The sequence below is a fragment of the Pseudomonas sp. ICMP 460 genome (genome assembly GCF_002723595.1).
GTDB classification, from domain to species: Bacteria; Pseudomonadota; Gammaproteobacteria; order Pseudomonadales; family Pseudomonadaceae; genus Aquipseudomonas; species Aquipseudomonas kitaguniensis.
This window is the reverse complement of sequence record NZ_LKBR01000001.1, coordinates 283,886-482,107: the sequence shown is the minus strand read 5'-3', so window position 1 is coordinate 482,107 and position 198,222 is coordinate 283,886. Positions and strand designations below refer to the sequence as shown.

Genomic DNA, 198,222 nt, shown 5'->3' with positions numbered 1-198,222 from the left:
GTGCTTTTTTCTCAAACCGCGCTAGAACTTCTGCCCACATCGATTTCGTTCCCCTGACTGGCGTTTTGGGGGATTTTATCAAAGACCTTGAAAGGGCTGGCTCTTACAGCGGGTCACTTTTGAACAGCGCAAAAGTAACCAAAACGCTCTTGCCCCACCACTCGGNCACTCGGCACCTCGCTTAGGCTCGGTGTGCCCTCACTCCGATATTACGGAGCGGGCCGCCGCGACGGGGCGTCCCTGCCCCGTCGCGGCTAAACCGGCGTCCTGCCGGTTTACCCGCTCCGTAATATCTGCGTTCGGCCAGCGTGGTTTAACGGGCGCCTTAGATCAAGGTCACAATCACAAGCAGGCGGCCTGAAAGCCGACCCAATCTCACATGCTGAATGCGGTCAAATGTGGGAGATTCTATGGCTGAAAAAGCGGGACGCAGAGCGTCCGGAGCGGCATTACCACGCAGAGCGTGGGAACGATCATCTAAGCCGACCCAATCTCCCAAGCAGAATGTGGAAAAACTGTGGGAGGGGGCTTGCTCCCGATGGCGGTGTATCAGTCACAGATGCAGTGACTGACACTCTGCTATCGGGAGCAAGCCCCCTCCCACAAAAGCAAAAAAAAGCAGATCTGCCGTGTTTGCAAAACTGCCTTTGATCCGCTTCAACCACTCAGGTCGGCTTTCAGGCCGCCGTGCTCTTGCTTTTGATCTTTGTGATCTTGATCTGAGAAGCGCCCCGTTAAACCACGCTGGCCGCACGCAGGCTTGAATCCGTGGGTACCCCGGCAGGACGCCGGGTTAGCCGCGCTGGGCCAAGGATGGCCCATCGCGGCGGCCCACGGATTCAAGCCTGCGGGCGGGCATGCCGAGCCTAAGCGAGGCACCGAGTGGTGGGACGAGGACCTTTTGGTTACTTTTGGGTCCTTTCAAAAGTGACTCGCTGTAAGAGCGAAACCGATACAAGCCATCACCCAAACAACGGATATACACGAAAACCCAAAGAACACCCCCAAGCCCGCTTCCCGCGCGACAGCGCTACATCAAAGATGCAGTGGGGCCTCCCACAATTCACTGAGTTCAGTCAGTCCGGGATCGGCAGGTTCAAGCTCTCTTTCACTTCTTCCATCACGATATAGCTCTTGGACTCGCGCACGTGGGGCAGCTTGAGCAGAATATCGCCGAGTAATTTGCGGTACGAGGCCATCTCCGAAATCCGCGCTTTCACCAGGTAGTCGAAGTCCCCCGACACCAAGTGGCACTCCAGCACATGCGGCAGTTTGAGCACGGCGCGGCGAAACTCTTCAAAGGTGTCGCCGGATTTGTAATCGAGGCTGATCTCGACGAACACCAGCAAACTGCCCTTCAAATGCTGCGGATTGAGCCGCGCGTTGTAGCCCATGATGATGCCTTCGCGCTCCAGCCGGCGGACCCGCTCGGTGCACGGCGTGGTCGACAGCCCAACCTTTTCCCCAAGCTCGGTGAACGAGATGCGCCCGTCGGTTTGCAGGATGCGCAGGATATTGCGGTCGATCTTGTCCAGCTCCCGCTTGGTCTGAGTGTTGGTACGCATAGGGGATACGCCTCTGTGAAAAGGGTTTTTGCCGAGAATTGTCGCCAAATATAGGCAGTTATATAGTGAAATGCACTGCCGATTGCTTTTTATACTGCGCCTATCATTGCTCTAACAACACACGTCAGCGGCCACGCCGCGATGAGGGTCTGAAAATGCGCGTTCTGGTCTTGGGTAGCGGCGTCATTGGTGTGACCAGTGCCTATTATTTGGCGCGGGCCGGCTTTGAAGTTGTTGTGGTCGACCGTCAGCCCGCCGCTGCCATGGAAACCAGTTTCGCCAATGCAGGCCAGGTCTCGCCGGGTTATGCGTCGCCATGGGCCGCGCCGGGCGTGCCGCTTAAAGCCTTCAAATGGCTGCTGCAGCGCCACTCGCCGCTGGCGGTCAAGCTGACCGGCGATATCAATCAATACCTGTGGATGGCGCAGATGCTGCGCAACTGCACCGCCAGCCGCTATGCGGTCAACAAAGAGCGCATGGTGCGCCTGTCCGAGTACAGCCGCGATTGCCTCGATGAGTTGCGCGCCGAAACCGGCATTGCCTACGAAGGCCGCAGCCTGGGGACTACGCAACTGTTCCGCACCCAAGCCCAATTGGAAAACGCCGCCAAAGACATCGCCGTGCTGAAAGAATCCGGCGTGCCGTTTGAGCTGCTCGATCGCGCCGGTATTGCCCGCGTCGAGCCGGCCCTGGCCAGCGTCACCGAGATTCTCGCGGGTGCCCTGCGCCTGCCGAATGACCAGACCGGCGACTGCCAGATGTTCACCACGCGCCTCGTGGGAATGTGCAAGCAGTTGGGTGTGGAATTTCGCTTCGAGCAGAACATCCAGCGCCTCGATTACGCCGGTGACCGCGTCAACGGCGTGTGGATCGACGGTACGCTGGAAACCGCCGACCGCTACGTGCTGGCTCTCGGCAGCTACTCGCCGACGTTGCTCAAGCCGTTGGGGGTCAAGGCACCGGTGTACCCACTCAAGGGTTACTCGTTGACGGTGCCGATCACCAACCCGGCGATGGCGCCGACTTCGACCATTCTCGACGAGACCTACAAGGTCGCGATTACCCGTTTCGACAATCGCATCCGCGTCGGCGGCATGGCTGAGATAGCCGGTTTTGACCTGTCGTTGAACCCGCGTCGGCGTGAAACCCTGGAGATGATCGTCAACGACCTTTATCCTCAGGGCGGTGATTTGACCGAGGCCACTTTTTGGACCGGCCTGCGTCCAACCACACCCGATGGCACGCCTATTGTCGGTGCCACCCCGTTCAAGAACCTGTTTCTGAATGCTGGCCACGGCACGCTCGGCTGGACCATGGCCTGTGGCTCTGGTCGTTTGTTGGCCGACCTGATTGCGAAAAAAACGCCGCAGATCAGCGCCGAAGGCCTCGATATTTCCCGTTATGGCAACCACCAGGAGTCCGCACAACATGTCAATCCAGCGCCAGCTCACCAATGAGCGCATGAGCCAGATCGTCGTTCACAGCGGTACCGTGTACCTGGCAGGGCAAGTCGGCGACGACATGAGTGCCGGGATTGAACAACAGACCCGTGAGACCCTGGTCAATATCGAGCGTTTGCTGGACCTGGCAGGCACTGACAAAACCAGGCTGCTCTCGGTGACGATCTACCTGAAAGACATCGACGCCGATTTCGCCGGGATGAACGCGGTGTGGGACAAATGGCTGCCCAAAGGCGTGGCTCCGGTGCGTGCCACGGTTGAAGCCAAACTGTGCGAACCAGAGATTCTGGTAGAGCTGTCGGTCGTGGCCGCGCTGCCTTAAACCCAATCCCTTTCACGGCGCCGAGGTTGTTGCTCGGTGCCGGTTTTTTTCACTTTGCCGCCTAGAAGCCTGCCGCCATGCGTCCTGCCCGTGCCCTGATCGACCTCCAAGCCCTGCGCCACAACTACCAATTGGCGCGTGAAGTTACGCGGGCCAAAGCCCTCGCCGTGGTCAAAGCCGATGCCTACGGCCATGGCGCGGTGCGTGTGGCCCAAGCGTTGGAAGCCGAGGCCGACGGGTTTGCGGTGGCGTGCATCGAGGAAGCATTGGAGCTGCGTGCGGCCGGTATCCGCGCGCCAATATTGCTGCTCGAAGGTTTTTTTGAAGCCAGCGAGCTGGCGCTGATCGTCGAGCATGATCTGTGGTGCGTGGTGCATTCGTTGTGGCAGTTGGACGCGATTGAACAAACCCGGCTGAGCAAGCCGCTGACCGTGTGGCTCAAGCTCGATTCGGGCATGCACCGCGTCGGCCTGCACCCCAAGGATTACCAAGCGGCTTATCAGCGCCTGCTGGCCAGCTCGAAAGTGGCCAAGATCGTATTGATGAGCCACTTCGCCCGCGCCGATGAGCTTGATTGCGTGCGCAGTTCTGAACAAGTGGCGGTGTTTGAGGCGGCGCGCCAAGGCTTGTCGGCCGAGGTAAGCCTGCGCAACTCGCCGTCGGTGATGGGCTGGCCGGGTGTGGCCAGTGACTGGGTGCGCCCGGGCATCATGCTTTATGGCGCCACGCCGTTTGGCGACGAACAGGCGGTGGCCGAGCGCTTGCAGCCGGTGATGACCCTGGAATCCAAAGTCATCTGCGTGCGCGAACTGCCGACCGGCGAGCCGGTGGGCTACGGTGCCAAGTTCATCACCTCAAAACCGATGCGTATCGGAGTGGTTGCGATGGGCTATGCCGATGGCTACCCGCGTCACGCACCGACTGGCACGCCGGTGCTGGTGGCGGGGCAGCGCAGCCAATTGTTGGGGCGGGTGTCGATGGACATGCTGTGTGTCGACCTGACCGACCTGCCGCAGGCCGGCCTCGGTTCCACGGTGGAACTGTGGGGCAAAAATATCCTTGCCAGTGATGTCGCCGCCGCCGCCGAGACCATCCCTTACCAGATCTTCTGCAACCTGCGCCGCGTGCCGAGGCTCTATTCCGGCGCTTGAGAGTCGCGTACGAGCAGGGCCGGCCGTGATTTAGGCCAAGGTGTTGTAAATACTGAACGCTGTCGCCATGATAACGCTCAATTACAACAAAGCCTGAATCCTAGGAGGCTCCTGCATTGGACGTCGGCGAACGACTGCAATCCATCCGTAAACTCAAGGGTCTTTCCCAGCGTGAGCTCGCCAAGCGCGCGGGTGTCACCAACAGCACCATTTCGATGATCGAAAAAAACAGTGTCAGCCCTTCAATCAGCTCCTTGCGCAAGGTGCTGGGCGGCATTCCCATGTCGATGGTCGAGTTCTTTTCCGAGGAGATCCTCCAGGAAAAACCGACGCAGATCGTCTACAAAGCCAATGAGCTGATCGACATCTCTGATGGCGCCGTCACCATGAAACTGGTCGGCCGCGCGCACCCTAGCCGCGCCATCGCGTTTCTCAACGAGATTTACCCACCGGGCGCCGACACGGGCGTAGAGATGCTCACCCACGAAGGCGAAGAAACCGGGATTCTGGTGGAAGGCCGCCTGGAATTAGTGGTGGGTCTTGAGACTTTTGTGCTCGAAGCGGGCGATAGCTACTACTTTGAAAGCACCAAGCCGCACCGTTTCCGCAACCCGTTCGACGTGCCGGCGCGACTAATCAGCGCAGCCACACCCGCAAATTTTTAAGCATAGAGGCGCCCTGCCAGCGTTGTAGAGGCGCCCGCGGCCGTATTTGGTGGCACTTAATATCCCTTTGTTTAATAGGGTTGTTTCGGCCGAGCGGGCTACCCGCTATACTCTCGACGCCTGTGAAACCGTGGCCGCAGGCGTGAATAGCCACCATGAGGGTGAACGCGTGAACCTGATTATGAAAATGCTGGCTGCACCAGCAACCGTACTGGCCCTATGGGCTGTCAGCGCTCAAGCTGCGACCAACGATGAGATTGCCAAGCGCCTGGAGCCTGTCGGCCAAGTCTGTGTTCAGGGCCAGGAATGCAAAGGGATGGACGTTGCCGTGGCTGCGGGCGGCGGCGCTGCAAAAACGCCGGACGAAATCATCGCCAAGCACTGCACCGCCTGCCATAGCGCCGGTCTGTTGGGTGCACCGAAAATCGGCGACACCGCCGCCTGGAAAGAACGCGCCGACCACCAGGGCGGCCTCGATGGCATCCTGGCCAAGGCGATCACCGGTATCAACGCCATGCCGCCGAAAGGCACCTGCGCGGATTGCTCGGATGACGACCTTAAAGGCGCCATCAAGAAGATGTCCGGCCTGTAATCTGCCGCTCTTCGCCAAAAACGCCGCTTACGAGCGGTTTTTTTGTGCCTGCGTATCTCGCCTTTAGTAAGGTTTCGCGGCTGTTCATTGCAGCAAAGACCTGCCACTTTCTGTCCAACCCCCAATAATGGAATGTTCAGGAGGGTCGGATGGTGCAGTTGTGTTCAATCGAGCAAGCAGTTGACGACGTACTGGCGCGTTTGCCGGCGCATATCCACATGGGTATGCCCTTGGGCCTGGGCAAGCCCAACCTGTTCGCCAATGCGCTGTACCGGCGCATCGCCCAGTTGCCTGAGCGGGCGCTGACGATTTACACCGCGTTGAGCCTGGGGCGGCCGGAATTGGGCGATGGTGTGCAGAAGCGCTTTCTCGAACCCTTTATCGAACGCGTCTTCGGCGATTACCCCGAGTTGGATTTTCTCGCCGACCTGCACAACGACAGCCTGCCCGCCAATATCCGTGTGCAGCAATTCTTCATGCAGCCGGGCAGCCTGCTGCACAGCGCGTCGGCGCAACAGGATTACGTGAGTAGCAACTACAGCCATGCGGCGCGCGATATTAACGCCGCCGGCCTGAACCTGGTGGCGCAACTGGTTGCCAGCAGCAGTGAACATCCTGACCGCCTGAGCCTGAGCTGCAACCCCGACATCACCCTCGACCTTATGCCAATGATCGCCAAGCGCCGCGAGGCGGGCGAAACCATCCTGATCGTTGGTCAGGTTCACACCGATTTGCCTTACATGCCGGGCGACGCCGAATTGGGCATGCACGAGTTCGACTACCTGCTCGACGAAAAGGACAGCTCCACGCTGTTTTCCACGCCGAACATGCCGGTGGGCTTTCAGGATCATTTTATCGGCCTGCATGCCAGCACCTTGGTACGCGACGGCGGCACGCTACAGATCGGCATCGGCTCAATGGGTGATGCGCTGACCGCCGCATTGCTGGCGCGCCAGGCCGATAACGAAGCCTATCGCTTGCTGCTGACGGATCTGGACGTGTATCAGTGGGCGCCGCTGATCAGTCGCGAAGGCGGTGTCGCACCCTTCGCGCGCGGCCTGTATGGCTGCAGCGAAATGTTCGTCAACGGCCTGCTGGTATTGGCCGACGCTGGCATTATTCGGCGCAAGGTCTACCCGGACGTGGCGACTCAAGAGCAGGCCAACGCCGGCACCCTGGATGATGCAGCGCAACCCGACGGCGTCTCGATTCATGGCGGCTTCTTCCTCGGGCCACGCAGTTTTTACCAGCGCTTGCAGGAGATGACTCACGCCCAGCGCCTCCAATTCAACATGACCCGCATCAGCTACATCAACGAGCTGTACGGGCAGGAACAGCTCAAACGCCTGCAACGCCTGGACGCGCGATTTATCAACAGCGCGATCATGGTGACGTTGCTCGGCGCAGGTGTGGCGGACCAGTTGGAGGATGGCCGCGTGCTCAGCGGCGTGGGCGGGCAGTACAACTTTGTCACCCAAGGCCATGCATTGGAAGGCGCGCGCTCGATCCTTATTCTGCGCAGCTGGCGCGAGTCGGAAGGCGACGTCAGTTCCAATATTGTCTGGGAGTATGGTCATTGCACCATTCCTCGGCACCTGCGGGACATCGTCATCACCGAATACGGGATTGCCGATCTGCGTGGGCAAACGGATGCCAAGGTGATTGAGGCGCTGCTCAATATCACCGACTCCAGGTTCCAGGACGACTTGATCGAGCAGGCGCAAAAAGCCGGCAAGCTGCCCAAAGACTTTCAACTCGACCCGCGCTTTGCCGAGAATACGCCGGAGCGCCTCAAGGGCATTCAGGCGCGGCATCGCCGGTTGTTTCCCGAGTATCCGCTGGGCACTGACTTCACGGATGAGGAGCGGGATCTGTTACGGGCGCTGAACTGGCTCAAGAGCAAATTCAAGCTGACGGAGATTCTGGAGCTCGGCAAAGCGGCGCTGGATGCACCGGAACCCGAAGCGTTCCCGGAGCATCTGAGGCGAATGCGCCTGGATAAACCGGAAGGGCTGAAAGAGGATTTGTATCAGCGCCTGTTGCTCGCCGGCCTGCAAGCCACTTCGCACTGACAAGCTATAGACCGGGCACAACCCCTTCAGTGTGAGGGGCTTGCTGATGAGGGTGTATCAGTCACTCATGAATCGACTGACACACCCTCATCGGGAGCAAGCCCCCTCCCACATTTAATCTTCATTGCAGCCAATAAAGCTGGCACAACCCTGCCACATTTGATCTTCATTGAGGCAATAAAGCTGGCACAACCCTGCCACATTTGATCTTCATTGAGGCAATAAAGCTGGCACAACCCTGCCACATTTGATCTTCATTGAGGCAATAAAGCTGGCACAACCCTGCCACATTTGATCTTCATTGAGGCAATAAAGCTGGCACAACCCTGCCACATTTGATCTTCATTGAGGCAATAAAGCTGGCACAACCCTGCCACATTTGATCTTCATTGAGGCAATAAAGCTGGCACAACCCTGCCACATTTAATATTCATTGAGGCAATAAAGCTGGCACAACCCTGCCACATTTGATCTTCATTGCAGCCAATAAAGCTGACACAGCGCTGCCACATTTGATCTTCAGTGCAGCCAATAAAGCTGGCACAACCCTGCCACATTTAATCTTCATTGAGGCAATAAAGCTGGCACAACCCTGCCACATCTGATCTTCATTGCAGCCAATAAAGCTGACACAGCCCGGTCACTGTGGGAGGGGGCTTGCTCCCGATGGCGGTATATCAGTCACTCATGAATTGACTGACACACTCTTATCGGGAGCAAGCCCCCTCCCACATTTGATGTCCAGGGCATCCTATATAGCTGGCACAACCCTGCCACATTTGATCTTCATTGCAGCCAATAAACCTGGCACAACACACGCACCGGTTACTCGATGAAAGTCACCACGCCACCGGCCAGCGACTTAACCCGCGCCAGCGATTCAACCCGGTAACCCTGCGCGTCCAGTTCCGCACGGCCGCCCTGGAACGACTTCTCGATCACAATCCCCAAGCCCGCCACGGTCGCGCCGGCTTGCTTGATAATCGAAATCAGCGCCTGCGACGCCTTGCCGTTGGCCAGGAAGTCATCAATCACCAGCACGCGGTCACTGCTGGTCAGGTGGCGCGGGGAAATGGCCACGGTGCTTTCGGTTTTTTTGGTGAACGAATACACGGTCGCCGACAGCAGGTTTTCAGTCAGGGTCAGGGATTGTTGCTTGCGCGCAAAAATCACCGGTACGCCGAGGTTAAGGCCGGTCATGATCGCCGGCGCGATGCCTGAAGCTTCGATGGTGACGATCTTGGTGATGCCCGAGTCCTTGAACAGCGCGGCGAACTCGTCGCCGATCAGTTTCATCAGCGCCGGGTCGATCTGGTGGTTCAAAAAGGCGTCGACCTTCAGAACCTGATCGGAAAGCACGATGCCTTCTTCGCGAATTTTCTTGTGCAGTGCTTCCACGGAAAGCTTCCTCTAATGGCGCGATGTGCGCCGAAAGTAGATTAAAAAGTAGTCGATTTTAGCGCTTTAACATCGCGCGTATATCCGCCAGGGCGGTGTTGCCGCGAACGGCTTTCACCTCGGTCGGGGTGTCGTCATTGCCTTCCCATGCCAAGTCGTCCGGCGGCAGTTCATCGAGGAACCGGCTGGGCGCGCAATCGATGATTTCGCCGTACTGCTTGCGCTTGGCGGCAAAGGTGAAAGCCAGCGTCTGACGCGCGCGGGTAATGCCCACGTAGGCCAGGCGCCGTTCTTCTTCGATGGTGTCGGCTTCGATGCTGGAGCGGTGTGGGAGAATTTCCTCTTCCATGCCCATGATGAACACGTAAGGGAATTCCAGGCCCTTGGACGCATGCAAGGTCATCATCTGCACGCCTTCGGCGCCGTCTTCCTCTTCCTGCTGGCGCTCAAGCATGTCGCGCAGCACCAGCTTGCCGATGGCGTCTTCGACGGTCATCTCGCCGTCTTCGTCTTTTTCCAGGGTGTTCTTCAGCGCTTCGATCAGGAACCAGACGTTGCCCATGCGGTAATCCGCGGCCTTGTCGCTGGAACTGTTGGTGCGCAGCCAGTTTTCATAGTCGATGTCCATGACCATGCTGCGCAGCGCGCTGATCGGGTCTTCGCCGGCGCATTGCTCGCGCACCTTGTCCATGAAGCGTTTAAAGCGCGCCAGTCGATCGGTAAAGCGCGTGTCGAGGTGTTCGCCCAGGCCGATTTCGTCGGTGGCGGCGTACATCGAAATCTTGCGTTCGGTAGCGTAGTTACCGAGCTTTTCCAGGGTAGTGGAGCCGATTTCCCGGCGCGGCACGTTGATCACGCGCAGGAAGGCGTTGTCGTCGTCCGGGTTCACAATCAGCCGGAAGTAGGCCATCAAGTCTTTGACTTCCTGGCGCCCGAAGAAGCTGTTGCCGCCCGACAGGCGATAGGGAATCTGATGGTGCTGCAGCTTCAGCTCGATCAGCTTGGCCTGATAGTTACCGCGATACAGAATCGCAAAATCGCTGTAGGGCCGGTCGGTGCGCAGGTGCAAGGTCAACAGCTCGACGGCCACACGCTCAGCTTCGGCGTCTTCGTTGCGGCAGCGGATCACCCGGATTTCGTCGCCGTGGCCCATCTCGCTCCACAGTTGCTTTTCGAACTCGTGCGGGTTGTTCGAGATCAGCACGTTGGCGCACCGCAGGATGCGGCTGGTGGAGCGATAGTTCTGCTCCAGCATCACCACTTTCAGCGACGGATAATCGACCTTCAGCAACATCAGGTTTTCTGGCCGGGCACCGCGCCAGGCGTAGATCGACTGGTCGTCGTCGCCTACCACGGTGAACTGGTTGCGTTTGCCGATGAGCATTTTTACCAGCAGGTACTGGCTGGCGTTGGTGTCCTGGTATTCGTCCACCAACAGGTAGCGGACCTTGTTCTGCCATTTTTCGAGAATGTCGGCATGTTCCTCGAACAGTTTTACCGGCAGCAGGATCAGGTCGTCGAAGTCCACCGCATTAAACGCCTTGAGCGTGCGCTGGTAGTGCGTGTACACGATGGCGGCGGTCTGTTCCTTGGGGTTGCGCGCGTTTTCCAGGGCTTGGGGCGGCAGGATCAGCTCGTTTTTCCAGGCGCCGATCATGTTCTTGATCTCATCCACGCCGTCGTCGCCTGCATATTCCTTTTGCATGATGTCGGTCATCAGCGACTTGACATCGGCCTCGTCGAAAATCGAGAAGCCCGGCTTGTAGCCGAGGCGCGCATGCTCCTTGCGGATGATGTTCAGGCCCAGGTTGTGGAAGGTGCACACCGTGAGGCCGCGGCCTTCGCCGCCTTTGAGCAGCGAGCCGACACGCTCTTTCATTTCTCGCGCCGCCTTGTTGGTAAAGGTCATGGCGACGATGTACTGGGCACGGATGCCGCAGTTTTGAATCAGGTGCGCGATCTTGCGGGTGATCACGCTGGTCTTGCCGGAACCGGCACCGGCGAGCACCAATAGAGGGCCGCCGACGTAGTTCACGGCTTCTTGCTGCCGGGGATTGAGTCGGGACATACGGAATTCAGGGAGTCGTTGTTCAAAGGGGCGGGCATTTTAACAGGCTCGCAGAATTGTGCGCTCACAGAACGACAGTGTGACGTACCACTCGATCTAAATTTGCCGGTTTTGATAGTTTGACGCAGGATATGTGGGCTTTTTGCGACTAATGCCTACAGTCAGTGTATTTGATAACGCCTATCATTGGTGATTATCAGGCTGCGCGTCATACTGCCCGCCGCCAACGAAATTTTGCAGAGTCTAGGGAGCTAGCTTGTCTACGCCTGTCGAACCCTTGCGTTTGCTGCTACTGGCCGATGAGCCAGCGTGGGCAGCGTTGTTGCGCGAGTGCCTGGCGCCGATGGGCGATGGGGCTGTGCTGATCAGCGCGCCCCACTGGGACTCGGTGAGTCGTTTGTTCGATGACGACCACACGGCCGTGTTATTGACCACGCCCAACCTGCAACCCGGCCCAGGCCGCTGCAGTTTAACGTGCGTATTGCTATTGGAGCAGGAACCGCTGGTGGCTCCGCTCGGTGTCAGTGATTGGTTGATCCGCGATGTTCTGAGCGCCGACACCTTGCGCCGCTGCTTGCGCCATGTTCGCGAGCGGGGCGTGCTGGAGAACACCTTGCAGCGCCTGGCCGAGCAGGACCCGCTCACCGGCATCGCCAATCGCCAGGGTTTCCAAACCTTGCTGGCGGCGCGCCTGGCCGAAAACGAGGGCCGCGGCTTGGCCCTTGGCCACTTGGACCTCGACAATTTTCGTCACGCCAACGACGCCTTGGGCCACCAGGCCGGCGACCGGCTTATCCTGCAAGTGGTCTCGCGGCTCAAGAGTCAGCTTGAAGCCGGCGACCAGTTGGCCCGCCTGGGCAGCGATGAGTTCGCCCTGTTGATTGATACCCGACGCGCGCCCCAACGCGCGGAATGGATGGCCGAGCGCATCACGCAAGCCATGGCCGAGCCTTATTGGGTAGACGGCGAAAGCCTGTTGATTGGCTGCAGCCTGGGCGTGGCGCATGCCCGCGCCAGCGCCGGGGCCGACCCGTTGATGTGGCACGCGCATATCGCCATGCAGCAAGCCAAAAGCACGCAAGGCTGCACCTTTCATATCTTCAACGAACGCATCAACCCCAACGCGCGCAGCCTGGCTGATTTGGAAAGTGAGCTGCGCCGCGCGCTGCGCCGTGACGAGCTGGAACTGCATTACCAGCCGCGCCTGGACCTGGACGACGGGCATATCGTCGGCCTCGAAGCCTTGGTGCGCTGGCGTCACGGCGAACGTGGCCTGTTGCCACCCAGCGAATTCGTGCCGTTGGCCGAGCAGAGTGGCCTGATCGTGCCGTTGGGCTATTGGGTTATTTCCAGAGCCTTGCGCGACATGCAAGACCTGCGCGAACGCGGCCTGCCGCCGCTGCACATGGCGGTCAACCTGTCGTTTCGGCAATTCCAGGACAGCCAATTGCTCTCCACGCTTAGCCGGCTGATTGCCGAGCGAGGGGTGGATGCGCAGTGGCTCGAATTTGAGCTGACCGAAACCGCCGTGATGCGCCGCAGTGATTTGGTCAAGCAGACCATGGACGCGCTCGGCCGCTTGGGTGTGCGGTTTTCGCTGGATGACTTCGGCACAGGGTTTTCGTCGTTCGTGCACCTCAACAGCCTGCCGATTGCCTTATTGAAGATCGACAAAAGCTTTGTCGGCGGCATGGAAGAGCGCGAAGAAAACCGCAAGTTGGTGCATGCGATGATCAACCTGGCCCACAACCTCAACCTGGAAGTGGTCGCCGAAGGCGTGGAAACCCCTGAGCAACTGGCGCTTTTGCGCTTGTTCGGTTGCGACCAGGCGCAGGGTTACCTGATCAGCAAACCGCTGCCGCTGCCGGAGTTGGTGGAGTATTTGACCTTCGGTAAGAGCCAGCAGGCGCTGCTGGGTTGAATTGCTACCCCAATAAAAACTGTGGGGGCGGGTTTGTGTGGGAGCTGGCTTGCCTGCGATGCAAACACCTCGGTGTGTCAGGCATCACCAGGTGATGCCATCGCAGGCAAGCCAGCTCCCACATTGACCGAGCCCACCCTATTAGTCGGTCTGCATCGCCTGGAATTCAGTGCGAACGTCCGGCTCCTGGCGAATCATGCGCTTCATCTTTGCCTCAAACGCCCACGTCAGGCTGACGGCCGCGCAGGCCAGGCCCAGCGCCAGGCCCCACCACACGCCGGTTGGCCCCCAACCCAAGGTAAAGGCCATCAACCACGCGGCGGGTGCGCCGATTAACCAATAACAGCCCAAGCCCACCAGGAAGGTGGTTTTGGCGTCTTTCAGCCCGCGAATGCAGCCCATGGCGATGGTCTGCACGCCGTCGAACAGTTCAAACCAGGCCGCAACGGCCAGCAAGCTCACGGCGAGCACGATGACATCGTGAAAGGCCGGGTCGTTGTGGTCGAGGAACAGCCCGATCAGCGCGTCGGAACACAGCCAAAACACCGCCGCAAACCCCAGCATCACCCCCGCACCAAAGCCTATGCCGACGCGCCCGGCCATGCGTGCCTGGAGCAATTGCCCGGCGCCGTAATGCTGGCCGATGCGCATGGTTATCGCGTAGGACATGCCCGCCGGCACCATGAACGCCACTGAGACAATTTGCAGGGCGATCTGGTGCGCGGCCAATTGCGTACTGCCCATGGTGCCCATGCACAGCGCCGCAAAGGCGAACAACCCGACTTCCACCGCGTAGGTGCCACCAATCGGCAGGCCCAGCCGCCACAGCTCGCGCAAATAGTGCGTGTTGAGGTGCAACAGGCCTTTGCCGAGCGGGTAGGCCGCGTAGGCGCGGTCAGTGCGGATGTACCACATCAGCGCCAGGGCCATGCAGTTGGCGACAATCGCCGTGACCAGGCCAATGCCCATCAAGCCCAGTTTGGGCAGGCCGAACATGCCTTCGATCAGCGCATGGTTGAGCAAATAGTTGAGCACCGTGCCGCACAGGCTGATCACCATCACCGGTGTGGCCTTGCCGATAGCGCTGGTGAACCCGCGCAACGCCATGAAGGTCAGGTAGCCGGGCAGGGCGAATGGCAAAATCGTCAGAAATTGCCCCGCCGCGTGCACGTTGGTTTCGGTCTGGCCAAACATCAGCAGCACGGGCTTGAGGTTCCACAGCAAGAGTGCGGCGCCAATCGCCATCAGCCAGGCCAGCCACAGCCCGGCTTGGGTCAGGCGCGTCGCGGCTTGAATGTCGCCAGCGCCATGACGAATCGCCACCAGCGTGCCAACCGCCGCGATCACGCCGATGCAAAAAATCGCCACGAACGAATAACTCGCCGCGCCCAAGCCGCCGCCCGCCAAGGCTTCGGGGCTCAGGCGGGCCATCATCAGGGTGTCGGTCAGCACCATCAGCATGTGCGCCAACTGTGAGGCAATCAACGGCCCCGACAGCCGCAGAATGGCCCAGAGTTCGCTACGCACCGGATGCTGCATGTTCATCACGCTCAACAAGTCAGAGGGTTTGGGAGGGCTTGATTCTCGGCGCTCCTGACGCATTACACAAAAGGATAAAAGCGATCGTTCGCATGACTAAAACTCATGCCTGCAGATTCTGATAGGGTTGGTTATTGCTCTGTCAGGAGGTTTTTTATGTCGCGCCGTCTTCCTCCGCTGTATGCCTTGCGCGCCTTCGAGGCCGCGTCGCGGCACAACTCGTTCACCCGCGCGGCGGCGGAACTGTCGATCACGCAAAGTGCGGTCAGCCGACATATCCGCACGCTCGAAGAACACTTCGCCTGCCGCCTGTTTCAGCGCAGCGGCCGCAACTTGCAACTCACCGAAGCGGCGCGCTTGCTGTTGCCCGGCGTGCGCGAAGGGTTTGCGGCGCTGGAGCGGGCCTGCGATACCCTGAACACCGAGGACGACATCCTGCGCATGAAAGCGCCGTCGACCCTGACCATGCGCTGGTTGCTGGCGCGGCTCAGTCGCTTCCGTGCCTTGCAGCCAGGCAATGAGGTGCAACTCACCAGCGCGTGGATGAGCGTGGATGAAGTGGACTTTAATCAGGAACCGTTCGATTGCGCCGTGCTGCTCAGCTACGGGCATTTCCCGGCGGACTGGGACGCCTGCTACCTGTTCCCGGAACTGTTGATACCGGTCGGGGCGCCGAACCTGCTCAGTGACGGGCCGTGGGATGCCGCGCGGCTGGCGACTGCGGAGTTGTTACACCCGACGCCCGACCGCCGCGATTGGCGCAATTGGCTGCAGCGCATGGGGCTTTCGTCTCACGTGTCGCTCAAGGGCGGGCAGGTGTTCGACACCCTCGAACTGGGCATGATCGCCGCCGCGCGCGGTTACGGCGTGTCCATGGGCGACCTGTTGATGGTGGCCGAAGACGTGGCCCAAGGCAGATTAAGCCTGCCGTGGCCGACCGCCGTGGCAAGTGGTGAGAGTTACTACTTGGTGTGGCCAAAAACCCGCCCTGGCGGCGAGCGTTTACGGCGGTTGGCGGAGTTCCTGCAAGGTGAGGTTAACGCCATGCAATTGCCCCGCGTTGATCGTCTGGATTGAACTTTTTTTAATTTCTGGTGTAATCGCATGCGTTATATCCCCCTGAATCGCTCAAGTATTCCCGGCGCCCGCCGAAGCAGGTGTGTTGGAGCAACCATGCGCCAACGTTTTTCACTAGATAATTTGCCGTAATGCTATGAGATCAGGATGATCCTGGCCTCGGCCAGGAGCTGTCATGTCTCAACCTCGCGCTCGGATCGCCTCACAATTAGGCCTCGCACTGGCCATTATTCTGGCTGTCGTTATCAGCGGCAGTACGGTTTTCGCCCTGCGTTCCCTTGACTCCGCCAACCTCGCCATTCGCCAGGAACACTTGGCCAGCGAGGCGCGCTTGCTCGCCGACCAGCTCAATACCTTCCACAGCACCTTGCGCGAGAGTACTCAGCGTTTGAGCGGGCTGTTTGAAAAGCGCTTCGGCGCAGGTTTGAATGTGCGCGTGGACCAGCCGGTGGCAGTGGCCGGCACACAGACCCCGAGCCTGTTCCTGGGCAGCAACCTGCTGAACAACGATTTCGCTGAGGTCGATGAATTCAAGGAGACCTCCGGCGGCGTGGCCACGGTGTTTGTGCGCAGCGGCGAAGACTTTATTCGCGTGAGCACCTCGTTGACCAAACAGGATGGCAGCCGCGCCATCGGCACCGTCCTCGACCACCAGCACCCGGCTTATCAGCGCCTGCTCGGCGGGCAAAGTTACGTGGGCCGCGCGGTATTGTTCGACCGCTCCTACATGACCCAATACACGCCGGTACGTGATGCGGCCGGCAAAGTGATCGCGGTGCTGTTTGTCGGCTTCGACTACACCAACGCGCAGAATGTGCAATTCGACAACCTCAAGCGGTTCCGTATCGGCCAGACCGGTTCGCTGGCCCTGTTGGATGAGCAGAAGCGCTGGCTGGTGCCACCCGCAGGCGTGCAGGCACTCGACCAGGCGATTCCGCTGATGCTCGATTTGGCCAGCAAACCCGGCGAAGGCAGCTTCTGGAGCGACAAAAACGAAGACTTCTACAGCGTCTCGGTGCCATTCGAAGGCGGCCCGTGGGCGGTGGTAGCGAGCATGCCGAAATCCGAAATCCGCGAGGTGACCTGGGCCGTCGGTATTCGCCTGGTGATCGGTAGCGTGCTGGCGATGTTGATCGCTGTGGGCGCCGCGGTCTGGTTGCTGCGCAGTAAATTGCAGCCCTTGAGTGACCTCGTGCGCCAAGCCGAAGCCCTCGGCGCCGGTGACTTGAGCGCACGCCTGAATGTGTCCAGCCATGACGAAATCGGCCAACTGGCGCGTAGCTTCAACCAGATGGGCGAAGCGCTGTCGACCATGGTCTCGCATATCCGCACGGCGGCCGAAGAGGTCAACAGCCGTGCCCGGGCGTTGTCCGGTTTGTCCGGTGGCGCGTATGACGGCATGGAGCAACAGTCTGGTGAAATCACCAGCATGGCGGGCGCGGTAGAAGAGTTCAGCGCCACCTCGCTGAACATCGCCGATAACATGGGCAACACCGAGCGGCTGGCGCAGGAAAACGCACAGCAAACCCGTATTGGCCGTACCTCGATGCAAGAGGCGTCGTCGTCCCTGGAACATATCGCTGCGGCGTTGAACAGCACGGCCACGGTGATCAACACCCTCGGCCAACGCTCGCAGGAAATTGGCGGGATTGTTGGCGTGATCACCTCGATTGCCGAACAGACCAACCTGCTGGCGCTCAACGCGGCCATCGAAGCTGCGCGCGCCGGCGAGCAAGGCCGCGGCTTTGCGGTGGTCGCCGACGAGGTGCGTAACCTGGCCTCGCGCACCCGCCAAGCCACCGACGAAATCTCGGTGATGATCCAAAGTATCCAGCAAGAAACCGGCAACGCCATCAGCACCATGGAGCAAGGCAAAGTGCTGATGCAGGAAGGCTTGTCGCGCAACGCCGACGTGGCTTCAGCGTTGGCGCGTATCGACGAGCAAAGCCGCTCGGCCGGGCAGCAATTCGCCGCCATCACCACCGCCACTCAAGAGCAGAGCAGCACCGCGAACGTGCTCAGTAGCAACCTGCAAAGCATTGCGCTGGCCAACAGCGAGCAGCGTGAAGTGGTGTCGAACCTGGCGATTACCGCCAAGGAACTGGAAACCCTGGCGGCCGGGCTGCGCCAGGAAGTCGACCGCTTCCGCTGAGATTGACCGCAGCGCTTATTTGCAATTCGCGCTGCTGGACACTTCCCTGGTCGCCAGCTTCAGCGCATTCGCCAACTCTTTCGCGTTGCTGCTGGCGTAGGTGCGCCCGCCGGTGTTTTCGGCGATACAGCGCGAGGCGCCGCCCACCCCAATGTTGACCACATTGACCCGCAGGCGCGGCTGTTGCTGCGCGATCCGGCGTGACACCGCGCAGGCGTCACGATCGCAGCCGTCCTCACCGTCGACGAACATCACGATCATTGCATCACGGTTACGCCCGTCCACGGTGCTGGCGGCTTTTTCCAGGCTGGCAGCCAGCGGCGTGCCGTCGTTGCCGATCAGCCGGCGAATACCGGACATCAGGCGCGGACGATCACCCAGCCGAAAAACCCCATGGTCTGGCGTGCTTTCGCAGCCTTGGAAGGTAATCAGGCGCATATCAATTTTCGGGTCCAGCGCCTGGATCATGCCATTCAGCGAATCGGCGGCCACGGCCATGCGGTTTGGCGGCTGGAATATCTGTCGTTTATGAGGTGTGTCGCGGTGTTGATTGGCTGGGTTGCCGAAGAACCAGTCCTCGTCGGCCTTCACCGCGTTGATGTTCAACATCATCGAGCCGGACGTGTCGAGCACCACCACGAACTGCGGCGTTTCGACGGCCGGGCCGTCCTTGCGGCAGGCGTAGTTGTCCAGTGAAGGCGGTTGCGCAGGCTTGGCCACCGGCACCGGTTTAGGCGGCGGAACCGGCTTGGGCGGCGGCGCAGGTTCTGGTTCTGGCTCTGGCTCGGGTTCTGGCGCAGGCGCAGGCTCCACCACGGGAGCAGGCTCGGGCTCCGGTTCGGGCGTGGCCACAGGCGCGGGTTCGACGATAGGCGTCGGGGCCACCGGTTCAACCACCGCCACCGGGCGCCAGAACCACCAGGCCCACAGCGCGAGCAGCAGCAGTAACAACAGCAACAAACCGAGCAGCAGCGCAGCCAGGCGCCAGCCTTTGGAGGTGGCGACGGCGGCGGCCACCGGCGCGACCGCCGCTGGTGCAATCACCGGCGGCGGCAGCACTTTGGGCGGCCGTGGCGTGTGCCAGCGAATCACCAGCGGCTCGCCGTTGAGGCTGTAAAGATCGCTCACGGTCGGTTCGCCAACCAGCGCCTCCAGCGCGTGGGCGTCGCTTGGCTGGTCGCGTTTTTTCAACGCGTCGACAAGCTGGCTGATCGCGTCCTGGCGTTGCTGGTAGGTTTGCAGCAAACGTCGCTGGCTGTCTGTGTCCAGGTCGGCGTAGGGCGTTGGCTGGCCGCCGAGCTCAGTCCACCATTCGACTGCGTCATCGGCGCCCGTGCGCGGGATCGCAAATAGACTGGCAGCCACCGGCGGCAGGTGCCTCTGGATCAGCGCGAGGGTGTTTTGCAGCGCGCTGGTTCCGTCCGGGAAGGCTTGCGTGTCCCTGATGACCCGTTGCATGAAGGCAACTCCTGAAAATGAAGCAGGCACCCCGCAAGGTGCCTGCAAAGTGGCAAACCTTAAGTTTTACTCTTCGTAGCCGAGGCTGAACTGCAGTTGGTTGACCTTTTTCTGCAAGGTTTTCAGCTGTTCCTGCTTGGCCGCCAATTGCTTGGGCGTGGCCGAACCACTCGGCGCTTGCGCCTGGTTGGCCTGCAATTGCTGCTCAAGGCCAGCGATTTGCTTTTGCACATCGCCCTGGTTGGCGCGGCGTTTTTTCAGCGTGCCGAGCAGTTGCGCCAGCGACTGGTTCAACTGCGCCTGCGCCTGCTCTTGGGTGGCGAGGTCACGGCGGCTGTTGGCTTGCTGCGCCTGAATATTTTGGTACACCTGATGGAACATTGCGTTCTCTTCACGCGAGGCGGTCAGGGCGGCTTCTTTCTGCTTGATCTGGTCGCTGTAGCCGCCGGAGTAATCGCAATTCATTTTGGTCAGCATGCTGCTGTCACGGTTGCCCGCGTCGCAGCTGCCGGGCGGTGTGGCACAGCCTGCGAGTGCCAGAATGCCTGCCAGCCCGAGCGCGTATTTAACAGTCTTCATCAGGAAGTTCTCAGCCCAGGGTGATTGCGGAACGTTGGTTGTAAAGCCCGTCGACTTCTTTTTGCAGCGCAGCAACTTTCTGGTTCATTTTTGCGATGCTCGCGTCCACTTGCTCGACCTGCGCGCCGGCACCGTCCTGGCGCTCCTGTTGGGCAACCTTGGCGTACTCGGTGGCTTTGCTGCGCATGTTGGTCAGGTCTTTGCGCATGCGCGCGATGTTGTTGTCGATCTCGGCCAGGTCGGTTTTGGCCTTGGCGGTGTTGAGTTTCTTGACGGCCATGGCCTGCTTGATCTGGGCGATGCGCGTTTGGTCATCGTTGATCACTTGCTGTGCGGTCGCTGTACGCGCGATGACATTCTGGGTGTCGAGTTGCACGTCATTGTTCATCTTGGTCAGGCGCTGGCCGGTGTTGGAGTATTCGCTGCGGCGCTGGTCCAGGTAATAGTTGGCGCCCATGGCCACACCACACGTAGCAATGCCGGCCGCGATCGCGCACACGGCCTTGTTGCTGCTGTTAGACAGCGCGCAACTGAGGATGCCGATACCCGCGCCCACGGCGCAGGCCTGATAGCCGGACTTGCTGAAAAACTGCGCGTCGGTGCCTTGGGTCAGGCGCGGGTCGGTCTTGCCGCCGTCGAGCATTGAACTGCCGGTGCTCGCACAACCGCCCAGCAACAGGCTACCCGTGAGGATAACGGCGATCTGTAGCTTGAAACGAGTCCAGAGGCTGCGTGACATGGTGTTGCTCCTGATAACGGTGTTGGCCATTTGTTATTGAGTGACGGATTTGCAGCTTTTCAGCCAGGCTTCAGTGTCGATCTTCTGTTTTTGCAGGAAGGTCTTCTGGTTGGCCCAGTGGGTGCGCAGGTACGGTTTAAGTTCTTGCAGTTGTTTGTTGCGCGAGATGATTTCTTCCATCACCGGCACCTGTGCTTCGAGCAGTGGCTGGCCGTACAAGGTGCCCGATTCCACCAGGCTGCTGGCGTAGTAACGGCTGAGCTTGTGCAGGCGGTCTTTCTGTTCGTCGAGCTTGCCTTTGCGCATGTCGCAGCTGGCGTCCTTGTCGGCGGCTTCGCAATTGAGCGCGTAGTTCTTTTGCAGAAAGTCCACGTACTGGCCGTCATCAAGCATTTTGGTGCACAGGAAGGCACCGAGGTTAAGGCTGGCGCGAATCGCCTGGTCGCGGGTTTCTTCCTGCTGCTGGTTGCTGGCACGCAACTGGTTTTCCAGCGCCTGGAGTTTTTCCTTGAGGGCTTTGTCTTCGACGCCCGAGGCCAACGTGCTCAGGGCCTGAGCGGTGCCCGGCGCCGCTGAGGCGCCCGCAGCGCTGCCGGTGCCGAGTTTCTTCCAGCTACTTTCGATGCTCGCCACGCGTTCGCGCGAGGTCAGGGTTGGCGACACCAGCGCCAGGCGCAGCCCGGTGGTTTTGTTTTTCACCTGGCCCTCGGCGTTGTAATACGGCTCTTCCTTGCGCTGGGCGGTGCGCAGGTCGGCCTGGGCGGTCAGGTAGTTGCCGCCGCGCACCACGTAGCCGCCCGCCTGGCCGTGTTGACGGTCGAGTTTGTTCAGGCGAAACGGCTCGAATATCATTTCGTCGGCATTGCCGAGCATGTCGTGCAGGCCCAGCGGGTTGGGCTTTTGCAGCCCGCTCAGTTGCAGCTTGCCGTTGGACGACTGCGCACCGGCAAACCACTCGTAGGCGTTCAGCCCGTCCGGCATCGGGTAGCGGGTGTCGCGAAATTCTGCGGCGCCGACTTCCATGCCACCGCGCGCGGCGAACTCCCATTCAGTCTCGGTGGGCAGGCGCAGGAAGCCCAGCGTGCCGTCTTCCTTGGGCAACTTGTCGGCGGCGTTTTTGCGCAGCCACAGGTTGTACTTATCGGCGGCCTCGACCGCCTGCACCCAACTGATCGAGACCTGCGGCAAGCGCATTTTGGTCGACGCGGTGGGGCAGGTCGCTTCGGTGAGGGCCGCGTATTGCAGCTCGCTCATTTCGTACTTGGCCAGCAGGTAGTAGCGCGACTTGTCGCCCTTGGCTGCGGTAAAACTGCCGGCAATGAACGCCGGGCGAGTTTGCTCGACGTAACCGTATTCCGCGCCGTCCTGGCCAATGTTGATCGGGTAATCGTCGAGCGGCCCCGCGAGTGGGATGAACACCTTGCGAAACACCATCGAGCCGTCGCACGGCATCGGCAGCACCACGTCGTTATCCGCCGGCATCGGGTTGTAGTATTTCTCGTCCCAACCGGCGGCCGAGGCCTCCAGCGCACAGCCCAGGCTGAGGCTCAGGGGCAATAGCCAGGCAACACGTTTATAGCTCACGCAAACTCTCCGCAGGTTCGATACTGATCGCGCGCACGGCGCCGATAACGGCCACCAGCCCCGAGACCAAAAAGGTCAACAACAGGGCCGCAAGGCCATGCCCGATAGTGATGTGGCACACAAACGTGCCAGTGGCCTGGCTGCCGCCCAGCAAGTGGTCGAACAACTGGCTGCCGATGAAATAAAACAGCAGCCCGCCGAGGTAGCCGGCCAGGCTGAGCAACAACGCTTGCAGCACCACGAAGCCCGCCACCGCTGGCCGGTTGAACCCCAGCAGGCGCAGCACCGCGAGGCTCTTGCGCTTGCGGTCGATGTTGGCCAGGAACGCGCCGACCATCGACGCCACGCAGCCGATCAACGCCGCCAGGGCGATCACGCTGAAGATCAGCCCGAGTACGTGGTTGATGGCTTTGACGTTATCGATGTCGGCCAGCCGGCTCGACGTTTCTATCCGTTGCTCATTCAGCCAGCGCTCCAGCGGCGCGACGTGGTCGATGTCGCGGGCATACACGCGGGCGCGCGCATACAGCGGTGGCAGCGCCCCCAGCGGTTTGCCGGTGTCGACACCAAAGGCGCTGACCTGGTAGCCGTCGCGAAAATGTTCGAGGCTCAGCAGCAGCGCTGGCGCCACAAAACCTGCGGCCCGCCCGAAGCGTGCGCTATCAAGCACCGCCAACACGCTTAGGTTCAGCTCACCGCGCTCGCTGCGCCCGTCAAGCCGGCGCTCGGCGCGCAGCCGCACGCTGTCGCCGGCCTTGACCTGCAGGCGTTGCGCCGCGCGGTCGCTGAGAATCACTTGCTGGCCGCTGGGCGCAAGCGAGCCCGCGCCCAGTTGTGGGTCGCCAGCTTCGGTGGGGATTATCTCGGCGCCCTCGACGAACCGCTGCATGCCCACAAACAGATCGGCTTGAGTGTTCAGCGTGCGGGTTTGGCCAATTGCAAAGCCGGTTTCCGGGCGCTGCCGCAGGGCTGTGATCCAGGCGCTGTCATAGTTGCCACTGCTGAGCATTTTGATTTCGAGGTTGCGCGGGTCGCGCAGCAGTTCGTCCTGCAACTGGCTGACCACGCCGTGCTTGAGGCCGAACAGCAACAGCAACGGCGCGATCACCGCCACTAAGGAGGCGGCGATGCACAGCGAGACCTTGCGGTCGTGCCAGAGGTCTTCCAGGGCCAGCTTGCCAAGCAGTTTCAGCCGGTCAATCCATCGGTTCAAACCGCGTCTCTCCCTGACGGCTGACTGCGCCCAAGCGCGGCAAGCCAAAATCTTTCAGCAGTGCCCAGTCATGCGACACCACCAGTGCGCTCAAGCCGAGGTTGGCCACCAAACTCAACAGCAATTCAAACAACCGCCGCGCACTGTGCGGGTCGAGTGCGGCGGTGGGTTCGTCGGCCAGCAACAACTGCGGTTCATGCGCGATTGCGCGCACGCAGGCGACGCGCTGCCGCTCACCGATCGACAATGCCTGTGGGCGTTTGTCGAGCAGCCCGCCCAGGCGCAACACCTCAACCGCATGCTCGATGTGCGCACTGTGCAGCGGCATGCCGAGCATCTGGCGCGGCAGGCTGATGTTGTCGCGCACGTTGAGAAACGGCAGCAAGCCACCGCTCTGCAAAATAAACCCCAAATGCTGCGACCGCACAGCGGCCAGCGCCGGTTGATCGTTGTGTGCAAGCAATTGGGCTATATCCAGCGGCGGCTCACTCGGCGCGCGCGGGCTTAGCTGAAAGCGCCCGAGTTCCACCGGCGCCAGCAGCAGGCCGAGGGCTTCGAGCAAGGTGCTCTTGCCGCAGCCGCTCTCGCCGGTTATTGCGAGAATTTCCCCGGCACCGACCTGCAAGCGCGGCAGGCGCACCTGATGCGCTTGCGCACCGTCGCCTCGGCGCACCAGCAGGTTGTCGATCTCAAGAATGGGCATGGGCTTACGGCATCATTTCCAGCGGCACCGGGTACACGTTGTCCCGAGCGTCGCTGTCTTTGGCGAGGGCGACCCAGCGGTCGACGTCGGCGTTGTAACGTTGGTAATGGCGAAGTTTGGTGTTCAGCGTGCGAATGAATTTTTCCTGTGCCAGGCCGTCCCAGCTCTTCCAGGTTTCTTCATCCAGGTTCAACACTTCACTCTGGTACGGCAGGCCTTCGAGGTACTCACCCAGTACGCCCATGTCCGCCAGCTTGGCGTTGCTGTTTTGCTTGAGCTGGTTAGGGTCGGCGCCCATGGTCGCGGCCACCGAGCGCAGGCGGTCAAACATCTCGGTTGGCGAAATCAGGCCTTCGTTGGCGGCGTCGAGAATCTGCTTCATCACCGCGCTCAAATCGCTGAGCTGGGCTTTGGTCAGCAACACCCGCACATCGGTGGTCGGGATGTTTTGCTTGATCAGGTCGCGGTCAGTAATCCAGGCCTGGAACACCGGCGGCGCCTTGCTATTGGTCTTCTCGCCGAGATAAGCCAACTGCATCGCATGGCCGATCAGCGCGGCGTCTTCGAGCATCTTCTTGTCGCCGGGTTCTGCCTTGGCGTTCAGTGCACTGCCGATCGCGTCTTCGCCCAGGTAGGCGGCTTTTACCTGCGAGGTGATCGCAGCCGCCAGCGAGTCGACCTTGCGCCCGAACTCTTGCACGTCACCGGCGTTCACCGGGTAGTACAGCGACGTGTTGGTGCCGGGGTAGGTCGAGAGGTTCTGGTACTGCGCCTCGGCTTTGCTGTGGTCCTTGATGCCCGCCGGGGTTTTCAGGTGCAAGGTGTAAATCGCTACGCCGGGGTTGGCCGCTTCGAGGCGAACCTGTGACGCGCTGAGGCCGGTTTGCGAGAGTTTGTTGTCGCCCTCAATGGCCCCGGCGTCGGTGATCAGCACCACGTAGCGCGCGCCGAACTGGGTCCAGTCGACCTTGTCGATGCTGTGCATCACGCCGGCAAACGCATCTTCATCGAAGCTGCTGCTGGAAACCTTGGCCTGTTTGAGGTCGGCGACTTTGCTGAGGAAGTCGGCGCTGTCTTTGACCTGATTCGGGTCAGCGTACATTTTGCTCACGTAGTCCAGGCCAGGCACCGCCTTGGTGCTGGAGCGGAACGCGACCAGGCCGAATTTAACCTGTTTGCCGAGGTTCTCCGCTTCGATCTGCTGGTAAACCTTGCGAATCGCCTCACGGGTGCGGTCGATGTACGGGTCCATCGAGATGGTCGAGTCGATGACAAACACCACCGCCGCGCTGAATTCCTTCAACTGGCTGCTGGCGTTGGCTTGGGCTGCAGCCGGGTCGGTACTGCCTGCGTTGCCGGTATTTTTGGCGTCGGCCTCATCGGCCTTGCTGACCGAGGCGACGTTGAGCAGGCGCGTGCGAAAACCGCCTTCGGTCATGACTTCTTCGCCACTGAGCACCGGCAATAAATAGAACTGCTTTTGCAGGTCGACAAAGTAGGCCGGCTCTTCAGCCAGCACGCCGGGCGCCGGTTTACCTTGTTTGAGTGCTGCGCGCAGCGGTGCGACTTTGCTGACCGGGTCTGGCGCATCAAGAATCCCTTCGACCGTGGCGCGCTCTTTGAAAAACAGCAAGCGGTCACGGTTGGCCGGGTTGGTGAAGGCCAGGGTCAGTTGCATTTTCCAGTCGGTGGTACACGCCGCCGGTAACCAGCCAATGGTTTTGCCATAGCTGTCGGGGCCGACTTTCAGCCATTCGGCATTGGCGGCCTGCGCACGCTCATACACGTAGAAGCGGCTGAAGGTGGGTTGCGTCGCACCGGGCGCGCCCCCTGCGGCGGGGCTGACTTTGCAGCCGGGGGTGGTCAGCACGCGCTGGAACAGGGTTTTTTTGCCTTCCTGGATCAACGGCTTGTCGTCGGCGCTGGCCAGCGAGCTGATGCTCAAGGCCAGCAGGGCGGCGGCGCCCAGCGCGCAGCGGTGCAAAAACGTCGGGGTGCTCACGGTTGCAACTCCTCGAAACGCTGTTTGGCTTCGGCGTTATCCGGCTCGTGGCCAAGAATGGTTTCGTACCAGTACGCGGCGGTGGCGTTGTCTGGTTTCGGGAAGCATTCGCTGGGTTTCAGGTACTTGGGGTCGTATTCGCGGGCATACGCATTGGCGATCAACATGTCGCCGCCTTGCGCACGGTTGGCGTACAAACGCTGGGCTACACCGCAATGTTTGTTGGCTTTGGCGGCTTCGATAATTTCCAGCAACTGCGCGCTGGCCGGTGCGGCCTTGATGCAGCCTTGCACGAAGGCCAATTCCGGCTGGCTGTTCATGCTGGCGACATCGCAAGGTTGCGCTTCAGTGGCCGCAGGCACAGGTTCCACTTTGGGCGCCGGCACCGGCGTTGAATTGCGCAGCCACAGCCAGGCCGCCACGGCAGCCAGCAACGCGATGACCACGGCGATGATCACGCCGATCAACAGCTTGTTGTTGCGTTTTGGCGGCAGCACCACCACCGGTTCAGGCTCGGGCTCGCGCGTGGCCACGATCGGTTCGGGCTCAGGCTCGGCCGGTGGCAGCTCCAGCACCAGCTCCGGCAGCTCGGGAATTTCCGGCTCTGGCTCAGGTGCTTGCAGGGTGGTCGCGTCATACGTGGAGCGGGTTTGCCCACCGGCCGTCGACGACAGCAGGCCCAGCCCCGGGCGCACGACGCCGCGGTCGCTGTGGCCGAGGCCTTGTTCGCGCAGCTCGATCTGGAAGTTGGAGTTGCCGCTGCCTTCCAGCAACGGGTTCACCACATCCGGGCCTACCAGCGTTTCCAGCGCATCGTCGATGGCGTTGAATTGGCTGACCTTGAACCAGAACGGGTTGTTGCTCCACTGCTGGCGGTCTTGCAGGTAAAAGTGGTCCTGGTTGCGCTGGATGGAAAACTCCAGCTGCTCCTGAGCACCGTTCCATTTTTTCACCGCCAACCGCGCCTGACCCGGCACATTGGGTTCTAACGCAAGCAGATCTACACGAATGGGCATTACTTATCTCGCTGTGAAGGCAGTGAGCACGTGGCCCAGCCGTTCATTCTGTTCAATGGTGATTTCGCGCCCGGCGCCATGGCCGGCGTTTTCCACAGTGATATACGCCAGGCCCGAGAGCCAGTCGCCGAGGAACCGCTGCGCCTGGTTTGCAGGTTGCGGCGGCAGTTGCGGCAGTTGGCCCGGTGCGACATCGGTGTAGAACGAAAACAGCGGCGCCTTGGCACCGGCGCGGCTGTTTGGCCGCTCGCTGACAGGCTTCTGCAGGTAGCCGAACCACGACACGAAATCGCGCAGCACCAGTTGCACTTCCAGCACTTGGCGCTCCACCAACTGGTCGCGACGCGCACCGCTCTGAGCACGCTTGAGCACGGCGCGGCTGAGTTGGCCCGGCAGGTCGTAGCGGTAACCTGCGGTAATCAACTCGTCGACCACCGCTTCGATCAGCGAGCGCTCAAGACCCAGCAGGCTCATCAGGTTCTGGCGCGTGGTCAGCTCGCGTAAATGCGCGATCCAGGCTTTAAAGGCGGCCTTGGCAAAACGGTGTTCGTTGCTTTGCAGCTCCGGCACCGGCGCAGCGCTGGGGGCAGTGCTGGCGGCGGGTGCGTCGTCGTTGAAACTGTCGCTGAAGTCGAAGTCAAACCCGGCGCTGTCGCTGTACAGGCTGTTGCTTGGAGCAGCGGCGGCCGGCTGGCTTTCATCCGCCGCGGTGGCGTCGGCGTCTTCATACACGCCGCTGAGGTACAGGTCGCGGATGTGCTCGCCGGGCATGTCGAGTTGGTGGATAAACTCGCCAAGCACTGTGGCACGCCTGCCCAGGCCGGTCAGGACTGTCTGCGCCTGGAGCTTTTTGGCTGCTGCGGCGCCATCGCCATCGGCGTGGTACCACGTGCTCAGGCCATGCACGGTGAGGCTTTCGATGCATTCTTCAAGTTGCTCGCGAATGCGCGCCAGCTTGAACTCGATATTCGCCACGCCGTTGAAGCTGCTGCCGAAATAGCGGATGCCGCCATCGTCGAGGCGCAACATCTCGGTCCAGGCTTTGCCCGGGTTCTTGATGTGCCGCCCAACCAGTGCGTTTTTGGCGAAGCTTTCGCCGAGGCTGTCGATGCGCACCTGGTTGTCGGGGTTGATGCCGATTTCCGGGCCGTTTTTATCCTGCTGGATAAACCCGGCATTCATGCGTGGCTTGCGCACCAGGTAAGTATTCTGGAACGGCGTGCCAGCCCAGTCGGTCATCCACGGCAGGCTGCCGAAGCGTTCGAGCATGGTCAGCTTGACCATGCCGTTCCAGCCTTCGTCGTCCTGGTCGCGCTCTTGATTGAGGCCTGTGGCCACACGCAGGTCGAGCATGGTCAAGGCCCAGATCAGCCCTGCTTCACGCTTGCTGCGCGAGGCCGGCGTCGGGCCTTGGGTTTTGTCGATCCAGCGCGTGAGCACCGGGCCTACGTCGTTCACATCACTTTGCTTGGTCGAGCTTGTGCACACCACCAGCGCGTTCATTTCCTGGGTATCGGTGTAGCGCTCGAACAGGTAGGCGACCTTGCCGCGCAGAATCAACTGCGCCACGGAGTTATCCTTGGTGCTTGATTGCGGGTCGCTGGAGTCGGCAATTTCAAGCAGGTTTTTGCGCCCGCGATAGCCTGGGAAGTCCAGCAGGTCGACCTGATTGACGAGGTCATCAAGCGGCGCTTCAAGCAGCACGAAGGTCATCTCGGCGGTGAGTGCCGCCAGTTGTGCGACCGGGATGCTCTGGCTGCTGTGCAAGCGGCCGTCGGTATGCGGTCGCACATTGATCGGCAAATCCAGCGGGGTGCCAAAACGTTCGAGAATGTCGACGTTCATGATGTTGTCGCGCTGGTGGTAAGCCTCACCGTTGAAGCTGATCAGTGCTTCGAGCGGCGCGAAAACCGTTTCGGCCAGGCCAAGCTTGTGCAGCGCGCCGGCCAGTTGTTGGTAGGCGCGTGTCAGCTCGCGCTGCTCGCCCCACAGGATCGACAACAGCTCGGCGCGTTCCTGGAAGTTCAGGCGTGGCGCCAGTTGCAGCACTTTGGGCCAGTACGCGTGCTCGAGTTTTTTCACCGAGTTGGGTGCGGTCTCGCGCATGTAGTCCCACAGCGAGACAATATCGTCAGCGCTGACGCCTTTCTGCAGCGGCGCGTTTTCGCGCCCTTCGAACGGCTGAAGGGCACGCTGAATGCGCTCTTCGTCGATCTGGTAATTGATGCGCTCAAGGTCGAAGTCCTTGAACCAGGAGTTGGCGAGAATCTTCGCCAGCTCGATTTCACGGAACAGCTTGAGTTCGATCGGGAACTGCGAGTCTTCGCCCGGCTTGGCCCGGCGGCTGAAGCGCGTCACCAGGCCGGTGGCTTCCTTGCCGCCGCCGACCGGGTTGATGTGCTTGATAAAGTCCAGGCGCCGCTCGCCGAGCTGGGTTTCGAGCTTGCCGTTCTGGCCGGCCGCGAGCGCCGAGATCAAGTACGACTTGCCGGCCTGCGACAGGCCGAAAAAGCCAATCGTCATCGGCGTGGTCGCCACGCGGCCCAAGCTGTGGGCCAGGTTGCGCGCACGGTGCAGGCGCACATTGAGGTTGTCCGCCTCGCTGTCCAGGCGCGGAGCGTTGACGCGGGTCTGGCTGATCCATTCCAGCGCCTGACCGGCACCTTCATAAACAGCGGCCCAACTGGCAGACAGTTGGGTTTGCTCTGGGGTCAGGTCATTCATTTGCGTTTCACACTTCCACTGTCGAGCCAGTATTTGGTCTCGCTCAGGCCGGCGTCGAGCATGGTGTTGAGTTCCAGTTCGAGGTCGCTGCGCGGGTTGAAGCTGACATTGCTGCTATTGGATTCGATGCCTTGCACCACCAGCCGGTCGCTGACCAAGCCCTGCTTGCGCGTGTGCTTGTCGCCGGCCTTGACCTCAAAACGTACCTTGAGCAATGGCGCGGCACCGTCTTCACCGACGGCGCGCGAGAACTTGTCGCGCCCGGCGTTGGTGAAGCGCAGGGTGTACAGCGGCGAGGCGGCCCAGCGTTCTGCGGCGAGTTGGCGGAAGCCCAGGCGCAGGTCGCCGCGCATTTCCAGTTGCGGCGTGTCGGCGTCGTCACCGGCACCGGTCACAGGCAGCTTGATCTTGTAGTTTTCGGGCTCGGTTTCGATGTTGCGGTACAGCACGTCGGCGTCTTTGATCACGTTGTTCTGATCGATGGTGCCGATGTGCTTGACGGTCGAATACGGCTTGAGCGCCGAGGCGCGGAAGTAGAAGTTCGGCACGCTGTGGTTGGCGCACAGCAGGCAGAGCATGGCCCCCACCGACGCGGTGCTTTTCGGGTCGTCGATACGCCCGTTCTTGTGGAACGGGTACCAGCCGCCGGTGCGGTAATTTTGCAGCGCCAGAATGCGCCCTGGCGGCAACGGCAAGACCTTGCGAATAAATGCCTGGATACCCGGCAGGCGCGATGGCCGGCCTGTCAGTAACAGCATGTCGCACGGGTAATGCGCGACCACTTCACACAGCGCGCCGAGGATCTTGGTGATGTTGATCTGATCGTTGAGGAACGCAGCGTGGAGCTTTTGCAGGTCGAAGCTGATCGGCGTGGCGTACAGGTCAAAGCCGTTCTGCGCGCCGACGTCGCGGCGCACGGCGCTGTGCACGTAGTCGAGCACGGACTGACTGATGGCGTCGTCGCCCAGCAGTTCGCGGTAGGAACGGGTGTTGAGTTCAACCTGGGTCTGCGGGTCGTAGTGCTCGTATTCCTTGAGCAGCGCGAGCGCCAGCGGGGTGAACACTTGCAGGTTGAGTTGCTGGCGCAGGATCACGTCTTTGGCGTCGATGTTTTCGGCGCCGCACAGCCGCGACATCAGCGAGTCGGCGGATTTGACGCCGGCACTCTGCAAGGCTTTTTCGAAGCTAGGCAGGATGAAGTCCTGAATCACATCGAGCACGATGTCATCGCCGGCCACCTTGAAGCCGTCACGAAAGCGTTGCTCCGGCACGATGTGCACGTTGCTGCCGGTGCTGTTGTTGCCGGCGCGGTCGAGGCGGTAATCGGTGATCACCAGGTCTGTGGTGCCGCCGCCGATGTCGATGGTTGCGAGGGTAATCCGCTCACGGTCTTTTTTGTCCGGGCGCGCCAGCGTGGCGAAGAACTCTTCCGGGTGGCCGGCGAAGTTTTCGTTGACCTCGGTGTACAGGTACACCAACTGGCCGCAGGACGCTTCGTCCCATTCCACGCGGATACTCGGAATCGGCATGCTCGGCGGGGTTGGCCCGTCTTCATGCGGGCTGTCTTCGCTGTCATGCCAGCCAAGGCTTTTCCACACCAGGCCGATGGCCTGCAACAGGCGCTCATTAAGAATGCTGCGCTCGGCCTGAGGCATGCCCGGCGGCACGGTCAGGGTGATGCTGTTGAGCTGACGCGGTTTGCGCGTGTGGCCCTGGCGTGAGCGTTGCGCCGGGCTGTTGATTTGCGACAGCGCCTGCGCAACCACTTCGGCGAGCATGAAGGTCATCAACGAGCTGCGTGAGTAGCGCGGCATGAATACCGGCAAACGGTCGTCTTCGTCGAGGCTGTAAAGCGCTTCGCCGGTTTCGTTGATCAGGTGCGAAAACGGTGCGGCAGTGGCATAAGGTTCATTGTCGGTTTTTACGTAAGCCGCGTTGAAACGCCAGCCGTGGCCGTAGGCGTTTTCATCCCACAGGTAGCGTTTGGGGCTCGACAGGCCGGTGGAACCTTCGGTGCCGCGACGACGGCTGGCCAGGCGCCCGGCCTCGCTGCCGACCCGCGCAATCGTTGCCCACTGGAACGCATCGTGACGGCCGCTTTTGACCGAGCAGTGGTCTTTGCCGAAATACGCCTGGGCAAATTCGACTCGGCTCTCAAAGGGCTCGTTGTAGGTGTGTTCCGGGGTGATCAGGTCGCGCAGTTCCAGCACGTAGTTTTGCTTGAGCCCGGAACCGGCCTGGCCGTGATTTTCGATCAGAATGCCGCAGGTGCGCGAGTTGCCGACGTCCAGCACCAGGTCGACCTGAATCGGTTTGACCAAGCCATTGGGGTCATTGGCGACCACTTTGATTTCCGGGATATCGACCTTGGCCCTGAGGTTGCTTTGCTGGGACGCCGACGGTTTGGCCAGCAGGCTCAACACATTGAGGTAATGCGCCAAGTGATGGTGGGCGCGCAGGTCGGCGTCCAGTTCATCGCGCGTGCGTTGCACATTGCCTTCGTTGAACAGCTCTTGCAGCCATTCGTTGACCCACGGCTGGCTGAGGAATTCTTGCAGCTCGGCCGAATTGACCGCGAGCTTGAAGGCCACGCCAGAGCTGACGTCTTCTTCGTTCGGCGCCAGGTAAGCGGTGCCGCTGCGCTTTTGCATGATGCGGCTGTCGAACGCCAGCGTCAGACGGTGCGTGTTGCCGTCGATGTCCGCGGCGGGCAGCTTGACCAGGCGCATGCGCGACCAGTTCACCGGGCCGTTGTCGAAACGGTAGGGCGGCATGAACCGGAAGAACGGAATCGGCAACCAGATGCCGTCCAGCAGCTCCAGGCTGCTTTTCATGTCGAGGCTGAACACCGGCTTGGCTTTTTCGATCTTCCCCGGCGCCGGCTCATAGAAGTAGAAGTCTTTCTCTTCGTTGTACAGCAATCGGCAGATGCCAATATTCAAGGGCGCGAACTCGCCGGCCGGCTCCTTGCGGGCGTCCAGGCGCAGCGCGAAATCCATGAACTGGATACCGGTGTCACTGACGAGCGTGACGGTGTCTTCGAATTGCGTGACTTCAGGCAGCATTGGAGATTTTTCCAGTCTTATTCGCCCGTCTGCCGCATGGACATAGGGAATTTTTCAGTTCCATAACCGCCGGTGCAGTCCGCGATACTGGTCGCGCCCTTCCGACAATCGACCTGTGGCATGTCGTAATTACTACCGTCACCGCACACCGCCTGGCCTTGGCTCGCGATCGACAGGCTGCCGCCTTTCATCGCCGCCGACACCGGCCCGGTGCAGTTGACGCCATTGGCGCGGTGCACGGTGACTTCACCTTTGCCGTCCTTGAACGCGTATTCCAGGCGCAGTGGCTTGCCGGTCTTGCGGTCTTGAATGCCGGCACCGGCGCGGTACTGGCCATTGAGAAAGTCGGCGGCGCCGTCGGCTGCTGTCGGCGGAATGCTCAGCGCAGCGCCGGCGGGCGGTTGCGGGGCGGGTGCTTGCGGGGTTTCAGGCGGTGTTGGCGGCGTCGCGTCTGGCGTTTTTGGCGCTTCGGCGGCGGGCTCCGGTGCTTCGGCTGGCGGTTCGTCGGCGGCTTCGGCTTCGGCGCCGGGTTCGTCGGCGTTTGCGGCGGCCTCGCCACTGGCGGCCGGCTCCTCGACAGCGCCATTCACGGGAACGCCGCTGCCAACCGTTGCAGTGCCGTTCACGCCAGTTACAACGGGCACTTGGCCTGTAACGTAGGGTGTTTCACGTTCAGTCGAGGTGATGCCCGGCACTGTCAGCACCACGCCGGGAATGCAGCCGCGCAGGCTGAGCAGCAGTAGCAGCAGCAACAATAATGGCAGCAGCCATAACCACCACCAGCGGCGCCACCAAGGGCGCACGATCACCGGCGGCAACGGCGTGGCGACAGGCGCCGGCTCGGGTGGCAGTTGAAAATCCAGCGGCGCCGCTGGTTTCGGGTAAAGGCACATGAGCGGGTCGCGATTGGCGTCGGCATTTGCATGCTCGAACCCCCAAAAGGTCAGCACCGGTTTGCCCTGCACCAGGTACACGAAGTTTTCGTCGGGGAAGTGAATGACGCGCTTGAGCAACTTGCCAAACACCGCTTTATCGCCGGTATTGGTATCGCCTTCCGGGCCAATAAAACGCTGGCTGAGTTCCTGCAGGGAGGTTTTCAGTCGTTCGAGCTGTTCGCGTGCTGGCGCACGCTCTTCTTCAGTCGCGCTGGTCCAGGGAATGACGTCGCCGTCTATATCGCTGTACCAGTCGATCTGGTTGCCGAGTTCGTCACTCTGCGGAACGGCCAGGTGCTTGACCAGTTCCGGGTCTTTGCGACGAATCGCTTCGCGCAACTGCAGCGCCGCGCGATATACCGGTTGACCGGTTTCGCCCAGGGCTGTGTAAGACCCGCTTTTACCACTGCGTAACAATGCCCCGCGCATCCAGACTCCATATGCTCATGTGCGCACAATGACAGGCGTAATGCCTGTAACCGCTCCCTGATTTAGATGGCGACCTTAATGTCAATCTGATGCCGCCGTCAACGTGACAATGCTCTGCGCCAAACTATGCGTTTGGATGCACGCATGCTGGCCTTATATAGAAGGGCTTGTCGGGCGATATTGCAGCGCCTCGGCCAAGTGCTCGCGGCGGATCGCACTCACCTGTTCCAGGTCCGCCAGGGTGCGTGCGACTTTAAGCAGCCGGTGGGCCGCACGCAGGGACAAGGTCAGCCGTTCGCAGGCGCTTTCCAGCCAGCCCTCATCGACCTTCGACAGCGCGCAATGCTGGCGCAGCCCCGCAAGATCAAGGAACGCGTTGGCGCAGCCTTGGCGCTGTTGCTGGCACTCGCGGGCCTGGGCGACCAGTGCCGAAGCGCTGGCCGTATCATCGCCTGCCTGTTTGCACGGGTTAAGGGCAGTGCTTTCGCGGGCCACGGTCACGTGCAGGTCGATGCGGTCGAGCAACGGCCCCGAAAGTTTGTTGCGGTAGCGCTGGATCTGCTCCGGCGTGCAGCGACAGCGCCCGCTGGTTTCGCCTACATAACCGCAAGGGCAGGGGTTCATCGCCGCGACCAACTGAAAACGAGCCGGGAAATTCACCCGGTCCCGCGCGCGCGAAATCACGATATGGCCCGATTCAAGCGGTTCGCGCAGCACTTCCAGGACCTTGCGATCAAATTCGGGAAGCTCGTCCAGAAACAGCACGCCATGGTGGGCGAGGGTGATTTCCCCAGGTTGTGGTTTTGACCCGCTGTCGGCTTTCGAAATAACTGATAAAGGACTAGGCTAGAGGCCTTTGTTGGCCGTAAAACACTTCTGAAATTACTGAGAAGAATGTCGGTAATAAATGAGACCAGATAGAAAATGATCGGAAATAAATGCGACCAAATTAAATCGGTCCGAAAGATCAAGCCGACTCGCCGCAGCATTTCAGGAGTGATGGCTTTCAAGGGGCTCGGTGGTGTTGCTTTCGAATCGTCGCTGGAAAGGGATTTTTTGAAGCGGATGCGGTTCTCCCACCAAGTGGAGTCGGTTATCTCCCAACCGGTTGAGGTTCCTTTCACCGACTCCTTGGGTCGTCCCCAGATATACACGCCTGATTACCTTGTTTTCTACCATCAACTGCACCTTCCCTATTTCGGCGTACTGCGGCCGCTTCTTGTAGAGGTAAAACCAAGGGAGCAATGGGTAGAAAATTGGCGAGACTGGTCAGGTAAATGGAAGGAGGCTCGCCGGCTGGCCCGCAGCCAGGGGTGGCAGTTCCGCATTTATGATGAATCGCGCATTCGCGGTCTCCCGCTCGAAAACATTGTGTTCTTGGAACGTTTCGAGCGAATGATTTTTGAACAAGGCGATATCGATGCTGTGTTGAAGACGCTACGTGAGATGGAAGTCGCCCCAGTGCACTACCTCCTGGCACGGCACTTCAATGGCATTTTCCGTGACCGGGGTGTGTCGCTGCTTTGGCACTTGATCGCCACGCGTCAGGTCGACTGCGATATCACCGAACCTCTGAACCACGATCTCGAACTCTGGGTCCCCGATAATGAAACTGTATGAAGACGACACCAGCGAGCACCTGGTTCCGTTTGAACCTGTTCGGTCACGCGTTGCCATTGAAGTCGGCGCGATGGTGCGCCGGAACAATGAGGTTTACCGGATTGTTCAAATCCTAGATCTACAAACGGTGATCGGGACCGAGGTTGAGACGGGCCGCAGTGCGGCGCTTCAAATTATTGACCTCAGAGCTGTAGATCCGGAGAAACTGGACGGGCTGTACGTTAACCACGATATCAGCAGCATCAGTTCGGATGCCTGGGCTATAGCGCAAAAGCGCTATTCCGCGATTCTGCCTCTATTGGGCAACACGGTGTTGTCCAAAGAGACAGTGGCAGCGCGTGCGAAGGCCACCGGGATCAGCCCGGCAACGCTTTATCGTTGGCTGGATCGGTACAATCGATGGAATGAGGTTCTGGCTCTTGTTCCGCGCAAGCGCGGTTGGCGCGAGGGCAGCACACGTCTTTCTGTCGAAGGAGAAAAGCTCGTACAGGACGTGCTGGATGATTACTACCTGACGGTGCAGAGGTACACGGTCCAGTCCACGATTTCGGAGATTCAGCGCAGAGCAAGAGCGCTCGACATTCAGCCTCCTGGCGCATCGGCAATTAGGGCGCGGATCAGGCAGATTCCCGAAGTAGTGAAGCTTCGTCGGCGTGGTTACGCTGAGCAGGCGAACACCAGGCATACCCCTTCAGTCGGCCAGTTTCCAGATGAGGGCTATCCGCTGGCCGTCGTGCAGATCGACCATACCCCGGTCAACCTCATTGTGGTGGACGAACGCCATCGCAAACCAATTGGCCGGCCTTGGCTCACCCTAGCCATCGATGTTTACTCTTGCATGATAGTTGGCTACTACCTAGCGTTCGAGGCGCCTTCAGAGACATCCGTGGCGATGTGCATCGCACATTCGATTCTTCCAAAGGAAGCTTGGCTCGCTGCTCACGACATTCGTGGTGAGTGGCCTGTTTGGGGGTTTCCGCGAACGATTCATACTGACAACGGTGCTGACTTCCGGGCGCAGAACATCGTGGATTCCTGTAAGAACTACGGGATAGACAGCGTCTTCCGACCATCCAAAGTTCCAAAATACGGTGGTCGAATTGAGCGGGTGCTTGGCACTTTCATGAGAATGGTGCATGAGCTGCCAGGCACTACCTTCAGTAACCCTCAGGAACGCGAGGGCTATGATTCGGATGCTAAAGCCGTTCTCACGATGGCGGAATTCGAGGTATGGCTGGTTCGATCAATTTTGAAGTACCACCAGACCTATCACAAAAAGATCCACATGAGCCCTGCTCGCAAGTGGCAGTTGGCGTTCTTCGGCAATCGGGAGGTCGACCCCCTGGTCAGTGTGCCAGCGCGGCCGACAGATCCTTTGGCGGTCCAGTTAGATTTCCTGCCATCGCAACGCAGGACCGTGCAGACGTACGGGGTGCAATGGGATCTATTTTACTACTCCGAAGCGCTGCGCCATTGGATCAATCGAAAGGATCCCGCGACTGGAAAGGCAATCAAACTGCTCTTTAGACGGGATCCGAGGGATGTCAGCGTCATTTGGTTCTACGATCCTGTTCTGAAGCAGTACTTTCGCGTGCCGGCCTCGTACCAGGCATTTCCTGCGGTGACGCTTTGGGAATATCACGCTGCCAAAGATAAGGCTGTCAGCGAAGGGCGGGAGAACATTGACGATGCATTGATCGCCGAGTACGCCGTCGAAAACCGAAAGCTAGTCGAGGAGGCATCCGCGACCAGCAAGAGAGCCCGGAAAGACGCTCAAAAGAGTCGTACCCACAGCAAGAAAGGTACACCGGCCCAACCCACAAAGCCTGTGGCCAAGCTGGTACTGGATCTCGTCCAGGAGGATTCTGATCTGCTTATGCTTTCGGAAGTCGAATCGACAGGTGAAGTCGAATGAGCACATACGAACACATCCATCCTGATTTTCGACCAGTGTTGCAATTGAGCGACCGGGAACGGATTCTCTTTATGGGAGAGGAACGTTGGATCGGGTATGCATCGGCTCGCACTATTCTGGACACGCTCAATGACCTGGTCGTCATGCCCAAGCGAGCCCGCATGCCTAATCTGCTGATCGTAGGCGATTCCAACAATGGTAAGACGACCGTTATCAGGCGATTTCAGAAAACGCATGGCGAAGGGTACGTCGACGAAAATGATGATCCGGTTCGCCCCCTGATTTTGGCAGAAGCCCCATCGACTGCTGACGAGAAGGCGCTGTATGTGGCTCTTTTGGAACAGTTATGGATGCCTTACAGGATCACGGATACCAAGTTGGCATTGCGCTACCAGGTTATTCACTCCTTCCGCGAGCTTAAGGTCAGAATGCTTATCATTGATGAGTTCCATTCGTTGCTCACAGGCTCTGCAATTAAGCAGCGTGAGGTGATGAACGCTTTGAAGTCCCTCTGTAACGAGCTGGTGATTCCAATCATTGGTGTTGGAACCACGGATGCTGTTCGCATCCTCCATCATGATCCACAACATGCCAGCCGCTTCGATGTTATGAAGCTCGATCAATGGAAGCTCGATCCCGAATTTCAGCGCATGCTCAAAGGTTTTGAGTCGATACTTCCTTTGAAAAAGCCTTCTGGGCTGGCACATCCAGACAAGGCTCGGCGTGTGCACGCGATTTCCGGCGGTAACCTTGGGAATGTACACCGGCTTCTGATGGAGTGCTCGAAGCAGGCCATAGTCTCCGGCAAGGAATGCATTGACATAGAACTCATCGAGAGCATGTCATGGTTGCGTCCTACTCGTGGCATCCGGGAGCAGTCCCTTTAAACCCGATCTGGCCTCTTAGTAAACCGCTGCTTACGGACGAGCTTCTAACTTCCTGGATTATCAGGATGGCGCTAGCTCACGGCTGCTCACCAGCAGCGTTAACCGTAATCGCATGGCCTGGCATTCGGGCTTGGGCAAGTGATTTGGATCGATCTGTTTCAGTGAGTAGGCTTGCGGTTCTGAGTAAGCAGTCGGGTGTGCCCTGCGCAAGCTTGCAGTCCGCCACCCTCGAACATGTGATGACTTCGATTGTGCGTCAGCCGCACAGATTACTGGGCGCAAGCTGGCCTTGGCTGACGGTACTGGGTTGTCGAGGCGGTCATCATAGCGGAGGGCTGCAATGCTGCCCGGATTGCATTGTGCAATCTAATTCTCGGTTTTCCATCCAGTGGCGTTTAGCTTGGCATACCTGCTGCCCTATCCATGGCGTGCAGCTGATTGAGCGGTGCGGACATTGTCTGGCGGCGCTGCAACCGGAGCTGCTGAGAGCCGGAGGTTCGCTCGGCATCTGCCACAGGTGCGGTGCTGCGTTAAACGATGGCACTCGGTGCGACGCTGCAGTAGCTGCGCTGGCTTTCCAGAGATACGTGGACGAAAGCATTGGCCGTTGGCCCTTGTACGGCTCATCGCCACTCGATTTTCGCGATTGGTTAACTGTTGCACGAACAATGGTGAGCTTTGCTCAGGCAGCAGTGCGTCGCCATAGCGCTGCGGCTGAAAGATTCTTCGAATCACTAGGTATACCTCTTGAGTCCCTTCAACCGATTCCGTTGGGGTTGCCCTTTGAATATCTGTCTCCCGCTGAGCGCTCTGTCCTGCTCAGCATCGTGTGGGTGATAATGTCAGCCGGGCCACAAAGATTTATCGAAGCGGCACGGCATGAGTCACTTCCAGCCTCGACGCTGCATTTACCCACCAGTGGTTCTCCTCCAGTTTTGCTGGATCTGGTCGCCGCATTGCAGTCGCCCAGGCATCATCTGGTGAGCGGTGTCGACCGTGAACATCCCAGTAGCCCCGCGCAGACGCTGCGTATGTGGTTGCGACTGAAACGAAAGGTCAGACGACGTGGTATCCGTTGAACATTTGGCTCGCTGTGAATGCGACGGCTGCGGTCGTGTCATTGAGCAGCCCAAGAGGATTTACCAAGAAAAGCGTTATTGCGGCAACTGCTACCCGCGGCTGTTCAAGCGTCGACTATGTCCTGGCTGTGGCAATTTCGCCAGACTCCCGACATTCGATAAGACCGCTCGCTGCAGTGCCTGTTTAAGACGCGGTTCTTGTGCCCGATGCGATAAAGTCGATTTTAAGATAGGGCGGATCACCCCCTATGGGCCTGTATGCAAACCCTGCGCAGTGCACTTTCGTGAACCGGCAATCTGTGACGCGTGTGGAACGCTATCTCAGCGAACAGCGATGAACTCGCTGACCGGCACATTGCTCTGCCCAAAATGCAGCGGCCCTGCTGCCGAAACCTGTCCTGATTGCCGGCGCCATCGCGTACTGATTTCGGAACCTGATGGTCGCAAGCGCTGCAAGCTTTGCCTTGCGAAGGGTTTGCATGAGTGCGCGACCTGCGGTGCCAGCACGCCAGCCGGGCGCGGCAAAGAATGTGAGCAGTGCTATTGGAAGCGAACCTTCCAAAAGCGTCTGGCAATCAACACAAGCGGTTTGAGCGTGCTATCTATGGCGCGGCGGTTTGAGCGTTTCGGAAATTGGGTTTTGCTTGAGCTCGGACCCAAGGCTGCGGCCTTGAAAATCAACGCCTATTACAACTTCTTTAAAGAGCTCGAAAACGTCTGGCAGGGTTTGCCTCAGTACTCTCAGCTGCTGCGGCATTTCTCGGCCGAAGGATTGCGCCGTTCTCGTGTGCCGATCAGCTGGCTGAGCGAGTTCGACGGATTAGTGGTGTGCGAACAAGCCCGTGAGGAGGATTCGGAGCACCGACGTGTGCAGGGCATCATGGAGCAACCCAGAGAGTCTTGGCCTCAGCAGTTGATCACTGGTTACCACCGTATATTGCAAAGTCGGCTGGCGGCCGGTGACATTAGTTTACGGTCCATCAGGCTCGCCTTGCGATCTGCTTCTGACCTTCTGGATCACTCGCGACTGAAGGCTGCCGCCATGATTGACCAGAAAGCACTCGACGGCTATTGGCGTAAGTCGCCGGGGCATGTGGCAAGTGTCACGGGGTTCGTCGGGTACTTGAATCAGGTCTACAACGCAGGGCTGAACTCTCGCCCGGATCCGAGGTGGGCAAGGCAACAGAAACAAGCGAAGCGCGAACGAGAGCTTGTCGAATTGCTGCCACAACGCGACGAGACTAGCGATTTTGAGTCACGATGGATCGTTAAAGCCTTGGCCTATTTTCATGGGATTGGCAGGGTCAGTCGCAAGGGGCTGATATATGCGCCGGCAACCTACCAAGGGACTGTTGGATTCAACATCGAATGCTCACAAAGGGTGCTCTGGGTGCCGTCAGCGAGCACCTATGAGCGAACAATGGACGAATGAGCAGGTAATTCATGGAGTTTGACCATATGTTCTCTTTCGACCCGGTTTCAAGTCTTTAGCACTGTCGTAGTTGCATGATTGCATCTGCAATTGCTTTTGAATTTGCATCCAAGGTCTCCATGGCTACAACAGCGTTGTCTGCAACATTCTCTGAGCCACTCTCTGATAGCCACTTGGTAATTTCTTCAATCGCGGCGCTTAGGGCGTGCTGATTGTGTAGCAGCAGTGTTAGAGCATCGGCCGTAGCGATCTTGGCATCGGGGTTGTCAGGCATGGCGGTCTTCCTTGGAAAGCTTCCTGAAGCCTAGCCCATCTCTTCGCCTACCACAGAGACATCCTATTTTTGGGTAGGCAGCGATCCAGGCTGAATGAGTGCTAGCCCGAGCTCGTTGAATTTGTTGATGAGGATGCTTCGGTAAATAATCTCCTTATCGTGTTTGCCGTGGTTGAAGGTGACGTAGTCTTCTGGGTAGAGCTTCTTGAGCTTGCTGAAAACCCCTCTGTAGCGAGGAATTCTTTGACATAGCTCGTTGACGAAATGTTTGAACGCCTCTTCATTTTCGCTGAATTTCATCAACAGTCCGGCAGATCCGGGAGGTATCTCACCGGGTTTTCCGTCCTTTCGCTGAACCTCTAAGCAAAAGTAGTTACCCTTGGTCGTTTTGATGCGGACGATCAATATTCCTCGTCGCAGTCCGGCGCCCCGGTCCAGATACAGCCAAGAGCGCATATCTGGTGGCAGCTCCTCTTCGTTTTCGACCACGAGTTCAACGACACCGAGTGGCGGCTTACTGCTGAATCGCGCCACGGGCGTGTACCAGTCAACGCGCAGAATATTTTTCGGATAGTCTGCGGCGATCGATTTGAGAGCCTTCCAGATGTCCATGAAAAAGCCTTGGGTTTCCAGCACCACGTCGGGCGCTGCCTCATGCTCTTCATCCGACACTGTTTCAAGCTTGCCAACTTGCTTTCCACTTCCCGTTCCGGTTCCTGCGGAAACTTCATCTGCCTCAGGTGGTGCTGGTCCAACGCGGCTTTTGTTAGCTTTCACCACGGTTTTTGTTTTCTTCACTGGGCGCTTTGCGCCGAGTAGTTTAAAAGGCGCCGCTTTCGCCTCATAGATTTCGGCATGCCGATCCGGCTCAATCGTGGAGCGTTCCTGGAGAAACTCTTCGAGAGCGGCGCTTTTGATTGGGCGTGGCAGCACGAGCCTTCCCAAGCCATCCACGCCTTCGCTGCTGTCGAACTTTAGCTTCTGAAATTCGACTTCTGGGCCCTTGGGCATGTTCGTTCCCATAAGATCCAAGCACAAAAACGTTTTCCCGCCATTCAGCCATTTGCCCCTGCCGAGGATTTCACCTGGACCTTCGAACCAGGGTTGGCATTCGAGAAGTATGGGCTTGCCCGGTGCGTGGGAAATAAATTGCGAATTTACTCTCTTTACAGCGCTGGTTGTGCGTGGGTCGTAAAGAATATGGGCCAGAAACACCGCGTCGAAGAAACGCATTCTCGGGCCGGGGCGAACCAGCCAGACTGGCAGACTACGTTCTGCTGCCGGGTTCTGAAAAAGAACGTTAGAAACATCGCTCCACCGCAAATTGGCTAATGCCCTGCAAATCTCCATGTTTCTGGCATAGGCACGTACAAAGTACTCGGTGCAGGGGACCAGCAGATTGCGACCATCATCGAGCAAGAAGTTGAGAAGCTTGCAGCGATCGTCGTTTCCCAATAGTAACGAATATTCTTCATCTGCAAAGAGATGCCCTTGACCCGAAGCAATGAGCGCTCTGCGTGAGGTAATTCGCCATTTCCCTGCATTGAAGTTGACCGCGCGCCTCTCGGTGTCGAGCCCGGTGTCTGAGATGCAGCGACCATTGCGCCAAATGGTGCCGACCCTGTAGTGGGGAAGACTAGTGAACGGAATGTAGGCAACCTTAAAGTCGCCTGGGACGTTGTCCTCGAGTCTGCGGAACAGCACGACCGCTAGAGGGATGGACATCGCCCTGTTATTGCGCATCGCAGGTCCATACCACCAGACAATGTAGTCGCCTGGCCAATCTTGAGTTCTTGGATCAGGATTTCTGAGATCTGGCCTTCCGTATGCAAAATTGCAACGCGTCACTGCTTCAGTCACCGACCGCTATCTCCTGGCTTTCAGCTCAATCCATTTCGCGCTTCATCGGCTCACCGATGTGCTGCTTATTTGATATCACTATCCAGTGTAAGGACCAAGCGCTCTGATGTGAACTCTCTGGGGCCAGTTGTCACGTCACTCGCGTCTTTGGGGAGCGAGCTCTAGCTAGAGCCTCGTCCATCAAAAGTAGCTGTTGTGAACACCGATCTTCTTGAGAGGAATGCCATTAATGGGGCATTACCTGATCTCGTCGCCAGATGGTTCCAGCAATGGCAGCTGGCTTGAAGTCGATGATGCCTGCAGAGCCCAGTGGGGAAGTGGCTTGCAGTGGAGGATCAAGACTAAGCGTTTGCCCGGTGCTGAGCTGTAGCTGTGTGAAATACACATCGTGTGAGTCGTTGACCTTGTTGACCAGACGTCCAAACAAGCGGCTACCTCGTGCGATTGCCACGTTCTCGTAGTCGTCGTAAACATTCTCGTAGACCATCGCCGCAACATAGTTCGGGTCTACACGCTCCAGTGTCAGATTGAGGAACGTCCCTTCAGTTACCTCATACGGCACGCTCACGGGTCGCTGAGCGACTGCCGCCGGCTGCTGAGCCTGCGCCAAACCTGCAAAAATCAATGCGTGAGTCACCGCAATGGCCCAAATGAGTTTTTTACCTACCATCAATAACTCCTGACATCAGCGAGCCGCCGCGCACAAACAACTCGACATTGGGCGAAACATTATTTTATGAGTCTGCTCGGGCGGTCTTCAATCGTCAGCGTCTGACTGCGCCTTGCGAGGCACCGATACCGACGGAGTGAAAAACATGGTGCGTTGAGAGGCGGGCATCAGGATGTCAGTGGATTTGATGCTGCTGCCTTTGCGGCGCTTGGTTCGCCCATCCTTGTCAAAGACTTCGATGTCCTTGCACAGGATCGGCATGTGAAGCGCTTCACGAACGATGCTCTCGTTAGCCATAGTTCCGTTGGCCATGCCCCTCATCATCATTCCGAACGACTGCGTTGGCCGCTCATAGATCTTGCGTGGCAGCAGTTCAGATAGCTCCGTCTCTATCCGCTTGCCGGTCACGCCATCGAAGAAGTGTTCATCACCGAAGCCCAGGTTTCGCTGATCGGTCACCTGGATGTCGCGCTTGGTGTCGTAGCCAACAAACAGTGCAGGCGTCATGGAATGCGAAAAGTGGTTGCCATACTTCCAATGGATTTCTTTCATTACCGCATTTGCGCGATAGCTGTTGGCGAGGTGGATGAACCAGTAGGTCCTTGGGTTGGAACCGAAGGGTGTAATGAAAAAGACCGTCATGAATTCCGCGCCGCTTTCTTTCAGAATACCTTCTGCCAGAAATCTCTGTATGAGGTGCTGCCATTCCCGACGCATCGTGGCCTTGAATGAGGGAAGCTTTTCCCAAGGAATATATTTCTCAAGATCGATGTTTTGCAGTGCTTTGCGGTTTTCATCTCGTTCCGACAGATAGTCAATCAAACTGTCTACGTTAAATGTTAATAAGACCTCAGCATTATCCACTTCATTGAAAATTGTTCGAATACTCGAAAATGGCACATCTTTATACGCGTATTGATCCAGCAGAAACAGCGCTCGTTCGGAAAGCTTGAATTTCTTGATTTGACTAATCAGAGCAGGAAGCGCATTGGTAAAACGCGACTTGAGCAGAAATACATTCTGATCAATGAGGTGGCTGTATCCCCTTTCAAAAAGCACGCCACGTAAATAATCTATATTGTCTTTCTTGATGTCTACGAAGTAGTAGTTGGCTGCAACCTCGCGATCTTGCCGCCTTAAAATGTTGAGCTCGGCAACGGTTTGTCGAACTGTATCCAAGGCAATGATCGGCGAGCCGTAGTGGATACCCACTCCGTCATCATCTTGGTAAACACCACCTCCGCAGAAGCCGTCGATGATATTTATCCCGATCTTGGGAATTCGCTGATTGCTCATCACTACTGTGATGTAATTGCGAATATAGTCCTCAATAATTTTGTGCTTTATCTTGCTGTGCGGGTCAATCTGGGGATACGTACCTGTGGAAATATTCCATTTGTACTTTTCATCCTTGGCCATGCGGTCAATCCCTAACTCAGGCTAAATTCAAAAGAGGTATCTCATCCCAGGTTTGACCGTTCAACAGTCGCCCATTGGCTTTCTTCGAGCGTTTAACGCCATCTGCCCCCCAGCCTCCCCATTGTTTGAAGAAGAAGGCCGAGCCCGATACGTCGCACTGGCGATGAATGTTATCGACCCATTCCTGTTGCATTGGGCGTGCCTTGTTACCTGACTCGCCACCGACAATCACCCAGTGGATATTGGTCAGATCAATCTCGCCTAAATCCTCCAGAAGAGGTTCTGCTGAGAGAAATCTGATTGTTGCATTTACCCGGCGCAGGCAATCAATACGAGGAACACCGTATGCCTTGTCCTCAACCGAGACGCCCAGCCAAGCATTGGTCGGTGGTGTGCGCTTGCTAAAGTAGTCTGCGAGTCTTTCGGCCCGTTTTGTCAGAATTTGGAAGGTATGTTGCGTTGCTTCGCGAATCACGTCAAAAACCTGATCGATATAATGATCGGGAACTTTTTCATGAAACAGGTCAGACATTGAATTTACAAAATAAATGGTCGGTTTTTTGCGCTGAAGTGGTTCTCGCAGTTTTTCCGGACGCAGGCTAAGTTTAAATCCATTCTCGTAACCCGGCGTACCCATTGCTTGCAAACGATGAGCCATGTTTTCTGCATAACAATGCTTGCAGCCCGGCGATACCTTGGTGCACCCAACAATAGGGTTCCAAGTCATTTCAGTCCATTCAATGCTCGTCTGGGTACTCATTGCACTTTCACTCCTGTCGTCATGCAGGAAAGTCTTAATCATGGGTTTGAAATATTACTTGTCACCGAAGTGGTCAAGTATATATTCATATTCCTGCCAAGTTTCAAGCATACCACAAAGTTTTCAAAAAACTAGAAAAATAGTCCGGCGACATAAATAAAAGTCGCTTTATTTTGATATATAAGACAGGCGGTGGTTAGTAGAATTTTAATTGTTGCTGTTCACGCTCATCACCACTGAACTGATGGGGTTCATTTTGCACAGAGTGCCCATCGCTCGCTTGCTCTTGGCCAATTAGGTCTGACAGGCTTCTTCGTTCGACTTTTGACGTCTTTATCCAAGTTGTATATTTTTCCTTCCTTCACGAGCTCTTTAAAAGCGAGCTGGAAGTCCGTAGGGTATAGGTCCGTTTCTTCCAAAAAGCCCGCCCAGCACTCATTGTCTATGAGCATCGGGCTCGCCGAGATCTTTGTGAGCAAGTAGGTCTTTGCAAGCGTTCGGTTGTCTTGAGCACCTGTTGCCTCAGGCGGCTCCTCGATGGTGCCGAACAGGTCGTCGATCGGAGCGCGCTTGCTCGATTGATGCCGCAACCTTGTCTCAAACTGACTGACGCGTTGAATCATGTGCATTTGCTCAGCGGCTTCTTTGAAGACAATCAGGCCTTTTGGATGTCGGGTGAGATAGATCAGGAAATACAACACACGATCCATGCCAGGACGTTCCACAGTCACATGTGCCGACCTGCCACCGTAAAGGGTTCCAATGGCCTGGCGGTACTGCGCGACGATAATGCGCTGTCGCTCGGTCGCCGACTCTTCACCTGAAAAGCAGACCGGTTTGCCTAACAGCTCCTCCACGTTTGCCTGCTGTGCTTTCATCGACATAGCTCTGTTGATGAAGTCATACATCAGGTTGATGAGAAACTCTGCTTTGTTCAACGCCAGTAGCGGAGCAAGCACAGGGGCGTTGATGACCTTACGCCATCCTTTAGGGTCGATAAAAAAGAAGGTGAAGTTATGCGATGCCCATGCGGCAATGTCAGGAATTTTGGTGATGTAATCACCCTGGATGCAGTCTGCTGCAACGCAGGAGCTCGAATCGTTGTCGAGAAAGCTTTTCAGCTTTGAGAACGCTTCTTTGTTTTTCTCGATGTACAAGGCGCGGAATTTAACTTTGCAGCCATGGATCTCTTCGAGCGACTTGGCGCAGTCTTTCATCAGCTTCAGAGAAATGCCAATAGAGGTGTCGCGTAAATCCTCAGATTCTTCAGACCACGGTCCAGCGAAGCAGTCTACGTAATTGATGACTGTTTCATTCCTGCCAATAATCATGAAAAGCCGTTGGAGATAGGTCTTTAGAATCGTGTGCTTCACGTAAGCCTGTTCCCGACCGTGGTACTCCACTGGTATCGCCGCCATAACACTTCCCTGTTGATGCGCTCGTTCACTGGTTAGCCAGACGAACAATATGGATATTTCATAGTGGCGCTACGATATATGAGCCCTTTCGGGATGGCTACCGTGAACACGTTCAGCGAGCTGTCGCTTTCCCGGTCGTACGCCCTCACAGAATCATTCCTTCCTTGGCTTGTGTAAGCAATTCCTCTACCCGATTTGTTCCGGTGGTAGTCGAAAGCATTTCGATCGGCTTTCTACCTGAAAACTGCGACTTGGGTTTGGAGAGCCAGCGTTTAGCTTTTTCGACGTCCCCAAAGAAAGATTCTGCTAGGGCCAAGATATGTGCGATTCGATAGAGGTAATCACTTTCGCTGGTACTCAGCCGTACATCGGTCGATTGCAGTGGCTGTACGTCAATATTCACGATTCCCATAGCCCGCAATGCCTCAAAGGTGCTCCATGTCAGCCCCGTTTCCACCAGTTCGTGGAGCTGCTCATCGGTTGCATCTGTTGAGATGTTGAGCAGATATCTCAAGCGGTCGCGATAAGTGCGGGAGAAGTTTTGCCGCGCAGCCACCCCGATCCTCGCCTGCCGCGTTGCCAAGTCTGATGTCGGCCTCAGGATGATTGAGTGTCCGACAACATCAACCGTCAGATCATCACCGATAGCCAGAGCCATTTGGTTCAACAATTCACTTGGCAAATTGATGATGAGATCGCCGCTACCATCGTTGGTCTCTTGGCATTGAATCGTCCACACATCATGACTACTCATATTCGGCCACCTCGAACCTTCTAATGACGGTTTATGTCAGTCTGGAGTTGCTCACCGTCCCACGAGGGCGTTGAGCTCATCAAGAGTGATTCCCTGACGATTGCCCATACCAAGTAAAACGTACACGGTGTTTTTGGTCAGGAAATAACCTGGCGATTCAAAACCGATCTGAAAGGATGTGCGCACCCAATCGCGGGGTTGGTAACGTCCCCGGCTGTCGAGCACAACACACAGCGCGTACACCAAAACCGGTTCCAGTCCACGCGTATGTAGCGCACTGAGCTCTTCGGCGTTGACGTCAAGGTCCAAAATGGTCCAGTCGCTGACCAAGCAATATGGACGGGAAGCGAATTTTTCCTGTACAGCAAGAGCAGCCTCCTTTACGGACAAACTGCACTCATCTGTCGGCTTACCTTGTCCGCTGAAAAGCCTTGCCAACCCTGTCAGGTTCATCATCAGCTCCTACCACTCAGCGATGTGCGTACATTCTGCGCTTCCTCAAGCTGTTCTAACCAACCGTTGGTCACGGACCTTCTAATCATGCGTTGGCGGATACTTCGCAGACAAAATTCGGCGTCACGCATGCTTCACGAAGCGTTCCAGTAGCGGATAAAACTCCGCGTAATCCGTGCTCAGCGGCTCATAAAGGGATGTCAGTTCTGCAAATGCATGACGCGGGTGTTCAGGTTGTAATGCACTGAAATATAGGACTGACGTATCACTACGCTCCGGTTTGCGCCTGCGGACCTCAAGATCTGCGCCAATGGTATTAACTAGTAATCAGGATATTTGTGTTATTAGAACGCCTGCTGTCTGGAGCAGGTGGTACAACGTGGCGATTTTCGTGCGGCCCCCGCGTTTGGCACAATATGTGAAAATCACGCGCTGCTTGGCTCGGGTGAAGGCGACAAAAAATCCGGCGGTTGCTTCAATCTCATCGTTGGAAAAACTCCACCATGCTCCGTCGTCCAAGCCTACAAAGATGACAGTGTGATACTCCAGCCCTTTGCTTTTGTGAATGGTCATCAGTGGAATGGCATTGACGCCTTCATAGGTGTCGAGTGCCGAAGACCAATCTGCACATTTGATAGCACAGTTAAATAGATGTGTTGCAGCAGCGTCGAGCACCTTTTCGAGCCATTCTCCTTGCGCGTAAGCAGGGTGTTGGCTCTTGAGGTGGTCAAGTCCAACAAAGCCCATGACCTCATCAACTAGTGATCGTGCGGCTTTCAGCGTAGTCGGTAATCTTGACCGGTTCGCACCAAGCCAGATCGCGCAGGCGTCCAGTTCGCGTGTGAGTTTGGAGTGCCCGATTTCATCGTCGAACTCGACTCCCCGCAACGATGCCATCCATTTTTGGCATTCAGACCAGTAGCGTCCTGCCCGCGGTGTCATGGATAGGCGAAGTAGCGAAACCAGAAGTACCGATACCTCCTCGACGAGCAGCTCCTGCAACATAATCGTGCCGACCAGCCCTGCCTCATTGCGTAAGCTCAGGCCCTGAGCCGTAAAAGCCGGCTCTAACACTTCGGCATATTCCCCCGCCTTCTGGCGAACAAGGAGAACGAAATCGCGTGGTGTGAGTTTGCCCGACGCGATGTTCGACGCAACAGATACGGCTAGATTGTGTGCTTCTGCATGTGGGCTGGGGAAGTCGAAAACCGTGCAGCTTTCTCCGCTAATCGTACCTGCTGTCTGGGAAATGGGTTCAACTGCTGCGATGTCCAAGGCCTGAGCCAAAATATGCTGGATACGTACCAAGTCAGGTGAGGAGCGGTAGTTGTTGTAGAGGGACGTCCGCTTAGCCGAAAAATCTGCGTTGAATTCGGAGAAAGGGTCATCCATTGCCATAGCCCAGCGCATGATTTGCTGTTTGTTATCACCGACGGCGGTTAATACGGTGTCAGTACCTCGGAAAATGGTACTCACAAGATCGTATTGGACCTGCGTCGTGTCTTGGAACTCGTCCATGAAAAGATGAGAGTAAGTCAGCCGAAGCGCGTCACGTGCCATGGAATTAACTCGCAGTAAAAGCTCTGCGAGTCTGCCTATCATGGGGAAAGACAAGACACTTTTTTCACCCCCGTGGAGGGATGCCTGCCAGAATAAATCCGCAGCCCATTGGCCGACGGTCGGACACAGCCATCCATCAATCGGGAGCGGTTGGCCGAGTACATAGTTGCGCTCGAATATTTTCGGTCCGACTGCGCGTAGATCCGCCCTTGTACCAATTGTTGTTGGAGGCAAGCCAGCGTCTTGAAAAAGGAAGTCTTTGTAGTCGCGCTCGTAGTAGCTTGTGATTTCGTAATCGGATCGGGGTCGCCAACGCTCGGGCAGTGATTGGCCGAAGCGATCGACCAGGCTCTTTGCAAACGCATCAAACGTCATGGAGTCCAAACGACCGGCATGGTCAGGGTGACAGCGTTTTCGCACGCGGCTGGCGAGGTTGGAGGCAGCATCTCTTTTGAAACTGATCGCAAGAATACGTCTAGGCGCAGGTGCTGCTCCGGTTTGTAATAAATAGGCGGCACGCTGCGCGAGTAATTCAGTCTTACCCGCGCCGGGGCCTGCGATGACGGATCGGTTTACGTGTGAACAAACCACCTCAAGCGCGTTCTTTTCAAGAGATTTTACCCCTACCGGTTTCCAGTTTTCTGAACTGACTCTTCGCGACGATAAGGTCATGTTCAGTCCCGCCTCAACGACGCGGAAATGTGTTTGAGCACTGAACCAAGCACAACCGGCATGTGCGTTACCAGTTGCGCCTTTGTGATATGAGTCAACGCTGCAAGGTGGGTTGCAGGCTTGCTGTTGGTGAGAAAGTGGTAGCGGTAACTCGGGAATTGAGGGGGATAACCCACAAAGGGCCCTGTGTAGGCTTTTAATCCGGGACCTGTCGTTCCCAATACCACTTCGGCGGCTTTGTCAGCGGACATGCGAGGCCCCCCGCGCTCCGGGACGATGGCTGCATAGGCGGCGGGGAATGCTTCCAGCATTGCTAGATCTAAATCCAACGGTGAGGAGAAATACACTCCATGAGCTTTTAGGTTGTTGTTGATCCATGACAGGAGGCCGCTATGATCGACCGAATCAGACCAATTATGCATGTTCGCTAAGTCGGTATCGGACAAGATGCCAGTTGTAATTCTCAGCACTTCGGCTTTCGGTGCACCGAACTCGATCAGCTTTTCGATCGCCGTTTTGACTCGTCCAAAACCGCCTCCATCTCGCCCTAGGTCAAGATCCAACAGCGTGGCGTGAGGAATACCCAGATGTTTAAGCAAGCGCCAAAAATGCTGAACATGACGTCCACCCAATGGGACAATGGCGACAAAGGCTGGATCGATCAGCAAATTCAGCGCCTCTGCGAGTCGCGGTAAAACAATTCTTTCCGAATCTCCCTCAACGAGCAAAACAAACCGCGCAAAATAAAGCTCTGGGTAGGCCAGCATCGCACCTCGTACAAATTTGCTAGCCTCCACGTCGTTGACTGGAAGCTTAATCCGCTTGACCGTAGACACCCGCGTTTTGGGGTCGCATCTACAGTATCGAACTTCCGTCGGATTGACGCGGCTAAGCACTGCCGGTGAGTGACTGGTGACAATGGCTTGCGCGCTGCCATCGGTTGTGAGTGATCGGACTTGGCGGATGATGCGAGCAAGGAAATATGGCGAAAGGTGGTTCTCTGGCTCCTCCAAAGCGAAGATCGTCAACGCGGGTATCCGCAGAGCGTCACTTCGGAAGCCCTCAATTGACCCCGCTACAACCTCACGCTCTAGGTCGAAGACGGCCGCAGCCAGAGCGAAGTAAAAGAGCGATTGTTGACCGTCGCTGAGCGCCTCGATACCGCGCTCCTGACCGTCAGGTCCCTGTTCGAACATGACTGCAATTTTGTTGACGACCTCCTCGAACCTGCGACTTACCAGACTCAGGCGCGGATTAGTGTCGACGACGTCATCATGAAGTGCCGACCACCGCGTCTGCAGAGCTTCTGTGATTGCGGCAATTGCCGCTTCTTCCTCGAAGGCAGAGGCAAGATTTTCGGTAGCGTCATGAACCGCCTCTTCGGTATCGGAAGACCACTCGATCGCGCGTAACAAACGAGCCGCCAATGCTCCGGCAGTCGCCCGGGTCTGAGCAGCAGCGTCTCTGCTTGCCGGTGTGTAATACAACTGAATTAGTCCCCGATCGGCTACGGAGACGGAGTGGCACTTGTCTTCCGACGGTTCATCGTCGAGCGTGTCGACCCAGTGCAGGGTTTGCGAAACCTCGCCTTCCACGGTTCCATCGTCCTCCCATTGAGCGTCAAGCCGAAGACGACAGACGGGAGCATCGTCTGGTCGCTCGATTAGCATATGCCGAAATGAAGGTGCGATCGTTTCTGGTGTTGCAGTTCCATCAATCAGTTCGGGGAGGGCGATCAAAACCTCAATGTAGAGGTACTTTGATTCAAGACTGGTGGGATCGTCATCAGGTCCCAGGTGAAAGTCCGAGCGACGTACGGTGCGTTGTGCCCGAGTCACTCCAAACAGCTTCGCCAACGCGTGTAGAAGCGCAGTTTTCCCTGCCGCGTTGGGGCCGACGATGGTCGTGATCTTTGGCGAGATTGTTACGCTGATAGGACGGGGCGCAAAGCAACGGAAACCAGATAGGACGACAGATTCGATTAGCACAGGATCCCTTCCTCTATGCCGCGACGGATATGAGTTTATCGCGTGCTGACATAGCGTAGGCAGGAGAAGAGCGTCTTGCCATTAAGAGCGCTGAATTTGAAGCACTAAAGGAGCAAATTAGCCCCTTACCAATCACTGGTGTTGTCCTTTCAGGAAGAAGCATCGCGCTCTGTCGCACTAAAGACAGTGCACTCGCACGATAGGGTAAATCGTAGCCTCATTTGGTGTGCTCACCAAAACAAGAACCACCGGCCTGAAATTTGTCACGCGTCGAGACCAAGCTCGACGCGTGAGGGTTTCAGACGAAGAACCGAGGTTCTTTTAGCAGCTCCGCTGGCACGCCAACTTGCTTGTAGAGCACATCAAGATGCTTAAGACCATTGAGCCGATTCGTAGCCGAGGTGTTGCCGCTTTTTATCCACATCAGGAATTCAGGATAGGAGACGCTGCTGGTGAGTTGAGGGAGTTCGTACTGGAATTCAAACTTGCGCTTCTCGGTGCCGGCGTACGCCTCGAACTTGTGTTCCAATGCCATTCGTACAGCCTGCCTAGGCGTACGTCTGGCGCGCTTGGCAAACATGAGCTCGGAAAAAATCCAGGGAGAGGAAAGATATTGGTCATCCTCCATGAGATCTTTAACCTTCACGGAGTGATCCGTATCCAAGAAAATCAGCAGCTCAGATCGGTCGATCATCTCATGCAACGCTGAATTCAAGATCATATGAACGTTGGATGTGGTCCGATTTCTCAATTCATACAAATACGAATTTTCTTTCTTTTTGTTAGCGCTGAACTTCTTGTCTACCTTTAGCAAGAGGTCGTCAGCATGGCCCCACACGCATGAATCCACAAACGCAGTCAGCCCGAGTCTCTGAAAAGCAATAGCGAGGTTGATCGCTTCAGCTTGGTCTGCATGAGCGTGTGAGATGAAGATGTCAACATCCAGTTTGGGAAAGAGGTGATCCTCGATCGCTGTGGCGTTGAGGTTTTTTTCGCCGTCGACTAGGTACTTCTCCATATCGGCGGTGAGGTTGGCATTTTGCGATTCAAACGCCGCAATTTCGTCACTGGTGGGGCTCAAACCCACCCCGGAAAATCCATTTATCTTTAAGTCCAGAAACATATCAACCTCTCGGGGAAAGCCAGAAGGCGAAAACAAAACCAGCGATCATGGGGATATGGAACCCCCAGATAGACTTCCTCGCCAAGACAGACCAGTAGGCTTCCTTGACAGCATTGATAGTTACCGCATCAATCACGAAACTTACTTCCTTAGAGAGCGGCTGTGCCGCTGCTGCATTGTAGAGCTTCACGAATGCACGCTCTTGCTGCAAAAAGTAGGCGTGGTAACACATGAATATCGCGCCTGGCAGAAGGAACATCCAGGCATGAAACGTGACATGTTCCCCGCCGGCGAAGGCTAGCAGTGCACTCAATACTGTAACGCTGGCACCTTTGATGACCGAGGAGCTATTGGCCAAGCGTGAAACTATTCCCTGAACAATATTCAGGTACGCCACCCGCAGAGCGGCGCTGTCTGGATTAGACATTACTCATCCTTATACACCGAGGTTTTTCACAGTCCCGAACGCTGAGTTTACGGGTGGCACATTGGTATCACAGGTGATATGAATTCGTAAACACCAGGGATCGCTGATGTTGTGACGCTCAAAAATAGGCGGAGCCCCCGATTAACGGTAAGCGTCTGCCAAAGTCACCTTGTATGACTCAGAACGGTATAAGCAGTCCTTCAGAAAGCCGTAGGACGGCTGATAATCCATGGCCTGACCTCATCCGGCGTCATGAAAAGCCTCGTTTATCGCGTTGAGCAAAGTAGCCCTTATAGGCGCGTCACCCTCTCACCTACCAATCCTCAAATACCCGAAAGTCATTCTCTCGGGCATTTGAGCATCCGGTAAAAAAACTTGTAACTCAGTTCACCTTGAACCGTCCCACCAGCCCCTGCTGTTGCTCGGCCAAGCGGGCTAACTCGCGGCTGGTGACGGCGGTTTGTTCAGCACCGGCGCTGACCTGGATAACCAGAGTGTTGATGTCGTTTACGTTGCGGTGGATCTCCTCGGCAACCTGACTCTGTTGTTCTGCCGCCGAGGCGACCTGTATGTTGCTGTCGCTGATGGTCGCGATGCCCTCGGCTATTTCTTCTAGCAACTCCCCTGCGCGCACTACGTTGCTCGCGCCTTCTTGAGCCTTCCCTAGAGTTTCCTGCATGGAAGTGGCGGCACGGTCGGAGCCGGATTGCAGATTGGCGATCATCTTCTGGATACTGACGGTGGAATCCTGAGTCTTTTTGGCCAGATTCCGCACCTCATCGGCGACCACGGCAAATCCACGACCCTGCTCACCGGCACGGGCAGCCTCAATGGCAGCGTTCAAAGCTAGCAGATTGGTTTGCTCTGCTACACCACGAATCACATCCAAAACCGAGGAGATGGAATAGCTTTCACCCTTGAGCTCCTCAATGATTCGGGATGTTTGTTCGGCCTGAACCTCAAGCCCTTTGATCAAGCTGATGGTGTTCTCGATTTCAGCCTTGCCCTGCATAGTGCTGGCATTAACGCGCTGCGACATCTCTGCGGCGTCGGTAGTGCTGCGCGCCACGTCTTTGACCGTGGCGCTCATCTCGCTGATGGCAGTGACCACCTGATCGGTGCCTTGACGCTGCTGGACGACGTTATTGCTAGTTTGCAGGGCCACAGCCGAAGACTGCTCGGCGGCGGTCGCGACCTGCGCCGTGGCACTCCCGATCTCACGGATCACTTCACCGATCTGTATGGCCATGTTATCCAGGTTACGCGAGATCTCGCCAAACTCGTCTCTGCCGGTGTAACGGGTTCTGGCAGTTAGGTCACGCGTGGATAGCGAAATAAGGGTGCGGTTCACGTCGACCACAGCGATTTTGATATTGCGAATAATCACCGAAGCGAGCCACAGCACCGCAATCAACATCAGAATGACGGTGGCTATTGCGACATACAGACTGCGCTGGGCATCGGTACGCGCGACATTGGCTAGGCTCACGACCGTCTGGCCCAGTTCAGCCTCGACCTGAGCCATCATGTCGATACGGCTGGTGGAAAGGTTGAACCAGTCTTCGGGTTTGATATTAAGCGGATCGCCTAGAGGCGTATCAAATCCGAGTTTTTGCAGGCGAGCTACATCGACGGATGCGGGCTGTTGTAGAACCGCATCCAGCTTATTTTTGAACACGGCAGGAGCCCAGCGTTGAAAGGCCTCGAAATAGCCGGAGAACTCGCCCATGTTGCGGCTGAAACGTGACAACAGCGGCGCATCAAAACGGTTTTGGTTGAATGCCAGGCCAAGCAGTACACGCTCTCGACCAGAGCGCTCTTTCATGTCTACGAACTGATTGAGTGAACTCAGCCCACGCAGGATTTCCGGATCCTCAATGCTGGTTTCCAGTGAGTAAGAGAAGCCGATCAAATTTTTGATAAGATCGGTGAATCGGGTGCCGGACTCGCCGTTATTGATTGCGAGCGTGTCCACCTGCTGACGCAGTCCGGCCAAACCATCAATTGCGCGCAGCATCTTGTCAGGCGCGATAAGACCCTCGGTCGATTGCGCATGCATCGCGCTCACCGCACGGTCGGTTTCTTGGCGTAAGACTTTCAACTTGTCCTGCATCGTCTTACCACCGCTGCCCAGAAACACGCCGCTTGCGCCGCGCTCACGCTGGATAGTGGTTACTACGTCACTGAGTTTCTGCGCGGTGCCGGTAGCGGTGACCGCTCGGTTCATCTCGCTCAGTGTCTCTCGTTTGTCAGCTACAAAAATCCCGGCGAAGACCAGAAAGCCCAACAGGGGAAACATCAAAATAAGCAGTAGCTTTGTACTCAAAGGAGCATTTCTAAGCATGGCAGGCCTCAGGGCTTGAAGATGTTGTTTAAAGCTATCCAAGGCGAACGTTCTATGAAGTCGACGTCTGATAGAGCCCAGGATGGTTCAGTAGTAGCCTGCCGTAGCCAGTTTTTTCTCCGTTCGGAATGTTTCGGCTGAAACCAGCAAAGCTTTACCTGTAGCTAAGCAGGCGCCCAGCTATGTGGTAGCAGTCGCTCGATCTCGCTGGCCCGCTGCGTCGGCAGCTGCGTCAGCACATCCTTGAGATAAGCATACGGATCATGCCCGTTCATACGTGCCGACTGGATCAGGCTCATGATCGCCGCCGCCCGTTTGCCGCTGCGCAGCGACCCAGCAAACAACCAGTTCGACCGCCCAAGCGCCCACGGCCGGATCAAGTTCTCGATCTGGTTGTTGTCGATGGGCACAGCACCATCGTCCAGGTAGCGCGTCAGCGCTACCCAGCGTTTAAGGCTGTAATCCAGGGCCTTGGCCGTAGCAGAGCCCTCGGGCACAAGTTCGCGTTGGGCCAGCATCCACTCATGCAGTTTTTCAGCGATGGGCACCGCCGTTTCCTGGCGTAATCGCCAACGGTCTTCGTCGCTCATTTCCTTAGCGTGTCGCTCGACTTCGTACAGCCCGCCAATCGAGTGAAGCGCCTGCTCAGCCAACTGGCTTTTATTCGCGACGTGCAGGTCGAAGAACTTGCGGCGCGCGTGGGCCATGCAGCCGATTTCGGTGATGCCCAGCTCGAAGCTTGCCTTGTAGCCGGCAAAGTCGTCACAGACCAGCTTGCCGCTCCACGTGCCCAGGAAGTTACGCGTATGTTCGCCGGCACGGCTGGGGCTGAAGTCGTAGACCACGGCCTTGAGTGCCGAGAATGGCGTGCTGCTATAGGCCCAGACGTAAGCGCGGTGGGTTTTCTTCTCTCCTGGAGCCAGCATTTGTACCGGTGTTTCATCGGCGTGGACTACGCGCTGGGCCAGCACTGCTTCGCGCAGCGCATCGACCAGCGGCTGAAGCTGCACGCCGGTTTGACCCATCCACTGCGCTAGTGTCGAGCGCGGGATGGCAAGGCCGGCACGGCCGAAGATCTTTTCCTGTCGATAGAGCGGCAGGTGGTCGGCGAATTTGGCCACCATCACTTGCGCCAGCAGGCCGGCAGTGGGGATGCCCTTGTCGATCACCTGCGGCGGCACCGGGGCCTGGGTCAGTGTTTCGCACTGCCGGCAGGCCCATTTCCCACGAACGTGCTGTTCGACGGTGAACACGCCCGGCGTGTAGTCCAGCTTCTCGCTGACGTCTTCACCGATGCGCTGAAGCTGACAGCCGCAAGCGCACTGAGTGTTGTCCGGCTCGTGATGGATCACAGTGCGCGGGAACTGCGGCGGCAACGGCGCACGCTTGGGTTGCTGGCGTGGTTCTATCTGCGCGGGTGCGGGATGAAGTGCTTTTAAGTCGGCCTCGATGGCTTCGAGGTCGGTATTAAGCAGGTCATCGAGCAAGCTGCCTTGCGCCGGGCTGATCTGCTCGCTGCGCTTAGCAAACTTGTGTCGCTTGAGAATGGCGATTTCGTGGGTGAGCTGCTCGATGATCGTCTCATCACGATGGATCTTTCTGCCCATGGTGTCGACCTTGGACATCAGCTGCGCAGCCAGCGCGCGCAGTTGTTCAGGGGGCATTTGATCGAGATCGGGCAAAGAAGTCATGCCGTGGATTTTACCAAAGCAGTCCTCCGGTCACAGCTATAAGCCAGGTATTAGAGCAATGTAATTGCGCCGCCTGCACCTACTCGCTGCCAAGGCAATCCAAGTACCAGCGCCTGGAGTTGTTCGGGGTCGAGTTCGACCTCCGCGCCAAGATGGATGCCCGGCCAATGAAACTTGCCCTGATTCAAGCGTCGCGCCGCTAGCCAAATACCAACGCCGTCATGCACCAGCACCTTTATGCGGTTGGCCCGGCGATTGGCAAAGAGGTAGGCGCAGTGCGACTTCGCCGCACCGAACACGGCAACCACCCGGGCCAGTGCAGTGTCAGTGCCGGCCCGCATGTCCATGGGCTGGGTGGCGAGCCAGATGGAGTCGATACGAATCATTGGGCCAGGCCACGGATAAAACACGCGCAGCCGTCCGGATCTGAGGCTGGCCATTTTACGGTGACGGATTTATCGCCCAGAACCAGTGAGATGATCACCGTCTCTTCTGTTGCGCGCTTGGGTGCAGCTTGTACGGGGATGAAGGCCGGCAGAGTTGCGGGTGATTGATCCCGGTAAATCGGTAGCCACTTGCGGATCACGTTGGCGTTGATGCCGTGATGGATGGCTACGCTGGAAATCGTCGCTCCAGGTTGCAAGCATTCCTGGACGACCTGGGCTTTAAATGGTTTGGGGTAAGAGCTGCGTTGGCGCATGGAAATCCTGGCGATAAGGGTGATCGCGTCCGCTTAAAATACGCGGACACCATCGCCCTAAATACTGGAGTTCGGTAGATGTGTTCGCCATCCGCTTACGATTAACGTAACTAATGATCGTACCCACGTTTTAGTAGCGCTTCTAACCTCGCTGCAGCCCCGTCTTTAATGGGATTGGCCGGAAGTGCAGTCGTGAATGTCAGCGGAGCCTCAATTGCATCTATTTCCGTGCAGTTGCATTTATTTTCAATTGTCACAATGGCAGAGCGGTTTTTCGTCATGGATGATGGGCGCAGCAATACCGAGAGGCTTGGCGTGATTGTCGACGGTTTCTGGGGAGCGGCGGTCAACTCGAACGGTGTCGATGAAGATGAAAACTCCACTCCTCTGGAGGAGGTGTGGGTACGCATGCAGATTGCCGTTGAGTCGAGCCTCTCTCAACTTGGTTTCAATCGTTATCGTAGTTAATCAGCACCTTATCCGGCGGAGGCGCCCGCACTTGGCACTGGCACTTTCGTGAGCACCTGATATCCGTTGATCGAAAGCTAGAGGCCGTTCAGATCGTAATGCTCAGGTACCTGGCCAGATTCAGTGCAAAAGAATTTTTAGGTCGATTTTTGCTAGCGCGTTAAAGCTCACGGCGAGATCTGTAGGAGGGAGGGATGCCTGTATCATTTAAAGGATGAACAGGCATGCTCCTGTGTCGATCAATTTTGCGTAGGTGCCGATCTATCAGAGCTTTAGAGACTTCTCACCACTGAGCATGACTCAAACGAAATGCCGAGTTCTCTCCAGAATTCTAGCGAGCAAGCCTGCTTCGACAGACGAGACTGCTGGTCGGCGGAACTCTACGACATTACATTCAGCTAAAGGATAGGCGTGTGAAGACTCTATGATCGTTGCCATAGGCAGGTACGATTGATCGCCGATGTCCAAAGCTTCGAAGCACAAAGTCAGCTGAGTGCCCTGTTCTGAGTACCCAGATTCATCAACGATTTTCATAAAAATGCTCCAATGCTGCTACCGATAAACCGGTTGATCTCAAATTCCGCGCGAGGATAGACCCTGGACGATGAGAGATTCAAGAGTCGGAATAGCTTCCATTGTGACAAAAGCGACGGGATGAGCCTCCCTGGTTTGCATAACGCCCTCCGAGTTTTTGCGACCGTTGGGGTGAGCAGAGAAGAAGCGAAGAAATCGTGAGGGCGCTACGCCATCGAACGGCATCACCCTCACCTTATCCGTTTCGTTCTCATTTTCAGTTATAGCATCCTCGTGAAGCTTCGTTGCAAGGCTCTTCCGGTAGGGCTCCAAAAAGTAAACCTCACGTACACCAGCTGCGACGATGTGCCGCGCACATGAATGACATGGATACGTGGTCACAAACAGTTTCCCATCACGGATTTTCCCGCCATCGGTGCTTCCAGCACTGAGTAAAGCATGCATCTCGGCGTGAACAGCACGAGAAAACTCAATCAGGCTCTTCAGTTGGGATTTTTTCCGTATCGCCTTGTAGACTTTTTCGCGGTTTGCTTCATCGATGAGCCCTTCGCTCGATAGCAAATCGACGATAGCGTTTGAGATGACCTCTTTCTCCTGATCATTGGAGCATCGGCCGCCTTCGAGGTTCCAGCAGCGTCGATCTTCATCTGGGGAGCTTCCATAAGACTCTGTCTGGTAGAGCCCGCCGAAGGCTTTGGGAACGTCATTCCACCCCGTCGCTAATATTTCCCCTTCCTCGCTTGTAATTGCAGCGCCGACCTGACGGGAGAGGCATGCGGAATTTCGCGCGGCGGAAAATGCTGCATACATAGCGCGCTCGTTGAGGGTCGGCGTCGCGATGACCGTTCCTAAAATGAGATCAAGGAATCGTTTAACACGTCCTTTGCGATGCGTGTCGGTCGTTTTTTCTACGCGTAAGAAGAAGTCTGCTTGCGGAAAGGTGTCTTCGACGCGTTGCCCGTGATCCATCTCTTCGCCTGAGTCTCGATCGATCAGATCGTGAATCTGATCGCCTTGGCCTTTGTAGCGTTCCAGCCTAGTGATTCGTAGCTCAATCGGGGAGTAGACGCCTACCACATGCAGCATGTCTCCGTAGACGGAGCGCAGCAGGCGGAGTTCGTCGATATGTTTGATTGAGTCGATAATGTGGCAATAGCGGACAGTGATCTTAGGAGTCGGTGCCGAACCCGAAGTATCGAAAAGGTCAGGCTCTTGAATTTTTTCAGCAGCCTGCTGTGCTTCTTCTCGTTCAAGGGTAATTCGACGAATGGCGAAGCGCGCCAAGATCTCGTTTCCGTGTTCTTCGCGAAGTTCGTTACCTGCTTCAATGAGCTTGAGGATCGACTTCTCACCCGTCAGCGACTTTTGCTTACGGATTTCGTCACTCAGCCTGATGATGTTTACTTTTTCGTAGTTGTAATCGGTGCCAAGTAGCAGTTCCTGGAATGTTTTTGCCACGTCGTGTAACGGTGTTCCCATCGGTCCGCACAACGCGATAACAATCTCTGGAGTGATCGTTTTACCGATTGCACCGATGTCGTCGAAATGCCCGCCTTTATCACTGTTAGCCGATGCGATGAGACGAAAATCCGGAGCTGCCATAACGATCCCTGTTGGTAGGTGAGCTTCACTGGTGAATCATCGCATAATGACATCACCGTTTAGTAGCTTTGCGTTAAATAGCGTCTCCAAGCGTAGTCAGCAGTCGCATTAATTTCGAGGAGTTCTCATTTATTTCGAAAACCGACACCCGCCGCCGACCAGTGCCGCCGCAGAGGCCGAGTGGTGCGGCTGGCGAAACGGGCGGTGTGGCCAATGGCTCAGCGGCGCGAGGCTGACCACCGACTGAATCGCCGCCACCTCCAGCGCCTCCTGTTCACTCAAGGGCGGCAGCAAACCGGGCAGGCGGCTGGCCAGCAAGGTTTTGCCGGTGCCGGGTGGCCCGCTGAACAGCAGGTTATGTGCGCCCGCGGCCGCGATCAGCAACGCGCGTTTCGCCGCCAGTTGCCCCTGCACTTCGTTCAAGTCGGGATAGGGCTTGTTCAGGTACAACAAACCGTCGGACTTGAAGGGCTCAATCGGCACAACCCCATTCAGGTGCGCCACCACTTGCAGCAAGTGATCCACGGCAATCACCTTAAGCCCCGAGGCCAGGCACGCTTCCTCGGCGTTCGCGCGAGGCACTATCAAGGTGCGCCCAGCCGCGCGCACCGCCAGCGCGGCCGGCAACACGCCCTTTACCGCGCGTACCGCACCGGACAGCGCCAATTCGCCCAGGCACTCCACCTCATCAAGCATCAGCGCCGGCACCTGCACACTGGCCGCCAATATGCCCAGGGCAATTGCCAAATCAAAACGCCCGCCGTCCTTGGGCAGGTCGGCGGGCGCCAGGTTGAGTGTGATGCGCCGCGCGGGGTATTGCAGCGCGGAGTTGAGAATGGCGCTGCGCACGCGGTCCTTGCTTTCCCTGACGGCGGTTTCGGGCAGGCCGACCAACGTCAGCGATGGCAGACCATTGGCCATGTGCACCTCAACGGTGACGGCAGGCGCTTCCACGCCAACTTGGGCGCGGCTGTGGACGATGGCGAGGGACATGCGTGTTCCTTGAAAGGGAGGGCCGCTTCCTGCGGGTTTTTCAAGGGTAGACGAGGTGGGGAAGAGCGCGGCGGGAGAGGTTTTACAGAACGTATCCGGCTACTTGTGGCGAGCGGGCTTGCTCGCCACAGCAAGCCCGCTTGCATTGGCGGGGCCTATTCGGGGGCCACCGGCGTCAAGCGTGCTTCCAGTTCTGCGACTTTCGCTTCCAGGCTTTCCAACCGCGCACGGGTGCGGGCCAGTACGACCATTTGGCTATCAAACTCTTCGCGGCTCACCAGGTCGAGTTTGCTGAAACCGCTCTGCAGCAATGCCTTGAACTGGCTTTCGATTTCAGTGCGGGGCAGCGCGGTGTCGCCGCTGAACAGGCGAGAGGCGTGGCCGCTCAGGGCGTCGAGAAGGTCTTTGGGCGCGAGCATGGGGACATATTCCGGAATACTGTTGGCGGGCAGTGTATCACGCGGCGTCTATAGTCTTTTTTACCGCTTTGGATGCACGCTTTTCGCGCAGAGGGGCGGGCAGTGGCGCACTGTTATTGTGCGCATTGCAGTCGCCAAACCGCCGTGCAAGCACGCATAACCCGGCAACGAACTGATTTCAGTGATTTTTACGGAGCTGGCAAGGTTTCTGCTTAGACGATCATGACCCATGCACTGATGCAGTCGCTGTGACGAATGCAGTGCGCCGACGGATCAGGGGTACAGGTTTCGTCACCAGTGGTTCGCTGGCGTCGCAACGGCAAATGCCGAGGCGACGATGCGTTACAAAGCCAGGCGCTGCGCTTAGACTTGAGACGGGTTTGTTTTCCTGGGGCAAGTCCACCAATTCGGGAGAGAGTTTTCATGAAGCTAGTCACTGCCATCATCAAGCCGTTCAAGTTGGACGATGTACGCGAGTCGTTGTCCGAGATCGGCGTGCAGGGCATTACCGTTACCGAGGTCAAGGGCTTCGGTCGGCAGAAGGGTCACACCGAGCTGTACCGTGGCGCGGAATACGTGGTGGATTTCCTGCCTAAGGTGAAGATTGATGTCGCCATTGACGACAAGGATCTTGACCGTGTTATCGAGGCGATAACCAAGGCGGCCAACACCGGCAAAATCGGTGACGGCAAGATTTTCGTGGTCAATCTGGAACAGGCGATTCGCATCCGTACCGGCGAAACCGATACCGACGCAATCTAAGCCGCCAAACCCCAACGCCCCAGGAGAAAACACTATGACTCTGCGTAAATTCGCAGGGCTCGGAGCCCTGTTGTCCCTCGTAATGCCGGCCTTGGCATTGGCGGCGGACCCAGCCCCAGCTCCAGTCCTCAATTCCGGCGACACCGCATGGATGCTGACATCCACCGCGTTGGTGCTGTTCATGACTATTCCAGGCCTGGCGCTGTTTTACGGCGGCATGGTTCGCTCCAAAAACATTCTTTCGGTGATGATGCAGTGCTTCGCCATCACCGGTCTGATCAGCATTCTGTGGTTCGTTTACGGCTACAGCATGGCGTTCGACACGACCGGTATGGAAGCAGGCGTCGTCAACTTCAACTCGTTCGTGGGCGGCCTGTCCAAACTGTTCCTGTCGGGTGTCACCCCGGCGAGCATCACCGGCCCTGCGGCGCTGTTCCCTGAGGCGGTATTCGTCACCTTCCAGATGACGTTCGCCATCATTACGCCTGCGCTGATCGTCGGTGCTTTTGCCGAGCGTATGAAGTTCTCTGCGATGCTGATCTTCATGGGCGTCTGGTTCACCCTGGTGTACGCGCCGATTGCCCACATGGTGTGGGGCGGTCCTGGTTCGTTGTTGGGCGACTGGGGCGTGCTGGATTTCGCAGGCGGCACCGTGGTGCACATCAACGCCGGTGTTGCCGGCCTGGTGGCGTGCCTGGTACTCGGCAAGCGTAAAGGTTTCCCGACCACCCCAATGGCGCCTCACAACCTGGGTTACACCCTGGTCGGTGCGGCCATGCTGTGGGTTGGCTGGTTCGGTTTCAACGCAGGTTCCGCTGCTGCGGCCAACGGCACTGCCGGTATGGCAATGCTGGTGACTCAGATCGCTACCGCTGCTGCGGCGCTGGGCTGGATGTTCGCCGAGTGGGTCACCCACGGTAAGCCAAGCGCACTGGGCATCGCCTCGGGTGTGGTGGCAGGCCTTGTGGCAATTACTCCGGCTGCCGGCACCGTGGGCCCGATGGGCGCGCTGGTCATCGGCCTGGCGGCAGGCGTGGTGTGCTTCTTCTGCGCCACTACGCTGAAACGCAAACTGGGTTACGACGACTCCCTGGACGCCTTCGGCGTGCACGGTATCGGCGGTATCCTCGGCGCGATCCTCACCGGTGTGTTCGCTGCACCGGCCATGGGTGGCTTCAACGCGGCGACGACCGACATCGCGGCGCAAGTCTGGATCCAGTGCAAAGGCGTTGGTTTCACCGTGATCTACACGGCCATCGTGACCTTCATCATCCTTAAGGTGCTGGATGCGGTCATGGGCCTGCGGGTTGCCGAGGAAGAAGAGGCAGTTGGCCTCGACCTGGCTCAACACAACGAACGCGGTTACAACTTGTAAGCGTGCGAAAAAAAGATGCCCGGCTTGCCGGGCATTTTTTTGCCTGGCGTTTGTCAGTGATAAGACGCTGTACCGGTTTTTGCGCAAAGTTTGTGATGGTGCGCACACGGTACGTTTCACCGTGCAGATGTCCTACAGGCATGTAGGCGTATTCGGCACTTTGTTTTTTCCCAGAGCGCGCTAGAATGCGCGCCGATGGGCGGAGAACTGTATGTGGCAACAGACTCTGATAACCCTGCGGGCCAAGCCCCGGGGCTTTCACTTGGTGACGGACGAATTGCTCGCCGGCCTGCCTGAATTGAAGGCTTGTCGTGTGGGCCTGTTACATCTGTGGCTGCAGCACACATCGGCCTCGTTGACCGTCAACGAGAATGCCGACCCGGCGGTGCGCCGTGACTTCGAACGTTTTTTCAATGCGCTGGTGCCTCAAGGTACGGCGGGATATGAACACAACGACGAAGGGCCGGATGACCTGCCGGCGCACTTCAAGGCCAGTCTCCTGGGCTGCCAGCTGAGTTTGCCGGTCAATGCCGGCCGCTTGGCGATGGGGACCTGGCAAGGTGTTTATCTGGGCGAGCACCGAGATCATGGCGGTGCTCGTAAAGTCCTCGCCACCTTGCACGGTGATGGGGCATAAGCCACTGGTTATCCACTGGCTATTGATTTTTTCCGGCGACCTCGACAGAGGGTGAAGCTGGGCTATAACTAATCTGCTTTTCGCAAGTCATGAGGTAGAACATGAGCGACGATGATCTGGAAAACGACGAACTCGAAGTAGGTGACGACGACGAGGCCGAAGAGGGTCTTGAAGCGGCCGCTGAAGACGTGGCTGACGAAGCCGATGACGGTGGCGATGACACGCCTGCCAAAGCATCCAAAGGCAAAGCCAAGGCCGCTGTATCGGTAGATGAATTGCCGAGCGTTGAAGCCAAGAACAAAGAGCGCGATGCGCTGGCCCGTGCGATGGAAGAATTCCTCGCTAAAGGCGGCAAAGTGCAGGAAGTCGAGGCCAACGTGGTTGCCGATCCGCCGAAGAAGCCGGATAACAAGTACGGCAGCCGACCTATCTGAGGTCAGTTGCGCGCTTGTAAGAAAAGCCCGCCGTCGCTGCGGGCTTTTTCATGGCTGAAATAAAACTTACAGCGCGCTGTCTAGCTGATCGTTCCCACGCTCTGCGTGGTAATGCTGCCTGGGATGCTCTGCGTCCCGCTGCCATCTTCGGTGTTATTGCCAGTTGCGCAGCAGCTCCGGCAACTCAGTCAGTTTGCGAATCTGCGCATCCGGAGCTTTATCGCCTTCCCAAGCCTTGCCCGTCGGGTTAAACCACACCGCGCGAAGCCCGGCCTGCTGGGCGCCGGCGATGTCATCGCCGGGGTGATCACCCACATGCACCGCCGCACTTGCCTCCACGCCACCGCGTTGCAAGGCCTCGTGAAACAATCGCGCGTCCGGCTTGGCGATGCCGATGTCTTCGGCCCGCAGGGCAAAGTGGAAATAGTTGGCCAAGCCAACGCGTTGCACATCGGCGTTGCCGTTGGTGATCACCCCGAGCAAAAAGTGCTGGCGCAGCGCTTGCAGCATGGGTTCGGCTTCAGGGAATGGAGTGATCTGGTGGCGCGCGTGAATAAACGCCTCGAAACACACATCCGCCATTTCTGTGGCCTCAGGCTGTGGATAACCCGCCTCTTCGAACGCGTGCATCAACACGCGATGGCGCAATACGCTGATGCGGTATTTGAGCTCGGGGTGGCGCTCCAGTACCTGTTGGCGAAGGCTGGCGAAATGCTCCAGGGGCAAGTCACCGACCTTGCTGGCGTGGGTTGCCAACCACTCGCGCATGGATGCTTCGGCACTGATGATGACAGGCACGTTGTCCCAGAGCGTGTCGTCCAGGTCGAAGGTAATCAGCTTGATACTCATGAGTCGCCGCCCTTGATGCGTTTGGCCCGTGGATGGGCGCTGTCGTACACCGTTGCCAGGTGCTGGAAGTCGAGGTGGGTGTAGATCTGCGTGGTCTTGATGTCGGCGTGGCCGAGCAGTTCCTGCACCGCGCGCAGGTCCTGGGATGATTCCAGCATATGGCTGGCAAAGGAGTGTCGCAGCATGTGCGGGTGCAGGTTTTGCCCCAGTTCGCGCTCGCCCGCAGCCTTCACGCGCAGCTGAATCGCCCGCGGCCCCAAGCGTCGGCCTTGCTGACTGACAAACACCGCGTCGTCCGCCGGGTTGGTCAAAAGGCGCAGCGGCAACCACAGTTGCAAGGCTTCTCGGGCTTTGCGGCCGACCGGCAGCACACGGGTTTTGCTGCCCTTGCCGAGCACTTGCACCAAGCCATCCGCGAGGTCCAGCTGATCGAGGTTCAGCCCAGTCAGCTCCGACAGGCGCAGGCCGGAGGAATAGAACAGCTCAAGAATTGCCTGGTCGCGATGCGCGAGAAAGTCATCCTCCACGGCGCCATCGAGCAATTGCAGGGCGCGATCAGTGTCGAGGGTCTTGGGCAGGCGGCGCTCGCCCTTGGGCGGTGCCAGGCCATTGGCCGGGTCGTGCTCGCACAAGCCTTCGCGGTTCAGGTAATGATAAAGGCCACGCACCGCCGACAGCAGCCGCGCCAAACTGCGCGAGGACTGGCCTTGCTGGTGCAGCCGTGCGATCAGGCTGCGCAGGCTCTGGATGTCCAAGGCCTTCCAACTGGCGATCTGGTGTTTTTCACAGTACGCCAGGACCTTGTTCAAGTCCCGCCGATACGCTTCCAGGGTATGCGGCGACACCTGGCGCTCACTGCGCAGGTGAGCACAGTAAGCGTCCAGTTGCCGTTCCATGGCTAGCGCACCGCGCGCAGGGCAGTGGTGAAGCGCGGCAAGACGCGGCCCAGCACTTCGGCGATGTAGGTCAAAAACAGCGTGCCGACGGAGCTTTTGTAGTGCTGAGGGTCTCGGCTGGCGATGGCCAATACGCCATGCAGGCCTTGGTGGCTGAGCGCGACGACGGCGGTGGAGCCGATCTGCTTGCGCTGTTCGGCACCAAACAGGAAGTCCAGCTCATGCTCACGCAGGGTGCTGCTGATGGTTTTGCCTTCCGAGAGCAAGCCGCCAATTGCGGTTTGCGCTTCGCCACCGCTGACCCACCGGCCCACCGGCATTGGGTTGTCGCTGAACAGGATCAGGCTGACAAACGGCACCTGGAAATCCTGACGCAGGCTGTCTTCCACGGCGATCACCGTTTCTTCCAGGCTGGTGGCGTCCATCAGCATCAGAATCAGGCGGCGCGTCTTGTCGAACAGGCGGTCGTTGTCGCGTGCCACGTCCATCAACTGCGAGAGCCGATGGCGCATTTCTATGTTGCGCTCGCGCAGGATCTTCATCTGTCGCTCCACCAGCGACACGGTATCACCGCGTTGGTGGGGGATGCGCAGGGCGGGCAGCAGTTCTTCGTGTTCCACGAAGAAGTCCGGGTTTGCCTCAAGGTACGCCGCAACAGCTGCGGCCTCCAGGCATTCGCTCGGGTTAGCTTGGGCGGGTACTTGAGGCTTATCGGTCATTGGCTTGGCTCACTCATAGACGGACCTGTCCTTCGTATACACGCGAGGCCGGCCCGGTCATCATCACCGGGTGGCCAGGGCCTGCCCATTCGATGGACAAACGTCCACCGGGCAGGTCGATCAGCAGCGGCGAATCCATCCACCCTTGGCTGATCGCGGCCACGGCAGCGGCGCAAGCACCGGTGCCGCAGGCCTGGGTTTCGCCGGCGCCGCGTTCCCACACACGCAATTGCGCGCGGGAACGGTCGATCACCTGCAGGAAACCCACGTTCACCCGTGCTGGAAAGCGCGGGTGATGTTCGATCTTCGGCCCCAGTTCATGCACCGGGGCGTTATTGATGTCATTGACCCGCAGCACAGCATGCGGGTTGCCCATGGACACGGCGGCGATGTCGACGGTCTTGCCGTCCACTTCGAGCGCATAGTGGGTCGCCTGCTCGGTGGCCTGGAACGGAATATCCGCCGGCAGCAGGTGCGGCGCGCCCATGTTGACGCTGATTTGACCGTCACTGCGAATATCCAGTTCGATCACGCCGCTCTTGGTCTCGACGCGAATCTGGCGCTTGGCGGTCAGGCGCTTGTCCAGCACAAAGCGCGCGAAGCAGCGCGCACCGTTGCCGCACTGTTCCACTTCGGAGCCGTCGGAATTGAAGATCCGGTAACGGAAATCCACGTCCGGGTTGCTCGGCGCCTCCACCAGCAGCAACTGGTCGAAGCCAATGCCGGTGTGACGGTCGCCCCACTGTTTAGCGTGTTTGGGCAGGATGTGCGCGTGCTGGCTGACCAGGTCGAGGACCATGAAATCGTTGCCCAGCCCGTGCATCTTGGTAAAACGCAGCAGCATGGCTTACTCCGGCAGCAGGCTTTCGCCAGCATACAACTCGGCTACCGTCTCGCGGCGACGCACTTCAAACGCTTGATCACCGTCCACCAGCACCTCGGCGGTACGCCCGCGGGTGTTGTAGTTGGAACTCATGACAAACCCATAGGCACCCGCCGAATGCACGGCCAGCAAATCGCCTTCTTCGAGGGCCAACTGACGATCCTTGGCCAGGAAGTCGCCGGTTTCGCAGATAGGGCCAACGATGTCATAGGCGCGGGTTTCGCCCGTACGTGGCTTCACGGCGCTGACATTCATCCAGGCCTGGTACAGCGCCGGGCGAATCAGGTCGTTCATCGCCGCGTCGACGATGGCGAAATCCTTGTGTTCAGTGTGCTTGAGGTATTCAACCTGAGTCAGCAGCACGCCGGCGTTGGCGACGATATAGCGGCCCGGTTCGAACATCAGCGTCAGGTCACGGCCTTCGATGCGCTCGCGCACGGCCTTGATGTAGTCAGCCACCAGCGGCGGCTCTTCATCGCGATAACGCACGCCCACGCCGCCGCCGAGGTCGATGTGGTGCAGGTAGATGCCGCACTCGCCCAGGCGGTCGATCAGCGCCAACAGGCGGTCGAGCGCATCGATAAACGGCGGCAGGGTAGTCAGTTGCGAGCCGATATGGCAGTCGACGCCCAGCACTTCGAGGTTCGGCAACTGCGCGGCGCGGATGTACACGTCCTCGGCGTCGGCAATTGCGATGCCGAACTTGTTCTCTTTAAGGCCGGTGGAAATGTACGGGTGGGTGCCGGCGTCGACGTCCGGGTTGACGCGCAGGGACACCGGCGCGCGCACGCCCATCTCGGCGGCCACGATTTGCAGGCGTTCCAGCTCGTCGGTGGATTCGACGTTGAAGCAGTGCACGCCCACTTCGAGTGCGCGGCGCATGTCTTCGCGGCTCTTGCCTACGCCGGAGAAGACGATTTTGTCCGCCGTGCCGCCGGCCGCCAGTACACGTTCCAGCTCGCCACGGGAGACGATGTCGAAACCGGCGCCCAAGCGCGCCAGGACATTCAGTACACCCAGGTTGGAGTTGGCCTTGACCGCATAGCACACCAGGCTCGGCGTGCCTTGCAGCGCGTCGGCAAAGCTGCGGTATTGGGCTTCGATATGGGCACGCGAGTACACGTAGGTCGGGGTGCCAAAGCGCTCGCCAATCGCGGACAACGCCACGCCTTCCGCGAACAGCTCGCCGTCCCGGTAGTTAAAAGCGTCCATGGGGTTACCTTAGTAAGTGTCGTGCTTGTGCGCTTTCGACGGCTTTTGCGACGACTGCGCCTGTTCATTCGGGTCTTTGCTGTCATCGGGCAGGTACAGCGGGCCTTTTTGACCACAGGCACTAACTAGGCAAGCGACCGCGACGAGCGCAGCAAGGGAAGAGATCAGGCGCTTCATGGCGAAATCCTTGAATATGCATTAATTGCGCCCGAGTATACCGACCACCCGGCAGCTTGCCTATGCGCTGGAATACCCGTCCAGCGGGGGTTTGCCGAGACAGTCAAGAAGCGGACTACGCTTGCTGAGGATATTTCATGCAGCCACCGCGGATGAAATCGGTATCCTTTGCAATCGGCGAAGCTCGCCCGTATCGTGCGGCGCTTGAGCAAAACCAGACACTTTTGAGGTTGCCACAATGAGTTTGACCGAAGCCCGCTTTCACGACCTGGTGGATTCGACCCAGCAGGCGCTGGAAGATATTTTCGACGACAGCGGTCTGGACGTGGACCTGGAAAACTCGGCCGGCGTACTGACCGTCAAGTTTGAAAATGGCACCCAACTGATCTTCAGTCGCCAAGAGCCCTTGCGTCAGCTCTGGCTGGCGGCGCGCTCGGGCGGTTTTCACTTTGACTACGACGAAGATGAAAAGCGTTGGGTGCACGACACCACTGAAGAGTTGCTGAGCGAAATGCTCGCGCGCCTGGTGTCGGATCAATCCGGCGCCGAGCTGGATTTTGATGAGCTGATCCCCGACGAGAAATGATTGTGAGCCAGCCTGCACCTGTACGCCCGCCCAAGCCGCTGTTCAGCAACGTCAGCCCGGCGGTGCCGTCACCCTGTATCAGTTTGTGTCGCCTGGATGAGCAAAAAGTCTGTCTCGGTTGCTTTCGCCATGTGGCAGATATTCGCGAATGGCGCTCCGCCGACGATGCCCGGCGCCGCGTGATCTGCGCAGAGGCTGCGCAGCGCAAGGCCCACGCCTGAGTCGCCTTGTTTATTTGTGACGCTGTGGTAGTGTCCGGGTACACCTCAACTCATCGAGGTCCGTGAGAACCCCGCCTTTTTCTGGCGGGGTTTTGCTTTTTTGCGCAGAAAAAAGGAGTCTGCCTGAATCATGACCACTGTCCCTTCCATCATCCTCACCCGCCTGGACGTACAGCGTCTGGAGCAACTGATCGACCGTTTGGGCGACGAATTTCCCGGTGTCGAAGCGTTGCAAGCCGAACTCGACCGCGCTGAAGAGGTGGTTGGCCACGAGGACGTGGCTGCAGGTGTGGTGACCATGAACTCCAGCGTGCATTGCCGCGAGCAAGGCAGCGGCAAGGACTATCACCTGACCCTGGTTTACCCTAAAGACGCGAATGCCGATGAAGGCAAGATCTCTATCCTGGCGCCGGTTGGCAGTGCATTGCTTGGCTTGAAAGTGGGCCAGCATATCGACTGGCCGGCACCCGGCGGCAAGACCCTGAAGCTCGAACTGCTCAGCGTCGAGGGCCAGCCCAAAGACGGCGGCGCATTCTCCCTGTAAAAAACAGCCGCTTTAAACCTGGTTCAGCGCTTCGTTCAGCGCCAGCTCCAGCTCGGCCTTGTAGCGCAGGTACAAGTTGCTCGGGCTTTGCACATCGCCGAGCAGGCCGGACAGGTCGAGGTCGGTGATGTAGCAGCGGTAGCGCTGGGTTTCGCGGCGTTGCTCGACGATTTGCCGGGCGACTACTGCAAACAGTTGGTCGCCAAACTCCAGTTCGCAAAACTCCCGCTGATTGCAGTACAGGGTAATGCCCACTTGGCCGGGCGCTGCTTTGCCGATAATTGCCTGCACGTCATAAAACGGCTGGTTGGCGGGGTTGTGCGGGGCCGGTCGGGGCTCTATGCCGCGTGCGCGATGACTGCCTGACGGCAACAGTTGGTAATACAGGGTGTGTACATCGCCCAGCGGCTGTTGCGTATTCAGCGGCGACAGCGCTTCCCGGCGATAGAGGATCGATTGCAGAAAGCGCTGCAACGGCGCCAACAGGCTCTGCTCGTCGTGAAACGGCAAGCGTTGCTGCCAGAGTGCGTTGAATTCATCCAGCACATACAGCTCGGCAAAGCCTTCATTGACTCGGTAAAACACCTGCACGCAATCGGCCAGGCCCATCGGCAGCAGCAGCGCCAGGTCGTGGTCTTCCAGGGCCATTGGGTCCAGGTGCAGCGGGCTGTAGCTGGCCAGCTCTTCACTGAGGTAGGCGATCAGCGCCTCCTGCGTCGGCAGTGAGACATGGGTGGCTTGGCCCGGCTTCAGCTCCATCACGTGATAGTGCTGTTGCACCTGCAACAGGTAGCGATGGTTGGACTGGCCGAGCAGCAGGGTTTGCGCGGTGTCGAAAACTTCTTCGACGCGCTGGGCAATGAACGGCGCGCGGTTGTGACAGAAGCAGCGCACCCGCAACCGTGGCAAGTGGTCGGGCGGCAGTTGGTTGAGGTAGTCACGCAGGCAATCGAGCAACGCGTGAGGCCCGTCGTAGCGGCTCACCATTACCTCGTTCCAACTGTTAAGTGTGACCTGATCCAGCGTCAGTACCAGGTTGTCGCGCACACCTGCGTAGCTCAGGGAGTCGGTGCGCTCGGTGGTCATCAGGATATTCAGGTCGCGGTGATGCTTGAGCGGGTCGACGCCGACGTTGATCAGTAACAACACCTCTTCCGGCACCGCCGGGCGCAACAGGCGCTCCTCGTCGACGCTGATCAAGGGCAGTGCAATGGTTTGTTGCAGGCTGCCGAGTAAATTGAACAGCTCAAATTCCGTCATGTCGCTGACGCCCGGGTGCAGCGCCAGGCGGGTACTGCTGTCGATCACGCCGTTGCGGTGGCACCAGGTGAGCATTTCGAGCAGATCGCGGCTGCGCTTGATCGGCGCGAAGTGCTCCCATTCCAGCGCCGTAAGGTTGCCGTTGTACAGGCCCCAGTCATGCAGGCCCTGCTCTTTACGGTTGGGCGATTGCACCAGAGTCAGGGTGTCTTCGGCCAGATCCGGGGCGACGCCTGGGTTGATGAATTCGACTTTGCCGGCTTTGCGTTCGAACGCTGCATAAAGGCGTCGGCCCAGCACATTGAGGTCGCGCTTGTTGATCAGGCTGACGGTTTGCTCGGTGCGGGCGAACTGCGTAAGGAAGCGGTAGCTGTGGTTCAGCTCATTGACCAGTGCACGGCGCTCGACAGCCACTTGGCGCACTTTCCACTGGCTGCGACTGTCCAGCAGGGCCAGTTGGCGTTGGTCCCAACCCCATTCGTGCGCCAGGCGTTCCATTAATAATCGTTGCCAGCCAAGGCCGCGTTGGCCCGCGCTGAGCTTGCGGTTGACCTTCAAGTACAGGCTGCGCCTGACCAGTTCCAGGCGCTCCGGCTCGTTGCGCGCTTTAAGGTATTCCTCGATGCGGCGGTAGACCACGATGTATGGGTCCAGCTCATCCAGGTCGATCTGGTTGGCGAATACCGCGCGCTTGAAGCGCAGGCTCAGGCACTGCACGTTCGGGTGTTCGCTGGCGTACACCTCGGTCAGCAGCAGTTTGAGCACCGATTTGTACGGCGACTCAATGCCCTTGAACAGTTGCCAGAGCCCGGCGCCAATGAATTCGCCGGGCGGAATGCGCGCCAAGTGGCCAAGGTCGAGGGTTTCATCGGCACGAATAAAACGCTTGGAGAGCAGCGTGTGGGTGAACTCGACGTAACGGGTTTCTTCGTACACCGGCACCAGCCACCAGATCGGCGTGCGCCCGGCCAGCCAGATGGCGGTGCGGTAGAACTCATCCAGCAGCAGGTAATGCTGGGTGGTGCCACAGTCGTCGGAGCTCAGTTGGGTGTCGCGTTCACCGAGTACAAAGCGCGTCGGCTCGATCAGGAAGAAGTGCGCCTCGGCGCCCATCGTTAATGCCCAGGCTTCAAGTAACTGGCACTTTTTGCGCAGCTCGGCCAGCTCGATTTCGCTGAGGTCGGGCGCGTGGCATACCCACACGTCCATATCGCTTTGGTCCGCCTGGGCCAGAGTACCAAGGCTGCCCATCAGGAACAGGCCGTGGATCGGCAGCGACGGGTTGCCATGGCGCGGCTTGTAAGAAAACGAGCGGGTCAGGCGCTGGGCTTCGGTCAGCGCTTGGGCATCCGGTTCGAAATTCGACAAGCCCGCCGGCGTGCTGCCTGAGACATAACCCGGCAACAGCGGGTGATTCACGTGAAAAAACAGCGGCAACACGCTCAGCACGCTTTGTTGGCGCGGAGTCAGCCCTTCGACAGCCCGCGCCATACGGCCTTCATTGAGGGCCATGAACCGCGTGCGCAGTTGCGCCAGCACCTTGCGGTCGATGCCTTCGTCCAGGTCGGGGCGTATTTCATGGGTGCGGGTCATGTCGAACTCGTTGGCTCGCAAGGCCCGACATGGGCGGCCGTGTAGGAGTTTACAGACAGAAACGTGGGAGGTTTAGCGGGAAATGATTTTTGGCGTCAGAATTTTGTGCGGGCCACAGCAACGCCCTCGGAATCCGCAAAGGGCGGACTCCATGGGCGGTATCAAAGGTCAGGCGGCTTCTTTTTGGGTTTTGCTTAGAATCGTCAGCAAGCCTTGGGCATGCTCGGCAGCATCCCGACCGAGGCTGGTCAGGTAACCGCCGTCGGGCTGAGTGGTCAGTTCTTTGTCAAAAAGGCGTTTGGCGGCGGCGATGGCAGTGGGCGCTGCGCTTTGATGGACTTTTAAGCCTTCCTGGGAGCTGCCCAGGTTGAAGAGTGCAAGGATTTCCAGTTCGGCAACCAATTCAGGGGTATACGACATAAGGACTCCAGACGTTCTAAGTATTTATTAGAGGCTAGCACGGCATAAGGTGAACGCAGTTTGCCGGGCTGTCCAGTCTGAAACATCCGGGTCTTGATATGGCGCAGGTTTGTGGCGAAGAAGCAGGCTCCGCCGCCACGAACGTGTTTGATTCAGTCGTTTTCCGGCGGCAATTCAGGCAGCGCCCGCAGCGCTGTTTCATACCACTCGGTATCGAATGCGCGGTCTTCTTCGAGCATTTTGTCAATTTCGACAGCCAGCACGTGGGCCATCAAGTTCAGAATGTCGTCGCGCTCGTAACCCACCAGGGTCAGCTTGTTGAACGTCGCTTTGGCGGCAGGCGGATTGTCGCTTTCGATTTGGTTTTCGATGGCCTGGGTCAGCGTACTTTCGGTGAATTCTTCTTCGTCGTTGTCGATATCGGTCGGCTCGCTCATGGCAGGCTCCTCAAGGAAAAGGCCGCCAGTCTACGCCCATTCAGGCGGGTGATGCTGCTGGCAAGGCAGGCGCCGGGGATCTATAACTCTTGCAGCCAACCCCACACCCGGCCTGGAGGCAGTCGCAATGCTCAAGCTTTACGGATTTTCGGTCAGCAACTACTACAACATGGTCAAACTGGCGCTGCTGGAGAAAGGCCTGCCGTTTGAAGAGGTGGCGTTTTACGCAGGCCAAACGGCTGAAGCCCTGGCGGTGAGCCCTCGCGGCAAGGTGCCGATTCTGGGGGTCAAACAGGGGTTTATCAACGAAACCAGCGTGATACTCGAATACATCGAGCACACCCAGGAAGGCCCTGCGTTGCTGCCTGGCGAGCCGTTTCAGCGTGCTCAGGTGCTGGCGCTGTGCCGGGAAATCGAGCTGTATATCGAGTTGCCCGCCCGCGCGTGTTTCGCCGAGGCGTTTTTTGGCATGCCGGTGCCGGAGGCGATCAAGGAGAAATCCAGGGCTGAGTTGCTGCTGGGGATCGGCTCTTTAGGCCGACATGGCAAGTTCGCGCCCTATGTCGCAGGGGAGAACTTCACGCTTGCAGATGTGTATTTCATGTACAGCGTGAACCTTGCCTGCGCCGTGGGCGAGAAGCTGTTCGGCGTGGATTTGTTGGCGGAGTTGCCGGCGGCCAAGGCGTTGTTGGAGCGATTGCATGCCATGCCCAACGCACAGAAAGTCGCGGCGGACCGGGAAGCGGCGATGCCTGCGTTTATGGCGATGATCGCGGCCAAAAAATAGAGGGTTGGCGCCTGTGGTGGCGCCATCGCGAGCAAGCCCGCTCCCACACTTGACCGAGTTCCAGGCTTGGAATGCAGTCAAGTGTGGGAGCGGGCTTGCTCGCGAAGCTTTTAGCGGCTGGCGAGAAGCTCTTGGCCGCGAACGACGGCTGCTTTAACCTGCGCAGGCGCAGTGCCGCCGACGTGGTCGCGCGCATTCACCGAGCCTTCGAGCGTCAGCACGGCAAACACATCTTGCTCGATCTGTTCGCTGAACTTGCGCAGCTCTTCCAGGCTCATTTCCGCCAGGTCCTTGCCGGTGTCCACGCCGTATTTTACGGCATGGCCAACGATTTCGTGGCAGTCACGGAACGGCAGGCCACGGCGCACCAGGTAGTCCGCCAGGTCCGTCGCGGTAGAGAACCCGCGCAAGGCCGCTTCACGCATGCTCGCGTGCTTGGGCTTGATCGCCGGGATCATGTCGGCAAACGCACGCAGTGAGTCGCGCAGAGTGTCGGCGGCGTCGAACAGCGGCTCTTTGTCTTCCTGATTGTCTTTGTTGTAAGCCAGCGGTTGGCCTTTCATCAAGGTCAGCAGGCCCATCAGCGCGCCGAATACGCGGCCGCTTTTGCCACGCACCAACTCGGGCACGTCGGGGTTTTTCTTTTGCGGCATGATCGAGCTGCCGGTGCAGAAGCGGTCGGGCAGGTCGATGAACTGGAATTGCGCGCTGGTCCACAGCACCAGCTCTTCGGAGAAGCGCGACAAATGCATCATCGCGATGCTGGCGGCGGCGCAGAATTCGATGGCGAAGTCGCGGTCGGACACGCCATCCAGGGAGTTGCCGCCCACGGCGTCAAAACCCAGCAATTGCGCTGTGTATTCACGGTCAATCGGGTAGGTGGTGCCGGCCAGCGCGGCGCTGCCGAGTGGCATGCGGTTGGCGCGCTTGCGGCAATCGACCAGGCGCTCGTAGTCGCGGCTGAGCATTTCGAACCACGCCAGCAAGTGGTGGCCGAAGGTTACCGGCTGCGCCGTTTGCAAGTGAGTGAAGCCCGGCATGATGGTGCCCGATTCACGCTCGGCCTGCTCCAGCAAACCTTTTTGCAGGCGCGTGATTTCGGACAGGATCAGGTCGATTTCGTCACGCAACCACAGGCGAATATCGGTGGCCACCTGGTCGTTACGGCTGCGACCGGTGTGCAGTTTTTTGCCGGTCACACCGATGCGATCGGTGAGGCGGGCCTCGATATTCATGTGCACGTCTTCCAGGTCGACGCGCCAGTCAAAAGTGCCGGCCTCGATCTCACCGCGAATGGTGGTCAGGCCATCAATGATGCTGTCGCGCTCGGCGTCAGTCAGCACGCCGACCTTGGCCAGCATCGTGGCGTGGGCGATCGAGCCCATGATGTCGTGGCGGTACAGGCGCTGGTCGAAGGTGACGGAGGCGGTGAAGCGGGCGACGAAGGCGTCGACGGGTTCACTGAAGCGGCCGCCCCAGGACTGGTTGGTCTTGTCGGTGCTCATGGATTCGCTCGTGGTCTGCTTAAAAGAGGCATGGAAGTGTGTCGCCGATAATAACAGGGTTGCCCGTGGAGGCGGTGCTGCGGGTGGTCTGCATTTTTATTTGTGCCGAGGATGGCTAAGTGCCTTGCCGCGGACCGCATCCGGGAAGAAACTGCAAGCAGGTACTTATTGATGCGATATTTGACGAATGAGCAATATCGTCTCAGCGAGCGTCTACAGTTGCACTGATAGTGTGTGAACGCACCAAAGTCGGGTGCTGCGGTCATAGCCCAGACTATCCATTAAAAAGCGGGGTATTCGGATTGTGTATCAGCAAACCCTACGACTATGCCCAAAGGCAGCAGATCTTGGGCGTTATTGAACAGGTCCGGGTAAATTTGGGTGCCGCTCTCGGGGCACTTTTTGCCGCTCGCGCTAGTCTTAGCGTGGATCGCTGTGACGCAAGTCACCGCACCTGTCTACGCTATCCTTGTGCGAGACTCACGCAGGAATCCAGCGCAATATGAATGTCCTGATCGTTGATGACGAACCCCAAGCCCGCGAGCGACTGAGCCGTTTGGTCAGTGAACTCGAGGGTTACACCGTACTGGAACCGAGCGCCACCAACGGCGAGGAGGCGTTGACGCTGATCGACAGCCTCAAGCCGGATGTGGTGCTGCTCGATATCCGCCTGCCAGGCCTTGATGGCCTGCAAGTTGCCGCCCGCCTGAGTGAGCGAGAATCGCCGCCTGCCGTGGTGTTGTGCGCCGCTCAAGAAGAGTTCCCCGAGCAGGCACTGGAGGACAGTGGCGTCGCGTACCTGTTCAAGCCAGTGGCTGGCGATGCGTTACTCAAGGCCTTGAAAAAAGCCGAGCGCCCAAACCGTGTGCAACTCGCTGCCCTGACTCAGCCGGCCGCCCAAAGCGGTAACGGGCCGCGTAGCCATATCAGCGCGCGAACGCGCAAAGGCATCGAACTGATCCCGCTGAACCAGGTGGTCTATTTTATTGCCGATCACAAGTACGTGACGCTGCGGCACGAGGCCGGCGAAGTGTTACTTGATGAGCCGCTCAAGGCGCTTGAGGATGAATTCGGCGACCGCTTCGTGCGTATCCACCGTAACGCGCTGGTCGCCCGCGAGCGCATTGAACGCTTGCAACGCACGCCGCTGGGTCACTTTCAGTTGTTCCTCAAAGGGCTTAACGGTGACGCCTTGATCGTCAGCCGACGCCACGTTGCGGGCGTGCGCAAGATGATGCAGCAGCTTTAGCCTACGGGCTGCCGCGAGGTATGCGTTTTCTATCGCGGTGCGACGTGGCCAGGGAGGCCCCGCACTTGCTGATTCAAATCAAAGCGTGTTTGCCTGAGCTGTTATTATCTGCCGTATCTATTTAGTACGGATTGATCCATGTCTTCTCGCGAGATCCGCATCGCCACCCGTAAAAGCGCCTTGGCCTTGTGGCAGGCCGAATACGTCAAAGCGCGTCTTGAACAGGCCCACCCGGGGCTGAAAGTGTCCCTGGTGCCCATGGTCAGTCGCGGCGACAAGTTACTCGATTCACCCTTGTCGAAAATCGGCGGCAAGGGCCTGTTCGTCAAGGAACTGGAAACCGCGCTGCTCGAAAACGAAGCCGACATCGCCGTGCATTCGATGAAAGACGTGCCGATGGACTTCCCTGAAGGCTTGGGCCTGTATTGCATCTGCGAGCGCGAAGACCCGCGCGACGCTTTTGTCTCCAATCATTTCGTTTCTCTGGAGGCGCTGCCTTTGGGCAGTGTCGTCGGCACGTCGAGCTTGCGTCGGCAGGCGCAATTACTGACCCGTCGCCCAGACCTGCAAATTCGCTTCCTGCGCGGCAACGTCAACACCCGCTTGGCGAAGCTGGATGCCGGTGAATATGACGCGATCATTCTCGCCGCCGCTGGCCTGATTCGCTTGGGCTTCGAAGACCGTATCACCTCCGCCATCAGCGTCGAAGACAGCTTGCCCGCAGGCGGGCAGGGCGCAGTCGGCATCGAATGCCGTACCGTCGACGCTGACATTCACGCACTGCTCAAACCCCTCGATCACCCTGACACTGAAGTGCGTGTGACGGCCGAGCGCGCGCTCAACAAGCACCTTAACGGTGGCTGCCAGGTGCCGATTGCCTGCTACGCCGTGCTTGAAGGCGAAAACCTTTGGCTGCGTGGTTTGGTCGGCGACCCGGCTGGCGGCACGCTGCTCACCGCTGAGATACGCGGGCCGCAACGCGATGCCAGCGCGCTGGGTATCCAGGTGGCAGAAGAGCTGCTGGAAAAAGGCGCAGGCGCCATCCTGCAAAAAATCTACGGCGAGCAAGGGCCGCGGTGAACACCTGGCGAGTGTTGCTGACGCGCCCTGCCGAGGAGTCGGCAGCGCTGGCTGCGTCGTTGTCCGACGTCGGCATTTTTAGCAGCAGCTTGCCTTTGCTCGCCATCGAAGCCTTGCCGGTCACGGCTGAGCAACAGGCGGTGTTTGGTGAGCTGGGTCGCTATAACGCGGTGATTGTGGTCAGCAAGCCAGCGGCGCGCCTTGCCCTGCAGCAGTTGGATCGGCCTTGGCCGCACGTGCAATGGTTCAGCGTAGGCGCCGCCACTGCGCAGGTATTGGCCGATCACGGTCTCAACGTCGAATACCCGCAAGCCGGCGACGACAGCGAGGCGTTGCTTGCATTGCCCGCCTTGCGTGAGGCTGTCGCAGGCCCCGGCGCCAACGTGTTGATCCTGCGTGGCGAGGGCGGTCGAGAGTTGCTGGCTGAGCGTTTGCGCGAGCAAGGTGCTAGTGTCGACTACCTGGAGTTGTATCGTCGTTCACTGCCGACGTACGAGGCGGGGGTGTTGATGCAACGCATCCAGTTGGAACGCTTGAACGGCGTGGTGGTCAGCAGTGGGCAGGGTTTTTTACACCTGCAAGCCCTGGCCGGCGGTGATTGGCCGCAGGTGGCGAAGCTGCCGTTGTTCGTGCCCAGCCCGCGGGTCTGTGAAATGGCGCGTGCCGCTGGCGCAGAAAAAGTTGTGGATTGTCGTGGCGCGAGTGCCGCGGCTTTGTTAGTGGCGTTACGCAGCTCTGCCGTATGAGGCAGGCCGCCGCCACTCTCTGATACGCAAAGGACGGATACGTGAGCGAAACAGCCTTGCCTAAAGATGAAACCCAACCCGCACTTGATGCGCCGGTTGAGTCACCGGTCACCGCGCCACGTCGTGGCAATGGCCTGGCAATCGTAGCCCTGCTGCTCGGTGCCGCGGGGGTTGCTGCCGGCGGTTGGGGTATTTGGCAGGTCCGTGCCCTGCAAGCCAGCAGCCAGCAACAGCTGAGCCAGGTGCAGACCCTTGATGACCAATCGCAAACCCTCAAGCAGAGCCAGCAACAGTTGGCCGCACGCTTGGCGCAGTTACCTGCCGCGGATGAGCTGGAAGAGCGCCGTCGTCTGGTCGCCCAGTTACAGGGCGATCAACAGCGCCTGAGCCAGCGTCTGGAAACCGTGCTGGGTGCCAGCCGCCAAGACTGGCGCCTGGCCGAGGCCGAGCATCTGATCCGCCTTGCCAGCTTGCGTTTGTCGGCGTTGCAGGACATCAACAGTGCGCAGTCGCTGGTTCAGGGTGCCGACGAAATTCTACGCGAGCAAAGCGATCCAGGCGCTTACGCCGCGCGCGAGCAATTGGCCAAAAGCCTTGGTGCGTTGCGCAGTACCGAGCAGCCAGACCGCACCGGTTTGTACCTGCAATTGGCGGCGCTGCGCGACCAGGTCGTGCAGTTGGCGGCTATCGCCCCGGAATACGAGCTTACCGAACCGTCCTCCAAAGGACAGCCGAGCACTGAGCCCGAGAGCCGCTGGAGCCAATGGTGGGAGCATATTTCCCGCTACTTCCGCATCGACTTTAACCCTGACGATAATATTCGCCCATTGCTTGCAGGCCAGGGTTTGAACCAGGTACGTCTGGCCCTGAGCCTTGCGCTGGAACAAGCGCAGTGGGCTGCGCTTAACGGCGAAACGGCGGTGTACAGCCGTTCGCTGGGTGAAGCGCGCAGCGTGCTGCAAGACAACTTCAATCAGGACAACCCGCAGAGCAAGGCAATGCTGGCGCGTATCGCCGAGCTTGAGCCCAAAGCCGTCTCCGTTGTTACCCCGGACCTGGCCGCCAGCCTCGCAGCAGTGCAGGCCTACCTTGAGCGCCGGCATTTGTCTGCCGATGAAGCCAAGGCGTCGGCGGGCACGCCGGCGAAGCAGGAGTAGAGCCGATGAAGCGTTTCTATGTGATCCTGGTGCTGGTGATTGCGATCACCCTGGCATTGGCCGTGGGCATTTCGAAACACACCGGCTACGTGCTGATTACCTATCCCCATGTGCTCAATTACGAGTCTAGCCTGTGGGCCTCGCTGTTGGGGCTGTTTGCCATTGGCCTGGCGATCTACCTGGTTCGTGTGTTGCTGAGTTTGCTCACCACCTCCGGTGGCGTGGTCAACCCGTGGTCGCGGCGCAACCGCAGCCGTCGTGTGCAAATTGCGATTGAGCAGGGCCAGATGGACCTTGCCGAAGGCCGCTGGGCGAGTGCCGAACGTCACTTGCATCGCGCCGCAGAGGCCGAACGCCACCCGTTGCTGTACTACCTCGGGGCTGCGCGTGCGGCCAACGAGCAGGGCCGCTACGCCGAGTCTGACGGTCTGTTGGAACGCGCTCTGGAGCGTCAGCCACAGGCCGAACTGGCAATCGCCTTGAGCCATGCGCAATTGCAGATGGACCGTGGCGATACTGACGGTGCGCTGGTGACCTTGCAGGCCATGCACGAACGTCATCCGCGTAACCCGCAGGTGTTGCGCCAGTTGCAGCGCCTGCATCAGCAGCGTGGTGATTGGTCGTCGGTGATTCGGTTGTTGCCGGAGTTGCGCAAAGACAAAGTGATTCCAGGCGCCGAGCTGGCCGAACTTGAGCGTCGCGCCTGGGGTGAAAACCTGGGCCTGGCCGCGCACCATGAAGCGCAAGGCGAAGCGGGTTTGCAATCTCTGGAGCGCGCTTGGGAGCAACTGACTTCGGCCCAGCGCCAAGAGCCGCAGTTGGTGGTGGCTTACGCTGAGCAACTGCGTCGGCTCGGCGCCGATGCCAAGGCTGAGGAAGTGTTGCGCGGCGCGATCAAGCGGGGCTATGACAGCCATCTGATCCGGCTCTATGGTTTGCTGCGCGGCGCTGACCCGGCCCGGCAGTTGAAATTCGCCGAAGGCTGGCTCAAGGACCATCCCGGTGATGCCAGCCTGCTGCTGACCCTGGGCCGCCTGTGTCTGCAAAACAGTTTGTGGGGCAAGTCGCGGGATTACTTGGAAAGCAGCCTGCGGGTGCAGCGTAATCCTGAAGCCTGTGCTGAGCTGGCGCGTCTGCTGGCGCAGTTGGGTGATACCGAGCGCAGCAACCAACTGTTCCAGGAAGGCCTGGGCCTTCTTGACAGTCGTTTGCTGGCGTCACCGTTACCTGTGCCTGCTCGGGTTTAACGTAGGAAAGCGCCTAGGGTTGTCCCGGATACTTCTGAGGTCAGCCTCTCGGCACGCTGCAAATGCTCGGTGTAGAGCGCTTGGTAGTAAATTCCTACCGCCAGTTGCTTGAAGTCATCCAGGCTCTGACGGCATATCCCTATGCTCTATAGGAATTGTCTGCCTTAACGCGTATTGAAAGGGGTAAGGCCTTTCCTCTACCGTAATGGTCTATCTCTTGCGGTACGGATAACAATGTCTTTGGCCCCTTCACGCTCCTTGTTTCTCCTGGCGTTCCTGGCCGGTGCGCTGACGTTGGGTGCGTCTTTTTATCTTGAATACGGCGCACTGCTACGGCCTTGTTTCCTTTGCCAGGTACAGCGCATTTTTCTGGCGGCCTTCACCCTGATCAACCTGGTCGGTGCGATCCATAGCCCGAAACGCTTCGGCGCCTATCTCTACGGCGCGGCCAGCATGGGGTGTGCGTTGTTCGGCGCGATCACCGCCGTGCGCCAGGTGCTGCTACAAAATGCCGCGCCGGAGCAGGCCAATGCTTGCTGGCCAAGCCTGCACTACATGATTGAAAACCTGTCGTTGTGGCAAGCCTTGAAATCGACGGTCAAAGGCACGGTTGATTGCGTGGAGATCAACTGGACGCTGCTTGATCTGAGCCTTCCCGAGTGGAGCTTGTTGTTCTTCCTGGCGATGCTGTTCCTCGGCGTCATGCAGTTTTCGCGGCTGTTATTGAGCCGCCGTTTGAAGCATGCGCAGCAGTAAAAGCGATTCACGGTACGTCGAGAGGGATTAAACACTTGTATGAACTTTCTCTCCTGCGTACCTTGAAGCCACAGTCATGCGGGCATAATCTGGCCCGCACGCATTATTGAATCCGTTTGCCATTCGCGGCCTCGGTCGCCCGCTGCTTTATCCTTGAAGTGTTGCGCGAGCAAAGGGCAGCAACGCCCCTATAGGGAAGAGAGAACATCATGTTGGAAAGTTGTCAGAATGCTCAGGAACGCTGGGGTGGGGTGCACAAGCTGATCGACAGCTGGCTGAAGGCACGTCACGAGCTGGTTCGCGCGTTTGATGCGCTCGGCGCCGAGCCCGAGGCGCTGGCTGAGAGTGGCGAATCGTTGCAGGATTTCTGTGGTGTGTTGGTGGACTACGTGTCTGCTGGCCATTTCGGCGTCTACGAACAACTGACCAAAGAGGCCGAAGCCTTTGACGATCAGCGTGGTCTGGACCTGGCTGAAACCATTTACCCGCGCATTGATGTCATCACCGAGAAGTTGCTGGCGTTCACCGATTTGTGTGATGCCGGCCAGTGTGTTGCAGAAAAATTCAAAGAGCTGGGTGGGTTGCTGCATGAGCGTTTCGAACTGGAAGACTGCCTGATCGAAGTGCTGCATAACGCCCACAACGAACAAGCCGACGCTTTAGTCTGATTGGCGCTGCGGTAACTAAAAAACGGTGCGCATTGCGCACCGTTTTTTATTCGCTCAGTGGCGAGTGCCGAGCAGTTCGATCTCGAACACCAGCGGTGTATACGGCGGGATCAGCTCACCCGCGCCGTCGGCGCCATAGGCCTGTGCGGATGGAATCACCAAGCGCCATTTCGCGCCTACCGGCATCTGTTGCAGGGCAATGTTCCAACCATTGATCACGCTGCCCAAGCGAAACCACTGAGGCTGCGCGCTCTGATCGAATACCGTTCCATCGGGCAACCGCCCCACGTATTTCACCTGCACCTCATCACTGGCCGATGGCTTGTTACCGCTGCCGGGCGTCAGTTCGGTGAGCAGAATGCCCTCCGGCAACTCACGCACGCCAACTGCGGCTTTTTCCCTGGTTAAAAATTGCTGTTCGGCAGCGAGTGCTTTTTCACTTTGCGGCGCTTGAGCGTCGGCCGCGTTCTGCGCTTCGTGTTGGGTCAGTATCTGTTGGATACGTGCGTTGTCCAGCGCCAGTGGCTTGCCTTGATAGGCTTGCTTGAGGCCGTCGACCAAGGCTTGAATCTGCAGGTCGGGAACCTCTTGGCGCAAGCGTTCACCGAGACTTGCGCCCAGGCTGTACGCGAGGTCGTGCGAGTCTTGGGCAGTAGTTTTGGGCGGCGATTGCTCGCCTGCATTGGCTGTGCAAATCGCCAAACCAAGTGTTAGAAAAAGGTAACGCGACATCTGCATTCTCCCGCCGAAAGTGCGACGGATTATGCCAGTGTGAGTACGCAAAAAGTGCCGTGGTTTTTCGTTATAACAATAAGAATTTTGTGAAGGTGCAACGCAAGGCAAACGATACTGTCAACATGCCCTAGCGGCGGTAAGAGCAGAGGGCTAGTATGAGCCGCACCCACGTCAGCCAGGAGGTAAACCATGTCGGCCAAACAGAAGCCTGTAAATACCCCGTTGCACTTACTCCAACAACTGTCGGGCAGCTTGCTCGAACACCTGGAAAGCGCGTGTTCCCAAGCGTTGGCCGATGCAGAAAAACTGCTCGCCAAACTGGAAAAACAACGCGGTAAAGCGCAAGAAAAACTGCACAAGTCCCGCACCAAACTGCAAGACGCCGCCACAGCCGGCAAGGCCAAGGCACAAGCCAAAGCCAAAGACGCGGTCAAAGAACTTGAAGACCTGCTGGATGCTCTTAAAGATCGTCAAGCTGAAACCCGCACCTACATTTCCCAACTCAAACGCGATGCTCAGGAAAGCCTGAAACTGGCTCAGGGCGTTGGTCGTGTGAAGGAAGCCGTGACTAAAGCGTTGGGCGCTCGTACGCCGGCAAAAGCTACTGCGCCGAAGGCTGTTGCAAAAACTGCGGCCAAGCCTGCAGCTAAAACCGCTGCTGCCAAACCAGCCGCGAAGCCAGTTGCTAAAACCGCTGCTGCAAAGCCAGCCGCCAAGCCAGTGGCTAAAACCGCTGCTGCCAAACCGGCCGCCAAACCGGCCGCCAAGCCAGCTGCCAAAACCGCTGCTACCAAACCAGCCGCCAAGCCAGCTGCCAAAACTGCTGCTGCCAAGCCAGCCGCGAAGCCAGTTGCTAAAACCACTGCTGCCAAACCAGCCGCCAAGCCAGCTGCCAAAACTGCTGCTGCCAAGCCAGCCGCCAAGCCAGTTGCTAAAACCGCTGCTGCCAAACCAGCCGCCAAGCCAGCTGCCAAAACCGCTGCTGCCAAGCCAGCCGCGAAGCCAGTTGCTAAATCCGCTGCTGCCAAACCAGCCGCCAAGCCAGCTGCTAAAACCGCCGCTGCCAAGCCAGTTGCCAAAGCCGCTCCTACCAAGCCAGCCGCGAAGCCAGTTGCTAAAACCGTTGCTGCCAAACCAGTCGCCAAGCCTGCTGCTGCAAAACCAGCTGCCCAGCCAGCCGCCGCCAAGCCAACTACCCCCGCAGCGTCCACCGCTGCAACTGCGCCGGCTAGCACCACGCCAGCACCGGCAGCGCCAAGCACTACCCCAACCAGCGCTTCCTAAGTGCTGGTGGTCACGACGCGCAGCGACAGCAGCGCGTCGTGGTGAAGGTTGGCGGCTTCGGCCGCCAAGCCTTCGAGCCATCTGTGTTGCCCCTTCGACTCACCTGTCGGCCATGCCTGCGCCACGACCTCCAGTCGCGCTAACAACGCTCGCTCGGCGTCCAGCTCCAGGGCTTTGACCCGCTCGCGTAACGTCGCCAATTGTTCATCCTGCTGCGCCATTGCCCGCCATTGCATGCGTACCTGCCGCAAGGGTTCGACTACACCTGCCTGCCAAGGCTCGGCGAGCTGTTTAAGCGCGTGCATGCGCTCGGCTGTGGGCGCCACCCCTCGATGCTCCAGCCACGCGCCACACAGCAACAGGCACACATTCGCGCCGTTTTCCTGCAGGCGCAGGCAAGCAGCCTCGACGCCCGGGCGGGCGTAAGTCGAAAGGGCAAAGCTCCACAGGTCAGCGCACATATTCACACCCAAGCCAGCGGCCAACGAAGCTGGTAGACTCCGCCGCCATTATGATCCGACTTCAAAGCCTAACATTACAGCGTGGCCCGCAACGTCTTCTTGAAGACGCCGAGCTGACCCTGCACGCCGGTCACAAAGCCGGCCTGATCGGTGCCAATGGCGCCGGTAAATCCACGTTGTTCGCCTTGTTGCTGGGTGAGCTGACCCCGGATTCCGGGGACTGCTTGCTGCCTGCCGACTGGCGCATCGCGCATATGCGCCAGGAGATCGACACGCTGGACCGCATTGCGGTCGACTACGTGCTCGACGGCGACCTGCGTTTGCGCCAGGTACAACGTGACCTGGCCGAGGCCGAGAACGCCCAGGACGGTGCCGCCCAAGCCCGCCTGCACTCGGAACTCGACAGTGCCGACGGCTACACCGCCGACGCGCGTGCGCGCAAAATGCTTGCCGGCCTTGGTTTTACCAACGAACAGATGGACCGCCCGGTCGCCGACTTCTCCGGCGGCTGGCGCATGCGCCTGAATCTGGCGCAGGCGCTGATGTGCCCCTCCGACCTGTTGCTGCTCGACGAACCGACCAACCACTTGGACCTCGATGCGATCCTGTGGCTGGAAGACTTCCTCAAGAGCTACCCCGGCACGTTGCTGCTGATTTCCCACGACCGGGATTTTCTCGACGCAGTGGTCGATAACATCGCCCACGTTGAACAGAAGAAAATCACCCTTTACCGTGGCGGCTACACCGCCTTCGAGCGCGCGCGCGCCGAGCGTCTGGCCCAGCAACAGCAAGCGTTCGAGAAGCAGCAAGCGCAGCGTGCGCACATGGAAAGCTACATCGCCCGGTTCAAGGCCCAGGCCACCAAGGCGCGCCAGGCCCAGAGCCGGATCAAAGCCCTGGAGCGCATGGAAGAACTGTCGGCGGCCCATGTTGATTCGCCGTTCGACTTTGTATTCCGCGAGTCGGTAAAAATCTCCAGCCCGCTGCTGGACCTCTCGGATGCACGCCTCGGTTATGGCGAAAAAACCATCCTGGAGAAGGTCAAGCTGCAGCTCACGCCGGGCGCACGCATCGGTTTGCTCGGGCCTAACGGCGCGGGCAAGTCGACGCTGATCAAGAACCTCTCGGGCGAATTGCAACCGCTGGCTGGCCGCCTGACCCGTGGCGAAAACCTGGTGGTGGGCTACTTTGCCCAGCATCAGTTGGATTCGCTTGATTCCAAAGCGAGCCCGCTGCTGCACCTGCAACGCTTGGCGCCGACCGAACGTGAACAGGTACTGCGCGACTTCCTCGGCGGTTTTGACTTCCGTGGTGCGCGCATCGATGAGCCGGTGTTGAATTTCTCGGGCGGTGAAAAAGCCCGCCTGGCTTTGGCGTTGATCGCTTGGGACCGGCCGAACCTGCTGTTGCTCGACGAACCGACCAACCACCTGGACCTGGAAATGCGCCTGGCGCTGACCATGGCCCTGCAGGAGTTCAGCGGCGCGGTACTGGTGGTGTCTCACGATCGCCACTTGCTCAAGAGCACGACCGACAACTTCCTGCTGGTGGCCGACGGCAAGGTCGAAGAGTTCGACGGTGACCTCGACGACTACGCCCGCTGGCTGACGGATTACCGCCTGCGTAATGCACCGACCAGCAACACCCCGGTCAACCCGGACAAAACCGACAAAAAAGCCCAGCGCCAGGCCGCCGCCGCACTGCGCCAGCAGTTGGCGCCGCACAAGCGTGAAGCCGACAAGCTGGAAGCCGAGCTGGGCAAGCTGCATGAGCGCTTGGCCAAGATCGAAACCAGCCTGGGCGACAGCGCCGTGTACGAGGCCGCGCGCAAGGACGAACTGCGCGACCTGCTGGCCGAACAGGCCAGGCTCAAGGTGCGTGAAGGGCAATTGGAGGAAACCTGGATGGAGGCCCTCGAGTTGCTGGAAACCCTGCAAGCGGAGCTGGAGGCGCTGTCCTGATGGAAGCGCTGCAACTGCCGTTGCCGACCCAATGGGTCGAGCCTTTGTGGGTCAGCGTGCAAATCCTGCTGATCCTGTTGGCCGGGTACTTCGCCCAGCGTTTCGTCGCCAAAGGCCTGAATCGCCTGGGTGAGCGCTACCCGTTCCCTCCGCAACTGCTGATGCCCCTGCGCGGCGGCTTGCGCTGGCTGATCATGGGCAGCGCGCTGATCTTCGTGCTGGGCCGCCTTGGCGTATCGGCCACGGTGTTATGGACGGCGCTGTCGGGGTTTGTCGCAGTTGCCGCCGTGGCGTTTTTCGCCATGTGGTCGGTGCTGTCCAACCTGCTGTGCGCCATCCTGATCTTCACCGTCGGGCCGTTTCGCCTCGGTGACATCGTCGAGCTGGTGGACACCGTCGACAAACCCGGCGTAAAAGGCCGCGTAGTCGCGATTAACCTGCTCTACACCACGTTGATTGAAGTGGCAGACGCCGGCACCGACAGCGCGATGGTGCAAGTGCCCAATAGCCTGTTCTTCCAGCGTTCGGTAAGGCGTTGGCCGGGCACTCACGTGTTCCCCGGCGATCGCTAGCCTTTACGGCCAAAAAATAGATAGCCAGCCTTTGGTCGGCGGAGTTAGCTTTAGGCATAACCGCTGACTTCCCCCTGAGGTGTGTAATGGCTCTCGACACATGGCTGGCCTTTTTCCTGGCCAGTTGGATCATCTCCCTTTCCCCTGGCGCAGGCGCTATCGCTTCGATGTCCAGCGGCCTGCAATACGGTTTCCTGCGCGGTTACTGGAACGCCATTGGCCTGCAATTGGGCCTGGCGATGCAGATTGCCGTGGTGGCGGGCGGGCTGGGGGCCATTCTGGCGGCGTCTTCTACCGCGTTCTATGTGATCAAATGGTTTGGCGTGGCGTACCTGGTGTACCTGGCGATCAAGCAATGGCGAGCGCTGCCCATGGACATGAGCGACAGCGCAGCGGTGCGCCCTATCGGCAAGCCGCTGGCGATGATGTTTCGCGGTTTTCTGGTCAACGCCAGCAACCCCAAGGCATTGGTGTTCATGCTGGCGGTGCTGCCGCAGTTCGTGAACCCGCAGGCGCCTTTGTTGAGCCAATACCTGATGCTGGGCGCGACGATGATCTGCGTCGACATGATCGTCATGGCCGGTTACACGGGGCTCGCGTCGAAAGTCTTGCGCCTGCTGCGCACGCCCAAGCAGCAAAGGCGCATGAACCGTACATTTGCAGGCTTGTTTGTGGGGGCTGCGGGTTTTCTCGCCAGCTTGCACCGCGCAACGGCATAAGCCTCGATTTGGAGCCCGCTACGGGCTAGATCAAAAGCGCTTTTTTGTGGGAGCGGGCTTGCCCGCGATGCAGACACCTCGGACCTTCGGGTACACCGGGTTGATGGCATCGCGAGCAAGCCCGCTCCCGCATTGGTTTCGGCGTTTCAACATTCGCTTGGTGTTTTTCGCTTAACGTTCAACAATGTGTTACTTCTTATTTCCCCTTGAGATTGATTGATGATTGCGCCGTTCCGTTTTCTTGCATGGTTGCTGTTGCCGGCCCTTATGGCGTGCAGCAACACTCTGCTGGCCGCAACTGCTGAGGGGGCTCCGCAAGCCCTGCATTTACTCGACTACATTGGCGCTGACTACCCGCCGACGGTGGAGGCGGGCAAGGTTATCGATGAAACTGAATACCGCGAGCAACTGGAGTTTCTCCGCGTGTTGCAGGGCTTGGTGGCTGAACTGCCGCAAAGGCCGCAACGTGCAGAGTTGATCCAGGGCGTCGATGACGTGTTAGCGGCGGTAACGGCGCGCCAGGACGGCGCAACCGTGGCCCGCCAAGCTCGCCAACTGGGCGCCAAGCTGGCGGTGGCGTATGAAGTCAGCCAAGCCCCGGCGATCACCCCCGACCCCACGCGTGGTGCCCCGCTTTACGCCCAACATTGCTCGGTGTGCCATGGCGCTACTGGCGCCGGTGATGGCCCTGCCAGCATGGGCATGACGCCAGCGCCCGCCAACCTGCGCGATGCTGCGCGGATGGACCGCCTTAGCCTTTACGCGATCTACAGCACCCTTGGTCTTGGCGTCGAAGGCACTGATATGCCGTCGTTCGCCGACCAATTGGATGACCGTCAGCGCTGGGACCTGGCCACCTACATCGCCAGCTTCACGGCGGACCCGGCCGCCGCAAAAACCGAACAACCCTTCAACCTCGCCGACCTGGCACGCCAGACGCCCAATGAAGTACTGGCTGCAAACGGCGCCGCCGCTGCTGCGACCTTCCGCGCCCAGCGCGCGCAACCGCCGCAGGTCAAGCGTGGCCCGGCGCAGTTGCTCGACTACACCGCCAGCACCTTGGACAAGAGCCTCGCAGCCTTCCGTAACGGTGATCACGAACAGGCCTACGACCTCTCGGTGGCCGCGTATCTGGAAGGTTTCGAGCTGGTCGAAAGCTCCCTGGACAACGTGGATGCGAATGTACGCAAGGACACCGAGAAAGCCCTGATGGCTTATCGGCAGGCGTTGCAGGACGGCTTGCCGGTCGAGCAGGTGCAATCGCGCCTGGACGTGGCCAAGGCCAAGCTTACTGAATCCGCCGGCTTGCTGGGCAGTGATGGCCTGAGCTGGTCGTTGAGCTACATCTCGGGCCTGTTGATTCTGCTGCGCGAAGGCCTGGAAGCGATTCTGGTGTTGGCGGCGATCCTCGCGTTCCTGCGTAACACCGGCCAGCAATCGGCGGTGCGCAGTGTAAACGTCGGCTGGGGCCTGGCGCTGTTGGCCGGCTTGGCGACGTGGGCGCTGGCGGCGTATGTGATTGACGTCAGCGGTGCCCAGCGCGAATTGCTCGAAGGCTGCACGGCGTTGTTCGCCAGCGTGATGGTGCTGTGGCTGGGCGTGTGGATGCACGACCGGCGCCACGCAGCGGCCTGGCAGGACTACATCAAGAGCAGCCTGGTGGGCGGCGGTGGGCGCTTCGGTTTTGCGATGCTGGCGTTCTTCTCGGTGTATCGCGAGCTGTTCGAGGTGATCCTGTTCTACGAAACACTGTGGCTGCAAGCCGGCCCGGCCGGGCACAACGCGGTGCTGGCGGGTGGCGCCACGGCGTTGGTGCTGCTGGTGGGCCTTGCGTGGGTGATCCTGCGGGGTTCGGCCAAGCTGCCACTGGCGTTGTTCTTCGGCATCAACGCGGCGCTGTTGTGCGCGCTGTCGGTGGTGTTCGCAGGCCATGGCGTCAAGGCACTGCAGGAGGCGGGCATCTTCGGCACGCGGCCGGTGGCGTTCTTTGACTTCGACTGGCTGGGCATTCATGCCGATGCGTACTCGTTGAGTGCGCAGGCCGTGGCGATCCTGGCGATTGTGCTGCTGTATGGCCGCAGTCGGCTGGCCGAGAAACGCCGCGTGACCGCTTAAGCGTCGATGTGAGGAGTGTGTATGCGCGTGTGGATCGATGCGGACGCTTGCCCTCGGGCGGCCAAGGACCAAGTGGTGAAGTTTGCGCTCAAGCGTCAGTTCGAGGTGGTGCTGGTGGCGGGGCAAAGCCAGATCAAGCCGAGCTTTGCCTGTGTGAAGCTGATCGTGGTGCCCAGCGGCCCGGACGCGGCAGATGATTACCTGGTAGAGCACGTTGTGCCGGGTGAGTTGGTCATCTGCAGCGATGTGCCATTGGCTGACCGGCTGGTGAAGAAGGGCGTGACCGCGCTCGACCCGCGCGGCAAAGAGTTCAGCCCGGCGAACATGAGCGAGCGGCTGGCGGTGCGTAACTTGTTCACCGACCTGCGCGAGCAGGGTCAAATGGGCGGCGGGCCACCGCCGCATAGCGAAAAGGACAAGCAGGCGTTTGCCAATGCCCTGGACCGAATCCTTACGAAGTTGATGCGCCAGGCCTGAGCTGTGGCCATCAGCCACAGAAGGCCCGATCACGCGGGTCAGTCGTTCTCGTGGGTCAGCTCCAACACGCGATCTACGAGTTTGTTGATGCCTGATGCAACCTCGCTGATGCTCTTGCCCACCATATACGCCGGGGTGCTTACCAGCTTGCGTGCCGTGTCTTCGACAATATCCTCAACCGAGCATTCGCGGTGGGTGGCGCCCATCTTGTCGAGCGCGGCGGCGGTGTCGGCGTCGTTGCCGATGGTGCAGGTGACGCCGGGGCCGTAGATTTTCGCGGCCAGCGCCGGGGAGATGCAGATCAGCCCCACTGGCTTGCCGGCTTCGGCAAAGGCTTCAGCCAGCTCCAGCACCTGCGGGTTGACGCTGCAACCGGCGCCTTCGACGGCAAAGTTCGACAGGTTTTTTGCTGCGCCAAACCCGCCAGGCACGATCAGCGCATCGAACGCGTCGGCGTTGGCCTGTGCAATGTCCTTCACATCACCGCGGGCAATGCGTGCCGACTCGACCAGCACGTTGCGAGACTCGGGCATTTCTTCACCGGTGAGGTGGTTGATCACGTGCAGTTGCGCGATATTTGGCGCAAAACATTGGACCTGAGCACCGCGCTGATCCAGGCGCAGCAGCGTGATCACGCTTTCGTGGATCTCGGCGCCGTCATACACGCCACAGCCGGAAAGGATCACCGCAATTTTTTTGCTCATGAGTATTTCTCCCTATTTCTTGGCGTTAAATGTCTACTAATTTGTCATTTGTTGCCATTGGGATCTGCTGCCACTACCCCTAATTTGATGTAACAAAAAACATCGGGCTCAGCCCTGCACAGAACGCTCTTTACATGGATCGCAACGATGGCTTGGTGTTCATTATTTGCGGCTGACGGTTCGGCGTCGGCGCGGGGTTGCCCACCACAGCACAGGCCCGCGGGTAGGGCTTTATGGCGTTTGGGCGGGTTACGTTGGGCGTGGCACTGAATAGCCACGGGTGTGGCTGGCGGCGCCGGTGAGTGGCCGCCTGCTCTGCAGGGTCGGTCTCTACGGCTGCAGAGACCGGCTTACTCGACGGGTGTTTTGGGTGCTTCGACCGCGGCAGGCTCGGCGGCGAGTCGGGCCTTGGCATCCGCGCAGGCCTGGCGGGCAATGCGCGCGTTCTTGAAGCGGCGGCGCAACCACAGGCCCAAGCCCAACAGCAACAAGGCGCCCAGCACCCACAGCTCGTATTTCTTGACGCTGCCGAGCATGCCTTCCAGCACCGCGCCAAAGTGGTAGGCCGCAGTGCCCAGCGCTGCGGCCCAGACCGCTGCGCCGATACCGTTGAGGATCAGATAGCGTACCGGCGGATAGCCCGACAAGCCGATCGCCACGGGCATCACCGTGCGCAACCCGTAGACGAACCGGAAGCTCAGCACCCAGATGTCCGGATGCTTGCGGATATGCTCCAGGGCCTTGTCGCCCATTAACTGCCAGCGCGGTTTGCGCGCCAACAATTTGCGGCCGTGTTTGCGCCCCAGGAAGTACCACAGCTGGTCGCCGGCGTAGCTGCCAAAAAAGGCAACGACCACCACAAAATTGATGTCCATGTACCCACGGAACGCCAGGAAGCCTGCGAGCACCAGAATGGTCTCGCCTTCGAAGAACGTGCCGAGGAAGAGGGCAAAGTAGCCGAAGTCATGCAGAAATTGTTGAAGCATGGTCTAGGGTGCTGGCGAAATGAACGCGCAGCCTACGCCTTCACGAACATTCATGAAAGTATCGAGATGTGTCACGAAGTGAACAATTCCTACGGAAATGACGAATGCGCCTACAGGTTGCGTCGATAAGCACAACTGTCATTCGTTCGTCATAATGGCCGCTTATAACTGCAACGCTCGCCCGTAACGCGGGCTCAGGAGTCTGTCGTGAGCTTTACCCCTGCCAATCGGCTATTCCCGGCCACGCGTCTGCGGCGCAATCGGCGTGATGATTTTTCTCGTCGGTTGGTGCGTGAAAACGTATTGACGACGAATGACCTGATTTTGCCGGTGTTTGTGCTGGACGGCGAAAATCGTCGGGAAGCCGTAGCGTCGATGCCGGGTGTGGAGCGCTTGACGATTGATCTGCTGCTGATCGAGGCGGCGAAGTGGGTTGAGCTGGGCATTCCGGCGCTGGCGTTGTTTCCGGTGACGCCGCCTGAACTCAAGTCCCTTGACGCTGCCGAAGCCTGGAACCCGCAAGGCATCGCCCAGCGCGCTACCCGTGCGTTGCGTGAGCGTTTCCCTGAGTTGGGTGTGATCACCGACGTGGCGCTGGACCCGTTCACCACGCACGGCCAGGATGGCATTCTTGACGAAGAAGGCTATGTTCAAAACGACATTACTGTTGATGCGCTGGTCAGGCAGGCGTTGTCCCACGCGGCGGCAGGTGCACAAGTGGTTGCGCCGTCGGACATGATGGACGGTCGTATTCAGGCGATTCGCGAAGCGTTGGAACTGGCCGATCACGTTAATGTAAGAATCATGGCCTATTCGGCCAAGTACGCCAGCGCCTACTACGGCCCGTTCCGCGATGCGGTCGGTTCGGCGCTGAACCTGGGCAAGGCCAACAAGGCGTCGTACCAGATGGACCCGGCCAACAGCCATGAAGCCCTGCACGAAGTGGCTGCCGACTTGGCCGAAGGTGCCGACATGGTGATGGTCAAGCCGGGAATGCCCTACCTGGACATCCTTTACCGGGTTAAAGAGGAATTCAAAGTGCCGACCTTTGTCTATCAGGTCAGCGGTGAATACGCCATGCACATGGCCGCGATCCAGAATGGTTGGTTGAGTGAAGGGGTGATCCTCGAATCCCTGACTGCCTTTAAACGTGCTGGCGCTGATGGCATTCTGACCTACTTCGCCGCCCGCGCCGCCCAATTGCTTAGAGAGCAACAATAGCCCTCACAGGAACACTCGATGAATACCGAAGGCCTTTCAGAAGTTGCCGTAAAAGACGCTCACCCGGTGGTGGAAAAAGTCACTGAAACCCCACCGGAGCTGGAACCGGCCCCGCCTGTAGTGGTGGCCGAGGCGCCCGCGCCGGCCCCGGTTGCCGCCGTCACCAACCTGGATGACAGTAGCCTGTACATCCACCGTGAGCTGTCACAACTGCAATTCAACATCCGCGTGCTGGAACAGGCACTGGATGAGTCCTATCCGCTGCTGGAACGGCTGAAATTCCTGCTGATTTTCTCCAGCAACCTGGACGAGTTCTTCGAGATTCGCGTTGCCGGCCTCAAGAAACAAATTACCTTTGCCCGCGAGCAAGCCGGGGCCGATGGCCTGCAGCCGCATCAGGCGCTGGCACGTATCAGCGAGCTGGTGCACGGCCATGTGGATCGCCAATACGCGATCCTCAACGACATCCTGCTGCCGGAGCTGGAAAAACATCAGGTCCGCTTCATTCGTCGGCGCCAATGGACCACCAAGATCAAAACCTGGGTGCGCCGCTATTTCCGCGATGAGATCGCGCCAATCATCACCCCGATCGGCCTCGACCCGACGCACCCGTTCCCGCTGCTGGTGAACAAGAGCCTGAACTTCATCGTCGAGCTGGAAGGTATTGATGCCTTCGGCCGCGACTCCGGCCTTGCGATCATCCCGGCACCGCGCCTGTTGCCACGCATCATCAAGTTACCGGAAGAGGTAGGCGGTGCTGGCGACAACTATGTATTCCTTTCGTCGATGATCCACGCGCACGCCGATGATTTGTTCCAGGGCATGAAGGTAAAAGGCTGCTACCAGTTCCGCCTGACCCGTAACGCCGACCTGGCGCTGGATTCCGAAGACGTCGAAGACTTGGCCCGTGCGCTGCGCGGCGAGCTGTTCTCGCGCCGTTACGGCGATGCGGTGCGCCTTGAAGTGGCGGACACCTGCCCCAAACACCTGTCGGACTACCTGCTCAAGCAGTTCAACCTGAGCGAGAGCGAGCTGTACACGGTGAATGGCCCGGTGAACTTGACGCGCCTGTTCAGTATTACCGGCCTGGACAGCCACCCGGAGCTGCAATACACGCCGTTCACCCCGCAGATCCCGAAACTGCTGCAAAACAGCGAGAACATCTTCAGCGTGGTGAGCAAGCAGGACATCCTGCTGCTGCACCCGTTCGAGTCGTTTACGCCGGTGGTCGACCTGCTGCGCCAGGCTGCCAAGGACCCGCACGTGTTGGCCGTACGCCAGACCCTGTACCGCAGCGGCGCGAACTCGGAAATCGTCGATGCGCTGGTAGACGCTGCGCGTAACGGCAAGGAAGTGACGGCAGTGATTGAGCTGCGTGCGCGGTTCGATGAAGAGTCCAACCTGCAACTCGCCAGCCGCCTGCAAGCCGCCGGTGCGGTGGTGATCTACGGCGTGGTCGGCTTCAAGACCCACGCCAAGATGATGCTGATCCTGCGCCGCGAAGCCGGTGAGATCGTGCGTTACGCACACTTGGGCACCGGCAACTATCACGCCGGCAACGCCAAGCTCTACACCGACTACAGCCTGCTGACGTCCGACGCCGCCTTGTGCGAAGACGTCGGCAAGTTGTTCAGCCAGTTGATCGGTATGGGCAAGACCTTGCGCATGAAGAAGCTGTTGCACGCGCCGTTTACCCTGAAGAAGGGCATGCTCGACATGATTGCCCGCGAGACCCAGTTCGCCCTCGACGGCAAACCGGCGCACATCATCGCCAAGTTCAACTCGCTGACCGATCCGAAGATCATCCGCGCGCTGTACAAGGCCAGCCAGTCCGGCGTGCGCATCGACTTGGTGGTGCGTGGCATGTGCTGCTTGCGGCCAGGCATTGTCGGGGTCTCGCATAACATCCACGTGCGCTCGATTATCGGCCGCTTCCTGGAACACACGCGGGTGTTCTACTTCCTCAACGGCGGCGAAGAACAGATGTTCCTCTCCAGTGCCGACTGGATGGAGCGCAACCTCGATAAGCGCGTCGAGACGTGCTTCCCGGTAGAAGGCAAGAAGTTGATCATGCGGGTCAAGAAGGAGCTGGAAAGCTACCTCACCGACAACACGCACAGCTGGAGCTTGCAGTCGGACGGTCGTTACGTGCGCAACACGCCGACCGGCAACCAGAACCCGCGCAGTGCCCAGGCAACCTTGCTGGAGAAGCTTGGCAGCCCGATTCTGTCGGTGAACTAAACGCCTGCAGGGTCTCAAAAATGTGGGAGGGGGCTGGCTCCCTCCCACATTTTTTTTGCAGTGTGTTTTAGATCGGCTTAACGCAAGTTCAGGCTGAACCCCACCCGCGTCAGCCAGTCGGCTTCCTGGGCGAAGTCTGCCTGGGTCAGTTGGTTCTCATCCAGCCAGCCTTTCGGGAACACTACGTCGAGGCTGTCGCCGTTGGCACGCAGCGTCACTTGGGGCATTTCCTGGGTGCCACGGATGTGGTGGAACAAAATCGCAAAGCGCAGCAACACGCACAAGCGAATCAGCTTGATGCCTTCGTCGCCGAAGTCGGCAAACTTGTCCCTGGGAATGTTGCGGCGATGGCCGCGCACCAGCAACGCCAGCATCTGTTGGTCTTCGCGAGAGAAACCAGCCAGGTCCGAGTGCTCGATCAGGTAAGCGCCGTGCTTGTGATAATGGTAGTGGGCGATGTCCAGGCCCACCTCGTGCACCTTGGCGGCCCAGCCGAGCAGCTCGCGCCACACGCCGTCTTCCAGGTCCCAGTCTGCGGCCACCTGGTCAAAGGCATGCAGCGCTTTGCGCTCCACACGGGCGGCCTGTTTCAGGTCAACGTGGTAACGCTCCATCAGCGAGCTGAGGGTGCGCTCACGCACGTCTTCGTGGTGGTGACGGCCGAGCAGGTCGTAGAGTACGCCCTCGCGCAAGGCGCCATCACAGTGGTCCATGCGTTGCAGTTCGAGGGCGTCGAAGATCGCTTCGAGAATCGCCAGGCCGGCCGGGAAAATCGCGCGACGGTCGGGCTTGATGCCGTCGAAGTCGACTTTCTCGGCATCGCCCAGCTTGAACAGCTTGCGCTTGAGCCACGCGAGGCCTTCGGCGTTGACCTCGCCGGCGCCATGGCCACCCGCCTTCAAGGCCAGGCCGATGGCGCGAATGGTGCCGGACGAGCCGATGGCTTCATCCCACGTCAGGCGGTGCAGGGCGTGTTCGATACTCATGATTTCCAGCCGCGCCGCCGTGTAGGCCTGGGCATAACGTGCCGGAGTGATCTTGCCGTCCTTGAAATAACGCTGGGTATAACTGACGCAACCCATCTGCAGGCTTTCGCGCAGCAGTGGTTCGAAGCGCTGGCCGATGATGAACTCGGTACTGCCGCCGCCGATGTCCGCCACCAGGCGTTTGCCGGGGGTATCGGCCAACGTGTGGGATACGCCGAGGTAGATCAGGCGCGCTTCTTCACGGCCGGAGATGACTTCTACAGGGTGCCCGAGGATCTGCTCGGCGCGGCGGATGAATTCGCCACGGTTGCGCGCTTCACGCAAGGCATTGGTGCCGACGATTCGCACGGCGCCCAAGGGCATCCCATTAATCAGTTGGGCAAAACGCTTAAGGCAATCGAGCCCGCGTTGCATGGATTCTTCGTTGAGCTGGCGCTCGTCGTCGATCCCGGCAGCCAGTTGCACTTTTTCGCCGAGCCGCTCAAGGATGCGGATCTCGCCGTTCTGGGCCTTGGCCACGACCATGTGAAAGCTGTTGGAGCCCAGGTCGATGGCGGCTATCAGGGACAGATTCTTGGCTTGGGATTGCGGCATGGTTTGGGGGTCTCGGTCGATAACCCGACCATCGTGCCACGATCGACCGCTGCCGCCAACGCGTAGTGCTTCAGTAATTTCGCTGACGCTCTCTATGGGGATATCTTGTGGGAAGTGTAGGCGCGTTCTGTAAGTTGCCGACGAATAGAGCGTTCACCGGTGTAGGAAGTTTTAACTCTGTACTGTTGTAAATTCGTGTTGTGAATTTCCCTACAGCGATGGAGTACAAGTTACCTTCATTATTTGTTAAGGACTACCTTGTAATTGAGTTAGAGCGACTGTTTATTTTTACTACTCCCACAATGACTGGCGTGTTGTCTGATTCTTTAATGAAGTGCCAAAGCGGCAGACTTGCACCCGGCAATTTTGCCAGGGTGTTATTTATTTATCGTTGTGTATGTCCGGGATGATAGACAGTGGGGCGATGGAGTCGCCAACACACAAATAAACAACGCCTGATAACTTTAGTGACAGGACCAACATGAAAAAAATCATCGGCTTGACTCTCGGTATTACATGTTTGGCTGCGGCCATGGGTGCGCAAGCCTCCACCAGTGCCCAGTTAGTGGTGAGGGGCACGATCACACCGGCCGCCTGTAACCTCAGCCTGGCGGGTAGCGGCATCATCGATTACGGCACGATTCGCTCCGGCGAGTTGTCCCAGACCGCGTTTAACCCGCGCAAGGAACTGAGCACTGCATTGTCCGTCAATTGCGGCAACACGCCAGCCAGGTTCGGGCTGACTTTCACCGACCTGCAAGCGGGCAGCAAGGTGACCGGGGTGCTTGGCGCAGGTTTTAGTGAAGCTCAGAATTTTGGTCTGGGGACGGTAGGCACCCGGCGTACCGGTGGCTATTCCATTACCCTTAAGGACCTCAGAGCGGCGGGTACTACGTTGTCGCCCATCATGCGCATTGGCAGCGGCGCCTGGCAGAACAGCGATGGCAAAGTTGCCCAATTGCCCAGCCAATACTCGTGGCGCAATAGCACCACGGTTGCGCCTGCCTCAATTACCCAATTGACTGCCACTGTTGCTGTACAGGCGGTGATCAACAAGGCCCAGGACCTGGACTTGAGCCGCGACGTTGCCATTGATGGGCGTGCCACGCTGGTATTGAGCTACCTCTAAAAAACTGAAAACGGCCGATCAAGAAACTAACGTTTCTGGTCGGCTGTTTTTTTGTGGGCGCTTGACGCTTAGTTGTGAACTTCATCGATCACGAGGAATAATGAGTGCGTGAGTTTTCAATAATAAGCAGCGCGTTAGTGTGTTGTGCAAGTTTTTGTCTTTTTTTTACTGCTGTTACCCGCGCGGATGGCATGCTGCCGGAAACAACAGTGGTAGTGCTTTATGAAGAAGAGGGCGAAGCCACCATTAATATCAAGAACACCGACACCGGGCCAGCGCTGCTTCATTCGGTTATCGAAAACGTACCCGAGGACCTGGAACCGTTAGTCATTGTCACACCGCCCATTACGCGCGTAGAGGCGGGCGACACACAACTGGTGCGCTTCATCAGCACCTTGAAGGCGCCGCTCAAGACTCAACGGCTCAAGCGCGTGTCCTTTGAAGGCATTCCGCAAGCGCGGGCTGCCGGCGGCGCAACCATCGGCATCACCCTTCGGCAGAACCTGCCGCTGATCCTGCACCCGCAAGGCTTGCCTCGGCATCACACGCCTTGGGAACTGCTGAAGTGGAAGCGTGCGGGGGAGCGTCTCACGGTTCATAACGACAGCGCGTATGTTGTGCGCATGGCGCCAGAGGTGCGGCTGTTGCCACAAAGCGTACCGGCCACGTTGCCGCGTACCTATATCTTGCCGGGTGAGGCGTTGACGGTGAAGGTTGATCGCCCTTTGGGCGCTGTAGCCGAGGTCGAGATTCAGCCAGCCACGGTCTATGGGTTTTCGGTGGATAACTACCGGGCACCGATCAGCACCGATGAGGGCTGATCGACTGATGATTACCCCGTCGAGTCACAGCATTACGGCATCGTTCTGGCCCTGCAACCCCACGTTGCTCATAGGGTTTGCGACGCTATGGAGTTTGCCGGGTCTCGTATCTGCGCTGGAGCTTGGTGAGGGCTTCGACCTTGCGGCACTGACAACCCTTGGTATTGACCCGAAGGTTTCCGAGTACTTTCGCAGCGCGGCGCGTTTTCGCGAAGGTGTGCAGGTGGTCGGGTTGCGGGTCAATGGAAACCCGTTGGGGCTGGTGGATGCACGGTTCGACCCGGAGGGGCGATTGTGTTTCACCGCAGGGCTGCTGGACAAAGCCGGGCTGGTAAAGCCCGGCGCGATCATTCGCGAAGACGCTTTGCCGGACCAGGCCTGCCATGATTTTCTGGGTGCGTTCCCGACAACCAGTGTGAGGTTAAGCCCTGGCACAGACGAGGTGGCGCTGGTGGTACCGACCCAGTCGCTGCGTGAGCCGCAATGGGCTGCGGGGCAATTTACCAAGGGCGGAGCGGCGGCGTTATTCAATTATGACGTACTGGGTTTTGACAGCCGCTCGCGCAGTGGGCCCAGCCGGTATATCTCGGCCTACACCGAGGCAGGTTTCAACCTTGAGGACTGGATCGTTCGCAGCCGCCAGTTCTATGTGTCCGACAACGGCAAAACGCGCACCGAGCATTTGTACGCGTTTGCCCAGCGTGATATTGCCACGCTGCAATCGACTTTCCAGGTGGGCCAGCTCTCCAGCAATAACCCGGTGTTTGGCGGCGTTCAACTGTCGGGCCTGCAGTTTTTCCCCGATGGTCAATCACGCGCTTCAGCGGGCGGCAACAGTGCGGTGGTCGAAGGCCTGGCCCAAAGCCAGTCGCGGATTGAAGTTCGTCAGTCCGGCGTGTTGATCCACAGCACGTTGGTGCCTGAAGGCCCCTTTCGGCTGACCGGTTTGCCGTTGCTCAATGGCACCAGTGACCTTGAAGTCAGCGTGATTGATGTGCGCGGCGCCAGGCGCAGTTTCGTGGTGCCGGCGGCTTCGTTTGCAGGCGCGGCACCGGCGGCGCCGGGTTATTACTTCTCGGCGGGCAAGCTGCGCAAAAATAACGGCGAGGAGGGGCCGTCACCGGTGGTTGCCATGGGCAGCGGCACCTGGGGGCTTGGGCAGGATTCGTCTGCGGGGTTTGGGTTGTTGGGCACCGATGAGTATTGGTCGGCAGGCGGCACCCTGAGCAGCGTATTTTTCCAGCGGGTTTCTGTGAGCACACGTCATAACCTCTCGCGTGACGGTAAAAACGCGGTGTCCGGCGCGCGCAGCAGCGTGTCCGTGAGCAGCCCGGTATACGCCGATATCGAGGTTAACCTCAGTGCAACCACGCAGACCCTGGGTTATCGCGAGGTCACTGAAGCCGGCCGGTCAGCCAGCGCCAACGAACTGGATTCGCGCTTCAAAAACCAATACACCGCTGGCATGAGTTGGGCCGATCCTGTGGCGGGCGTGTTTTCCCTGGGCTATACGCGCAGTTCGCAATTCGACGGGCGCGCGTCCGAACACGTATTTGCCTCGTGGAACAAGTCATTCAGCCGCGCCGACGTTGCGTTGATCGCTGATTCGCAAGTAGGCGGCACACGAAGCCGCCGCGACACCACGCCCGTTGGCAGCCAGCGTGAGCGTGCGCTGGACAACGACCTGTCGGTGCGGCTGCAGGTCAGCGTGCCGCTGGGCGGCGATCGGCGTGTGACCAGTTACACCAGCCGCCGTGGCGACCAGTTCACGGCGGGCACAGCGCTGAGTGAACGCGTCAACGACTACGTGAATTACGAAGTGGGGGTCGAGCGCGACCTCAATGCCCGGGACCAATCATTTCGCGGGCAGCTCGGGCTGTTGCCACGTTATACACGGGTAGGCCTGGGTGTCAGCCGCGACCCATTGGGCACCAGCTATACCGGGCAGTTGCAAGGTGGTGCGGTGGCTCACGCAGGTGGGCTGACCTTCTCGCCTTACACCGTGCAGGACACGTTCGGCGTTGTTTCGGTCGGCGACATCGGCGCTGCAAAAGTCGACACCCCGCAAGGTCCGGTGTGGACCGACTTCAGCGGGCAAGCGGTGATCGCCGGTCTGCCTGCCTACACGCCTAGCCGAGTCCAGGTGCAAACCCCGTCCTTGCCCAAGCGCGTTGACCTGAAAAACGGTACACAGACGCTGACTGCGGGCCGTGGTTCTTTCAACGCGGTGGGGTTTGATGTTGTAAAGGTACGCCGTGTGCTGCTCAACGCGACTGATCAACAGGGTCGGCCGCTGCCTCAGGGCGCCGCCGTATTCGGCAAGGGCGATCGGTTCCTGACCAGCGTGGTGGGTGAAGGCATGATTTTTCTCAACGACGTCAGTGAGTCGCAAAATCTGCGGGTTTCATTGCCGGACTCTTCCACCTGCCTGTTGCGCATTGACCCCGAGAGCCAGCCTGACAATGACAAATTCTATGAAACCACCTCGGCGGTGTGCCATGGCCGTTAGGCTAACAAGCCTGCCCCTGGCGTTGCTGTGCGCGGTGCTGGCTGCGCCTGACGCGCAGGCAGAAAACTGCCGGTTATCGGTAAGCCAGCCGCGCATCGACTATGGCGCCATTCGCAAGGAAGCGCTGGTTGAACGGGCCTCCATCGCGCTCGGCACTCGCTCGTTGCAGGTGAATGTTTTTTGCACTGAGCCTGCGACAATCGGCCTGCGTTTTATCGGTGTGGCAGCCGATGGGCAGGGGTTTCAATTTGGTCGCCAAGGGCGATTCAGGCTGAGCCTCAAACACGCCCAAGTGGATGGGCGGGCTGTCGCTTGGGAGGCGCAGCACCTGCCCGGTGAGCCTGTGGGCGGGCAGTTGCTGCCCGGCCAAACCCTGGTGGCGCGGGCGGCGGGTATGCCGGTAACAGGCCGGCAATTGACCGCCCAGGTCGATATTGATACCGACCTGCCCGCCGATGCCCTGGAGGTGCGCAGCGAGACACGCCTGGAAGGGCTGGGCAGTTTCGAACTGGTCAGTTCGGCTGTTCCACCGAGCCAATGAAGTTGGCGAGTTCGGGCGTTTTCGGGTGGGTAAATAATGTTTTTGGGTCGCCCACTTCATGCACCTTGCCCTGATGCATGAACACCAACTTGTCGCCGACCTCGCGGGCGAAGCGCATTTCGTGGGTCACCATGATCAGGGTCATGCCGTCCTTGGCCAGTTGGCGCACCACGCTGAGCACTTCATTGACCAGTTCCGGGTCGAGGGCCGAGGTGATTTCATCGCACAACAGCACCTTGGGCGACATAGCCAATGCGCGGGCAATTGCCACCCGTTGTTGCTGGCCGCCGGACAGGCGATCCGGGAACGCGTCGAACTTTTCCCCCAGCCCTACCCGCTCCAGCATCTGCCTGGCAAGCTGTGCGGCTTTGGCCTTGGGCACTTTCTGCACCACTTGGGGGGCGAGCATGACGTTTTCGCCCACCGTCAGGTGCGGGAACAGGTTGAACTGCTGGAACACCATGCCGACTTTCTGCCGCAGGCTGCGCAAGTCGGCGCGAGCGGCATCAAGGTACTCGCCGTCGACTTCGATCACGCCGTCGTTGATCGATTCCAGGCCGTTGAGGGTGCGCAGCAAGGTGGATTTGCCCGAGCCGCTGCGGCCGATGATCGCCACCACCTGGCCTTCTTCAACGGTCAGGTCGATGCCCTTGAGTACGTGGTGATCGCCGTAATACTTATGCAGGGCGGAAATTCTAAGCAGAGGCATGCAGTCTCCTTTCCAGATAGCGCGCACTGAGTGACAAGGGGTAGCAGAGCAGGAAGTAACCGAGCGCCACCAGGCCGTAGACCATGAAGGGCTCGAAGGTCGCGTTGGCGAGCATGCCGCCGGTTTTGGTCAGTTCGGTAAAGCCGATGATCGAGGTCACGGCGGTGCCTTTGACCACTTGCACCGAAAAACCCACGGTCGGCGCCACCGCAATGCGCAATGCCTGCGGCAAAATCACGTAGCGCAGTTGCTCAAGCGAGTTGAGCGCCAGGCTGGCCGAGGCTTCCCATTGCCCGTGGGCGATGGACTCGACGCAGCCGCGCCAGATCTCGGCCAGGTAGGCGCTGGTAAACAGCGTCAAGGCAATCGCCGCCGCCAGCCAGGGCGAAATATCCACCCCCAGCAGGGCTACGCCGAAGAACACCAGGAACAGCTGCATCAACAGCGGCGTGCCCTGGAACAGTTCGATATAAGTGCGCGCAAGATTACGCGGGAAGGCTTTGCGGCTGATGCGCATCGTCATCACCAGCAAACCAATAATGCCGCCCCCGATAAACGCCACCAGCGACAGCAGCAGCGTCCATTGCAGGCCGATAGCGAGGTTGCGCACGATGTCCCAGAACGAAAAATCACTCATCGGCTGTTCCTCATCACAAATCGGCGGCCGATCCAGTTGAGCAACTGGCGAATCATCAACGCCATGCACAGGTACACCAAGGTCGTCAGCGCGTAGGTTTCGAACGCGCGGAAATTGCGCGACTGGATAAAGTTGGCGGCAAAGCTCAGCTCTTCGGTGGCGATTTGCGAACACACTGCCGAGCCGAGCATCACAATGATGATCTGGCTGCTAAGGGCCGGCCACACCTTGCCCAGTGCCGGCAGCAACACCACGTAGCGGAACGCCTCGAAACGCGTCATCGCCAGCGCGGCTGCGGCTTCCAGTTGGCCGCGAGGAATCGCCTGGATGCCGGCGCGGATGATCTCGGTGGAGTAAGCCCCCAAGTTGATCACCATCGCCAATACAGCCGCTTGCCACTCGGTGATTTTAAGGCCCAGGGACGGCAGGCCGAAGAAGATGAAGAACAACTGCACCAGAAACGGTGTGTTGCGGATCAACTCGACATACACGCCGAAGAACCAGGCGAACGGCTGGATCTTCCACGCCCGCACCACGGCGCCGACGATGCCCAGGGCCACGCCGAGGATCGCGCCGATAGCCGTCAGCTCAAGCGTAAACAGAGCGCCGCGCAACAGCAGGTCGGTATTGGCCAGCACCGGCATAAAGTCAAATTGATACGCCATGAATCAACTCCGTCGCTTCAAAGATCGGCAGGCAGCGGCTCTTTGAGCCATTGCATCGCGTTCTTTTCCAGGCTGCCATCGGCCTTGGCCGCGACCAGAATCTGGTTGACCTTCTCAAGCAGCGCCGGCTCGTTCTTGTTCACGCCCACGTACACCGGAGAGTCTTTGAGTTTCACTTTCAGCGCCGGTACGCGTTTGGGGTTCCGTTCGCTGATCGCCACCATCACCACGTTGCCGCTGGCAATCAGGTCAACCTGGCCGGCCAGGTAAGCTGCGATGGTCGAGTTGTTGTCTTCGAAGCGTTTGATGGTCGCTTCCTTGGGCGCTACCGCGGTCAACTCAATGTCTTCGATGGCGCCGCGTGTGACGCTGATGGTCTTGCCCTTGAGGTCGTCGGTGGTGCTGATGGCCGCATCAGGCGGGCCGAACACGGCCAGGTAGAACGGCGCGTAGGCCCTGGAAAAATCGATTACCTTTTCGCGCTCCGGGTTTTTGCCCAAGCTGGAAATCACCAGGTCGACTTTGCCGGTGGTGAGGAAAGGAATGCGGTTGGTGCTGTTCACCGGGGTCAGCTCCAGCTTGACCTTGAGCTGCTCGGCCAGCAGCTTGGCGGTGTCGATGTCCAGGCCGCGAGGTTTCATGTCGGGGCCGACCGAGCCGAACGGCGGGAAGTCCTGCGGCACGGCGACTTTCAGGGTGCCACGGGCGACGATGTCGTCCAGACCATTGGCCTGGGCGGGTGCCTGGCTCAGCATCAGGCTGGCAAACAGGGCAGTGAGCAGGGCGCTGTAGCGCTTGGTCATGGCAACTCTCCGAAGGGCGAAGGAATTTTTTGTATCTGCTCATGGCGTGATTGCACAGCGCATGCCATCACTGGCTGAATCGTCTGCAAGGCCGGAATTCGTTGAGGTTCGGCGGTCTTACTGGTCTGAACAGTTCGCCGGCTTTTCGCACCTTTTTCGAGCGCCGATAAAACCCCGCGAACCCCTTTGGGGCGTGGCTTGCCTAGGTTCCGGAATAGCTTTACAACTAGCCGCTCAGTTGTCTGGAACTACGAGTTTTTTATGAATTCCATCGCCCAAGCCGTACCGGAAGCGGCCCTGCAGGCCATCCGTAAACTGATCAAGGAACAGGGCTTCGCAGCGGGCGATGCGCTGCCGTCCCAGCGCGACCTGGCGGTGCAGTTAGGCGTCAGCCGGGCGTCGTTGCGCGAGGCGTTGTCATCCTTGAGTGCCTTGGGCGTGGTCAACGTACAGCCGGGTAAAGGCGTGTTCGTGCAGGAGGTGCAAGAAGCACCGGGGTTTGCGTGGCCCTTCGCAGCCCAGGCTACGCCGTTGGATATTTTCCAGTTGCGCTATGCCCTTGAGGGGTTTGCAGCGGGCCTGGCGGCTGTGACATTGACCCTCGATGAGCTGGACAGCCTGCAAGACAATGTCGAGGCGATGCGCAAGGTGCTTAAGGCCGGCGACTTTGAAGCGGCCGGCCGGCTCGACTTCGAATTCCATCAACGGATCTTGCTGGCCAGCGGCAACCGGGCGATGGTGAGCATTCTGAGTGCCAGTGCCGAGGTGTTTCTGGAGAGTCAGAAACTACCGTTCATCCGGCCGGAGAGGGCCATGGAAACCTGGCAGGAGCACCGCAGGATCCTGCGTGCGCTGGCCCGTCGCGCCAGTGCGGCGGCGCAGAAAACCATGCAGGAACATGTACGCAATGCGGCCTTGCGCACCGGCATTGCCTTCGTCACGCCGGTTGCGCCGTGAGTGGGGTATACCCAAACTCATTCATCACCATAGCAAGACTCAATCAGTGGCGGCTTCCTGAACGGGGGAAGGGCGGCTATGATGGGCCACGTTTTTTTTGCTTACAATCCGGAGACATCCATGAGCAACGATCTTATCAAGCACGTCACCGACGCGACCTTTGAGGCCGAAGTACTCAAGGCTCAAGGCCCGGTGCTGGTTGACTACTGGGCTGAATGGTGTGGCCCTTGCAAAATGATCGCCCCTGTTCTGGACGACATTGCGACCACCTATGAAGGCAAGTTGACCATTGCCAAATTGAACATCGACGACAATCAGGAAACCCCGGCCAAGCACGGCGTGCGTGGTATTCCGACCCTGATGCTGTTCAAGGGCGGCGAAGTTGCGGCGACTAAAGTCGGCGCGCTGTCGAAGTCCCAACTGCAAGCTTTCCTCGACGCCAACATCTAAGCGTCGTCAAAAAAGCCCCGCAAATAGCGGGGCTTTTTCGTGAAACAGGGCTAGACGCTCCGAAATTCAGGTGGTACATTCGGCCCCGCACTGGTTTCTCCACTGCCCCCTGCAAGCCGTCGCCGACGCATTCCTTTTTGATTAGTACGCGATCCTGTCGCCTTCTCTGCGGCGCGGCCTCATTAAGCCAAAAGCTTAATTTCCCCCCCTCCATAAATGATTACGTCATTCCTATATGAATCTGACTGAACTCAAGCAAAAGCCGATTACCGACCTGCTCCAATTGGCCGAAGAGATGGGCATAGAAAATATGGCCCGTTCGCGCAAGCAGGATGTGATTTTCTCCCTGCTCAAAAAGCACGCAAAAAGCGGTGAGGAAATCTCCGGTGATGGCGTGCTGGAGATTCTCCAGGACGGCTTCGGCTTCCTCCGCTCTGCTGACGCTTCCTATCTTGCCGGCCCAGACGACATCTACGTCTCGCCGAGCCAGATCCGTCGCTTCAACTTGCGCACTGGTGACACCATCGTTGGCAAGATCCGTCCCCCGAAGGAAGGCGAGCGTTATTTCGCCCTGCTCAAGGTCGACACGATCAACTTTGACCGTCCCGAGAACGCGAAAAACAAGATTCTCTTCGAGAACCTGACCCCGCTGTTCCCGACCATTCGGATGAAGATGGAAGCCGGTAACGGTTCCACCGAAGACTTGACCGGCCGTGTCATCGACCTGTGTGCCCCGATCGGTAAAGGCCAGCGCGGCCTGATCGTCGCACCGCCGAAAGCCGGTAAGACCATCATGCTGCAGAACATCGCAGCGAACATCGCGCGTAACAATCCTGAAGTTCACTTGATCGTGTTGCTGATCGATGAGCGTCCGGAAGAAGTAACCGAAATGCAGCGCACCGTGCGCGGCGAAGTGGTTGCCTCGACGTTCGATGAGCCGCCAACCCGCCACGTGCAGGTTGCCGAAATGGTCATCGAGAAGGCCAAGCGCCTGGTCGAGCACAAGAAAGACGTGGTTATCCTGCTCGACTCCATCACCCGTCTGGCGCGTGCCTACAACACCGTGATCCCGAGCTCCGGCAAGGTACTCACCGGTGGTGTTGATGCCCACGCCCTGGAGAAACCAAAGCGTTTCTTCGGCGCCGCGCGCAACATCGAAGAAGGCGGCTCGCTGACCATTATCGCCACCGCGCTGGTTGAAACCGGCTCGAAGATGGACGAAGTGATCTACGAAGAGTTCAAGGGTACCGGCAACATGGAACTGCCCCTGGACCGTCGCATCGCTGAAAAACGCGTGTTCCCTGCGATCAACATCAACCGTTCCGGCACCCGCCGCGAAGAGTTGCTGACCGCCGACGACGAACTGCAGCGCATGTGGATTTTGCGCAAGCTGCTGCACCCGATGGACGAAGTTGCGGCCATCGAGTTCTTGATCGACAAGTTGAAAACCACCAAGACCAACGACGAGTTCTTCTTGTCGATGAAGCGTAAGTAATACGACGTTTCAGGTCCGAAAAATGGCGCCCCGTGGGGCGCCATTTTTTTTGTATAAAAAAAGGGAGGTTTGTAGCGACAAAGTGTCAGTTATGAAACAAAAAATTTGAGTGACGCTACGCTCATCTCCATTCGTATCTGCCTGACCTTAAATCTATGACCACTTTTGCTTACCGAAGAGACATTGACGGCCTGCGCGCCATTGCTGTCCTGGCTGTTGTGCTGTTTCACTTTGGAGTACCGGGCTTCACTGGCGGCTTTGTCGGCGTAGACGTGTTTTTTGTGATTTCCGGCTACCTGATCACCTCGATCATCTGGCGCGAACGCCAGGTCGGTCGTTTCAGCTTCGTCGATTTCTGGGCGCGGCGTGCCCGGCGTATCTTGCCAGCCCTGTTTGTGATGATGGCGGCCACACTGGTGGTGGGTTGGTTTCTGCTGGCGCCCAAGGACTACGAGGCGTTGGGGCGGTCGGCGCATTACCAGGTGACATTCACCTCCAACCTGCTGTTTGCGCGCCAGCACGGTTATTTCGATTCAGCTTCCGACATTAAACCCTTGCTGCACACCTGGTCGCTGGCGGTGGAGGAGCAGTTCTATATTCTCTTTCCACTGCTGCTGGCAGTGCTTTCAAGCCGCCTGAAACACTGGCGTCTGGCGTTGTTCGGCGTGCTGCTGGTGTCTTTCGGCATGAGCGTCTGGGCGGTTACGCATCAGCCGCAGAAAGCCTTCTTTCTGCTGCACTTAAGGGCCTGGGAATTGCTGGCCGGGGCAATGCTGGCGGTAATGCCGTTGCGTGAATGGCGCGCCTCGCCGGCCCTGGCGCAAGGGGTCAGCCTGGTGTCCATGGCGTTGATCCTGATAGCTATATTCGGTTTCGACCGACACACCCCGTTCCCTGGCGCGGCCGCTTTGCTGCCGGTGTTGGGCGTGGTCGGGTTGATCTGGGCGAATGGGCAACAGCACACGGCGGTCGGGCGTTTGTTGAGTTCGCGGGTGATGGTCGGCTTGGGGCTTATTTCGTATTCCTGGTACCTGTGGCACTGGCCGGTGTTTGTGTACGCCAACTACGCCGCGGTGGACGGTTTGAGCGCACTTGAGCTGGCCGGGCTGATGCTGCTGAGCCTGGTGCTGGGCTATCTTTCGTGGCGATTTGTAGAAGCGCCGTTTCGCGAAAAACGCCTGTTGGCCGGGCGCAAGGCGATCCTGGCGGCCGCCGCAGCCGGCATCCTGTGTCTGGGTTTTACCGGCCTGGCAGTGCGCGAGGCTAAGGGAGTGCCTTGGCGCTTGTCCGAGCAGGCCCTGCGTTACGCGCAGGCGAAGACATGGAGCCCGGAACTGATGGCCTGCATGGCCGACAAAGATACCCCGGACGATCGGCTATTCTGCCACTTCGGCCCCAAAAACCGCTCGACGTCTGCGCTGGTCTGGGGCGACAGCCATGCCACGGCGCTGGTTCCGGCGCTCGAAGAAGGTGCCAAACGGCACGGTATCAGCTTGGCCCAGACCAGTTTTGCCGGTTGTGTGCCGCTTGATGGTCTGGAGAACATCGCCCGTTGTGCACGTTTCAACCAGCGCGTCGAGAAGGCCATGGCCGAGCAGTCGTTCACTGATGTGGTGCTGGTGGCGCGCTGGAGCCTGTACCTGTATGGGCAAATGTCGGGGGACAAAGAGCATGCGCTAAAAGACCCCGGCACCGGCCAGTACGTGCGTGCCATCGCCGAGCAGCGCTTCGCCGAAGGCCTGCGCGAACGCATCAAAGGGTTGCGCGCCGCCGGGCATCACGTGTGGCTGGTCAAGGAAGTACCGTTGCAGGAAATCATCGTGCCGTACCGCCTCAGTCGCCTGGCCATGATGCACCGGCCGGTCGACGGTGAAGGGCTGCCGGTGGCGGAACATCAGAAGCGCCAGCGCTTTATCACCCAACTGTTCGACGAACTGGCCGCGGCCGACAGTGGCGTTAGCGTGCTGGACCCGGCGCCCCTGCTGTGTGGCGCCGATGGCCTGTGCCGGGTGGAGCTCAACGGCCGCGCGCTGTACACCGACGATAACCATCTTTCGGACGTGGGGGCGCGGCATATTGAGGCGTTTCTGGAGCCCCTGTTCAATTCGCTGCAATCACGCGGGCTGACCGCCAATTAAGCTGCCAGCCGCCTTCAGAGCAGGTAGGATGTAGGCCTATTTTACGGGTGGCATGGTTAATGAAATTCAAGGATCTTCGGGATTTCGTGCAGCAACTTGAGCAGCGCGGAGAGTTGAAACGTATCCAGGTACCGGTTTCGCCGGTGCTGGAAATGACTGAGATTTGTGACCGTACCCTGCGCAGCAAGGGCCCGGCACTGCTGTTCGAAAACCCGACCGGCTTTGATATTCCGGTGCTCGGCAACCTGTTCGGTACGCCCGACCGCGTGGCCTTTGGCATGGGCGCCGAGTCGGTCAGTGAGCTGCGCGAGATCGGCAAGCTGCTGGCCTTCCTCAAGGAGCCCGAGCCACCCAAGGGTCTGAAGGATGCCTGGTCGAAGCTGCCGATCTTTCGCAAGATCATTGCCATGGCGCCCAAGGTGGTCAAGGACGCGGTGTGCCAGGAAGTGGTGATCGAGGGTGATGATGTCGACCTCGGCATGCTGCCCGTGCAGACCTGCTGGCCCGGCGACGTCGGCCCGCTGATCACGTGGGGCCTTACTGTGACCAAAGGCCCGAACAAGGATCGCCAGAACCTGGGTATCTACCGTCAGCAAGTGATCGGCCGCAATAAAGTGATCATGCGTTGGCTGAGCCACCGTGGCGGCGCACTCGACTTCCGTGAGTGGTGCGAAAAACATCCCGGCAAGCCTTTCCCGGTTTCCGTCGCCCTGGGCGCTGACCCGGCGACCATCCTTGGCGCCGTCACGCCGGTGCCCGACAGCCTGTCTGAATATGCCTTCGCCGGTCTGTTGCGCGGTAACCGCACCGAACTGGTGAAGTGCCGCGGCAACGACCTGCAAGTGCCGGCCAGTGCGGAGATCATCCTCGAAGGCGTGATTCACCCGGGCGAGATGGCCGATGAAGGCCCTTACGGCGACCACACCGGCTACTACAACGAAGTCGACAGCTTCCCGGTGTTCACGGTCGAGCGCATTACCCACCGGATCAAGCCGATCTACCACAGCACCTACACCGGCCGGCCACCGGATGAACCGGCTATTCTGGGTGTGGCGCTGAACGAAGTGTTTGTGCCGATCCTGCAAAAGCAGTTCCCTGAGATCACCGACTTCTACTTGCCGCCTGAAGGCTGCTCGTACCGCATGGCCATTGTGACCATGAAGAAGTCCTATCCAGGCCACGCCAAACGGGTAATGCTCGGTGTGTGGTCGTTTTTGCGACAGTTCATGTACACCAAATTCGTTATCGTCACCGACGACGACATCAATGCTCGCGACTGGAACGACGTGATCTGGGCCATCACCACGCGCATGGACCCCAAGCGCGACACGGTGATGATCGACAACACGCCGATCGACTACCTCGACTTCGCCTCGCCGGTGTCGGGCCTCGGTTCTAAGATGGGCCTGGATGCCACCCACAAATGGCCGGGTGAAACCACCCGCGAGTGGGGCCGGGTGATCGTCAAGGATGAGGCTGTGACTGCTCGTGTCGATGCTATGTGGAAAGAATTGGGAATAGATTGATGCGAGTAACCCTGCAACCTTCCGGCGCGGTACTGGAACTGATCCCTGGCGAGCGAATCCTCGAAGGCGCGCGCCGTCTGGGCTACGAGTGCCCTCAGGCGTGTCGCAATGGCGTGTGCCATGTGTGTGCGGCGTTGCTGGTTGAGGGCCGTGTGCTGCAAGCCGGTGAGGTGCTCGACCACGGCGAGTTTTACACCTGCATCGCCGAGCCGCTGGAAGATTGCATTGTGTTATGGGATGGCGTGCTGGCGCCGGGAGAGTTGCCGTTGCGCAAGTTGTCGTGCCAATTGAGTGAATGTGTGGAGGTCGGTGGTGATGTGTGGCGCGTGCGCCTGCTTGCCCCGGCCGGTAAAGCGCTGCGTTACCACGCTGGGCAATACTTGATGATCGAGCGCGAAAATGGCGAGAAGTCGGCGTTCTCGCTGGCGTCGGCGCCGCATTCCGGGCGTGAGCTGGAGTTGCATGTGCTGGTGCGGGAAGACAGCGCGCGCAACCTGCTTGAGCAGTTGCAGCGTAATCAGATGGCGCGCATCGAATTGCCTTTTGGCGACACGCACCTTGCCGAGCTACCCGACGGGCCGCTGGTGTTGATCGCCGCGGGTACCGGCATGGCGCAGATGCACAGCTTGATAGAGCATTGCCGCGCTTCCGGTTTCAAGCACCCGGTGCATTTATACTGGGGCGTGCGGCGGCCGGAGGATTTTTACCAGATCGAGCACTGGGATCAGTGGCTGCAACTACCGAATTTGTTCCTGCACAAAGTGGTCAGCGACGTGTGTGGTTGGCAAGGGCGCTGCGGGCTGCTGCATGAAGCGGTGTGTGAAGATATTCCCGATCTCAAGGGTGTGCACGTTTACGCAAGTGGCTCGCCTGCGATGATTTACGGCACGCTGGATGCGCTGGTTGATGCCGGCATGGACGCGCACCAGATGCGTGCTGATGTGTTCGCCTACGCGCCGCGCCCTTGATGTGAAAGCCGGCGCCTACACGGATAGGCAGCGTTGTCAGAAACGCGCCCCCGCCGTCAGCATCGCCGCATTAAAGCCCAGCAACACCAACTCGCTGGCCACCGGGCCGAAATTCACGCCCACCGAGGGGATGATCGCCGGTGCCACGCCAAAGCGGTTGAGCGGGATCTTGTCGCGGTACTTGCCGCGATACCCCTGAAGCGCGCCTGCGGTCACCTTTATGTAGAACGGCGAGTCGCCAAGGTCGTAGCGTTTACCCGCGTAAACATAATATGAGCGCTGGCTGAACGAGTTGCGAAAGGTCGCCCCGCCATACACCAGCCCGGATGCTTCGTTGCGCTCCAGGTTGATCAAATCCTGGTTGTTGTTGTGCTTGGGGTTCGGTGAAAAGTGCTGGGTGTAGAGGCTCGTCTGGGCGTACCAGAAGCCCTTGTTGTCTTCGGTGGCCGCTTCAGAGGCCAGGGCGGTTGCCGCTTGTGCCATAAGCAGCAAGCCGGAATAAACGTAGTTCATGGTTCGACCTCGATAGTCGTTTGAATAGGCGGCTAGTGTCTGGTCGCGAAACTTCTGCAGTTTGGCGGCTAACGTCCTGCGGGGCCTGAACCTGCGCTGAAGGTTTGGTCGCCTATGCTTATGCAATTAAGGTATTACTTATGTAGGAAAAATCGCATTAAGCTATAAGGCAACGGACTACCGCCTTTCATCAATCACCAATAACTGACCGCCACCGCCCGCCAGACGGATCGATCGTAAGCACTCGGAACAGCAGGTTCTGAGGTTTGATTCCTGGGTTTTAAAGGAGTGGGAGCGGTATGGGGAGCTACAACAAACACGCGCTGTACACAGCGATTTTGTCGGCTAATTTGCTGACCGCTGTGGGATTTAATCCAGCCTTGGCGGCCGAAACAGCCACTGCCGATGTGCCAAAACTCGACACCGTGATCGTCACCGGTACGCGCGCCCAAGAGCGCACCGCCAGTGCTTCGCTTTCGCCGATTGATGTGATTTCCGGCGAAACCTTGCGCAGCACCGGCTCCGATGAGCTGGGAGCGGTGCTGGCGCGCTTGATTCCGTCGATCAACTTCCCGCGTCCAAGCCTGGTGGACGGCGCCGAGCTGGTGCGCCCTGCGCAGTTGCGCGGCCTGTCGCCGGATCAGGTGTTGGTGCTGGTCAACGGTAAACGTCGCCACACCAGTGCCTTCGTCAACCTCGGCGGGGCCGTGGGCCGTGGCTCGGCACCGGCGGACTTGAATGCAATTCCGTTGTCGGCGGTCGACCACGTTGAAGTGCTGCGTGACGGTGCGTCGGCGCGCTATGGTTCTGACGCGATTGCCGGGGTAATCAACGTGATCCTCAAGCACGACGACCATGGCGGTTCGATCTCGAGCAAATTCGGCGAGTACAAAAAGGGCGATGGTATTCAACGCAATGTCAGCGGCAATACTGGCCTGGCGCTGGGTGACAACGGTTTTATCAACCTTTCCGCCGAAGGTGCCGACAACGACTACACCAACCGCGCCGGCGATGATTTTCGCCCGGCCAGCGCAGGTTCCACCACCTATGGCCAGCGCGTGTTCCGCCAGGGTGAACCGGCTACCAATGAAGGCAAGTTGCAGTTCAACTCCGAGTATTCCTTCAGTGACGGGCTGGAGTTCTACACGTTCGGTGGCTACAGCAAGCGACGTGGCGAAACCGCAGCGTTCTACCGGGCCAGCAATGCGTCCAACAACATTGCAGCGCTCAACCCCAATGGTTACCTGCCGCTGATCAAGGGCAACCTTGAAGACACCTCATTGGTGGTGGGCCTGCGCGGCTTGCTGGCCTACGACTGGCACTATGACCTGTCGGCCAACTACGGCAAAAACCAGTACGAATTAAGCACCGAAACCATCAACACCTCACTCGGCCTGGCGACGCCGCGCAAGTTCGACAATGGCACCCTGAGCAACGATCAGAAGCAAGTCAGCCTGGACCTCTCACGTGAATTCGACGTGGGCTTTTTGCCCTACCCGGTGTCGGTGGCCTTTGGTGGCGAATACCTGCATCAGGGCTATGAGATCGAAGCGGGCGAGCCTGCGTCCTATTACCAGACCGGCAGCTCGGGCCTCGGTGGTTTCCGTGATGCCGACGCCGGCAGCAGCTCGCGGCATAACTGGGCGCAGTACCTGGACCTGGAAACCAACTTTACCGAAAAGCTCAGCGCCTCAGCTGCCGTGCGGCATGAGGATTACAGTGATTTTGGCTCCAACGTCAGCGGCTCGCTGTCGGCGCGGTATGACTTCACCCCGCAAGTGGCGTTGCGTGGCAGCATTTCCAACGGCTTTCGCGCGCCATCCCTGGCCCAGCAGAATTTCGCCTACACCTCGTCGCAGTTGATCGGCAGCACCGTTCAGGAGGCGGGCACCTTTCCGGCCGACAGCCAAGTGGCAAGATTGCTCGGCGCCGAAGACCTGAAAGCCGAAAAGTCACGTAACTACAGCCTCGGCCTGGTGCTGGAACCTGCAGATGACCTGACCGTAACGCTCGACGTTTATCGCATCGACATTCGCGACCGTATCAGCCTGTCCTCCAACCTTAATCTGAACCCGGCGACCGTGGCTTACCTGCAAGCCAATGGGGTCGGCAACATCAACTACACCAGCGCGCGCTACTTCACCAACGCCACTGATACCAGCACCGATGGCGTCGACTTGGTGGCCAACTATCGTTATCAGTTCGATAACGGCATTCGTTGGAACAGCACGGTAGGGTATAACTACAACCACACCAAAGTGACGGACGTGAAAGCCAACCCGGCCATTCTGGACAGTTTGGGCGCCAACCTGGTGCGGGTGGACCGCCGCGAGCGTATCGGTTTACTCGGCGACACCACGCCGCAGCACAAGCTCAGCCTGGGTAACGATTTCACCTATGGCCGTTGGGCACTGCACAGCAACCTGGTGCGTTATGGTGAGTTCACCAGCTACCAGGCAGACAAGGTCAACGACCAGACCTTCAAGGCAGCTTGGGTGCTGGACCTGTCGGCGGACTACACGCTGAAGAACTGGACGTTCACCGTGGGCGGCGACAACGTCACCGACAAATACCCGGAGAAGGTCAATGCCTACGCCAGCAGTGGCGGCAATTTGGCCTATAGCACTTTTTCGCCGTACGGTTACAGCGGCGCGTTTTATTACGGTAAAGTTGCTTACAACTGGTAACACACAGGAGGCGCACCGCTTTTCGCCATGACCGCCATTGAAACCGATCTTTTGCAATTGGCTTACCCTCCGCGGCTCGATCTTGGGCCGCAACTCACTCACGAACAGCTGATGAGCTCGATGCAGGCCACGATGGCCCGGCATAAGGGTGGGCCGGTCTGGCTATTCGCCTACGGGTCGTTGATCTGGCGGCCTGAATGTTCGTCGACCGAGCGCGTGCGTGCGCGGGTTCATGGTTACCACCGGGGCTTGTACCTGTGGTCGCATGAGCATCGGGGTACGCCGGAGTTGCCGGGGTTGGTGTTCGGGCTGGACCGTGGCGGTTCCTGCAGCGGGTTTGCCTACCGCTTGCCGGAAGACCAGTTGGAAGCCTCACTTTACGCCTTGTGGCAGCGCGAGATGCCATACCCTTCCTACCGGCCGCACTGGCTGACCTGCCGCTTGGAAGATGGCAGCCAGGTTCAGGCGCTGGGGTTTGTGTTGGAGCGGCACTTGCCCAGCTATGCTGGCAACTTGCCCGACATCGTGCTCAATCACGTGCTGCAAAGCGCTTGCGGGCGTTACGGCACCACTCGCGATTATGTCGAGCAGACCGTTAACGCCCTGCGTAGCCACGCCATGCCAGATAAAAACCTGGAGGCGCGGCTCAAGCGTTGTGCAAAGGATTGCTCAGGCGATTAACGCGCTGTGCTGACACTGTTGGTGTGCCACAGCGTTGGGATCAGGAATGCGATCGCCAACAAGCACGCACCTATCAGCAGGACAAAACCACCGTCCCAGCCGAAATGGTCAACGGTGTAGCCCATGGCCGCACTGGCCGCTACCGAGCCACCCAAGTAGCCGAACAAACCGGTGAAGCCCGCCGCGGTGCCAGCGGCTTTTTTCGGTGCCAACTCCAGCGCCTGCAGGCCGATGAGCATCACCGGGCCGTAGATCAGGAAGCCGATGGAGAACAGCGCAATCATGTCGACCATCGGGTTGCCTGGCGGGTTGAGCCAGTAAACCAGGGTCGCCACGGTGACCAGTGCCATGAATACAATGCCGGTCAGCCCACGATTGCCACGGAAGATCTTGTCCGACATCCAGCCGCACAGCAGCGTGCCCGGAATACCTGCCCACTCATAGAAGAAGTACGCCCACGAGGTTTTATCCACGTCGAAGTGCTTGGCTTCCTTGAGGTACGTCGGTGCCCAGTCCAACACGCCGTAGCGCAGCAGGTAGACAAACACGTTAGCGAAGGCGATGTACCAGAGCATTTTGTTGCGCAGCACGTACTTGACGAAGATTTCCTTGGCGCTGAATTCGTCTTCGTGGCTGGCGTCGTAGCCTTCCGGGTAATCGTTTTTGTATTGCTCAATCGGTGGCAGGCCGACCGACTGCGGCGTGTCGCGCATGGTGATGAAGGCAAACGCCGCCACGGCCAGGGCCACGGTCGCCGGTACGTAAAACGCTGCATGCCAGTCGTTGAACCACGCCATGCCGAGCAAGAACAGCGGGCCGATCAGGCCGCCGCCGACGTTATGCGCCACGTTCCATACCGACACCACGCCGCCGCGTTCTTTCTGCGACCACCAGTGCACCATGGTCCGGCCGCTGGGTGGCCAGCCCATGCCTTGGGCCCAGCCGTTGATGAACAGCAAAATGAACATCATGGTCACGCTGGACGTTGCCCAAGGTGCGAAACCGAAAATGAACATTACGCCCGCCGACACCAGCAGGCCAAAAGGCAGGAAGTAACGCGGGTTCGAGCGGTCGGACACCAGGCCCATCAGGAACTTGGACAGGCCGTAGGCAATCGCAATCGCCGACATCGCCAAGCCCAGCTGGCCGCGGGTGTAGCCCTCGTCAATCAAGTAAGGCATGGCCAGCGAGAAGTTTTTGCGCAGCAAGTAGTAGCCGGCGTAACCGAAGAAAATACCGGCGAAGATCTGCCACCGCAGTCGTCGATACGTGCTGTCTATTTTTTCTTCAGGCAGGGGCGCCTGGTGTGCGGCAGGACGAAAGAAAGCAAACATTCAAGAGCTCCAAATTTCTTGTTTTAACTGCGGATGCGAATGTTACAGTTTCGTTACCGAATATAGCATCATTGTCGTTATTGAATTTTTCAGCGCTATAAAGATGCAAATGTGGGAGGGGGCTTGCTCCCGATGGCAGTGACTCAGCTAACATTTCTGTTGACTGAAGCACCGCTATCGGGAGCAAGCCCCCTCCCACATTGATTGCATTTCGGTCAGTTAGCGGACTTGAACCACCACTTTACCCACCGCCTTGCGCTGCCCCAGGTCATTGATCGCCTGGGCGGCCTGTTCGAGTGGATAGACTTTCGACACCAGCGGCTTGAGCTTGCCTTCGGCGTACCACGTGAACAATTGCTGGAAGTTCGCCGCATTGTCTTGCGGCTGGCGTTGGGCGAACGAACCCCAGAACACCCCGACCACGGCTGCGCCCTTGAGCAACGCCAGGTTCACCGGCAGTTCCGGGATGCGCCCGCTGGCAAAACCGACTACCAACAGGCGGCCGTTCCAGGCAATGCCGCGAATGGCTTGGTCAAACAGATCGCCGCCCACCGGGTCGTAGATCACGTCGACACCGTTGCCATCGGTCAGGCGTTTTAGTTCGTCTTTAAGGCTGGCTTCGCTGTAGTTGATCAACTCGTCCGCGCCCGCAGCCTTGGCCACGGCGAGTTTATCCGCACTGCTGGCGGCGGCGATCACCCGGGCGCCCATGGCTTTGCCGATTTCCACCGCCGCCAGGCCCACGCCGCCGGAGGCGCCGAGTACCAGCAAAGTTTCGCCGGGTTGCAGGTTGGCGCGTTGTTTGAGGGCGTGCATCGAGGTGCCGTAGGTCATGCTGAAGGCGGCGGCGGTGTTGAAATCCATGCTCGGCGGTATCGGCAGTACGTTGTAGCCCGGCACCGCGACCTGCTCGGCAAAGCTGCCCCAGCCAGTCAAGGCCATCACGCGGTCACCGACTTTCAGGTGGCTGACTTTTTCGCCCACTTCGGTGACCACGCCGGCCGCTTCGCCACCCGGTGAAAAAGGGAAGGGCGGCTTGAACTGGTATTTGCCCTCGATGATCAAGGTGTCCGGGAAATTCACCCCCGCTGCGTGCACGTCCAGCAGGACCTCGTTCTTCTTGATCGCAGGGTTCGCGATCTCATCGAGCACCAGGGTTTCGGCGGGGCCGAAGGCTTTGCACAGCACAGCTTTCATCGGACTATTCCTTTTGGCATCGTGGCCGATAAGTGTAGGTGGGTGCGCCCGTGGGTCAACGAGCATGCCCGGGCCTGATAGGTCGCCATAAGCTTGTACTCAGCCTTGCTAGCGTTATGCTACCCGGCAACCGAATTCGAGGAATGAACTGTGAAAGCGTGGATCCTGTTGATGCTCGCCCTGACTTTGCCGATGGCATCCCAGGCCGAAGAAGCGAAAGAAGGCGAAGCCCCCAAGGTCAGTTATATCAGCCTGACCCCGCCGTTCGTGGGTAACTACGGCCTGGACGGCACGGCCAAACTCAAGGTATTCAAGGCCGACATTGCCCTGCGCGTGACCGGCACTGAAGCCGCCGCCGCGGTCAAAGCCAACGACGCGCTGATCCGTAACCAATTGGTGGCCCTGTTTACCCAGCAGACCAACGAGGCCATGAGCACGGTTGAAGGCAAAGAAAAGCTGCGCCAGGAAGCCCTGAAGCAAACGCAACAAGTGATGAACGACGAGACCGGTAAACCGATGGTCGAAGACCTGTTGTTCAATAACCTGATCATTCAGTAACGGGCGGCGTCACGCTCCAGATTTTCAGCAAGGCTGCGCTGAAGGCGGGCTCAAGCACGCGGTTGCCATGGCCGCTGAGGTGGTTGGAGTCAAAAAACAGGGGCTTGGCATGTTCGTCATAGGCCGAGCAGGTCGGGCCGGGGCACAGCAGCGGCAACGGGTCCCAGACGTGCAAGGCCGAGTAATCCGCCTGCAAGTTTTGCAGCAGTTGCATCTGCGGCGCGCGTAGCCGTTCAAGCTGGTCACGCGCCATTGTCATGCCCGGCTCGCAGATTGGGTTCATCCGGTTGAACCAGTCCGAGCAGCGGTTGGGCGCTGACTTGAACAATGGTTTGGGGGCGTCAATCAAGATGTTGAGCTGTGCCCCCTGCAAGCGGCTTAACAACGCATCAGCGGATATTCGCGCCGCTTCGAGGTTTTCGGCAGTCAACTCACCCAGTGCCTCGTCGATCATCGCCGCTTCACCGTTCTGCCACTCGCGCCCGTCGAGTTCCGGCATGCGCAGCGAGGCCAAAAATACCACGTCACCCGGCTTGGCAAGCGCCTCGATTGCCTTGAGTTGGGCGTCGCGTGAAGCGGCGCAATGCGCGGGGTCAGCGCCGATCAGGCTGACGAGCGCGCAGCCGCCTTGTTCGTATTCCACCACCGTGACGCCCAGTTTGAGCGAGACCAGTTTCAGCAAGGTGCGGTATGCGGCAGTGTGCGAATCGCCGATGACAAACAGCTGCCGTCCCTCTAGGCGCGGGTCGTCGAGGGTCTCGAAAGCTTCCTGGGGATAGTGTTGATAGGCATACCAGGTGTAACTGTCGCGGGTCTGGCTGAGTGACAGGGTTGATGCGTTGTTTGACACCCACTGCGCGCCCAGCCACATCAGGCCTGTAACGCCCAAACCGCTCGCAAAGGTGAGCCATGCAGTGCGTTGCACAGCCGACTTGCCGCTGCGCACCGGCGTTTCTATCCAGTGGTAGGACACCGCCGCGAGCGCGAACACCAGCACGGGGTAGAGCAGTTGTACGGCCAGCAGCTCCAGCCCGGTGGTCCACCGCAGGAACACTGCAACCGGCCAGTGCCACAGGTACAGCGAATAGGACAGCCGGCCAATGTAGGTTGCCAGCGGGTGTTGCAGCAGGCGTTGCAGCATGCACGGGGCGCTGTCGGCCTGCAGCACGATCCCGGCGATCATCAACAGCGAGCCTGCTGCGGTGAGCATTGCCCACGGAAAAGGGAACTGGTTGGGGCTGGCGAGCAAGAAACCGGCGACCGCCAGGCCGAGGCCGCCAGCCAGCATGGCCGGTGCCAGGCGGTTGAGGCGCGGCGTCACATCGCGCGTACCGATCAGTTGAAACAGGATTGCACCGGCGGCCAACTCCCAGAAGCGCCCAGGCAGCAGATAAAACGCCGACAGAGGCTCGGCATTTACCTGATAAGCGCCGACGCTCAGCGAGGTAATCGCCATCAGCGGCAGCACCGCCCAGGCGCATGCCGCGTGCCGATAACGCAGCCACACAAAGAACAGGGCAGGGAAGATCACGTAGAACTGTTCTTCAACGCCCAGTGACCAGGTGTGCAGATAGGGGTTGAGTTCAGCGCTGGGTGAAAAGTAGGTGTCGGTGTTCCATGCGAGCACAAAATTGCTCAGGCCAAAAAATGCCGCGAGGCCGGTGCTGTTGATCATCTCGCTGAGCCAGAACTGCGGCATGAACATCGCCGAAAGCACAAAACTGACACAGAGCACGCTCAGCAACGCGGGCATGATGCGCAGCAGGCGGCGCCGGTAGAAGTCTGCCAGGTAACGGCCGAAGGTCAGGTCACGACGCTGCCAGAGTGATTGGCTGATCACGTACCCGGAAATCACGAAGAACATATCCACGCCGGTAAAACCACCGGGCAGCCAGTCTGCAAAATTCAGATGGAAGATGATCACGCTGAGCACGGCAATGGCGCGCAGCCCATCGATAGCGGGTCTGTAAGTGGGAGTAGACACGCGACCTTCCTTGCTGATGGGCGGGGCAGTGATTCTGCCCCAACCTGCGGTGAGCGGCGACTGGCCGTTCGGACAGGTTTGAGTCGGCGTGTTTCGTTATCTGCGCATCGAGCGTGTGCTGATCAATCAAGTAATTGAAGGATGGCGGCCCACTGTTCGGCAGTGACCGGCATCACCGAAAGCCTGCTGCCTTTTTGCACCAATGGCAGCTCGGCGAGAGCGGCCTGCTGTTTCAGATAGCCCAAGCCCAGCACTGCGGGAAAGGTCTGTAGGTGCGCGACGTGGATTGCGCTCCACGGATTTTTTTCGGCGCTGGCCTTGGCGTCGAAATAGTGGCTTTGCGGCTCCAGCGCGGTGGGGTCCGGGTAGGCCGCCTGGGTGATTTTGCCGATGCCGGCAATGCCAGGCTCGGGGCAGCTGGAGTGGTAGAAGAAAAACTCATCGCCCACTGCCATGGCCCGAAGAAAATTGCGCGCCTGGTAGTTGCGCACCCCGTCCCAGCGTGCTTCGCCAAGTGTGTGCAGGCCTTTTATCGAGAGTTCATCGGGCTCGGATTTCATCAACCAATAGGCCATTTTTGGGCTCCTGAAAAAGGCAGTGGGGAAGTTGCGGGGTAATTGCATGACAAACCGACAGTCGGTTGGCGTCAAGGTTTGCGTGTTGGTTCACGTTACCGCAGAATGCCCGCTTTTAAGCTTGACGCAGCTGCAACGGACTACTTTGGAACGTTGTTGTCATCGTGTACGAGGTGCCTGCAGGGGGGCAATCGATGCAACGTAAGCCGGATTTACTATGGATTTTGGTTATTTTGTTTGGTCTGGGCGTCGTGACCACCGGTTATGCCCAGAGCTTGTGGTCGAACAAGACCGATGCGCCGATTGAGCTGGCTCAGCAGCAGCCACAACTGTTCAAGCGTTAACACGACTTCAAGGCGTCGCTGATTCCAGCGGCGTTTCTGCGATATACCACTGCTTATCGGTAACGGTGCCTGCCAGCGGCACGTCCCAACTCGCCTGTGCCAAGCGTTCGACTTTCTGACATTCGTGGGCCAGCCCCAGCAGCGTCGGCGCACGCCAGTTTTTGCGCCGGGCAAGGTAGGCCAGGCTGCGATCATAAAAGCCGCCGCCCATACCCAGGCGACCGCCCACATCATCAAAGCCCACCAGCGGCAACAGCACCAGGTTCAGTGCCCACACGTGACGCTGGCGATGGGCATTAATGCGAGGCTCAAGAATGCGAAAGCGGTTGGGCAGCAACGTATCCCCAGGCCGCACACGCTGGAAAACCATCTTGGTTCGCGGCCAGGCACTCAGCACCGGCAGATACGTCGCCTTGCCCCGGCGCTGAGCAGCGCGCAGCAGCAGGCTCGGATCGATTTCGCCGTCCGTCGGCAGGTATAAAGCAATATGTTTGGCGCGGCGAAACAGCGGGTGCTGTGCCAGCTGGCGATACAAGCCTTGGGCGGCCTGGCGCTGTTCACTCGGTGTGAGGGCGCGGCGGGCTTTGCGCAACATGCGTCGAAGTTGCGGACGAGAAAGCGGCGCAGGTTCGGTCATGGCTTTTCGGCTCATAAAACAATGCCAGTCCTGAGACTGGCATTGAGTTTGGAAATTCAGGCTCCCCGACAGAGTCGCTGTCGACTAAGCCCTTGAACCCGAAAGTTCAAGGTGGAAGATGCAGTAGGCTTTAAGGCTTTCCGTCTAGCGGACATGCACACCAGCCCAACGTGCAACTTCCAGGGTAGTGCGAATCGGCTCCGGGACATCGCCGACTGGCAAACACGCCAGGGAGTGAGGCGAGTATACCTTAAACGTGCGCGGCAATCAGCCCTTGGGTGGCTCTTGATCGGTAGACAGCACCAGATCCACGCGCTCCAGCAGGTCACGCACTTGCTCACGCGTCGAACCGCTGGCCTGCACGTCAGGCCGTTCCTGCTTATGCAGCAAATCGTGGGTAATGTTGAGGGCGGCCATCACGGCGATACGGTCGGCGCCGATGACTTTGCCGCTGCTGCGGATTTCACGCATCTTGCCGTCCAGGTAGCGGGCAGCACTCACCAGGTTGCTGCGCTCTTCCTGTGGGCAAATGATCGAATATTCTTTGTCGAGGATCTGCACGGTTACGCTATTGCTTGAACTCATGAGTCTTGCTCCAGGGCCTTCAGGCGCGAAATCATCGATTCGACCTTACGCCGGGCGATTTCGTTTTTTTCAATGAGGTGAGCGCGTTCCTCGCGCCAGGTCTTTTCCTGAGCTAATAGGAGTCCGTTTTGGCCCTTTAGTTGCTCGACCCGGGTAATTAGCAATTCGAGTCTGGCCATCAGCGCTTGCAGGTCGGTGTCTTCCATTGGGTTCCACTGGATTTGTCTGATGAATGGCGACTGCAGGATAAACGATCTGACGCCCTTGATAGTCTTGGTACGTATGCCGGTGCTAGGATACAGCGCTTCATTCTAGACATTGCGCCGTCTGGCGCCTAGCTCACCATGCCTATTCAGAACTCCCCGTACGATGCTTTTTCCAAACTGCTGAGCACCAGTGGCCATTCTTGCTCGCCTGCCGAACTGCACGGCGTGTTGTTGGGCCGCAGTTGCACCGGCGTCGGCTTTGACGCCGACAACTGGCTGGCTGACGTCGCCGAACTGCTGGAGACCGAGCCGACCGAGAACGTGCGTAATGCGTTGATCGGCCTGCAAGAAATGGTCAAGGGCGAGCTGACCGGTGATGACGTCACCGTGGTCTTGCTGTTGCCGACCGACGATGCGCCGCTCACTGAGCGCGCCGCAGCGCTGGGCCAATGGTGCCAGGGTTTCCTCCACGGCTTTGGCGTGAACGCCGGCGGCCTGGAGCTGAGCACTGACGCCAAGGAAGTGTTGCAAGACTTGGCCGCCATTTCCCAGGTGCAGGATGCCCTGGAAGAATCGGAAGACGGCGAAGGCGACTATATGGAAGTGATGGAATACCTGCGCGTCGCGCCGTTGTTGCTGTTCACCGAGACCAAAAAGGCCGCTGAGCCAACCGCAGCCAAGCCGTCGCTGCACTAAAAAAGGAAAGCCAACTGCCCATGATTCATATCCCAAGAGCGGAATACACCCGTCGCCGCAAGGCGCTCATGGCGCAGATGGAACCCAACAGCATCGCGATCCTGCCGGCCGCCGCCGTGGCCATTCGCAATCGTGATGTCGAGCACGTTTACCGCCAGGACAGCGATTTTCAGTACCTGAGCGGGTTCCCTGAACCTGAAGCGGTGATCGTGCTGATGCCTGGTCGCCTGCACGGTGAGTACGTGCTGTTTTGCCGTGAACGCAATGCCGAACGCGAATTGTGGGACGGTCTGCGCGCCGGCACCGAAGGCGCTGTGCGTGACTTTGGCGCCGACGATGCGTTCCCCATCACCGATATCGACGACATCCTGCCCGGCCTGATCGAAGGTCGTGACCGGGTGTATTCGGCCATGGGCAGCAACGCCGAATTCGACCGGCACGTGATGGAGTGGATCAACGTTATCCGCTCCAAAGCGCACCTCGGCGCGCAGCCGCCGAACGAATTCGTTGCCCTGGATCATCTGCTCCACGACATGCGCCTGTATAAATCGGCGGCAGAAGTGAAGGTGATGCGCGAAGCTGCGCGAATTTCCTGCGCCGCGCATGTGCGGGCGATGCAAGCCAGCCACGCCGGTTTGCACGAGTTCAGCCTCGAAGCCGAGCTGGATTACGAATTCCGCAAGGGCGGCGCCAAGATGCCCGCCTATGGCTCTATCGTCGCGGCCGGGCGCAACAGCTGCATCCTGCATTACCAGCAGAATGACGCCGTGCTCAAGGACGGCGACCTGGTGCTGATCGACGCCGGTTGCGAGATCGACTGCTACGCCAGCGACATCACGCGGACCTGGCCGGTTAACGGTAAATTTTCGCCGGAACAAAAGGCCATCTATGAAATTGTGCTGGCCTCGCAGGAAGCCGCCTTCGCCGAGATCGCGCCGAACAAACATTGGAACCAGGCCCACGAGGCGACCGTGCAAGTGATCACCGCCGGGCTGGTAAAACTGGGGTTGTTGCAGGGTGACGTTGACGCGCTGATCGCCAGCGAAGCCTACCGTGCGTTCTACATGCACCGCGCTGGCCACTGGCTGGGAATGGATGTGCACGATGTGGGCGATTACCGGGTGGGCGGCGAATGGCGCGTACTGGAAGTCGGCATGGCACTGACCGTGGAGCCAGGCATCTATATTTCGCCGGACAACCAGAGCGTGGCGAAGAAATGGCGTGGTATTGGCGTACGTATCGAGGACGACGTGGTGGTGACCAGGCAAGGCTGTGAAATTCTGACCGGTGGCGTGCCCAAAACCGTCGACGACATTGAAGCGCTGATGGCGGCTGCGCGATGAGCCGGGTCAACCTGGCGATCATCGGCGGCGGCCTGGTCGGCGCCAGCCTGGCGTTGGCGTTGCAGGCGGGCGCGAAGGCACGTGGCTGGAGCATCGTGCTGATCGAGCCGTTCGCGCCCGGTGACACTTACCAGCCGAGCTACGATGCGCGTTCTTCTGCGCTGTCTTTCGGCGCGCGGCAGATTTACCAGCGGTTGGGCGTGTGGCCGGAGATTTCCCGTCGTGCCGAGCCGATCAAACAGATTCACGTGTCGGACCGTGGGCGTTTCTCTACCGCGCGCCTGTCCGCCCTCGAAGAGGGCGTGCCCGCGCTCGGTTATGTGGTGGAGAACGCCTGGCTGGGCCAATGCCTGTGGCAAGGGTTGGACAAAGACGTGGTCAGTTGGCGCTGCCCGGCGGAAGTCACGCGCATGGAGCCGCTGCCGGATGGCTATCGCCTGACCCTCAACGATGAAACCGTGCTGGAATGCGACCTTGCGGTGCTGGCCGACGGCGGCCGCTCGGGCTTGCGCGAGCAATTGGGCATCGGCGTAAAAACCCGCCCCTACAACCAGAGCGCGCTGATCGCCAATATCACCCCAAGCGAAGCGCATAACGGCGAGGCGTTCGAGCGTTTCACCGATGACGGGCCGATGGCTTTGCTGCCGCTGCCGGACAACCGCTGCGCGCTGGTCTGGACCCGCATCGGCATGGACGCGCAGCGCCTGGCCAGCCTTGATGAACGCAGTTTCTTGAGCGAATTGCAGGGTGTGTTCGGCTACCGCCTGGGCACCTTGAAACAGGTGGGGGCTCGCCATTTGTACCCGCTGACGTTGGTTGAGGCCGAAGAGCAAGTACGCTCGCATTTGGCTGTTCTCGGCAATGCCGCGCACAGCCTGCACCCGATTGCCGGGCAGGGTTTCAACTTGTCTCTGCGCGACGCGAATGCATTGGCTGAGGCGTTGCTGGCCGGGCCGGCGGTGCCGGGTGATTTGGCGACCTTGCAGCGCTATCGCGAGCGCCAGCGCCAGGACCAGAACCTCACCGTGGGTTTCTCTGATCAAGTCACGCGTTTGTTTGGCAGCGCTCAACCGTTGGTCGCGCTGGGCCGTAACATGGGCTTGCTGGGCCTGGATGTGTTGCCGCCGGCCAAACGCTGGTTCGCCCGTCAGGCCATGGGCCTGGGCACGCGCCCGGATGCGTAACTGGCTGATCAAGCGGTTCGGCAAGGCGCGGCTGTTGCGCTGGATCATGACCTTGTACCCGCCGTATTTGGGCGCCGGGGTCAGCGTGCAGCACATGAGCGCGGATTTTCGTCACGTCAAAGTGCGCATGGGCCTGGGCTGGTACAACCGCAATTACGTTGGCACACAGTTTGGCGGCAGCCTGTATTCAATGGTCGACCCGTTCTACATGCTGATGCTGATGGAGAACCTTGGCCGCGATTACATCGTGTGGGACAAGGCCGCAAGCATCGACTTTATCTCGCCGGGCAAAGGCCCGGTGTACGCCGAATTTTCAATCGACGAAGCCTTGCTGCACGAGGTTCGTCGGCACACTGAAGGGGGCGAAAAGTTCTTGCCCCACCTTACAGTGCAGATTCATGACGGCTGCGGCACCCTGGTGGCGCGAGTCGACAAAACCCTTTACGTGCGGCGCAAGCCGCCAGCGAGACAGGCTTAAAGCATGGACATGCGCGCAGATGTGCTGATTGTCGGGGCCGGAATGGTCGGAAGCGCCCTGGCGCTGGCGTTGCAGGGCAGTGGCTTGCAGGTGCTGCTGGTCGACGGCAGCCCGTTGAGCGTCAAACCGTTTGACGCTGACGCGGCCTTCGAGCCCCGCGTCAGTGCCCTGTCGGCCGCCAGCCAGCGCATTTTGGAGCGCCTTGGCGTATGGGACGGTGTGGTGTCGCGCCGCGCCAGCCCGTACGGCGAGATGCAAGTGTGGGATGGCAGCGGCACCGGGCACATTCATTTTTCGGCGGCCAGCGTGCACGCTGAAGTGCTCGGGCATATCGTCGAAAACCGCGTGGTGCAGGATGCCTTGCTCGACCGCTTGCACGATTGCGACCTGGGCTTGCTGGCCAATGCTCGCCTGGAACAGATGCGCCGCTCCGGCGATGAATGGCTGCTGACCCTCGCCGACGGCCGCAGATTGCGCGCGCCGCTGGTGGTTGCCGCCGACGGCGCCAACTCCGCCGTGCGCCGCCTGACGGGCACCGCGACGCGCGAATGGAATTACCTGCATAACGCCATCGTTACCAGCGTACGCAGCAGCCAACCCCACCAGCGCACCGCCTGGCAGCGCTTTACCGATAACGGCCCGCTGGCGTTTTTGCCACTGGTGCGCGATGGGCAAGAAGAGTGGTGTTCGATTGTCTGGTCGACCACGCCCGCCGAATCTGAACGCCTGATGGCGCTGGATGATGAACGCTTCTGCCATGAACTGGAGCGCGCCTTTGAAGGGCGACTCGGCACAGTCATCAGCGCCGACCCACGCCTTTGCGTGCCGTTGCGTCAACGTCACGCCAAGCGCTACGTGGCTGAAGGCCTGGCGTTGATTGGCGATGCGGCGCACGTGATCCATCCCTTGGCGGGGCAGGGCGTGAACCTTGGTTTTCTCGATGCGGCGACCCTGGCCGAAGTGCTGTTGGCGGCGAACGAACGCGGCGAGCGTCTGGCGGATGTGAAGGTGCTGAGCCGCTACGAGCGCCGGCGCATGCCGCATAACCTGGCGCTGATGGCGGCGATGGAAGGGTTTGAGCGATTGTTCCAGGCGGATCAACTGCCGTTGCGCTGGCTGCGCAATGCCGGGTTGAAGCTGGTCGACCAGTTGCCCGAAGCCAAGGCCGTGTTCGTGCGCCAAGCGCTGGGCTTGACGGGTGATCTACCGAAACTGGCCAAACCCTGAACTTGAAATACAAACCCCTGTGGGAGCGGGCTTGCTCGCGAAGAGGCCACCCGCTCCACTGTACATGCCGGCCATGCAACATCTGGTAACGCCTCCATCAAGCGTTACCAAATGTGAGTCCTTATCATTTGCCCTCTTTTTGCAAATGAGAGACCGCACCCATGTTGGCACCCAAGCGCCTCCTGACTGCCCTGGCACTCACCCTTATCGGCAGCACCACCGTGCAGGCAGCCGACGAAGTCGTGGTCTACTCCTCGCGCATCGACGAACTGATCAAGCCGGTATTCGACGCCTACACGAAAAAAACCGGCGTGCAGGTGAAGTTCATCACCGACAAAGAGGCCCCGCTGATGCAGCGCATCAAGGCCGAAGGCGAAAACGCCACGGCCGACCTGTTGCTCACCGTCGACGCCGGCAACCTTTGGCAGGCCGAGCAAATGGGTATCCTGCAACCGTTCACCTCCGATGTGATCAACAAAAACATTCCGCTGCAATATCGCTCATCCAACCACGCCTGGACCGGCTTGAGCCTGCGTGCGCGGACCATCGCCTATTCCACCGACCGGGTTAAGCCGGCTGACCTGACCACGTACGAAGCCTTGGCCGACAAGCAATGGGAAGGTCGCTTGTGCCTGCGCACGGCGAAGAAGGTCTACAACCAGTCGCTGACCGCCACCCTGATCGAAACCCATGGCGCGGCCAAGACCGAAGAAATCGTCAAAGGCTGGGTCAACAACTTGTCCACCGACGTGTTCTCCGATGACATCGCAGTGCTTGAAGCGATTAACGCCGGGCAGTGCGACGTGGGCATCGTCAACACCTACTACTTTGGCCGCCTGCACAAAGAGAAGCCTGATTTGGCGGTGAAGCTGTTCTGGCCGAACCAGGGCGACCGTGGCGTGCACGTGAACCTGTCGGGTATCGGCTTGACCCAGCATGCGCCGCACCCGGAAGCGGCCAAGGCGTTGGTGGAGTGGATGACCACGCCGGAAGCGCAGAAGATCTTTGCCGATGTGAACCAGGAGTTCCCGGCTAACCCGGCAGTACCGCCATCAGCGGAAGTGGCGACCTGGGGCAAATTCGTCGCCGATACCTTGCCGGTGGAAGTGGCGGGCAAACGCCAGGCTGAGGCCATTCGTTTGATGGACCGCGCTGGCTGGAACTGAATGTGTAAAAGGTGCGAGGCTCGCCTAAAGCCTTGATGCAGCGCCGTCGAAAGCGCTTTTTTGTGGGAGCGGGCTTGCTCGCGATTGCGGTTTGCCAGTTGAAAAATACTGATCTGACACACCGCAATCGCGAGCAAGCCCGCTTCCACATTTTATCGCGTTCGGCTTTTGAGCTTGGCGGGGCTTGCCCACCACTGTTTTGTATCTGCCTTTAGATAACCCACCCACTGAGAATCCCTTTTGGCCCACCCCGCCCAACGTCGCTGGTACCTGCCGGTGTTCAGCGTCGCCGCTCTGGTGCTGCTGCCGCTGAGCGTGCTGTTGCTGTCCTGGCAAAGTATCGATCAACAGATCTGGGCGCACCTGTGGGAAACCCAGATGCCACGCCTGCTGGGCAACACCTTGACGCTGGTGCTGGGCGTCGGTGTCGGCGTGACGCTGTTGGGCGTGAGCCTTGCGTGGTTGACCAGCCTTTGCGAATTCCCTGGGCGGCGCTGGCTCGATTGGGCGTTGATGCTGCCCTTCGCGATTCCGGCCTACGTGCTGGCCTTTGTGTTTGTCGGCTTGCTGGACTTTGCAGGCCCAGTGCAAACCCTGCTGCGTGAATGGTTCGGCACGGGCTTGCGCCTGCCGCGCGTTCGCTCTACCAGCGGCGTGATTATCGTGCTGGTGCTGGTGTTTTACCCGTATGTCTATCTGCTGGCGCGTAGCGCATTTTTAGCTCAGGGCAAAGGCCTGATGGAAGCGGCGCGGGTACTCGGGCAATCACCCTGGCAAGCGTTCTGGCGCGTGGCGCTGCCCCTGGCGCGGCCGGCGATTGGCGCAGGTGTGGCGTTGGCCTTGATGGAAACCCTGGCGGATTTCGGCGCCGTTTCGGTCTTCAACTTCGATACCTTCACCACCGCCATCTACAAAACCTGGTACGGCTTTTTCAGCCTGTCCAGCGCGGCCCAACTGGCCAGCCTGCTGCTGTTGGTGGTGATGCTGGTGCTGTACGGCGAACGGCGTGCGCGTGGCGCGAGTCGACCGAGCAATGAGCGGCCACGCGCCAAGGCGTTGTATCACCTGCGTGGGTTCAAGGCAGTAGCGGCCAGCGCGTGGTGTGGCGTGGTGTTCGCCTGCGCCTTCGTCATCCCGATGCTGCAACTGATCGCCTGGTTCTGGCAGCGTGGCCGGTTTGACCTGGACGAGCGCTATACCGGCTTGATCATCCACACCCTGTATTTGGGTGGTATGGCCGCTCTGATCACTGTCAGCGTGGCGTTGGTATTGGCCTTTGCCAACCGGCTGGCGCCGACCCGGGCGATTCGCTCCGGCATCAGCCTGGCCAACGTCGGCTATGCCTTGCCGGGCTCGGTGCTGGCAGTGTCGATCATGCTGGCGTTCAGCTACCTGGACCGCGAGCTGGTGGTGCCGCTGTCGGGTTGGCTCGGCGGCGCGGGCAAACCCTTGTTGCTCGGCAGCCTCTTGGCGCTGGTGCTGGCGTATCTGGTGCGTTTTCTGGCGGTGGCCTATGGGCCATTGGAAAACAGCTTGGCGCGGATCCGTCCGTCGCTACCGGAAGCGGCACGCAGCCTCGGGGTGAGCGGGCCACGACTGTTTTACAAGGTGTATCTGCCGTTGTTGTTGCCGGGCACGTTGAGCGCGGCGCTGCTGGTATTCGTCGATGTGCTTAAAGAGATGCCCGCGACCCTGCTGATGCGCCCGTTTGGCTGGGACACACTGGCGGTACGGATCTTTGAAATGACCAGTGAAGGGGAGTGGGCGCGGGCGTCGTTGCCGGCGTTGACTCTGGTATTGGTGGGCTTGTTGCCGGTGATCGGCTTGATCCGGCGCTCAGCCCGTCAAATCGGCTAGGTGTCAGTCCTACGGCTTGCGGCTACAATGCGCGGCATTCGGTGCGCTTCGTCTTTCGGGGTGAGTCGCTGTATGTCGCTGCAGGCCTTGTCATTCGAGGCGTATAGCGCACATGGCAACTCTGCGCATCTTCGCCAAGCCCGGAAGGAGAAACCCATGGGACAGCGTACGCCTCTGTATGACCTGCATCTCGCCCTCGGCGCGAAAATGGTCGATTTTGGCGGTTGGGATATGCCTCTGCACTATGGTTCGCAAGTTGAAGAACACCATCAGGTGCGACGCGACTGTGGGGTGTTTGATGTATCTCATATGACCGTGATTGATGTCACAGGCCTTCAGGCCAAGGAATGGCTCCAGCATTTGCTGGCCAATGATGTTGATCGTTTGCAGGGCTGCGGCCGTGCGCTTTACAGCGCCATGCTCAATGAGCAGGGTGGCGTGGTGGACGACATGATTGTCTACCGTACCGAACGCGGTTATCGGCTGGTGGTCAACGCCGCTACGCGCGATCAGGATATGGCCTGGATGCAGGCACAGTTAGGCAACTACTCGGTGCAATTGCATGAACGGTCCGAGTTGGCCATGCTGGCCATTCAAGGCCCGCATGCGCGGCAAAAAATTGCCGAGTTGGTCACCCAGTCGCGCGGCACGCTTATCCACACGCTCAAGCCTTTTGAAGGCCAGGCCGATGGCGATTGGTTTATCGCCCGCACCGGTTACACCGGTGAAGACGGCCTCGAAATTGTGCTGCCAGCCGATCAGGCGCCGGGCTTTTTCAACGACCTGGTCGGTGCGGGTATTTCACCCATTGGCCTCGGCGCCCGCGATACCCTGCGCCTGGAAGCCGGCATGAACCTGTATGGTCAGGATATTCACCAGGGTGTTTCGCCGCTGGCGGCCAACATGGCCTGGAGCATTGCCTGGGAGCCTGCTACGCGCCAATTTATCGGGCGCGCCGCCCTGGAGGCGGAAAAAGCCGCCGGTGTGCAGTCCAAATTGGTCGGGCTGGTGCTGGAAGAGCGGGGTGTTTTGCGCGCTCACCAGGTGGTTCGTATCGCCAATGTTGGCGAAGGGGAGATCACCAGTGGTAGTTTCTCTCCTACGCTGAGCAAATCCATTGCCCTGGCGCGCGTACCGACGGCCACCGCTGATCGGGCCGAAGTGGAAATCCGCGGCAAGTGGTACCCGGTTCGAGTGGTCAAACCGACCTTCGTGCGCCATGGCAAAACCTTGATCTAACTATTTCCGGCAGGCCAAAGGCCGCTGACATTTCTTCTTGAGGACACAGACTATGAGCAATATCCCTGCCGACCTGCGTTTTGCCGAAAGTCACGAATGGGCCCGTCTGGAAACTGACGGCACAGTGACCGTCGGTATCTCCGACCATGCTCAGGAAGCGTTGGGTGATGTGGTGTTTGTTGAGTTGGCTGAAGTCGGCGTCACATTTGGCGCGACCGACCAGGCTGGCGTAGTTGAATCGGTAAAAGCCGCGTCGGATATCTACGCCCCGATTGCCGGCGAAGTGATCGCCGTCAACCAAGACCTGAGTGGCAGCCCTGAGCTGCTGAACTCCGACCCGTACGGCGCGTGGATCTTCAAGCTCAAACCAAGCAACCCGGCAGACCTTGAAAAACTGCTGGACGCTGCCGGTTACCAAGCCGCCATCGGCGAATAAACGCAAAACCCCTGTGGCAGCGGGCTTGCTCGCGAATGCGGTCTGTCAGTAACCGATGTCCTGACCGATACACTGCATTCGCAAGCAAGCCCGCTCTCACATTGTGTTGCGCCTGCCGTGAATGATCAGTTTGCTTTCAATACCGCTTTCACCGCCGCAACCGACCGCTCGACGTCCGCCTCTGTCATCGCTGTAAACATCGGCAACGACACGATCAAACGCCCAACACGCTCCGCTACCGGGAACATACCTTCCTTGAAGCCCTGTGCCCGATACAGGCTGAGCAGGTGGATCGGCGGGTAGTGATAGCCAATGCCCACGCCGTGAGCCTGCATCTGTTCCATGAACGTTGCGCGCGCAGGCAGGCCATCCTGACGCTCCGGCAGTACCAGCTGGAACAGGTGCCAGTTACTGTTTTCGAAATCTGCTGGCGGCAACTGCGCGCCGTATTGCGCTTCAAAATCACTGCCAAAGCACTTGAAGTAGTGACGTGCCAGGTTCTGACGGTGCGCGGTGATCTTCTCGATGTGCGCGAACTGCCCCAGGCCGATGGCGGCGGCAATGTCGGTCATGTTGAATTTTCCGCCCAACACATCCACGTCCAAGCCATCGAAGCCGGTGCGGGTTACACCTTGCAGGCGGTACTTTTCGGCCAGGCGCGCTTCTTCGGCGTTATTCAGCACCAGGCAGCCGCCCTCGGAAGACGTAATGTTTTTGTTCGCCTGGAAGCTGAACGATACGAAGTCACCGGTCGCGCCGATACGCTCGCCGTCCCAGCTGGAGCCCAAGGCCTGGGCGGCGTCTTCGACGATACGCAGGTTGTACTTGTTGGCCAGTGCATACAGCATCGGCATGTCCAGCGGAAGCCCCGCCAGGTAAACCGGAATGATCGCCTTGGTGCGTGGGGTGATCGCGGCTTCAACCTGGGCCAAGTCGATATTGCGCGTGACCGGGTCGATGTCGGCAAACACCGGCGTGGCGCCGACTTCCAGAATCACGTTGGCCGTGGCGACCCAGGAAATCGGCGTGGTAATGACTTCATCCCCAGGGCCAATCCCGGCGATGCGCAAGGCAATCTCCATGGTGCAGGTGCCGGAGTTGAATGTGCGTACCGGCCGGCCGCCAAAGTATTCCGACAGTTGCGCTTCGAATGCCTGCACTTTCGGCCCGCTGGTGATCCAGCCCGAGCGCAATACATCGCCGACCGCCGAGATGGTGGCTTCATCAATGGTAGGTTTGGAGAACGGCAGAAAGGGCTGTTGGCTCATAACGACGAAGGCATCCGTTTTCAGATAGGCGATGAGTGGGGTACGTATCAGTACCCGCATGGTTACACGACTCGACTGAATATAGCCTGTCACCCGTGAATGAATCGTCATGCCAGGCACAAAAAAATGCCGCTTCAGCAGCGGCATTTTTTCGACACATCAGAACGAGGCGCGGGCTTCAAGAAACACGTTTTGCTCCTTCAGCTTGCCTTTGAGCTGTTCATCGCGGGCATTTATTCGATTGGCGAAGGTATTGTAGCCGGTCTCCACATCGCCCATGTCCACGTAGCGCCAACCGGCGCCCAGGGTGATTTTTTCGCTGACCTTGGCCTCAAGGCCCAAGCCTGCGCTGTAGGCGAAATTGTATTGGCGGTTGCTGGCAAACTGACGGCGGGCGTTGCTCTGATAACCGTCGGCATCAATTTGCGCCACGCCAACACCCGCCGTACCGTAAAACGACAGCCAGGCATTGATCGGGATGTTTTTATAACCGTTGAACATCATCCGCCGGCTGTCGACTTGCATGCGGTTGACGTTGGCATCGAAGGGAGCCCAATAGGAATCGAATGTCGAGCTGTTGCGTGTGGTGTATTCGCCCTCCAGGCGCCAGCCTTCAGCAAAGGCGTAACCCACTGCGAATGAACCGGTGAATGCTTTGTTGCTGGCAGGTGCCTCCACGCGATCAGTGACGCGCGGGCTGGTCAACAATGCACTGGAGAGGTTTTGGCGGGCGCTGTTGAGTTTTGCCGAGCCGTACCAGCCTTCTGCCTGCGCAGCGGGCGTCGCGATAGCGGCGAGTAACAGGATGTAAGGGAGTGGTCGCATGGGGTAGATTCATTCGCTAAGCAAAGGGACCTGCAGCGTGTTACCGAACGAAGCCGTGCTCGACAGGACATCTCCTATCCAGCCGTTGACTTTTCTACCTTTGGCGTAGGAAAAAACAGCGCAAAAAAAGCCGCTCCCAAAGAGCGGCATTTTTTATGCGGCGTGGTTACTCGGTCACAGCGTTTTTCGCCAGGATCGCGTTGGCCAGTTCCATGTCCGTTGCCTGCAGCTTAGGGTTGTCGGCGCGGACTTTTTGCATGGCAGCTTCCAGGTACGGGCCACGGATACCGCCGTTGCTGGCAACAAAGCTGCCCGCGTCGTCTTGGGCAGCTACCACCAGCTTGTGGTCCTTGAAGGTCAGGTATGTCGAGCCAGTAGTGGCGCCCGAGGAAATGACATTGCGCCAGAAGCTATCGGCCATGGCTGAACCGACAGGTAGGGAAAGCACAGCGAGGGTCGCGACAGCATATTTGAGACGCATGGTGGGTAACTCCGGTGGGTTATCTGTACGTTATGATCGTGTTTAGCCCAACTGAGTTCCCTCACGGGCTAAACCGTTTCGACCTTCAACATCGTCCCATCCTGCCCAATCACCCGTACTTGGGTGCCTACAGGGCTGTCTGGTCCGCAGGCGATCCATACACCGTCGCCGACTTTTATCTTGCCTCGGCCATCGACAATCGCCTGATGCACCATAAACGTACGCCCGATCAATTCGGAACCGCGCATGTTCAGCCCCGGCTGGTCGCTGACCTTTGCGCTGCTGCGCTGGCGCTTCCACCAGTACACCGCCGTCAGAATCGACAGCACGGCGAATAGCAGCAGTTGCCATTCCAGGCCAAGCGGCGGCACCAGAAACTTGATCACGCCCACGGCGGCTGCGGCGATGCCCATCCACAACAGGTAACCACCGGTGCCAAATACTTCAAGAATCAACAGCACCGTGCCCAGTGCCAACCAATCCCAAAACGATAGATGCTGCAGGAAATCCCACATGGCGATTGCCTCAGGCTTTTTTGTTGTCGAAGGTTGCCTTGACGATTTCGCCGATACCACCGACGGCGCCAATCACCTGGCTGGCTTCCAGCGGCATCAGGATGACTTTGCTGTTGTTGGCCGAGGCGAGCTTGCCCAGTGCATCAATGTATTTTTGCGCGACGAAGTAGTTGATGGCTTGCACGTTACCCGTGGCGATTGCTTCGGAGACCACTTGGGTCGCGCGGGCTTCTGCCTCTGCCTGACGTTCACGCGCTTCAGACTCAAGGAACGCGGCTTGGCGCCCACCTTCGGCTTCTAGAATTTGCGCCTGCTTCTTGCCCTCTGCCGTCAGGATCGCCGATGCGCGCAAGCCTTCGGCTTCCAGGATTTGCGCACGCTTGATGCGCTCGGCTTTCATCTGGCCGGACATTGCGGCCATCAGGTCGGCAGGTGGGCTGATGTCCTTGATCTCGATACGCGTGATCTTGATGCCCCACGGCGCCGTGGCTTCGTCGACGGTACGCAACAGTTTTTCGTTGATGCCGTCGCGCTGGCTGAGCATTGCATCCAGCTCCATGGAACCCAGCACCGTACGGATATTGGTTTGCAGAAGGTTGCGGATGGCATGTTCGAGGTTGTTCACCTCGTACGCAGCCTGTGCCGTATTGACCACCTGGAAGAAGCACACGGCGTCGATTTGCACGGTGGCGTTGTCGGCGGTGATCACTTCCTGAGGCGGAATATCCAGCACGCTTTCCATCACGTTGATCTTGCGGCCGATACGGTCCATGACCGGGATGATGATGTTCAGGCCTGGCTTGAGGGTGTTGGTGTAGCGGCCGAAACGTTCGACCGTCCACTGGTAGCCTTGAGGCACCACTTTAAAACCCATGAACAGGATGGCAATCGCCAAACCCACGAAAAGAAGCAGTACCGTTCCAATCTGCATAACGATTCCTTATCTGGTTGTGTCAGTGAAACAACGTTGGGCCGATTGTAACGGTCTGGTCACAGATAAGGACGGTTTCACGGCCTGACACTAAAAGCATTTGTATCTGAATCCCCAGGCGTCACCCGTAAGGCTTCTGCCATCGTGGTCAGCCCGGCGTTGACTTTGTCGATGCCGGCCATGCGCAGGCTGCACATACCTTGCCCGAGCGCTGCGCGACGTAGCGCCTGCACATCGACGCCGGGCGTGATCAACGCTTTCAGCGTTTCGTCCATCGGCATGATTTCGTAAAGCCCGGCGCGGCCTCTGTAACCGCTGTCCCGACACTCCGCACAGCCTACGGCTTGGTAAACAGTTCCGAGCGCATTCTCTGCGCGTTTGCAGTGTGGGCACAAAAGCCGCACCAAACGCTGTGCCATCACGCCGACCAACGTAGCCTTGATCAAATAATGAGCAATGCCAAGCTCTTGCAGGCGACTGATGGCGCCGGGTGCATCGGTGGTGTGCAGCGTTGACAGCACCAGGTGCCCGGTCAGCGCGGCCTGGATCGCCATCTCTGCGGTTTCCTGGTCGCGAATCTCGCCAATCATGATGATGTCCGGGTCTTGGCGCAGCAGGGCGCGAATACCGCTGGCGAACGTGAGGTCAATGTTGTGCTGCACTTGCATCTGGTTGAAGGCCGGCTCAACCATTTCGATTGGGTCCTCCACCGTGCACAGGTTGACCTCCCGCGTCGCCAGTTGCTTGAGCGTGGTGTAGAGCGTGCTGGTTTTGCCCGAGCCGGTAGGGCCGGTGACCAGGATGATGCCATTCGCCTGGCGGGTCATGGCATGCCAGCGCTGTTGGTCCTCGCGGGTCAAACCCAACTGGTCAAAATCCTTGAGCAGCACCTGCGGGTCGAAAATGCGCATCACCAGCTTCTCGCCGAACGCCGTCGGCAAGGTTGAAAGGCGCAATTCGACCTCGGCGCCTGCCGGGCTCTTGGTTTTGACGCGCCCGTCCTGGGGTTTGCGTTTTTCCGCGACATTCATTCGGCCAAGGCTTTTCAGGCGGCTGACCACCGCCATGCTGACCTGGGGCGGAAACTGATACACATCGTGCAGCAGGCCATCGATACGAAAGCGCACACGGCCCTGGTCGCGGCAAGGTTCGATATGAATGTCGCTGGCCCGTTGGCCAAAGGCGTACTGCAGCAGCCAGTCGACAATATTGACGATGTGCGCGTCGTTGGCGTCCGGCTCTTTATCGCTGGCACCGAGGTTGAGCAGTTCACTATTGCCCGGCGCCGCCACCTTTTGCTCTGCGCCGCTGACCGACTTGGCCAACCGGTAAAACTCGCCGATGCAACGTTGAATGTCGTGAGGGTTGGCCACCACCCGTGTGATCGAGCGTTTGAGCACATGTGCCAGCCCCGCTTCCCAGCCGGTGATGTAGGGCTGGGCGCTGGCGACGGTAACGGTCTGCGCGTCCACGGCCACCGCGAGAATAGCGTGGCGTTGGGCGAAGGCGTGGGACATCAGTGGCACCACCGTCGCCACGTCGATTTTCAGCGGGTCGATACGCAGATAAGGCTGCCCGACATGCAGGGCCAGCCAGTGGGTCAGCGTTTCCAGGCAAGGCCCTTCAGCCGCGATGCATTCCAACGCATGTTGGGTAGGCGTGGCGGTCGACAACCGTTGCGCACTGTCCGCTGTTATCAACCCCTGCTCGACTAACGCAGGCAGCAGCGCTTTTAGGTCCAGTCGACGATCTTGCAAGGCAGCGGACATTAAGGTGTTCCTGATCGGCATTGGGCTTAATCGCAGGCTAGTCAGCCTTTGGCATTCCACCTCCCGCCGTGTGTTGCAGGCTTTTACTGCGCGACCGTCAGCACCGCCTCAGGCCGCGCAGAATCAGCCGACCACACGTCCAGCGAACACACGCTGATCAGGTTTCGAATCTTTTCAGCGATGACTTGAGCGCGGTGCCAGCTCAAACCGTCCATCACGATAGTGATGTTCAGGCGATCTTCTTGCCGGTGCACATTCACCTGTTGCGGCGTTAAAAACTGCAGCGCGAAATAGTTGAGCACCCGGCACAGCACGTCCGGTTCTGCGTCGGCAACAATCCGGTAATGCGCCTGGCAATGCGGGCTGTTGACGGCCCACGCATCGACGCGGGTAGCAGGGTGAGTGGTTTCGACGACGTGCATGTGCGTTCTCCGGTTTCATTGGAGAAATTTTTACATTCGACGTCGGGTATTTCTTATCTAATATGGGCTTTAATGACGATTAGTCGAATCAATCAATTCAAGATCAGCGCTATAAAAGGTTTTTTTATGCACAGTGAGTTGGACGTCTATGACCGCCGCATTCTAGCCCTGTTGCAAGAGGACGCCTCGCTCTCCAGCGCGCAGATCGCCGAACAGGTGGGCTTGTCGCAGTCGCCATGCTGGCGACGCATTCAGCGGCTCAAGGAAGAGGGCGTAATTCGCGGCCAAGTTACGCTGCTGGACCGAAAAAAGATCGGTCTCAACACGCAGATTTTTGCCGAGATAAAACTCAGCGCCCACGGCCGATCCAATTTCACCGAGTTCACCGACGCGATTCGCGGGTTTCCCGAAGTGTTGGAGTGTTATGTGCTGATGGGGTCGGTGGATTTTCTGCTGCGCATCGTCACCTCCGACATTGAGGCGTACGAGCGGTTCTTCTTCGAGAAGCTGTCGAGAGTGCCGGGCATTCAGGAGGTTAATTCGATTGTGGCCTTGTCCGAGATCAAGTCCACCACCAGCCTGCCAGTTTTGCGCTGACAGGGCGGGCCGCATCGGGAGCGCCCCTCCACATTGGGCGGGGCTTGCTCCCGAGGGCGGTATTACAGACGCAGCAAGGTTTTCCAGGCGCGGTTCTGATACACCGCAATCGCCTGATGCATGCGCGCATCCAGCGACTCATCGGTGATCGGCTGGTTGGCCAGTTGCACCAGCTTGTTCAGCTCGCCGTACAAACGGTCCAGCTCAGCAACATCGACCACTTGGCGCGCGTGATGCAGCCAGGCCTGGATGCGTTCGATGCGCGGCAGTTGTTCGGCCAAATCTTCCGGTTGCTGCTGGTAGCGCGGCAGTTGCAAGGCCACGGCGTCATCGGCCAACAGGCGCGGCAGCCAGTTGGTGATTTGCGCAGCACCCTGGCGGTTGCCACGCACGGTGCGGTCGGCGGTCCAGGTGCGGGCCAGCAACCAACGGGAGGTGTTCAGCGAGAACAAACCCCAGCGCACGTCGTCCAGTTCTTCAGCAAACTGTTCCGGTGCGGCTTTGCGGATGTCTTCGTCGTCGTCACCGGCTTGCACCAGCGGGCGCCAGTCTTCCAGCAACGCGTCCAATGCACTGCGCAGCTCGCTGGTGGCCTGGCGCGGTGCGGCCTGGCCGAGGCTGCCGATCAGGGCGCGCAGTTCGCCGAGGTTGTCGACCCAGTCTTGCAACAAGCGCCAGTGGCCATTAAACCGGTATTGCTCGGCCAGGCGCTGGCTGCTGCCGAGCAAGTGCCACATGATCGCGGCGAAGGCATCGTCCAGCGACATTTCGGCGTGAATTTCAGGGGCTGGCAGGCTCAGCGAGTAGCTGCTCGCGTCGTACAGGCGGTAGCCGCGCTCGGCCTTGCTGATGTCGCAGGGCATCAGCGCCAGGGTGGCGGCCAGTTCAGCGGCCAGCTCCAACAGGGCGGCGGGTTCGCCTTCGCGCAGTTCCAGTTCCAGCTCGCAGATTTCTTCTTTCTGTTTGCCGACCACAACATGGCCGAGGTCCAGGGCGGCTTCGATCACCACCTTGGCCTTGCCACGGCCCCAAGCGATTTCGGCGCGCTCACGCACAAAGTCGGTGGTGAAGATCGACTTGAGGGTCTTTTTGTCCAACTCGGCCAATTGCTCGGGCCAGCACTCGCCGTCGAGTTTCTTCACGTCGAGCTTGGCTTTGGGCAGGTCCCAGTTGTACTCGTTGCGTTCCGACAAGCCGGCAACGCTTTGGCCACGGGTCTTGAGGGTCTGGATGATGTCGTCACCGTCCTTGCGCAAGCGCAGGGCAACCTTGGCCTGGGCCAGGTCGCGCTCGGGGGTGTCGAAATACTGGTTCATCAACTCACGGCGTTCCCAGCCACTTTTGTTGCGTTTTTTCAGTAACGGGTGCTCACGCAGCGCGGCGAGTGTTTCGCGGCTGACGCGGAGCTTGATTTCGGTTTCTTTCTGCATGGCCGGAAAATCCAGGATCGGGAGCGCAGCCGGGAAAAAGAGTGGCTGCCAAGGTCGTGCAGTGTACAGGACTGAGCCTTGCAACGTGCCGCAACGGTTTATTGTGTCGTGCAGATGCCTCTATAGTGAGGCTCATCCGGGAAGTTGGGAGACCGCGCATGCCGTTACCGTCCATGAAAGAGCAGTTCGCCGCATTGATTGCCGCGCCGTCGGTGAGTTGTACCCAAGCGTCTCTCGACCAGACCAACCGCCCGGTGATTGATTTGCTTGCCAACTGGCTGGGCGACTTGGGTTTCGCCATCGACATTCAACACGTCAGCCCCGGCAAATTCAATTTGCTGGCCAGCTTCGGCAGTGGCCCCGGCGGCTTGGTGCTGGCCGGGCACAGCGACACCGTGCCCTACGACGCCGCGCTGTGGAAGACCGACCCGCTCAAGCTGACGGAGGTTGACGGGCGCTGGGTCGGGCTGGGCAGTTGCGACATGAAGGGCTTTTTCGCCCTGGCGATTGAAGCCGTGTTGCCGCTGCTGGATCAGCCGTTCAAGCAGCCCTTGCTGATTCTCGCCACCTGCGATGAAGAAAGCTCAATGTCCGGCGCCCGCGCGCTGGCCGAGGCAGGCCGCCCACTCGGCCGTGCAGCGGTGATCGGCGAACCGACGGGGCTCAAGCCGATCCGCCTGCACAAAGGCGTGATGATGGAACGCATCGACATTCTCGGGCGCAGTGGCCATTCATCGGACCCAAGCCTTGGGCACAGCGCCCTCGAAGCCATGCACGATGCCATCGGCGAACTGCGTGGCCTGCGTTTGGCCTGGCAGCGCGAGTACCGCAACGCGCAATTCAGTGTGCCGCAACCGACCATGAACTTTGGCTGCATCCACGGCGGCGACAACCCCAACCGCATCTGCGGCCAGTGTTCGCTGGAGTTCGACTTACGGCCCTTGCCGGGCATGGACCCGCAGGTGTTGCGCGCCGCGATTCGGCAAAAGCTTGAACCCTTGGCCGAGCGCCATCAGGTAAAAATCGACTACGCACCGTTGTTTCCCGAAGTGCCGCCGTTCGAGCAGGCCGAAGACGCCGAGTTGGTGCGGGTGGCGGAACGATTGACCGGCCATCGTGCCGAAGCAGTAGCGTTCGGCACCGAAGCGCCTTATCTTCAGCGCCTTGGCTGTGAAACCCTGGTACTTGGCCCCGGCGATATCGCCTGCGCTCATCAGCCGGGCGAGTACCTTGAAATGTCACGCTTGACGCCTACAGTGCGTTTATTGCGCGAACTGATCGGGCATTACTGCCTCAAGCCTGCATAAATTAACCCTTGCCCATTCGTACATAAGGAGAGCGAGCGTGTCGCCAAGCCTGTTCCGACGATAACCATCAGCCCGCTGTGCGTTTTCACGATTCTTCCTTTTTTGGCTGCTCTTTATTACAGGCCCAGGTTTTATGCCCGACTACGTCAATTGGCTTCGTCATGCTTCGCCTTACATCAATGCTCACCGCGACTGCACCTTTGTGGTCATGCTGCCCGGCGATGGGGTTGACCACCCGAACTTCGGCAATATCGTTCACGACCTGGTGCTGCTGCACAGCCTGGGCGTGCGGTTGGTGCTGGTGCACGGTTCGCGCCCGCAAATCGAAACACGCCTGGAAGCACGCGGCCTCACCCCGGTTTACCACGAAGGTTTGCGCATCACCGATGCCGCCACGCTGGAATGTGTGATCGACGCGGTTGGCCATTTGCGCATCGCTATCGAAGCGCGCCTGTCGATGGACATGGCCTCATCGCCCATGCAGGGCTCGCGGTTGCGCGTGACCAGCGGCAACCTGGTGACTGCGCGGCCAATCGGTGTGCTTGAAGGCGTGGATTACCACCACACCGGTGAAGTGCGCCGGGTCGACCGCAAGGGCATCAACCGCCTGCTCGACGAGCGCTCCATCGTGCTGCTGTCGCCGCTGGGTTATTCGCCCACCGGGGAAATCTTCAACCTGGCCTGCGAAGACGTCGCGACCCGCGCCGCCATCGACCTTGGCGCCGACAAGCTGCTGCTGTTCGGCGCCGATCTCGGCCTGATCGATGAACATGGCCGACTGGTACGTGAACTGCGCCCGCAGCAAGTGCCGGCGCACCTGCAACGCCTTGGCAATAACTATCAAGCCGAACTGCTCGACGCGGCCGCTCAAGCGTGCCGTGGCGGAGTAGGGCGCAGCCATATCGTCAGCTATGCCGAAGACGGCGCATTGCTCACTGAGCTGTTCACCCGCGACGGCGGCGGTACGCTGGTGGCGCAAGAGCAATTTGAGCTGGTGCGCGAAGCGGCCATTGAAGACGTCGGCGGTTTGCTTGACCTGATCAGCCCGTTGGAAGAGCAGGGCATTCTGGTGCGGCGTTCGCGTGAAGTGCTGGAGCGTGAGATCGAGCAGTTCAGCGTGGTCGAGCGCGAGGGCATGATCATCGCCTGTGCGGCGCTGTATCAGATCGCCGATTCGGATGCCGGTGAACTGGCGTGCCTGGCGGTCAACCCGGAGTACCGCCACGGCGCTCGCGGGGATGTATTGCTGGAACGCATCGAGACCCGCGCTCGCTCGCAGGGTTTGAAAACCTTGTTCGTGCTCACCACGCGCACCGCGCACTGGTTCCGTGAACGCGGGTTTGAGCCGAGCAGTGTTGATCGCCTGCCTTCAGCGCGGGCGTCGCTGTACAACTATCAGCGTAACTCGAAGATTTTCGAGAAAGCGTTGTAAGCCTGGTTCTGCTTACGTCGTACGTGAAAATGTGAGAGGGGGCTTGCCCCCGACGGCTTTGGGTCAGTCAAGTATCTGTCGACTGACACTCCGCCATCGGGAGCAAGCCCCCTTTCACCTCTCATCGCACCCTCAGGGCTTCAGAAGCGTCGATCCGCGCCGATAGCGTCAATGCAGGCGCAGCTCGTGACACTAAAAGAAACTATTAGTGACACAAAAACTGTAACAAATTGACGGGAGTATGTGCATTTCGCCATCATGGCGTCGCTTTTTTGATCGAGAGTGACGTATGCGGCGTTACGTCTGCACCAATCGATCTAAAAAAAGGCGAGTAAATACCCTTGGGGAATTAGCTTATCGCGACGGAGGGTCTACGCTGACCGGCTCGTCTGTGTAAACGCTTATTCCAGAAGCGTATGAAAAAGAATGAAACAATTCTTTTTGGGTGTATGAAAAACTCATTACCCTGCAGGGACCAAATTAACTGCAGTTAGACCAAGGTAGTAGACACACAAAGTTACGATTGACTTGTGGGTCACTCTCTGGCGCTAATCGCGCATCTGTGGATCGAGGGCGTTAGACCCAAGACCGAAGACATACAAAAATTAGAAATGAGAGGAGCGGTACATGAAGAAGTCTACCTTAGCGTTGGCTGTGGCTTTGGGCACAATCGCCCAGCAAGCAGGCGCCGCTGGTTTCATCGATGACAGTAAAGTAACGCTGGGTCTGCGTAACTTCTACATCAACACCGACAACCGCGATGGCCAGCCATCCGCGACGTCCAACACCCGCAACAAGAATGCTGAATGGGGCCAGGGTTTCGACCTGCGCTTCATCTCCGGCTTCACCCAAGGGACTGTTGGCTTCGGTCTTGATGCTATCGGCCTGTACGGCGTGCGCCTGGACTCCAGCCGTGCCGAACACGGCAACTACACGGGCACCGCTTCGGGCGGCACCGTGTTCCCAAGCGATGGCAACACCGCCGTCAACGATTTCGCCAGCCTGGGTGTGACCGGCAAGGTCAAGATCTCCCAGACCGTAGCGAAAATCGGCACCCTGCAGCCAAACAACCCGGTCATCAAGACCAACGACGGTCGTTTGCTGCCACAAACCTTCCAGGGCGGCGAGATCTCTTCGAACGAGATCAAAGACCTGACCCTGACCGCTGGTCAGATCGAGCACGCCAAGGGCCGTAACTCCAGCAACAACGAAGGTTTGTCGCTGGCTGGCGCCAACGGTGGCTCGAACTACAACGCGGGCAACTTCGTTAACAAGTTCTACTACGCCGGTGCTGATTACAAAATCACCAAAGACCTGACCGCTTCGTACTACTTTGGCGAGCTGAAGGACTTTTACGCGCAGAACTTCCTGGGCCTGGTACACAATTGGTCCATCGGTCCTGGCGTACTGAAAAGTGACCTGCGTTACTACCGCAGCCGTGACAACGGTGCCAACGGTGACGAAGCTGGCTACTACACCTCGGGTTACTACTCGGACAAGCCGACCAACGCTACCAAGGTTAAAGGTAAGGTCGACAACGACCTCTACAGCTACCTGGCGTTGTACTCGATTGCCGGTCACACCTTTGGTGGCGGCTACCAGTACACCAAGGGCGACAGCGACTTCCCTTGGCTGAACCAGGGTGATGGCTCGTCGAACAGCACCACGACCGACATGCAGATCCAGAAGTTTGCCCGTGCTGGCGAACGTACCTGGCAAGCTCGCTACGCTTATGACTTCGCCAAGATTGGCGTACCTGGCCTGACGGCCGGTATGGTCTACCTCAAAGGCAGCAACATCGAAACTGTTGTCGGCGAGAAAACCGAGTGGGAACGCGACCTGACCCTGGCTTACGTTGTTCCAGAAGGTCCGCTGAAGAACCTCGGCGTAGCCTGGAAAAACGCTATGTGGCGTACCGACTTGGTGAACACCCGTTCCCAAGACGAAAACCGCGTAATCGTTAGCTACAGCTACGCGTTCAAGTAAGACTGTAAAACCTTGCCCGGCGCAATGCCGGGCAAGGTGTCTTGCTTTCAAGTCGGGCTCAACCCCCGCAAGCCCTTCCTGAATTCCTCTTTACAGCGTCTCAAGGCCTTCTCGAACCTTGGAATGGATGTTGATCCCAGCCTTTTCTCGCGTCCAGTGAACAGATTTTTAATATTCTTTTATCGTCTAGATAAATCGATATTTATTCTTTTTAAATAATCCTCAACCCATGCACAGTGGGCTCCATAAGCACTCACCAGGAGCCACACCATGAGCCTAAGACTGGGCGACATCGCCCCCGACTTCGAACAGGATTCCAGCGCCGGCAAGATTCGTTTCCACGAATGGTTGGGCGATAGCTGGGGCGTGCTGTTCTCTCACCCTGCCGACTTCACCCCGGTGTGCACCACCGAGCTTGGCTTTACCGCCAAGCTCAAAGACGAGTTCGCCACACGCGGCGTCAAAGCCATCGCCCTGTCGGTGGACCCGGTGGACTCGCACCACAAGTGGATCGAAGACATCAACGAAACCCAGAACACGGTGGTCAACTTCCCGATCCTGGCGGATGCCGATCGCAAAGTCTCGGACCTTTATGACCTGATCCACCCGAACGCGAGTGACACCCTCACCGTGCGCTCGTTGTTCGTGATCGATCCGAACAAAAAGATTCGCCTGACCATTACCTACCCGGCCAGCACCGGCCGCAATTTCCACGAAATCCTGCGGGTGATCGACTCGCTGCAACTGACCGACAACTACAAAGTCGCCACACCCGCCAACTGGCAGGACGGTGACGAAGTGGTCATCGTGCCGTCGCTGAAGGACGAGGAAGACATCCAGAAACGCTTTCCCAAGGGCTACCGTGCAGTGAAGCCATACCTGCGCCTGACGCCACAACCCAACCGTTGATACACGTCATGTGCGAGCAAACTCTCTCCCAAAGGGTTGAGCGCATTTCAAAGCACACATAGCAGGGGTTTTCAGGCCGTTTCGACGGCCTTTTTTTCGGCTGCAGATTTTTGAATCGCATATGCATTTAGAGAATAAACAAATGAAAAAATGAGATTTATAGATATATAAATCTACTGATAAGGTCTGTCCCATCTTGGCGACATCGCCACACAGCGAACCGCTGACACTTGCTCAAGGAATTTCCTACATGCTGGTCGTAACACTTGGAGGCAGTCCCAGCCAGCGTTCGCGCTCCGGGGTCTTGCTGGAAAAATCCCGTCAGTGGCTGCAAGCCAAAGGCGTGGAAGTCGTCAGTTATCAGATACGCGACTTCCCTGCCGAAGACTTGCTGCATGCCCGCTTCGATAGCCCCAACGTCATCGACCTGTTGCAGCAGGTGGCCAATGCCGACGGCCTGGTCATCGCCACGCCGGTGTACAAAGCGTCGTTTTCCGGTGCGTTGAAAACCGTGCTCGACCTGCTGCCCGAACGCGCACTGGCGCACAAAATCGTATTGCCGATAGCAACGGGCGGCAGCATCGCCCACATGCTGGCGGTCGACTACGCCTTGAAGCCCGTGTTGTCGGCGCTTAAAGCGCAGGAATTGCTTCACGGCATTTTTGCCGAAGACAGCCAAATCGCCTACGCCGAAGGCAGTGCCCAGGCGCAATTGGTGCCGGTGCTTGAACAGCGTTTACACGAGGCGCTGGAGACGTTTTACAGCGCGATGGCGCGTCGCCCGAAACCGCTTGATCCGAATGTGTTGAATGAACGTTTGTTGAGTGCTCGCTGGAGCATTTAAGCCTCACCGGATTTTTGTAGTACTCACCTTACTCAGCCGCCAACGGCCAAGCAGGTGCAGCCAACCCCCTAATCGCACTTTGTGGAGAGAGCGCCATGCGCACTGTCATCTTGCGTCGTGGTCTGGTCGCACTGTTTGCTGCGGCTGTGTCCTTCGGCGCCATTCTTCAAGCCCAGGCCGCCGATACCTTGCGGATCGGTTATCAGAAATACGGCACGCTGGTGTTGCTCAAGGCCAAAGGCACGCTCGAAAAACGCCTCGCGGCTCAGGGCGTGCAAGTGCAGTGGACCGAGTTCCCCGGTGGCCCGCAGTTGCTCGAAGGCCTGAACGTCGGCTCCATCGACTTCGGCGTCACCGGCGAAACCCCGCCGGTTTTCGCCCAAGCCGCCGGGGCAGATTTGCTGTATGTCGCCTACGAGCCACCGGCGCCGACCAGCGAAGCGATCCTGGTGCCGAAAGACTCGCCAATCAAATCCGTGGCAGAGCTTAAGGGCAAGAAAGTCGTGCTCAACAAAGGCTCCAATGTGCATTACCTGTTGGTGCGTGCACTGGAAGACGCCGGCCTCAAATACACCGACGTGCAGACCGTGTTCCTGCCGCCCGCCGATGCCCGCGCCGCGTTCGAGCGTGGCAGCGTCGACGCCTGGGTGATTTGGGACCCGTACCAGGCCGCCGCCGAGAAACAACTGCAAGCGCGCACCCTGCGTGACGGCACCGGCATCGCCGACAACCATCAGTTCTACCTGGCCACCAAGCCCTACGCCGAACAACACCCTGAAGTGATCAAGGCATTGGTGGAAGAAGTGCGCGCCGTGGGCGAATGGTCCAAGGCCCACCCGGAACAAGTCACCGAACAAGTCGCACCGCTGCTTGGCCTGCCGGCTGACATCACCCTGACCTCGGTGAAACGCCAAGGCTACGGCGCGTTGTTCCTGACCCCGGAAGTAGTCGCCGCCCAGCAGAAAATCGCCGACAGCTTCTACCAACTCAAATTGATCCCCAAACCCTTGAACATCAAGGACGTGATCTGGACGCCACCCGCCGCCGTTGCCAAAGCGCCGTAACTCGATTTCTTCAGGAGACAACTCCATGAGCCTCAATATTTTCTGGTTCCTGCCTACCCACGGCGACGGCCATTACCTTGGCACCGCCGAAGGCGCTCGCGCCGTCGATCATGGTTATTTGCAGCAGGTGGCGCAGGCCGCTGACCGTCTGGGTTTCGGCGGGGTGCTGATCCCCACCGGTCGCTCCTGTGAAGATTCGTGGCTGGTGGCCGCCTCGCTGATCCCGGTGACCCAGCGTCTGAAGTTTCTTGTGGCACTGCGCCCCGGGATCATTTCCCCGACGGTGGCTGCGCGTCAGGCCGCGACTCTGGACCGCCTGTCCGGCGGCCGCGCGTTGTTCAACCTGGTGACCGGCGGTGATCCCGACGAATTGGCGGGCGACGGTTTGTTCCTCAGCCACGAAGAGCGCTACCAGGCCTCGGTAGAATTCACACGCATCTGGCGGCGCGTGCTGGAGGGCGAAACCGTGGACTACGACGGCGAGCACATCAGCGTCAAAGGCGCCAAATTGCTCTACCCGCCGATCCAGCAACCGCGCCCGCCGCTGTACTTCGGCGGCTCCTCGGAAGCGGCCCAGGACCTGGCAGCCGAGCAAGTCGAAATGGTGCTGACGTGGGGCGAGCCACCGGCTGCAGTCGCTGAAAAAATCGCCCAGGTACGCGCCAAGGCCGAAAAGCTCGGGCGCACGCTGCGCTTTGGTATTCGCCTGCATGTGATCGTGCGCGAGACCAACGAAGAAGCCTGGCAGGCCGCCGACAAACTGATCTCTCACGTCGACGACGAGACCATCGCGCGCGCGCAGGCCTCGCTGGCACGCTTCGACTCGGTTGGCCAGCAACGCATGGCCGCCTTGCACGGCGGTAACCGCGACAACCTCGAAGTCAGCCCCAACCTGTGGGCCGGCGTCGGCCTGGTACGCGGCGGTGCGGGTACGGCGCTGGTGGGCGATGGCCCTACTGTGGCTGCACGCGTCAAGGAATACGCCGACTTGGGCATCGACACGTTTATCTTCTCCGGTTACCCACACCTGGAAGAGTCGTATCGGGTCGCTGAACTGTTGTTCCCGCACTTGGACATCGAACGTCCCGAGCTGCCTAAAGGTGCCGGCTACGTGAGCCCGTTTGGCGAAATGGTCGCCAACGACATTCTTCCTAAAGCTGCGTCACAGAGCTGAGGCGGCGTTATGAATTTTGAAAAATTAAGCCATCGCGTAGCCCCTTGGGTGCTACCGGTTTTATTGCTGGCGGTGTGGCAGTTGTCGGTGTCGGCGGGTTGGTTGTCGACGCGTATTTTGCCAGCGCCGAGTGCGGTGATTGAAGCCGGCGTCAACTTGGTGCGCACGGGCGAAATCTGGACCCACTTGGCCATCAGCGGCTGGCGTGCGGGTCTGGGTTTTGTGATCGGTGGCAGCATCGGCCTGGCCTTGGGTTTTATCACCGGCTTGTCGAAATGGGGCGAGCGCTTGCTGGACAGCTCGGTGCAGATGATCCGCAACGTGCCGCACCTGGCGCTGATTCCGCTGGTGATCTTGTGGTTCGGCATTGACGAAACCGCGAAAATTTTCCTGGTCGCGCTCGGCACGCTGTTCCCGATTTACCTGAACACTTACCACGGCATTCGCAACGTCGACCCGGCGTTGGTGGAGATGTCGCGCAGTTATGGTTTGTCCGGCTTCAGCCTGTTTCGTCAGGTGATTTTGCCGGGCGCATTGCCTTCGATTCTGGTGGGCGTGCGCTTCGCGTTGGGCTTTATGTGGCTGACGTTGATCGTGGCGGAAACCATCTCGGCCAGCTCCGGCATCGGTTACCTGGCAATGAACGCGCGCGAATTTCTGCAAACCGACGTGGTGGTACTCGCCATCGTGATGTACGCGATTCTCGGCAAGTTGGCCGACCTCGCCGCGCGCGGCCTGGAGCGTGTATGGCTGCGCTGGCACCCAGCGTATCAAGTGAATAAAGGCGGTGCGGCATGACAGCTCAACAACTCCCGCGCCTGCGCAAAGGCATCCCGCTGGCGGTGCGCAAACTGCGCAAGGCCTTTGGTGCACGCGAAGTACTCAAGGACATCGACCTGCACATTCCGGCAGGCCAGTTCGTGGCCGTGGTCGGTCGCAGCGGCTGCGGCAAAAGTACCTTGCTGCGCCTGCTGGCCGGTTTGGACAAAGCCAGTGGCGGTGAGCTGCTGGCCGGTTCCGCGCCGCTGAGCGACGCGATTGAAGACACGCGGTTGATGTTCCAGGAAGCGCGCTTGCTGCCGTGGAAAAAGATCATCGACAACGTCGGCCTCGGCCTCCATGGCAACTGGCGCCCCAGGGCGCTGGAGGCGCTGGAAGCGGTCGGCTTGGCCGAGCGTGCCAATGAGTGGCCGGCGGCCTTGTCCGGTGGCCAGAAGCAGCGTGTGGCCTTGGCGCGCGCGTTGATTCACCAGCCGCGCTTGCTGCTGCTCGACGAGCCGCTGGGTGCGCTGGACGCCCTGACCCGCATCGAGATGCAACAACTGATCGAAAACCTCTGGCAGAAGCATGGTTTCACCGTGTTGCTGGTGACCCACGACGTCAGTGAAGCCGTGGCGATTGCCGACCGAGTGATTTTGATCGAAGACGGCGAAATCGGCCTGGACTTGCTCGTCGACCTGCCGCGGCCACGCGCCCGAGGCTCGCATCGCCTGGCCGCGCTGGAAGCCGAAGTGCTTAACCGTGTGCTGTCGTTGCCAGGCTCGCCGCCGGACCCTGAACCTGTTTCACCGTTGCCTACGCAATTGCGTTGGGCTCAATAAAAGCAGGGGCAAGCGGCAAGCTTCAAGCTTCAAGCTTGTAGCTTGTAGCTTGTAGCTAATAACTTGCAGCTAATAACTTGCAGCTAATAACTTGCAGCTATTTCGACCCGAGGAGAAATCGTATGACTATTAAAGCCATCAACGTGCGTAACCAGTTCAAAGGCACCATCAAGGAGATCGTCGTAGGCGACGTGCTGTCGGAAATCGACGTGCAGACCGCGTCCGGCATCGTGACGTCGGTGATCACCACTCGTTCGGTCAAAGAGCTGGAGCTGGTGATTGGCAGCGAAGTGATTGCCTTCGTGAAATCCACCGAGGTGTCGATCGCCAAGTTGTGATCGAAATGGGCGGCGGCCTTGAGGCCGCAAACCCCTTCCACATTTTGATAGGTGAATGCAGTCAATGTGGGAGGGGGCTTGCTCCCGATGAGGCCAGCAGCCAACACAAAACCTAACGCTTAGGCAAATAAGCCGGCAAATAAAGCCCCACATACGCATCAAACACCCGCATGCCTTCCTCGGCCATGCGCGGCGTAATCTGCCCGTGCTGATGCACCGAGCGTGCATACACCCGGTCGCTCAACTCCAGCGCCAATGCAAACACGTCGACATCGGTGGGCAAAGTCGGCACTTCGAAGTGACGATTGAACACGTCAACCATCAAGTCTCCCAACTCCAAATCATGCTGACGGTCCGCCTGAGTCACTTCGGTGAGACCGTGCTGCGCCAGGATCAACTGCCGTGCAGCCGCATCGTTGCTGTAGATAGTCAGCATCCGTTGCTCGACGATGTAGGACAGATCGCGCCAGTGCTTGAGTGAGTCGTGGTCGATAGGCGCCTGAATGGCCGCGCGGAAAGCGCCGTGCACATCCGCCGTCAACGCTTCCAGCAACGCCGGCACACTGGCGAAGAAGTGATAAACCGACGACGGTGGAATCTGTGCCCGCTCGGCCACGCTGTAGATCGACAAACCGGCCACGCCTTCGGTCGCCAGCAACGTGCGGGCGGCGTCGAGGATCGCGTCGATTCGCGCCTGGCTGCGGGCGCGGGGTTTGCGAAGGGCGGCGGGGCGGGTTGTCATGGAAGTCTCCTACAAGGCAGAGCGCATTGTACGCAGAGATCCAGACATGTAGAGAGGGTGGGGAAGGTTGTTATTGCTGGCGGGTTAATGGTGGTGCAGGCCCCTTGTGGCGAGCGGGCTTGCTCGCCACAGGGTTACCACAACAAGCGTTTACACGGTATGCAGATACCAGTTGTACTCAAGGTCGGAGATGGAGTGTTCGAACTCCTCCAGCTCACTTTCCTTACAGGCCACGAAGATGTCGATGTACTTGGGATCGATGTACTTGGCCATCACTTCGCTATCGTCCAACTCACGCAAGGCATCACGCAGGTTGTTCGGCAGGCTTTGCTCGTTCTGCTCGTAGCTGTTGCCTGCCACCGGCGCGCCCGGTTCGATCTTGTTGGTCAGGCCGTGATGCACGCCCGCCAGCACCGAAGCCATCAGCAAGTAAGGGTTGGCGTCGGCGCCGGCCACGCGGTGCTCGATACGCACCGCATCAGCCGAGCCGGTCGGTACGCGAATCGCCACGGTGCGGTTGTCCAGGCCCCAGCACGGCGAGTTCGGCACGTAGAACTGTGCGCCGAAACGACGGTAGGAGTTGACGTTAGGGCACAAGAACGCCATTTGGGCGGGCAGGGTCTCGAGCACACCGCCGATCGCGTGACGCAATGCGGCGTTCTGCTCGGGATCCTCGCTGGCAAAGATGTTCTTGCCGTCTTTGTCCAGGATCGAAATGTGCACGTGCAAACCGTTGCCTGCCTGGCCTGGGTAAGGCTTGGCCATGAAGGTGGTGTCCATCTCATGGTCGTAGGCGATGTTCTTGATCAGGCGCTTGAGCAGTACCGCATAGTCGCAGGCCTTGATCGGGTCGGCCACGTGGTGCAGGTTCACTTCGAACTGCGCCGGGGCACTTTCCTTGACGATGGCGTCAGCCGGAATACCTTGCTCTTTGGCGCCTTCCAGAATGTCCTGGAGGCAATCGACGTATTCGTCGAGGTCGTCGATCAGGTAGACCTGTGTCGAGTGCGGGCGTTTGCCGGATATCGGCGAGCGCGGCGGTTGCGGGCGGCCGTTCACGTTCTCCTGGTCGATCAGGTAGAACTCAAGCTCGAAGGCGGCGCAGATAGTCAGGCCGAGGTCGTCAAATTTGCTGACGACTTGGCGCAGCACTTCGCGAGGGTCGGCGAAGAAAGGCGTACCTTCAAGTTCGTGCATGGTCATCAGCAATTGCGCGGTAGGGCGCTTTTGCCAGGGTTCATTGCACAGGGTGTCGGGGATCGGATAACAGATTCGGTCAGCATCACCGATGTCCAGACCCAGGCCGGTGCTTTCCACCGTCGAGCCGTTGATATCCAGGGCAAATAGAGAGGCAGGCAGGTTAATGCCCTTCTCGTAAACCTTGTGGAGGCTGGTGCGTTCGATGCGCTTGCCGCGCACCACACCATTCATATCCGCAATTAGAAGGTCTACGTACAGAACCTCAGGATGATCCTTAAGGAACGCGTTCGCTTCATTAAGCTGAACGGCACGCGGGGGTACCGACATGATGCAACACCTTTGTTGTTAAAAATATCAATCATTGATCTTTTCTGGTTTCAGTCAACCCGAACGGCATGCCGAAGTCAAGCGAGGGCTTTTTTGCCCTAAAAAAGCACCGAGAAGCCTTTTTTGGGGCTTTTTGGGGCGATTTTTTAGGTTTGGGGGGCTCAGGATTCGCAGGCTTGAGCGGGCCGTGTTGTATTTTTTACGGGGGTGTTGTGTAAAAAAATGAACAAGGCTAAGCTCGATTCAAACCCATAACAGCAATAATACCGGGGTGCTTCATGTCTCGCCTGCCGCCACTTGGCGTCTCGGCCTGCTTTCGCCAGGCCTTGTCAGCAGTCCGTTTTCCCCGCGTGAATGCCCACGCACCGGCCAATATTCTTGACGGCCCCGTCGCTCCCCTGTTTGCCATTTCGACTGCCACTGACCGGCTGCCATCCGCGCTGCCGCTCAAGATTGCGCACGACTTTGGCGTGAGGAATGCAACGTTGCAGCAAATGGCAGGTAAGCTCCTACCCTGAACGAAAAAACGACGCGGATGCTGCGTCAACCAACGCCTGGCCTTTAATGGATGCCAGGAAACCCAGCCCAGAGGCATTTATGAGTAACAACCTCGACCAGCTCACCGATTGGTTGAAAGACCACAAGATCACAGAAGTCGAATGCATGATTGGCGACTTGACCGGCATCACCCGGGGCAAGATCTCGCCGACCAACAAGTTCATCGCCGAAAAAGGCATGCGCTTGCCCGAGAGTGTTCTGTTGCAGACGGTTACCGGCGATTACGTCGAAGACGACATCTATTACGAATTGCTCGACCCGGCCGACATCGACATGATCTGCCGCCCCGACCAGAACGCCGTGTTCCTGGTGCCTTGGGCCATCGAGCCGACCGCCCAAGTGATCCACGACACCTACGACAAGCAAGGCAACCCGATCGAGTTGTCGCCGCGTAACGTGCTCAAGAAGGTCCTCAAGCTGTACTCCGACAAAGGCTGGCAGCCCATCGTGGCGCCGGAGATGGAGTTCTACCTGACCAAACGCTGCGAAGACCCCGACTTCCCGCTACAGCCGCCGATTGGCCGTTCCGGGCGCCCGGAAACCGGTCGCCAGTCCTTCTCTATAGAAGCCGCCAACGAATTCGACCCGTTGTTCGAAGACGTCTACGACTGGTGCGAGCTGCAAGAGCTGGACCTCGACACGTTGATCCACGAGGACGGCACGGCGCAGATGGAAATCAACTTCCGTCACGGCGATGCGCTGTCACTGGCCGACCAGATTCTGGTGTTCAAGCGCACCATGCGTGAGGCCGCGCTCAAGCACAACGTGGCCGCCACCTTCATGGCCAAGCCGATGACCGGCGAGCCCGGCAGCGCGATGCATTTGCACCAGAGCATCATCGACATCGCCACCGGCAAAAACGTGTTCTCCAATGAAGACGGGAGCATGAGCCAGCTGTTCCTGAACCACATCGGCGGCCTGCAAAAATTCATCCCTGAACTGCTGCCGCTGTTTGCGCCCAACGTGAACTCGTTCCGCCGCTTCCTGCCCGACACTTCGGCGCCGGTCAACGTGGAGTGGGGCGAAGAAAACCGCACCGTCGGCTTGCGCGTGCCGGATGCCGGCCCGCAAAACCGTCGCGTGGAAAACCGCTTGCCGGGCGCCGACGCCAACCCGTACCTGGCGATTGCCGCCAGCTTGTTGTGTGGCTACATCGGCATGGTCGAAGGCCATAACCCGAGCGCGCCGGTGGTGGGGCGTGGTTACGAGCGGCGCAACCTGCGCTTGCCGTTGACCATCGAAGACGCGCTGGAACGCATGGAAAACAGCAAGACCATCGAGAAATACCTGGGTAAAAAATTCATCACAGGTTATGTCGCGGTCAAGCGGGCCGAGCATGAAAACTTCAAGCGCGTGATCAGTTCGTGGGAGCGGGAATTCCTGCTCTTTGCCGTCTGATGCGCCGGGCGCGCTGTGGGAACAGCGCGCCCTTCACTGAACAGTTCAGGAGATTGGTATGTCCAGCAACAACCCGCAAACCCGTGAATGGCAAGCCTTGAGCAATGATCACCACTTGGCGCCGTTCAGCGATTTCAAGCAATTGAAAGAGAAGGGCCCACGGATTATCACCAAAGCCCGCGGCGTTTACCTGTGGGACAGCGAAGGCAACAAGATCCTCGATGGCATGGCTGGCCTGTGGTGCGTGGCGATTGGTTACGGTCGCGATGAACTGGCGGATGCCGCCGCCAAACAGATGAAAGAACTGCCGTATTACAACTTGTTCTTCCAGACCGCTCACCCGCCCGTGCTGGAATTGGCCAAGGTCATTTCCGAGATCGCACCGGCCGGCATGAACCACGTGTTCTTCACCGGTTCCGGCTCCGAAGGCAACGACACCATGTTGCGCATGGTCCGCCACTATTGGGCGATCAAAGGCCAACCGAACAAAAAAACCATCATCAGCCGCAAGAATGGCTACCACGGCTCCACGGTGGCCGGCGCCAGCCTGGGCGGCATGACCTATATGCACGAACAGGGCGACTTGCCGATTCCGGGCATCGTGCATATCGCGCAGCCGTACTGGTTCGGCGAAGGCGGCGAGATGAGCGCCGAGGAATTCGGGGTGTGGGCGGCCAACCAGCTTGAAGAAAAGATTCTGCAGCTCGGCGTAGACAACGTTGCTGCGTTTATCGCCGAGCCAATCCAGGGCGCCGGTGGTGTGATTGTGCCGCCCGACAGCTACTGGCCGCGCATCCAGGAGATCCTCGCCAAGTACGACATCCTGTTTGTCGCCGACGAAGTCATTTGCGGTTTCGGCCGCACCGGCGAGTGGTTTGGCAGCGACTTCTATGGCCTTGCGCCGCACATGATGACCATCGCCAAGGGCCTGACCTCGGGTTACATCCCGATGGGCGGCCTGATCGTGCACGACGATGTGGTTGCGGTGCTCAACGAAGGCGGTGATTTCAACCACGGCTTCACCTACTCCGGTCACCCGGTGGCGGCGGCGGTAGCGCTGGAAAATATCCGCATCATCCGCGATGAACACATCGTTAAGCGGGTTCACGACGAAACGGCACCTTATTTGCAGAAACGTCTGAGGGAGCTGGCTGATCACCCGTTGGTGGGTGAAGTACGCGGTGTGGGCATGCTCGGTGCGATTGAGCTGGTGCAGGACAAAGCCACGCGCAAGCGTTACGAAGGCCGTGGCGCAGGCATGATTTGCCGAACCTTCTGCTTCGAGAATGGCCTGATCATGCGCGCCGTGGGCGACACCATGATCATTTCGCCGCCGCTGGTGATCAGCAAGGCTGAAATTGACGAGTTGGTGAGCAAGGCTCGCCAGTGCCTGGACCTGACTTTGGCGGCATTGCAGGGCTAGGTGCTAGGCTCAGTGCGCAGCGGCTGAACCGCTTGAAAGCCAGCCCCTGAACTTGCCAGACTGTCGCCCGTTGTATCGCCGTTGCGCGCGACGAAACCCAACAAAGCTTGTGGCCCAAAAAAGAAAAATTGGAGCATCACCAAATGAAGGCATTAGGTTTGAAGAACGCTGGCAAGACCCTCCTCGCCTTGTCCCTGATGGGCGCAATGGCGGGCGCGGCCCAGGCAGACGATAAAGTGCTGCACGTCTACAACTGGTCCGACTACATCGCACCGGACACCATCGCCAACTTTGAAAAAGAGTCAGGCATTAAAGTGGTGTATGACGTGTTCGACAGCAACGAAACCCTGGAAGCCAAGTTGCTGGCAGGCAAGTCCGGTTACGACATCGTCGTGCCGTCGAACAACTTCCTCGCCAAGCAGATCAAGGCCGGTGTTTACCAGGAGCTGGACAAGTCCAAGCTGGCCAACTACGACAACCTGAACAAATCGCTGCTTAAAGCCGTGTCGATCAGCGACCCGGACAACAAGCATGCCTTCCCGTATATGTGGGGCTCCATCGGCATTGGCTACAACCCGGAGAAGGTCAAGGCCGCGCTGGGCGTCGACAAGATCGATTCCTGGGACGTGCTGTTCAAGCCGGAAAACATCGCCAAGCTGAAAAGCTGCGGCGTGAGCTTCCTCGATTCGCCAACCGAAATGTTGCCGATCGCGCTGCACTACCTGGGCCTGCCAACCGACAGCCAGAAGAAAGACGACCTCAAGCAAGCCGAAGCGCTGTTCCTGAAGATTCGCCCGTCGATCGGCTACTTCCACTCGTCCAAGTACATCTCGGACCTGGCCAACGGCAACATCTGCGTGGCCGTGGGCTACTCGGGTGACATCCAGCAGGCCAAATCCCGCGCGGCTGAAGCCGGTGGCAAGGTCAAGGTTGCCTACGACATTCCGAAAGAAGGCGCAGGCAGCTTCTACGACATGGTCGCCATCCCTAAAGATGCCGAAAACCTCGACGCCGCCTACAAGTTCATGAACTACCTGCTCGAACCCAAGGTTATGGCTGCGATCACCAACAGCGTGCGCTTCCCGAACGGTAACGAGAAAGCCACCGCCTTGGTCGACAAAGACATCACCAGCGACCCGGGCATCTACCCGCCAGCCGATGTGCAAGCCAAGCTCTACGCGATTGCCGACTTGCCGGCTGCGACCCAGCGTGAAATGACACGCAGCTGGACCAAAATCAAATCGGGCAAATAAGCCTTTGTACCTGTGGGAGCGTCTAACCGGCGCTCCCACACATTAAATGACATAACGCTTTGCCGGATCGGTTTATCGAGGGTAAGTTGCGCGCCGGTTTTGTTGCCGGGCAACAACTTCAGGCCCAACTATTTAAGAGGACCTCCACGTGCCAATTTCTTTATTTCGCAACGCCGTGCTGGTGGCTGCAGGTATCACGCTGGCTGCCAGCGTGCAGGCTGCACCGACCGTGCATATTTATAACTGGTCGGACTACATCGGCCCCGACACCTTGGCCAACTTCGAAAAGGCCAGCGGCATCAAGCCCGTGTATGACGTGTTTGATTCCAACGAAACCCTGGAAGGCAAGTTGCTCGCCGGTCGCACCGGTTACGACGTGGTGGTGCCGTCCAATCACTTCCTCGGCAAACAGATCAAGGCCGGGGCATTCCAGAAGCTCGACAAGTCACTGCTGACGCACTACGCCAACCTCGACCCGGCGCTGCTCAAGCGGCTGGAAAACAACGACCCGGGCAACCAGTACGCCGTGCCTTATCTGTGGGGCACCAATGGCATTGGTTACAACGTCGATAAAGTCAAGGAAGTGCTCGGCGTCGACCACATTGATTCCTGGGCGATCCTGTTTGAACCGGAAAACATGAAGAAGCTGGCGACCTGCGGCGTCTCGTTCATGGACTCGGCGGATGAAATGCTGCCGGCGGTGCTCAACTACATGGGCCTCGATCCCAACAGCACCAACCCGGCCGATTACAAAAAGGCCGAAGAAAAACTGCTGAAAGTGCGGCCCTACGTGACCTACTTCCATTCGTCCAAATACATCTCGGACCTGGCCAACGGCAACATCTGCGTGGCAGCCGGTTTCTCCGGTGATGTGTTCCAGGCCAAGGCACGTGCGGCCGAGGCAGGCAAGGGCGTGAACATCGCCTACGCGATTCCGAAAGAGGGCGGCAACCTGTGGTTTGACGTTCTGGCGATTCCCAAGGATGCCACCAACGTCAAAGAGGCCCACGCCTTTATCAACTATCTGCTGCAACCTGAGGTGATCGCCCAGGTCAGTGACTACGTCGGTTACGCCAACCCTAACCCCGGCGCGGACAAACTGATGGAGCAATCGATACGCACCGACGCCGCGGTTTACCCACCGCAGGCGGTTCTTGATCGCACGTTCGTCAACGTCGAGCTGCCGCCCAAAGTGCAGCGCTTAATGACCCGTAGCTGGACCAAGGTAAAAACGGGCAAGTAAGGCTCACATTATCCAGGGTTCGCCCGCCTCGGGCGAACCGCACTCTTTTTTGTTGGGAGTTTCGTAAATGGCAGTTGCCTCCGGCGCCTATAAGAAAGCCCTCGAGGGCGACCAGACACCGAAAAAGGTGCTGGTCAAAATCGACCGGGTCACGAAGAAGTTCGACGAGACGATTGCCGTGGACGATGTGTCCCTGGAAATCAAAAAAGGCGAGATTTTCGCCTTGCTCGGCGGCTCTGGCTCGGGCAAGTCCACCTTGCTGCGCATGCTCGCAGGCTTCGAGCGCCCAACCGAAGGTCGCATCTACCTCGACGGTGTGGACATCACCGACATGCCGCCCTATGAGCGGCCGATCAACATGATGTTCCAGTCCTACGCCTTGTTCCCGCACATGACCGTGGCGCAGAACATCGCGTTTGGCCTGCAACAGGACAAGATCCCCAAGGCCGAAGTCGAGGCGCGCGTGGCCGAGATGCTCAAGCTGGTGCAGATGAGCCAGTACGCCAAGCGCAAGCCGCACCAGTTGTCCGGTGGCCAGCGCCAGCGTGTGGCGCTGGCGCGTTCGTTGGCCAAACGCCCGAAACTGCTGCTGCTCGATGAGCCAATGGGCGCCCTCGACAAAAAGCTGCGCTCGCAAATGCAGCTGGAACTGGTGGAGATTATCGAGCGCGTCGGCGTGACCTGCGTGATGGTGACCCACGACCAGGAAGAAGCCATGACCATGGCCGAGCGCATTGCGATCATGCACTTGGGCTGGATCGCGCAGATCGGCAGCCCCATCGACATTTACGAAACGCCCACCAGCCGCCTGGTGTGCGAGTTCATCGGCAACGTGAACATCTTCGACACCCAAGTGGTGGATGACGCTGAAGGCCACGCGGTACTCAAGTGCGCGGACCTCGACCGTGACATCTACGTGGGTTACGGCATCGCCACCTCGGTGGAAGACAAGTCGGTGACCTACGCCATCCGCCCGGAAAAATTGCTGGTCACCACGCAAATGCCGACCGGCGAACACAACTGGTCCAGCGGCAAGGTGCACGACATCGCCTACCTCGGCGGGCACTCGGTGTTCTACGTGGAACTGCCGAGCGGCAAGCTGGTGCAGTCCTTCGTCGCCAACGCCGAACGCCGTGGCCAACGGCCTACCTGGGGTGACCAGGTGTACGTGTGGTGGGAAGACGACAGCGGCGTGGTATTGCGCTCATGAACATGAAAAAACTCAAGCGGCGCTTGCACCGCATCGTGCCCAGTGGAAAGCAGGTGGTCATCGGGATTCCGTTCCTGTGGCTGTTTCTGTTTTTTGCACTGCCGTTTTTCATCGTACTGAAAATCAGCTTTGCCGAAGCCGACGTGGCGATCCCGCCGTACACCGAGATCTACACCTACGTTGAGCAAAAGCTGCAGGTGGTGTTGAACCTGGCGAACTACAGCTTGCTGGCGGGCGACGAGCTGTACATCGCCGCCTACCTGGGCTCGCTGAAAATGGCGTTTTTCAGCACGCTGCTGTGCCTGCTGATCGGCTACCCGATGGCCTACGCAATTGCCACCGCGCGCAAAGAGATGCAGACCGTGCTGGTGCTGCTGATCATGATGCCGACCTGGACCGCGATCCTGATCCGCGTGTATGCGTGGATGGGCATCCTCAGCAACAACGGTTTGCTCAACGGCTTCCTGATGTCGATCGGCTTGATCAACGAACCGCTGCAGATCCTCAACACCAACATCGCGGTGTACATCGGCGTGGTGTATTCGTACCTGCCGTTCATGATCCTGCCGCTCTACGCCAACCTGGTGAAACATGACCAGAGCCTGCTGGAAGCCGCGTCGGACCTCGGTTCGAGCACCTTCAACAGCTTCTGGAAAATCACCGTGCCGCTGTCCAAGAACGGCATCATTGCCGGCTGCATGCTGGTGTTTATCCCGGTGGTGGGCGAGTTCGTGATCCCGGAACTGCTCGGCGGCCCGGAAACCTTGATGATCGGTAAAGTGTTGTGGCAAGAGTTCTTCAACAACCGTGACTGGCCGGTGGCCTCTGCGTTGGCGGTGGTGATGCTGGCGATCCTGATCGTGCCGATCATTCTGTTCAACCGCAGCCAAGCCAAAGAGTTGGAGGGCAAGATATGAAGCGCTTCAGTTTTTCAAGCTTCATGCTGGTGGCGGGGTTGTTGTTTATCTACCTGCCGATGCTGATTCTGGTGATCTACTCGTTCAACGAATCCAAACTGGTGACGGTGTGGGGCGGTTGGTCGATCAAGTGGTACGTGGGCCTGCTGGACAACACTCAGTTGATGGGCTCGGTGGCGCGCTCGCTGGAAATCGCCTGCTACACGGCGGTGGCGGCGGTGGCGCTGGGTACGTTGGCGGCCTTTGTGCTCACGCGCATCAGCCAGTTCAAGGGACGCACGCTGTTCGGTGGCCTGGTGACGGCGCCGTTGGTGATGCCGGAAGTGATCACCGGCCTGTCGTTGTTGCTGCTGTTTGTGGCCATGGCGCAGATGATCGGCTGGCCGCAGGAACGTGGCATTGTCACCATCTGGATCGCCCACACCACGTTCTGCGCGGCGTACGTGGCGGTGGTGGTGTCGGCGCGCTTGCGTGAGCTGGACCTGTCGATTGAAGAGGCGGCGATGGACTTGGGCGCGCGGCCGTGGAAGGTGTTCTTTTTGATCACCATCCCGATGATCGCGCCGTCGTTGGCGGCGGGCGGCATGATGTCGTTCGCACTGTCGCTGGATGACCTGGTACTGGCCAGCTTTGTGTCTGGCCCTGGTTCGACTACCTTGCCGATGGAAGTGTTTTCGGCGGTGCGTCTTGGGGTTAAGCCCGAGATCAACGCGGTGGCCAGCTTGATCCTGTTGGCGGTGTCGTTGGTGACTTTCCTGGTGTGGTTCTTCAGCCGTCGTGCCGAAGAACACCGCAAGAAAGCCATCCAGCAAGCGATTGAAGAAGCGGCGGCGGAGGGCTGGAAACAGCCGGACAAGCGCCGGGCGCCCGCACCGGTCTAATCAGGCCCTCCTGAAGAAGCCGGATCAAAATGTGGGAGCGGGCTTGCTCGCGAAAGCGGTGGATCAGTCAGTACATCTGGTGACTGACACTCCGCATTCGCGAGCAAGCCCGCTCCCACATTTAGTTGCATTTCAAGTTGATTAGGCAGCCCACGGCGATGTGCGAATCACTTCCACAAAGTTCATCGGCTTGAACCCCGGCTCCTGATCCACCAGCACATCAGTCTTCACGTTGCCAAACGTGGTCTGCGGACGATGGCGCAAGCCGTCGGCAAACGCGCAGATGATGCATTCCTTGAACCCTTCACCGCGTGGGTGCGCATGCACCACGGCCTCGCGTTGCACGCTGGTAAACGCCGCATAGTCGATGCCCAGCACGTCCATCTCGACACCGGCGGTCACCAGCGCCACGGTTGGGCGCAGGTGCTGCGGCACGCCCGGCGTGGTGTGCAAGGCAATGGCCAGCCATACCTGCTCGATGTCGTCATCACTCAGCCCGTAAGGCTTGAGGAACGCCGCCGCCGCGTTGGCGCCGTCCACCTCAAAGCGTTGGTTGTTACTGCGATGGCCTTCGATCAGGCCGAGGTCATGGAACATCGCGCCGACGTAGAGCAACTCCGGGTTGTAAGCCAACTGCTGGCGTTCACCGCTCAAGGCGCCGAACAGGAATACGCGGCGGGAGTGGTGGTAGAGCAAGTCGGTTTCGACGTCGCGGATGTATTCGGTGGTGGCCTTGGCCAAAGCGCTGTCCGGGATCTGGATGCCGGCGATGGTGGTGCTCATGGGCGTGCTCCTCTGGAAAGCATCCAGTCTGGTCGCCCGCCCGTAACGCGGCCATCGCTGCGAGGGTGCGATCCCGGCCAATGTGCTGCCACATCGTGCCAAGGGTGTATTCGGTCAAATGTGCGCGCTGGCTTGCCTGCGCCAGCATCACCTCGGTATACCTGATGGACCGAGTCGCTTGCATCGCAGGCAAGCCAGCTCCCACAGGGTTTTGCGTTCGCCCCGGACATAAAGGTCTACCCATGCAAAAAACCGTTGGCATCCTGATCTTCCCCGGCGTGCAGGCGCTGGACGTGACCGGGCCTATGGATGTGTTTTGCGAGGCCAACCGCTTTTTGCCGCCGCAGGACCATTACCAGTTAGAAGTGATTGGCCTCGGCCACGGCAGCATGGCGGCTTCCAACGGTTTGTCGCTGCAAGCCCATCGGCATTACAGCGAGGCCGTGCAGGCCTATGACCTGTTGCTGGTGGCTGGCGGCCCGCAGTTGCCCTTCGAAGATTTCGGCGCGGCGTTTGATGCCTGGCTACGCGGCGCAACCGCACGGGCGCAGCGCTTCGGTTCAATCTGCAACGGCGCGTTCATGCTGGCCCGTGCAGGGTTGCTGGAGGGTAAAACCGTCACCACGCATTGGAACGATGCGGCTGCGCTGGCGCGCGCGTGCCCCGCGGCGCAGGTCGACGCCGACCGTCTCTACGTGCAGGACGGCAACCTTTACACATCGGCCGGGGTCACGGCGGGCATCGACCTGTCGCTGTACCTGGTGGCGCAGGACCACGGCCCGGAAGTGGCGTTGAGCGTGGCCAAGCGCTTGGTGGTGTTCACCCAGCGTGCGGGCGGGCAGTCGCAGTTCAGCCCGTTTCTTGCGCCCCACGCCGACACCACCTCGGCGGTGGCGCGGGTGCAGTTGTACGTGTTGGCCAACCTGACCGGCGATTTGAGCATTGCCGACCTGGCCAAGGCCGCGAATATGAGCGCGCGTAATTTTTCCCGGGTGTTTGCCCGTGAGGCACGCATCACCCCGGCGGAATTTGTCGAGCGCGCGCGAGTGGACGCGGCGCGAGTGATGCTCGAAAGTAGCCCCGCACCGCTGAAAACCGTGGCCTATCAATGCGGGTTTCGCGACGCCCAGCACATGCGCAGCGTGTTCAACCGCCGGCTCGGCGTGACGCCGCAACAGTTCCGGCTCAACTTCGCGGCCCCGGTGTAGCGCCAGCTATCGCGCAGGCAACAGCTTCAGCGTGCCGCGCGTGTTGGCGGTGACTTCTTCATCGGTGATGTGCGCTTGTTCGTAGCCGCCTTCGATATAGGTCTGCGCCTGGTCGCCGTAGTGCGAATCAAACGGCACGCCGCTTTGGCCCACCGGGTTGATGGTCAGGGCGTGGGCCGGGTCGGCGAAGTCGATCAGGCGGCGGGTTGATGGCCCGTAAGTCACCGGCCAGGGCGCCGGGCCAAGGGTGGCCGACTGGTTGTTTGGCACTTCGTGTGTGCCGGGCGCGGGGAACGGGCCGACGTTGAAGATGAGGTCGAGCGGCTTTTGCATGCCCAACGGGTGGCCGTGAGTCAGGGTGTGCGCCTTGCCCCATTGCCACTGAGTCGGGTCGCTGCCGAAGGTCGCAGTCAGGTGCGCAACGCTGTTGTCCCACGCGCGCTTCACGGTGTCGGCGCGCGCGCCGCCCCACCAAGGCGAGTCCGGCGAGGCAGCCAGGCGAGGCAACGCAGCGTCGATCAGGCGGCTGCTGAGCAAGGTCTTGAACATGCCATCACCGAGTTTGGGGTGGAAGGTCGCATCGGCGAGGTTAAACAAGAACTGGTTGAACAACGTGGCGCTGGTCGAGTTCAGTGGGTAGTCGCCTTTCCAGGCGGCCAATTGTTCCACCCACTGCAACTGCGCCGGGTCCTTGACCACCTCGCGCAGCACCGGCAACAGCGGTGCCAGCAAGCGCGGGCCATAGGCAGTGGTGGTGCCCAGTTGCACGGCCTGGCTGTTGTTCACGTCCCACTTCACACGCTTGTCGCTCAACTGCGTATTCAACTGCTGGCCACGGTCGGCGAGGTTGTAATAACCGGGTATTTCCATGCCGGTGGGCGAGACCGGCTGGGCGTTGGCCGACACCACATAACCCCGCGCCGGGTTTTCTTCCTGCGGGTTGGCGCTGAACGGGTAAAAGCCCAGCTTGTCGGCCTGAGCGGTGCTGCCGTCAAGGATAAAACCGGGGTTGACCCCAGCGGGCCGGATCGGCAACTGCGCCGCCGCCCACCAGCCGATGTCGCCCTTGGCATTTGCCCACACGATATTCAGGCCAGGCGCCGAGACCTTGGCCGCCGCCGCACGTGCTTTGGCCAGGGTGTCGGCACGGTTGAGCTGGTAAAACCCTTCGAGGATCGGGTTTTCGGTGTCGAGAAACGCCCACCACATCGCGATCGGCGTGTTGCCCGCGTTCTCGCCGAGCACGTCGTTGATGATCGGGCCGTGGGGCGAGCCGCGCAGGGTCAGTGTCACCGGCGCCTGACCTTTGACGGCAATTTGCTGCTCGCTGCTGGTCAGGTCGACCCATTGGTCGTGGTACCTGACCTGGCTGGGATTGTCCGGGTTGACCTTTTCAGCGATCAGGTCGAGGTCATCGTTCTGGAACATGGTCAGGCTCCAGCCGAAATCCAGGTTGTGCCCCAGGAACGCGACCGGCACCAGTGCGTTGTGATAGCCGTAGAGTTCAAAGCCCGGCGCCGATAGCTGGGCCTCGTACCACACAGACGGCACCGAAAAACGGATATGCGGGTCGCCCGCCAGCAACGGTTTGCCGCTCTTGGTACGGCTGCCGCTGATGGCCCACGCGTTGCTGCCCTCGAACTGCGGCAAGCCGTTGTCGGCCAGCGCCTGTTCGCTCAAGGACGCGAGGGCACCGAGGGTTTTCCAGTCGTTGGCCGCCAGGTTCAGCGCACCTTTGGCTTGCCAGTCGAGGTCGAAGACTTTCAGGTAGTCGCTGCCCAACTGGTCGCGCATGTAAGTCAGCAGCGGTTCGCTACGAAACGCGGCGGCAAAGCTGTAGGCCATGTACCCGGCGACGCTGATGGTGTCCTCGGCGGTAAATGGCCGCTTGGTGATGCCCAATGCGTCGAACTCTATCGGGCTGGCGTGGCTGTCTTGATATTGGTTGATGCCGTCCAGGTAGGCTTGTAATGCCTTCCATGCGTTCGAATCGTGGTCGATGTGTTCGACGTAACTCAAGGCGCGCTCACGAATGCGCAGGCTGCGAAACAACTTGTCGGTCTGCAGCACCTTCGGCCCCAGCACTTCGGCCAGCTCGCCACGCGCCAGGCGGCGCATGATTTCCATCTGGAACAGCCGGTCCTGGGCATGCACGTAGCCCAGGGCGCGATACAGGTCGGCCTCGTTCTCGGCGCGAATGTGCGGCACGCCACGCTCGTCGTAGCGCACCGTGACCGAGCCTTGCAGGTTAGCCAGTTTAACCGTGCCCTGGCGGGTGGGTTGCTTGCTGTAGATATACCCGCCGGCGCAGGCGATGAGGACTGCAATCAGGATTGCGAACACGGTCAGGCTGCGTTTCATGGACGGTCCTTGAGTCAATCACCTTGGAGGTCGGCTGAGTCTAATGGGTTTGGCGGGTGCTGAGGAGCCGCCGAGCCCGCTATGCGTCTCGCCGACAGCCGAGGTTCAAGTGGGCTGCACCCCGAAGAGGCTATTATCGCGCCGGTCATCTTTGAGCTTTTTGCCATGACTTGCGCCCTGCAACCTATGCCAGACCCCAGCCCGCCCGAGGCTGCCTACGCGTGCTGCCTGGAAGCGCACTCGCTGATCGCACACTTTTTGCAGCATCCGCCGCTAGGCTTTGACACGCGGCTGTCCGACCAGGGCCTGCCGTATTTCTTCACGTCCTTTGACCTGTTGACAACCGCCGACGACGCGTTGGTAAAGCGCGTTCGCGGCTGGCCGGGGTATCGGTTTTGGCATGCCTGGCTGCGTGTCGACACCTGCTTTGTGGGCACCACGGTCAGTGAATACTCACCGTTCCCTGAACGTGTGCCGCCGCAGGCGCTCGCGCAGTGGCTGCACGATGAGTGCGCCCCGCAGCGCAAACTCACCGTGATCAAAGACCTGCCGTGCAACTCGCCGCTGCTCAGCGACGCCGACAACCGCTACGCGCAAGCCTTGACCGATGAGTGCAGCCGGCGCGGTTTCATCAGTGTGCAAGGCCAGGCGCTGGCGTATGTGCCGATCAACTTCGGCAGCATTGACGAATACCTGGCGCGCTTGTCCCACAGCCGTCGCCGCAATATCCGACGCAAACTGCGCAGCCGTGAGGCACTGCGCGTGGAAGTCCTGAACACCGGCGATGCACGCTTTAACGATGACGCGTGGCTGGCGCAGTTGTATGCGCTGTACAAGGCGGTGTACGACCAGAGCGAGATCCATTTTGACTTGCTGACGGCTGAGTTTTTCAGCGCCTTGCTCAGAGACGCCGGCAGCAACGGGCGCGTGTTCTGCTATTGGCACTGCGACCAATTGATCGGCTACAACCTGTGTTACGTCGAAGGCGACAAGTTGCTCGATAAGTACATCGGCCTGAATTACCCGCTGGCGCTTGAATTCAACCTGTACGTCGTCAGTTGGTTTGTGAACCTTGAGTACGCGCTGGCCAACGGGCTGAGTTTTTATGTGGCGGGCTGGACCGACCCACAGGTCAAGGCCAGCCTCGGCGCCGACTTTACCTTTACCCGCCATCTGGTCTGGGTGCGCAACCCGTTGTTGCGCAAGCTCGGCAAGCGTTTGCGTCACCACTTTGAAAGCGATACCCAATGGCACCAGGAGCACACCGCATGAGCCAGGCGCTAACGCCGCTGATTCTGGATTTCGATGGCGCCGTCAGTGGCATCCCTGGCGCGCTCACCTTGCCGTTGCAGGCCTGGCAGGAAAAGATCCGCTTCGGCTGCCGTTGGGCGCAATTCAAGCAGCTGGAGGCCGCCCTGCTCGTGCAAATGCCCCGCGACCATGGCTGCGTGTTTACCGGCAGCGGCGACTATCACCACCTTAGCCAACTGTTGTTGAACCGCCTGCCCACGCAGCAGAAATTCCAACTGATCATTTGCGACAACCACCCCGACAACATGCGCTACCCGTTTGGTATCCACTGCGGCTCGTGGGTCTACTGGGCCAGCCGGTTGCCGCAAGTGGAACACGTGCATGTGCTGGGCATCGGCTCGCAGGATATTGGTCTGGGCCACGCGTGGGAAAATCACTGGTCGCCGCTGCTCAAGCGCAAGCTCACCTACTGGAACATCAACGTCGACACGCGCTGGATGAACTGGGTCGGCGCCGGTCGCAGCAATCGCGCGTTCAGCCATGCGGATGAGCTGATGGGCGCGTTTTTGGCGCAGTTTGATCGTTCGCTGCCGGTTTACCTGTCCATCGATAAAGACGTGCTGAGCCCGCAGGTGGTGAATACCAACTGGGACCAGGGTGAATTCCTGGAGCAGCATTTGACCGACCTGATCAGCGCCTGCGAGGGCAAGATCATCGGCGCGGACATCACCGGTGATGTGTCCGAATACCACTATCAAAGCGCGTTCAAGCGTTGGCTGAGTGCGAGTGACGGCCAAGTCGCGTTGCCGCCAGACCAGGTGCTGATCTGGCAACAGCAACAGAATGCGCTGAACACGCGGCTGGTCAGCCAGATCCATCAAGGCTGGGCCGCCGGGTAGGCGGCCTGCCGTTTACGACGCCGAGGTTTCCAGCGCCGTCTCGGCCGTCTTGTCCTGCGGGGTTTCCTGGCGCGCCAGGCAAAGAATACCTGCCACGATCAGCAGGCCGCCGATGACTTTAGGCAGGGTAAGGGTGTCGTTGAACAGCCAGACAGACACCAGCGTCACGCTGATCAGCTCCAGGTAGGAGGCGGCAAACGCCGGGCCGATGGGCGCGTGCTTCATCAGCGTCATCCAGGTGAAAAAGGCGCCGATGTAGCCGACAAACGCGCCGTAGATCCACGGGTGGCCGAACACGCGGACCAGCCACGCCACATCCATCGTCAAAGGCTCGGCATGCATCGAGGCGTATTTGAAGCTGACCTGCGCCAGGGTGTCGAAAAAAATCAGTGATAAAAAGCCGAGGATATAAAAGCGTTTCATTATTCGAACCCCACGACGACGGTGCCCAAGGCGATCAGCAAGATGCCGATCAACCGCCATTTGGTCAGGCTTTCCTTGAACCACAGGCGGCCGGCAATCATGATCACCACGATATTGAACGACCCCAGCATCACGGCCACTGACAACGGCACCAGTGACAGAAACGCCAGCCACAACACGAACTCGAACACGTAGAGGCCAATGCCGATCCAGAACCACGCGCGCACTAGCATGTGGCGCCAGTGGGCCATGCCGGAGAACTCGGCGCTGTTGGTGGCGGCGGCCTTGAAGGCGAGTTGGCCGGACGTATCAACGATGACGTTGAGTATCCAGAGGATGAAGGTTAATTGGCTCATCGGGTCTATGCGGTGGTCTCGGAGCACCTAACATACCGCAGCCTGGCGTTGCGTTTTTCGAAGTTCGCAGGCGCAACAGCCTATGTTCAGGTTACCTGTCAGGGAGCGGCCGTGGCCGAGTTCCAGTCGCAATAACAACCGACCGCCAGGGTATGCGTTGCGTCGACTTCGCGCCCAGCTGCCAGGGCTTTCAGGATGGGCTCGATAAAGCTGTTGCTTGAGTTGCAGGTCAGCCCTTCACTGTACGGCCCGAAATACGCGAGCTTGCCGGTGCGGTCCCAAATGCCCACGGCTGGTGTGGCCGGCATCTGCTCGGCGCCGGGCACGGCGCTGAGGGGTTTCATCTTGCGCAGGTTGTCGGGCAACTGGCCGTGGCCGCCGGCTTTTTGCAGGGCATAAAACTCGACGCCTTGGGGCGCGTAGTGCTCGATCAACTCGCCCAAATGCTGTTGGTTGCCGACGTTGCACGGGCAGCTTGGGTCCCAAAAGTGCACCAGGCGGATCGGGCCTGGGCCTGCGAGGTCGGCGGGCAGGCGCAGGGCGTCGCCTGCGAATACGGCGGTGTGTTCGCTGAATGCGCGCAGGTAGCGGCCCTGAAACCAGTCGTAGGCCGCCCACAGCACGCCGGTGCAGATAACCAGAAGCAGGCCGGCAAACAAGGCGGAACGGTAGGGCTGTCGCATTCAGATCAATCCTCGAAGGTCGCGTAGCTTGCCATGCTTGCCCTGACAGATGAATATCGCAGCTCGATATTCATCTTCACCGTGCTTTGCGCCTCAAGTCTGGAAGCTTTTATGCCCGTTACCTTTGACCCCGATCATCTGCGCGAAAGTTTGCAGCCCCTTGTGGAGGCGCAACCGCTTTCTGTAGAGGCGCGGGTGTATCAGCGTTTTTATGGCTTGGACCTGCCTGCGCGCGCAGTGCCTGCGGTGAGCCGGCTGGGGCGCTTTGAGGTGGATGGCTTCGACGTGGTGGCGCAAGTCTGGTGGCCGCCGCTGCCGGTGGCGACGCTGTTCATGTTTCACGGGTTCTACGACCACATGGGCTTGTACCGCAGCGTGGTCGACTGGGCGCTGGACCAGCACTTTGTCGTGATTGCCTGCGACCTGCCGGGCCATGGGTTGTCGAGTGGCGCGCGCGCCAGCATTGATGATTTTTCGGTGTATCAGGACGTGGTGCAGGCGCTGTTTGCCGAGGCTCAGGCGCTGCAATTGCCGCAACCCTGGCACTTGTTCGGGCAAAGCACCGGCGGCGCGGTGGTGGTCGACCATTTACTCAATCACGGCGCCGACAGCCCGGCGCAGGGCAAGACTTTTCTGTTGTCACCCTTGGTGCGGCCGCGTGCGTGGGGGTGGTCGCAGGTCAGCTACTACCTGCTGCGGCCGTTCGTCAAAGGCATCGCCCGGCGGTTCAGCGAGAACACCAACGACCCGCAATTCAAACCCTTCCTTGAAGCCGACCCGTTGCAGCCACGCCAACTGCCCACCGCCTGGGTGGGTGCCCTGGCGCGCTGGATCAAACGCATCGAAGCCGCACCGCGCAGCCCACGGCGGCCGGTGATTGTGCAGGGCGAGGAAGACATGACGGTGGACTGGCAACACAACCTGCAGGTGTTGCGCAGCAAGTTCGATCAGCCTGAGGTGTTGATGCTGCCACGTGGCAGGCATCACTTGGCGAATGAGATTCCCGAGATTCGTGAGGCGTACTTCCGATATTTATCGGACCACCTGAAGTAACTGTGGGAGCGGGCTTGCTCGCGATGCAGGCACCTCGGACCATCAGGTACCCCGAGTTGCTGCCATCGCGAGCAACCCCGCTCCCACACGGATTACTGCGTCAGGCTGGACGTGCTTTGACCGACAGCCAAACCTGCGCGAATCGCGGCGAGTGCCGCCTTGTAATACTCACGGCCTTCCGGCGACTCGGCGAACGTGGCGAATTCTTCCAGCTCCGGGTCGGACAAATCCCGATAGACGTACAGCAAGGTGTTGTTCAGGTCATTGCCGATCTGCTGCATCAGGCGCTCACGCTGGCCATTCAACATGCCTTGAGCCTGACCGCCGCCCAACAGGCCGGGAATCATCTGGCTCAAGCTGTCGGCGGCTACGCCGGCGATTGCCAGGCTGACCTCGGCGCCCGCTTCGCGCGCAGGCAGCGCTTGCGCCAGGTGACCGATGATCAAACTGCGCGTGGCGTCGGCTTCAATGTGCGGCAAACCCTGGGCGTTTTTTGCCAGTTGATCACGGCGCGTGGCGAGCAATTCGGCGGCGACGATTTTGCGACCCAGCGGCGATTGAAAAAACGCCAGGGCGGGCCCCGGATCCGCCAGGTTCTTGCGCAATTGCGCTTCGGCGCGCTGGTCCATGGCTTGCGCAGCAAAACGTTTGTTGCTGTTGTCGACCAGCGCCTGGTACACCGCTGGCGGCAGGCTCTGGCGATAGCGCTGCTGGGCGGCACTCAGGGCGTCGGTGAAATGCGCACGTTGTTCGGCCCAGCCGGCGACCTTGTATAACGGGTCATAACCGTCTGCCCAAGCGGGCAAAACGCAGCACATCAGCACGGTAAAAAACAAACGACGCATATGGACTCCTGTCAGTCGGCCACTATTGTCCGTGTCGGGCGTAGGATTTGTCGAGAAATCCTATCGGTCACCTGACTAAAGTGTATTCAGACGCTCGGCGGCTCTGTCGGATTCACAGGCGTATGGATACTATGCGCGCCATGCAAATACCCCTCGATCACCCCTTGCTGCAACGCATTGTCGACGACTTGGCCGAAAAAGGCTGGTCGCAGCAGAACGGTTTCCTGCCCCAGGCTCTGACCCTGGAACTGGCGGCTGAGTGCCGTAAACGTGCGGCCGAAGGTGAGTTAGCGCCGGCAGCGGTCGGGCGCGGGCCAACTCAGGAGATTCGCGAGGGGATACGCGGTGACCACATCCAGTGGCTGGAGGAGGGCGACGCCGCCGTCTGCGAAACCTACATGGGGTTGATGGACAGCCTGCGCCAGGCGATGAATCGCGGTTTGTTCCTGGGCCTGGAAGATTTCGAAAGCCACTTCGCGATGTACCCGCCGGGCGCGTTTTACCTCAAGCACGTGGACCGTTTTCGCGACGACGACCGGCGCATGGTCTCGGCGGTGGTTTACTTGAATGAGGCGTGGCTGCCCGACCACGGTGGCCAATTGCGTATGTACCTCAAGGATGGCGTCGAATACGATGTGCTGCCCGCCGGCGGTTGTCTGGTGGTGTTTTTGTCCGGGGAGGTGCCCCACGAAGTCCTGCCCGCTACGCGCGAACGCTTGTCGCTGACCGGCTGGTTTCGCCGACGCGGTAATGAGCCGTTTTAAGTATGCAAAAGATTCTGATCAGCCGCTGCCTGCTAGGGCACAAGGTACGCTACGACGGTGGGGCCAGTGGCCCGTTCGATCAGTTGGCGGCATGGCAGGCCGAAGGCCGCGTGGTCGCGATCTGCCCGGAAGTGTCGGGCGGTTTGCCGACGCCCAGGCCTTCCGCCGAAATCCCCGGCGGGCAGGGCATCGATGTGTGGGAAGGTCGCGCGCAGGTGCTGACCGCTGATGGCGAAGATTTCAGCGCCGCCTTCCTTGAGGGTGCGCGCCAAGCGCTGGCGCTGGTGCAGCGCCACAACATCCGCATCGCCGTGCTTAAGGCCAACAGCCCATCATGCGGCAACCTGCTGACCTATGACGGCACCTTCACCGGCGTAAAAGTGCGCGGCGAAGGCGTCACCGCGGCGCTGCTCATGCGCCATGGCGTTCAGGTATTCAGCGAGCTGGAGTTGCCCGAGGCGGCAGCCGCTCTGACGCAGCTGTAAATGTGGCAGGCAGCCCCGCTCCATCTTTGATAGAGCCGCAAAGCCGATCTGAGCGGTTGCATCGCTTCTGTGGGCGCGGGCTTGCTCGCGATGCGGGCACCTCGGACCATCAGGTAAACCGAGTGGATGCCATCGCGACCAAGCCCACTCCCACAGTTGATCGCCGTTGGCTTGCGAGCTTTCAGGTTGTCTGCTTTTGATGTTGATCTGGAGGCGCCGCGTCAAACCACTTGTGCGTCAACGCCTTCAAGCGGCCATCGGCCTTGATGTGCTGCAAGGCCTTGTCCACACTGTTTTTGAACGCCGGGTTACCTTTCTGGAATGGAATCGCCAGCGTCGGATTTTCGCGATAGGGCTGACTGAAATCGAACCGATCCTGCAGCTCGGCAGTCATAGCGATATGGTTGATGGCCACGTCGTATTTGCCGGTTTCAACGCCCGGCAGCATGTCGGCGTCGTCGGTGGTGATGAACGAGGGGCGAACGTCCATCTCTTTTGCCAACTGCTCACCGAGTTCCACTTCAAAACCGGTCAGCTTGTTGCCGTCCTTGAAGTTGAACGGCGGCGTGTTGGCTTCCAGGGCGATGCGCAGTTCACCGCGATCAAACACATCATCAATCAGTTCGGCGTGAGCCAAGGGGCTCAGAAGAGGAAGCAAAAGTAACAGGCCAGGCAAAAAGCGCATGGTCACTCCTAAAAAATTCGTACGTGCGAGGCACCGTTCAGCATCGCTTGGCTAGGGTGTCAGTGCCTTGGACCGCAATTTGTCACGAAGTTGTTATGACCCAACGCAATTCCTGCAAAAACTGGAGAAGCGAATGAAAGCTCTATTGTCCCGTGCAACCCTTGCAAGCCTGCTGCTGGGCGCCTCGATGTTGGCTACTGCCGCTGACGGCATCCCGCGCAGCGCACCGCCCGAAGGCGCCAAGGTATTTATCGTGTCGCCCAAAGACGGCGCCACCGTTGATAAAACCTTCACCGTCAAATTCGGCATGGAAGGCCTGAAACTGGCCCCGGCCACCGAGCAGGCTGCGGGCACCGGCCACCACCATTTGCTGATCGACCAGAAAGAACTGCCTGACGCGAGCATGCCGATCCCGGCCACCGACACCGTGATCCATTACGGCAAGGCCCAGACCGAAACCGAACTGACCCTCACGCCGGGCAAGCACACCTTGCAACTGGTGGCCGGTGACAAACTGCACATGCAGTTCAACCCGACCGTCGCCTCCAAAGTCATCACCGTTAACGTCAAATAAAAAAACGGGAGCCCCTTGCGGGGTTCCCGTTTTTTTTAGCTGAAAGCTTCAAGCCTCAAGCTGCAAGTAAAAGCCTTCAACGTTCCCCGCAGCGTTCAACTTGCCGCTTGAAGCTTGAAGCTTGAAGCTTGTAGCTGCTCTTAAACCGCTTGTAGCTGCTCTTAAAAAAGCACGCGGCTACGAATGGTGCCGTTGATGTGCTGCAGCTTCTCTTGCGCCAGGTCCGAGTACTCGGCGTCGACGTCGATCACCACGTAGCCAACCTTCTCGTTGGTCTGCAGGAACTGACCGGAGATGTTGATGCCGTTTTCCGCGAAGACCTTGTTGATCTCCATCATCACACCCGGAATGTTCTGGTGGATGTGCAGCAAACGGTGCTTGCCAGGGTGAGCCGGCAGGGCCACTTCCGGGAAGTTGACCGACGACACCGACGTACCGTTGTCGCTGTACTTGACGAGTTTTTCCGACACTTCCAGGCCGATGTTGGCTTGGGCTTCAGCGGTGGAACCGCCGATGTGCGGGGTCAGGATCACGTTGTCGAGGCCACGCAGCGGGCTTTCGAAGATGTCGTCGTTAGAGCGCGGCTCTACCGGGAACACGTCGATAGCGGCGCCGATCAGGTGCTTGTCCTTGATCGCGTCGGCCAAGGCGTCCAGCTCAACCACGGTGCCGCGTGCAGCGTTGATCAGGATGCCGCCCTTTTTGATCGCGCGAATTTCCTTCTCGCCGATCATCCACTGGGTTTCAGCGGTTTCCGGAACGTGCAGGGTCACGATGTCGGACATGCCCAGCAGCTCGTTCAGGCTCGACACTTGGGTAGCGTTACCCAGTGGCAGCTTGGTCAGGGTGTCGTAGAAAAACACCTGCATGCCCAGGCCTTCAGCCAGCACCGAAAGCTGCGTGCCGATCGAGCCGTAACCGACGATACCGAGCTTTTTGCCGCGGATTTCGAAGGAGTTGGCCGCGCTTTTGATCCAGCCGCCACGGTGGCAGGAAGCGTTCTTCTCAGGGATGCCGCGCAGCAGCAGGATGGCCTCGGCCAGCACCAGCTCCGCCACGGAACGCGTGTTGGAGTACGGTGCGTTGAACACCGCGATGCCGCGCTCGCGCGCTGCGTTGAGGTCAACCTGGTTGGTGCCGATGCAGAAACAGCCGACTGCCACGAGCTTCTTGGCGTGGTCGAAAACCTCTTCGGTCAACTGAGTGCGCGAGCGAATGCCGATGAAGTGCGCGTCGGCGATCTTTTCCTTTAACTGGGCTTCCGGCAGAGAGCTGGTGATGTACTCAATGCTGGTGTACCCGGAGGCCTTCAGGACTTCGACGGCCGATGGGTGGACGCCTTCCAGAAGAAGGAACTTGATCTTGCTCTTATCGAGAGAAGTCTTGCTCATCTGCGTAAACCTGTGTCCCGGGGAAAAATGGCAGGGAATCGGGTCCTTAAGCTGACCCGGACGGCAGGAAAGCCGTCACCGCAGAAACGCCCTTGGGCTCTGTCCTGCGGGGGCGGTATGCTAGCATACGCGCCCCGCTAAACACCTATTCCTGCGACGTGAAGCGTTCTCAGGATGACCATGAATTGTTCGAGAGTTCTGTCGATGACCCATCCTGCCCTGATTGATGAGCTAAAGGCCCTGGTTGAGCCCGGTAAAGTACTGACCGATGCAGACTCCCTGGAGGCTTACGGCAAGGATTGGACCAAGCACTTCGCACCGGCGCCCACCGCCATCGTGTTCCCCAAGACCATCGAGCAGGTGCAAGCCATTGTCCGTTGGGCCAATGAACGCAAGGTGGCGCTGGTGCCATCCGGCGGTCGCACCGGCCTGTCGGCGGCGGCCGTGGCGGCCAATGGCGAAGTGGTGGTGTCGTTTGACTACATGAACCAGATTCTTGAGGTGAACCTCACCGACCGCACTGCCCGCTGCCAGCCGGGCGTGGTGACCAAGCAGTTGCAGAACGTCGCCGAAGAAAAAGGCCTGTATTACCCGGTAGACTTTGCTTCATCCGGTTCTAGCCAGATTGGCGGCAATATCGGCACCAATGCTGGCGGTATCAAGGTTATTCGCTACGGCATGACGCGCAATTGGGTGGCGGGCATGAAAGTGGTCACCGGCAAAGGTGATGTGCTGGAACTGAACCGCGACCTGATCAAGAACGCCACCGGCTACGACATGCGCCAGTTGTTTATCGGCGCCGAAGGCACGCTGGGTTTTGTGGTAGAAGCCACCATGCGCCTCGACCGTGCGCCCAAGAACCTCACTGCGATGGTGCTCGGCACGACCGACTTCGACTCGATCATGCCGGTGCTGCACGCGTTCCAAAGCAAGCTCGACCTGACCGCTTTTGAGTTCTTCTCCGACAAGGCGCTGGCCAAAGTCATGGGGCGTGGCGATGTGCCCGCGCCGTTCGAAACCGACTGCCCGTTCTACGCGCTGCTGGAATTTGAAGCCACCACCGAAGAAGTCGCCAACCACGCCCTGGAAACCTTCGAACACTGCGTGGAGCAAGGTTGGGTGCTGGACGGCGTGATGAGCCAGAGCGAAACCCAGCTGCATAACCTGTGGAAACTGCGCGAGTATATTTCCGAGACCATTTCCCACTGGACGCCGTACAAAAACGACATTTCGGTGACTGTTTCCAAAGTGCCGGCGTTCTTGAAGGAAATTGACGCGATTGTCGGTGAACACTACCCGGACTTCGAAATCGTCTGGTTCGGCCACATCGGCGACGGCAACCTGCACTTGAACATCCTCAAGCCTGAAAACCTGAGCAAAGACGAGTTTTTCGCCAAGTGCGCCACCGTCAACAAGTGGGTGTTCGAAACCGTCGAGAAGTACAACGGCTCGATCTCCGCGGAACACGGCGTGGGCATGACCAAACGCGATTACCTGAGCTACAGCCGTTCGCCGGTTGAAATTGAATACATGAAGGCAGTAAAAGCGGTGTTCGACCCTAACGGGATCATGAACCCCGGCAAGATCTTCGCTGTTTAACCACCCCCTGAAGGAGTCGTTTCATGAGCTACCAGCACAAGTACGTCGACGGCACCAACATCCATTTTCCGCTGGGCAAAGTGGTGTGTATCGGCCGCAACTACGCCGAACATGCCAAGGAACTCGACAACCCGGTACCGACCGAGCCGTTGCTGTTCATCAAGCCGGGCAGCTGCGTGGTGGCATTGGAGGGTGGTTTTGCTATCCCGACCGAGCGCGGCTCGGTGCACTACGAAGCGGAAATCGCGGTGTTGATCGGCAAGTCGTTGTCGACCAAGCCGAGCCGTGAAGAAGTGCTGGATGCCATTTCCGGCTTCGCCCCGGCATTGGACTTGACCCTGCGCGACAAGCAGGCCGAGCTTAAAGCCAAGGGCTTGCCGTGGGAAATCGCCAAATCCTTTGATGGCGCGGCGGTCATCGCGCCGTTCGTGGTCAGCAGCAGCATCGCCGACGTGACCGATATTGGCATTCGCCTGACCATCAATGGTGAAGTGCGCCAGGACGGCAATAGCTCGCAGATGCTCAACCCGATCATCCCGATGATCCAGCACATGGCCAGCTGCTTCTCGCTGCAAGCCGGTGACGTGATCCTCACCGGCACCCCGGCTGGCGTTGGGCCATTGAACGTGGGTGATGAACTGGTGCTTGAACTGGCAGGCGGCAGCCGCTTCGAAAGCGTGGTTCGCTAAACATCAGGCAAAACCTGATCGCGCTGATCATTCCCACGCTCTGCTGATCGTTCCCACGCTCTGCGTGGGAATGCACCCTGTGACGCTCCGCGTCATCTTTTGCCTGCAGCCGCACGCAGAGCGTCCACGGCGGCGTTACCACGCAGAGCGTGGGAACGATCAAAAAGTCTGAGTTTGCATTTTTTTCACACCTCATCCGGATAATCCCGGCTTTCAGCACGCGGGCTCGTTGATCCTGTGCTATCACCTACAGCTGACTTTCTGGAAAAGCGCTCAATGGCCGTGTCCCTGCCTTCGGTTACACCCAAGTCCCGCTCACGTTTTGCCCTGCGCTGGTATTCCTGGCTGCTTTTGGCCGGGGTGATCGTGTACGGCATTGCCTGGGCCATGCATTGGGATGACCGCGGTGTGCTGTGGGTGGCCGAGCGTTTTGAAACGCCGGCCGAACGGCAAGCCAGCGTGTGGTTGCCGGACTACCACGCGGTGATCGATGGCAAATTGCTGCCGGGCATGGAGAAGGACGAAGCTTCGGACGTGTCCTACAACCCGCAGACCAAAACGCTGTTTTCGGTGATGGGCAAAAACCCTTTCCTGGTTGAGTTGAGCCTGCAAGGTGATGTGCTGCGCAAGATGCCACTCATCGGCTGGAACAACGCCGAAGGCCTGGCGGTGATGGAGAACGGCCTGATGGCCATCGTCGATGAGCGCATGCACACGCTGACCGTGGTGAAGGTCGACGCCAGCACCCAACAACTGAATATCGCTGACTTCAAGAGCTACGACCTCGGCCCGTCCAAGGACCAGAACAAAGCCTTTGAAGGCGTTGCGTGGGACAAGCGCAACCAGCAGATTGTGCTCGGCGAAGAGCGCCCACCGGCGCTGTTTACCTGGAAAAGTGATGGCAGCACGCTGACCGGCGACAAGCAAAAAGTCGCCAACACCGAGCTGGACATGCGCAACCTCTCGGCCCTTGCCGTCGACCCGCGCACCGGGCACTTGCTGGTGCTGTCGGCCGACTCGCATCTGCTGCTGGAGCTGGATGCAAAAGGCCAGCAAGTCAGTTTCATGACCGTGCTCGGTGGCTTCAACGGCCTCAAAAACACCATCCCCCGCGCAGAAGGCGTGACCATGGATGAGGACGGCACGCTGTACATGGTCAGCGAGCCGAACCTGTTCTACCGTTTCGAGAAGCAAAAATAACCCGCGATTACGTCGCATACATCGCCAAGAGCGGCATTTGCCAGACATCAGGCAGCGTTTAAGTTTAAATTCAGACCGGCGTGATATTCATTCGCCACTTTTGACATTGAGCTTGCCTGATGCGTCGACTTGCCCGTCCCAAACCTGCGTTTTTCATCGTGTTATCGCTCGCCCTGGTGGCCTCTGGGGTGGTTGCGCAACAATTGCGTTTATTCGAGCGCGGGTGGTTTAACTGGCAGGCATGGCACCAACCTGCTGATCAGCGCTCTCTTGGCTTGGCTGATTATCGCGTCACCCTGGAAGCCAGGGTGATCGAAGGCCTCGACGACGACGTCTCGGCCCTGACCTACGACCCGGTGCGCAAAAGCCTGTTTACCGTCACCAATAAAAATGCCGAACTGATCGAGCTGTCGCTGCAGGGCACGATTTTGCGGCGCATTCCGCTGGTGGGCTTCGGCGATGCCGAGGCGGTAGAGTTCATCAGTGACAACATTTACGTGATCACTGATGAGAGCCAGCAGCGGCTGATCAAGGTGCACGTGAATGACGACACGCAATTTCTCGACGCTGCCGACGCGGAGCAGATGACCTTGGGTGTACACATCGGTGGCAACAAGGGCTTCGAAGGCCTGGCCTACGACTCAGTGGGCAAGCGTCTGTTTGTGGCCAAGGAACGCGACCCGATGCTGATCTACGAGGTGCACGGGTTTCCGCATTTCAAACCGGAAAAAACCTACTCGGTGCACGTGATCAACAACCCCAAGCGCGATGCCGGGTTGTTTGTGCGCGACCTGTCGAGCCTGCAATACGACGAGCGCAGCGGCCACTTGCTGGCGCTGTCCGATGAGTCTTTTTTGGTGCTGGAACTGGACATCGACGGTCGCCCGCTAAGCAGCCTTTCGCTACTCAGCGGGCGCCATGGCCTGAAAAAACGTGTGCCGCAGGCCGAAGGCATCGCCATGGACGAAGAGGGCAGCTTGTACCTGGTCAGCGAGCCGAACCTGTTTTACGTGTTTAAAAAGTGATCGTTCCCACGCTCTGCGTGGGAACGAGCAGATGACTCAGGCCTTGAGGGTTTTCACGCCTTCGGGGGTGCCCAGCAACAGCACATCAGCCGGGCGCGCGGCGAACAGGCCGTTGGTGACCACGCCGACTATGGCGTTGATCTGCGTCTCAAGCTGCACCGGGTTGGTGATCTGCAGGTTGAACACATCAATGATGATGTTGCCGTTGTCGGTCAACACGCCTTCGCGGTACACCGGGTCGCCGCCCAGCTTCACCAGCTCGCGGGCGACATGGCTGCGGGCCATCGGAATAACTTCTACCGGCAGCGGGAACGCGCCGAGTACCGGCACCAGCTTGCTCGCGTCGGCGATGCAGATGAAGGTTTTAGCCACTGCCGCGACAATTTTCTCGCGGGTCAGGGCTGCGCCGCCGCCTTTGATCAGGTTCAGGTGTGCGTCGCTTTCATCGGCGCCGTCGACGTAAAACTCCAGGTCGCTCACGGTGTTCAGCTCGTACACCGGAATACCATGGCCCTTGAGGCGCGCGGCAGTCGCTTCGGAGCTGGCCACGGCGCCGTCGAACGCGCCTTTGTGCTGGGCCAGCGCATCGATAAAGCAGTTGGCAGTGGAGCCGGTGCCGACACCGACGACGCTCTTGTCGTCAAGCTTGGGAAGGATTAAATCGACGGCGGCCTGGGCCACTGCCTGTTTGAGTTGATCCTGGGTCATGCGGGCTCCGAAACGGGCGGGGAGTTATCGAGGGCGGCGAGTATACCCCAACAAAACCTCGGTATTCGTGTGGTCGCCCGGCCAAACGCTGGGTTAGACTCCTTGGCCCTGCCCACCCGCCCAGTGATGCTTTCCGATGCTTGAACAGTACGTCAAAAAGATCCTCACCTCGCGCGTTTACGACGTTGCCGTAGAAACCCCGCTGCAGACCGCCCGCCAGCTCTCCGAACGCCTCGGCAACAAGGTCTGGCTCAAGCGCGAAGATTTGCAGCCGGTGTTCTCGTTCAAGATTCGCGGCGCCTACAACAAGCTCACCCAACTGAGCGCGCAAGAGCGCGCGCGTGGCGTGGTCACGGCGTCTGCGGGCAATCATGCCCAAGGCCTGGCCCTGGCGGCCAAGGTGCTGGGGGTCAAGGCGACTATTGTGATGCCCAAGACCACCCCCGAAATCAAGGTCGAAGGTGTGCGTTCGCGCGGCGGCAAAGTGGTGCTGCACGGTGACTCCTTCCCCGAAGCCCTGGCCTACTCGCTGAAACTGGTCGACGAAAAAGGCTACGTCTACATTCACCCTTACGATGATCCGCACACCATTGCCGGGCAGGGCACCGTGGCGATGGAGATTCTGCGCCAGCACCCAGGGCCGCTGGACGCGATTTTCGTACCGGTGGGCGGCGGCGGGCTGATCGCCGGTATCGCGGCGTACGTGAAATACCTGCGCCCGGAGATCAAGGTCATCGGCGTCGAGCCCGACGACTCCAACTGCCTGCAAGCGGCGATGGCGGCGGGCGAGCGCGTGGTATTGCCGACGGTGGGGCTGTTTGCCGATGGCGTGGCGGTGGCGCAGATCGGCCATTACACCTTCGAAATCTGCAAAGACTATGTGGACGAAGTGATCACCGTCAGTACCGATGAAATCTGTGCGGCGATCAAAGACATCTACGACGACACCCGCTCGATCACCGAGCCTTCTGGCGCGCTGGGGGTGGCGGGCATCAAAAAATACGTGGAGACCCGCGGCGTCACCGGGCAAAGCCTGGTGGCGATCGACTCCGGCGCCAACGTCAACTTCGACCGCCTGCGCCACGTGGCCGAGCGCGCCGAGCTGGGTGAAGGCCGCGAGGCCATTATTGCCGTGACCATCCCTGAGCAGCCGGGCAGTTTCAAGGCGTTCTGCGAAGCCGTGGGTAAACGCCAGATCACCGAATTCAACTACCGTTACCACACCGGCCGCGAAGCGCACATCTTCGTCGGCGTGCAAACCCACCCGGAAAACGACCCGCGCAGCGCCTTGATCGCCAGCCTCACCGGTCAGGGTTTCCCGGTGCTGGACTTGACCGAAAACGAGCTGGCCAAGTTGCACATCCGCCACATGGTCGGCGGGCACGCGGCTAAAGTCAGCGATGAGCTGGTGTTTCGTTTCGAGTTCCCGGAGCGTCCGGGCGCGTTGTTCAACTTTCTTAACAAATTAGGCGGGCGCTGGAACATCTCTATGTTCCACTATCGCAACCACGGCGCCGCCGACGGGCGTGTGGTCGCAGGTTTGCAAGTACCGGCAGACGAGCGCCATCTGGTGCCAGCCGCGTTGGCGCAAATCGGCTACCCGTATTGGGATGAGAGCGAAAACCCGGCCTACCAGTTGTTCCTCGGTTAAGCGACTACGCTGACTGAGCGGCCTATGCGGCCTGTAAGGAATCGAGACCCATGGAAACGCTGACCACCCTCAAGGTTATCCACATCGCCGCCACCGTGTTGCTGCTGCTAAGCGGCTTCGGCCTGGCGCTGCTGGCGTGGCGCAAGCGCAGCGTCGGCCCGGCGATTACCGTGCAACGCCCGTGGGTGTTTGTGTGGTTGCTGATGGCGGTGTGCATGCTGAGCATGCCGTTTACCGGCTGGTGGCTGGCGCACTTGATCGGCTGGCCGCTGGGGCAAACCTGGATACTCGGCTCCAGCATCCTCTACAGCGTGGCGGCGGTGGCCTGGTTGTGGCTGGTGGCGCGGCTTAATCGCTTGCGCAAAGGCGAGGGCGGCAGCCTGAATTTCACCCTGGTGCTGGCGGTGGTCAGCCTGTTGGGGTTCGTGGCGATTGCCGGGTTGATGGGCGCCAAGCCGGTTTAAGGCTTAGCACCGTGTCGCCTGCATCGGGAGCAAGCCCCCTCCCACATTGGATTGCAGCCCACTGTGACAGCAATCCCTCTCCAGATTGGGTTGCATTGCAAATGTGGGAGGGGGCTTGCTCCCGATGGGGCCATCAGCTTCGCAGCGTAATCACCGGCCAGCCACGCTTCTCGGCTTCGGCACGCAAATTCGGGTCCGGGTCCACGGCCACCGGGTGGGTCACTTGCTCCAATAGCGGCAAATCATTCATTGAGTCGCTATAGAAGTAGCTATCTTGCAAACTGTACCCGGTCTCTTCCAGCCAGCGATTCAAACGCGTCACCTTGCCTTCGCGAAAGCACGGCACATCGGTGCTGCGCCCGGTGTAGCGGCCGTTTTCCATCTCGCATTCGGTGGCGATCAGGGTTTCAACACCCAGCCGCGCGGCAATCGGTGCGGTGACGAAACGGTTGGTGGCCGTGATGATCACCAGCTTATCGCCCGCCGCGCGGTGCTTGGCCAGCAGTTCGGCGGCCAGCGGCAGCATCAGCGGTTCAATACAGTCGCGCATGAAGTCGCGGTGCCATTCGTCAAGCTGGGCCATGTCGGTACGCCCGAGAATCTCCAGGCTGAAGTTCAAATAGGCGGCGTTATCCAGCCTGCCAGCCAGGTAATCCTGGTAAAAGGCGTCGTTGCGAGCCTTATAGGCCACCGGGTCGAGAATCCCGCGTTCACACAGGTAATCGCCCCAAGCGTGATCGCTGTCACCGCCCAGAAGGGTGTTGTCCAAGTCGAATAAAGCCAGGCGCATTGCAGTTACTCGCTGAAAAGTCTGTAAAAAGGCGTCCAGAATACGGTCTTTTCACAAGAGTGCACATAAGGTAAGAAGCCTCGTTGCCGCTTGATGAACCTTTGTGGAACAATGCGACAACATGCGTTTGCGAGGTTGTTGCCGTGATCGACCCCGATGGTTTCCGTCCTAATGTCGGGATTATTCTTACGAATGATGCCGGACAGGTGCTATGGGCTCGCCGAATCAACCAAGATGCCTGGCAGTTTCCTCAAGGCGGAATCAACCCCGACGAAACCCCTGAAGACGCCTTGTACCGTGAGTTGAACGAAGAAGTCGGCCTTGAGCGCGAAGATGTGCAAATTTTGGCCTGCACGCGCGGCTGGTTGCGCTATCGTTTGCCGCAACGTCTGGTGCGTACCCACAGCCAACCGCTGTGCATCGGCCAGAAGCAAAAATGGTTTCTCCTGCGCCTGATCTCGAACGAGCAGCGGGTGCGGATGGATTTGACCGGTAAACCGGAGTTCGATGGCTGGCGTTGGGTCAGCTATTGGTACCCGTTGGGCCAGGTGGTGACATTCAAGCGCGAAGTGTATCGTCGCGCGCTCAAAGAGCTTGCCCCGCGCCTTTTATCGCGCGACTGACGACGGAGTTCGACCCCGAGCCATGCTCAATACGCTGCGCAAGATCGTCCAGGAAGTTAACTCCGCCAAGGATCTCAAGGCGGCGTTGGGGATTATTGTATTGCGCGTCAAGGAAGCCATGGGCAGCCAGGTCTGCTCGGTTTACCTGCTGGACCCCGAGACCAACCGTTTTGTGCTGATGGCCACCGAAGGCCTCAACAAGCGCTCCATCGGCAAGGTCAGCATGGCGCCCAATGAAGGTCTGGTGGGCTTGGTGGGGACGCGTGAAGAACCCCTGAACCTTGAGCACGCGGCCGATCACCCGCGTTACCGCTACTTTGCCGAAACCGGCGAAGAGCGCTACGCCTCGTTCCTCGGCGCGCCGATCATTCACCACCGCCGCGTTGTCGGCGTGTTGGTCATCCAGCAAAAAGAGCGTCGCCAGTTCGATGAAGGTGAAGAAGCCTTCCTCGTGACCATGAGCGCGCAGCTCGCCGGGGTTATTGCCCACGCCGAAGCGACCGGCTCGATTCGCGGCCTTGGGCGTCAGGGCAAGGGCATTCAGGAAGCCAAGTTCGTCGGTGTGCCGGGCTCGCCAGGTGCTGCGGTCGGTAAAGCCGTGGTGATGCTGCCACCGGCTGACCTGGACGTGGTGCCGGACAAAAGCGTCGACGACATCGACGCTGAAATCAAACTGTTCAAGACCGCCCTTGAAGGCGTGCGCGCCGACATGCGCAACCTGTCGACCAAGCTGGCCACGCAACTGCGCCCGGAAGAGCGCGCGCTGTTCGACGTGTACCAGATGATGCTTGACGACGCGTCGCTGGGTAACGAAGTCAAAACCGTGATCAAAACCGGCCAGTGGGCCCAGGGCGCGTTGCGCCAAGTGGTGACTGATCACGTTAACCGTTTCGAAATGATGGACGACGCCTACCTGCGCGAGCGCGCCTCGGACGTGCGTGACCTCGGTCGCCGTCTGCTGGCCTATCTGCAGGAAGACCGCACCACCAACCTGGTCTACCCCGACAACACCATTCTGATCAGTGAAGAACTGACCGCCACCATGCTCGGCGAAGTGCCGGAAGGCAAACTGGTGGGCCTGGTTTCGGTACTCGGTTCGGGCAACTCCCACGTCGCGATCCTGGCGCGCGCCATGGGCATCCCGACGGTGATGGGTTTGGTCGACCTGCCGTATTCCAAGGTCGACGGCATTGACATGATCGTCGATGGCCACCGTGGCGAAGTCTTCACCAACCCCAGCGAGTTGCTGCGCAAGCAATACGCCGAGGTGGTCGAAGAAGAGAAACAACTGGCGCTGGGCCTCGACTCGTTGCGCGAACTGCCGTGCGTGACCCTCGATGGCCATCGCGTGCCGTTGCTGGTGAACACCGGCCTGCTCGCCGACGTCGCCCGCGCGCAGCAACGTGGCGCCGAAGGGGTTGGGCTGTACCGCACCGAAGTGCCGTTCATGATCAATCAGCGCTTTCCGAGTGAGAAGGAGCAGTTGGCGATTTATCGCGAGCAACTGTCGGCCTTCCACCCGTTGCCGGTGACCATGCGCAGCCTCGACATCGGCGGCGACAAGTCACTGTCGTATTTCCCGATCAAGGAAGACAACCCCTTCCTTGGCTGGCGCGGCATTCGCGTGACGCTCGACCACCCTGAAATCTTCCTGGTGCAGACCCGCGCCATGCTCAAGGCCAGCGAAGGCCTGAACAACCTGCGCATTCTGCTGCCGATGATCTCCGGCACGCATGAGCTGGAAGAAGCCTTGCACCTGATTCACCGCGCGTGGGGCGAAGTGCGCGACGAAGGCGCCGACGTACCGATGCCGCCGATTGGCGTGATGATCGAAATTCCGGCGGCGGTGTATCAGGCCAAAGAGTTGGCGCGGCAAGTGGACTTTCTGTCGGTCGGCTCCAACGACTTGACCCAGTACCTGCTGGCGGTGGACCGCAACAACCCACGGGTAGCCGACCTCTACGACTACCTGCACCCGGCCGTGCTGCAAGCCCTGCAACACGTGGTGCGCGACGCGCATGCCGAAGGCAAACCGGTGAGTATCTGCGGTGAAATGGCCGGCGACCCCGCGGCGGCAGTGCTGTTGATGGCGATGGGTTTTGACAGCCTGTCGATGAACGCCACCAACTTGCCGAAAGTGAAGTGGATGCTGCGTCAGGTTGAGCTGAGCATGGCCAAGGATTTGCTCGCCCAATTGATGACTATCGACAACCCGCAAGTTATCCACAGCTCACTGCAACTGGCGCTGAAGAACCTCGGGCTCACGCGGATGATCAACCCGGTCTCCGCAAAAAGCCTCTAGAGCCTATGTGGGAGGGGGCTTGCTCCCGATAGCGGTGTGGCAGTCAGACATTTGTTGGCTGACATTCTGCTATCGGGAGCAAGCCCCTCCCACATAGTTTTGTGGTGTGCCCACTACCACTAGAGGTTGAGTGCTACTTCACCCAGCCGCCCGCCGTGCGGGCCAAAACTGCGTTCGAGCATTTGCCGCGTGCCATCGGCATTCACAATCAACGCCGTGCTCGCCCGCGTCCCATAACTGGGGCTGGCGATAAACACGCTGGATAACAGACTCTCGGTCGCCAACCCCACGCCGGTGTCCGGCAGCTCTGCAAATGGCGCGGTCTGCGGGTCGCTCAGCAGTGCCAGCAAGGCCTGCGGCTGTGGGTTTTCCAGCAGTTCACTCAACGCCGCCTTGGCCTTTAGCAACTTTGGCCACGGCGTATCCAGCCCGGCATTGGACAACCCATAAACCCCGGGCTCCAGGCGCACAGGCTCGGGCTGGTTGGCGTTGTAATGCCACAGCTCATCCGGCGTGCCCACCAGCAGGTTAAACCCGGCATATTCAATCGAACGGCCGTTAACGTCGGCTAAATACTCGCCTATCGGTTGCGAACCACTGAGAAAACGCGCCACCAGCTCGCCGCGAGACTTGCGTGCCGGCGGCTGGTGCGGGTCGCGAATATTCGTCAGCGCAGCAAAACGCCCCGCGGCGTTTACCCCCAGCCAAGTACCGCCCGCTTCCTGGTCCCGACCCGCGTAAACCTCGGGCATATCCGGCCACTGGGCCAGCGGCAGGCTAGGGCGGGCGTAGAATTCATCACGGTTGGCCGCAACGATCAGCGGCTGGGCATGGCCCGGCCGCCAGGCGAAAACTATCAGGCACATCAGGCGATCCCTTTTGTGTTTTCGCTCACTCTACCCACACCGGCGCAGGCGTTCCATCGTATCCAGTTGGGCCGCATGCCTTCCATCCGTTAACATGCCGGTCTTGGTTTAGGGGCCTCCATGGAATTTCTCCTGTATTTGCTGCTAGGTGCGTGTGCAGGCGTACTCGCCGGGCTGTTTGGCGTGGGCGGCGGGATTATCATCGTGCCGGTGCTGGTGTTCAGTTTTACCGTGCAGGGCTTCGACCCGCAGGTGCTGACGCATCTGGCCGTTGGCACGTCGCTGGCGTCGATTATTTTTACCTCGGTGAATGCCGTGCGTGAGCATCACCGGCGTGGCGCGGTGCGCTGGCCGATCTTTGCGTGGATGACCGTGGGCATCCTGATCGGCGCAGGTTTTGGCGCGCTGACCGCCGAGGCGATTTCCGGCCCGAATTTGCAGAAGATTATCGGTGTGTTCGCCCTGGTGGTCGCCGTGCAACTGGCGCTTGAGGCCAAGCCCAAGGCCAGCCGAACGGTGCCGGGCAAGCTCGGCCTGACGCTGGCAGGCACGCTGATCGGCTGGGCCTCGGCGATTTTCGGGATAGGCGGCGGCTCGCTGACCGTGCCGTTTTTAACCTGGCGCAGTGTGCCGATGCAGCAGGCGGTGGCGACTTCATCGGCGTGCGGTCTGCCGATTGCCTTGGCGAGTGCATTAAGTTTCATGATTCTGGGCTGGCATGACCCGCTGTTGCCCGCTCATAGTCTAGGGTTCGTGTATTTGCCGGCGCTGTTGGGCATTGCCCTGACCAGCATGCTGTTTGCGCGTTTTGGCGCGCGCCTGGCGCACCGCTTGTCGCCGCGTTTATTGAAGCGGTTGTTCGCCGCTTTACTGTTTTGCGTCGGTTTGAATTTCTTGCTGTAACGAAGGCTTAATCGCGCACCGGCATGGTCCGGCGCGCCATGACTAATGATTTAACGAGGAGTCGCAATGCTGCCTTACCCGCAGATCGATCCGGTGGCCTTGGCCATCGGTCCGCTGAAAATCCACTGGTACGGGTTGATGTACCTGATCGGCATCGGCGGTGCCTGGTTCCTGGCGTCGCGGCGCCTGAACCGTTTCGACCCGACCTGGACCAAAGAAAAGCTCTCCGACCTGATCTTCTGGCTGTCGATGGGCGTGATCGTCGGCGGGCGTCTGGGGTATGTGCTGTTTTACGACCTGAGCGCCTACATCGCCAACCCGACGCTGATTTTCGAGGTGTGGAAGGGCGGCATGGCATTCCACGGTGGCTTTATTGGCGTGATGATCGCCGCGTGGTGGTTCGGCCGTCGCAACGGCAAGTCATTCTTCCAGTTGATGGACTTCGTTGCGCCGATGGTGCCGATCGGCCTGGGCGCCGGGCGCATTGGTAACTTCATCAACGCCGAGTTGTGGGGCAAGCCGACCGACGTGCCGTGGGCCATGGTGTTCCCGCCGTTCAGCGACCCGGCGCAATTGCCGCGCCACCCGTCGCAGCTCTACCAGTTCGCGTTGGAAGGTGTGGCGCTGTTCCTCATCTTGTACATCTTCTCGCGCAAGCCACGCCCAACCATGGCCGTGTCGGGCATGTTCGCGTTGTTCTACGGAATCTTCCGCTTTATCGTCGAGTTCGTGCGCGTACCGGATGCGCAGTTGGGTTACCTGGCGTGGGGCTGGTTGACCATGGGACAGGTCCTCAGCTTGCCGATGATTTTGGCCGGTCTTGGCCTGCTGTGGTGGGCGTACAACCGCCCGCAACCGATCAAGAACGCGGCGCTTTAAATTCGAATGCGGGGGCGTTTACGTGAAGCGCCCCGGCTTCACCGATACGGGTAATCACATGAAGCAATATCTCGAACTGTTGAACGACGTCGTGACCAATGGCTTGACCAAGGGCGACCGCACCGGCACCGGCACCAAAGCCGTCTTTGCCCGTCAGTATCGGCATAACCTGGCCGACGGCTTCCCGCTGCTGACCACCAAGAAGCTTCACTTCAAAAGCATCGCCAATGAGCTGATCTGGATGTTGAGCGGCAACACCAACATCAAGTGGCTGAACGAAAACGGTGTGAAAATCTGGGACGAGTGGGCCACCGAAGACGGTGACCTGGGCCCGGTGTATGGCGAGCAGTGGACCGCCTGGCCGACCAAAGACGGCGGCAAGATCAACCAGATCGACTACATGGTCGACACGTTGAAGAACAACCCCAACAGCCGCCGCATCCTGTTTCACGGCTGGAACGTCGAGTACCTGCCGGACGAAACCAAGAGCCCGCAGGAAAACGCGCGCAACGGCAAGCAAGCGCTGCCGCCGTGTCACCTGCTGTATCAGGCATTTGTGCATGACGGTCATTTGTCGATGCAGTTGTACATCCGCAGCTCCGACGTGTTCCTCGGCCTGCCGTACAACACCGCCGCCCTGGCCCTGCTGACGCATATGCTGGCCCAGCAATGCGACTTGATTCCTCACGAGATCATCGTCACCACCGGCGACACGCACGCTTACAGCAACCACATGGAACAGATCCAGACCCAACTGGCGCGCACACCGAAAAAGCTGCCGGAACTGGTGATCAAGCGCAAACCTGCGTCGATCTACGATTATAAATTCGAAGATTTTGAAATCGTGGGCTACAACGCCGACCCAAGCATCAAGGCCGACGTGGCTATTTAAAACGGGTGGGAGGGGCAAGCCCCTCCCGCCTTTTTTATGATCAGTGGCCGTGGCTTCTGCCCACGTGCGAAGGCTCAGCCTCGCTGGCCGCGACACTGCCGCTGACTTCCAGCCGCTGCAAAATCCCGCACTGATCCAGATCCGGCCCACCACCGCAGCGTTGGCGCAGGTCGAGCAATTGCTCCTGCAACGCCAACAGCCCATCAATCCGCGATTTCACGTGGTGGATATGTTCATCGATCAACGCATTCACGCTCTCGCACTGGTCCTGAGGGCTGTCGCGTAGCCCGAGCAGGCTGCGGATTTCTCCAAGCGTCATGTCGAGGCTGCGGCAATTGCGGATGAAAATCAGCCGCTCAGTGTGCGCCTGGGTGTACACGCGGTAGTTGGCATCGGTGCGTGCCGGGGGCGGCAGCAGGCCTTCCTTCTCGTAATAACGGATGGTTTCCACCTGACAGTCGGTCAGTTTGGCCAATTCGCCGATCTTCATCGCAGCAATCTCCAAATGGGTGCTTGACCCTATAGTGGCTACAGGGTCTTTACTTGGCAACAGGCACCTTTACGGACGCGACCAGATGAGCGACTCCCTTCACACCCCGCATAAGCATGATCACGAGCATGACCACGATCATGGCCCGAAAAAACTCACGCCTGTGCATGACCACGGCCATGCCGGTTCCTGCTGCGCCAGCACTGCCGCGCCTGCGGTGGTCACGCTGAGCGAAGCGCCTTCCGACGGCGCGCGCCTCAGCACCTTCCGCATCGAAGCCATGGACTGCCCCACCGAGCAAACGCTGATCCAGAACAAACTGGGCAAACTCGCCGGTGTGCAGCAACTGGAATTCAACCTGATCAACCGCATCCTTGGCGTCACCCATGACCTGCCGAGCACTGCGCCGATCATCGAAGCGATCAAATCCATCGGGATGCAGGCGGACCCCATCGAAGAGGGCGTTCCCGCCGCCGCGCCACCCGCGAAGAAACACTGGTGGCCGCTGGCGTTGTCCGGCGTTGGTGCGTTGGCTGCCGAAGTGCTGCATTTCACCAATGCTGCGCCGACATGGGTGATTGCCGTGGTGGCGTTGGTGTCGATCTTCAGCGGCGGCCTCACCACCTATAAAAAGGGCTGGATAGCCCTGAAAAACCTCAACCTGAACATCAACGCGCTGATGAGCATCGCCGTGACCGGCGCGCTGCTGATTGGCCAGTGGCCGGAAGCCGCGATGGTGATGTTCCTGTTCACCGTGGCCGAGTTGATCGAGGCCAAGTCCCTGGACCGTGCGCGCAACGCCATCAGCGGCTTGATGCAGATGACGCCGGAACAGGCCACGGTGCAGCAGGCCGATGGCTCATGGTTGGAAAAAGACGTCAAAAGCGTTGATCTTGGGGCAATCGTCCGGTTAAAACCTGGCGAGCGTGTTGGCCTGGACGGTGAAGTCACCGCCGGTCAATCTTCCATCGATCAGGCGCCGATCACCGGTGAAAGCCTGCCGATTGAAAAAACCGTGGGTGATAAAGTCTTCGCCGGCACCATCAATCAGGCCGGTTCACTGGAGTACAAGGTCACCGCGGCGGCCAACAATTCGACGCTGGCGCGCATCATTCATGCCGTGGAACAGGCTCAAGGCGCGCGGGCGCCAACCCAACGTTTTGTCGACCGCTTCTCGAAGATCTACACCCCGGCGGTGTTCCTGTTTGCCTTGGGCGTGGCGCTGATTCCGCCGCTGTTCATGGCGGGCGTGTGGTTCGACTGGATCTACCGCGCACTCGTGCTGTTGGTGGTGGCGTGCCCTTGTGCACTGGTGATTTCCACCCCGGTGACCATCGTCAGTGGTTTGGCGGCGGCGGCGCGCAAAGGCATCCTGATCAAGGGCGGTGTGTACCTGGAGGGCGGTTACAAGCTCGATTACCTGGCCCTCGACAAGACTGGCACGATCACCCACGGCAAACCGGTGCAAACCGATTACCTGGCGTTGTTCCCCAACGTCGAAGACCGCGCGCCGGCGCTGGCCGCCAGTTTGGCCGGGCGCTCCGACCACCCGGTGTCGTTGGCCATTGCCAAAGCGGCTGTGGATAAAAACCTGCCGAGCCACGTTGTGGATAACTTTGAGGCCCTGCCCGGTCGTGGTGTGCGCGGTGATATAAACGGCGAAACCTACCATTTGGGCAACCACCGTCTGGTCGAAGACCTGGGCCTGTGCTCGCCGGCGCTGGAAGAAAAACTCTTCGCCCTGGAGAAACAAGGCAAGTCGGTGGTGTTGCTGCTCGACAAGTCCGGCCCGCTGGCGCTGTTCGCCGTGGCCGACACGGTCAAGGACAGCAGCCGCGAAGCCATCCAGCAACTGCACGACTTGGGCATCAAAACCCTGATGCTCACCGGCGACAACACCCACACCGCTCAGGCGATTGCGGCGCAGGTCGGCATCGACCAGGCCCAAGGTGATTTGTTGCCGACTGACAAACTGCAAGCCATCGAAACCCTCTACGGCCAAGGCCACCGGGTGGGCATGGTCGGTGACGGCATCAACGACGCCCCGGCCCTGGCCCGCGCCGAGATTGGCTTCGCCATGGCCGCCGCCGGCACCGACACGGCCATCGAAACCGCTGACGTGGCCTTGATGGACGATGATTTACGCAAGATCCCGGCTTTCATTCGGTTGTCGCGGCAAACCTCGAGTATCCTCAAGCAGAACATCGCGCTGGCGTTGGTGACCAAGGCGGTCTTCCTCGCGGTCACCTTCCTGGGCATGGCCACTATGTGGATGGCGGTGTTCGCGGACATGGGCGTGAGCCTGCTGGTGGT

General features: G+C 59.2%; 181 protein-coding genes, 1 other RNA gene and 2 pseudogenes (1 of these 184 running past the window's edge). 99 read left to right on the top strand and 85 right to left on the bottom strand.

Annotation, left to right across the window (positions count from 1 at the left end; translation table 11 throughout):
• Positions 1-1,076: 1,076 nt before the first annotated feature.
• Positions 1,077-1,565 carry an Lrp/AsnC ligand binding domain-containing protein gene (locus tag AO240_RS02245; protein ID WP_003176896.1) on the bottom strand — a complete coding sequence of 163 codons (489 nt, stop codon included), beginning with the start codon at positions 1,563-1,565 and terminating at the stop codon, positions 1,077-1,079.
• Positions 1,566-1,720: 155 nt separating this feature from the next.
• Here AO240_RS02245 and dadA point away from each other — a divergent pair, with 155 nt between their 5' ends.
• The 6 genes from dadA to AO240_RS02215 all read left to right on the top strand — a co-directional run bounded on the left by dadA (position 1,721) and on the right by AO240_RS02215 (position 7,827).
• Positions 1,721-3,022 (top strand): D-amino acid dehydrogenase, encoded by a 1,302-nt coding sequence (gene dadA, locus AO240_RS02240; protein ID WP_099234993.1) that lies wholly within the window; start codon positions 1,721-1,723, stop codon positions 3,020-3,022.
• Complete coding sequence (locus AO240_RS02235) at positions 2,994-3,347, top strand: RidA family protein (protein WP_099234992.1); 354 nt, start codon at positions 2,994-2,996, stop codon at positions 3,345-3,347. Before dadA ends, AO240_RS02235 begins: the two co-directional genes overlap by 29 nt.
• Positions 3,348-3,424: 77 nt before the next feature.
• On the top strand, positions 3,425-4,498 hold the full coding sequence (alr, locus tag AO240_RS02230) for an alanine racemase (RefSeq protein ID WP_099234991.1): 1,074 nt from the start codon (positions 3,425-3,427) through the stop codon (positions 4,496-4,498).
• A gap of 116 nt (positions 4,499-4,614) precedes the next feature.
• Complete coding sequence (locus tag AO240_RS02225; protein WP_058413834.1) at positions 4,615-5,163, top strand: cupin domain-containing protein; 549 nt, start codon at positions 4,615-4,617, stop codon at positions 5,161-5,163.
• Between the two features lie 181 nt (positions 5,164-5,344).
• On the top strand, positions 5,345-5,755 hold the full coding sequence (locus tag AO240_RS02220; protein WP_099235004.1) for a cytochrome c5 family protein: 411 nt from the start codon (positions 5,345-5,347) through the stop codon (positions 5,753-5,755).
• 149 nt (positions 5,756-5,904) lie between these two features.
• Positions 5,905-7,827 (top strand): acetyl-CoA hydrolase/transferase C-terminal domain-containing protein, encoded by a 1,923-nt coding sequence (locus AO240_RS02215; protein WP_099234990.1) that lies wholly within the window; start codon positions 5,905-5,907, stop codon positions 7,825-7,827.
• 825 nt (positions 7,828-8,652) lie between these two features.
• Here AO240_RS02215 and AO240_RS02210 read toward each other — a convergent pair.
• Both AO240_RS02210 and rep read right to left on the bottom strand, forming a co-directional pair.
• Complete coding sequence (locus tag AO240_RS02210) at positions 8,653-9,225, bottom strand: xanthine phosphoribosyltransferase (RefSeq protein ID WP_003195447.1); 573 nt, start codon at positions 9,223-9,225, stop codon at positions 8,653-8,655.
• 58 nt (positions 9,226-9,283) lie between these two features.
• Positions 9,284-11,293 (bottom strand): DNA helicase Rep, encoded by a 2,010-nt coding sequence (gene rep / locus AO240_RS02205; protein ID WP_058413831.1) that lies wholly within the window; start codon positions 11,291-11,293, stop codon positions 9,284-9,286.
• Positions 11,294-11,549: 256 nt separating this feature from the next.
• Here rep and AO240_RS02200 point away from each other — a divergent pair, with 256 nt between their 5' ends.
• Entirely contained in the window at positions 11,550-13,214 is a 1,665-nt protein-coding gene (locus AO240_RS02200) for a bifunctional diguanylate cyclase/phosphodiesterase (RefSeq protein ID WP_099234989.1), read from the top strand.
• 141 nt (positions 13,215-13,355) lie between these two features.
• Here AO240_RS02200 and AO240_RS02195 read toward each other — a convergent pair whose 3' ends face one another.
• A complete protein-coding gene (locus AO240_RS02195) occupies positions 13,356-14,759 on the bottom strand; it encodes a NorM family multidrug efflux MATE transporter (protein ID WP_099235003.1) in 1,404 nt (467 codons plus the stop codon).
• Between the two features lie 150 nt (positions 14,760-14,909).
• On the opposite strand from AO240_RS02195, the gene AO240_RS02190 reads away from it, so the two are divergent.
• The gene (locus tag AO240_RS02190) at positions 14,910-15,830 is read left to right on the top strand and encodes a LysR substrate-binding domain-containing protein (RefSeq protein ID WP_099234988.1); all 921 of its coding nucleotides are present in this window, start codon (positions 14,910-14,912) and stop codon (positions 15,828-15,830) included.
• A gap of 175 nt (positions 15,831-16,005) precedes the next feature.
• The gene (locus tag AO240_RS02185) at positions 16,006-17,982 is read left to right on the top strand and encodes a methyl-accepting chemotaxis protein (RefSeq protein ID WP_099234987.1); all 1,977 of its coding nucleotides are present in this window, start codon (positions 16,006-16,008) and stop codon (positions 17,980-17,982) included.
• Positions 17,983-17,997: 15 nt separating this feature from the next.
• Here the strand turns inward: AO240_RS02185 and AO240_RS02180 are convergent, their stop codons facing one another.
• From AO240_RS02180 to AO240_RS02125, 12 genes and pseudogenes are all read right to left on the bottom strand, one after another.
• Positions 17,998-19,440 carry a VWA domain-containing protein gene (locus AO240_RS02180; RefSeq protein ID WP_099234986.1) on the bottom strand — a complete coding sequence of 481 codons (1,443 nt, stop codon included), beginning with the start codon at positions 19,438-19,440 and terminating at the stop codon, positions 17,998-18,000.
• 66 nt (positions 19,441-19,506) lie between these two features.
• On the bottom strand, positions 19,507-20,019 hold the full coding sequence (locus AO240_RS02175; protein ID WP_099234985.1) for a hypothetical protein: 513 nt from the start codon (positions 20,017-20,019) through the stop codon (positions 19,507-19,509).
• A gap of 10 nt (positions 20,020-20,029) precedes the next feature.
• Positions 20,030-20,758 (bottom strand): hypothetical protein, encoded by a 729-nt coding sequence (locus tag AO240_RS02170; RefSeq protein WP_058413824.1) that lies wholly within the window; start codon positions 20,756-20,758, stop codon positions 20,030-20,032.
• Between the two features lie 33 nt (positions 20,759-20,791).
• On the bottom strand, positions 20,792-22,342 hold the full coding sequence (locus AO240_RS02165; RefSeq protein WP_099234984.1) for an SUMF1/EgtB/PvdO family nonheme iron enzyme: 1,551 nt from the start codon (positions 22,340-22,342) through the stop codon (positions 20,792-20,794).
• Positions 22,332-23,555, bottom strand: coding sequence for an ABC transporter permease (locus AO240_RS02160; protein WP_099234983.1), 1,224 nt, complete (start codon positions 23,553-23,555; stop codon positions 22,332-22,334). Before AO240_RS02160 ends, AO240_RS02165 begins: the two co-directional genes overlap by 11 nt.
• Complete coding sequence (locus AO240_RS02155; RefSeq protein ID WP_099235002.1) at positions 23,539-24,252, bottom strand: ABC transporter ATP-binding protein; 714 nt, start codon at positions 24,250-24,252, stop codon at positions 23,539-23,541. The genes AO240_RS02160 and AO240_RS02155 overlap by 17 nt, the downstream gene beginning before the upstream one ends.
• A 10-nt stretch (positions 24,253-24,262) precedes the next feature.
• Positions 24,263-26,242 (bottom strand): vWA domain-containing protein, encoded by a 1,980-nt coding sequence (locus AO240_RS02150; protein ID WP_099235001.1) that lies wholly within the window; start codon positions 26,240-26,242, stop codon positions 24,263-24,265.
• A gap of 14 nt (positions 26,243-26,256) precedes the next feature.
• Entirely contained in the window at positions 26,257-27,276 is a 1,020-nt protein-coding gene (locus AO240_RS02145; protein WP_099234982.1) for a hypothetical protein, read from the bottom strand.
• 3 nt (positions 27,277-27,279) lie between these two features.
• The gene (locus AO240_RS02140; protein ID WP_099234981.1) at positions 27,280-30,000 is read right to left on the bottom strand and encodes a putative virulence factor; all 2,721 of its coding nucleotides are present in this window, start codon (positions 29,998-30,000) and stop codon (positions 27,280-27,282) included.
• Positions 29,997-33,065, bottom strand: a complete 3,069-nt coding sequence (locus tag AO240_RS02135; RefSeq protein ID WP_099234980.1) for a virulence factor SrfB — start codon at positions 33,063-33,065, stop codon at positions 29,997-29,999. Before AO240_RS02135 ends, AO240_RS02140 begins: the two co-directional genes overlap by 4 nt.
• 17 nt (positions 33,066-33,082) lie before the next feature.
• Positions 33,083-34,429 carry an SrfA family protein gene (locus AO240_RS02130; RefSeq protein WP_099234979.1) on the bottom strand — a complete coding sequence of 449 codons (1,347 nt, stop codon included), beginning with the start codon at positions 34,427-34,429 and terminating at the stop codon, positions 33,083-33,085.
• A 153-nt stretch (positions 34,430-34,582) separates the two neighbouring features.
• Positions 34,583-35,239, bottom strand: a pseudogene (locus AO240_RS02125) (ATP-binding protein); the annotation flags it as partial.
• Between the two features lie 255 nt (positions 35,240-35,494).
• Here AO240_RS02125 and AO240_RS02120 point away from each other — a divergent pair.
• From AO240_RS02120 to AO240_RS02100, 5 genes are all read left to right on the top strand, one after another.
• Positions 35,495-36,049 (top strand): TnsA endonuclease N-terminal domain-containing protein, encoded by a 555-nt coding sequence (locus AO240_RS02120; RefSeq protein ID WP_177445765.1) that lies wholly within the window; start codon positions 35,495-35,497, stop codon positions 36,047-36,049.
• The gene (locus AO240_RS02115; protein WP_143505261.1) at positions 36,036-37,964 is read left to right on the top strand and encodes a helix-turn-helix domain-containing protein; all 1,929 of its coding nucleotides are present in this window, start codon (positions 36,036-36,038) and stop codon (positions 37,962-37,964) included. Before AO240_RS02120 ends, AO240_RS02115 begins: the two co-directional genes overlap by 14 nt.
• Positions 37,961-38,851, top strand: coding sequence for a TniB family NTP-binding protein (locus tag AO240_RS02110; RefSeq protein WP_099234978.1), 891 nt, complete (start codon positions 37,961-37,963; stop codon positions 38,849-38,851). Before AO240_RS02115 ends, AO240_RS02110 begins: the two co-directional genes overlap by 4 nt.
• Complete coding sequence (locus tag AO240_RS29185; RefSeq protein ID WP_099234977.1) at positions 38,809-39,930, top strand: TniQ family protein; 1,122 nt, start codon at positions 38,809-38,811, stop codon at positions 39,928-39,930. Before AO240_RS02110 ends, AO240_RS29185 begins: the two co-directional genes overlap by 43 nt.
• Before the next feature lie 334 nt (positions 39,931-40,264).
• Positions 40,265-41,362, top strand: coding sequence for a hypothetical protein (locus tag AO240_RS02100; protein ID WP_177445761.1), 1,098 nt, complete (start codon positions 40,265-40,267; stop codon positions 41,360-41,362).
• 55 nt (positions 41,363-41,417) lie between these two features.
• Here AO240_RS02100 and AO240_RS02095 read toward each other — a convergent pair whose 3' ends face one another.
• The 16 genes from AO240_RS02095 to AO240_RS02020 all read right to left on the bottom strand — a co-directional run bounded on the left by AO240_RS02095 (position 41,418) and on the right by AO240_RS02020 (position 59,475).
• Positions 41,418-41,636: a hypothetical protein gene (locus tag AO240_RS02095; protein WP_099234975.1), complete on the bottom strand. Its 219-nt coding sequence runs from the start codon at positions 41,634-41,636 to the stop codon at positions 41,418-41,420.
• A gap of 63 nt (positions 41,637-41,699) precedes the next feature.
• Positions 41,700-43,496, bottom strand: a complete 1,797-nt coding sequence (locus AO240_RS02090) for a hypothetical protein (protein ID WP_099234974.1) — start codon at positions 43,494-43,496, stop codon at positions 41,700-41,702.
• Positions 43,497-43,722: 226 nt separating this feature from the next.
• Positions 43,723-44,166 (bottom strand): hypothetical protein, encoded by a 444-nt coding sequence (locus AO240_RS02085; protein WP_099234973.1) that lies wholly within the window; start codon positions 44,164-44,166, stop codon positions 43,723-43,725.
• A gap of 87 nt (positions 44,167-44,253) precedes the next feature.
• Positions 44,254-45,585 (bottom strand): three-Cys-motif partner protein TcmP, encoded by a 1,332-nt coding sequence (locus tag AO240_RS02080; protein WP_099234972.1) that lies wholly within the window; start codon positions 45,583-45,585, stop codon positions 44,254-44,256.
• Between the two features lie 16 nt (positions 45,586-45,601).
• Entirely contained in the window at positions 45,602-46,345 is a 744-nt protein-coding gene (locus tag AO240_RS02075) for a phage Gp37/Gp68 family protein (RefSeq protein ID WP_099234971.1), read from the bottom strand.
• A 251-nt stretch (positions 46,346-46,596) separates the two neighbouring features.
• The gene (gene tcmP / locus AO240_RS02070; protein ID WP_099234970.1) at positions 46,597-47,763 is read right to left on the bottom strand and encodes a three-Cys-motif partner protein TcmP; all 1,167 of its coding nucleotides are present in this window, start codon (positions 47,761-47,763) and stop codon (positions 46,597-46,599) included.
• A gap of 145 nt (positions 47,764-47,908) precedes the next feature.
• Positions 47,909-48,517, bottom strand: a complete 609-nt coding sequence (locus AO240_RS02065; RefSeq protein WP_256585822.1) for an antitoxin Xre/MbcA/ParS toxin-binding domain-containing protein — start codon at positions 48,515-48,517, stop codon at positions 47,909-47,911.
• Between the two features lie 51 nt (positions 48,518-48,568).
• Positions 48,569-48,973, bottom strand: a complete 405-nt coding sequence (locus tag AO240_RS02060) for a hypothetical protein (RefSeq protein WP_256585821.1) — start codon at positions 48,971-48,973, stop codon at positions 48,569-48,571.
• Positions 48,974-49,297: 324 nt separating this feature from the next.
• On the bottom strand, positions 49,298-51,202 hold the full coding sequence (locus AO240_RS02055) for a UvrD-helicase domain-containing protein (protein ID WP_099234968.1): 1,905 nt from the start codon (positions 51,200-51,202) through the stop codon (positions 49,298-49,300).
• A gap of 2 nt (positions 51,203-51,204) precedes the next feature.
• On the bottom strand, positions 51,205-53,190 hold the full coding sequence (locus AO240_RS02050; protein WP_099234967.1) for an ATP-dependent endonuclease: 1,986 nt from the start codon (positions 53,188-53,190) through the stop codon (positions 51,205-51,207).
• A gap of 298 nt (positions 53,191-53,488) precedes the next feature.
• Entirely contained in the window at positions 53,489-54,313 is an 825-nt protein-coding gene (locus AO240_RS02045; RefSeq protein ID WP_099234966.1) for a toll/interleukin-1 receptor domain-containing protein, read from the bottom strand.
• A 1-nt stretch (position 54,314) separates the two neighbouring features.
• On the bottom strand, positions 54,315-54,740 hold the full coding sequence (locus AO240_RS02040; protein ID WP_099234965.1) for a hypothetical protein: 426 nt from the start codon (positions 54,738-54,740) through the stop codon (positions 54,315-54,317).
• Between the two features lie 382 nt (positions 54,741-55,122).
• Positions 55,123-57,039: a methyl-accepting chemotaxis protein gene (locus AO240_RS02035; RefSeq protein ID WP_043205934.1), complete on the bottom strand. Its 1,917-nt coding sequence runs from the start codon at positions 57,037-57,039 to the stop codon at positions 55,123-55,125.
• Between the two features lie 209 nt (positions 57,040-57,248).
• Positions 57,249-58,775: an IS66 family transposase gene (locus AO240_RS02030; protein ID WP_099234964.1), complete on the bottom strand. Its 1,527-nt coding sequence runs from the start codon at positions 58,773-58,775 to the stop codon at positions 57,249-57,251.
• A 50-nt stretch (positions 58,776-58,825) separates the two neighbouring features.
• Positions 58,826-59,161: an IS66 family insertion sequence element accessory protein TnpB gene (gene tnpB / locus AO240_RS02025; RefSeq protein WP_158231380.1), complete on the bottom strand. Its 336-nt coding sequence runs from the start codon at positions 59,159-59,161 to the stop codon at positions 58,826-58,828.
• Positions 59,158-59,475 (bottom strand): transposase, encoded by a 318-nt coding sequence (locus AO240_RS02020; protein ID WP_015885959.1) that lies wholly within the window; start codon positions 59,473-59,475, stop codon positions 59,158-59,160. Before AO240_RS02020 ends, tnpB begins: the two co-directional genes overlap by 4 nt.
• A gap of 192 nt (positions 59,476-59,667) precedes the next feature.
• On the opposite strand from AO240_RS02020, the gene AO240_RS02015 reads away from it, so the two are divergent.
• On the top strand, positions 59,668-59,943 hold the full coding sequence (locus AO240_RS02015; protein WP_099234963.1) for a hypothetical protein: 276 nt from the start codon (positions 59,668-59,670) through the stop codon (positions 59,941-59,943).
• 573 nt (positions 59,944-60,516) lie between these two features.
• Here AO240_RS02015 and AO240_RS02010 read toward each other — a convergent pair.
• The 3 genes and pseudogenes from AO240_RS02010 to AO240_RS02000 form a co-directional block, all read right to left on the bottom strand.
• Positions 60,517-62,079 (bottom strand): anti-phage dCTP deaminase, encoded by a 1,563-nt coding sequence (locus AO240_RS02010; protein ID WP_099234962.1) that lies wholly within the window; start codon positions 62,077-62,079, stop codon positions 60,517-60,519.
• A gap of 141 nt (positions 62,080-62,220) precedes the next feature.
• Positions 62,221-63,072: pseudogene (locus AO240_RS02005) on the bottom strand (YifB family Mg chelatase-like AAA ATPase); the annotation flags it as partial.
• Positions 63,073-63,227: 155 nt separating this feature from the next.
• Positions 63,228-63,491, bottom strand: a complete 264-nt coding sequence (locus AO240_RS02000) for an accessory factor UbiK family protein (protein ID WP_058413816.1) — start codon at positions 63,489-63,491, stop codon at positions 63,228-63,230.
• Positions 63,492-63,914: 423 nt separating this feature from the next.
• Between AO240_RS02000 and glnK the strand changes: the two genes are divergently transcribed.
• From glnK to sutA, 4 genes are all read left to right on the top strand, one after another.
• On the top strand, positions 63,915-64,253 hold the full coding sequence (glnK, locus tag AO240_RS01995; protein WP_002555808.1) for a P-II family nitrogen regulator: 339 nt from the start codon (positions 63,915-63,917) through the stop codon (positions 64,251-64,253).
• 34 nt (positions 64,254-64,287) lie between these two features.
• Positions 64,288-65,628, top strand: coding sequence for an ammonium transporter (locus AO240_RS01990; RefSeq protein WP_099234960.1), 1,341 nt, complete (start codon positions 64,288-64,290; stop codon positions 65,626-65,628).
• Positions 65,629-65,839: 211 nt separating this feature from the next.
• The gene (locus AO240_RS01985) at positions 65,840-66,265 is read left to right on the top strand and encodes a secondary thiamine-phosphate synthase enzyme YjbQ (protein WP_099234959.1); all 426 of its coding nucleotides are present in this window, start codon (positions 65,840-65,842) and stop codon (positions 66,263-66,265) included.
• Positions 66,266-66,366: 101 nt separating this feature from the next.
• Positions 66,367-66,699: a transcriptional regulator SutA gene (gene sutA / locus AO240_RS01980; protein WP_099234958.1), complete on the top strand. Its 333-nt coding sequence runs from the start codon at positions 66,367-66,369 to the stop codon at positions 66,697-66,699.
• Between the two features lie 153 nt (positions 66,700-66,852).
• Here sutA and AO240_RS01975 read toward each other — a convergent pair whose 3' ends face one another.
• Genes AO240_RS01975 through AO240_RS01950 form a run of 6 tightly spaced genes read right to left on the bottom strand, consistent with a single transcriptional unit; the run spans position 66,853 to position 71,435 of the window.
• Positions 66,853-67,548 (bottom strand): HAD family hydrolase, encoded by a 696-nt coding sequence (locus AO240_RS01975; protein ID WP_099234957.1) that lies wholly within the window; start codon positions 67,546-67,548, stop codon positions 66,853-66,855.
• A complete protein-coding gene (gene xerC, locus AO240_RS01970) occupies positions 67,545-68,444 on the bottom strand; it encodes a tyrosine recombinase XerC (protein WP_099234956.1) in 900 nt (299 codons plus the stop codon). Before xerC ends, AO240_RS01975 begins: the two co-directional genes overlap by 4 nt.
• Before the next feature lie 2 nt (positions 68,445-68,446).
• Positions 68,447-69,163: a DUF484 family protein gene (locus tag AO240_RS01965; RefSeq protein ID WP_099234955.1), complete on the bottom strand. Its 717-nt coding sequence runs from the start codon at positions 69,161-69,163 to the stop codon at positions 68,447-68,449.
• A gap of 13 nt (positions 69,164-69,176) precedes the next feature.
• A complete protein-coding gene (dapF, locus tag AO240_RS01960) occupies positions 69,177-70,007 on the bottom strand; it encodes a diaminopimelate epimerase (protein WP_099234954.1) in 831 nt (276 codons plus the stop codon).
• Positions 70,008-70,010: 3 nt separating this feature from the next.
• Positions 70,011-71,258: a diaminopimelate decarboxylase gene (lysA, locus tag AO240_RS01955; RefSeq protein ID WP_099234953.1), complete on the bottom strand. Its 1,248-nt coding sequence runs from the start codon at positions 71,256-71,258 to the stop codon at positions 70,011-70,013.
• Positions 71,259-71,267: 9 nt separating this feature from the next.
• Positions 71,268-71,435, bottom strand: a complete 168-nt coding sequence (locus AO240_RS01950; RefSeq protein ID WP_003195417.1) for a lipoprotein — start codon at positions 71,433-71,435, stop codon at positions 71,268-71,270.
• Positions 71,436-71,673: 238 nt separating this feature from the next.
• Here AO240_RS01950 and cyaY point away from each other — a divergent pair, with 238 nt between their 5' ends.
• The 3 genes from cyaY to rnk all read left to right on the top strand — a co-directional run bounded on the left by cyaY (position 71,674) and on the right by rnk (position 72,786).
• The gene (gene cyaY / locus AO240_RS01945) at positions 71,674-72,021 is read left to right on the top strand and encodes an iron donor protein CyaY (RefSeq protein ID WP_099234952.1); all 348 of its coding nucleotides are present in this window, start codon (positions 71,674-71,676) and stop codon (positions 72,019-72,021) included.
• A 2-nt stretch (positions 72,022-72,023) separates the two neighbouring features.
• Entirely contained in the window at positions 72,024-72,242 is a 219-nt protein-coding gene (locus AO240_RS01940) for a DUF1289 domain-containing protein (RefSeq protein ID WP_099234997.1), read from the top strand.
• Between the two features lie 130 nt (positions 72,243-72,372).
• Positions 72,373-72,786, top strand: a complete 414-nt coding sequence (rnk, locus tag AO240_RS01935; RefSeq protein ID WP_058413806.1) for a nucleoside diphosphate kinase regulator — start codon at positions 72,373-72,375, stop codon at positions 72,784-72,786.
• Between the two features lie 12 nt (positions 72,787-72,798).
• Here rnk and AO240_RS01930 read toward each other — a convergent pair whose 3' ends face one another.
• From AO240_RS01930 to AO240_RS01920, 3 genes are all read right to left on the bottom strand, one after another.
• Entirely contained in the window at positions 72,799-75,639 is a 2,841-nt protein-coding gene (locus AO240_RS01930; protein ID WP_099234951.1) for a class I adenylate cyclase, read from the bottom strand.
• A 168-nt stretch (positions 75,640-75,807) separates the two neighbouring features.
• Positions 75,808-76,059 (bottom strand): TIGR02647 family protein, encoded by a 252-nt coding sequence (locus AO240_RS01925; RefSeq protein WP_058413804.1) that lies wholly within the window; start codon positions 76,057-76,059, stop codon positions 75,808-75,810.
• A gap of 152 nt (positions 76,060-76,211) precedes the next feature.
• Positions 76,212-76,496, bottom strand: a complete 285-nt coding sequence (locus tag AO240_RS01920) for a hypothetical protein (RefSeq protein WP_058413803.1) — start codon at positions 76,494-76,496, stop codon at positions 76,212-76,214.
• Between the two features lie 127 nt (positions 76,497-76,623).
• On the opposite strand from AO240_RS01920, the gene AO240_RS01915 reads away from it, so the two are divergent.
• Complete coding sequence (locus AO240_RS01915; protein WP_099234950.1) at positions 76,624-77,283, top strand: glutathione S-transferase family protein; 660 nt, start codon at positions 76,624-76,626, stop codon at positions 77,281-77,283.
• A gap of 110 nt (positions 77,284-77,393) precedes the next feature.
• On the opposite strand, the gene argH is transcribed toward AO240_RS01915, so the two are convergent.
• Positions 77,394-78,788, bottom strand: a complete 1,395-nt coding sequence (gene argH / locus AO240_RS01910; RefSeq protein WP_099234949.1) for an argininosuccinate lyase — start codon at positions 78,786-78,788, stop codon at positions 77,394-77,396.
• A 502-nt stretch (positions 78,789-79,290) separates the two neighbouring features.
• On the opposite strand from argH, the gene AO240_RS01905 reads away from it, so the two are divergent.
• From AO240_RS01905 to rsd, 7 genes are all read left to right on the top strand, one after another.
• Entirely contained in the window at positions 79,291-80,037 is a 747-nt protein-coding gene (locus tag AO240_RS01905; protein ID WP_058413800.1) for a LytTR family DNA-binding domain-containing protein, read from the top strand.
• A 138-nt stretch (positions 80,038-80,175) separates the two neighbouring features.
• Positions 80,176-81,117: a hydroxymethylbilane synthase gene (gene hemC, locus AO240_RS01900; protein WP_099234948.1), complete on the top strand. Its 942-nt coding sequence runs from the start codon at positions 80,176-80,178 to the stop codon at positions 81,115-81,117.
• On the top strand, positions 81,114-81,863 hold the full coding sequence (locus AO240_RS01895; RefSeq protein ID WP_099234947.1) for a uroporphyrinogen-III synthase: 750 nt from the start codon (positions 81,114-81,116) through the stop codon (positions 81,861-81,863). Before hemC ends, AO240_RS01895 begins: the two co-directional genes overlap by 4 nt.
• A 41-nt stretch (positions 81,864-81,904) precedes the next feature.
• Positions 81,905-83,020: a uroporphyrinogen-III C-methyltransferase gene (locus tag AO240_RS01890; RefSeq protein ID WP_099234946.1), complete on the top strand. Its 1,116-nt coding sequence runs from the start codon at positions 81,905-81,907 to the stop codon at positions 83,018-83,020.
• A gap of 5 nt (positions 83,021-83,025) precedes the next feature.
• Positions 83,026-84,267: a heme biosynthesis protein HemY gene (locus AO240_RS01885; protein WP_099234945.1), complete on the top strand. Its 1,242-nt coding sequence runs from the start codon at positions 83,026-83,028 to the stop codon at positions 84,265-84,267.
• Between the two features lie 234 nt (positions 84,268-84,501).
• Entirely contained in the window at positions 84,502-85,023 is a 522-nt protein-coding gene (locus AO240_RS01880) for a disulfide bond formation protein B (protein WP_099234944.1), read from the top strand.
• Positions 85,024-85,232: 209 nt separating this feature from the next.
• Positions 85,233-85,691 carry a sigma D regulator gene (gene rsd / locus AO240_RS01875; RefSeq protein WP_099234943.1) on the top strand — a complete coding sequence of 153 codons (459 nt, stop codon included), beginning with the start codon at positions 85,233-85,235 and terminating at the stop codon, positions 85,689-85,691.
• Between the two features lie 54 nt (positions 85,692-85,745).
• Here the strand turns inward: rsd and AO240_RS01870 are convergent, their stop codons facing one another.
• Entirely contained in the window at positions 85,746-86,423 is a 678-nt protein-coding gene (locus AO240_RS01870) for an FKBP-type peptidyl-prolyl cis-trans isomerase (RefSeq protein ID WP_099234942.1), read from the bottom strand.
• A 192-nt stretch (positions 86,424-86,615) separates the two neighbouring features.
• Between AO240_RS01870 and AO240_RS01865 the strand changes: the two genes are divergently transcribed.
• On the top strand, positions 86,616-87,710 hold the full coding sequence (locus AO240_RS01865) for an AlgP family protein (RefSeq protein ID WP_099234941.1): 1,095 nt from the start codon (positions 86,616-86,618) through the stop codon (positions 87,708-87,710).
• Here AO240_RS01865 and AO240_RS01860 read toward each other — a convergent pair.
• Positions 87,707-88,171 carry a TIGR02444 family protein gene (locus AO240_RS01860; protein WP_099234940.1) on the bottom strand — a complete coding sequence of 155 codons (465 nt, stop codon included), beginning with the start codon at positions 88,169-88,171 and terminating at the stop codon, positions 87,707-87,709. The genes AO240_RS01865 and AO240_RS01860 overlap by 4 nt on opposite strands.
• 50 nt (positions 88,172-88,221) lie before the next feature.
• On the opposite strand from AO240_RS01860, the gene AO240_RS01855 reads away from it, so the two are divergent.
• The 5 genes from AO240_RS01855 (at position 88,222) to AO240_RS01835 (ending at position 94,015) form a co-directional block, all read left to right on the top strand.
• Entirely contained in the window at positions 88,222-90,132 is a 1,911-nt protein-coding gene (locus tag AO240_RS01855; protein ID WP_099234939.1) for an ATP-binding cassette domain-containing protein, read from the top strand.
• The gene (locus AO240_RS01850) at positions 90,132-90,704 is read left to right on the top strand and encodes a mechanosensitive ion channel family protein (protein ID WP_099234938.1); all 573 of its coding nucleotides are present in this window, start codon (positions 90,132-90,134) and stop codon (positions 90,702-90,704) included. Before AO240_RS01855 ends, AO240_RS01850 begins: the two co-directional genes overlap by 1 nt.
• Before the next feature lie 86 nt (positions 90,705-90,790).
• Positions 90,791-91,423 carry a LysE family transporter gene (locus tag AO240_RS01845; RefSeq protein ID WP_058413788.1) on the top strand — a complete coding sequence of 211 codons (633 nt, stop codon included), beginning with the start codon at positions 90,791-90,793 and terminating at the stop codon, positions 91,421-91,423.
• A gap of 219 nt (positions 91,424-91,642) precedes the next feature.
• Positions 91,643-93,538 (top strand): FTR1 family protein, encoded by a 1,896-nt coding sequence (locus AO240_RS01840; RefSeq protein ID WP_099234937.1) that lies wholly within the window; start codon positions 91,643-91,645, stop codon positions 93,536-93,538.
• Between the two features lie 21 nt (positions 93,539-93,559).
• On the top strand, positions 93,560-94,015 hold the full coding sequence (locus AO240_RS01835; protein ID WP_099234936.1) for a YaiI/YqxD family protein: 456 nt from the start codon (positions 93,560-93,562) through the stop codon (positions 94,013-94,015).
• A gap of 38 nt (positions 94,016-94,053) precedes the next feature.
• Here the strand turns inward: AO240_RS01835 and elbB are convergent, their stop codons facing one another.
• Positions 94,054-94,719, bottom strand: a complete 666-nt coding sequence (elbB, locus tag AO240_RS01830; protein WP_099234935.1) for an isoprenoid biosynthesis glyoxalase ElbB — start codon at positions 94,717-94,719, stop codon at positions 94,054-94,056.
• Between the two features lie 350 nt (positions 94,720-95,069).
• Entirely contained in the window at positions 95,070-95,705 is a 636-nt protein-coding gene (locus AO240_RS01825; RefSeq protein WP_099234934.1) for a DedA family protein, read from the bottom strand.
• Between the two features lie 207 nt (positions 95,706-95,912).
• Between AO240_RS01825 and hemB the strand changes: the two genes are divergently transcribed.
• Both hemB and ppk1 read left to right on the top strand, forming a co-directional pair.
• Complete coding sequence (hemB, locus tag AO240_RS01820; protein ID WP_099234933.1) at positions 95,913-96,926, top strand: porphobilinogen synthase; 1,014 nt, start codon at positions 95,913-95,915, stop codon at positions 96,924-96,926.
• Between the two features lie 18 nt (positions 96,927-96,944).
• Positions 96,945-99,167 carry a polyphosphate kinase 1 gene (ppk1, locus tag AO240_RS01815; protein ID WP_058413782.1) on the top strand — a complete coding sequence of 741 codons (2,223 nt, stop codon included), beginning with the start codon at positions 96,945-96,947 and terminating at the stop codon, positions 99,165-99,167.
• 77 nt (positions 99,168-99,244) lie between these two features.
• On the opposite strand, the gene ppx is transcribed toward ppk1, so the two are convergent.
• Positions 99,245-100,747 (bottom strand): exopolyphosphatase, encoded by a 1,503-nt coding sequence (gene ppx, locus AO240_RS01810; RefSeq protein ID WP_177445760.1) that lies wholly within the window; start codon positions 100,745-100,747, stop codon positions 99,245-99,247.
• Between the two features lie 481 nt (positions 100,748-101,228).
• Here ppx and AO240_RS01805 point away from each other — a divergent pair, with 481 nt between their 5' ends.
• The 4 genes from AO240_RS01805 (at position 101,229) to AO240_RS01790 (ending at position 105,747) form a co-directional block, all read left to right on the top strand.
• Complete coding sequence (locus AO240_RS01805) at positions 101,229-101,876, top strand: DUF1120 domain-containing protein (protein ID WP_099234931.1); 648 nt, start codon at positions 101,229-101,231, stop codon at positions 101,874-101,876.
• Between the two features lie 122 nt (positions 101,877-101,998).
• Positions 101,999-102,697, top strand: a complete 699-nt coding sequence (locus tag AO240_RS01800; RefSeq protein WP_371918583.1) for a fimbria/pilus chaperone family protein — start codon at positions 101,999-102,001, stop codon at positions 102,695-102,697.
• A 7-nt stretch (positions 102,698-102,704) separates the two neighbouring features.
• Positions 102,705-105,206: a fimbria/pilus outer membrane usher protein gene (locus AO240_RS01795; RefSeq protein WP_099234929.1), complete on the top strand. Its 2,502-nt coding sequence runs from the start codon at positions 102,705-102,707 to the stop codon at positions 105,204-105,206.
• Entirely contained in the window at positions 105,196-105,747 is a 552-nt protein-coding gene (locus AO240_RS01790) for a hypothetical protein (protein ID WP_099234928.1), read from the top strand. The genes AO240_RS01795 and AO240_RS01790 overlap by 11 nt, the downstream gene beginning before the upstream one ends.
• Here the strand turns inward: AO240_RS01790 and AO240_RS01785 are convergent.
• The 4 genes from AO240_RS01785 to AO240_RS01770 are packed head-to-tail and all read right to left on the bottom strand — an operon-like array spanning position 105,719 to position 108,561.
• Entirely contained in the window at positions 105,719-106,456 is a 738-nt protein-coding gene (locus AO240_RS01785; RefSeq protein ID WP_099234927.1) for an amino acid ABC transporter ATP-binding protein, read from the bottom strand. The two genes, AO240_RS01790 and AO240_RS01785, sit on opposite strands and share 29 nt — an antisense overlap.
• A complete protein-coding gene (locus AO240_RS01780) occupies positions 106,443-107,093 on the bottom strand; it encodes an amino acid ABC transporter permease (protein ID WP_099234926.1) in 651 nt (216 codons plus the stop codon). The genes AO240_RS01785 and AO240_RS01780 overlap by 14 nt, the downstream gene beginning before the upstream one ends.
• Positions 107,090-107,758: an amino acid ABC transporter permease gene (locus AO240_RS01775; RefSeq protein ID WP_099234925.1), complete on the bottom strand. Its 669-nt coding sequence runs from the start codon at positions 107,756-107,758 to the stop codon at positions 107,090-107,092. The genes AO240_RS01780 and AO240_RS01775 overlap by 4 nt, the downstream gene beginning before the upstream one ends.
• Positions 107,759-107,775: 17 nt before the next feature.
• The gene (locus tag AO240_RS01770; RefSeq protein WP_099234924.1) at positions 107,776-108,561 is read right to left on the bottom strand and encodes a transporter substrate-binding domain-containing protein; all 786 of its coding nucleotides are present in this window, start codon (positions 108,559-108,561) and stop codon (positions 107,776-107,778) included.
• A 261-nt stretch (positions 108,562-108,822) separates the two neighbouring features.
• On the opposite strand from AO240_RS01770, the gene AO240_RS01765 reads away from it, so the two are divergent.
• The 6 genes from AO240_RS01765 (at position 108,823) to AO240_RS01740 (ending at position 116,095) form a co-directional block, all read left to right on the top strand.
• Complete coding sequence (locus tag AO240_RS01765) at positions 108,823-109,518, top strand: FadR/GntR family transcriptional regulator (RefSeq protein ID WP_099234923.1); 696 nt, start codon at positions 108,823-108,825, stop codon at positions 109,516-109,518.
• A gap of 120 nt (positions 109,519-109,638) precedes the next feature.
• On the top strand, positions 109,639-109,968 hold the full coding sequence (trxA, locus tag AO240_RS01760) for a thioredoxin TrxA (RefSeq protein ID WP_058413771.1): 330 nt from the start codon (positions 109,639-109,641) through the stop codon (positions 109,966-109,968).
• Positions 109,969-110,203: 235 nt separating this feature from the next.
• The gene (rho, locus tag AO240_RS01755) at positions 110,204-111,463 is read left to right on the top strand and encodes a transcription termination factor Rho (RefSeq protein ID WP_058413770.1); all 1,260 of its coding nucleotides are present in this window, start codon (positions 110,204-110,206) and stop codon (positions 111,461-111,463) included.
• Positions 111,464-111,618: 155 nt separating this feature from the next.
• The gene (locus AO240_RS01750) at positions 111,619-113,601 is read left to right on the top strand and encodes an acyltransferase family protein (protein ID WP_099234922.1); all 1,983 of its coding nucleotides are present in this window, start codon (positions 111,619-111,621) and stop codon (positions 113,599-113,601) included.
• Positions 113,602-113,660: 59 nt separating this feature from the next.
• Positions 113,661-115,127 (top strand): 4-hydroxy-3-polyprenylbenzoate decarboxylase, encoded by a 1,467-nt coding sequence (gene ubiD / locus AO240_RS01745; protein WP_058413768.1) that lies wholly within the window; start codon positions 113,661-113,663, stop codon positions 115,125-115,127.
• Positions 115,127-116,095, top strand: coding sequence for a CDP-6-deoxy-delta-3,4-glucoseen reductase (locus AO240_RS01740; RefSeq protein WP_099234921.1), 969 nt, complete (start codon positions 115,127-115,129; stop codon positions 116,093-116,095). The genes ubiD and AO240_RS01740 overlap by 1 nt, the downstream gene beginning before the upstream one ends.
• Before the next feature lie 36 nt (positions 116,096-116,131).
• Here AO240_RS01740 and AO240_RS01735 read toward each other — a convergent pair whose 3' ends face one another.
• Entirely contained in the window at positions 116,132-116,608 is a 477-nt protein-coding gene (locus AO240_RS01735) for a sn-glycerol-3-phosphate transporter (RefSeq protein ID WP_099234920.1), read from the bottom strand.
• A gap of 299 nt (positions 116,609-116,907) precedes the next feature.
• On the opposite strand from AO240_RS01735, the gene AO240_RS01730 reads away from it, so the two are divergent.
• Positions 116,908-119,295, top strand: coding sequence for a TonB-dependent siderophore receptor (locus AO240_RS01730; protein ID WP_099234919.1), 2,388 nt, complete (start codon positions 116,908-116,910; stop codon positions 119,293-119,295).
• 27 nt (positions 119,296-119,322) lie between these two features.
• On the top strand, positions 119,323-119,976 hold the full coding sequence (locus AO240_RS01725; RefSeq protein WP_058413764.1) for a gamma-glutamylcyclotransferase: 654 nt from the start codon (positions 119,323-119,325) through the stop codon (positions 119,974-119,976).
• Here AO240_RS01725 and glpT read toward each other — a convergent pair.
• Together glpT and AO240_RS01715 are read right to left on the bottom strand one after the other, a co-directional pair.
• Positions 119,973-121,310, bottom strand: coding sequence for a glycerol-3-phosphate transporter (gene glpT, locus AO240_RS01720; protein WP_058413763.1), 1,338 nt, complete (start codon positions 121,308-121,310; stop codon positions 119,973-119,975). The two genes, AO240_RS01725 and glpT, sit on opposite strands and share 4 nt — an antisense overlap.
• Positions 121,311-121,529: 219 nt before the next feature.
• Positions 121,530-122,507, bottom strand: a complete 978-nt coding sequence (locus tag AO240_RS01715) for an NADPH:quinone oxidoreductase family protein (protein WP_058413762.1) — start codon at positions 122,505-122,507, stop codon at positions 121,530-121,532.
• Between the two features lie 150 nt (positions 122,508-122,657).
• On the opposite strand from AO240_RS01715, the gene AO240_RS01710 reads away from it, so the two are divergent.
• A complete protein-coding gene (locus tag AO240_RS01710) occupies positions 122,658-123,065 on the top strand; it encodes a flagellar basal body-associated protein FliL (protein WP_099234918.1) in 408 nt (135 codons plus the stop codon).
• Here AO240_RS01710 and AO240_RS01705 read toward each other — a convergent pair.
• Together AO240_RS01705 and AO240_RS01700 are read right to left on the bottom strand one after the other, a co-directional pair.
• The gene (locus tag AO240_RS01705) at positions 123,055-125,049 is read right to left on the bottom strand and encodes an acyltransferase family protein (RefSeq protein WP_099234917.1); all 1,995 of its coding nucleotides are present in this window, start codon (positions 125,047-125,049) and stop codon (positions 123,055-123,057) included. The two genes, AO240_RS01710 and AO240_RS01705, sit on opposite strands and share 11 nt — an antisense overlap.
• A gap of 122 nt (positions 125,050-125,171) precedes the next feature.
• Entirely contained in the window at positions 125,172-125,624 is a 453-nt protein-coding gene (locus tag AO240_RS01700; protein ID WP_099234916.1) for an EVE domain-containing protein, read from the bottom strand.
• Positions 125,625-125,818: 194 nt separating this feature from the next.
• Here AO240_RS01700 and AO240_RS28580 point away from each other — a divergent pair, with 194 nt between their 5' ends.
• Positions 125,819-125,968: a hypothetical protein gene (locus tag AO240_RS28580; protein ID WP_099234915.1), complete on the top strand. Its 150-nt coding sequence runs from the start codon at positions 125,819-125,821 to the stop codon at positions 125,966-125,968.
• A 7-nt stretch (positions 125,969-125,975) separates the two neighbouring features.
• Here AO240_RS28580 and AO240_RS01690 read toward each other — a convergent pair whose 3' ends face one another.
• The 4 genes from AO240_RS01690 to AO240_RS01675 form a co-directional block, all read right to left on the bottom strand.
• Positions 125,976-126,605 (bottom strand): 5-formyltetrahydrofolate cyclo-ligase, encoded by a 630-nt coding sequence (locus tag AO240_RS01690; RefSeq protein ID WP_099234914.1) that lies wholly within the window; start codon positions 126,603-126,605, stop codon positions 125,976-125,978.
• 58 nt (positions 126,606-126,663) lie between these two features.
• A non-coding RNA gene (gene ssrS, locus AO240_RS01685) (6S RNA) lies at positions 126,664-126,842 on the bottom strand.
• A gap of 30 nt (positions 126,843-126,872) precedes the next feature.
• Complete coding sequence (locus AO240_RS01680; RefSeq protein WP_029289530.1) at positions 126,873-127,190, bottom strand: cell division protein ZapA; 318 nt, start codon at positions 127,188-127,190, stop codon at positions 126,873-126,875.
• On the bottom strand, positions 127,187-127,396 hold the full coding sequence (locus AO240_RS01675; RefSeq protein ID WP_058413757.1) for a TIGR02449 family protein: 210 nt from the start codon (positions 127,394-127,396) through the stop codon (positions 127,187-127,189). Before AO240_RS01675 ends, AO240_RS01680 begins: the two co-directional genes overlap by 4 nt.
• A 138-nt stretch (positions 127,397-127,534) precedes the next feature.
• Between AO240_RS01675 and AO240_RS01670 the strand changes: the two genes are divergently transcribed.
• From AO240_RS01670 to gcvH, 9 genes are all read left to right on the top strand, one after another.
• Positions 127,535-128,092 (top strand): YecA family protein, encoded by a 558-nt coding sequence (locus AO240_RS01670; RefSeq protein WP_099234913.1) that lies wholly within the window; start codon positions 127,535-127,537, stop codon positions 128,090-128,092.
• Positions 128,093-128,112: 20 nt separating this feature from the next.
• On the top strand, positions 128,113-129,435 hold the full coding sequence (pepP, locus tag AO240_RS01665) for a Xaa-Pro aminopeptidase (RefSeq protein WP_099234912.1): 1,323 nt from the start codon (positions 128,113-128,115) through the stop codon (positions 129,433-129,435).
• Positions 129,432-130,619 carry a 2-octaprenyl-6-methoxyphenyl hydroxylase gene (ubiH, locus tag AO240_RS01660; RefSeq protein WP_099234911.1) on the top strand — a complete coding sequence of 396 codons (1,188 nt, stop codon included), beginning with the start codon at positions 129,432-129,434 and terminating at the stop codon, positions 130,617-130,619. The genes pepP and ubiH overlap by 4 nt, the downstream gene beginning before the upstream one ends.
• Positions 130,612-131,097: a DUF4442 domain-containing protein gene (locus tag AO240_RS01655; protein WP_099234910.1), complete on the top strand. Its 486-nt coding sequence runs from the start codon at positions 130,612-130,614 to the stop codon at positions 131,095-131,097. Before ubiH ends, AO240_RS01655 begins: the two co-directional genes overlap by 8 nt.
• 9 nt (positions 131,098-131,106) lie before the next feature.
• Entirely contained in the window at positions 131,107-132,324 is a 1,218-nt protein-coding gene (locus AO240_RS01650) for a 2-octaprenyl-3-methyl-6-methoxy-1,4-benzoquinol hydroxylase (RefSeq protein WP_177445764.1), read from the top strand.
• A 161-nt stretch (positions 132,325-132,485) separates the two neighbouring features.
• The gene (locus AO240_RS01645; protein ID WP_058413751.1) at positions 132,486-133,490 is read left to right on the top strand and encodes an extracellular solute-binding protein; all 1,005 of its coding nucleotides are present in this window, start codon (positions 132,486-132,488) and stop codon (positions 133,488-133,490) included.
• A gap of 240 nt (positions 133,491-133,730) precedes the next feature.
• Positions 133,731-135,347, top strand: coding sequence for an iron ABC transporter permease (locus AO240_RS01640; protein WP_099234908.1), 1,617 nt, complete (start codon positions 133,731-133,733; stop codon positions 135,345-135,347).
• A gap of 156 nt (positions 135,348-135,503) precedes the next feature.
• A complete protein-coding gene (gene gcvT, locus AO240_RS01635; protein WP_099234907.1) occupies positions 135,504-136,586 on the top strand; it encodes a glycine cleavage system aminomethyltransferase GcvT in 1,083 nt (360 codons plus the stop codon).
• 52 nt (positions 136,587-136,638) lie between these two features.
• The gene (gene gcvH, locus AO240_RS01630) at positions 136,639-137,022 is read left to right on the top strand and encodes a glycine cleavage system protein GcvH (RefSeq protein WP_099234906.1); all 384 of its coding nucleotides are present in this window, start codon (positions 136,639-136,641) and stop codon (positions 137,020-137,022) included.
• Between the two features lie 125 nt (positions 137,023-137,147).
• On the opposite strand, the gene AO240_RS01625 is transcribed toward gcvH, so the two are convergent.
• The 7 genes from AO240_RS01625 to AO240_RS01595 form a co-directional block, all read right to left on the bottom strand.
• Positions 137,148-138,290 (bottom strand): DegT/DnrJ/EryC1/StrS aminotransferase family protein, encoded by a 1,143-nt coding sequence (locus AO240_RS01625; RefSeq protein ID WP_058413747.1) that lies wholly within the window; start codon positions 138,288-138,290, stop codon positions 137,148-137,150.
• A 159-nt stretch (positions 138,291-138,449) separates the two neighbouring features.
• Positions 138,450-139,115 (bottom strand): outer membrane protein, encoded by a 666-nt coding sequence (locus AO240_RS01620; RefSeq protein ID WP_099234905.1) that lies wholly within the window; start codon positions 139,113-139,115, stop codon positions 138,450-138,452.
• A 166-nt stretch (positions 139,116-139,281) separates the two neighbouring features.
• A complete protein-coding gene (locus tag AO240_RS01615) occupies positions 139,282-139,596 on the bottom strand; it encodes a DUF2388 domain-containing protein (RefSeq protein ID WP_099234904.1) in 315 nt (104 codons plus the stop codon).
• A 68-nt stretch (positions 139,597-139,664) separates the two neighbouring features.
• Positions 139,665-140,111: an NfeD family protein gene (locus AO240_RS01610; protein WP_058413745.1), complete on the bottom strand. Its 447-nt coding sequence runs from the start codon at positions 140,109-140,111 to the stop codon at positions 139,665-139,667.
• Positions 140,112-140,121: 10 nt separating this feature from the next.
• Complete coding sequence (locus AO240_RS01605) at positions 140,122-141,042, bottom strand: SPFH domain-containing protein (RefSeq protein ID WP_027608388.1); 921 nt, start codon at positions 141,040-141,042, stop codon at positions 140,122-140,124.
• A gap of 77 nt (positions 141,043-141,119) precedes the next feature.
• The gene (locus AO240_RS01600) at positions 141,120-142,811 is read right to left on the bottom strand and encodes a GspE/PulE family protein (RefSeq protein WP_099234903.1); all 1,692 of its coding nucleotides are present in this window, start codon (positions 142,809-142,811) and stop codon (positions 141,120-141,122) included.
• A gap of 83 nt (positions 142,812-142,894) precedes the next feature.
• Entirely contained in the window at positions 142,895-143,233 is a 339-nt protein-coding gene (locus AO240_RS01595) for a hypothetical protein (protein ID WP_099234902.1), read from the bottom strand.
• Positions 143,234-143,359: 126 nt separating this feature from the next.
• On the opposite strand from AO240_RS01595, the gene AO240_RS01590 reads away from it, so the two are divergent.
• On the top strand, positions 143,360-143,830 hold the full coding sequence (locus AO240_RS01590) for an Lrp/AsnC family transcriptional regulator (RefSeq protein ID WP_058413742.1): 471 nt from the start codon (positions 143,360-143,362) through the stop codon (positions 143,828-143,830).
• Between the two features lie 62 nt (positions 143,831-143,892).
• Here AO240_RS01590 and AO240_RS01585 read toward each other — a convergent pair whose 3' ends face one another.
• Entirely contained in the window at positions 143,893-145,260 is a 1,368-nt protein-coding gene (locus tag AO240_RS01585; protein WP_099234901.1) for an inorganic triphosphatase, read from the bottom strand.
• Positions 145,261-145,418: 158 nt separating this feature from the next.
• Here AO240_RS01585 and argE point away from each other — a divergent pair, with 158 nt between their 5' ends.
• The 10 genes from argE (at position 145,419) to AO240_RS01535 (ending at position 155,915) form a co-directional block, all read left to right on the top strand.
• Positions 145,419-146,567 (top strand): acetylornithine deacetylase, encoded by a 1,149-nt coding sequence (gene argE / locus AO240_RS01580; RefSeq protein ID WP_099234900.1) that lies wholly within the window; start codon positions 145,419-145,421, stop codon positions 146,565-146,567.
• Positions 146,568-146,700: 133 nt separating this feature from the next.
• Positions 146,701-147,999: an amino-acid N-acetyltransferase gene (gene argA / locus AO240_RS01575; RefSeq protein ID WP_058413739.1), complete on the top strand. Its 1,299-nt coding sequence runs from the start codon at positions 146,701-146,703 to the stop codon at positions 147,997-147,999.
• Between the two features lie 627 nt (positions 148,000-148,626).
• Entirely contained in the window at positions 148,627-149,985 is a 1,359-nt protein-coding gene (locus AO240_RS01570) for an OprD family porin (protein WP_099234899.1), read from the top strand.
• A 270-nt stretch (positions 149,986-150,255) separates the two neighbouring features.
• Positions 150,256-150,894 (top strand): peroxiredoxin, encoded by a 639-nt coding sequence (locus tag AO240_RS01565; protein WP_099234898.1) that lies wholly within the window; start codon positions 150,256-150,258, stop codon positions 150,892-150,894.
• Between the two features lie 250 nt (positions 150,895-151,144).
• On the top strand, positions 151,145-151,738 hold the full coding sequence (ssuE, locus tag AO240_RS01560) for an NADPH-dependent FMN reductase (RefSeq protein WP_099234897.1): 594 nt from the start codon (positions 151,145-151,147) through the stop codon (positions 151,736-151,738).
• 95 nt (positions 151,739-151,833) lie between these two features.
• Positions 151,834-152,802 (top strand): sulfonate ABC transporter substrate-binding protein, encoded by a 969-nt coding sequence (locus tag AO240_RS01555; protein ID WP_099234896.1) that lies wholly within the window; start codon positions 151,834-151,836, stop codon positions 152,800-152,802.
• A gap of 25 nt (positions 152,803-152,827) precedes the next feature.
• Positions 152,828-153,976 (top strand): FMNH2-dependent alkanesulfonate monooxygenase, encoded by a 1,149-nt coding sequence (gene ssuD / locus AO240_RS01550; protein ID WP_099234895.1) that lies wholly within the window; start codon positions 152,828-152,830, stop codon positions 153,974-153,976.
• A gap of 9 nt (positions 153,977-153,985) precedes the next feature.
• Positions 153,986-154,774, top strand: a complete 789-nt coding sequence (ssuC, locus tag AO240_RS01545; RefSeq protein ID WP_058413733.1) for an aliphatic sulfonate ABC transporter permease SsuC — start codon at positions 153,986-153,988, stop codon at positions 154,772-154,774.
• Positions 154,771-155,577, top strand: a complete 807-nt coding sequence (gene ssuB / locus AO240_RS01540) for an aliphatic sulfonates ABC transporter ATP-binding protein (RefSeq protein WP_099234894.1) — start codon at positions 154,771-154,773, stop codon at positions 155,575-155,577. Before ssuC ends, ssuB begins: the two co-directional genes overlap by 4 nt.
• 122 nt (positions 155,578-155,699) lie before the next feature.
• The gene (locus tag AO240_RS01535; protein WP_003176783.1) at positions 155,700-155,915 is read left to right on the top strand and encodes a molybdopterin-binding protein; all 216 of its coding nucleotides are present in this window, start codon (positions 155,700-155,702) and stop codon (positions 155,913-155,915) included.
• Between the two features lie 112 nt (positions 155,916-156,027).
• Here AO240_RS01535 and AO240_RS01530 read toward each other — a convergent pair whose 3' ends face one another.
• Together AO240_RS01530 and AO240_RS01525 are read right to left on the bottom strand one after the other, a co-directional pair.
• Positions 156,028-156,657, bottom strand: a complete 630-nt coding sequence (locus AO240_RS01530; protein ID WP_099234893.1) for a TetR/AcrR family transcriptional regulator — start codon at positions 156,655-156,657, stop codon at positions 156,028-156,030.
• A gap of 150 nt (positions 156,658-156,807) precedes the next feature.
• Positions 156,808-158,184: a glutamine synthetase family protein gene (locus tag AO240_RS01525; protein WP_058413730.1), complete on the bottom strand. Its 1,377-nt coding sequence runs from the start codon at positions 158,182-158,184 to the stop codon at positions 156,808-156,810.
• A gap of 278 nt (positions 158,185-158,462) precedes the next feature.
• On the opposite strand from AO240_RS01525, the gene AO240_RS01520 reads away from it, so the two are divergent.
• From AO240_RS01520 to AO240_RS01485, 8 genes are all read left to right on the top strand, one after another.
• Entirely contained in the window at positions 158,463-158,702 is a 240-nt protein-coding gene (locus tag AO240_RS01520; RefSeq protein WP_099234892.1) for a hypothetical protein, read from the top strand.
• A gap of 79 nt (positions 158,703-158,781) precedes the next feature.
• A complete protein-coding gene (locus AO240_RS01515) occupies positions 158,782-160,140 on the top strand; it encodes a glutamine synthetase family protein (RefSeq protein ID WP_099234891.1) in 1,359 nt (452 codons plus the stop codon).
• 58 nt (positions 160,141-160,198) lie between these two features.
• Positions 160,199-161,563: an aspartate aminotransferase family protein gene (locus AO240_RS01510; RefSeq protein ID WP_099234890.1), complete on the top strand. Its 1,365-nt coding sequence runs from the start codon at positions 160,199-160,201 to the stop codon at positions 161,561-161,563.
• Between the two features lie 158 nt (positions 161,564-161,721).
• On the top strand, positions 161,722-162,816 hold the full coding sequence (locus AO240_RS01505; RefSeq protein WP_099234996.1) for a polyamine ABC transporter substrate-binding protein: 1,095 nt from the start codon (positions 161,722-161,724) through the stop codon (positions 162,814-162,816).
• A gap of 148 nt (positions 162,817-162,964) precedes the next feature.
• Complete coding sequence (locus tag AO240_RS01500; RefSeq protein ID WP_099234889.1) at positions 162,965-164,059, top strand: polyamine ABC transporter substrate-binding protein; 1,095 nt, start codon at positions 162,965-162,967, stop codon at positions 164,057-164,059.
• Positions 164,060-164,126: 67 nt separating this feature from the next.
• The gene (locus tag AO240_RS01495; protein WP_058413726.1) at positions 164,127-165,269 is read left to right on the top strand and encodes an ABC transporter ATP-binding protein; all 1,143 of its coding nucleotides are present in this window, start codon (positions 164,127-164,129) and stop codon (positions 165,267-165,269) included.
• Complete coding sequence (locus tag AO240_RS01490) at positions 165,266-166,186, top strand: ABC transporter permease subunit (protein ID WP_099234888.1); 921 nt, start codon at positions 165,266-165,268, stop codon at positions 166,184-166,186. Before AO240_RS01495 ends, AO240_RS01490 begins: the two co-directional genes overlap by 4 nt.
• Complete coding sequence (locus AO240_RS01485; RefSeq protein ID WP_058413724.1) at positions 166,183-167,067, top strand: ABC transporter permease subunit; 885 nt, start codon at positions 166,183-166,185, stop codon at positions 167,065-167,067. Before AO240_RS01490 ends, AO240_RS01485 begins: the two co-directional genes overlap by 4 nt.
• 141 nt (positions 167,068-167,208) lie before the next feature.
• Here the strand turns inward: AO240_RS01485 and AO240_RS01480 are convergent, their stop codons facing one another.
• The gene (locus AO240_RS01480; protein ID WP_058413723.1) at positions 167,209-167,850 is read right to left on the bottom strand and encodes an HD domain-containing protein; all 642 of its coding nucleotides are present in this window, start codon (positions 167,848-167,850) and stop codon (positions 167,209-167,211) included.
• A gap of 242 nt (positions 167,851-168,092) precedes the next feature.
• Here AO240_RS01480 and AO240_RS01470 point away from each other — a divergent pair, with 242 nt between their 5' ends.
• The gene (locus tag AO240_RS01470; protein ID WP_099234886.1) at positions 168,093-169,058 is read left to right on the top strand and encodes a GlxA family transcriptional regulator; all 966 of its coding nucleotides are present in this window, start codon (positions 168,093-168,095) and stop codon (positions 169,056-169,058) included.
• Positions 169,059-169,064: 6 nt separating this feature from the next.
• Here AO240_RS01470 and AO240_RS01465 read toward each other — a convergent pair whose 3' ends face one another.
• Positions 169,065-171,419, bottom strand: coding sequence for a penicillin acylase family protein (locus AO240_RS01465; RefSeq protein WP_099234885.1), 2,355 nt, complete (start codon positions 171,417-171,419; stop codon positions 169,065-169,067).
• Between the two features lie 165 nt (positions 171,420-171,584).
• Here AO240_RS01465 and AO240_RS01460 point away from each other — a divergent pair, with 165 nt between their 5' ends.
• Both AO240_RS01460 and AO240_RS01455 read left to right on the top strand, forming a co-directional pair.
• Positions 171,585-172,691, top strand: coding sequence for a GNAT family N-acetyltransferase (locus AO240_RS01460; protein ID WP_099234995.1), 1,107 nt, complete (start codon positions 171,585-171,587; stop codon positions 172,689-172,691).
• A complete protein-coding gene (locus tag AO240_RS01455; RefSeq protein ID WP_099234884.1) occupies positions 172,688-173,569 on the top strand; it encodes a hypothetical protein in 882 nt (293 codons plus the stop codon). Before AO240_RS01460 ends, AO240_RS01455 begins: the two co-directional genes overlap by 4 nt.
• A gap of 12 nt (positions 173,570-173,581) precedes the next feature.
• Here AO240_RS01455 and AO240_RS01450 read toward each other — a convergent pair whose 3' ends face one another.
• The 3 genes from AO240_RS01450 to AO240_RS01440 form a co-directional block, all read right to left on the bottom strand.
• Positions 173,582-173,992, bottom strand: a complete 411-nt coding sequence (locus AO240_RS01450; RefSeq protein ID WP_099234883.1) for a multidrug efflux SMR transporter — start codon at positions 173,990-173,992, stop codon at positions 173,582-173,584.
• Positions 173,992-174,348, bottom strand: a complete 357-nt coding sequence (locus tag AO240_RS01445) for an EamA family transporter (protein WP_099234882.1) — start codon at positions 174,346-174,348, stop codon at positions 173,992-173,994. The genes AO240_RS01450 and AO240_RS01445 overlap by 1 nt, the downstream gene beginning before the upstream one ends.
• Positions 174,349-174,446: 98 nt before the next feature.
• Positions 174,447-175,031, bottom strand: coding sequence for a DUF6436 domain-containing protein (locus AO240_RS01440; RefSeq protein WP_099234881.1), 585 nt, complete (start codon positions 175,029-175,031; stop codon positions 174,447-174,449).
• A 111-nt stretch (positions 175,032-175,142) separates the two neighbouring features.
• Here AO240_RS01440 and AO240_RS01435 point away from each other — a divergent pair, with 111 nt between their 5' ends.
• The gene (locus AO240_RS01435; protein ID WP_099234880.1) at positions 175,143-176,084 is read left to right on the top strand and encodes an alpha/beta hydrolase; all 942 of its coding nucleotides are present in this window, start codon (positions 175,143-175,145) and stop codon (positions 176,082-176,084) included.
• A gap of 92 nt (positions 176,085-176,176) precedes the next feature.
• Here AO240_RS01435 and AO240_RS01430 read toward each other — a convergent pair whose 3' ends face one another.
• A complete protein-coding gene (locus AO240_RS01430; RefSeq protein ID WP_099234879.1) occupies positions 176,177-176,929 on the bottom strand; it encodes a DUF2059 domain-containing protein in 753 nt (250 codons plus the stop codon).
• A 131-nt stretch (positions 176,930-177,060) separates the two neighbouring features.
• Between AO240_RS01430 and AO240_RS01425 the strand changes: the two genes are divergently transcribed.
• Entirely contained in the window at positions 177,061-177,693 is a 633-nt protein-coding gene (locus AO240_RS01425; protein WP_058413712.1) for a 2OG-Fe(II) oxygenase, read from the top strand.
• 2 nt (positions 177,694-177,695) lie between these two features.
• Complete coding sequence (locus tag AO240_RS01420) at positions 177,696-178,178, top strand: DUF523 domain-containing protein (RefSeq protein ID WP_099234878.1); 483 nt, start codon at positions 177,696-177,698, stop codon at positions 178,176-178,178.
• A gap of 181 nt (positions 178,179-178,359) precedes the next feature.
• Here the strand turns inward: AO240_RS01420 and AO240_RS01415 are convergent, their stop codons facing one another.
• On the bottom strand, positions 178,360-178,863 hold the full coding sequence (locus AO240_RS01415; protein WP_099234877.1) for a transporter substrate-binding domain-containing protein: 504 nt from the start codon (positions 178,861-178,863) through the stop codon (positions 178,360-178,362).
• A gap of 133 nt (positions 178,864-178,996) precedes the next feature.
• On the opposite strand from AO240_RS01415, the gene AO240_RS01410 reads away from it, so the two are divergent.
• Positions 178,997-179,437 (top strand): DUF4399 domain-containing protein, encoded by a 441-nt coding sequence (locus tag AO240_RS01410; RefSeq protein WP_058413709.1) that lies wholly within the window; start codon positions 178,997-178,999, stop codon positions 179,435-179,437.
• 161 nt (positions 179,438-179,598) lie between these two features.
• Here the strand turns inward: AO240_RS01410 and serA are convergent, their stop codons facing one another.
• Positions 179,599-180,828: a phosphoglycerate dehydrogenase gene (gene serA, locus AO240_RS01405; RefSeq protein WP_058413708.1), complete on the bottom strand. Its 1,230-nt coding sequence runs from the start codon at positions 180,826-180,828 to the stop codon at positions 179,599-179,601.
• 204 nt (positions 180,829-181,032) lie between these two features.
• Between serA and AO240_RS01395 the strand changes: the two genes are divergently transcribed.
• The 4 genes from AO240_RS01395 (at position 181,033) to AO240_RS01375 (ending at position 185,341) form a co-directional block, all read left to right on the top strand.
• Entirely contained in the window at positions 181,033-182,427 is a 1,395-nt protein-coding gene (locus AO240_RS01395; protein ID WP_099234876.1) for an FAD-binding oxidoreductase, read from the top strand.
• Between the two features lie 23 nt (positions 182,428-182,450).
• A complete protein-coding gene (locus tag AO240_RS01390; protein WP_058413706.1) occupies positions 182,451-183,116 on the top strand; it encodes a fumarylacetoacetate hydrolase family protein in 666 nt (221 codons plus the stop codon).
• Positions 183,117-183,392: 276 nt separating this feature from the next.
• Positions 183,393-184,316 (top strand): SdiA-regulated domain-containing protein, encoded by a 924-nt coding sequence (locus AO240_RS01380; protein ID WP_099234874.1) that lies wholly within the window; start codon positions 183,393-183,395, stop codon positions 184,314-184,316.
• Positions 184,317-184,435: 119 nt separating this feature from the next.
• Positions 184,436-185,341, top strand: a complete 906-nt coding sequence (locus AO240_RS01375; RefSeq protein WP_099234873.1) for an SdiA-regulated domain-containing protein — start codon at positions 184,436-184,438, stop codon at positions 185,339-185,341.
• Between the two features lie 36 nt (positions 185,342-185,377).
• Here AO240_RS01375 and rpiA read toward each other — a convergent pair whose 3' ends face one another.
• Positions 185,378-186,049: a ribose-5-phosphate isomerase RpiA gene (gene rpiA / locus AO240_RS01370; protein WP_058413703.1), complete on the bottom strand. Its 672-nt coding sequence runs from the start codon at positions 186,047-186,049 to the stop codon at positions 185,378-185,380.
• A 136-nt stretch (positions 186,050-186,185) separates the two neighbouring features.
• On the opposite strand from rpiA, the gene ilvA reads away from it, so the two are divergent.
• On the top strand, positions 186,186-187,700 hold the full coding sequence (gene ilvA / locus AO240_RS01365; protein WP_099234872.1) for a threonine ammonia-lyase, biosynthetic: 1,515 nt from the start codon (positions 186,186-186,188) through the stop codon (positions 187,698-187,700).
• Between the two features lie 50 nt (positions 187,701-187,750).
• Positions 187,751-188,164: a DUF2269 family protein gene (locus AO240_RS01360; RefSeq protein ID WP_099234871.1), complete on the top strand. Its 414-nt coding sequence runs from the start codon at positions 187,751-187,753 to the stop codon at positions 188,162-188,164.
• Positions 188,165-188,297: 133 nt separating this feature from the next.
• Here AO240_RS01360 and AO240_RS01355 read toward each other — a convergent pair whose 3' ends face one another.
• The gene (locus tag AO240_RS01355; RefSeq protein ID WP_099234870.1) at positions 188,298-188,954 is read right to left on the bottom strand and encodes an HAD family phosphatase; all 657 of its coding nucleotides are present in this window, start codon (positions 188,952-188,954) and stop codon (positions 188,298-188,300) included.
• Positions 188,955-189,097: 143 nt separating this feature from the next.
• On the opposite strand from AO240_RS01355, the gene AO240_RS01350 reads away from it, so the two are divergent.
• Positions 189,098-189,577: an RNA pyrophosphohydrolase gene (locus AO240_RS01350; protein ID WP_053128161.1), complete on the top strand. Its 480-nt coding sequence runs from the start codon at positions 189,098-189,100 to the stop codon at positions 189,575-189,577.
• A gap of 22 nt (positions 189,578-189,599) precedes the next feature.
• Positions 189,600-191,879, top strand: a complete 2,280-nt coding sequence (gene ptsP / locus AO240_RS01345) for a phosphoenolpyruvate--protein phosphotransferase (protein ID WP_058413698.1) — start codon at positions 189,600-189,602, stop codon at positions 191,877-191,879.
• Positions 191,880-191,998: 119 nt separating this feature from the next.
• Here ptsP and AO240_RS01340 read toward each other — a convergent pair whose 3' ends face one another.
• A complete protein-coding gene (locus tag AO240_RS01340) occupies positions 191,999-192,745 on the bottom strand; it encodes an NRDE family protein (RefSeq protein WP_099234869.1) in 747 nt (248 codons plus the stop codon).
• A gap of 120 nt (positions 192,746-192,865) precedes the next feature.
• Here AO240_RS01340 and AO240_RS01335 point away from each other — a divergent pair, with 120 nt between their 5' ends.
• From AO240_RS01335 to AO240_RS01325, 3 genes are all read left to right on the top strand, one after another.
• Positions 192,866-193,648: a sulfite exporter TauE/SafE family protein gene (locus AO240_RS01335; protein WP_099234868.1), complete on the top strand. Its 783-nt coding sequence runs from the start codon at positions 192,866-192,868 to the stop codon at positions 193,646-193,648.
• 66 nt (positions 193,649-193,714) lie between these two features.
• A complete protein-coding gene (lgt, locus tag AO240_RS01330; protein WP_099234867.1) occupies positions 193,715-194,527 on the top strand; it encodes a prolipoprotein diacylglyceryl transferase in 813 nt (270 codons plus the stop codon).
• A gap of 58 nt (positions 194,528-194,585) precedes the next feature.
• Complete coding sequence (locus AO240_RS01325) at positions 194,586-195,419, top strand: thymidylate synthase (RefSeq protein ID WP_058413694.1); 834 nt, start codon at positions 194,586-194,588, stop codon at positions 195,417-195,419.
• A gap of 40 nt (positions 195,420-195,459) precedes the next feature.
• On the opposite strand, the gene cadR is transcribed toward AO240_RS01325, so the two are convergent.
• Complete coding sequence (cadR, locus tag AO240_RS01320; protein ID WP_058413693.1) at positions 195,460-195,909, bottom strand: Cd(II)/Pb(II)-responsive transcriptional regulator; 450 nt, start codon at positions 195,907-195,909, stop codon at positions 195,460-195,462.
• An 85-nt stretch (positions 195,910-195,994) separates the two neighbouring features.
• Here cadR and AO240_RS01315 point away from each other — a divergent pair, with 85 nt between their 5' ends.
• Positions 195,995-198,222, top strand: partial view of a heavy metal translocating P-type ATPase gene (locus AO240_RS01315; protein WP_099234866.1) — the 5' portion only. It continues 31 nt past the right edge of the window; 2,228 of the gene's 2,259 nt are visible here — the first part of the coding sequence; the start codon lies at positions 195,995-195,997; its stop codon lies off the right edge, out of view.

Excerpts from the sequence above, each read along its gene's own strand:
- AO240_RS02245 (WP_003176896.1), bottom strand. The coding sequence starts at position 1,565 with ATGCGTACCAACACTCAGACCAAGCGGGAGCTGGACAAGATCGACCGC.
- dadA (WP_099234993.1), top strand. The coding sequence starts at position 1,721 with ATGCGCGTTCTGGTCTTGGGTAGCGGCGTCATTGGTGTGACCAGTGCC.
- AO240_RS02235 (WP_099234992.1), top strand. The coding sequence starts at position 2,994 with ATGTCAATCCAGCGCCAGCTCACCAATGAGCGCATGAGCCAGATCGTC.
- alr (WP_099234991.1), top strand. The coding sequence starts at position 3,425 with ATGCGTCCTGCCCGTGCCCTGATCGACCTCCAAGCCCTGCGCCACAAC.
- AO240_RS02220 (WP_099235004.1), top strand. The coding sequence starts at position 5,345 with ATGAAAATGCTGGCTGCACCAGCAACCGTACTGGCCCTATGGGCTGTC.
- AO240_RS02215 (WP_099234990.1), top strand. The coding sequence starts at position 5,905 with ATGGTGCAGTTGTGTTCAATCGAGCAAGCAGTTGACGACGTACTGGCG.
- rep (WP_058413831.1), bottom strand. The coding sequence starts at position 11,293 with ATGTCCCGACTCAATCCCCGGCAGCAAGAAGCCGTGAACTACGTCGGC.
- AO240_RS02195 (WP_099235003.1), bottom strand. The coding sequence starts at position 14,759 with ATGAACATGCAGCATCCGGTGCGTAGCGAACTCTGGGCCATTCTGCGG.
- AO240_RS02190 (WP_099234988.1), top strand. The coding sequence starts at position 14,910 with ATGTCGCGCCGTCTTCCTCCGCTGTATGCCTTGCGCGCCTTCGAGGCC.
- AO240_RS02185 (WP_099234987.1), top strand. The coding sequence starts at position 16,006 with ATGTCTCAACCTCGCGCTCGGATCGCCTCACAATTAGGCCTCGCACTG.
- AO240_RS02180 (WP_099234986.1), bottom strand. The coding sequence starts at position 19,440 with ATGCAACGGGTCATCAGGGACACGCAAGCCTTCCCGGACGGAACCAGC.
- AO240_RS02175 (WP_099234985.1), bottom strand. The coding sequence starts at position 20,019 with ATGAAGACTGTTAAATACGCGCTCGGGCTGGCAGGCATTCTGGCACTC.
- AO240_RS02170 (WP_058413824.1), bottom strand. The coding sequence starts at position 20,758 with ATGTCACGCAGCCTCTGGACTCGTTTCAAGCTACAGATCGCCGTTATC.
- AO240_RS02145 (WP_099234982.1), bottom strand. The coding sequence starts at position 27,276 with ATGCCCATTCGTGTAGATCTGCTTGCGTTAGAACCCAATGTGCCGGGT.
- AO240_RS02140 (WP_099234981.1), bottom strand. The coding sequence starts at position 30,000 with ATGAATGACCTGACCCCAGAGCAAACCCAACTGTCTGCCAGTTGGGCC.
- AO240_RS02135 (WP_099234980.1), bottom strand. The coding sequence starts at position 33,065 with ATGCTGCCTGAAGTCACGCAATTCGAAGACACCGTCACGCTCGTCAGT.
- AO240_RS02130 (WP_099234979.1), bottom strand. The coding sequence starts at position 34,429 with ATGCGCGGGGCATTGTTACGCAGTGGTAAAAGCGGGTCTTACACAGCC.
- AO240_RS02120 (WP_177445765.1), top strand. The coding sequence starts at position 35,495 with ATGCGGTTCTCCCACCAAGTGGAGTCGGTTATCTCCCAACCGGTTGAG.
- AO240_RS02115 (WP_143505261.1), top strand. The coding sequence starts at position 36,036 with ATGAAACTGTATGAAGACGACACCAGCGAGCACCTGGTTCCGTTTGAA.
- AO240_RS02110 (WP_099234978.1), top strand. The coding sequence starts at position 37,961 with ATGAGCACATACGAACACATCCATCCTGATTTTCGACCAGTGTTGCAA.
- AO240_RS29185 (WP_099234977.1), top strand. The coding sequence starts at position 38,809 with ATGGTTGCGTCCTACTCGTGGCATCCGGGAGCAGTCCCTTTAAACCCG.
- AO240_RS02100 (WP_177445761.1), top strand. The coding sequence starts at position 40,265 with ATGAACTCGCTGACCGGCACATTGCTCTGCCCAAAATGCAGCGGCCCT.
- AO240_RS02095 (WP_099234975.1), bottom strand. The coding sequence starts at position 41,636 with ATGCCTGACAACCCCGATGCCAAGATCGCTACGGCCGATGCTCTAACA.
- AO240_RS02085 (WP_099234973.1), bottom strand. The coding sequence starts at position 44,166 with ATGGTAGGTAAAAAACTCATTTGGGCCATTGCGGTGACTCACGCATTG.
- AO240_RS02080 (WP_099234972.1), bottom strand. The coding sequence starts at position 45,585 with ATGGCCAAGGATGAAAAGTACAAATGGAATATTTCCACAGGTACGTAT.
- AO240_RS02075 (WP_099234971.1), bottom strand. The coding sequence starts at position 46,345 with ATGAGTACCCAGACGAGCATTGAATGGACTGAAATGACTTGGAACCCT.
- tcmP (WP_099234970.1), bottom strand. The coding sequence starts at position 47,763 with ATGGCGGCGATACCAGTGGAGTACCACGGTCGGGAACAGGCTTACGTG.
- AO240_RS02065 (WP_256585822.1), bottom strand. The coding sequence starts at position 48,517 with ATGAGTAGTCATGATGTGTGGACGATTCAATGCCAAGAGACCAACGAT.
- AO240_RS02060 (WP_256585821.1), bottom strand. The coding sequence starts at position 48,973 with ATGATGAACCTGACAGGGTTGGCAAGGCTTTTCAGCGGACAAGGTAAG.
- AO240_RS02055 (WP_099234968.1), bottom strand. The coding sequence starts at position 51,202 with ATGACCTTATCGTCGCGAAGAGTCAGTTCAGAAAACTGGAAACCGGTA.
- AO240_RS02045 (WP_099234966.1), bottom strand. The coding sequence starts at position 54,313 with ATGTTTCTGGACTTAAAGATAAATGGATTTTCCGGGGTGGGTTTGAGC.
- AO240_RS02040 (WP_099234965.1), bottom strand. The coding sequence starts at position 54,740 with ATGTCTAATCCAGACAGCGCCGCTCTGCGGGTGGCGTACCTGAATATT.
- AO240_RS02035 (WP_043205934.1), bottom strand. The coding sequence starts at position 57,039 with ATGTTTCCCCTGTTGGGCTTTCTGGTCTTCGCCGGGATTTTTGTAGCT.
- AO240_RS02030 (WP_099234964.1), bottom strand. The coding sequence starts at position 58,775 with ATGACTTCTTTGCCCGATCTCGATCAAATGCCCCCTGAACAACTGCGC.
- tnpB (WP_158231380.1), bottom strand. The coding sequence starts at position 59,161 with ATGATTCGTATCGACTCCATCTGGCTCGCCACCCAGCCCATGGACATG.
- AO240_RS02020 (WP_015885959.1), bottom strand. The coding sequence starts at position 59,475 with ATGCGCCAACGCAGCTCTTACCCCAAACCATTTAAAGCCCAGGTCGTC.
- AO240_RS02010 (WP_099234962.1), bottom strand. The coding sequence starts at position 62,079 with ATGGCAGCTCCGGATTTTCGTCTCATCGCATCGGCTAACAGTGATAAA.
- AO240_RS02000 (WP_058413816.1), bottom strand. The coding sequence starts at position 63,491 with ATGCTCGCGCCCAAAGACCTTCTCGACGCCCTGAGCGGCCACGCCTCT.
- glnK (WP_002555808.1), top strand. The coding sequence starts at position 63,915 with ATGAAGCTAGTCACTGCCATCATCAAGCCGTTCAAGTTGGACGATGTA.
- AO240_RS01990 (WP_099234960.1), top strand. The coding sequence starts at position 64,288 with ATGACTCTGCGTAAATTCGCAGGGCTCGGAGCCCTGTTGTCCCTCGTA.
- AO240_RS01985 (WP_099234959.1), top strand. The coding sequence starts at position 65,840 with ATGTGGCAACAGACTCTGATAACCCTGCGGGCCAAGCCCCGGGGCTTT.
- sutA (WP_099234958.1), top strand. The coding sequence starts at position 66,367 with ATGAGCGACGATGATCTGGAAAACGACGAACTCGAAGTAGGTGACGAC.
- AO240_RS01975 (WP_099234957.1), bottom strand. The coding sequence starts at position 67,548 with ATGAGTATCAAGCTGATTACCTTCGACCTGGACGACACGCTCTGGGAC.
- xerC (WP_099234956.1), bottom strand. The coding sequence starts at position 68,444 with ATGGAACGGCAACTGGACGCTTACTGTGCTCACCTGCGCAGTGAGCGC.
- AO240_RS01965 (WP_099234955.1), bottom strand. The coding sequence starts at position 69,163 with ATGACCGATAAGCCTCAAGTACCCGCCCAAGCTAACCCGAGCGAATGC.
- dapF (WP_099234954.1), bottom strand. The coding sequence starts at position 70,007 with ATGCTGCTGCGTTTTACCAAGATGCACGGGCTGGGCAACGATTTCATG.
- lysA (WP_099234953.1), bottom strand. The coding sequence starts at position 71,258 with ATGGACGCTTTTAACTACCGGGACGGCGAGCTGTTCGCGGAAGGCGTG.
- AO240_RS01950 (WP_003195417.1), bottom strand. The coding sequence starts at position 71,435 with ATGAAGCGCCTGATCTCTTCCCTTGCTGCGCTCGTCGCGGTCGCTTGC.
- cyaY (WP_099234952.1), top strand. The coding sequence starts at position 71,674 with ATGAGTTTGACCGAAGCCCGCTTTCACGACCTGGTGGATTCGACCCAG.
- rnk (WP_058413806.1), top strand. The coding sequence starts at position 72,373 with ATGACCACTGTCCCTTCCATCATCCTCACCCGCCTGGACGTACAGCGT.
- AO240_RS01930 (WP_099234951.1), bottom strand. The coding sequence starts at position 75,639 with ATGACCCGCACCCATGAAATACGCCCCGACCTGGACGAAGGCATCGAC.
- AO240_RS01925 (WP_058413804.1), bottom strand. The coding sequence starts at position 76,059 with ATGTCGTATACCCCTGAATTGGTTGCCGAACTGGAAATCCTTGCACTC.
- AO240_RS01920 (WP_058413803.1), bottom strand. The coding sequence starts at position 76,496 with ATGAGCGAGCCGACCGATATCGACAACGACGAAGAAGAATTCACCGAA.
- AO240_RS01915 (WP_099234950.1), top strand. The coding sequence starts at position 76,624 with ATGCTCAAGCTTTACGGATTTTCGGTCAGCAACTACTACAACATGGTC.
- argH (WP_099234949.1), bottom strand. The coding sequence starts at position 78,788 with ATGAGCACCGACAAGACCAACCAGTCCTGGGGCGGCCGCTTCAGTGAA.
- AO240_RS01905 (WP_058413800.1), top strand. The coding sequence starts at position 79,291 with ATGAATGTCCTGATCGTTGATGACGAACCCCAAGCCCGCGAGCGACTG.
- hemC (WP_099234948.1), top strand. The coding sequence starts at position 80,176 with ATGTCTTCTCGCGAGATCCGCATCGCCACCCGTAAAAGCGCCTTGGCC.
- AO240_RS01885 (WP_099234945.1), top strand. The coding sequence starts at position 83,026 with ATGAAGCGTTTCTATGTGATCCTGGTGCTGGTGATTGCGATCACCCTG.
- AO240_RS01880 (WP_099234944.1), top strand. The coding sequence starts at position 84,502 with ATGTCTTTGGCCCCTTCACGCTCCTTGTTTCTCCTGGCGTTCCTGGCC.
- rsd (WP_099234943.1), top strand. The coding sequence starts at position 85,233 with ATGTTGGAAAGTTGTCAGAATGCTCAGGAACGCTGGGGTGGGGTGCAC.
- AO240_RS01870 (WP_099234942.1), bottom strand. The coding sequence starts at position 86,423 with ATGTCGCGTTACCTTTTTCTAACACTTGGTTTGGCGATTTGCACAGCC.
- AO240_RS01865 (WP_099234941.1), top strand. The coding sequence starts at position 86,616 with ATGTCGGCCAAACAGAAGCCTGTAAATACCCCGTTGCACTTACTCCAA.
- AO240_RS01860 (WP_099234940.1), bottom strand. The coding sequence starts at position 88,171 with ATGTGCGCTGACCTGTGGAGCTTTGCCCTTTCGACTTACGCCCGCCCG.
- AO240_RS01855 (WP_099234939.1), top strand. The coding sequence starts at position 88,222 with ATGATCCGACTTCAAAGCCTAACATTACAGCGTGGCCCGCAACGTCTT.
- AO240_RS01850 (WP_099234938.1), top strand. The coding sequence starts at position 90,132 with ATGGAAGCGCTGCAACTGCCGTTGCCGACCCAATGGGTCGAGCCTTTG.
- AO240_RS01845 (WP_058413788.1), top strand. The coding sequence starts at position 90,791 with ATGGCTCTCGACACATGGCTGGCCTTTTTCCTGGCCAGTTGGATCATC.
- AO240_RS01840 (WP_099234937.1), top strand. The coding sequence starts at position 91,643 with ATGATTGCGCCGTTCCGTTTTCTTGCATGGTTGCTGTTGCCGGCCCTT.
- AO240_RS01835 (WP_099234936.1), top strand. The coding sequence starts at position 93,560 with ATGCGCGTGTGGATCGATGCGGACGCTTGCCCTCGGGCGGCCAAGGAC.
- elbB (WP_099234935.1), bottom strand. The coding sequence starts at position 94,719 with ATGAGCAAAAAAATTGCGGTGATCCTTTCCGGCTGTGGCGTGTATGAC.
- AO240_RS01825 (WP_099234934.1), bottom strand. The coding sequence starts at position 95,705 with ATGCTTCAACAATTTCTGCATGACTTCGGCTACTTTGCCCTCTTCCTC.
- ppk1 (WP_058413782.1), top strand. The coding sequence starts at position 96,945 with ATGAATACCGAAGGCCTTTCAGAAGTTGCCGTAAAAGACGCTCACCCG.
- ppx (WP_177445760.1), bottom strand. The coding sequence starts at position 100,747 with ATGCCGCAATCCCAAGCCAAGAATCTGTCCCTGATAGCCGCCATCGAC.
- AO240_RS01805 (WP_099234931.1), top strand. The coding sequence starts at position 101,229 with ATGAAAAAAATCATCGGCTTGACTCTCGGTATTACATGTTTGGCTGCG.
- AO240_RS01795 (WP_099234929.1), top strand. The coding sequence starts at position 102,705 with ATGATTACCCCGTCGAGTCACAGCATTACGGCATCGTTCTGGCCCTGC.
- AO240_RS01790 (WP_099234928.1), top strand. The coding sequence starts at position 105,196 with ATGGCCGTTAGGCTAACAAGCCTGCCCCTGGCGTTGCTGTGCGCGGTG.
- AO240_RS01785 (WP_099234927.1), bottom strand. The coding sequence starts at position 106,456 with ATGCCTCTGCTTAGAATTTCCGCCCTGCATAAGTATTACGGCGATCAC.
- AO240_RS01780 (WP_099234926.1), bottom strand. The coding sequence starts at position 107,093 with ATGAGTGATTTTTCGTTCTGGGACATCGTGCGCAACCTCGCTATCGGC.
- AO240_RS01775 (WP_099234925.1), bottom strand. The coding sequence starts at position 107,758 with ATGGCGTATCAATTTGACTTTATGCCGGTGCTGGCCAATACCGACCTG.
- AO240_RS01770 (WP_099234924.1), bottom strand. The coding sequence starts at position 108,561 with ATGACCAAGCGCTACAGCGCCCTGCTCACTGCCCTGTTTGCCAGCCTG.
- AO240_RS01765 (WP_099234923.1), top strand. The coding sequence starts at position 108,823 with ATGAATTCCATCGCCCAAGCCGTACCGGAAGCGGCCCTGCAGGCCATC.
- trxA (WP_058413771.1), top strand. The coding sequence starts at position 109,639 with ATGAGCAACGATCTTATCAAGCACGTCACCGACGCGACCTTTGAGGCC.
- rho (WP_058413770.1), top strand. The coding sequence starts at position 110,204 with ATGAATCTGACTGAACTCAAGCAAAAGCCGATTACCGACCTGCTCCAA.
- AO240_RS01750 (WP_099234922.1), top strand. The coding sequence starts at position 111,619 with ATGACCACTTTTGCTTACCGAAGAGACATTGACGGCCTGCGCGCCATT.
- ubiD (WP_058413768.1), top strand. The coding sequence starts at position 113,661 with ATGAAATTCAAGGATCTTCGGGATTTCGTGCAGCAACTTGAGCAGCGC.
- AO240_RS01740 (WP_099234921.1), top strand. The coding sequence starts at position 115,127 with ATGCGAGTAACCCTGCAACCTTCCGGCGCGGTACTGGAACTGATCCCT.
- AO240_RS01735 (WP_099234920.1), bottom strand. The coding sequence starts at position 116,608 with ATGAACTACGTTTATTCCGGCTTGCTGCTTATGGCACAAGCGGCAACC.
- AO240_RS01730 (WP_099234919.1), top strand. The coding sequence starts at position 116,908 with ATGGGGAGCTACAACAAACACGCGCTGTACACAGCGATTTTGTCGGCT.
- AO240_RS01725 (WP_058413764.1), top strand. The coding sequence starts at position 119,323 with ATGACCGCCATTGAAACCGATCTTTTGCAATTGGCTTACCCTCCGCGG.
- glpT (WP_058413763.1), bottom strand. The coding sequence starts at position 121,310 with ATGTTTGCTTTCTTTCGTCCTGCCGCACACCAGGCGCCCCTGCCTGAA.
- AO240_RS01715 (WP_058413762.1), bottom strand. The coding sequence starts at position 122,507 with ATGAAAGCTGTGCTGTGCAAAGCCTTCGGCCCCGCCGAAACCCTGGTG.
- AO240_RS01700 (WP_099234916.1), bottom strand. The coding sequence starts at position 125,624 with ATGGCCTATTGGTTGATGAAATCCGAGCCCGATGAACTCTCGATAAAA.
- AO240_RS28580 (WP_099234915.1), top strand. The coding sequence starts at position 125,819 with ATGCAACGTAAGCCGGATTTACTATGGATTTTGGTTATTTTGTTTGGT.
- AO240_RS01690 (WP_099234914.1), bottom strand. The coding sequence starts at position 126,605 with ATGACCGAACCTGCGCCGCTTTCTCGTCCGCAACTTCGACGCATGTTG.
- AO240_RS01680 (WP_029289530.1), bottom strand. The coding sequence starts at position 127,190 with ATGAGTTCAAGCAATAGCGTAACCGTGCAGATCCTCGACAAAGAATAT.
- AO240_RS01675 (WP_058413757.1), bottom strand. The coding sequence starts at position 127,396 with ATGGAAGACACCGACCTGCAAGCGCTGATGGCCAGACTCGAATTGCTA.
- AO240_RS01670 (WP_099234913.1), top strand. The coding sequence starts at position 127,535 with ATGCCTATTCAGAACTCCCCGTACGATGCTTTTTCCAAACTGCTGAGC.
- pepP (WP_099234912.1), top strand. The coding sequence starts at position 128,113 with ATGATTCATATCCCAAGAGCGGAATACACCCGTCGCCGCAAGGCGCTC.
- ubiH (WP_099234911.1), top strand. The coding sequence starts at position 129,432 with ATGAGCCGGGTCAACCTGGCGATCATCGGCGGCGGCCTGGTCGGCGCC.
- AO240_RS01655 (WP_099234910.1), top strand. The coding sequence starts at position 130,612 with ATGCGTAACTGGCTGATCAAGCGGTTCGGCAAGGCGCGGCTGTTGCGC.
- AO240_RS01650 (WP_177445764.1), top strand. The coding sequence starts at position 131,107 with ATGCGCGCAGATGTGCTGATTGTCGGGGCCGGAATGGTCGGAAGCGCC.
- AO240_RS01645 (WP_058413751.1), top strand. The coding sequence starts at position 132,486 with ATGTTGGCACCCAAGCGCCTCCTGACTGCCCTGGCACTCACCCTTATC.
- gcvT (WP_099234907.1), top strand. The coding sequence starts at position 135,504 with ATGGGACAGCGTACGCCTCTGTATGACCTGCATCTCGCCCTCGGCGCG.
- gcvH (WP_099234906.1), top strand. The coding sequence starts at position 136,639 with ATGAGCAATATCCCTGCCGACCTGCGTTTTGCCGAAAGTCACGAATGG.
- AO240_RS01625 (WP_058413747.1), bottom strand. The coding sequence starts at position 138,290 with ATGAGCCAACAGCCCTTTCTGCCGTTCTCCAAACCTACCATTGATGAA.
- AO240_RS01620 (WP_099234905.1), bottom strand. The coding sequence starts at position 139,115 with ATGCGACCACTCCCTTACATCCTGTTACTCGCCGCTATCGCGACGCCC.
- AO240_RS01615 (WP_099234904.1), bottom strand. The coding sequence starts at position 139,596 with ATGCGTCTCAAATATGCTGTCGCGACCCTCGCTGTGCTTTCCCTACCT.
- AO240_RS01610 (WP_058413745.1), bottom strand. The coding sequence starts at position 140,111 with ATGTGGGATTTCCTGCAGCATCTATCGTTTTGGGATTGGTTGGCACTG.
- AO240_RS01605 (WP_027608388.1), bottom strand. The coding sequence starts at position 141,042 with ATGCAGATTGGAACGGTACTGCTTCTTTTCGTGGGTTTGGCGATTGCC.
- AO240_RS01600 (WP_099234903.1), bottom strand. The coding sequence starts at position 142,811 with ATGTCCGCTGCCTTGCAAGATCGTCGACTGGACCTAAAAGCGCTGCTG.
- AO240_RS01595 (WP_099234902.1), bottom strand. The coding sequence starts at position 143,233 with ATGCACGTCGTCGAAACCACTCACCCTGCTACCCGCGTCGATGCGTGG.
- AO240_RS01590 (WP_058413742.1), top strand. The coding sequence starts at position 143,360 with ATGCACAGTGAGTTGGACGTCTATGACCGCCGCATTCTAGCCCTGTTG.
- AO240_RS01585 (WP_099234901.1), bottom strand. The coding sequence starts at position 145,260 with ATGCAGAAAGAAACCGAAATCAAGCTCCGCGTCAGCCGCGAAACACTC.
- argE (WP_099234900.1), top strand. The coding sequence starts at position 145,419 with ATGCCGTTACCGTCCATGAAAGAGCAGTTCGCCGCATTGATTGCCGCG.
- argA (WP_058413739.1), top strand. The coding sequence starts at position 146,701 with ATGCCCGACTACGTCAATTGGCTTCGTCATGCTTCGCCTTACATCAAT.
- AO240_RS01570 (WP_099234899.1), top strand. The coding sequence starts at position 148,627 with ATGAAGAAGTCTACCTTAGCGTTGGCTGTGGCTTTGGGCACAATCGCC.
- AO240_RS01565 (WP_099234898.1), top strand. The coding sequence starts at position 150,256 with ATGAGCCTAAGACTGGGCGACATCGCCCCCGACTTCGAACAGGATTCC.
- ssuE (WP_099234897.1), top strand. The coding sequence starts at position 151,145 with ATGCTGGTCGTAACACTTGGAGGCAGTCCCAGCCAGCGTTCGCGCTCC.
- AO240_RS01555 (WP_099234896.1), top strand. The coding sequence starts at position 151,834 with ATGCGCACTGTCATCTTGCGTCGTGGTCTGGTCGCACTGTTTGCTGCG.
- ssuD (WP_099234895.1), top strand. The coding sequence starts at position 152,828 with ATGAGCCTCAATATTTTCTGGTTCCTGCCTACCCACGGCGACGGCCAT.
- ssuC (WP_058413733.1), top strand. The coding sequence starts at position 153,986 with ATGAATTTTGAAAAATTAAGCCATCGCGTAGCCCCTTGGGTGCTACCG.
- ssuB (WP_099234894.1), top strand. The coding sequence starts at position 154,771 with ATGACAGCTCAACAACTCCCGCGCCTGCGCAAAGGCATCCCGCTGGCG.
- AO240_RS01535 (WP_003176783.1), top strand. The coding sequence starts at position 155,700 with ATGACTATTAAAGCCATCAACGTGCGTAACCAGTTCAAAGGCACCATC.
- AO240_RS01530 (WP_099234893.1), bottom strand. The coding sequence starts at position 156,657 with ATGACAACCCGCCCCGCCGCCCTTCGCAAACCCCGCGCCCGCAGCCAG.
- AO240_RS01525 (WP_058413730.1), bottom strand. The coding sequence starts at position 158,184 with ATGTCGGTACCCCCGCGTGCCGTTCAGCTTAATGAAGCGAACGCGTTC.
- AO240_RS01520 (WP_099234892.1), top strand. The coding sequence starts at position 158,463 with ATGTCTCGCCTGCCGCCACTTGGCGTCTCGGCCTGCTTTCGCCAGGCC.
- AO240_RS01515 (WP_099234891.1), top strand. The coding sequence starts at position 158,782 with ATGAGTAACAACCTCGACCAGCTCACCGATTGGTTGAAAGACCACAAG.
- AO240_RS01510 (WP_099234890.1), top strand. The coding sequence starts at position 160,199 with ATGTCCAGCAACAACCCGCAAACCCGTGAATGGCAAGCCTTGAGCAAT.
- AO240_RS01495 (WP_058413726.1), top strand. The coding sequence starts at position 164,127 with ATGGCAGTTGCCTCCGGCGCCTATAAGAAAGCCCTCGAGGGCGACCAG.
- AO240_RS01490 (WP_099234888.1), top strand. The coding sequence starts at position 165,266 with ATGAACATGAAAAAACTCAAGCGGCGCTTGCACCGCATCGTGCCCAGT.
- AO240_RS01485 (WP_058413724.1), top strand. The coding sequence starts at position 166,183 with ATGAAGCGCTTCAGTTTTTCAAGCTTCATGCTGGTGGCGGGGTTGTTG.
- AO240_RS01480 (WP_058413723.1), bottom strand. The coding sequence starts at position 167,850 with ATGAGCACCACCATCGCCGGCATCCAGATCCCGGACAGCGCTTTGGCC.
- AO240_RS01470 (WP_099234886.1), top strand. The coding sequence starts at position 168,093 with ATGCAAAAAACCGTTGGCATCCTGATCTTCCCCGGCGTGCAGGCGCTG.
- AO240_RS01465 (WP_099234885.1), bottom strand. The coding sequence starts at position 171,419 with ATGAAACGCAGCCTGACCGTGTTCGCAATCCTGATTGCAGTCCTCATC.
- AO240_RS01460 (WP_099234995.1), top strand. The coding sequence starts at position 171,585 with ATGACTTGCGCCCTGCAACCTATGCCAGACCCCAGCCCGCCCGAGGCT.
- AO240_RS01455 (WP_099234884.1), top strand. The coding sequence starts at position 172,688 with ATGAGCCAGGCGCTAACGCCGCTGATTCTGGATTTCGATGGCGCCGTC.
- AO240_RS01450 (WP_099234883.1), bottom strand. The coding sequence starts at position 173,992 with ATGAAACGCTTTTATATCCTCGGCTTTTTATCACTGATTTTTTTCGAC.
- AO240_RS01445 (WP_099234882.1), bottom strand. The coding sequence starts at position 174,348 with ATGAGCCAATTAACCTTCATCCTCTGGATACTCAACGTCATCGTTGAT.
- AO240_RS01440 (WP_099234881.1), bottom strand. The coding sequence starts at position 175,031 with ATGCGACAGCCCTACCGTTCCGCCTTGTTTGCCGGCCTGCTTCTGGTT.
- AO240_RS01435 (WP_099234880.1), top strand. The coding sequence starts at position 175,143 with ATGCCCGTTACCTTTGACCCCGATCATCTGCGCGAAAGTTTGCAGCCC.
- AO240_RS01430 (WP_099234879.1), bottom strand. The coding sequence starts at position 176,929 with ATGCGTCGTTTGTTTTTTACCGTGCTGATGTGCTGCGTTTTGCCCGCT.
- AO240_RS01425 (WP_058413712.1), top strand. The coding sequence starts at position 177,061 with ATGCGCGCCATGCAAATACCCCTCGATCACCCCTTGCTGCAACGCATT.
- AO240_RS01420 (WP_099234878.1), top strand. The coding sequence starts at position 177,696 with ATGCAAAAGATTCTGATCAGCCGCTGCCTGCTAGGGCACAAGGTACGC.
- AO240_RS01415 (WP_099234877.1), bottom strand. The coding sequence starts at position 178,863 with ATGCGCTTTTTGCCTGGCCTGTTACTTTTGCTTCCTCTTCTGAGCCCC.
- AO240_RS01410 (WP_058413709.1), top strand. The coding sequence starts at position 178,997 with ATGAAAGCTCTATTGTCCCGTGCAACCCTTGCAAGCCTGCTGCTGGGC.
- serA (WP_058413708.1), bottom strand. The coding sequence starts at position 180,828 with ATGAGCAAGACTTCTCTCGATAAGAGCAAGATCAAGTTCCTTCTTCTG.
- AO240_RS01395 (WP_099234876.1), top strand. The coding sequence starts at position 181,033 with ATGACCCATCCTGCCCTGATTGATGAGCTAAAGGCCCTGGTTGAGCCC.
- AO240_RS01390 (WP_058413706.1), top strand. The coding sequence starts at position 182,451 with ATGAGCTACCAGCACAAGTACGTCGACGGCACCAACATCCATTTTCCG.
- AO240_RS01380 (WP_099234874.1), top strand. The coding sequence starts at position 183,393 with ATGGCCGTGTCCCTGCCTTCGGTTACACCCAAGTCCCGCTCACGTTTT.
- AO240_RS01375 (WP_099234873.1), top strand. The coding sequence starts at position 184,436 with ATGCGTCGACTTGCCCGTCCCAAACCTGCGTTTTTCATCGTGTTATCG.
- rpiA (WP_058413703.1), bottom strand. The coding sequence starts at position 186,049 with ATGACCCAGGATCAACTCAAACAGGCAGTGGCCCAGGCCGCCGTCGAT.
- ilvA (WP_099234872.1), top strand. The coding sequence starts at position 186,186 with ATGCTTGAACAGTACGTCAAAAAGATCCTCACCTCGCGCGTTTACGAC.
- AO240_RS01360 (WP_099234871.1), top strand. The coding sequence starts at position 187,751 with ATGGAAACGCTGACCACCCTCAAGGTTATCCACATCGCCGCCACCGTG.
- AO240_RS01355 (WP_099234870.1), bottom strand. The coding sequence starts at position 188,954 with ATGCGCCTGGCTTTATTCGACTTGGACAACACCCTTCTGGGCGGTGAC.
- ptsP (WP_058413698.1), top strand. The coding sequence starts at position 189,600 with ATGCTCAATACGCTGCGCAAGATCGTCCAGGAAGTTAACTCCGCCAAG.
- AO240_RS01340 (WP_099234869.1), bottom strand. The coding sequence starts at position 192,745 with ATGTGCCTGATAGTTTTCGCCTGGCGGCCGGGCCATGCCCAGCCGCTG.
- AO240_RS01335 (WP_099234868.1), top strand. The coding sequence starts at position 192,866 with ATGGAATTTCTCCTGTATTTGCTGCTAGGTGCGTGTGCAGGCGTACTC.
- lgt (WP_099234867.1), top strand. The coding sequence starts at position 193,715 with ATGCTGCCTTACCCGCAGATCGATCCGGTGGCCTTGGCCATCGGTCCG.
- AO240_RS01325 (WP_058413694.1), top strand. The coding sequence starts at position 194,586 with ATGAAGCAATATCTCGAACTGTTGAACGACGTCGTGACCAATGGCTTG.
- cadR (WP_058413693.1), bottom strand. The coding sequence starts at position 195,909 with ATGAAGATCGGCGAATTGGCCAAACTGACCGACTGTCAGGTGGAAACC.